Annotated in this window: 151 protein-coding genes, 2 other RNA genes and 3 pseudogenes; 95 read left to right on the forward strand and 61 right to left on the reverse strand. The window is 43.5% G+C overall.

Going from position 1 to position 204,378, the window contains the following annotated elements; translation table 11 throughout:
• Positions 1-268 precede the first annotated feature (268 nt).
• The 5 genes from Xhom_RS11540 to xseB all read right to left on the reverse strand — a co-directional run bounded on the left by Xhom_RS11540 (position 269) and on the right by xseB (position 5,372).
• Positions 269-1,495 (reverse strand): MFS transporter, encoded by a 1,227-nt coding sequence (locus Xhom_RS11540; RefSeq protein ID WP_069316851.1) that lies wholly within the window; start codon positions 1,493-1,495, stop codon positions 269-271.
• A gap of 5 nt (positions 1,496-1,500) precedes the next feature.
• On the reverse strand, positions 1,501-1,917 hold the full coding sequence (locus Xhom_RS11545; protein WP_084023147.1) for a 2OG-Fe dioxygenase family protein: 417 nt from the start codon (positions 1,915-1,917) through the stop codon (positions 1,501-1,503).
• Positions 1,918-2,202: 285 nt separating this feature from the next.
• Positions 2,203-4,068: a 1-deoxy-D-xylulose-5-phosphate synthase gene (dxs, locus tag Xhom_RS11550; RefSeq protein WP_069316850.1), complete on the reverse strand. Its 1,866-nt coding sequence runs from the start codon at positions 4,066-4,068 to the stop codon at positions 2,203-2,205.
• Positions 4,069-4,177: 109 nt separating this feature from the next.
• The gene (gene ispA, locus Xhom_RS11555) at positions 4,178-5,110 is read right to left on the reverse strand and encodes a (2E,6E)-farnesyl diphosphate synthase (RefSeq protein ID WP_069316849.1); all 933 of its coding nucleotides are present in this window, start codon (positions 5,108-5,110) and stop codon (positions 4,178-4,180) included.
• 4 nt (positions 5,111-5,114) lie between these two features.
• Positions 5,115-5,372: an exodeoxyribonuclease VII small subunit gene (gene xseB, locus Xhom_RS11560; protein ID WP_069316848.1), complete on the reverse strand. Its 258-nt coding sequence runs from the start codon at positions 5,370-5,372 to the stop codon at positions 5,115-5,117.
• Positions 5,373-5,615: 243 nt separating this feature from the next.
• Here xseB and thiI point away from each other — a divergent pair, with 243 nt between their 5' ends.
• Positions 5,616-7,064 carry a tRNA uracil 4-sulfurtransferase ThiI gene (gene thiI / locus Xhom_RS11565; RefSeq protein WP_069316847.1) on the forward strand — a complete coding sequence of 483 codons (1,449 nt, stop codon included), beginning with the start codon at positions 5,616-5,618 and terminating at the stop codon, positions 7,062-7,064.
• Between the two features lie 107 nt (positions 7,065-7,171).
• On the opposite strand, the gene yajL is transcribed toward thiI, so the two are convergent.
• Positions 7,172-7,768 (reverse strand): protein deglycase YajL, encoded by a 597-nt coding sequence (gene yajL / locus Xhom_RS11570; protein ID WP_069316846.1) that lies wholly within the window; start codon positions 7,766-7,768, stop codon positions 7,172-7,174.
• A complete protein-coding gene (panE, locus tag Xhom_RS11575) occupies positions 7,728-8,642 on the reverse strand; it encodes a 2-dehydropantoate 2-reductase (protein WP_069316845.1) in 915 nt (304 codons plus the stop codon). Before panE ends, yajL begins: the two co-directional genes overlap by 41 nt.
• 108 nt (positions 8,643-8,750) lie before the next feature.
• Between panE and Xhom_RS11580 the strand changes: the two genes are divergently transcribed.
• Together Xhom_RS11580 and Xhom_RS11585 are read left to right on the forward strand one after the other, a co-directional pair.
• Positions 8,751-9,242, forward strand: coding sequence for a YajQ family cyclic di-GMP-binding protein (locus Xhom_RS11580; RefSeq protein ID WP_069316844.1), 492 nt, complete (start codon positions 8,751-8,753; stop codon positions 9,240-9,242).
• A gap of 274 nt (positions 9,243-9,516) precedes the next feature.
• A complete protein-coding gene (locus Xhom_RS11585) occupies positions 9,517-11,013 on the forward strand; it encodes a glycosyl hydrolase family 18 protein (RefSeq protein WP_069316843.1) in 1,497 nt (498 codons plus the stop codon).
• Between the two features lie 137 nt (positions 11,014-11,150).
• On the opposite strand, the gene Xhom_RS11590 is transcribed toward Xhom_RS11585, so the two are convergent.
• The 9 genes from Xhom_RS11590 to Xhom_RS11630 all read right to left on the reverse strand — a co-directional run bounded on the left by Xhom_RS11590 (position 11,151) and on the right by Xhom_RS11630 (position 21,042).
• The gene (locus Xhom_RS11590) at positions 11,151-12,518 is read right to left on the reverse strand and encodes an MFS transporter (protein WP_069316842.1); all 1,368 of its coding nucleotides are present in this window, start codon (positions 12,516-12,518) and stop codon (positions 11,151-11,153) included.
• A gap of 142 nt (positions 12,519-12,660) precedes the next feature.
• Complete coding sequence (gene cyoE / locus Xhom_RS11595) at positions 12,661-13,545, reverse strand: heme o synthase (protein WP_069316841.1); 885 nt, start codon at positions 13,543-13,545, stop codon at positions 12,661-12,663.
• A gap of 12 nt (positions 13,546-13,557) precedes the next feature.
• Positions 13,558-13,890 carry a cytochrome o ubiquinol oxidase subunit IV gene (locus tag Xhom_RS11600; protein ID WP_069316840.1) on the reverse strand — a complete coding sequence of 111 codons (333 nt, stop codon included), beginning with the start codon at positions 13,888-13,890 and terminating at the stop codon, positions 13,558-13,560.
• Positions 13,890-14,501: a cytochrome o ubiquinol oxidase subunit III gene (locus tag Xhom_RS11605; protein ID WP_069316839.1), complete on the reverse strand. Its 612-nt coding sequence runs from the start codon at positions 14,499-14,501 to the stop codon at positions 13,890-13,892. Before Xhom_RS11605 ends, Xhom_RS11600 begins: the two co-directional genes overlap by 1 nt.
• Positions 14,501-16,483 carry a cytochrome o ubiquinol oxidase subunit I gene (cyoB, locus tag Xhom_RS11610; RefSeq protein ID WP_069316838.1) on the reverse strand — a complete coding sequence of 661 codons (1,983 nt, stop codon included), beginning with the start codon at positions 16,481-16,483 and terminating at the stop codon, positions 14,501-14,503. The genes Xhom_RS11605 and cyoB overlap by 1 nt, the downstream gene beginning before the upstream one ends.
• Before the next feature lie 4 nt (positions 16,484-16,487).
• Entirely contained in the window at positions 16,488-17,450 is a 963-nt protein-coding gene (gene cyoA / locus Xhom_RS11615) for a cytochrome o ubiquinol oxidase subunit II (protein WP_069316837.1), read from the reverse strand.
• Between the two features lie 350 nt (positions 17,451-17,800).
• Positions 17,801-18,568: a nucleoside-specific channel-forming Tsx family protein gene (locus tag Xhom_RS11620; protein ID WP_069316836.1), complete on the reverse strand. Its 768-nt coding sequence runs from the start codon at positions 18,566-18,568 to the stop codon at positions 17,801-17,803.
• Between the two features lie 285 nt (positions 18,569-18,853).
• Entirely contained in the window at positions 18,854-20,383 is a 1,530-nt protein-coding gene (ampG, locus tag Xhom_RS11625; RefSeq protein ID WP_069316835.1) for a muropeptide MFS transporter AmpG, read from the reverse strand.
• A gap of 71 nt (positions 20,384-20,454) precedes the next feature.
• Positions 20,455-21,042: a lipoprotein gene (locus Xhom_RS11630; protein ID WP_069316834.1), complete on the reverse strand. Its 588-nt coding sequence runs from the start codon at positions 21,040-21,042 to the stop codon at positions 20,455-20,457.
• Positions 21,043-21,281: 239 nt separating this feature from the next.
• Between Xhom_RS11630 and bolA the strand changes: the two genes are divergently transcribed.
• The 9 genes from bolA (at position 21,282) to Xhom_RS11680 (ending at position 32,011) form a co-directional block, all read left to right on the forward strand.
• On the forward strand, positions 21,282-21,605 hold the full coding sequence (gene bolA, locus Xhom_RS11635; protein WP_069316833.1) for a transcriptional regulator BolA: 324 nt from the start codon (positions 21,282-21,284) through the stop codon (positions 21,603-21,605).
• A gap of 373 nt (positions 21,606-21,978) precedes the next feature.
• Positions 21,979-23,283, forward strand: coding sequence for a trigger factor (gene tig, locus Xhom_RS11645; RefSeq protein ID WP_069316832.1), 1,305 nt, complete (start codon positions 21,979-21,981; stop codon positions 23,281-23,283).
• Positions 23,284-23,541: 258 nt separating this feature from the next.
• Entirely contained in the window at positions 23,542-24,165 is a 624-nt protein-coding gene (clpP, locus tag Xhom_RS11650; RefSeq protein ID WP_069316831.1) for an ATP-dependent Clp endopeptidase proteolytic subunit ClpP, read from the forward strand.
• A 145-nt stretch (positions 24,166-24,310) separates the two neighbouring features.
• Positions 24,311-25,582: an ATP-dependent protease ATP-binding subunit ClpX gene (clpX, locus tag Xhom_RS11655; RefSeq protein ID WP_069316830.1), complete on the forward strand. Its 1,272-nt coding sequence runs from the start codon at positions 24,311-24,313 to the stop codon at positions 25,580-25,582.
• Between the two features lie 349 nt (positions 25,583-25,931).
• Positions 25,932-28,286 (forward strand): endopeptidase La, encoded by a 2,355-nt coding sequence (lon, locus tag Xhom_RS11660; protein ID WP_069316829.1) that lies wholly within the window; start codon positions 25,932-25,934, stop codon positions 28,284-28,286.
• Positions 28,287-28,526: 240 nt separating this feature from the next.
• Entirely contained in the window at positions 28,527-28,802 is a 276-nt protein-coding gene (gene hupB / locus Xhom_RS11665; RefSeq protein WP_069316828.1) for a nucleoid-associated protein HU-beta, read from the forward strand.
• A 173-nt stretch (positions 28,803-28,975) separates the two neighbouring features.
• Entirely contained in the window at positions 28,976-30,856 is a 1,881-nt protein-coding gene (gene ppiD / locus Xhom_RS11670) for a peptidylprolyl isomerase (protein ID WP_069316827.1), read from the forward strand.
• Positions 30,857-31,004: 148 nt separating this feature from the next.
• Positions 31,005-31,397 carry a ComEA family DNA-binding protein gene (locus Xhom_RS11675; protein ID WP_069316826.1) on the forward strand — a complete coding sequence of 131 codons (393 nt, stop codon included), beginning with the start codon at positions 31,005-31,007 and terminating at the stop codon, positions 31,395-31,397.
• 215 nt (positions 31,398-31,612) lie between these two features.
• Entirely contained in the window at positions 31,613-32,011 is a 399-nt protein-coding gene (locus Xhom_RS11680; RefSeq protein ID WP_069316825.1) for an acyl-CoA thioesterase, read from the forward strand.
• A 71-nt stretch (positions 32,012-32,082) separates the two neighbouring features.
• Here Xhom_RS11680 and queC read toward each other — a convergent pair whose 3' ends face one another.
• Complete coding sequence (queC, locus tag Xhom_RS11685) at positions 32,083-32,781, reverse strand: 7-cyano-7-deazaguanine synthase QueC (RefSeq protein WP_069316824.1); 699 nt, start codon at positions 32,779-32,781, stop codon at positions 32,083-32,085.
• A 33-nt stretch (positions 32,782-32,814) separates the two neighbouring features.
• Entirely contained in the window at positions 32,815-33,867 is a 1,053-nt protein-coding gene (locus Xhom_RS11690) for a PLP-dependent cysteine synthase family protein (protein WP_069316823.1), read from the reverse strand.
• A 122-nt stretch (positions 33,868-33,989) separates the two neighbouring features.
• On the opposite strand from Xhom_RS11690, the gene Xhom_RS11695 reads away from it, so the two are divergent.
• The 6 genes from Xhom_RS11695 to ffs all read left to right on the forward strand — a co-directional run bounded on the left by Xhom_RS11695 (position 33,990) and on the right by ffs (position 40,727).
• Positions 33,990-34,460: an Lrp/AsnC family transcriptional regulator gene (locus tag Xhom_RS11695; protein WP_069316822.1), complete on the forward strand. Its 471-nt coding sequence runs from the start codon at positions 33,990-33,992 to the stop codon at positions 34,458-34,460.
• Positions 34,461-34,517: 57 nt separating this feature from the next.
• Complete coding sequence (locus Xhom_RS11700; RefSeq protein WP_069316821.1) at positions 34,518-36,266, forward strand: SmdA family multidrug ABC transporter permease/ATP-binding protein; 1,749 nt, start codon at positions 34,518-34,520, stop codon at positions 36,264-36,266.
• The gene (locus tag Xhom_RS11705) at positions 36,250-38,028 is read left to right on the forward strand and encodes a SmdB family multidrug efflux ABC transporter permease/ATP-binding protein (protein WP_069316820.1); all 1,779 of its coding nucleotides are present in this window, start codon (positions 36,250-36,252) and stop codon (positions 38,026-38,028) included. The genes Xhom_RS11700 and Xhom_RS11705 overlap by 17 nt, the downstream gene beginning before the upstream one ends.
• Positions 38,029-38,187: 159 nt before the next feature.
• A complete protein-coding gene (gene glnK / locus Xhom_RS11710; RefSeq protein ID WP_069316819.1) occupies positions 38,188-38,526 on the forward strand; it encodes a P-II family nitrogen regulator in 339 nt (112 codons plus the stop codon).
• Positions 38,527-38,542: 16 nt separating this feature from the next.
• On the forward strand, positions 38,543-39,823 hold the full coding sequence (gene amtB, locus Xhom_RS11715) for an ammonium transporter AmtB (protein WP_069316818.1): 1,281 nt from the start codon (positions 38,543-38,545) through the stop codon (positions 39,821-39,823).
• An 807-nt stretch (positions 39,824-40,630) separates the two neighbouring features.
• Positions 40,631-40,727, forward strand: an RNA gene (gene ffs / locus Xhom_RS11720) — signal recognition particle sRNA small type.
• An 89-nt stretch (positions 40,728-40,816) separates the two neighbouring features.
• Here ffs and Xhom_RS11725 read toward each other — a convergent pair.
• The 4 genes from Xhom_RS11725 to Xhom_RS11740 form a co-directional block, all read right to left on the reverse strand.
• Positions 40,817-41,020 (reverse strand): HHA domain-containing protein, encoded by a 204-nt coding sequence (locus tag Xhom_RS11725; RefSeq protein ID WP_038238384.1) that lies wholly within the window; start codon positions 41,018-41,020, stop codon positions 40,817-40,819.
• Positions 41,021-41,067: 47 nt separating this feature from the next.
• A complete protein-coding gene (gene tomB, locus Xhom_RS11730; protein ID WP_069316817.1) occupies positions 41,068-41,436 on the reverse strand; it encodes an Hha toxicity modulator TomB in 369 nt (122 codons plus the stop codon).
• Positions 41,437-42,057: 621 nt separating this feature from the next.
• A complete protein-coding gene (locus Xhom_RS11735) occupies positions 42,058-45,207 on the reverse strand; it encodes an efflux RND transporter permease subunit (RefSeq protein ID WP_069316816.1) in 3,150 nt (1,049 codons plus the stop codon).
• Between the two features lie 14 nt (positions 45,208-45,221).
• On the reverse strand, positions 45,222-46,421 hold the full coding sequence (locus Xhom_RS11740; protein ID WP_069316815.1) for an efflux RND transporter periplasmic adaptor subunit: 1,200 nt from the start codon (positions 46,419-46,421) through the stop codon (positions 45,222-45,224).
• 141 nt (positions 46,422-46,562) lie between these two features.
• On the opposite strand from Xhom_RS11740, the gene acrR reads away from it, so the two are divergent.
• Together acrR and mscK are read left to right on the forward strand one after the other, a co-directional pair.
• Complete coding sequence (gene acrR, locus Xhom_RS11745) at positions 46,563-47,213, forward strand: multidrug efflux transporter transcriptional repressor AcrR (RefSeq protein WP_145957448.1); 651 nt, start codon at positions 46,563-46,565, stop codon at positions 47,211-47,213.
• Between the two features lie 126 nt (positions 47,214-47,339).
• Entirely contained in the window at positions 47,340-50,702 is a 3,363-nt protein-coding gene (mscK, locus tag Xhom_RS11750; protein WP_418384927.1) for a mechanosensitive channel MscK, read from the forward strand.
• 51 nt (positions 50,703-50,753) lie between these two features.
• On the opposite strand, the gene rsmS is transcribed toward mscK, so the two are convergent.
• Positions 50,754-50,918 carry a pleiotropic regulatory protein RsmS gene (rsmS, locus tag Xhom_RS11755; RefSeq protein ID WP_069316812.1) on the reverse strand — a complete coding sequence of 55 codons (165 nt, stop codon included), beginning with the start codon at positions 50,916-50,918 and terminating at the stop codon, positions 50,754-50,756.
• A gap of 20 nt (positions 50,919-50,938) precedes the next feature.
• Positions 50,939-51,481 carry a primosomal replication protein PriC gene (gene priC, locus Xhom_RS11760; RefSeq protein WP_069316811.1) on the reverse strand — a complete coding sequence of 181 codons (543 nt, stop codon included), beginning with the start codon at positions 51,479-51,481 and terminating at the stop codon, positions 50,939-50,941.
• A gap of 148 nt (positions 51,482-51,629) precedes the next feature.
• Between priC and apt the strand changes: the two genes are divergently transcribed.
• From apt to adk, 6 genes are all read left to right on the forward strand, one after another.
• Positions 51,630-52,181: an adenine phosphoribosyltransferase gene (gene apt, locus Xhom_RS11765; RefSeq protein ID WP_069316810.1), complete on the forward strand. Its 552-nt coding sequence runs from the start codon at positions 51,630-51,632 to the stop codon at positions 52,179-52,181.
• Between the two features lie 97 nt (positions 52,182-52,278).
• Entirely contained in the window at positions 52,279-54,303 is a 2,025-nt protein-coding gene (dnaX, locus tag Xhom_RS11770; RefSeq protein ID WP_069316809.1) for a DNA polymerase III subunit gamma/tau, read from the forward strand.
• A gap of 48 nt (positions 54,304-54,351) precedes the next feature.
• The gene (locus Xhom_RS11775) at positions 54,352-54,681 is read left to right on the forward strand and encodes a YbaB/EbfC family nucleoid-associated protein (RefSeq protein ID WP_069316808.1); all 330 of its coding nucleotides are present in this window, start codon (positions 54,352-54,354) and stop codon (positions 54,679-54,681) included.
• A complete protein-coding gene (gene recR / locus Xhom_RS11780; RefSeq protein WP_069316807.1) occupies positions 54,681-55,289 on the forward strand; it encodes a recombination mediator RecR in 609 nt (202 codons plus the stop codon). The genes Xhom_RS11775 and recR overlap by 1 nt, the downstream gene beginning before the upstream one ends.
• A 205-nt stretch (positions 55,290-55,494) precedes the next feature.
• Positions 55,495-57,384, forward strand: a complete 1,890-nt coding sequence (gene htpG / locus Xhom_RS11785; RefSeq protein WP_069318481.1) for a molecular chaperone HtpG — start codon at positions 55,495-55,497, stop codon at positions 57,382-57,384.
• A gap of 174 nt (positions 57,385-57,558) precedes the next feature.
• Positions 57,559-58,206, forward strand: a complete 648-nt coding sequence (gene adk, locus Xhom_RS11790) for an adenylate kinase (protein ID WP_069316806.1) — start codon at positions 57,559-57,561, stop codon at positions 58,204-58,206.
• A gap of 78 nt (positions 58,207-58,284) precedes the next feature.
• Here the strand turns inward: adk and Xhom_RS11795 are convergent, their stop codons facing one another.
• Positions 58,285-59,769 (reverse strand): aldehyde dehydrogenase family protein, encoded by a 1,485-nt coding sequence (locus tag Xhom_RS11795; protein WP_069316805.1) that lies wholly within the window; start codon positions 59,767-59,769, stop codon positions 58,285-58,287.
• Between the two features lie 523 nt (positions 59,770-60,292).
• Here Xhom_RS11795 and Xhom_RS11800 point away from each other — a divergent pair.
• The gene (locus tag Xhom_RS11800) at positions 60,293-60,640 is read left to right on the forward strand and encodes a DUF6694 family lipoprotein (protein ID WP_069316804.1); all 348 of its coding nucleotides are present in this window, start codon (positions 60,293-60,295) and stop codon (positions 60,638-60,640) included.
• Here Xhom_RS11800 and Xhom_RS11805 read toward each other — a convergent pair.
• Positions 60,634-61,143 (reverse strand): SprT family zinc-dependent metalloprotease, encoded by a 510-nt coding sequence (locus Xhom_RS11805; protein WP_069316803.1) that lies wholly within the window; start codon positions 61,141-61,143, stop codon positions 60,634-60,636. The two genes, Xhom_RS11800 and Xhom_RS11805, sit on opposite strands and share 7 nt — an antisense overlap.
• A 100-nt stretch (positions 61,144-61,243) precedes the next feature.
• A complete protein-coding gene (metK, locus tag Xhom_RS11810; protein ID WP_069316802.1) occupies positions 61,244-62,398 on the reverse strand; it encodes a methionine adenosyltransferase in 1,155 nt (384 codons plus the stop codon).
• Positions 62,399-63,075: 677 nt separating this feature from the next.
• On the opposite strand from metK, the gene speA reads away from it, so the two are divergent.
• The 4 genes from speA (at position 63,076) to Xhom_RS11830 (ending at position 67,531) form a co-directional block, all read left to right on the forward strand.
• Positions 63,076-64,980, forward strand: a complete 1,905-nt coding sequence (speA, locus tag Xhom_RS11815; protein ID WP_069316801.1) for a biosynthetic arginine decarboxylase — start codon at positions 63,076-63,078, stop codon at positions 64,978-64,980.
• Between the two features lie 79 nt (positions 64,981-65,059).
• Entirely contained in the window at positions 65,060-65,986 is a 927-nt protein-coding gene (gene speB, locus Xhom_RS11820) for an agmatinase (protein WP_069316800.1), read from the forward strand.
• Between the two features lie 210 nt (positions 65,987-66,196).
• Positions 66,197-66,682, forward strand: coding sequence for a YbhB/YbcL family Raf kinase inhibitor-like protein (locus Xhom_RS11825; RefSeq protein WP_069316799.1), 486 nt, complete (start codon positions 66,197-66,199; stop codon positions 66,680-66,682).
• A gap of 69 nt (positions 66,683-66,751) precedes the next feature.
• Complete coding sequence (locus tag Xhom_RS11830; RefSeq protein ID WP_069316798.1) at positions 66,752-67,531, forward strand: L-threonylcarbamoyladenylate synthase; 780 nt, start codon at positions 66,752-66,754, stop codon at positions 67,529-67,531.
• Between the two features lie 66 nt (positions 67,532-67,597).
• Here Xhom_RS11830 and Xhom_RS11835 read toward each other — a convergent pair whose 3' ends face one another.
• Positions 67,598-68,518 (reverse strand): LysR family transcriptional regulator, encoded by a 921-nt coding sequence (locus Xhom_RS11835; protein WP_069316797.1) that lies wholly within the window; start codon positions 68,516-68,518, stop codon positions 67,598-67,600.
• A 304-nt stretch (positions 68,519-68,822) separates the two neighbouring features.
• Here Xhom_RS11835 and Xhom_RS11840 point away from each other — a divergent pair, with 304 nt between their 5' ends.
• Positions 68,823-70,121, forward strand: coding sequence for a 3-isopropylmalate dehydratase large subunit (locus Xhom_RS11840; RefSeq protein WP_069316796.1), 1,299 nt, complete (start codon positions 68,823-68,825; stop codon positions 70,119-70,121).
• Positions 70,118-70,669: a LeuD/DmdB family oxidoreductase small subunit gene (locus tag Xhom_RS11845; RefSeq protein WP_069316795.1), complete on the forward strand. Its 552-nt coding sequence runs from the start codon at positions 70,118-70,120 to the stop codon at positions 70,667-70,669. The genes Xhom_RS11840 and Xhom_RS11845 overlap by 4 nt, the downstream gene beginning before the upstream one ends.
• Before the next feature lie 267 nt (positions 70,670-70,936).
• Here the strand turns inward: Xhom_RS11845 and Xhom_RS11850 are convergent, their stop codons facing one another.
• Positions 70,937-71,680, reverse strand: a complete 744-nt coding sequence (locus Xhom_RS11850; RefSeq protein WP_232326105.1) for a 4'-phosphopantetheinyl transferase family protein — start codon at positions 71,678-71,680, stop codon at positions 70,937-70,939.
• 196 nt (positions 71,681-71,876) lie between these two features.
• Here Xhom_RS11850 and galE point away from each other — a divergent pair, with 196 nt between their 5' ends.
• Positions 71,877-72,896: a UDP-glucose 4-epimerase GalE gene (gene galE / locus Xhom_RS11855; protein WP_069316794.1), complete on the forward strand. Its 1,020-nt coding sequence runs from the start codon at positions 71,877-71,879 to the stop codon at positions 72,894-72,896.
• A 282-nt stretch (positions 72,897-73,178) separates the two neighbouring features.
• Positions 73,179-73,850 carry an O-methyltransferase gene (locus Xhom_RS11860; RefSeq protein WP_069316793.1) on the forward strand — a complete coding sequence of 224 codons (672 nt, stop codon included), beginning with the start codon at positions 73,179-73,181 and terminating at the stop codon, positions 73,848-73,850.
• 88 nt (positions 73,851-73,938) lie between these two features.
• On the opposite strand, the gene Xhom_RS11865 is transcribed toward Xhom_RS11860, so the two are convergent.
• Positions 73,939-74,406 carry a membrane-associated Zn-dependent protease 1 gene (locus tag Xhom_RS11865; RefSeq protein WP_069316792.1) on the reverse strand — a complete coding sequence of 156 codons (468 nt, stop codon included), beginning with the start codon at positions 74,404-74,406 and terminating at the stop codon, positions 73,939-73,941.
• 104 nt (positions 74,407-74,510) lie between these two features.
• On the reverse strand, positions 74,511-75,371 hold the full coding sequence (locus Xhom_RS11870; RefSeq protein ID WP_069316791.1) for a lipase family protein: 861 nt from the start codon (positions 75,369-75,371) through the stop codon (positions 74,511-74,513).
• 333 nt (positions 75,372-75,704) lie between these two features.
• Between Xhom_RS11870 and Xhom_RS11875 the strand changes: the two genes are divergently transcribed.
• The 4 genes from Xhom_RS11875 to Xhom_RS11890 all read left to right on the forward strand — a co-directional run bounded on the left by Xhom_RS11875 (position 75,705) and on the right by Xhom_RS11890 (position 79,914).
• Positions 75,705-77,075, forward strand: coding sequence for a pyridoxal-phosphate dependent enzyme (locus Xhom_RS11875; RefSeq protein ID WP_069316790.1), 1,371 nt, complete (start codon positions 75,705-75,707; stop codon positions 77,073-77,075).
• Between the two features lie 21 nt (positions 77,076-77,096).
• The gene (locus tag Xhom_RS11880; RefSeq protein WP_069316789.1) at positions 77,097-78,266 is read left to right on the forward strand and encodes a trans-sulfuration enzyme family protein; all 1,170 of its coding nucleotides are present in this window, start codon (positions 77,097-77,099) and stop codon (positions 78,264-78,266) included.
• A 397-nt stretch (positions 78,267-78,663) separates the two neighbouring features.
• Positions 78,664-79,170, forward strand: a complete 507-nt coding sequence (gene def / locus Xhom_RS11885; protein ID WP_069316788.1) for a peptide deformylase — start codon at positions 78,664-78,666, stop codon at positions 79,168-79,170.
• Between the two features lie 345 nt (positions 79,171-79,515).
• Positions 79,516-79,914: a hypothetical protein gene (locus Xhom_RS11890; protein ID WP_069316787.1), complete on the forward strand. Its 399-nt coding sequence runs from the start codon at positions 79,516-79,518 to the stop codon at positions 79,912-79,914.
• 91 nt (positions 79,915-80,005) lie between these two features.
• Here Xhom_RS11890 and Xhom_RS11895 read toward each other — a convergent pair whose 3' ends face one another.
• Positions 80,006-82,219: an ornithine decarboxylase gene (locus Xhom_RS11895; protein WP_069318479.1), complete on the reverse strand. Its 2,214-nt coding sequence runs from the start codon at positions 82,217-82,219 to the stop codon at positions 80,006-80,008.
• Positions 82,220-82,556: 337 nt separating this feature from the next.
• Between Xhom_RS11895 and Xhom_RS11900 the strand changes: the two genes are divergently transcribed.
• On the forward strand, positions 82,557-83,024 hold the full coding sequence (locus Xhom_RS11900; protein WP_069316786.1) for a hypothetical protein: 468 nt from the start codon (positions 82,557-82,559) through the stop codon (positions 83,022-83,024).
• A gap of 93 nt (positions 83,025-83,117) precedes the next feature.
• On the opposite strand, the gene mutH is transcribed toward Xhom_RS11900, so the two are convergent.
• The 4 genes from mutH to leuA form a co-directional block, all read right to left on the reverse strand.
• Entirely contained in the window at positions 83,118-83,798 is a 681-nt protein-coding gene (mutH, locus tag Xhom_RS11905; protein ID WP_069316785.1) for a DNA mismatch repair endonuclease MutH, read from the reverse strand.
• Between the two features lie 588 nt (positions 83,799-84,386).
• A complete protein-coding gene (gene sgrR, locus Xhom_RS11910; RefSeq protein WP_069316784.1) occupies positions 84,387-86,054 on the reverse strand; it encodes an HTH-type transcriptional regulator SgrR in 1,668 nt (555 codons plus the stop codon).
• Positions 86,055-86,230: 176 nt separating this feature from the next.
• Entirely contained in the window at positions 86,231-87,388 is a 1,158-nt protein-coding gene (gene leuB, locus Xhom_RS11915; protein WP_071933874.1) for a 3-isopropylmalate dehydrogenase, read from the reverse strand.
• Positions 87,389-87,390: 2 nt separating this feature from the next.
• A complete protein-coding gene (gene leuA, locus Xhom_RS11920; RefSeq protein ID WP_069316783.1) occupies positions 87,391-88,980 on the reverse strand; it encodes a 2-isopropylmalate synthase in 1,590 nt (529 codons plus the stop codon).
• Positions 88,981-90,067: 1,087 nt separating this feature from the next.
• On the opposite strand from leuA, the gene leuO reads away from it, so the two are divergent.
• The 21 genes and pseudogenes from leuO (at position 90,068) to lpxC (ending at position 115,255) form a co-directional block, all read left to right on the forward strand.
• Positions 90,068-91,024, forward strand: coding sequence for a transcriptional regulator LeuO (gene leuO / locus Xhom_RS11925; RefSeq protein ID WP_069316782.1), 957 nt, complete (start codon positions 90,068-90,070; stop codon positions 91,022-91,024).
• A 386-nt stretch (positions 91,025-91,410) separates the two neighbouring features.
• Positions 91,411-93,210 (forward strand): AMP-dependent synthetase/ligase, encoded by a 1,800-nt coding sequence (locus Xhom_RS11930; protein ID WP_418384925.1) that lies wholly within the window; start codon positions 91,411-91,413, stop codon positions 93,208-93,210.
• A 225-nt stretch (positions 93,211-93,435) separates the two neighbouring features.
• Positions 93,436-95,163, forward strand: coding sequence for an acetolactate synthase 3 large subunit (ilvI, locus tag Xhom_RS11935; RefSeq protein ID WP_069316780.1), 1,728 nt, complete (start codon positions 93,436-93,438; stop codon positions 95,161-95,163).
• A 2-nt stretch (positions 95,164-95,165) separates the two neighbouring features.
• On the forward strand, positions 95,166-95,657 hold the full coding sequence (ilvN, locus tag Xhom_RS11940) for an acetolactate synthase small subunit (protein WP_069316779.1): 492 nt from the start codon (positions 95,166-95,168) through the stop codon (positions 95,655-95,657).
• A gap of 86 nt (positions 95,658-95,743) precedes the next feature.
• Positions 95,744-96,751, forward strand: a complete 1,008-nt coding sequence (gene cra, locus Xhom_RS11945; protein WP_069316778.1) for a catabolite repressor/activator — start codon at positions 95,744-95,746, stop codon at positions 96,749-96,751.
• A 648-nt stretch (positions 96,752-97,399) separates the two neighbouring features.
• A complete protein-coding gene (mraZ, locus tag Xhom_RS11950) occupies positions 97,400-97,858 on the forward strand; it encodes a division/cell wall cluster transcriptional repressor MraZ (protein ID WP_069316777.1) in 459 nt (152 codons plus the stop codon).
• A gap of 2 nt (positions 97,859-97,860) precedes the next feature.
• Positions 97,861-98,805, forward strand: coding sequence for a 16S rRNA (cytosine(1402)-N(4))-methyltransferase RsmH (rsmH, locus tag Xhom_RS11955; RefSeq protein ID WP_069316776.1), 945 nt, complete (start codon positions 97,861-97,863; stop codon positions 98,803-98,805).
• Positions 98,802-99,122 (forward strand): cell division protein FtsL, encoded by a 321-nt coding sequence (gene ftsL / locus Xhom_RS11960; protein WP_084023143.1) that lies wholly within the window; start codon positions 98,802-98,804, stop codon positions 99,120-99,122. Before rsmH ends, ftsL begins: the two co-directional genes overlap by 4 nt.
• Before the next feature lie 27 nt (positions 99,123-99,149).
• Positions 99,150-100,929 (forward strand): annotated as a pseudogene (locus Xhom_RS11965) (peptidoglycan glycosyltransferase FtsI).
• Entirely contained in the window at positions 100,916-102,403 is a 1,488-nt protein-coding gene (gene murE / locus Xhom_RS11970) for a UDP-N-acetylmuramoyl-L-alanyl-D-glutamate--2,6-diaminopimelate ligase (RefSeq protein WP_069316773.1), read from the forward strand. The pseudogene Xhom_RS11965 and the gene murE overlap by 14 nt, the downstream one beginning before the upstream one ends.
• Entirely contained in the window at positions 102,400-103,785 is a 1,386-nt protein-coding gene (gene murF / locus Xhom_RS11975; protein ID WP_069316772.1) for a UDP-N-acetylmuramoyl-tripeptide--D-alanyl-D-alanine ligase, read from the forward strand. The genes murE and murF overlap by 4 nt, the downstream gene beginning before the upstream one ends.
• Positions 103,779-104,861 (forward strand): phospho-N-acetylmuramoyl-pentapeptide-transferase, encoded by a 1,083-nt coding sequence (gene mraY / locus Xhom_RS11980; protein WP_069316771.1) that lies wholly within the window; start codon positions 103,779-103,781, stop codon positions 104,859-104,861. The genes murF and mraY overlap by 7 nt, the downstream gene beginning before the upstream one ends.
• A 17-nt stretch (positions 104,862-104,878) precedes the next feature.
• Positions 104,879-106,189: a UDP-N-acetylmuramoyl-L-alanine--D-glutamate ligase gene (gene murD, locus Xhom_RS11985; protein WP_069318477.1), complete on the forward strand. Its 1,311-nt coding sequence runs from the start codon at positions 104,879-104,881 to the stop codon at positions 106,187-106,189.
• A complete protein-coding gene (gene ftsW, locus Xhom_RS11990; RefSeq protein ID WP_069316770.1) occupies positions 106,189-107,373 on the forward strand; it encodes a cell division protein FtsW in 1,185 nt (394 codons plus the stop codon). The genes murD and ftsW overlap by 1 nt, the downstream gene beginning before the upstream one ends.
• Positions 107,370-108,455 carry an undecaprenyldiphospho-muramoylpentapeptide beta-N-acetylglucosaminyltransferase gene (gene murG, locus Xhom_RS11995; RefSeq protein WP_069316769.1) on the forward strand — a complete coding sequence of 362 codons (1,086 nt, stop codon included), beginning with the start codon at positions 107,370-107,372 and terminating at the stop codon, positions 108,453-108,455. Before ftsW ends, murG begins: the two co-directional genes overlap by 4 nt.
• A 56-nt stretch (positions 108,456-108,511) precedes the next feature.
• Complete coding sequence (murC, locus tag Xhom_RS12000) at positions 108,512-109,987, forward strand: UDP-N-acetylmuramate--L-alanine ligase (RefSeq protein ID WP_069316768.1); 1,476 nt, start codon at positions 108,512-108,514, stop codon at positions 109,985-109,987.
• Positions 109,980-110,900, forward strand: a complete 921-nt coding sequence (locus tag Xhom_RS12005; RefSeq protein WP_069316767.1) for a D-alanine--D-alanine ligase — start codon at positions 109,980-109,982, stop codon at positions 110,898-110,900. The genes murC and Xhom_RS12005 overlap by 8 nt, the downstream gene beginning before the upstream one ends.
• A gap of 1 nt (position 110,901) precedes the next feature.
• Positions 110,902-111,720: a cell division protein FtsQ gene (gene ftsQ, locus Xhom_RS12010; protein ID WP_069316766.1), complete on the forward strand. Its 819-nt coding sequence runs from the start codon at positions 110,902-110,904 to the stop codon at positions 111,718-111,720.
• 32 nt (positions 111,721-111,752) lie between these two features.
• Positions 111,753-113,009 carry a cell division protein FtsA gene (ftsA, locus tag Xhom_RS12015; RefSeq protein ID WP_069316765.1) on the forward strand — a complete coding sequence of 419 codons (1,257 nt, stop codon included), beginning with the start codon at positions 111,753-111,755 and terminating at the stop codon, positions 113,007-113,009.
• 66 nt (positions 113,010-113,075) lie between these two features.
• Complete coding sequence (gene ftsZ / locus Xhom_RS12020; protein ID WP_069316764.1) at positions 113,076-114,239, forward strand: cell division protein FtsZ; 1,164 nt, start codon at positions 113,076-113,078, stop codon at positions 114,237-114,239.
• A gap of 98 nt (positions 114,240-114,337) precedes the next feature.
• Positions 114,338-115,255 carry a UDP-3-O-acyl-N-acetylglucosamine deacetylase gene (gene lpxC / locus Xhom_RS12025; protein WP_069316763.1) on the forward strand — a complete coding sequence of 306 codons (918 nt, stop codon included), beginning with the start codon at positions 114,338-114,340 and terminating at the stop codon, positions 115,253-115,255.
• 164 nt (positions 115,256-115,419) lie between these two features.
• Here the strand turns inward: lpxC and Xhom_RS12030 are convergent, their stop codons facing one another.
• The gene (locus tag Xhom_RS12030) at positions 115,420-115,944 is read right to left on the reverse strand and encodes a DUF721 domain-containing protein (RefSeq protein ID WP_069316762.1); all 525 of its coding nucleotides are present in this window, start codon (positions 115,942-115,944) and stop codon (positions 115,420-115,422) included.
• Positions 115,945-115,981: 37 nt separating this feature from the next.
• Here Xhom_RS12030 and secM point away from each other — a divergent pair, with 37 nt between their 5' ends.
• Positions 115,982-116,536, forward strand: a complete 555-nt coding sequence (gene secM / locus Xhom_RS12035; RefSeq protein ID WP_069316761.1) for a secA translation cis-regulator SecM — start codon at positions 115,982-115,984, stop codon at positions 116,534-116,536.
• 97 nt (positions 116,537-116,633) lie between these two features.
• The gene (gene secA, locus Xhom_RS12040; RefSeq protein ID WP_069316760.1) at positions 116,634-119,342 is read left to right on the forward strand and encodes a preprotein translocase subunit SecA; all 2,709 of its coding nucleotides are present in this window, start codon (positions 116,634-116,636) and stop codon (positions 119,340-119,342) included.
• Positions 119,343-119,538: 196 nt separating this feature from the next.
• Here secA and Xhom_RS12045 read toward each other — a convergent pair whose 3' ends face one another.
• Positions 119,539-121,128 (reverse strand): ATP-binding cassette domain-containing protein, encoded by a 1,590-nt coding sequence (locus Xhom_RS12045; protein ID WP_069316759.1) that lies wholly within the window; start codon positions 121,126-121,128, stop codon positions 119,539-119,541.
• A gap of 157 nt (positions 121,129-121,285) precedes the next feature.
• On the opposite strand from Xhom_RS12045, the gene mutT reads away from it, so the two are divergent.
• Entirely contained in the window at positions 121,286-121,678 is a 393-nt protein-coding gene (gene mutT / locus Xhom_RS12050) for an 8-oxo-dGTP diphosphatase MutT (RefSeq protein WP_069316758.1), read from the forward strand.
• A gap of 85 nt (positions 121,679-121,763) precedes the next feature.
• Here mutT and yacG read toward each other — a convergent pair whose 3' ends face one another.
• The 6 genes from yacG to ppdD all read right to left on the reverse strand — a co-directional run bounded on the left by yacG (position 121,764) and on the right by ppdD (position 126,772).
• Positions 121,764-121,967 (reverse strand): DNA gyrase inhibitor YacG, encoded by a 204-nt coding sequence (gene yacG, locus Xhom_RS12055; RefSeq protein ID WP_069316757.1) that lies wholly within the window; start codon positions 121,965-121,967, stop codon positions 121,764-121,766.
• A gap of 78 nt (positions 121,968-122,045) precedes the next feature.
• Positions 122,046-122,804 carry a cell division protein ZapD gene (gene zapD / locus Xhom_RS12060; RefSeq protein ID WP_069316756.1) on the reverse strand — a complete coding sequence of 253 codons (759 nt, stop codon included), beginning with the start codon at positions 122,802-122,804 and terminating at the stop codon, positions 122,046-122,048.
• Positions 122,797-123,420 carry a dephospho-CoA kinase gene (gene coaE, locus Xhom_RS12065; RefSeq protein WP_069316755.1) on the reverse strand — a complete coding sequence of 208 codons (624 nt, stop codon included), beginning with the start codon at positions 123,418-123,420 and terminating at the stop codon, positions 122,797-122,799. The genes zapD and coaE overlap by 8 nt, the downstream gene beginning before the upstream one ends.
• Before the next feature lie 133 nt (positions 123,421-123,553).
• On the reverse strand, positions 123,554-124,753 hold the full coding sequence (hofC, locus tag Xhom_RS12070) for a protein transport protein HofC (protein WP_069316754.1): 1,200 nt from the start codon (positions 124,751-124,753) through the stop codon (positions 123,554-123,556).
• Positions 124,750-126,282, reverse strand: coding sequence for a type II secretion system protein GspE (gene gspE, locus Xhom_RS12075; protein ID WP_069316753.1), 1,533 nt, complete (start codon positions 126,280-126,282; stop codon positions 124,750-124,752). Before gspE ends, hofC begins: the two co-directional genes overlap by 4 nt.
• A 67-nt stretch (positions 126,283-126,349) precedes the next feature.
• A complete protein-coding gene (ppdD, locus tag Xhom_RS12080; RefSeq protein WP_069316752.1) occupies positions 126,350-126,772 on the reverse strand; it encodes a prepilin peptidase-dependent pilin in 423 nt (140 codons plus the stop codon).
• A gap of 281 nt (positions 126,773-127,053) precedes the next feature.
• Between ppdD and ampD the strand changes: the two genes are divergently transcribed.
• The 6 genes from ampD (at position 127,054) to lpdA (ending at position 137,145) form a co-directional block, all read left to right on the forward strand.
• Positions 127,054-127,596 (forward strand): 1,6-anhydro-N-acetylmuramyl-L-alanine amidase AmpD, encoded by a 543-nt coding sequence (gene ampD, locus Xhom_RS12085; protein ID WP_069316751.1) that lies wholly within the window; start codon positions 127,054-127,056, stop codon positions 127,594-127,596.
• A gap of 5 nt (positions 127,597-127,601) precedes the next feature.
• On the forward strand, positions 127,602-128,468 hold the full coding sequence (gene ampE, locus Xhom_RS12090) for a beta-lactamase regulator AmpE (protein ID WP_069316750.1): 867 nt from the start codon (positions 127,602-127,604) through the stop codon (positions 128,466-128,468).
• A 1,434-nt stretch (positions 128,469-129,902) separates the two neighbouring features.
• Positions 129,903-130,667, forward strand: a complete 765-nt coding sequence (pdhR, locus tag Xhom_RS12095) for a pyruvate dehydrogenase complex transcriptional repressor PdhR (protein WP_069316749.1) — start codon at positions 129,903-129,905, stop codon at positions 130,665-130,667.
• A gap of 239 nt (positions 130,668-130,906) precedes the next feature.
• Positions 130,907-133,570 carry a pyruvate dehydrogenase (acetyl-transferring), homodimeric type gene (aceE, locus tag Xhom_RS12100; RefSeq protein ID WP_069316748.1) on the forward strand — a complete coding sequence of 888 codons (2,664 nt, stop codon included), beginning with the start codon at positions 130,907-130,909 and terminating at the stop codon, positions 133,568-133,570.
• A gap of 13 nt (positions 133,571-133,583) precedes the next feature.
• Positions 133,584-135,443 carry a pyruvate dehydrogenase complex dihydrolipoyllysine-residue acetyltransferase gene (gene aceF, locus Xhom_RS12105; protein ID WP_069316747.1) on the forward strand — a complete coding sequence of 620 codons (1,860 nt, stop codon included), beginning with the start codon at positions 133,584-133,586 and terminating at the stop codon, positions 135,441-135,443.
• Positions 135,444-135,717: 274 nt separating this feature from the next.
• Positions 135,718-137,145 (forward strand): dihydrolipoyl dehydrogenase, encoded by a 1,428-nt coding sequence (gene lpdA / locus Xhom_RS12110; protein ID WP_099139748.1) that lies wholly within the window; start codon positions 135,718-135,720, stop codon positions 137,143-137,145.
• Positions 137,146-137,237: 92 nt separating this feature from the next.
• Here lpdA and Xhom_RS12115 read toward each other — a convergent pair.
• Positions 137,238-137,506 (reverse strand): annotated as a pseudogene (locus Xhom_RS12115) (IS1 family transposase); the annotation flags it as partial.
• Positions 137,507-137,882: 376 nt separating this feature from the next.
• Here Xhom_RS12115 and acnB point away from each other — a divergent pair.
• The 5 genes from acnB to Xhom_RS12140 all read left to right on the forward strand — a co-directional run bounded on the left by acnB (position 137,883) and on the right by Xhom_RS12140 (position 143,757).
• Complete coding sequence (gene acnB, locus Xhom_RS12120; RefSeq protein ID WP_069316745.1) at positions 137,883-140,480, forward strand: bifunctional aconitate hydratase 2/2-methylisocitrate dehydratase; 2,598 nt, start codon at positions 137,883-137,885, stop codon at positions 140,478-140,480.
• Positions 140,481-140,701: 221 nt separating this feature from the next.
• A complete protein-coding gene (locus Xhom_RS12125; protein WP_069316744.1) occupies positions 140,702-141,076 on the forward strand; it encodes a YacL family protein in 375 nt (124 codons plus the stop codon).
• Positions 141,077-141,248: 172 nt separating this feature from the next.
• Positions 141,249-142,121: a small-conductance mechanosensitive channel MscS gene (gene mscS / locus Xhom_RS12130; protein WP_069316743.1), complete on the forward strand. Its 873-nt coding sequence runs from the start codon at positions 141,249-141,251 to the stop codon at positions 142,119-142,121.
• 178 nt (positions 142,122-142,299) lie between these two features.
• The gene (gene argO / locus Xhom_RS12135) at positions 142,300-142,923 is read left to right on the forward strand and encodes an arginine exporter ArgO (protein WP_069316742.1); all 624 of its coding nucleotides are present in this window, start codon (positions 142,300-142,302) and stop codon (positions 142,921-142,923) included.
• Between the two features lie 99 nt (positions 142,924-143,022).
• Positions 143,023-143,757, forward strand: coding sequence for an oxidative stress defense protein (locus tag Xhom_RS12140; RefSeq protein ID WP_069316741.1), 735 nt, complete (start codon positions 143,023-143,025; stop codon positions 143,755-143,757).
• Here Xhom_RS12140 and Xhom_RS12145 read toward each other — a convergent pair.
• Positions 143,754-144,659 (reverse strand): LysR family transcriptional regulator ArgP, encoded by a 906-nt coding sequence (locus Xhom_RS12145; protein ID WP_069316740.1) that lies wholly within the window; start codon positions 144,657-144,659, stop codon positions 143,754-143,756. The genes Xhom_RS12140 and Xhom_RS12145 overlap by 4 nt on opposite strands.
• A 135-nt stretch (positions 144,660-144,794) precedes the next feature.
• Here Xhom_RS12145 and rpiA point away from each other — a divergent pair, with 135 nt between their 5' ends.
• Together rpiA and serA are read left to right on the forward strand one after the other, a co-directional pair.
• On the forward strand, positions 144,795-145,454 hold the full coding sequence (gene rpiA, locus Xhom_RS12150; RefSeq protein WP_069316739.1) for a ribose-5-phosphate isomerase RpiA: 660 nt from the start codon (positions 144,795-144,797) through the stop codon (positions 145,452-145,454).
• A 271-nt stretch (positions 145,455-145,725) separates the two neighbouring features.
• Entirely contained in the window at positions 145,726-146,967 is a 1,242-nt protein-coding gene (gene serA / locus Xhom_RS12160) for a phosphoglycerate dehydrogenase (protein WP_069316738.1), read from the forward strand.
• A 106-nt stretch (positions 146,968-147,073) separates the two neighbouring features.
• Here serA and Xhom_RS12165 read toward each other — a convergent pair whose 3' ends face one another.
• The 3 genes from Xhom_RS12165 to zapA all read right to left on the reverse strand — a co-directional run bounded on the left by Xhom_RS12165 (position 147,074) and on the right by zapA (position 148,373).
• On the reverse strand, positions 147,074-147,670 hold the full coding sequence (locus Xhom_RS12165) for a 5-formyltetrahydrofolate cyclo-ligase (RefSeq protein ID WP_069316737.1): 597 nt from the start codon (positions 147,668-147,670) through the stop codon (positions 147,074-147,076).
• A gap of 62 nt (positions 147,671-147,732) precedes the next feature.
• Positions 147,733-147,916, reverse strand: a non-coding RNA gene (ssrS, locus tag Xhom_RS12170) — 6S RNA.
• A gap of 157 nt (positions 147,917-148,073) precedes the next feature.
• On the reverse strand, positions 148,074-148,373 hold the full coding sequence (gene zapA, locus Xhom_RS12175; RefSeq protein ID WP_069316736.1) for a cell division protein ZapA: 300 nt from the start codon (positions 148,371-148,373) through the stop codon (positions 148,074-148,076).
• A gap of 266 nt (positions 148,374-148,639) precedes the next feature.
• Between zapA and Xhom_RS12180 the strand changes: the two genes are divergently transcribed.
• The 7 genes from Xhom_RS12180 to gcvP all read left to right on the forward strand — a co-directional run bounded on the left by Xhom_RS12180 (position 148,640) and on the right by gcvP (position 157,988).
• Positions 148,640-149,215 (forward strand): YecA/YgfB family protein, encoded by a 576-nt coding sequence (locus Xhom_RS12180; RefSeq protein WP_069316735.1) that lies wholly within the window; start codon positions 148,640-148,642, stop codon positions 149,213-149,215.
• A 44-nt stretch (positions 149,216-149,259) separates the two neighbouring features.
• On the forward strand, positions 149,260-150,576 hold the full coding sequence (gene pepP, locus Xhom_RS12185; protein ID WP_069316734.1) for a Xaa-Pro aminopeptidase: 1,317 nt from the start codon (positions 149,260-149,262) through the stop codon (positions 150,574-150,576).
• A gap of 24 nt (positions 150,577-150,600) precedes the next feature.
• Positions 150,601-151,791: a 2-octaprenyl-6-methoxyphenyl hydroxylase gene (gene ubiH / locus Xhom_RS12190; RefSeq protein ID WP_069316733.1), complete on the forward strand. Its 1,191-nt coding sequence runs from the start codon at positions 150,601-150,603 to the stop codon at positions 151,789-151,791.
• Between the two features lie 13 nt (positions 151,792-151,804).
• On the forward strand, positions 151,805-153,037 hold the full coding sequence (ubiI, locus tag Xhom_RS12195) for an FAD-dependent 2-octaprenylphenol hydroxylase (RefSeq protein ID WP_069316732.1): 1,233 nt from the start codon (positions 151,805-151,807) through the stop codon (positions 153,035-153,037).
• Between the two features lie 374 nt (positions 153,038-153,411).
• Positions 153,412-154,509, forward strand: coding sequence for a glycine cleavage system aminomethyltransferase GcvT (gene gcvT / locus Xhom_RS12200; protein ID WP_069316731.1), 1,098 nt, complete (start codon positions 153,412-153,414; stop codon positions 154,507-154,509).
• A gap of 69 nt (positions 154,510-154,578) precedes the next feature.
• Entirely contained in the window at positions 154,579-154,971 is a 393-nt protein-coding gene (gene gcvH, locus Xhom_RS12205; RefSeq protein WP_069316730.1) for a glycine cleavage system protein GcvH, read from the forward strand.
• Positions 154,972-155,111: 140 nt separating this feature from the next.
• On the forward strand, positions 155,112-157,988 hold the full coding sequence (gene gcvP / locus Xhom_RS12210; protein WP_069316729.1) for an aminomethyl-transferring glycine dehydrogenase: 2,877 nt from the start codon (positions 155,112-155,114) through the stop codon (positions 157,986-157,988).
• Between the two features lie 85 nt (positions 157,989-158,073).
• Here the strand turns inward: gcvP and Xhom_RS12215 are convergent, their stop codons facing one another.
• Positions 158,074-158,343: a hypothetical protein gene (locus tag Xhom_RS12215; protein ID WP_069316728.1), complete on the reverse strand. Its 270-nt coding sequence runs from the start codon at positions 158,341-158,343 to the stop codon at positions 158,074-158,076.
• Here Xhom_RS12215 and Xhom_RS12220 point away from each other — a divergent pair.
• Together Xhom_RS12220 and Xhom_RS12225 are read left to right on the forward strand one after the other, a co-directional pair.
• Positions 158,330-158,584 (forward strand): benzoate/H(+) symporter BenE family transporter, encoded by a 255-nt coding sequence (locus tag Xhom_RS12220; protein ID WP_232326104.1) that lies wholly within the window; start codon positions 158,330-158,332, stop codon positions 158,582-158,584. The two genes, Xhom_RS12215 and Xhom_RS12220, sit on opposite strands and share 14 nt — an antisense overlap.
• A 412-nt stretch (positions 158,585-158,996) precedes the next feature.
• The gene (locus Xhom_RS12225; RefSeq protein WP_232326103.1) at positions 158,997-159,311 is read left to right on the forward strand and encodes an MFS transporter; all 315 of its coding nucleotides are present in this window, start codon (positions 158,997-158,999) and stop codon (positions 159,309-159,311) included.
• A 170-nt stretch (positions 159,312-159,481) separates the two neighbouring features.
• Here Xhom_RS12225 and Xhom_RS12230 read toward each other — a convergent pair whose 3' ends face one another.
• A complete protein-coding gene (locus Xhom_RS12230) occupies positions 159,482-160,087 on the reverse strand; it encodes an HD domain-containing protein (protein ID WP_069316725.1) in 606 nt (201 codons plus the stop codon).
• Positions 160,088-160,102: 15 nt separating this feature from the next.
• On the reverse strand, positions 160,103-161,104 hold the full coding sequence (gene ygfZ / locus Xhom_RS12235) for a tRNA-modifying protein YgfZ (RefSeq protein ID WP_069316724.1): 1,002 nt from the start codon (positions 161,102-161,104) through the stop codon (positions 160,103-160,105).
• 227 nt (positions 161,105-161,331) lie between these two features.
• Here ygfZ and sdhE point away from each other — a divergent pair, with 227 nt between their 5' ends.
• Positions 161,332-161,598 (forward strand): FAD assembly factor SdhE, encoded by a 267-nt coding sequence (gene sdhE / locus Xhom_RS12240; protein ID WP_069316723.1) that lies wholly within the window; start codon positions 161,332-161,334, stop codon positions 161,596-161,598.
• Entirely contained in the window at positions 161,579-162,004 is a 426-nt protein-coding gene (locus Xhom_RS12245) for a protein YgfX (protein WP_069316722.1), read from the forward strand. The genes sdhE and Xhom_RS12245 overlap by 20 nt, the downstream gene beginning before the upstream one ends.
• Positions 162,005-162,169: 165 nt before the next feature.
• Here Xhom_RS12245 and fldB read toward each other — a convergent pair whose 3' ends face one another.
• Positions 162,170-162,688 carry a flavodoxin FldB gene (gene fldB / locus Xhom_RS12250; protein ID WP_069318476.1) on the reverse strand — a complete coding sequence of 173 codons (519 nt, stop codon included), beginning with the start codon at positions 162,686-162,688 and terminating at the stop codon, positions 162,170-162,172.
• Positions 162,689-162,884: 196 nt separating this feature from the next.
• On the opposite strand from fldB, the gene xerD reads away from it, so the two are divergent.
• From xerD to lysS, 5 genes are all read left to right on the forward strand, one after another.
• Positions 162,885-163,790 carry a site-specific tyrosine recombinase XerD gene (gene xerD / locus Xhom_RS12255; RefSeq protein ID WP_069318475.1) on the forward strand — a complete coding sequence of 302 codons (906 nt, stop codon included), beginning with the start codon at positions 162,885-162,887 and terminating at the stop codon, positions 163,788-163,790.
• Positions 163,791-163,824: 34 nt separating this feature from the next.
• Complete coding sequence (dsbC, locus tag Xhom_RS12260; protein ID WP_069316721.1) at positions 163,825-164,526, forward strand: bifunctional protein-disulfide isomerase/oxidoreductase DsbC; 702 nt, start codon at positions 163,825-163,827, stop codon at positions 164,524-164,526.
• A 34-nt stretch (positions 164,527-164,560) separates the two neighbouring features.
• Positions 164,561-166,294: a single-stranded-DNA-specific exonuclease RecJ gene (gene recJ, locus Xhom_RS12265; protein WP_069316720.1), complete on the forward strand. Its 1,734-nt coding sequence runs from the start codon at positions 164,561-164,563 to the stop codon at positions 166,292-166,294.
• Between the two features lie 155 nt (positions 166,295-166,449).
• Positions 166,450-167,548 (forward strand): peptide chain release factor 2 gene (gene prfB, locus Xhom_RS12270; RefSeq protein WP_099139750.1). Its coding sequence is split into 2 segments (ribosomal slippage): positions 166,450-166,524 and positions 166,526-167,548, totalling 1,098 coding nucleotides; the frame shifts between segments, so codons are not numbered across the junction.
• 9 nt (positions 167,549-167,557) lie between these two features.
• Positions 167,558-169,072: a lysine--tRNA ligase gene (gene lysS / locus Xhom_RS12275; RefSeq protein WP_069316718.1), complete on the forward strand. Its 1,515-nt coding sequence runs from the start codon at positions 167,558-167,560 to the stop codon at positions 169,070-169,072.
• A 107-nt stretch (positions 169,073-169,179) separates the two neighbouring features.
• Here the strand turns inward: lysS and Xhom_RS12280 are convergent.
• From Xhom_RS12280 to Xhom_RS12290, 3 genes and pseudogenes are all read right to left on the reverse strand, one after another.
• A pseudogene (locus Xhom_RS12280) lies at positions 169,180-169,793 on the reverse strand (PfkB family carbohydrate kinase); the annotation flags it as partial.
• Positions 169,794-170,115: 322 nt separating this feature from the next.
• Positions 170,116-170,982, reverse strand: a complete 867-nt coding sequence (locus Xhom_RS12285) for an AraC family transcriptional regulator (RefSeq protein WP_069316717.1) — start codon at positions 170,980-170,982, stop codon at positions 170,116-170,118.
• A 252-nt stretch (positions 170,983-171,234) separates the two neighbouring features.
• The gene (locus Xhom_RS12290; RefSeq protein WP_069316716.1) at positions 171,235-171,771 is read right to left on the reverse strand and encodes a TetR/AcrR family transcriptional regulator; all 537 of its coding nucleotides are present in this window, start codon (positions 171,769-171,771) and stop codon (positions 171,235-171,237) included.
• Positions 171,772-171,941: 170 nt separating this feature from the next.
• Here Xhom_RS12290 and Xhom_RS12295 point away from each other — a divergent pair, with 170 nt between their 5' ends.
• The gene (locus Xhom_RS12295) at positions 171,942-172,406 is read left to right on the forward strand and encodes an HPP family protein (RefSeq protein ID WP_232326101.1); all 465 of its coding nucleotides are present in this window, start codon (positions 171,942-171,944) and stop codon (positions 172,404-172,406) included.
• Between the two features lie 449 nt (positions 172,407-172,855).
• Here Xhom_RS12295 and Xhom_RS12300 read toward each other — a convergent pair whose 3' ends face one another.
• The 5 genes from Xhom_RS12300 to Xhom_RS12320 all read right to left on the reverse strand — a co-directional run bounded on the left by Xhom_RS12300 (position 172,856) and on the right by Xhom_RS12320 (position 191,908).
• Positions 172,856-173,494: a GAD-like domain-containing protein gene (locus tag Xhom_RS12300; protein WP_084023139.1), complete on the reverse strand. Its 639-nt coding sequence runs from the start codon at positions 173,492-173,494 to the stop codon at positions 172,856-172,858.
• 497 nt (positions 173,495-173,991) lie between these two features.
• Positions 173,992-175,344 (reverse strand): molecular chaperone, encoded by a 1,353-nt coding sequence (gene yegD / locus Xhom_RS12305; RefSeq protein WP_069316714.1) that lies wholly within the window; start codon positions 175,342-175,344, stop codon positions 173,992-173,994.
• 229 nt (positions 175,345-175,573) lie between these two features.
• On the reverse strand, positions 175,574-177,445 hold the full coding sequence (locus tag Xhom_RS12310; protein WP_084023137.1) for an inverse autotransporter beta domain-containing protein: 1,872 nt from the start codon (positions 177,443-177,445) through the stop codon (positions 175,574-175,576).
• 370 nt (positions 177,446-177,815) lie between these two features.
• Positions 177,816-179,714: an inverse autotransporter beta domain-containing protein gene (locus tag Xhom_RS12315; protein WP_069316712.1), complete on the reverse strand. Its 1,899-nt coding sequence runs from the start codon at positions 179,712-179,714 to the stop codon at positions 177,816-177,818.
• A 362-nt stretch (positions 179,715-180,076) separates the two neighbouring features.
• Entirely contained in the window at positions 180,077-191,908 is an 11,832-nt protein-coding gene (locus tag Xhom_RS12320) for a non-ribosomal peptide synthetase (protein ID WP_069316711.1), read from the reverse strand.
• 1,031 nt (positions 191,909-192,939) lie between these two features.
• Here Xhom_RS12320 and Xhom_RS12325 point away from each other — a divergent pair.
• Positions 192,940-204,378: non-ribosomal peptide synthetase (locus tag Xhom_RS12325; protein WP_244590778.1), on the forward strand; the 11,439-nt coding region annotated here is incomplete at its 3' end.

The raw sequence follows: 204,378 nt of genomic DNA on the forward strand, positions 1-204,378 counted from the left end.
CTTCAGGGTAGATAATTGACGCATCGTTCAGCCGATGCGTATCCGGACTTTCAGTCCGTTAATCACTAACCCACCTACTTTAGTAGGTGGTTGTTGAGTCATGAACTGGGCCTTAATAAATAACTAGGTGACTGGAGTGAGATGGAATCATTCCGATTTTACTTCACCTAACGCTAAGATGCTTTTTTCGATGAAAATATCCATTTATTTCTCCAAAAAAAAAGATGTCATCACTTACTTTGATGTTGAAATCTATTCGGTATAAAACTTATGCTTTATCCGGCATAAAACGTTTTACCCAAATTAAGACAGATATTAAGACCGTTAACGGCAAGCCGTGGAATATCAAAATCACGATGGAAGGGGGGAGCCAAACGTAGAATGGGGCGACCAGTAACATGCCTATCCCAAAGCCGGTCATCTGTAACAACGTCAACAAACTGAAAATCGGCAGCCGTAAACTTTCCGGTTCACTTTGTGCCCGTGAAATCAGGCTGACTTCAGCAATTCCATCACCAATACCCGCCCAGGTGGCAAACAGCAGTAGCCAGAATAGGCTACTTTGTTGGAAAGTAAGGATAAATCCGGTCGACATCAAAGCGACACCGAGAAAGAAGAGTTTCTCCATTTTTAATAGGTTGCGGCTGCGGAGCAGGTAGCTAGCCAGTCGTGCACCACTGAATTTGCCTATTGCCCATGTTGCTAGCAGTAAGCCCATTGTAGTGCTGGCATTATTGGGAGTCAGGAGTTTAGAAATGATGGGAAAGCCGACGTTGTGGGCAGCACTGCCCAGTGTATCGGCCAGACTAAGAAATAACATTCCCGCCAACATGGGAGCACCACGTAAACCCTGACGTAATTCCTGCCATTCGTTACCTAGTTCTCTTGGCGTTTTCTGCTCCGGTAAGGAGAGGAAACGTAGGGGTATGATCAGGACCGCTGCCAGCAGGTAAGTGATGATATTGATGATGAATACCATTTCATAACCGCTACTTGCGACCAGAAGCCCCGATACGAGACTACCAAATACTGCTCCTGTGGCGGCGACAGATGTCAGCCAAGAGTTAGTTGAGATGCGTTGAGAAGCGTGTACCCAATATGGTAACTGGCTGTTTAGACCTATAGCGAACATGGAGTTGCCTAAGCCAATACCAAAAGTGATCACCGGTAAGGTCAATAATTGCTGTGATGTGGGGATCACCAATAATAGGGAGAGTAAAATGACGCGCACAAGATCAAAAAAAACCAGCGGCCATCTTCCCGTAAATCGTCTGAAAAATCGAGTGCCAATCAGGCTGGCTATGATGCCACCTGCAACACGGCAGGCAAGAAAAATACTGACGTGCATGACGCTATTGCTGAGCAGGTAAACATAGGTGGAGAGCGCCACCATATTCAGAAATGCGCCAAAATCGGAGACAAATCGGGCGCTGACGATAAGTAAGGCATTAAGACCAGTCCAACGCAAATTTAAACTATTTTCCCGGCTTGACATTATTGTTAGCTCTTTTGTTGTTCAGGAAGTTGCCGGAAGGTTACCAGCAATAGATCCCGATATGCCATATTTGTAGGAGATATTTGCCGAACATTGCTTGCCCGATGATAAAGACGTTTATCATTTATTATGAGTGTTTCCAGAAAGTACTCCAGTGCGGTGTGCAATAAAGGTGGTGCTTCATCAGCCGTTGCGTGAACTTCGGAAATGACCGGCTCGGTATTGTGGCTGTGAATAAAGTGCATAAAGATCCAATCTTGACCGTCCTGATGAATACCGGAAGTCGTGGGGCTTTCCCGACCAGACTGCGTTTTTACACGGAATTGGTGAATATCAATTGCATAGTGATGATCTTTCGTTAACCGATCTCCTAAAATCGCAATGTCGGTCATAAGTATGCTTTGCATTAGAGGATGGGAAATAAATTCCTTTTTAGGCTAATAGCCTTTTAATTTAGGGGCTTATTTTCTTTGTTTTTAGTTAAATTAATGTGGGCTATTTCAGAATTGGAAAAACTCTTACAGATTTGGTGTATTAAAGATTGTTATAACTAATGAGTTTTAGGTAAGTATTTTGGATAATCTTGATGACAAATAAGAATGAAAAATAAGGGAGGAAAAATAAGATAGAGGGAATGGAATAATCTGAGTAGGAATGTATTGATGTGGAGAAGAAACGGATGAGTATTATCCCCATCCGTTTTGGAGCTATTTAGCCAGATATTTTTCGATGGCGTGTTGGATACCGCTGGCATCCAAGCCTAAATCTGTGCGGATCTCTGTTTGAGTACCTTGCGGTATAAAGTAATCCGGTAAACCGAGATTTAATACTGGTGTTGGCTGGTTTTCCTGCATCAGTATCTCATTAACACCACTACCTGCTCCACCCATGATGGCATTTTCTTCCAAGGTCACCAGTAAATCATGGCTGGATGCCATTTCCAGTACCAGTTCTTTATCCATTGGTTTGATAAAACGCATATCCACAACGGTCGCATTGAGAACTTCTGCGGCCTGTAGCGCATCGGGCAGTAGGGTACCGAAGTTCAGGATGGCAATGTTTTCTCCCTGACGGCGTATCACACCTTTGCCGATCGGCAGTGCCTCTAATGGCTGGAGTTCAGCTCCAGTGCCTGTTCCTCGCGGATAGCGCACCGCCGCTGGGCCGCCCTGATAGTGATGGCCAGTATGCAGCATCTGGCGGCATTCGTTTTCATCGCTTGGTGCCATGATCACCATATTGGGGATACAACGCAGGAATGAGAGATCAAATGCGCCTTGGTGGGTTTGCCCATCAGAACCGACAATCCCGCCACGGTCGATAGCGAACAGGACAGGCAGGTTTTGGATGGCAACATCGTGGATCACCTGATCGTAGGCGCGTTGCAGGAAGGTGGAGTAGATGGCAACGATGGGTTTGTAGCCACCGATGGCCAAACCAGCCGCAAAGGTGACGGAATGCTGCTCAGCAATGGCAACATCAAAATATTGTTCAGGATACTCGCGGGAAAAACGCACCATGCCGGAACCTTCACGCATGGCTGGTGTGATTGCCATCAATTTTTTATCATGGGCCGCTTCTTCACAGATCCAGTCACCAAAAACTTTGGAGAATGTCGGACGAGTGTCTGCACTTTTGGGCAGGGAGCCGACAGCCGGATCGAATTTTGGAACGGCGTGCCAACCGATGGGGTCTTTTTCCGCTGGCGCATAACCACGGCCTTTTTTGGTCATGATATGCAGAAATTGTGGCCCTTTCAGTTCGCGCATATTTTTTAAGGTTTGGGTCAGCGCCAGTACATCATGACCATCAACAGGCCCGATATAGTTAAAACCAAGCTCTTCAAACAGGGTTCCGGGCACGACCATACCCTTGAGATGTTCCTCGGTTTTTTTCAGTAACTCTTTGATTGGAGGAAGGTTGGAAAAGACTTTTTTTCCTCCTTCACGCAGGGTGGTATAGAGTTTGCCTGACAGCAATTGTGCCAGATGGTTATTCAACGCCCCTACGTTTTCAGAGATAGACATTTCATTGTCATTGAGAATAACCAGCATATCGGGATCGATATCACCTGCATGGTTCATGGCTTCGAAAGCCATGCCTGCTGTGATGGCACCATCCCCAATGACACAGACTGTTTTACGGCCTTTATCCTCGTGTTTTGCTGCGATAGCCATCCCCAGGCCAGCACTGATTGAAGTGGATGAGTGGCCGACACACAGCGTGTCATATTCACTTTCATCTCGCCACGGGAAAGGATGAAGACCATTTTTCTGGCGAATGGTATCGATGCGATCACGACGTCCGGTTAAAATTTTGTGTGGATAGGCCTGATGACCAACATCCCAGACTAAATTGTCAAAAGGTGTTTTATAAACATAGTGGAGTGCGACAGTTAATTCGATAGCACCAAGGCCGGAAGCAAAGTGACCACTGGAACGGCTGACACTGTTCAATAAAAATTGACGCAGTTCATCGCATAACTTTGGCAAAGTGTCTTTAGGTAGCAGGCGAAGCTCTTCCGGAGTTTCTGCCAATGCTAATGTTGGATATTTCGCGATATCAATGCTCATGCTATGCCTGTATAAAATGCTATATCCGTTAGAAGTTGAATATTAGGAACCCTGTTATTCTCAATGTGTAATTTTTGGGTTCACCCCATTAGGTGCTTTTTATTGATTTTTAGCTGTTTCTTTCAATGATAAAACTAGCCAGTTCCTTTAAGGTTGTGGTGTTATATGACTGTTTTTCCAACTCTGTCAGTGCGGCGATTGCTTCTTCATACAGATCCCGCGCTTTTTTCTGGGCTTGTTCCAAACCTAATAAGGCTGGATAGGTGCTTTTGCTAAGTTGCTGGTCGTTGCCCTGACGCTTGCCAATAACTTCAGTGTTGCCAATGACATCCAAAATATCATCATGAACCTGAAATGCGAGGCCAATGGCTTGGGCATATTGTTCCAGCAGGGGCAGAACTTCACGGCCACGTTGCCCTGCGCTATAAGCACCCAACCGAACGGCTGCACGTATTAATGCACCCGTTTTATGTCGGTGGATTTGTTCCAGTGAAGCAAGATCGATTTGTTTACCTTCCGCTTCCAAGTCCAGCGATTGTCCGCCACACATGCCGGCAAAACCACTGGCATTCGCCAGTTCAGCAATCATGGTAAGGCGATCGGTTAAGGCAACATCCGGCATTTCTTGTTTTGCCAGAATTTCAAAGGCCAGAGACTGTAATGCATCACCGGCTAAAATGGCCTGATTTTCACCAAATTTGATGTGACAAGTGGGTTGACCGCGGCGTAAATCGTCATTATCCATTGCAGGCAAATCATCATGGATCAATGAGTAAGCATGAATGCACTCTAAGGCGAGGGCTGCGGCATCAAGACTCTTTTGGGAGAGGCCGAACATTTCTCCCACACTGTAAACTAAAAATGGACGTAGCCGTTTCCCACCCAGAACTGCACCATACTGCATTGCTGTGCCTAATGGGCTGTTCAAAAAGGGTAATGAAGAAAAGGTTGCCATCAACTTGTCATTTACATGTTGCTGACAAGCCCGCAGTTTCTTTTCGAAAGATTGCTCTTTAAAAGGAGTCTCGTATTGTTCAAGCATAAATTTACTCAGTATCGGACGAAAATTCATCAAGTGGCGATTGTGCGTCTTGACTCAATAAAATTTGCACTCGCTGCTCCGCCTGCTGGAGAGTTTTCTGCCCCTGTCTTGCAAGTTGAATACCGCGCTCAAACTCATTCAACGCATTTTCTAACGGGAGTTCCCCTGATTCCAGCCGAATAACAATTTCTTCCAGCTCTTTCAGGGAAGTTTCAAATGCTGGAATTTGTTTGGTATCTGATGTTTGATTTGCTTTAGACATAATGATTTAACGTATGGTTATTTAACGAATTACAGTAAAGCCAGTTCGTCACAGAATAGAAGAGTACCCTACTACACCAAGAAAAATAAATCATGCGTTACCACTGTTTTTTTACAGACGATTTTTTTACAGGCGATATAGCGAGATGATGTTATACTCTTTGCCCTATCTAACTGAACCCTTATGAACAATCATTGGTATTGCTTGTGACAGTTCAACATTGAATGACTACTATATCTTACTATGAAGTTTATCATTAAATTATTCCCAGAAATCACGATCAAAAGCCAAACCGTCCGGTTGCGTTTCATTAAAATTCTTGCCAGCAATATCCGCAATGTACTGAAAACATTTGGTGAGGGCATTGCTGTTGTTCGCCATTGGGATAATATCGAAGTTCGAGTTAAAAATGATAACCTTGGTGCAGAAATTTGTGATGCACTAACACGTATTCCGGGTATTCACCATATCCTGCAAGTCGAAGAGCGAGATTTTCGCGATTTGCATCATATCTTTGAACAATCCTATGAAGCCTATGGTCATTTATTGCATGGAAAAACATTTTGTGTCCGTGTGAAGCGCCGTGGCAAACACAGTTTTACGTCCAATGAAGTGGAACGCTATGTGGGTGGTGGGCTGAACCAACATATTGAATCTGCCAAAGTGAAGTTGACCCAGCCAGATGTAACGGTCAATTTAGAGATTGATCAGGATACATTAATTCTGGTTAAAGCCCGCCATGAAGGGATTGGTGGTTTTCCTATCGGTACACAGGAAGATGTACTGTCTTTGATTTCCGGTGGGTTTGATTCCGGCGTATCCAGTTATATGTTGATGCGCCGCGGCTGCCGTGTGCATTACTGCTTCTTCAATCTTGGTGGCTCTGCCCACGAAATCGGGGTGAAGCAGGTTGCCCATTATTTGTGGAACCGTTTCGGCAGTTCCCATAAAGTTCGTTTTGTTGCTGTCGATTTTGAGCCAGTTGTGGCTGAAATTTTGGAAAAAATTGATGATGGGCAAATGGGCGTCGTGCTTAAAAGAATGATGGTCAGAGCTTCTTCCAAAATTGCAGAGCGTTATGGTGTGCAGGCGATCGTAACGGGTGAAGCATTGGGGCAGGTATCCAGCCAGACGTTGACTAACTTAAGGTTGATTGATAATGCTTCTGATACTTTGATCCTGCGTCCTCTGATCTCTCACGATAAAGAGCATATTATTAAATTGGCTCGTGAGATTGGCACCGAAGATTTTGCCCGTACTATGCCTGAATTTTGTGGTGTGATCTCAAAAAGTCCAACAGTGAAAGCTGTTAAAGCCAAAATTGAAGCGGAAGAAAATAATTTTGATTTCGGCATCTTAGAGCGAGTTGTCAGTGAAGCTCAGAATGTGGATATTCGCCAAATTGCAGAGCAGACCAGCGAGCAGGTTGTTGAAGTGGAAACCGTGACTGAGTTTTCTTCTGATGATGTGCTGTTGGATATCCGTTCTCCAGATGAGCAGGATGATCGCCCGTTGAGCATGAGTAATATTGAAATTCACTCATTGCCTTTCTACAAATTGGGCAGTCAGTTTGGTGATCTGCCAAAAGAGAAAACGTATTTGCTTTATTGCGAACGTGGCGTGATGAGCCATTTACAGGCACTTTATCTGCGTGAACAAGGTTTCGATAATGTGAAGGTGTATCGGCCTTAACTATATACTTTAACTTACAGTACATTAGCTACAGCATCTTAACTAAAAGCAGGGTATCGGGCCTTATGGCTCATGCCCTACTCGTACCCTGCTATACCGTTAGGTGATTACTGCGCAGTTTGGTAATTATTGATACCCGGTGGTAAAACGAGTTGAGCAGCGATTTCTGCTGCCTTATCTTTACCTTTCAATAATTCAATCAATTTCAAGGCAAAGTCAAAAGCAGTGGCAGGCCCTTGGCTGGTCAATAAATTGACTCTTTCATCGAAATAAACCCGTTTATCGATCCATTTTTCTGGTGCGATCTTATCCTTCATGCTGGGATAGCCCGTCATATTTCCGATGGGAAAAAGTTGATGATGTTCTAACACGATCGCGGGAGAGGCACAGATTGCTGCAATGATTTTTCCCTGACTTTGTGCGATTCGGATTTTTTCTACTACCAGCAGACTGTCACGAAAACATTCGGCACCTTTTATTCCTCCGGGCAGGACAATAGCATCGAAATCTTCGTCAACCACATCAACTAAAGGGATATCAGCCACGAGTTTGACACCCCGTGAGCAAGTTAATGTGAGAGTACCATCTGTTTCGGTACTGGCTGTGGTCACCTTAATCCCGGCTCGAACAAGCAAATCGATGGTGGTGACGGCTTCGATTTCTTCACTTCCGTGAGCCAGACAAATGAGGGCTGAGGCGTTCATATGCTTCCTCTTTACGCTTAATATTTTGATAAAAAATAGTATTCTGGGGGAGTGACAAACCGTGTATACGAGCTCGGCGCAGTAAAAACCCCGTAATATAGTCTATTTCTGTATGCCGCTGTGCTCGTATGTCTTGCAACATAGATGAATAATTTTCGGCTGTCTGCTCAATCACATTCATGACGTAATCAATCAGTGTTTGTTTGGTCGTGTGGATACCATCATGTTTCATGACATAGTGAATTTCGTCACACAATAACTGAATTTGCGCGCGGTGATTCATCAGCTCCCCATTATTGCAGTCATACATCACAGTGAGTGGGTTAATGATGCAGTTAGCGGCAAGTTTCATCCAACTGATAGTGTAGATTTTATTATGCCATGCCACATCGGGTAGGGCACTGTGCAAAACATCGGCTAATCCACTGAGTTTATCTGCATTAATTGTCGCGGAACCAATATGCGTCATACCTTGTGCTTTGTGATAAACAATGCCATTTTTCTGGTAAGCAGCGTGAGTTGTCACACCAAGTAAAATGGGGTTAAGTAAAGGTAAGAGCTCATCCTGTGTTCCCATTCCATTATGTAATAATAAAATAGCGCAGCGAGGGGAAAGTTTGGGAGCAAGGTTATTAATAGCGTCAGAAACTTGCCATGCTTTTAAACAAACAAGAAGTAATTCGCTTTCTGCGAGGTGTTTTTCGTTATTGGCAGGGAATTGCTGGTGAGATATCTTACCATCGTAATGTTTAAGCTGGATGGAAATAGAAGCTTGTGGAACCCTTAGCCATGCTTGAATGCTATGGTTCTGTGAGGATAAAGCTGCAAGCCATAGCTTGCCTATAGTGCCGCAGCCAAGAACGGTTATTTTCATATTTCTTCCTTGCGGAACGTTTTCACTAAGTCCTCGAGTATAGGTCTTTTGCCAACAATGGAAAGCGGTTATCATTCCGACTTATTGATTAGCAGGAGGTGACGGGTAATGCCATCATTTGATATTGTTTCAGAAGTTGATATGCAGGAAGTGCGTAACGCAGTAGAAAATGCACAGCGAGAGTTAACCAGTCGTTGGGATTTCCGTAACGTCAGCGCGAGTTTTGAATTAAACGAAAAGAACGAATCAGTCAAAATTGCGAGTGAATCTGATTTTCAGGTGAACCAATTGGTTGATATTCTGCGTGAAAAATTCGCCAAACGTGGAATTGATGGTACGGTACTCAATATTCCCGAAAATATGCTTCACAGCGGTAAAACATACAGTGTAGAAGCAACGCTACAGCAAGGTATTGATACACCGTTGGCGAAGAAAATTATGAAGCTGATTAAAGACAGCAAACTGAAAGTGCAGGCACAAATTCAAGGTGAACAAGTGCGTGTAACGGGTAAAGCGCGCGATGATCTGCAAAGTGTGATTGTATTGGTTCGCGGTGCTGAACTAGGTCAGCCTTTCCAGTTTACTAATTTCCGTGACTAACCTTCGGTAATCGACGTATTTTTTTTAGGATTAATCAGTATATTTAAGGGAAGCACAGTAATTTCAATAATTACTAATGCTTTCCTTAATTAATTTCTAATCAAATAAATTTGATTGTTTTTATTTAAAATAATTTCAGAGTAAATTTCTATTTTTTCATAATATAATACTAATAAATGATGATGTATAAAATGGACGTTGCGTGAGCTAGGATGATTGCTGATTTTATTCAGTCAGACATGTAATTCTAATTTTACAAAAAAAAGGGGAGTATATGTCCAAGTTAACTCAAATAGATCCACTCAGTGAAGAATCTTACCGTTTAGATCATTTTAATCCGGCAACAGAAACAACAAAATTCAGTTATACATCGGGGAGAGTTTCTTTACCCGTTTATAATAAATATAATGTTAAAAATAAACCTAAAGTTATTGGGTATTATACTGACTGGTCACAATATGATAGCCGCCTGCAAGGCAATCAAACCCCTTCGGCCCGGGGAAGAGGTATTGATTTACAACACTTCTTAGATAATCCTTTTGCCTATGACAAACTGATTATTGGTTTCTGTGGAATATTAGGCGATAAAGGTGAGAAGGGATCTTTAATTTCTCGGGCAGCACCGAAGTTTGCTCGCTACAATAATGGAGAAGTCACCTTTACCGATGAATGGGGCGATTGCCAATCTTATGTAAACTGTACTTTCCCTAAGTGGCAAGACATTCAGATGCCCAGAGATTTCAATCAAGCCAAAGCTATGGGTATATTGGGTGGATTGGCAAAAGTACAAGGGGCAGCAAAGGCACAAGGGCATGATTTAGCAATGTCATTCAGTGTCGGTGGTTGGACCATGAGTAATGGTTTTTACAATATGGTCAGAGATAAAAAATTAAAGTCCTCTTTTATTTCTAGTTTGATAGATATATTTAACCGTTTCCCAATGTTTACTGAAGTGGATATTGATTGGGAATATCCTGGTGCGTCAGGAAATAATAATCCACATGATGATAAAGATGGCGAATATTATATTAGTTTAATTAGCGATTTATCTACGGAATTCAAGAGTGCGGGCCGTTCTGATATTAAAATCAGTATTGCTTGTTCCGCTGTCCCCGCAGTCATGGAGAAATCCAGAATACCTGAGTTATTAAATGCGGGATTGTATGGCATTAATGTCATGACCTATGATTTCTTTGGTACGCCGTGGGCAAATAAATTAATGCATCATACTAATTTACGCCGTTATCCAGGTAGCGAAAACAGTGTGGAAAAAGCTGTTGAATATTTACTGAGTGTCGGGGTGCCATCTCAGGCAATTAATATTGGTTATGCGGGATATTCCCGTAATGCAAAAAATGTCGATATTACCAATTATTCACCGTTGTCGGGAAGCTATCATCCAGGAAACGGAACGACGACCGGAACATTTGAATCTGGTTCAACGGAGTGGTATGACACAATATATAATTACCTCGATCTAGAATCTAGAAAAGATAGAAACTTATTTACTCTTTATACAGATGAAGTCGCAGATGCAGATTATCTTTATAATTCATCTAGTAAGTTATTCTTGTCAATCGATACACCACGTACAGTGAAAGCAAAAGCCAAATATGCTTTGGAAAAGAATTTGGGTGGCGTTTTCACTTGGACTGCAGATCAAGATCGTGGGTTATTGGTGAATGCGGCTCGAGAAGGTTTAGAATGCCCATTATTGATTAAAAAGATCGATATGGCACCTTTCTATTATAAAGGGAAAACAAGCAAATAATATTTTCTTTCTGAGCAATTCTAAGCGATTACAGTAGTGACTTAAATTTTTACAGATTAAAGAGTACGGTGTTGGTGAATGATGGCTAGCACCGTACTTTTTTGTTGCAAATTCTAAAGCGTAACGAATACAGCAAATCATTTATGAGATAATACAATTTGCTCTAATTGTTCGCGGTCAGTCAGTTTGGTATCGACTTTGACATAAGCACTCTGCTCTTCTGGTGCAATGACGGCATCTTTTACGCCTGCTTGCGCCAATATCTTTTTTTCCAAGACCTCAGGCTTGTGTAATTGTTCGGGCAACACGAGTCTGATGCTGCTGACATAAGGAGGTTGTCGCAATGTTAGGCTGATAATAAACCACAGTGCAGTCAACACAATGCCACCTATGAACACAAGCGATGCACCTTGCCATTCGTACAGCATCCCTCCAAGGCTGCCTCCTAATGCCACACCAAGGAATTGACTGGTCGAGTAAACACCCATGGCAGTGCCTTTGTAACCTGCTGGTGCTTCTTTGCTGATAAGTGAAGGTAAAATAGCTTCCATGATATTAAATGCAAGGAAGAAGATTTGAATACCTACAAAGATCCCCCAAAGATGCGCTCCTTGTAACCATAAAACGACTTCAGCAATGAATAGCATACCGATGCAAAGCAAAAATACCTGCTTCATACGGCGTTTAACTTCCGCATAGATGATAAAAGGCAGAACGGCAACAAAAGAAATGAGTGTGGTAGTTAAATACACTTTCCAGTGTTGTTGCGATGGAAACCCCACTTTTTCCATGACAAGAGGGAGGGCAACGAAGCTCGACATCAATAAGGTATGCAAACTGAGAATACCAAAATTGAGTTTTAACAATTGAGGATCTGAAAGTACACGCCGAAAACTACCACGGGCAATGCCTGATTCGCGATTTAGCACATGTTTTTGTGTATTTGGTACCGCAAATAGCGTGATAAAAATTCCGCAACCAGCCAAGATAGCGATTGCTCCAAACAGACCATTTAAGCCAATTTGGTGAGTGATAATGGGGCCGACAACAATAGCAAAGGCGAACGTAATACCAAAACTAATGCCAATAAATGCCATGGCTTTTGTTCGATTTTGTTCACGGGTTAAATCGGAAATTAGTGCCATGATTGCGGCGGATATTGCTCCTGCACCTTGTAAGGCTCTTCCTACGATGATACCCCAGATAGAGTCGCTTAATGCAGCAATAATACTGCCTAATACAAAAATGAGCAGTCCACCAATAATTAATGGTTTTCTTCCAATTTTGTCAGAAAGTAGCCCGAATGGAATTTGGAATATTGCCTGTGTTAAGCCGTAGATACCAATGGCTATCCCGATGAGTACTTCTGTCGCATCATGCAATTCTAAACCATAGGTCGTTAGAACAGGTAAAACCATGAACATGCCTAGCATGCGCAGAGAGAAAACGGAGCCTAAACCCCATGTCGCCCGAAGTTCAAGCGGAGTCATTTTATTATCGTTCATGGATACCTCAAAAAATCTGATAGGATATTTCACTTAGGTGAGGAAGAAAACTAAAAAAGCACGCTTGTAACCGAATAAATTGCCATTGAATAAAGGGATAAGAGAAAGGAAAAGATGGCAGGGTAAATCCTGCCATCTGATATTACCAGGCGTAAGCTAGTAAGTTTTCTGGAGATGCAGATGAATCTACAGACATCATGACGCTTAATGACATGATAGCAACAATAGAAAACAGAAATAACTTACGGGCCCATACACGGTCATTAGAGGTTTTATAACCTGACAATGCCATACCCAACCACCAGATACTCACTGCGGCAGCTACGATAAGGTATTTATAACCCGCATAGCCACTGATTGTCAGCATCAAGGTGGCAACCATAAAGGCTAATATATACAGAGTGATATGGTTTTTCGCTACGGAAATGCCTTTAATCACCGGTAATACTGGGATATTAGCCGCTTGGTAATCTTTGAACCGAAAAATAGCAATGGCGTAAGAGTGGGGCATTTGCCACAAGCTAAAGATCAATAATAGTATCAATGCACCTGTGTCAAAGTGTCCCGCTACTGCACAGTAACCAATCACGGGAGGCGCTGCGCCTGACAAGCTACCAACCAGCGTGCCATAAACAGATTTTCTTTTCATGTAGAGGCTATAAACCCCAACATAAATGATAAACCCGATGAGAGCTAACTGCATTGCTAAGGCATTGGCTGCTACATAGAGCAGCACCATGCCAGCAATACCTAACACTGAGGCGTAAATCAGACTAATTTTCGGATTGATAAGCCCTTTTACAAGGACCCTTTCTTTCGTTCTTTCCATGATGCGGTCAATATCGCGGTCGATATAGTTGTTGAATACACAACCTGATGCTACCACCAGCGATACCCCGACCATCGTAGCAAAGAACAAGGGGTAATCTATTACGCCCTTGGAAGCGAGTAGAAAACCACCAATCGCAGAAATTAGATTTCCGAAAATAATTCCTGGTTTGGTCACTTGCAGGTATTGCTTAATCATTCAAATCAACCCTTAATCAACCATCATATTGATGTTCAGGTTGTACATAATCCACAGAGAGCCAACAACAACGATAGCGATGACCAGTAATGTGAATAGTAAGGCAACTAGATTCCAGCGCTCTTCAGACGATGTGTTCATATGCAGGAAGCAGATGAAATGAACAAAGATCTGAACGACAGCCATCGCGATCACTGTCACGAGGATTGTACTGGGTGAAGCAGTGCCCTCCATCACCATCCAGAATGGGATCACGGTCAATATGACTGACAAGATAAAGCCAATCATATAGGTTTTGAAACTACCGTGGCTGGCGCCGGAATGAGAAGTATTTGGATGACTCATTACATAGCTCCCATCAGATAAACGACAGTAAATACGCAAATCCATACTACATCAAGGAAGTGCCAGAACAGACTCAAACAGTTCAGGCGAGTACGATTCACTTCAGTCAGACCACGACGTGAAACCTGAATTATCATGATGATAATCCAGATCAGACCACAAGTTACGTGAATACCGTGAGTCGCAACCAATGCGAAGAAGGAAGACAGGAATGCGCTGCGATCAGGACCAAAACCTTCTGAAATCAGTTTATGGAATTCATAAACCTCCATTGTAACGAAGCCAAGCCCGAACAGGAAGGTAACGAACAGCCACAAATTAACTTGAGCGATTTTACCCTTGTTCATGCTCAGCATGGCGAAACCATAGGTGATACTACTGAACAGTAGCAGGAAGGTTTCTACCAGTACGAATGGTAATTCAAAAATTTGTTTACCCGATGGGCCATCTGCTATGCCGTTTGCCAGCACGGCATAAGTGGCAAACAGGGTTGCAAACAGAACCAAGTCACTCATCAGGTAGATCCAAAAGCCAAATACCTTCATGGATCCTACATCGTGGTGCCCATGTGCATCATGGGCGGCTGTGTTATTAAGTGTTTGAGTCGACATTATTTCACACCTGCCTTTCTCAGTTCTTCGTAACGCTGATTTTCAACTTTCTCGACTTCAGCTACAGGAACGTAATAATCAACATCTTCGTCAAAACTTTTCACGATCCAAGTGATGATTGTGCCAGCGAAACTTGCGATAGCTAACCACCAGATATCCCAAATCATGGCAAAGCCGAAGATCAAACAAAACGCACTAATAATGATGCCTGCGCTGGTATTCTTAGGCATATGAATTTCTTCATATTTAGCAGGACGCTTATATTCAATGCCTTTTTCTTTCATATCCCACCATGCATCACGAGTCTGAATGTGTGGAACTTCAGCAAAGTTATAGAATGGTGGTGGAGATGAAGTTGACCATTCCAAAGTACGGCCACCCCATGGGTCTCCGGTCAAATCGCGGTTTTGTTCACGGTCACGGATACTGATGTAGAACTGAATAACCTGACACAGAATACCCAGTGCGATTAAGACAACGCCGCCTGCTGCAACGACCAGCAGTGGATGGAATTCAGGGTTGATATCTTGGCTCAAACGACGAGTCATACCCATGAAGCCCAGTGCGTACAGAGGCATAAAGGCAACGAAGAAACCAGAGATCCAGAACCAGAATGCACGAACGCCCCATTTTTCGTTCAGTGTGAAACCAAACGCTTTCGGGAACCAGTAAGCTGTACCTGCGAAGCAGCCGAATACCACACCACCGATAATGACGTTATGGAAGTGAGCAATCAGGAACAGACTATTATGCAGAACGAAGTTCGCGCCAGGTACTGCCAGCAGAACACCAGTCATACCACCAATGGAGAAAGTGACAAGGAAGCCAACAGTCCACAGCATTGGGGTTTTGAATTCGATACGACCACGGTACATGGTGAACAGCCAGTTGAAGATCTTAACCCCAGTTGGGATAGAGATAATCATCGTGGCGATACCGAAGAAGGCGTTGACGTTCGCGCCAGAACCCATCGTAAAGAAGTGGTGCAGCCATACAATGAATGACAGAATGGTAATAACAATTGTCGCCCATACCAGAGAGGTATAACCAAACAGACGTTTTTTCGAGAACGTTGCCGTGACTTCAGAGAAGACACCAAAGACAGGCAGAACCAGAATGTAAACTTCAGGATGTCCCCAAGCCCAGATCAGGTTGATGTACATCATCATGTTGCCGCCCATATCGTTGGTAAAGAAATGGGTGCCCAGATAACGATCCAGAGTTAACAGTGCAATGGTGACTGTCAGAATTGGGAATGCGGCAATAATCAGTACGTTGGTACACAGTACGGTCCATGAGAAAACTGGCATTTTCATCATGCTCATGCCTGGTGCACGCATGCGCAGGATGGTCACGAAGAAGTTAACGCCTGTCAGCAATGTACCAATACCGGAGAGCTGGAGACTCCATATCCAATAATCAACACCGACCCCAGGGTTGTATAGTTTACCCGAAAGTGGAGGGTAGGCCAGCCAGCCAGTTTGTGCGAATTCACCTACGCCGAGGGAAAGGTTGATCAGCACGACACCAACAACGAACAACCAGAAACTCAGTGAGTTCAGGAATGGGAAAGCAACGTCGCGAGCCCCGATTTGCAGTGGAACCACAATGTTCATCAGACCGACGACGAAAGGCATCGCCATGAAGAAGATCATGATAACGCCGTGGGCGGTAAAGATCTGGTCATAATGGTGTGGAGGTAGGAAACCTGCTTCACCAGCGGAAGCCAGTGCTTGCTGTCCACGCATCATGATGGCATCAGCGAAACCACGAATCATCATCACCATGGCAACGACGATATACATGATACCGATTTTCTTATGGTCAACGCTGGTTAACCACTCACTCCAAAGCCATTTCCATTTACGTAAATAAGTTAAGGAACCAACAACTGCCAGTCCCCCAAGAAGTATCCCAAGCAATGTCACCACAATAATGGGTTCATGTAATGGGATCGCATCCAGTGTTAATTTTCCCCACATGCCTTTATTCCTCAACACCTGCATGAGCCGGCTGACTCATATTCATATTATGACCCGCAGCGTCACCATGTTCTGTTTTGCCGTGAGCCGCCATACCATGCATACCATGGCCCATGTCACCCATGAATTTGGCGATAGTCTCTTGGAAAAGATTAGGTTTTACGCTTGAGAAGTATTCAACAGGATTGTTTTCGCTAGGTTTAGCCAATTCATTGAATGCTTGAACGGTATCCAGGGTTTTAGATGATGCTTTTACTTTTTGCACCCATTCATCAAAACCTGCACGATCAGGAGTTGCTGTTGCAGTGAATTTCATGCCAGAGAAACCTGCACCACTATAACTTGCTGAAATTCCGTTATATGTGCCTGGTTCATTGGCAATCAGATGCAGTTTTGTCTGCATACCTGCCATCGCATAAATCTGACCACCTAACTGTGGGACGAAGAAAGAGTTCATCACAGAGTCTGAGGTGACTTTGAAGTTAACCGGGACACCAGTAGGGAATGCAATTTCATTTACAGTTGCAATACCTTGTTCTGGGTAGACAAACAGCCATTTCCAATCAAGGGAAATAACTTCAATTGTCACCGGTTTTTGATCACTCACTAATGGCTTATATGGATCGAGCTCATGAGTCGTTTTCCATGTAATAGTTGCCAAAGTGATGATAATCAGGATAGGCACAGTCCAAACGACAAGCTCAATTTTATTTGAGTGTGCCCAGTTTGGACGATAAGTTGCAGATTTATTGGCTTCCCGGTAACGCATGGCAAAAACGATTGCCATTACAATTGCCGGGATAACAACGATCAGCATCAAGCCAAACGCTGTAAGGATCAGCGTTTTTTGCTCAACGCCGATCGCCCCTTTGGGATTCATCAATACCATATCACAACCACTTAGCATTAAAGTGGCTGCGAGTAGTGACGATAACCCAATAGTTTTTTTGTATTTCATAAGTCTCATTGAGCGACCCCAGATAACAAAAGCTTTATTGTCGTTTCATCAGTGGGGGCATTCTACGGTAAGGTTACCGGAGTGTAAACAATTGTAATGGAAGCAAGTTAGCTTGTAGGCTTTTTATGTTGGTGGGATCACATGTGATATAAGATTTAACAAAATATTAATTTCGGGTTGTTATCTTAACCAATAAATCAAAACAGACAACTTCTTAAATTTAACTATCTATTTTAAAAGAAAAAAATTTGATTAAAATCAAAGAAAAAATTACCAGAATACGCTTGTGATTCTTTTAGATAACTACCACTTATTAATTGAGATGAGCAGCCATTAGCTACCCACCCTTAAATTAATTTTTAGAAGTTATATTTTACACTATAAACAATACCATCCTGCCAGAAATCTTCACCCAATTTGTTATCTGCATAGCGATATTGAACCCCTGTTGTGAAAGAGGGATGAGGAGTCCACCATAACGCAATCGCACCATTAACGCCTTCGCGTCCTCCATTGCCATAGCGCTCATTGCGATTGAATTCAATTTCATTCCAGTTTGTGACACTGAATTTTTGTTCCCAAAGGTTGAAATCGTATCCTGCAACCCAGCCTACGACATAACCGTTATTTCCTGAGTAGAAAGTTTGGTCAACATAGTGTAGTGCGACAAAAGGTTTGAACCAAAGACCCGCAAGATTAGCATTGTAGCCTAAGCCGTAGAGGGTATTGACTTCATGGAAGTTGCCACCGTTAGCTTTACCTGGCAGTGAATAGGTTCCATAGACATGACCATACAAGTTGAATCCTGTTTCACCTAGATAGACGCGGCCTGTAGTTTTGAAGGTGTAACGTTGATTGTCACCCGGTTGTGCAGTTTTACTATTAAATGTGTTTTCTAAATCTGCAAAACCATATAGTTCACCCCAACTGAACCCAGCACCGCCTTCCAGTTCCAGATAAGCAAAATCGTCTTTGTGGGACGTTTGTCCGGTTTTCTGAGTAGTGTGTTTTGCCCAATCAAGGTAGTTCATGCTGACATTGGCAAACCCCCACTGGTATTCCGCACATGCAGAAGCAGAAACCAAGGTAGTAGCAACTGCGGTGAGTGTCAAAATATGTCTTTTCATAAATTCCCTTTATATGGTCTTAAGGTGGTTAAATATATTTAGAATAGAACGAAATATAATGCGCCTAAATAGTAATATTTATTATTGTAAATATAAATAATTCCGTTCTGGGAAAAATGTTTTTCAAGTCACATAATTGCGATTTTTTATTTTTATTGTGATATTTATCACTAAAATCAGTGAACAAAAGGCTGAACTATTTCAGCCTTTTGTTGTAAATGTTTGTCTTAATCGAACGCTTATATCGGCGTTATAGTTAGGAAAACAGAGAAGTTAGCGAATAGGTTAAGCGAGGTTAGTTCTCCTCAGAGCAAAATAATCCAGAATTCCTCCTAAAATGACTCCCAGAGTGCCTATTGCCAAGCTCCATGACAACATTGGGGATATTACGTCGTTAACATGGTGAATATTTAAAAGATATGCTTGAAAATTAGAAGGTAAATAAATTACCACATGCTCTGTAATGAATAGCAGAATGCTTAGGACTAGCCAAATGACAAAGAGTAGAGTGGCGCCTATCATGGTAATAAAGGCCAGTCGGTAATAGTTGCCAAATAGTGTTCGGGGAATAAAATCTTCGGTCTTTTGGGTATAGGTCAGTGTCTTACGGCATGCCAATAATAGTAAAAGCCCGGGTAATCCGACGATAACAGAAAATAGATAAAACATCGGCCAGCCATGTGTTTCAGCAAACCATCCTGCTACAGGGCCAACATACACTCGTCCAACAGCAGATAATGCAGAAAGCAGGGCAAACTGAGTCGCTGAAAATGATTTATTGCACAAGGTCATCAATAGGGCAACAAATGCAGCTGTACCCATGCCACCACAGATATTTTCCAGAAAGACAGCGGCACCCATTGTGTATATATCTTTTGGTGTGACAGCAAGTATCCAGTATCCAAAGTTTGAAACAGTCTGGAGGATGCCGAATATCATCAGTGAACGAAATAGGCACAACTTGTGCATTAAATAGCCCCCATACAAGGCGCCAACAATAGTGGCGGCCAAGCCGAGGGTTTTGTTGATCATGCCGACTTCTGGTGCACTAAAGCCAATACCTCGGATCAGAAATGTTGTACTTAGGGAGATGGCAAAAGCGTCCGCCAGTTTGTATAGCACAATCAATAGCAGGATCAACCACGCATTGTTTCGATTGAAAAAATCAGATAGGGGTTCAAATACGGCTTGATGTAATGTTTTTGGTGGTGCAGCGTTAATTTCTGGTTCTTTTGCTGTCAAGGTGGCATAAATGCCAATCAGCATTATACCTGCCATAACCCAATATATACTTTGCCAGCTGATATAGGTGGTCATTAATAAAGCCAATCCACCGGAAACTAGCATCGCCAGTCGATAACCCAATACCGAAATTGCGGCACCTGATCCCCGTTCTTCCTGTGAGAGTAAATCGGTTTTATAAGCGTCAAAAATGATGTCTTGGGAAGCAGAGAAAAAGGCGACACTAACAGCCAATGCAGCGAGCCACCATAAATGTTGGGATGGCTGGAGGAAACCCATTGCTGCAATGCTGACTATCAGTAAAAGCTGAGTAACGAGCATCCATCCCCGTCGTCGCCCCAGAAATGAGGGCGAATATCTATCCATGGCTGGCGCCCAAAGAAATTTAAAAACATAAGCCTGACCAACCAAAGTGAAAAAACCGATAGTTTTAATATCGATGTTTTCGACAGTCATCCATGCTTGTAATGTTCCAGCCGTAAGCGCAAGAGGTAGACCAGAGGCAAAACCCAGTAAGAGAAGGGTTCGGTATTTGCGTAATGCAGGTAGGTTGAAATAACGATGATTAGTCACGAGCCCTCCAAAACTTTCTGCACATCATCTCATTTTCTTCGAATCAGGCAGAAAGTTTGCTCATTATCTGGTTAGCGAACGTTTTGTTTGATGAAGGTGCTGATTGACGGGTCTTGAGCCATGTCTGCGATCACATCAGATAAGACAGTATTTACTGCTTCAGCTATTTTGGCGTTTGTGGCACTTAATGGCCCCTGAACATTGTAGCTAGTACGATAGTTTTTGGTTTGTTTACTACCGTCTTGCATATAGACAATAATGGAGATCTCTGTTTTTGTTGAAATATCATGGCGCAGGCTCCCCTCTTTCACGTTGGCATATAGCTGATTGACAATGATCTGCAAATTGGCATCGGCAGGAGAACCGATCATATATCCGCGAGCGACCATTTGCTTTTCTAGGGCTTCTTGCAGTAAAAAGCGTAAATCACGGGAAGGAACTAGAGTGATCAATCTTGCATCGCGATTAATTTGGGCGAGGGCTTGAGATTGTCGATGGTCGGCCCCACTAATACTGACTGTGATCGCTTTCATAGTTGGGTCGGCTAGTGGCAGGGTAATTTTGGGTTGAATGTTCAATGTATTGCCAGAATCTGCACAGCCAGTTAAGCCAGCTAAAAAGAAAAGCGTAATCAATGAAGTAAATATTTTCTTTAGCATTTAGGTTTTCTCAATTCAAGGTACGGATACCCGATATAGTAATACAGGTAGTATAAATCGTCGCAATCATAGCATCGCCATTGATAGCGGCATATCCCTAATGATTGAAATATAGGGAGAAATACCTTAATCAAATTCTATTAAAAATATTTGGTTACCCTGATGCTATAGATCACGGGAAATAAACTAGAATCAATTATATGGTTGCTAAATAACCTTTGGTGATAAAGGAGAATGAGATGGTTCGTCAGGAAATAGAAACAAAATTACAGGCGGCATTTAAGCCTTCTCATCTGGAAGTGAGCGACGAAAGTTATCGTCACAATGTGCCAGCAGGTTCTGAAAGCCATTTTAAAGTTATTCTGATAAGCAATGAATTTGTTGAACAGAGAATGATCAGCCGTCATCGTTCAGTCTACAGCGTCTTGGCTAAAGAGCTGGAAGAAGGTGTTCATGCCTTGGCACTTCATACTTATACGGAAAAGGAGTGGGCAGAATTGGAAGATACCTTTTTAGCTTCACCAGCATGTCGTGGTGGGAGTACAACGACGTCAACTTTATGATTTTCCGGTATATCCAATAGCCAGTTTGGTTTTATTTTATTAATCTAGATTTAATTTTAGATGACAGCCTTCGGGCTGTATTTTTGTTTATATGACGATAGCATAAAAACAATAGCGTAATGGAGTCATTGAGCAACGTTTATCACATAAGTTAACGAATCATGCATGCTTTGTGTCTGCAATTCTCGACTCATACTGTCTGCGCCGCTATAATGCTGCGTCTAAATTTTTAGAATGGTTTCGGGACGCTTCTGATCACAGGGATTCTCGGTTTTTAAATGCGACCGCCCCGGTTCTTAAAGAGTACTGTGAGCTTAGGTATTGCAGTTATTCTGAAGTTGACCGAGCACTATGATTTTTTTGAGGTAACAAGATGCAAGTTTCTGTTGAAACCACTCAAGGCCTTGGGCGTCGTGTGTCAATCACCGTTCCTGCTGCCGATATCGAAAAAGCAATTAGCAGTGAATTGGTTAATGTAGCAAAGAAAGTCCGTATCGACGGCTTCCGTAAGGGCAAAGTGCCAATGAAGATCGTTCAGCAGCGTTATGGCGCTTCTGTTCTTCAGGATGTTCTGGGTGATCTGATGCAACGTAATTTCGTTAATGCGATCATTGAGCAGAAAATCAATCCAGCTGGCGCACCAAGTTACAAACCAGAGCAGTTTAAAGAAGGTGAAGACTTCACTTATGCTGTTGAGTTTGAAGTTTATCCAGAAGTTGAACTGACTGGTCTGGAAGAAATTGAAGTTGAAAAACCTGTTGTTGAAGTCAAAGATGCAGATGTTGACACAATGCTGGAAACTCTGCGTAAGCAGCAAGCAAATTGGAAAGAAGTTGACGAAGCAGTAACTGCAGAAGATCGCATAACTGTTGATTTCACCGGTTCTATCGACGGTGAAGAATTCGAAGGCGGTAAATCAACTGATTTCGTTCTGGCAATGGGTCAGGGTCGTATGATCCCTGGCTTTGAAGACGGTATCGTTGGTCACAAAGCTGATGAAGAATTTACCATCGACGTTACTTTCCCAGAAGATTACCACGCAGAAAATCTGAAAGGTAAAGCTGCGAAGTTTGTAATCAATCTGAAAAAAGTTGAACAGCGTGAATTGCCAGAACTGACTGAAGAATTCATCAAACGTTTTGGTGTTGCTGATGGTACTGTTGAAGGTCTGCGTGCCGAAGTTCGTAAGAACATGGAACGTGAACTGAAAAATGCCGTTCGTAACCGTATCAAAACTCAGGTTCTTGATGGTTTGGTTAATGCTAACGAAATCGACGTTCCTGCTGCTGTTGTTGATGGTGAAATCGATGTACTGCGTCGTCAGGCTGCTCAGCGTTTCGGTGGCAATGAGAAACAAGCTTTGGAACTGCCACGTGAACTGTTCGAAGAACAGGCAAAACGTCGCGTAGTTGTTGGTTTGCTGTTAGGCGAAGTTATCAGCAGCAATGAGCTGAAAGTCGACGAAGAGCGTGTTAAAACGCTGATCGAAGAGATGGCTGCAGCTTACGAAGATCCGACTGAAGTTGTTGAATACTACAGCAAAAACAAAGAAATGATGAACAACATTCGCAATATTGCTCTGGAAGAGCAGGCTGTGGAACTTGTTCTGAGCAAAGCTAAAGTTTCTGAAAAAGAAACTGGCTTCAATGACCTTATGAACCAAAATCAACTGGCATAAGTTTCATTAATTGATTGTAAGAGATGATTAAGTCTCACTCTCAATGAGTAAACCCGCAGGCTATGCTTGCGGGTTTTTTATTGTTCTTGAAAAAAACAGATTTAACCTCATATCCTTTCTTACTATTATGTAAGGGCTTACTACTTTTTAAAGGGGAAAAGCCCCTTGTTAGTTAACTTTGAATCATGGTCATCATCGCTTATCTCAAGTAGAATCAGTTATGAATGGCACCAGCGTGAGTTCTATTAGGAGACGGAAATGTCATACAGTGGCAAGCAAGATCAATATGCACCTAACATGTCTTTGGTGCCAATGGTGGTAGAACAAACAGCACGTGGGGAGCGTGCATTCGATATTTACTCCCGTTTATTAAAAGATCGTATTATTTTTCTGACTGGACCAGTTGAAGATCATATGGCGAACCTGATCGTCGCTCAAATGTTATTCTTGGAAGCAGAAAATCCAGAAAAAGATATAAATTTATATATCAACTCTCCGGGTGGGGTTATAACGGCAGGCATGTCTATTTATGACACGATGCAGTTTATCAAACCTGATGTGAGTACTATTTGTATGGGGCAGGCTTGTTCAATGGGAGCATTTCTGCTGACAGCCGGAACAAAAGGCAAGCGTTTCTGTTTGCCGAATTCCCGAGTCATGATTCACCAGCCATTGGGTGGTTTCCAAGGACAAGCTACGGACATTGAAATTCATGCTCAGGAAATACTTAAAGTTAAAGCTCGTATGAATGAGTTGATGGCTAAACATACTGGGCAACCACTTGATAAGATTGCTGTGGACACTGAACGTGACCGTTTCTTATCAGCCGGGGAAGCCGTAGAATACGGACTGGTTGATAATATTTTCACCCAGCGCAGCTAATTTATTGATAATTATTTTATTACTCCGCGCCTGTCCTTTCCAGCGCGTTTTCTTGTGTTGATGCCTTTTTAGGCGGAGTAATAACAGCGTTTTTTCTGTTATGCCAGATAAACTGGGATAACAGCTCATAAAGTGAGGTTGACTGATGACAGATAAGCGCAAAGACGGTTCAGGAAAGCTGCTGTATTGCTCTTTCTGCGGGAAAAGCCAACATGAAGTACGGAAATTAATCGCTGGCCCGTCAGTGTATATCTGCGATGAATGTGTCGATTTATGTAATGATATCATTCGCGAAGAAATTAAAGAGCTGGTACCACATCGTGAGCGTAGCGCATTGCCTACCCCTCATGAAATTCGTCAACATCTGGATGATTATGTCATTGGTCAGGAAGCGGCGAAAAAAGTATTAGCAGTGGCTGTCTATAACCATTACAAACGATTGCGTAATGGTGACACTAATAATGGTGTAGAGTTAGGTAAAAGTAATATTCTGCTGATTGGCCCGACAGGTAGTGGTAAGACGTTGTTGGCTGAAACACTCGCCCGCTATTTAGATGTTCCGTTTACTATGGCTGACGCCACGACATTGACTGAAGCGGGTTATGTTGGGGAAGACGTAGAGAATATTATCCAAAAACTTCTGCAAAAATGTGACTACGATGTGCAGAAAGCACAGCGTGGTATCGTATATATTGATGAAATAGATAAGATTTCTCGTAAATCTGATAACCCTTCAATTACTCGCGATGTATCGGGAGAAGGGGTTCAGCAGGCTTTGCTGAAACTGATTGAAGGCACTGTGGCAGCCGTTCCACCTCAAGGTGGTCGTAAGCACCCACAACAGGAGTTTTTGCAGGTTGATACTTCGAAGATCCTGTTCATCTGTGGTGGTGCTTTTGCCGGTTTGGATAAAGTTGTCAGTCAGCGTTTGAATGTCAGTTCCGGTATTGGTTTTAGTGCTACAGTTAAAGGCGAATCTGAGAAAGCAACAGAAGGTGAATTGTTAGCTCAGGTTGAGCCGGAAGATTTGATCAAGTTTGGGTTGATTCCTGAATTCATTGGTCGTTTACCGGTCGTGGCAACGTTGACTGAACTCAGTGAAGATGCACTGATTCAGATTCTACAGGAGCCGAAAAATGCGCTAACCAAACAGTATCAGGCTCTGTTTAATCTCGAAGGTGTTGAACTGGAGTTCAGAAACGAAGCGCTGACTGCTATTGCGAAAAGAGCAATGGCCCGTAAAACGGGTGCCCGTGGTCTTCGTTCAATTGTTGAAGGTGTTCTGCTGGATACAATGTATGACCTGCCATCAATGGAACACGTAGAAAAAGTGGTTGTTGATGAAAAGGTTGTTCAAGAGAAGTCTGCACCATTATTGATATATAGCAAACCAGATGCCCAAGTTTCTGGTGAGTGAATAAAGTAGGGTAGGAAATACCGACTATCAATACGCATTGAAAAAAAATAAATGAGGGATTCTCCCTCATTTATTTTTTGCAGGTATAGGCTATTGAATGTCGGATTCTTGTCCCCATATATTTTATATTCTTTGAAGTGAAACTCGTGAAAACCGTGTTTCACGAGATTCCTAAAAACTGGCGAAAGCTGTACCCAATAGATTTCGGGTTGCTTTATGGCAGCAAGTCAATAAATCTCCGGGAACATAACTCATTATGTGACTGGCATTAATAGTGACTGGCGTGAATAAGCACAGCCGACGAAGAGGCAACTTGAAAGATGAAGGGCATAAACGAAGAGAGAGCTCTATGAATCCTGAGCGTTCCGAACGCATAGAAATCCCTGTATTGCCTTTGCGCGATGTAGTGGTTTACCCACATATGGTGATCCCTCTGTTTGTTGGGCGTGAGAAGTCGATTCATTGCCTGGAAGCAGCAATGGATCATGACAAACAGGTCATGTTGGTCGCGCAAAAAGAAGCATCTACTGATGAGCCAGGAGTCAATGACCTTTTCTCCGTAGGTACAGTGGCTTCTGTTTTACAGATGTTAAAACTGCCAGATGGCACAGTTAAAGTTTTGGTTGAAGGCTTGCAGCGTGCTCGCATTACCACATTGACGGATAATGGCGAGTATTTTTATGCGCAGGTTGAATATCTTGAAACCCCTAATGTTGATGAGCGTGAGCAAGAAGTTCTGGTAAGAACAGCTATTAATCAGTTTGAAGGTTATGTCAAACTGAACAAAAAGATCCCGCCAGAAGTATTGACATCGTTGCACAGTATTGAAGATGTTGCAAAATTGGCAGATACTATCGCTGCACATATGCCTTTGAAAATCAATGATAAACAGACGGTTTTAGAAATGTCTGATGTTGTTGAGCGCATTGAATATCTGATAGCAATGATGGAATCAGAAATCGATCTGCTACAGGTAGAAAAGCGTATCCGCAATCGCGTTAAAAAACAGATGGAAAAAAGCCAGCGCGAGTACTACCTGAATGAGCAAATGAAAGCAATTCAAAAAGAATTGGGTGAGATGGATGACGCACCTGATGAATATGAAATGCTGAAACGCAAGATCGACGATGCGAAAATGCCGAAAGAGGCGCGCGAAAAAGCAGAAGCTGAGTTGCAGAAATTAAAAATGATGTCTCCAATGTCAGCTGAAGCGACGGTTGTGCGTAGTTATATTGACTGGATGGTTCAAGTTCCTTGGGTTGCGCGGAGCAAGGTTAAAAAAGATTTAGTCAAAGCTCAAGAAGTGCTGGATATCGATCATTATGGTCTGGAGCGCGTTAAAGAGCGTATTCTTGAATATCTCGCAGTACAAAGCCGTGTGAGCAAAATCAGGGGGCCGATACTGTGCTTAGTGGGGCCTCCGGGAGTGGGTAAAACCTCATTGGGTCGTTCCATCGCGCGTGCCATTGGGAGAAAATATGTGCGTATGGCATTGGGTGGTGTGCATGATGAAGCGGAAATTCGTGGGCATCGCCGTACCTATATTGGTTCAATGCCGGGCAAATTGATTCAGAGAATGTCCAAAATTGGGGTTAAAAACCCACTGTTCTTGTTGGATGAAATTGACAAAATGTCATCTGACATGCGTGGTGATCCGGCTTCAGCTTTATTAGAAGTACTTGATCCTGAACAGAATGTGGCGTTTAACGATCACTATCTTGAAGTGGATTACGATCTGTCTGATGTTATGTTTGTGGCAACGTCTAACTCCATGAACATTCCTGATCCATTGCTGGATCGTATGGAAGTCATTCGTCTGTCGGGTTATACCGAAGATGAAAAACTGAACATTGCCAAACGTCATCTGTTGCCAAAACAGATTGAACGTAACGCCTTGAAGAAAGGTGAACTGTCCATTGATGACGGTGCTATTATCGGTATTATCCGTTACTACACCCGTGAAGCTGGCGTTCGTAGCTTAGAGCGTGAAATCTCCAAATTGTGTCGTAAAGCAGTCAAGGCACTGATGATAGATAAGCAGCTTAAACACATTGAAATCAATGCAGATAATCTGAAAGATTATTTGGGCGTGCAGCGAGTGGACTACGGTCGTGCAGATACAGAAAACCGTGTTGGTCAGGTAACAGGCCTTGCATGGACAGAAGTCGGTGGTGATCTGCTAACGATCGAAACAGCCAGTGTGCCGGGTAAAGGTAAATTAACTTATACTGGTTCCTTGGGTGAAGTCATGCAGGAGTCCATTCAAGCGGCATTGACAGTAGTTCGGGCTCGTGCAGATAAACTGGGTATCAGTTCTGATTTCCATGAAAAACGTGATATTCACGTTCATGTACCTGAAGGTGCGACGCCGAAAGATGGCCCAAGTGCAGGTATTGCAATGTGTACAGCATTGGTTTCCTGCTTGACAGGCAATCCAGTTCGCGCTGATGTGGCCATGACGGGGGAAATTACATTGCGTGGTTTAGTCCTGCCAATTGGTGGTTTGAAAGAAAAGCTATTGGCGGCGCATCGTGGTGGAATTAAAACAGTCTTGATCCCATATGAAAATAAACGAGATCTTGAAGAAATTCCTCAGAATGTGATCCAAGATTTGGAGATCCATCCTGTTAAGCGCATAGAAGATGTTTTATCTATCGCCTTGCTGGAGTCAGCATTTGGGGCAGAGGTTGTATCACTAAATTAGTACAAAAATAGTGAGCTAATTCAAGAACTGTGCATAAAATTTAGGTTGGCGAGTACATTCAGACTTGCCAGCCTTTTTTTGTGTCATTAAGTTGGTTTAGTCTAATTATCCGATTAAATGTTTTGCTGTTCCATGATTTCTTGCTAATACTGGAAAGGATTGGTATGTCGGTTGACTGCCGTGTTATTCGTTATAAATCGTTTTTTGTTACAATGGTAAAACTAAGTGGGGATGATAAGAGTGAATAAGTCACAACTGATCGACAAAATTGCTGTTGATGCGAATATTTCCAAGGCAGCAGCAGGACGTGTAGTAGATGCATTCATTTCTTCTGTATCTGAAGCATTGAAAAATGGTGATGATGTCGCTTTGGTGGGGTTCGGTACTTTTACTGTGCGTGAACGTGCTGCACGTACCGGACGCAACCCCCAGACAGGCAAGGAAATCCAAATTGCAGCAGCAAAAGTACCAACTTTCCGAGCAGGGAAGGGACTGAAAGATGCTGTTAACGGATAATGAATAGAAAACTGGCCTTTCACTTTTGCCATGACAGTAAACGTACTGACTGAACAGAGGTGATAGGTTAGAATATAAGCGCATCAATCAATTGGTGCGCTTTTTTTCTCTTAACGTTTGAATTAGCGTAATATGACAGTTTCTTTTTCACTAAAGCGGAGTTTTACGTCTTTATGATGGACAACCTACGTACGGCGGCAAACGGTCCTGTGCTTAAAATTGTGTTGGCTATAATTATCCTGACCTTTTTGGTGACAGGTTTAACAGGCTACCTGTCAAGCGAAAGTGGTAGTTATGCTGCCAAAGTGAATGGCCAAACCATTAGTCGAGCTCAGCTAGAGCAAGCATTTCAGCAAGACAAATATGCATTGCAGGAGAGGTTGGGAGATCAATTCTCAACTCTGTTAAGCGATGAACAGAGATTACAAGATCTTCGGCGCCAGTCATTGGAGCGCCTCATCAATTCAACGCTGATTGAACAATATACCCATAAACTGGGTTTATCAGCTAGTGATGAACAAGTTGCTCAGGAAATACGTAATTTGCCTTTTCTCCTGACCGACGGGAAATTTGATAACAGCAAATATCAGGATTATTTGAATCGACTTGCCTATTCAAACCTGAGTGCTGATAATTTTGCGGAGCAGATCCGTCAGGACCTTATTAATCGTCAATTGATGCAGGTGTTGACAGGTTCGGAAATTGCATTACCGACAGAGATCAAACAGGATGCAGCGCTTGCCCTTCAAGAAAGGACAGTTCGTTTCGCGACTCTTGAGTTGAAATCAATCGAAGCACAGCAAAAAGTGACCGATGAAGAGCTGAAAAACTACTATGGTGCGAATAGTAAGCATTTTACTATGCCAGAAAAAGTTAAAATCAGCTATATCAAGATGGATGCTGCGGATGAACTGAAAAATATCACTATCTCTGATGCTGATATTGATAAATATTATAAAAGTAACCTGTCAAAATATACTAAGCCTGAACAAAAGAAATACAGTTTTATTCAGCAGGACTCAGACTCAGCGGCTAAATCGGTCTTGGATGAGTTAAAAAAAGGTGCTGATTTCAGTCAATTGGCAACAGAAAAATCGACAGATAAATTTTCTGCTCAAAAGGGCGGCGATCTCGGTTGGATGGAAGATAAATCTCTGCCTGAGCAGATTAAATTAGCTAATTTGACTGAGAAAGGACAATTTTCTAATGTCATCAAATTATCCAATGGATATGCTATTTTCCGTTTGGATAATATTGAACCTCAAGTAGTCAAACCATTGGCGGACGTAAGCTTAGAGATAGAAAAAATTGTTAAGCAGGAAAAAGCAGTTGATACATTCTTTGCTTTGCAACGCAAAGTCAGTGATGCTGCAACCAATGACAACGAATCTTTGGCAGCGGCAGAGAAAGCGGCTGGTTATAAGGCTGTGACCACCGACTGGTTCGACCGTGAGCACGTTCCCGCTGACATTAACTTCGGCCAAGTTATTCAGGCTATTTTCTCTGGCAATTTGATGGATGATAAAGGCTCGACAGGAACTAATTCTGATGTCATTTCTGTTGAAGGTGATAGAGCCTTTATTGTGCGCATTGATGATGTGAAACCTGAAGCCGTCCAGCCTTTTGAGCAAGTTAAAACCGAGGTGGCTGAACTGGTCAAGCGTCAGAAAGCCGAAAAACAACTTCAGGTTGAAAGCGAAAAACTGTTAGCAGCTCTGAAAGAAGGTAAAAGTGAATCGGCGTTGAAAGACGAAGGAATTCATTTTGACCAACCCACTGTGATAAAACGCTTGTCACAAACCAGTCAGGCTACCGATGTGGCATTCACCTTGCCTCATCCTAAAGATGGCAAGGTTGAATATGGACTAGCCCAAGACGGATTTGGTAACGCAGTGTTTATTCAATTGGATAAAGTTGTCCCAGGTTCTATTACAAACGAGCAGCTTAAAGAAGTTATGGTAGGATATCAGTATCAAACAGGTAACACCATGCTAGAGTCATTAATGATGAATTTGCGTGATAAAGCTGATATTAAGTTCGGTCAAATCGAATAAAACTGCGAAGTCACTCGCAACTGCTTTTGCAAAATAGCAATTGAAAAAGGCCACTTTCGTGGCCTTTCGTATATTTAAATCATGCCTATTGTCCTGAAATATTGTTATGGCAATCTCTCTTCCGACAACAAAACATGGAGAGATTTATATGAAGTATTTAAGGATATTATTCAACTCACTTATTATGGCTTTGTGTATCAATATGCCGTTATCTCACGCTGCTACGGCAAATGACTCTACTGATAAAATGACTAAGCAACCGATTAATCAGCATAAAGTTACTACCGGAAGCAATGATTCGGAAGGTGGGGGGAAAATAACATCTGGTCAGCAAATATCAGGTAAAGGAAGCCTTAATATCAATACTGCAAATGCGGAAGAATTAGCGAAAGAACTTAATGGGATTGGAGCTAAAAAAGCACAGGCAATCATTGAATATCGTGAAAAATATGGGCCTTTTACGACGATAGACCAATTACAGGAAGTTCAAGGTATCGGCCCTATTTTTATAGAAAAAAACCGGGATAAATTAACTTACTAAGTATTAAAAGCCCTCTTGTTAAGTTATATACCCAATAGATCCCAAGTGATTGCGTAGCCAACAAAGCGATAACTTGAATGATGAAGGGGGAAGCCATTTTATCAAGGGGGCTGTGATTCTGATCAAGAATAACTCGTTAAACACTATTGTAATTAAATTGTTTTGCTATTGTTAATCTCACGATCTGATCAGATGAGTTAACGGGAAAAATAGTAATGAGTACAATTATCAAAGTACGGGGCTATCATATTGACCTTTTCCAGCATGTGAACAATGCACGTTATTTGGAATTTATGGAAGCTGCTCGATGGGATTTACTCGCTGAAGATGACACGCTGGAATGGTTAAACAGTAAAAATATTGGTTTTGTTGTAGTGAATATCAATATTAACTATCGCCATCCCGCAGTGGTGACAGATGAATTGGAAGTAAGATCTTCCATGCAGGAGTTGCGTAACAAAAGCGGTACATTTTTTCAGGAAATTACACGTAGGGGTGATAATAAAATTATTGCAGATGCCTTAACTACATTTGCCTGTATTGATTTGAAAACCCAAAAATCACTCGTTTTAGAAGGTGACTTGCGAGAAAAAATGGAAGCATATAAGGGGTAATTTATCGAAATGAGAGGTTCGTGGAATCGGAACCTCTCAAAGGTAATCATTTATTAAATAAAGCGGTTTGGCTAATTGAGATGTGTTTTGGATTTCATCTCGGCCATAATAGATTGAGTATTATTTAAATAATTACTTAATCCCTTGGCCCGGAGATGGCAAGCAGCACAATCACCACAGCCATCACCTTGAACTCCGTTATAACAAGTGAGAGTTTGACTGCGGACAAAATCCAGTTTTTGATAATAATCAGCCAGCGCCCAAGTTTCTGCTTTGTTTAGCCACATTAGGGGTGTTTCAAAACGAATGTCGCGGGCCATACCAAGGCTGACGGCTTTATTAAGCGCTTTGACAAATTCGTCACGGCAATCAGGGTAACCTGAAAAATCAGTTTCACAAACACCAGTAATAACGCTTTCAGCCTCAACCTGATAGGCGTAGATTGCTGCCAGAGTTAAAAACAGAATATTGCGGCCGGGCACAAAAGTATTTGGGAGAGCACTTTCTTCGCTTGCACTGAAATCTGGCACGGGAATGTTGTCTCTTGTCAGGCTGCTAATTGCAAGCTCATTCAATAAAGTAACATCAAGAACCTTGTGAGCAGCGGCGCCCAATTCTGTGCTGATATGACAAGCTACATCAATTTCAGCTCGGTGGCGCTGTCCATAATCAAAGGTGACACAGTGAACTTCGTCATATTGACGGAGTGCCTGAATTAAGCAAGTGGTGGAATCCTGCCCACCACTAAAGACAACAACGGCTCTTTTCATAATATCTTACCTCTGCAAATTGAAGGAGATATGTTACTCATTACCGTTTAACTTGGGTAGTTGTGTTAGATACTGTGTGATATCACCGATATTATTGCTAATCCATTTTGGATTGTAATAAGTATCGAGGTAACGTTCACCACTATCACACAGCAGTGTCACAATGGCTCCTTGTTGATTGTTATCGTGCATTTGTTTGGCGAGTTGTAGAGCACCCCAGACATTAGTTCCTGTTGATGCGCCTGCTTTTCTGCCAATTAACTTTTCAAGCCAATAAATGGTAGCGATAGAGGCAGGGTCAGGTACTTGGATCATGTCATGGATAACAGAAGGAATAAAAGAAGGCTCTGCGCGTGGACGGCCGATACCTTCGATTTTACTGCCTGTATTTGCGCGAATATCGCTGCGATTCTGATGGTAGGAATCGTAGAAAACAGAATTTTCCGGATCAACAACAATTAATTGGGTGTCGTATCCCTGATAGCGGATGTAGCGGCCAAATGTCGCTGATGTGCCCCCTGTGCCAGCACTCATGACAATGTAAGTTGGTTCCGGAAATGGCTCCAACTGCATCTGGCGAAAGATACTCTCTGCAATGTTATTATTGCCTCGCCAGTCAGTAGCCCGTTCAGCATAGGTAAATTGATCCATATAATGGCCATTTAGCTTTTGTGCCAGACGCTCTGATTCTTGGTAGATGAGTCCGGAGTGTTCTACAAAATGGCATTTACCACCATAGAACTCAATTTCCTGAACTTTACGCTTTGCTGTGCAGGAAGGCATTACAGCAATAAAAGGTAAACCAAGCAAACGTGCAAAATAGGCTTCCGAGACAGCAGTACTGCCGGAAGAAGCTTCAATAATCGGAGTTCCTTCCTTGATCCAGCCATTGGTGAGAGCATAAAGGAATAGGGATCGAGCAAGACGGTGTTTCAAGCTCCCCGTGGGATGAGTGCTCTCATCTTTGAGATAAAGGTGGATACCTGGAAACATAGGAAGATTAAGGCGAATCAGATGGGTATCTGCACTGCGTTGATAATCAGCTTGGATAGCTTTTATGGCATTTGTAGCCCATAAAGACGACATAAATTGACCCTGAATAATAATACTGTTGTGGTGTATAGATTACCTTTACAACTAGAGAAATTGATTGTTATTTTTCTTAGTTTTTCCGTTATATTTGGGAAATATTTCTACAGGATTTAGATATGCTAGACAAAATAGACCGTAAGCTACTGGAACTGCTCCAACAGGATTGTAGTCTATCTCTGAATACGCTGGCCGAAGCTGTTAATTTGACTTCTACACCCTGCTGGAAACGTCTAAAAAGACTTGAAGATGAAGGATATATTGTTGGAAAAGTAGCCTTGCTAAATGGTCCAAAACTTGGGCTTAGTCTGACGGTGATAGTGATGATTAAAACTCAGCAGCACAGTAGTGAATGGTATGAACAGTTTGTTGCATTCATAAAAGAGATGCCGGAAGTTTTAACATTTTATCGAATGGCAGGAGAATATGATTATCTAATGCATGTAGAAGTTGTTGATATGAAAAGTTATGATCGCTTCTATAAACGCATGGTAAATGGGGTTTCTGGCTTGATTGATGTAACCTCCAACTTTGCAATGGAGAAAATAAAATATACAACGGCGTTGCCAATACCAGATTCAGTAATATGAAGATCCTTTTGGTCGGCAGTTGCTCACTCTTTCACTTTTTACCTCGGGAATAGGTGTGTGAGATTATTTTCACAATTAAGCTGGTATTTTATTAGTGAATGGCGGCGCTATTTGGGTGCGGTTATTTTTCTCATCATGATTGCGATACTGCAACTCATTCCTCCTCGCATGATTGGAATGATTGTTGATGGCATTCGCACAGAAACCATGTCGTCCCATCAGCTATTGGTGTGGTTGGGGATGATGTTAATTATCGCGTTGGTTATATATGGACTGCGATATGTTTGGCGTGTATGGCTATTTGGTGCTTCTTATCGATTAGCTGTTAAATTGCGCAGTGATTTTTATCAACGATTGAGTAGCCAGAATCCTGAGTTTTATTTGTGTCACCGAACAGGTGACCTCATGGCTCGTGCAACAAACGATGTTGATAGAGTTGTTTTTGCTGCCGGTGAGGGAGTACTTACTTTAGTCGATGCCTTAGTGATGGGATGTGCTGTCCTTATCGTAATGAGTGTGGAAATTAGTTGGCAATTAACGTTGTTATCACTATTACCCATGCCCATTATGGCGTTGATGATTAAGCGTTATGGCGATCAGTTGCATCACCGTTTTAAATCTGCTCAAGGTGCATTCTCCGCCCTTAATAACCATGCACAGGAAAGCTTAACCAGCATTCGCATGATAAAAGCATTTGGATTGGAAGAATTACAATCCAATCAGTTTGAAGAAGCGGCCATTGATGCTGGGCGTAAAAATATGCATGTCGCACGAGTGGACGCCCGTTTTGATCCCACTATTTTCATCACTGTTGGCGTTGCAAATCTCTTGGCTGTTGGCGGCGGGAGTTGGATGGTTGTACATGGCTCCATGACGCTTGGTGAGCTGACCAGTTTTATTATGTATCTGGGGTTGATGATCTGGCCAATGCTGGCATTGGCATGGATGTTTAACATAGTAGAACGAGGGAGTGCTGCATATACACGTATCCGTAGTTTGTTGCAGGAACCTCTGGTGATTGATGATGGTTATCAGTCCTTATTGTCAGAGCGAGGGATTTTGCAGGCGAATATCAACACATTTATTTATCCCCAAAATGATAAACCAGTTTTGAAGAATATCCGTTTTCAGCTAGATCCAGGGCAGTTATTAGGGCTTTGTGGTTCAACTGGCGCCGGTAAAAGTACTTTACTTGCCTTGTTACAGCGACAATTTGATGTTTCCGACGGAGAAATCCTTTTTCAATCACAGAATATTTCTGTCCTTAAAATGGAAGAGTGGCGTTCACGGTTGGCTATCGTAAACCAAACTCCTTTTCTATTTTCGGATACAGTTGCTGGCAATATTGCGTTAGGACGGCCTGATGCCACCCAAAAACAAATAGAAGAGGTTGCTCGTCTGGCAAGTGTACATGATGATATTTTGCGATTACCTGAAGGTTATCAGACGGAAGTGGGAGAACGAGGTGTGATGCTTTCAGGTGGGCAAAAACAGCGGATATCTATCGCCAGAGCTTTGTTGTTGGATACAGAGATTTTGATTCTTGATGATGCTCTGTCAGCCGTTGATGGGCATACAGAACATCAAATCATGAAAAATCTTAGTCAATGGCGACAGCAGCGCACCATTATCATCAGTGCACATCGACTGTCTGCATTAACTGAAGCAGATAATATTTTGGTGATACAACAAGGTATGATTGCGCAGCAGGGCCAGCATAAGCAACTTATCGTCCAATCTGGCTGGTATTCCGACATGTATCATTACCAACAATTAGAAGCCGCATTGGATGGAGAAAATGACTAATACTCATATGCGCAAGCTATGGCCATCATTAAAGCGGCTGCTTTCTTACAGTAAAAATTACCGTAAGCCAATGCTGATCGCTGTACTGATGTCGTGGATTGCAGCATTGACTGAAGTGAGCGGACCGCTGCTTGTAAGCTATTTTATCGATAATATGGTAGCTACTGGGAATTTGCCGCTTGATGTTGTTAGTGGGCTTGCCGCCGCATTTTTGGTCTTACAGCTTGTTTCTGCTGCTTTACATTATTATCAAAGTTTATTTTTTAATCAGGCATCAGTGGGGGTAGTGCAGCAGCTTCGTACTGATGCGATGGACTCAGCATTGCGTCAGCCATTAAGTGCCTTTGATAATCAACCGGTTGGACAGCTAATATCGCGTGTAACGAACGATACCGAAGTTATTAAGGATCTGTTCGTAAATGTGATCCCTACTGTGTTTCGTAGTTTTGCACTGATTGGAGCCATGCTGATAGCCATGTTTGTTTTAGACTGGCGAATGGCATGTGTAGCAATTGCAATATTTCCTGCCGTTTTGCTGGTCATGTTGGTTTATCAACATTTCAGTACTCCAATTGTGAGAAGGATCCGTGGTTATCTAGCTGATATCAATGATGGTTTTAATGAAGTCATAAATGGAATGACCGTAATCCAGCAATTCCGTCAGCAAGCTCGTTTTGGTGAGAAAATGCTAGCTATCAACCGAGCGCATTATCAAGCTCGTATGCAGGCTTTGCGGTTAGATGGCATTTTGTTGAGACCATTACTGAGCTTTTTCTCTGCGGCAGTATTGTGTGGTCTGCTTTTACTATTTGGACTCAACGGAACAGAAGTCATCGGTGTAGGTGTGTTGTACGCTTTTATCAACTACCTTGGTCGATTGAATGAGCCTCTGATAGAACTGACTGCACAACAATCATTATTGCAGCAGGCTGTGGTTTCAGGTGAACGAGTGTTTGAGTTGATGGATAGCCCGCAGCAGAAATATGGCAGTGATATGCAGCCGTTAGCGAGTGGTAGAATTGATATTGAAAACTTAAATTTTGCCTATCGGAGTAACAAACTGGTCTTGAATAATATCAATCTTCATGTTCCTTCACATGGATTTGTGGCTTTGGTTGGGCATACAGGGAGTGGCAAAAGCACTCTGGCTAATTTGATTATGGGATACTATCCGTGGCAACAAGGCGATATTCATCTTGATGGGCGCCCCATATCTTCGCTTTCTCATGCTGTGCTGCGCCATGGAGTAGCAATGGTACAGCAAGATCCCGTAATTCTGGCTACTTCATTTTTCGATAATATCACTTTAGGACGGGGTATCAGTGAAGAGAAAATATGGGAAGTGTTGGAGGTTGTTCAATTAGCTGAATTCGTCCGTAATTTGCCTGACGGCTTGAATTCTATATTGGGGGAGCAAGGAAATACCCTTTCCGCAGGTCAAAAACAGCTTTTGGCAATGGCGAGGGTTTTAGTACAAACTCCACAAATTTTGATTTTGGATGAAGCTACGGCGAATATCGACTCGGGAACGGAACAATCAGTGCAGAAGGCATTGGGCATGATCCGCAAACAGACTACATTAGTCGTTATTGCACATCGCCTTTCAACTATTATTGAAGCTGACTCTATATTGGTGCTACATCGTGGTGCAATTATGGAACAAGGGCAGCATCAACAGTTACTGGCAAGGCGTGGCCGTTATTACCAAATGTACCAGCTCCAGCAGGTTGGTGAAACTTTGAATGAATCTGTGCACATTTAGTGTGCATATAGGGAGTAGCAATACCTGCTGCTCCTCTTTTTTATCCTTCCTTTAAGATCTCCTCCGATAACAGATTGATCGAATATCACTTTTTCTTTTTGGCATATCCCTTGCAAATATCTTTTGCGCAAATACGGCAAAAATAGCAGAGAGGGAAAAATGAAACTGATCACCATCATTATAAAGCCATTTAAGCTGGAAGAAGTGCGAGAAGTACTCGCTGATATAGGTGTACAAGGTATGACAGTCACAGAAGTAAAGGGTTTTGGACGACAAAAAGGTCATTCTGAACTTTATCGAGGAGCTGAATACAATGTTAATTTTTTGCCCAAAATGAAGATTGATATCGCTGTTAATGATGAGTGTGTTGAAGAGATTATCCATGTTGTTCAACAAACTGCTTTTACAGGCAAAATGGGAGATGGAAAGATTTTCATTGTTGAATTACAGCATGCTGTCCGGATCCGGACGGGCGAAACGAATGATTCAGCACTGTAAACGGGGAAAATGAACAATGAAGAAGCAACTTTTATTCATAGCTGGCATTGTGGCTTGTTCGCCTTCATTGGCGTTTGCTGCGGAAAAAACTCTCGATAAAGCTGATACGGTATTCATGCTGATAAATACCATACTTGTGCTTTTTATGACGATACCCGGTATTGCTCTGTTTTACGGGGGATTGCTGCACCGTAAAAACGTTTTGTCATTAATGTCACAGGTGATCGTCAGTTTTTCATTGGTCTGTGTGCTTTGGATCGTTTACGGTTACAGCATGACTTTTGAGGTAGGAAACCGTTTCTGGGGAGGGATTGATCAAATCATGTTGAAAAATATATCCATAACTGATCTAAGTGGCAGTTTCTATCTGTTGATTCATGTTGTTTTCCAAGGCGCATTTGCCTGTATAACGGTTGCTTTGGTTGTGGGAGCACTGTGCGAAAGAATCCGCTTTTCAGCATTATTAATTTTTAGTGTGTTATGGTTTACGGCATCCTACATTCCTATGGCACATATGGTGTGGGGAGGAGGTTGGCTTGCTCAGGATGGTGCTTTGGATTTTGCAGGAGGGACTGTTGTCCATATCAATGCGGCAGTAGCAGGATTAGTTGGAGCTTATTTACTTGGCGAGCGTTCAGGATTAGGACGTGAGGCTTTTAAACCTCATAGCCTGCCAATGACGTTTATTGGAACAGCGATCCTTTATATCGGTTGGTTTGGCTTTAATGTGGGCTCTGCAGGTGCGGTAAATGCCATCGCCGCGTTAGCTCTGGTGAATACTGTAGTGGCAACGGCAGGAGCCGTATTATCATGGGTTTCTTCTGAGTGGTTATTCCGTCAGAAACCTTCGCTTTTAGGGGCATGTTCCGGATGTATTTCGGGCTTAGTCGTCATTACACCCGCTGCGGCAACAGTTGGGATCGGTGGGGCATTGATTATGGGGTTGATTGCCGGTGTTGCTGGTTTATGGGGGGTGGTCATGCTGAAACGGTGGTTACGTGTTGATGATGTCTGTGATGTTTTTGGTGTGCATGGAGTATGTGGCATCGTTGGTTGCTTATTGACAAGTATTTTTACTGCATCGATTTTAGGCGGAACAGGATTTCCTGAAGGCATGACAATGCTAAAACAGCTCGGTATTCAGCTAATTAGTATATTGGTTTGTATTGTCTGGTCGTCGGTAGCTGCTTATATTTCATTTAAGATTGCTGATAAGCTGGCTGGATTACGCATTAGCATTGAATCAGAACGAGAAGGGTTGGATATTACTTCTCATGGTGAAAGTGCTTATAACTAATCATGTTTCCTCTCTGAAAACCCCATGCCGTAGTAACAAAATAGGACCTACTACTGTTATTACGGCATATATCCTTCGCGAGTTTTATCTTTTGAATGCCTACCTCATAACGTGGTTTGTTTTTGTAAGCGTGCTAAAAATGTATAACTGAATGATTATAGATAATAAATCTTTATTTGTTAGGGAGTGTATAGATTAAATTACAAATAAAATTTATCTTAATATTTTCATTTAGGCATTTATGACTATCACTATTAACGTTATTACTATTTTCTAAATAGAGTGAATAATATAGGTGGCGTTTTTATCTATTGATTTATATTTTTCATCTTTTAAATTGCTTCTTTTTTGGCTTATCTCATTCATCCCAATCACATATCCAGCTATGCTCCTGAGGATTCATTCTTTTTTCGCTTTGATACAACTCGAAATCTGTCAGATATATGGGGTTATTTTGTTTTTTTAGAAAGCGAGTAAAATGTTTGTATTTTACTTTTGTTGATATTGTAAAAATCATTAGCTTTTTTATATGATATAAAAGTGAACTATGAATATTATTTAGTATGGTTATTAATTGTTTGCTACGTTTACTGATATCGTACTAATTTGTTGAGGTGGATGTGAATATGGATGAAGCCAAAAATCTTGAGACAGATGAGGTTTTAGTTTGTAGACGTCATGTGTGATTGTTTTTTCATCAAAATGAGTGATAAATCGGCATTCAAATGAAGTTGCCTTGCTATTTCGCGATGTATGAAAGATAATGATGCCCGCTTCAAAATTTGAAGTAAACGTCAATGAGGGCTCTGTTAGTTCTCCCGCAACGCTAACTTGTTAACTTGGTCAGGTCTGGAAAGAAGCAGCCATAGCAAGGGATGTGTGTGCCGGGATGTAGCTGGCAGAGCCCTCACCAATTTAAAGCCTATAATCAGTTTATGCAGTTAGCCGATAATAGTTACCGGCCTTAGTCACTTACTATCTGATCACAACAGCTTAGCGGACAAACTTCCAAACAGATGATGGGATTTTATCATAGAGTTTGTTCATGGTAAGTTCAGCTAAACGGTGGTCAGCAGCAGAGTAGAACAATTCAAGTTCATCATCCGAAAGCTCGTATTTATTTTTTTCAATTACACGTTCTAGTGTTTCAATAGAAGTGCATTTTCTCAAACGCATCAGATAGTCAATTTTAGTCATGGTCGCCTTATCTTGTTCGGTATAAAAAATAGTTAGAAATATATTTATCAGGTTTTGCTTAAAGCAACATTCAAATCATGTAACAGAATGTTAGTTAAGTGTTCGTTTGTTCTCTGCCATCTTGTAAGTTCAAGAAAGCTTATCTTATCACTTCCGAACAAATTATATGTTTCATCCAGATACTCATCAATTAAGGTACTGAGATAGTGGTTATCTGAGTATTTAATTTTAAAGCTCCAGACAAAAGCTGCAATGTGCTCGATCAATTCGTTTAATTTTAAGCTGTTCTCGGAAGTCAGATCGTGAGCCCAATGATTATCAGTACGGTTCAGAACTGATAATGCCTCGTGAATTAAGTTTTCACATAAATATTTTAATTCAGCAATATCATGTCTTTTTGGTGAATATTCATCCATAATCACCTCCGTAAACGACAAACGGTTTATTTGAGCTAGGTCTTATACATGCTAATTATTATAGTCATTCTTTTAGAATAGAGCCTATCAAAACATGATTATTATTTATTAATATTAAAGCTCTATTTTGCACATTCGCCAACTGGATTTTAAGGATGGCTAATTTATGCTTATTTTCGGTAAAAGCCTGGTGCTTTACTATAACTTGGCGCTTTACTATAAAGAGTAGTCATATCTACATGTGCCATTAGATATTACTGAATTATACTAATACAGTAGATGCTATAGCAATAGCATAGAAGCGATTATAGGAGCTTCTATTGAAACTTTCAAAATCAATATAACGTCATTATTACATATGTCACCATTGAGATGGAACACTTTTTACCATTAAAGGTGTAATCAGAAGAAAAACATAGAAACTTATCAAGTTATCTTCCATTTATTATAAAAAACAGTAAATCATCAGTTTTAAACATAGTCGTTTTTTCATAACTATTTATTTTAATTGAAATATTATTGGATTTTAACACGGAAATTGTAAGCTTGAATATTCGTTGTTTGAGTGATTAAAGTTTATTGAAAAAGGCCACCGAAGTGGCCTTTTTAGCATGGTTTAATTTAGTGAGGGGTTGAGATGTGTTCAATATCCTCACTTTTTTTCGTGAATCGGCGTTTGATGACAACGAAAAATATTGGAACGAAATAGATTGCCAGTGATGTTGCTGCAATCATTCCTCCTAATACGCCCGTTCCTACGGCGTTTTGTGCACCAGAGCCAGCACCATTGCTCAATACCAGAGGCATAACCCCAAGCATAAAGGCCAAAGAAGTCATCAGGATTGGACGTAGACGCATTTTGACTGCATTAAGGGTGGCTTCGATCAAACCCTTACCTTCTTTTTCAATTAAGTCCTTGGCGAACTCTACGATAAGGATGGCATTTTTCGCTGACAATCCGATGGTCGTCAACAGGCCAACTTTAAAGTAAACGTCATTATCCAGTCCTCGAATTGCGGTTGCCAGCAATGCCCCTATAACCCCAAGAGGGACGACTAACATGACTGAGAATGGTACGGACCAGCTTTCATACAGAGCAGCCAGACAGAGGAATACGACAATCAATGACAGCGCATATAGAGCTGGAGCCTGATTACCGGACAAGCGTTCTTGGTAAGACATACCAGTCCAGTCATAACCAATGCCGTTTGGTAACTGTGATGCGAGTTGCTCCATCAGAGCCATTGCATCGCCAGTGCTCTTGCCTTTAGCCGCTTCACCTACGATTTCCATGGAGGGTAGGCCGTTATAGCGTTCTAGACGAGGTGAACCATAAACCCAAGGTTCTTTTGATGTGTCCATGAATGCAGAAAACGGTACCATTTGGCCTTGGTAGTTGCGGACATATAACTTACTGATATCACTAGGTAACATACGGTAAGGCGCGTCAGCTTGAATATAGACTTTTTTGACACGGCCGCGATCGATAAAGTCATTGACATAAGCCCCCCCAAACATCGTACTTAGCGTTGAGTTGATATTTGTGGTGGATACCCCCAGAGCCTCAGCTTTTTTCGAATCAATATAAATACGATATTGCTGTGTGTCATTCTGCCCATTAGGACGAACACTGGCTAGCATTTCGGGGTGTTGGTAAACCATCCCAAGTAATTTGTTACGTGCATCTGTCAATGCTTCATGACCAAGGTTCCCTTTGTCGATCAATTGGAAGTCAAAACCACTGGCAGAACCCAGCTCTACAATTGAAGGAATATTAAATGCAAAGACGGTAGCTTCCTTGATTTGGAAGAAGTTTGCGTTTGCACGGTCTATGATGGCTGCAACCTTATCTTTCTCATCCTTACGCTGATCCCAATCATTTAAGCTGATAAATGCCAGACCGGTATTCTGCCCTTGACCACTGAAACCAAAACCGTTAACTGTAAATACAGATTTAACAACATCTTTCTCTTTGGTATAGAAGTAGTCGTTGATTTGGTTCAATACCTTTTGTGTCTGCTCCTGAGTTGAACCTGGCGGTAGCTGAACCATTGTCAGCAAAACGCCCTGATCTTCTTGAGGCAGGAAGGAAGATGGCAGGCGAGTAAATATCAACGCCATACCTGCGACCAGCAAGACATATATCATTAAATAACGCCCTGTACCACGCAACATTCGGCCGACACTATCGGTATAATGTTGTGTGCTCTTTTCGAATAGTCGGTTAAACCAGCCGAAGAACCCCGTTTGAGCTCCATGGCTGCCTTTAACAACGGGTTTGAGCATGGTGGTACATAATGCAGGTGTTAGAATTAATGCTACCAGTACAGACAATATCATTGCTGAAACGATTGTTACTGAGAACTGGCGGTAAATTGCCCCTGTGGCTCCTCCGAAAAATGCCATTGGTATAAATACAGCGGAAAGTACCAATGCGATACCGACTAGAGCTCCCTGAATCTGCCCCATTGATTTTTTGGTGGCTTCTTTCGGCGATAAGCCTTCTTCTTGCATGACACGTTCGACGTTTTCCACCACCACAATGGCATCATCCACAAGTAAGCCGATGGCAAGTACCATCGCAAACATGGTCAATGTGTTGATGGAGTAGCCAAATGCCGCAAGGATGGCAAATGTACCAAGCAATACTACCGGAACCGCGATAGTCGGGATTAAGGTTGCGCGGATGTTTTGCAGGAACAGGTACATGACAACAAACACCAGCAATATGGCTTCTGCTAATGTTTTTACCACTTCGAAAATAGATATTTTGACGAATGGTGTAGTGTCATACGGGTACACGATAGTCAACCCGTTCGGGAAAAAGGGCATCATTTCAGCCAGTGCTTTTTTGACGGCTTTGGAAGTATCCAATGCGTTAGCACCTGTCGCTAGCTTTATACCGATACCTGCTGCGGGTTTGCCATTGAACCGACCAATGATACTGTAATTTTCAGCTCCCAGTTCAATGACAGCGACATCGCTCAAGTTAATGTGTGACCCATCGGGATTCACGCGCACCAGAATCTTGCCGAACTCTTCCGTAGAATTCAGGCGAGTCTGTGCGATGATAGAGGCATTTAAACGCTGCCCTGGAACAGGTGGCGTTCCTCCTAATTGCCCGGCTGCAACTTGGTTGTTTTGCGCTTTAATCGCACTGATGACATCCGAAGTGGTCATTTTATAGTTGACCAGTTTTTCCGGATTAAGCCAAATGCGCATAGCATACTGTGTACCGAAGAGTTGTGTTTCACCCACACCAGCAACACGACTCAAGGAATCTTTGACACTAGCCCCGACATAGTCGGCGATGTCATCTTGAGTCATGGTGCCATTTTGAGAAATGAAACCGGCCACCATCAAAAACGAGCTGGTGGTCTTATCAACACTAACACCTTGTTGTTGAACTTCCTGAGGTAACAGAGGCATTGCCAATTGCAGTTTGTTCTGAACCTGAACTTGAGCGGTATCTGGATCTGTATTGGCTTCAAAGGTTAGCATGATATTCATGCGTCCCGCAGAATCGCTGCTGGAGGACATGTACACCAGATTATCGATACCATTCATATTCTGTTCAATAACCTGAGTGACGGTGTTCTGAACAGTTGTCGCGTCAGCTCCTGGGTAAACTGCTGAAATAGAAATAGCGGGTGGAGCAATCGCAGGGTATTGCTCCACGGGTAATTTCATGATTGCCAACAGGCCTGATAACATGGTGATGATCGCAATCACCCATGCAAATATTGGCCGTTCGATAAAAAACTTAGGCATGAATCACCGACTCCTTATTGGGGCTTCTTTACAGGCTCAGCCTGATTAGCCGTAGGCTTGGCATTCAAATCAATTTCTACAGGCTTAACTGTGTCATCTGGTTTTATTTTCTGCAATCCAGTCACGATCACTCTATCTCCCGCTTTCAAACCTTCTGTTACCAACCATTTGTTACCGATCGCTTGAGCCGCATTGATATTACGTAATTCTACTTTGTTATCTTTGTTGACAATCAGAGTAGTTGCTTGGCCACGTGGGGTTCTGGTAACAGCTTGTTGGGGGATCAGAATCGCATTTTGGCGCACACCTTCTTCCAGTTTGGAGCGAACAAACATACCTGGGAGCAGTTCTTCATTTGGGTTTGGGAAAACAGCACGCATAGTGATAGAGCCTGTTGTTTCATCAACCGCAACGTCTGAAAACTCAAGGTAGCCTTCTTTGCTGTACTCTTGACCGGTATCAGTAATTAGGCGAAGTTTGGCTTTGTTTTGGTCTCTTTGAATGGTTCCTTTGGCAATTTCATTTTTAAATCGCAGGTAGTCATCACTTGATTGAGTGATATCAACATAGATCGGGTCTAACTGTTGAACGATTGTCAGAGCTGTTGGCTGCCCAGCAGAAACCAGAGCGCCTTCTGTGACAGTGGATTTACCCGCACGACCAGAAATAGGAGATGTTACTTTGGTATACGCCAGATTAATCTGAGCGCTTTCCAATGCAGCCTTAGCGGACTGAACATCAGCATTTGCCTGTGCGTAATCAGAATCTGCTTTATCAAACTCCTGCTTACTTACATATTGTGTGCCTAGCAAAGATTTATAACGCTCAACGGTTAAGTGGGAAACTTTCTCGTTGGCCTGCGCTCTAGCCAGGTTTGCTTTGGCTTTGTTGTATTCAGTCTGATAGGTCGCTGGATCGATTTGGTATAATGATTCTCCCGCAACAATATCACTTCCTTCTTTGTAGTTACGTTTCAGAATGATGCCACTGACTTGAGGACGAACCTCCGCAACACGGTAGGACGATGTACGACCTGGCAATTCTGTAATAACCGTCAGAGGTTCGGCCTTCAGCGTTACGATATCCACTTCAGGAACAAACCCTCCAGTAGCTCCTGGCAGTGTGTTTTTATTGTCATTACATCCCGAGAGAATGAAACTGCCTGAAAACACCAATAATGTGACCAGAGGTAAAACCCCCCTGTTTTTTCGCATAAGTAAACCTCAATTTTTCAATGTAGATTCTCTAACCTAACGAGTGAATTCATTACTTCATTGATTATGGGTGCTATAGTACAAACATACATGAATGTATGTAAATCACCCTCAGTCAAAAACAAAGTTTATGGCACTAAAATGGCACGAAAAACTAAACAGCAAGCAAAAAAAACTCGTCAACAAATTATAGAGGCTGCAATAAAAACATTTTCTGAGCGCGGTGTTTCTGCTACTTCATTGGCAGATATTGCAATTGCAGCAGGTGTAACGCGTGGTGCGATTTACTGGCACTTTAAAAATAAAACGGATTTACTTTCCGTTGTTTGTAAAATGCCAGAATATAAAATAGACGAGTTAGAGAAAGAGTATCAAACAAAATACCCTAATAATCCACTCATTGCATTGAGATCTTTATTAATTTTCATACTGGGAATGATGATTAATGATGTACAACATCGTGCGTTAATGGAAATTTTTTTCCATAAATGTGAGTTCGTTGGAGAAACATCTTCATTGGCAGAGCAGCTTCGGGAGACATGTATTTCCGATTATATCAAAATTGAAAAAATGTTAACGGCTTGTATCCAATCTGGGGAGTTACCTTATGATCTTGATCTCCGGCGTTCTGCTATTATGTTGAGAGCATTGATGACAGGATTAATGGAAAACTGGTCATTCTCGCCAGACAGTTTTAATATTCAGGAACAATCTGCACACTTGGTAGATAGTTTTATCGACACGCTTAGATATAGCCATCACCTACGGTGCAATTCCATTATCTGCAAATGATGAGTAGATTAATTGATGGTTTCAGTTAACCGATATTTGAGTGCCTTGCTCAATAAGGGAGAGTTGTGCAACACACTCCCCGATATAGTCTTTCTACGCAATATAGTATTTTTTCGCCTTGTGTTGATGGTGAGTCTGTTTTTTCTCCTGTCATTTTTCTATTCTCCTGCGAATGCTGCTTTCAATAGTGATATTCCAACACGTACTGATATTCAAAATCAGCTCAAGCTCCTGACAGAACGTAAGGAGCATACTGTTGATGAAAAGGTATCGATGGCAGATTTGGAAAAAGCGCTCTCTTTCTTTGATAAAATAGATCAAGTGAAGTTGGATTCTGATCTACTCAAGAAAAATTTGCTGGATGCACCGCAAAAATCACGTCAGGTTATGATGGATTTGGAGAACCTGAAAAATAATGCTGAGCAGGATGAAAATGAGTATAAAAAGACGCTGGAAGCGCTATCTCTAAAACAGCTTGAGTCGAAACTGAACAGTACACTGAATAGCTTGCAACGAGCACAGGAAAACCTTGCTAGTTACAACAGTCAGTTAATTGGTCTGCAAACGCAACCAGAACGAGCCCAAAATGTGTTATTCCGCAACGTTCAAAGATTGCAACACATTCGTAATCAACTCAATAATTCATTAACTGAACAGTCAGAATCGAGCTATACCCAGATGGAATTATTGCTGGTGGAACAGTTTTTTTTGATGCAGCAAAATGAGTTTCAGCGAGCATCTTTACAGGCGAACACGCAGCTACAAGCACTTTTACAGCAGCAACGAGATTATACGGCGTTCAAAATTGACCAATTGGAGCGTTATGTCCAATTTATTCAAAATGTGGTAAGTGGAAAGCGTCTCATTCTTTCTGAAGAAACAGTGAAAGAAGCACAAACTCAAGAGGGTAAAAATTCCCATATTCAGGATAATTCTTTGGTTCAGGACGAAATTGAGGATAATCGTGAGCTAAGTGAACGGTTGGTTTCTGCTACGCGTGATAATAATCAACTGGTACAGAAAAATATTCAAGTTAAAAATTATCTGGATCGCGCCATCCAATCGGAGCGCAACCTAAAAGAGCAGGTTAAAGTTTTGCGGGGTAGTTTACTGCTGTCGCGAATTCTGTTTCAGGAGCAGTTGAAAGTACCACAGGATGTTCTGACAAAAGATTTGCCGACGAAAATTGCTGATTTACGTCTGGAGCAGTTTGAAATTAATCAGGAGCGAGATCAATCCTGTCAGGGAAATAGTTATACAAATAATTTATTGAAAGATAACCACGATAAGTTGAAAAACGAATCTGCGGAGGTTGTGGGTGAAATCCATAATGCCATTAATCAGATTCTAGATGTTCGTTGTGAGTTGTTAGATCAGCTCAATAATCAGTTGGGAAATCAGATTACGCATGCCATCAACTTACAGATGGATCAGCAGCAACTGTTAGATGTTACCAAATCATTAGAACAAACTCTTGTCCAGCAAATCTTTTGGGTCAACAGTAACAAACCGATGAATTTAGCTTGGTTGAAATCTTTACCTGATTTGATTCAGGGAGAATTGAGCCATTTGGATATTCATTTGACCCTGAGTGGTTTTGTTACGGGGCTGAAAAATTCCGTCCATTTCGTCATTCCCCTTTTGTTGATTGGCTTATTTTTGCGCTGGCAAACTAAAGGCATTAATGTGCAGCTACAGAAAATTTCTGATGAGGTAGGGCAGTTTCGTCGTGACGGCCAATTGCATACGCCAATGGCATTGATTCTGACTCTGATAAAAACATTGCCACTTGCCTTTATTGTGCTGGCTATAGGTTATTGGTATTCGAAATCAGGTGATGATCTGGGCGATTTGATTTGGAGATTTTCCTGCCAATTGGCGCTATTTTGGATTATGTATAGTTATTGCTATCAAATCCTTGCCATAGACGGGATCGGAGAGCACCACTTTTCGCTGGACAGGGAGGTTTGTACCTTATTCCGCAAAAATCTTGTGCGCCTGTCTATCGCCCTGTTGCCTATTTTGTTCTGGATCACATTAGGTGTTAAACATCCTTTGCGGTTGTCTGATGATGTGATTGGTCAGTGTGCCGTTTTGGTTTGCCTATTCTTTGTTTTCTTTTTTATCTTTCCATTTTGCCGTCAGGTATGGCGTGAAAAAAGCTCCCACATGATCCGCACTATTGTGGTGACAACACTGACTTTTGCACCGCTAATTCTGATCGTATTGATGGTATCTGGTTATTTCTACACGACTCTGCGTTTAGCAGAACGTTGGCTCTATAGCCTGTATTTACTATTCTTCTGGCATATTTGCTACCAAGCGTGTTTGCGGGGGTTAGGGATTGCAGCACGTCGTATTGCTTACCGACGTGCCATTGCCCGTCGTCAGTCTCTAACCAAAGAAGGGGCAGAAGGAGAAGTGGTGGAAGAGCCACCAATGGCTTTGGATCGTATTAACCAGCAATCATTGCGTTTGACTACCATGGTGCTGTTTTTGATATTTTTTGGGGCATTTTATTGGATTTGGTCTGATTTGGTGACGGTGTTTTCCTATCTTGACGGGATCAACTTGTGGCAATACAGCACTACAACCGAGCTGGGGAATGTCCTGAAATACGTCACCTTGAAAGATTTGGCATTATCGATAGCGATGTTGGTGATTTCTTGGGTCATGATGAGAAACTTACCGGGCTTACTGGAAGTATTAGTACTATCCCGCTTGCAGTTACAACAAGGTTCCTCATATGCAATTAAGACGATGCTAACTTACCTCATAATCGGAGTTGGGGGCATTACTGCACTGGGAACACTGGGCGTTTCATGGAATAAACTACAATGGTTGGCGGCCGCTCTTTCGGTCGGTTTAGGTTTTGGTTTACAGGAAATCTTTGCCAACTTTGTTTCGGGTTTGATTATTTTATTCGAACGTCCTGTCCGTATCGGAGATACCGTAACGATAGGCACTTACTCTGGTTCGGTCAGTAAGATCCGTATTCGAGCGACGACGATTACGGATTTTGATCGCAAAGAGGTGATTATTCCCAATCGGGCATTTGTGACGGAACGTCTCATTAACTGGACGCTTTCTGACACCACTACACGAATTATTATTAAGGTCGGCGTCGCATATGGTTCTGATCTTGATAAAGTGAAAGAAGTGTTGTTAAAAGCAGCAAACGATAACTCTCGGGTAATGAGTGAGCCAGGACCGCAAGTCTACTTTATGAGTTTTGGTGCCAGTACACTAGATCATGAATTGAGGCTTTATGTACGAGAATTGGGTGATCGTAGCCGTACCGTAGATGAAGTTAACCGTAGTATTGATCAATTATGTCGGGAAAATGACATTAATATCGCATTTAACCAATTGGAAGTTTATTTGCACAATAGGCAAGATAGTTTGCAGGAGGTACAGAAGCCATTGAACGTTGCTAATCAACCTCCAGATGGGAAATCTTTTCCTGATGAAAAATCATTTTTGCCTTAAATCCGTTTTTTATTAAAAAATAGGGCCTGATGGGATAAGGATTAATTTTGCTTATTCCTCAGGCTCGTGAAGTTGTTTTTCCAGTTTTCCCTTAAAATCGTGTTTGACGATTTCTAATGCTGCCAGCACGGTGCCTGGTGCAATCTCGTTACATTCGAGCAGATAAATAAGATCTACCGCGAGTTGCACTTCTGGCGGTGCTTGTTCAAGAGTCATAATGGCTATTTTCCTTGTATCTAATCAGAATTTTCCTGCTTTTCTATTGATCTCTCGATACGCATCAACGCTTGGCGACAGCGGGCGAGTCTTCCTGCCAGAGCTGCGATTTCCTGTTGCAATTTATGCTTATTGGCGAGTGTTACTTGTTTATTTAGCTGTAATTCTCTGTCATCCACCATTGCCATTAGACGACGCTCATAATCTTGATGTTCTGCCAGACGTTGGTAAAGATCTCTTTCTTGTGAGCGGCGTTCAAATTTATCTTCTTGCTTTCGCAGGGCTTGGGTTGATATTTCGCGTTTTAAGGCCTCGATTTGTGTCAGTAAACGCTCAGAAAGGAATTTCACTTGCTCAATACGGTTATCTTTGACGCAGCTTTTTAATTGTTCCATATTTTGTTTGATTTCTTGCATGTATCCACCGAGTTTATTGCTGTAGCGGTGGAATAGCGTTTGATCAAAACGGGCGATGGAAAAAGGCGTATCGGGTAGTAAAGCGAGATCCTGCTCTAGGGTACTGATCTGTTTTTCCAAGGCACTTAATAAATTTTGTATACCCATCAGCATTCCATTATCGTTAATAATCTATTTTGACCTAATTCAACAAAATATAGGCTGTAAATTGCTTCGTAGTTGCTTTTTTCTTTTTTTCTAGTAGTTTGAATAAATTTTACCGTTTTCGTTTTTTATAAAATGGCTGGCATCGATTATGACCGCTCACGCACAACAACTACAATTTATTAAAGATAGTATCGAAACGATCCCTGATTATCCAAAGAAGGGAGTACTTTTTCGTGACATTACCACATTGCTGGATAATCCCGTAGCTTATCAAGCTACGATTGATTTACTGGTAGCACATTATCAGGAAAAAGGAATCACGAAAATTGTTGGTACTGAAGCTCGTGGTTTCTTATTTGGTGCTCCTGTTGCACTGCGTCTGGGAGTCAGTTTTATTCCTGTCCGTAAAAAAGGTAAATTACCTCGTGAGACATTAAGTGAAACTTACGATCTGGAATATGGTACTGATACGCTAGAAATTCATAAAAGCAGCATCAAGGAAGGGGATAAAGTTCTGGTCATTGATGATCTGCTTGCAACGGGTGGAACTATCGAAGCGACAGTTCGCCTGATCCGTCGCTTGGGCGGAGATGTTAACGAAGCGGCATTCATCATTGGATTACCGGATTTGGGAGGTGTCGAACGCTTGAAGAAACAAGATGTTGAGAGCTACACGCTCCTTGAATTCCCGGGTCATTGATTGTTCTGATTTTTGCATTATTGATACATCAGCCTCGCCGTGAATGGTGAGGCTGTGCTAGCATGATAGTCAGTCATGTTCAATTTCCTCGGTATTCATGAGCTATCAGGTATTAGCCCGTAAGTGGCGCCCACAAATATTTTCTGATGTGATCGGTCAGCAACATGTGCTGACTGCTCTGGCGAATGGTCTTGAGCACCAGCGCCTCCATCATGCTTATCTTTTTTCCGGCACTCGTGGTGTGGGTAAAACCACTATCGCACGTCTGTTGGCAAAAGGACTGAATTGCGAAACGGGTATTACAAAGACCCCGTGTGGTCAGTGTGCGAACTGTCTTGAAATTGAACAGGGGCGATTTGTTGATTTGATTGAAATCGATGCCGCTTCCCGAACAAAAGTAGAAGATACCCGCGAATTGCTGGACAACGTCCAGTATGCTCCTGCCCATGGCCGTTTCAAGGTTTACCTTATTGACGAAGTTCACATGCTTTCTCGTCATAGCTTCAATGCCTTACTGAAGACATTAGAAGAACCGCCTGAACATGTGAAATTCCTTTTGGCAACGACAGATCCACAAAAACTGCCTGTGACTATCCTTTCACGTTGCTTGCAATTCCATCTGAAAGCACTCGATGTGAATCAAATTGGCAGCCAATTGGAGCATGTCCTCAATGCGGAGCACATAGAAAGTGATGCCCGTGCTCGTCAGCTTCTTGCACGTGCTGCGGATGGCAGCATGCGCGACGCCCTGAGTTTAACCGATCAAGCCATTGCCCTTGGTGGTGGAATAGTGACATCGGACGTTGTTCGTCAGATGTTGGGTGCGCTGGATGATGAACAACCATTGGCGATGATTGAATCATTAGTGCGTGCTGATGGGCAGCAAATGATGGCTCTGGTTGAACAAGTTGCATCCCGTGGTATGGATTGGGAAAACCTACTGGTCGAAACGTTGTCGCTGTTGCATCGCATCGCCATGCTCCAATTATTACCTCAGCAACCTGAAAGTGATCCATCGTCAACAGAAGGGCGATTGCGTTTGCTGGCAAGAACAATCTCTCCGACGGATTTACAGCTTTATTATCAGGCTTTGCTGATGGGACGCAAAGAACTCCCTTATGCACCGGAGCGCCGGATGGGGGTTGAAATGGCATTATTGCGAGCTTTGGCCTTCCATCCTAAAACTGTTATTGAAGAATCATCACCTATTGCCGAAAGCCCTATAGCGGCAATTGAGTCAGCGCCATCGCCTTCTGGGCAATTTGCCCCACATAATATTGTTCCAAACAATGTTACCCAAGGTAGGGTTACTCAAGGTAATGCTATTCAAAGTAATAGAGAGGGCGAACATACTGGACAGAGCATACCTCAATCAATGGGAACACTACCTGCGGCGGGTAGCTCTACAGATAGCCCGACAGCGAAATTGTTGCAAGCAAGAAACGCGCTGACTCATCAAGGAAATACACCACCAAAAAAGCCTGAGCCGGCAGAGTCTGCAAGGGCGAAGCCGGCAAGTTCGGCTCTGGATCGGTTGGTGGCGGTGGCAGAACAGCGTCCTCAATCTTATATCCCTAAAGCGAAGGAATCTAAGCCGGCAAAAAAAGAGGCTTACCGCTGGCGAGCAACGAATAATGTTGAAGAAAAACAGCCATCGGTTACGACACCTAAAGCGATAAAAGCAGCACTTGAGCACGAAAAAACAGCCGAGCTGGTAAAAAAGCTGGCTATCGAATCGAAACAAAGGGACGCATGGGCTGCGGAAATTGATAAACTGCATATTCCCAAATTAGTTCAGCAGATAGCATTGAACGCTTTTAAAGAGCAGATTGATGAAAATCGATTCTGTCTGCATTTGCGTTCACAACAGCGCCATCTTAATTCGGCATCGGCTCAAAAAACGTTGGCTGAAGCATTAAGTGAATTGAATGGAAAATCTATTGAACTCCGTATTATTGAAGATGATAATCCTGAGATAAAAACGCCTCTGGAGTGGCGGCAAGCCATTTATGAAGAAAAATTGGCACAAGCGCGTCAGTCCATTATTTCGGATAGAACGATTCAAACACTTCAGCAGCTATTTGATGCAGAATTGGATGAAGAAAGTATCCGGCCTGTTTAACCGCTACAGTATGTTTTTATGCTGTGGCTATAGTGAAGAGAGAGAATTATGTTTGGTAAAGGTGGTTTGGGCAATTTGATGAAACAGGCCCAGCAGATGCAAGAAAAGATGCAGAAAATGCAGGAAGAAATTGCAAGCCTAGAAGTGACAGGTGAATCCGGTGCGGGTCTGGTTAAAGTGACAATTAATGGTGCGCATAACTGCCGTCGTGTTGAGATCGATCCAAGCCTGATGGAAGATGACAAAGATATGCTGGAAGATCTGATTGCTGCTGCGTTCAATGATGCGGCTCGTCGCATTGAAGAAACCCAGAAAGAAAAAATGGCTGGTGTTTCTAACGGAATGCAATTACCGCCTGGCTTTAAGATGCCATTCTAATGCAAACCAGCCCTCTTCTTGAATCGCTGATGGAAGCACTACGCTGTTTGCCCGGCGTAGGCCCTAAGTCTGCTCAACGAATGGCATTTCATCTACTCCAGCGGAATCGTAGTGGAGGAATGCGATTGGCACAGGCTTTGACGCGAGCGATGTCTGAAATTGGTCACTGTCAGGATTGCCGGACATTCACCGAACAGGAACAGTGCACAATTTGCACTAATTCCCGCCGTCAGCAGAATGGCCAGATCTGTGTGGTGGAGAGTCCAGCGGATATTCATGCCATTGAACAAACTGGTCAGTTTGCAGGACGTTATTTTGTCTTGATGGGGCACTTATCACCACTGGATGGCATTGGGCCAATGGATATCGGTTTGGATCGTTTAGAAGAACGCTTATCTTCTGAAACGTTATCAGAAATTATTTTGGCAACGAATCCAACTGTCGAAGGAGAGGCCACGGCAAACTATATTGCAGAAATATGTTCGCAGTATGGTGTGAGTGCCAGCCGAATTGCCCACGGGGTTCCTGTCGGTGGAGAGCTTGAAATGGTGGATGGTACAACCCTGTCTCATTCACTGGCTGGCCGTCAAAAAATCACTGGTTTGTGATTTATCGCCCAATTTTAATGGGACATTCCAATGGATGGTGTTGCGGTTCGTGCCGCCATCCATAACAGGTTTAAGTGCGTATCAAACTAAATTTTACATTCTTGTTTTTTTCCGAACTTGAAATTTTCCGTATCTATCCCCATTTGATTACCATCGTCCGATTTTACATATCTGAACTGGATTTAGATTGAGGTAATAAATGAGCATGAAAGATCAGGAAACACGTGGATTTCAGTCAGAAGTCAAACAACTATTGCAGTTGATGATTCATTCTCTCTATTCCAACAAAGAAATTTTTCTCCGTGAGCTAATTTCAAACGCATCTGATGCGGCGGACAAGTTACGTTTCCACGCATTATCTGCGCCTGAGCTGTATGAAAATAATGGAGAATTACGTGTTCGTCTCGCTTGTGATAAAGAGCAAAAAACCATCACTATCAGTGATAATGGTATCGGGATGTCCCGTGATGAAGTGATTGATCATCTGGGAACGATTGCAAAATCAGGTACTAAAGCATTTCTTGAATCAATCGGCTCTGATCAGGCAAAAGACAGTCAATTGATTGGTCAATTCGGTGTTGGTTTCTATTCAGCGTTTATCGTTGCGGATAAAGTGACAGTACGTACCCGTGCAGCAGGTGCTGCGACTGATCAGGGTGTATTTTGGGAATCAACAGGCGAAGGTGATTATACCGTTGCTGATATTGAAAAAGTTGAACGTGGTACAGAAGTCACTTTGCATTTGCGTGAAGCGGAAAGTGAGTTCCTCAATGATTGGCGTCTGCGCTCTATCATTGGCAAATATTCTGATCACATTGCCTTACCTGTTGAAATCGAAACTCAAACGAAAAACGAAGAAGACGACAGCGTTACCGTCACATGGGAAAAGATCAACAAAGCTCAGGCTTTGTGGACTCGTGGTAAAGCAGAAATCAGCGATGAAGAATATCAAGAGTTTTACAAGCACATTTCCCATGATTTTACTGACTCTCTGATCTGGAGCCATAACCGCGTTGAAGGTAAGCAGGAATACACCAGTTTGTTGTATATCCCTTCTCAAGCTCCGTGGGATATGTGGAACCGTGATCACAAACATGGCCTTAAACTGTATGTACAGCGTGTATTTATCATGGATGAAGCTGAACAGTTCATGCCAAATTACCTGCGCTTTGTCCGTGGCCTGATTGATTCCAATGATCTGCCGCTGAACGTTTCCCGTGAAATTCTGCAAGACAGCACAATTACCCGTAATCTGCGTAGTGCATTGACAAAACGCGTCTTGCAGATGCTGGATAAATTGGCAAAAGACGATGCAGAAAAATATCAGTCTTTCTGGCAGCAGTTCGGCTTAGTATTGAAAGAAGGCCCTGCTGAAGATGGCACAAACAAAGAAACCATCGCTAAATTACTGCGTTTTGCCACTACCCACAATGACGCTTCGGCACAAACGGTTTCTTTAGAAGATTACGTTGGCCGTATGGCAGAAGGGCAGGAGAAGATTTATTACATTACGGCAGATAGCTATGCTGCGGCGAAGAATAGCCCACATTTAGAACTGTTCCGTAAGAAAGGTATTGAAGTTCTGCTGTTGTCTGACCGTATCGATGAGTGGATGATGAGCTACCTGACTGAATTCGATGGTAAATCATTCCAATCTGTTAGCAAGGCAGATGAATCACTCGATAAGCTGGCAGACGAAAACAAGGTTGAACAGGAAGAAGAAGATAAAAAACTTCAGCCATTTGTTGAGCGTGTGAAGACCCTGTTGGGTGAACGCGTGAAAGAAGTGAAGCTGACTCACCGCCTGACTGATACGCCAGCGATCGTAACAACCGATGCCAATGGAATGAGCACCCAAATGGCGAAGCTATTCGCGGCTGCGGGCCAGACAGCGCCAGAAGTAAGCTATAACTTTGAACTGAATCCAGAACATGCTCTGGTTAAAAAAGCCTCTGATATTTCTGATGAGACTCAGTTTGCTGATTGGATTGAATTGCTACTGGAGCAAGCCCTGTTTGCTGAACGTGGCACATTGGATGATCCAAACCAGTTCATTCGTCGCATGAATCAGTTATTATTAGCTGAAACAGCTTAATCTTGTTGAAAGTATGATAAAGAAACCACGCTTCAGCGTAAAGTGGAGCGTGGTTTATTTTTTGGCTAATGCGAAAACGTTTACCTGATTCCTTGAGCCATCTCCCGTTCAAATGGTATGGTGGTTCGTTTTCTTTAAAAAATACGAAAAGCAAATAGCAAGGGGATTTACGCAATGCGTATTATTCTGCTGGGCGCACCAGGCGCCGGTAAGGGAACTCAAGCACAATTTATCATGGAGAAATATGGGATCCCTCAGATTTCGACAGGTGACATGCTGCGTGCCGCAGTAAAAGCTGGCACAGAGTTGGGTTTGAAAGCGAAAGAATTAATGGATAATGGCAAACTGGTGACTGATGAACTGGTCATTGCCTTGGTTAAAGAGCGCATCAAACAAGATGATTGTCGTAATGGCTTCTTGTTGGATGGGTTCCCACGTACCATTCCACAGGCTGATGCTATGAAAGAAGCTGGCATCAAGGTTGATTCTGTTCTGGAATTTGATGTTCCTGATAACATCATTGTTGAACGCATCATCGGTCGTCGTGTACATGCCCCATCGGGTCGTGTTTACCATATCAAATTTAATCCACCAAAAGTGGAAAACAAAGATGATGCCACTGGCGAAGAACTGACCATCCGTAAAGATGATCAGGAAGATACTGTCCGTAAACGTCTGGTTGAATACCACACACAAACCGCACCTTTGGTTTCCTACTACCAAAAAGAAGCTCAGGCAGGCAACACTAAATACTTCAAACTTGATGGTACTCGTCAGGTAGCTGAAGTTAGCGCGGAATTGGCTAACATTCTGGGTGAATGATTTAGTCTATTCTTGAGTGATTGCGCCTTAATTGCCACCCTTGTAGGTGGCAATTTTTAGGCACTTTTTTTTAGTCTATCAGTCTTCTTTCGTACTGATATAGATATTCTTCACTTCAGTGTAGGCATCCAGTATCATCTTATGGGTTTCACGCCCAAGTCCTGATTTTTTATAGCCACCGAAAGGCGCATGGGCGGGTAATTCGTGATAGGTATTAATCCACATACGGCCAGTTCTTACTGCCTTAGCGACACGCAGCGCACGGTTAATATCTTGTGTCCATACAGCACCTGCTAAACCGTATTCGGAATCATTGGCCATTTCTATCACTTCGTCTTCACTACTGAATGGAATGACACACAGTACAGGCCCGAAAATTTCTTCCTGTGCAACCCGCGTCTTATTGGTCACATTGGTGAGAATAGTTGGCTGGATAAAGAAGCCATCATCATATCCCGCACCTGTAATGCGTTTTCCGCCAGTTAGGACGGTTGCACCTTCTTGTTTTGCAAGATCGATATAACCCAAAATAATATTCATTTGTTCTTCACTGACTTGGCTGCCCATTTCAGTTTCTGCCAGCATAGGATCACCCACGTTGACTGATTCAAATACCATTTTCAGTGATTTCAGGAATTCGTCATGAATATCTTTATGTAGGAACAAACGGGCACCGGATTCACAGGCTTGTCCTTGATTAAGCAAAATTGCATTAGCGGCATATTTGACCGCTTTTTTCATATTGGCATCAGGGAAAATGATATTGGCTGATTTACCACCCAGCTCTAATGTGGCGGGAATAAGTTTTTTTGCTGCGGCAGCAGCAACGTTATATCCAATTTCTGTTGAACCTGTAAAGGCGACTTTATCAATGTCTTTGTGATCGAGGATCGCTTGACCAACGATTGAGCCACGCCCTGTAACAATATTGACAACACCTGCTGGTAGAACTTGATTCATGATGCGCCCCAATTCAAGTAGCGTCATTGGAGTCAGGCTTGCAGGATTAATGATAATGGTATTACCGGCGGCAAGGGCTGGTGCCAGTTTCCAAGCGGCCATCAATAATGGGAAATTCCATGGAATAATTTGCCCGACTACGCCAATAGGTTCTCGGATAACCAGACTCAGACTATCATTGTCAATAACGTCCATGGCATCGGAATGTGTGCGGATAACTCCTGCAAAATAGCGGAAGTGATCAATGGCAAAAGGAATATCAAAATGACGACACAGAGTTTGGGTTTTGCCGCCATCTAATGTTTCAAGGACGATAAAGCGTTCTGCTTCTGCTTCCAGCAGATCGGCAATTTTCAGTAACAATGATTGCCTCTCTACAGCGGAAGTTTTACTCCATGTTGGTAATGCTTTTCGGGCAGCTTTGACAGCGAGTTCTACATCTTCGGCATTACCTGCGGCATATTCCGTTAGGAATTCGCTTGTAGCGGGGTTATAGCTTTTGTGGGTGTTTTTGGAAACACTCTCGACCCATTCGCCATTAATCAACATCTTATAAAATTTAGCAGGTAACAATTCTTTGGTAATATCATGTAGCTTTTTCATTATAATCTCCGGGTACTTTGGTTTTTTTGTATGCTATGACATATATTCCGAAGTTATTATCGGACTAATTCTGATTTTCCCAGCCAACTGTAATTAAAATATAAAAGTTCTGCATCAATAAATATAAAGCTTGATGAGGCAATCAATGATGTAAGAGAGCACTTTAGCAGGAGAGGAACTTTTTCTTTGATGTAATATTTATTTTTGTCATTAATAATGGCTTGTAATATTTATTTGGTTTTTTGGCTAATGTTTTAGCATGATTTTTTATTGCTATCTTTAGATTATCTTATTGGAGTAATTCAGCCTTCAATTGCTTTATGATGTAGAGAGATCCTTACTCAACCTTAAGTGTTGGCAGATGATCTCTAATTCTTTGTATTATAAACAGTATAGCCAGCGATGTGATTGGAGTACATACGTGCTGGCAACAAAGAAGAAAATCGAAAAATAAAGGATATAAAAGGTATATTTGTTTGCCTTCTGCTATTATTACCATCAATGGTAATGGGTGGGATTGATCATGAAAAAATTGTTAGTAATTTGTTTGTTGGGTTTTACATTAACGGGCTGTGATAGACAACTTAAAATTGATGGTTCAAATGAAATAGCAGTAAAAACATCCATTGAAAAAATCAGAGATACTTTATCAGAAGATAAAAAATTAAAATTTGATGATTCATTGAATGTCACTATGGTTAATAATATCGATTTTGAGGCTCTGTTCAAAAATAACAAGGATGGAAAGATTCAGCATAGCGACATAGAAAAATTGGAACAGCAATTTTTTCGATCCCTTCACGGAAAAACAGCAGATCAAATCATAGAAGAAGCTGAAAAAATCAAAGCAATAAGTGAGGGAACTCATTGATTTTGAGTTTTGAGCTCTAATTTTCCCCCACATTGTCGGCATATATAGCAACTTTTTCCCCTGAGGACTTTATTGTGCTGTCTTATCGTCAATTCGTGTTGCTGACAGCGGCAACAATAATTAAATGTCTTACTGCGGACGGATTGCACAGAGAATTGATGGGTTCGGTTGGCAGGTACTTTAAATACAGATTCCATGATAAAACGCCATTCTTTCCCGTGTGGTGAGACTCCTCCGAACTGATGATAAGTCAATAAATGAGCTAGTTCGTGGGGGATCACTTCATCAATGAATGCTTGTTCGTTTTCGATCAACAAAACGGCATTCAGACGAATTTCCCAATCTTGCAAACGGGCACAACCTGCAATCGTGCCCCGTTGCCGATAGGTTACACTGGGTTCAGGAAAGACCTCTTGCAGAAAATCACTCGCTTGTGCCAGTTTTTGCCGCACGGAGCGCATAACGGCTTGTTGTAAGGTGAGAGGAACACTGACGGATTTCATTACGGCTGCATGCTATTTTTTTCAATATACTTTGATAATTCATCGATTAATCATAAAAAAAGCCCGCAGAATATTTGCGGGCTTCATCGGTCACAACGAATTATTTTAATCCTGCTGCTGAACGCAAAATTTCTGCTTTATCTGTCGCTTCCCATGGGAATTGCTCACGACCAAAGTGACCGTAAGCTGCGGTATCACGATAGATTGGATGCAGAAGATCCAACATCTTAATCAGGCCGTAAGGGCGCAGATCAAAGAATTCACGCACTAATTGAACCAATGTTGAGGTTGATACTTTCTCAGTGCCGAATGTTTCCACCATGATTGATGTTGGTTCTGCAACACCGATGGCATAAGACACTTGGATTTCACAGCGATCTGCCAGACCTGCTGCAACGATGTTTTTGGCAACGTAGCGTGCTGCATAGGCAGCAGAACGGTCAACTTTGGATGGATCTTTACCTGAGAATGCTCCACCACCGTGACGTGCCATACCACCGTAGGTATCAACAATGATTTTACGGCCAGTCAGACCACAGTCACCCATCGGGCCACCGATCACAAAACGGCCTGTTGGGTTGATGAAATATTTAGTCATTGGTGTGAGCCATTCAGCCGGTAGCACAGGCTTGATGATTTCATCCATTACAGCTTCTTGCAGCGCTTTTTGTTGGATGTCTTCGGAGTGCTGGGTAGAAAGCACAACGGCATCAATGCCGACAATTTTGCCGTTATCGTACTGGAATGTTACCTGACTTTTCGCATCAGGGCGCAACCATGGCAGTGTGCCATTTTTACGTATTTCAGCCTGACGCTCAACCAAACGGTGTGCATAAGTGATAGGTGCTGGCATCAGAACATCAGTTTCGTTAGTTGCATAACCAAACATTAACCCTTGGTCACCTGCACCTTGTTCCAAAGGATCAGCCCGATCAACACCCTGATTGATATCAGGAGACTGTTTGCCAATCGCACTGATTACTGCGCATGAATTGGCATCAAAGCCCATATCTGAACTGGTATAGCCAATTTCACGTACTGTACGGCGGGTAATCTCTTCAATATCAACCCAAGCGCTGGTAGTAATTTCTCCACCAACCATAACCATGCCAGTTTTAACGTAAGTTTCGCAGGCAACGCGAGCTTTTGGATCTTGCTCTAAGATTGCGTCAAGGACGGCATCGGAAATTTGATCGGCGATTTTGTCTGGATGTCCTTCTGAAACTGATTCAGAAGTGAAAAGGTGTGTAGTCATTATATTTCGTTACCTTAAATATAATCTTGGTTTAAGGGTGGATGTTTTACCATCTAGACGGCCATTTTAAGTCACTCTTGCTAAGGATACCAGTTTTTTTAATTCTAAATATCTTTCAATGCGTAACATTTTAGTTTTCTAGTCTAAAAGGGAGGAGCATCCCGGTTTCATTTTTAGGTAAATTTCATTTTGCAATTTCATTGGATTACAGGTATAAACTGCGCGCGTAACTGAGTAAGTTTTTACACTTGATGTTACAGGTTAATGTTACAAGTGTTTGCAGGAGATTTGTATATATCCTGCTTCTCAATTGAGAATCGGCTTGCGTGAAGTAAGCCTGCCATGTGGGGTGAATGGGGTTATGAACCATTATCTGCTGATTGTTAACGGCCAACAGCCACATTATGCCATTGCTGTATCCACATCTTGTTCCTTCCTTTCAAATATGAATTCATTTCGATGTTACTCTCAGCTGATAAGCAAGCGGGCAATATCGAGTTGGCATCATATAGTCACACAGTAAATATATTGTTTAGTTCCCTCTAAACGTTCCTATAATCTAAGAGCATGCTGTTCCCTGACATTTTTTAATGCGCAAGATACGCACGATAAAATAGTGTCTTGGGTTATTGACCTTACAGGTGAAGGCAAACCTCGACTCCATGAAGGAGACTGCCATGAATGATAATATCGCTCGCAAAATGCGACAGACCTACAACATCGCATACTGGGGTGGCAACTATTACTACGTCAATGATCTGGGTAATGTCAGTGTTTGTCCAAATCCTGATTTACCGGGAGCTCAAGTTGAACTTGTTAATTTGGTGAGGAAAGTTCAGGAAGAAAAAAAACAATTGCGTTTACCCGCATTGTTTTGTTTTCCCCAGATTTTGCAACATCGCCTGCGTTCTATAAACGCGGCGTTTAAGCGTGCACGTGAATCTTATGGTTATAAAGGGGATTATTTCCTGGTTTATCCGATCAAGGTCAATCAGCAACGTCGTGTTATTGAAACATTGGCTAACGCAGATGAACCTGTTGGATTGGAAGCGGGTTCCAAAGCAGAATTAATGGCAGTACTGGCCCATGCCGGTATGACAGGTACGGTGATTGTCTGTAATGGCTATAAAGATCGTGAATATGTTCGTCTGGCATTGATCGGTGAAAAACTAGGACACAAGGTGTATCTGGTTATTGAAAAAATGTCTGAAATTGCGATGGTGCTGGAAGAGGCCGAACGCCTCAATGTAATCCCACGTCTTGGTGTGCGGGCACGTTTAGCCTCGCAGGGCGCGGGTAAATGGCAGTCCAGTGGTGGTGAAAAATCCAAATTTGGCCTTGCGGCGGCTCAGGTACTGCAACTGGTTGAAACCTTACGTTCGGCAGGGCGTCTGGGTAGCTTACAATTATTGCATTTCCATTTGGGTTCTCAGCTTACCAATATTCGTGATGTGGCGACAGGAGTACGTGAATCAGCCCGTTTTTATGTCGAACTGTCTAAACTAGGGGTTAACATTCAGTGTTTTGACGTTGGCGGCGGATTGGGAGTCGATTATGAAGGTACACGTTCTCAGTCAGACTGCTCGGTTAACTACGGTTTGAATGAATACGCAAATAACGTTATTTGGGGAATTGGTGATGCCTGTGAAGAACACGGTTTGCCACATCCAACTGTCATTACTGAATCCGGCCGGGCACTTACAGCACATCATACTGTTTTGATTTCCAATGTGATTGGGGTAGAACGTAACGAATTCACTGATACAACCCCGCCAGCAGAACATGCGTCTCGTCCTTTGGCAAGTTTATGGGATACATGGCAGGAAATGCAGGATGGTGATAATAAGCGCTCCCTGCGTGAGTGGTTGCATGACAGCCAGTTTGACCTCCATGAAGTACATACACAATACGCTCACGGCATGCTGGATCTGTCAGAGCGGGCATGGGCAGAAGAATTGTACTTAAACATTTGTCGTCACATTCAGCAGGATCTTGATCCAAGCAACCGTGCCCATCGCCCGATCATTGATGAATTACAGGAGCGCATGGCAGATAAATTCTACGTGAATTTCTCGTTGTTCCAATCTATGCCAGATGCGTGGGGAATTGATCAGCTCTTCCCTGTTCTGCCAATTGAAGGGTTAGATAAGCCACTGGATCGTCGTGCTGTTTTGTTGGATATCACCTGTGACTCTGATGGTACTGTTGACCATTATGTTGATGGCGATGGGGTGGCGACAACGATGCCGATGCCAGCTTATGATCCGGATTGTCCACCGTTGATCGGCTTCTTTATGGTCGGAGCATATCAGGAAATTCTGGGTAATATGCATAACCTATTTGGTGATACGGCGGCCGTTGATGTTTATGTTGCAGAAAATGGTGAAGTGACTTATCAGCAGAGCGAAGAAGGTGATTCTGTCGCCAATATGCTCCAATATGTCAAACTTGAGCCGCAGGTGTTGTTAACCCGTTTTCGTGATCAGGTGAAATCGGCTGCTCTGGATGAAAGTTTGCAGGAACAATTCCTGCAAGAGTTTGAAAATGGCCTATATGGCTATACTTATTTGGAAGAAGAGTAATTTTCTGGCGTAAACAAGCTCCGTGTCACTGTGATGTTGATTGTCCAATAAGTGGGCACGGGACTTTCGAGGATATATTATGAGTATTAGCTCTTTAGGGAACCAAATTGATAACTCTTTGGTTTCAAATGCCTTCGGTTTTCTGCGTTTTCCATTGAATTTTCAACCCTATTCTAGTGATGCGGAATGGGTAATTACTGGTGTGCCTTTCGATATGGCGACATCAGGCCGTGCAGGTAGCCGCCACGGGCCTGCCGCCATTCGTCAGGTATCGACAAATCTGGCTTGGGAAAGTAGCCGCTGGCCGTGGAACTTTAGCTTACGCAAGCGCCTGAACGTAGTGGATTGTGGAGACCTGGTGTTCAACTTTGGTGATGCTCAGGATATGAGCGATAAGTTACAAGCACATGCAGAAAAAGTGCTGGCATCAGGCAAGAAAATGCTGTCTTTTGGTGGTGATCATTTCGTTACTTTACCGTTGTTGCGTGCCCACGCGAAACATTTTGGCAAAATGGCGCTGATCCATTTTGACGCCCATACGGATACCTACCCGAACGGCAGTAAATTTGATCATGGTACGATGTTTTTCCATGCCCCAAACGAAGGGCTGATCGACCCTAATCACTCGGTGCAGATAGGCATTCGTACTGAACATGATACGAACAATGGTTTCACTGTATTGGATGCGGGTCAGGTCAATGATCGTAGCGTTGATGATGTTGTGGAACAGATCAAAGAAATTGTGGGTGATCTGCCGATTTATCTGACATTCGATATTGATTGCCTTGATCCGGCTTTTGCGCCCGGCACCGGAACACCAGTAATTGGTGGATTGACCTCTGATCGCGCGTTGAAAATCCTACGCGGCTTGCAACCACTGAATATCGTTGGCATGGATGTGGTCGAAGTGGCTCCAGCTTATGATCAATCTGAGATTACCGCTCTGGCGGCAGCAACAATTGGTCTTGAGCTGCTTTACTTACAGGCTTCGAAGAAAGAGGTGTAGTTTTTAAATTACACGGTTTCTGGCTGTCTGACTGCAAAAACCACCGCTATCTGCGGTGGTTTAATAAATCCCTTTCTTTTTTCCAATAGCCTAAATTCTTCACCTATTGTTCCCAAATTGGAACAATCAAGCAAAACCGTGGCTGGATATTGCAGCGGCGGAAAACTCCGCTAGGATGTTCGTAAAGGCATTCGATAGAGGAAACAACCGATGATAATCAGTTCACCTGAATTCAAGAATAATGATTTTTTGCAAAAATGTCATGAATTTAACGAGTTTGGTGCCAATGGCGATAATTGTTCCCCTGCGCTTTCTTGGCAGAATGCACCCGCTGAGACAAAAAGTTTCGCTATTACTGTTTATGATCCTGATGCGCCGACTGGTAGCGGTTTCTGGCATTGGGTTGTGTTTGATATTCCCGCTGAAATACAGGATTTTCCAGCCAATGCGGGTCAGACGAATGGCGCTGTAATGCCAGTTGGTAGTATCCAAAGTAGAAATGATTATGGTCAGATTGGTTTTGGTGGCCCTTGCCCACCTGAAGGGGATAAGGCGCATCGCTATATTTTTACGGTACATGCTTTAGCCGTAGAAAAAATAGGGATTGATGCTGAAACAACCAATGCCGTTGCACGCTTTATGATCCAGGCCAATACCCTGACCTCCGCGAGCATAACAGGCTACTATCAGCGCTAACTTTCCCAACGTTAACTTCCAGCGTTAACTGATAATTAATAATTCTTCGTTCCGGTAAAAGGTATAAGTATGAGCAATAAAAAAATTGAATGGAATAATGGATTACAGCCGGAAGCTGTAGAGATCCTTGCTAATGAAGGCGGAATGATTGTCTGCCCAACCAAAGTTGGTTACATCATCATGACTTCTGACGCAAAAGGTTTGGAGCGTAAATTTGAAGCCAAACAGCGCAACCGCAACAAGCCGGGCGTAGTTCTGTGTGGATCTCTCGAACAATTGAAAGAATTGGCTCAACTTAATCCGGAAATTGAAGAACTGTATCAAAAACATTGGGATCAAGATGTCCTGTTGGGCTGCATCCTGCCGTGGAAAGAAGAAGCCATCGCCCGGATTCCCGATGATGGCTCTAAAGAATTGATGATGGACGGCCGTGGCACCAGCTGTTTCGTGATTAAATTTGGTAAACCGGGTGAAATTCTGGCGAAAGCATTATGGGAAAATCATGGTAAATTCTCTTTCGCCAGCTCTGCGAATCCGTCTGGTAAAGGCAATCGTGGCTTGGTGGAATGTATCGGCGAGCGTATCGAAGAGCATGCTGATTTGATTATTTCTGCCAACGACTATGTTAAATCTATTCAACCAAACGAAACTGAGCAAACCCGTTATGAACAGGGTGTGATGGTATCCATGGTGGATGACAACGGTAAATTAGTGCCAATCCAAAATGGGCAGCGTGATATTACCCCGTGTCCGGTGTTGATCCGTAAGGGACTGGATGTGCATAAGATTATGCCGATAATGTCTGATATCTTTACTACTTGGGATTACCGCCACGGTAATTATTACTGATTCTATTTGTACTGATTTTTCTGCGGGTGGATCTATCTAGTTATGCACCCGCATTTATTTCCTTATTTATGCTTTTTGCTCCACCTTTCCGAGAGTGCCCCGCAATTTTTGCTGCAGCGTATCGGCAAACAGCTGCACACGTGAAGAAAGCGTATTTTCTGATTTAAACATCATCCAGGCTTGGTAAATATCCATATTCCATTCAGGGAGCAACCGTATAAGTTTTCCGGTGGCTACTGCTTCATGGGTGATGTAATCCGGCAGATAGGCAATACCCGCCCCAGCCAGTGCTGAACTCATCAACGCTACACTGTTATTGATACGAAAACGGCTGCGGACTTCAATATCCAGCTTTTGGCGTTCTTTGCGAAATGGCAGGGAAATTGTGTGTGCAGGTCCACGGAACAGCAGATAATCGTAGCGAGGTAAATCCTCCGGTTTTTCTATCGACGAAAATTGACTTATGTAATCTGGAGTGGCGTAAAGCCCCCAAGTGATGTCAATCAGGGGCATAATGAGGGGATGTTCTGGCATTTCACGGCCGACAACAATTGCGATATCGTAATTATCATCGGTTGCATTGAGTATTCTATCCGTCAATTCCAGATCAACACTGACATGAATATTTTTGGCGATAAAGTGGTTCAGGGCAGGGACAATACACTGACTGCCAAAGGATACCGGAGCAATCAGACGCAGGTTTCCCATTGGTTCTTCGTGAAAATTGCGGATAAAACGTTCGGCGCTTTTGGCTTCATTCAGGATGCGGGAGCAGTACTGGTAATAGCTCAGTCCGACCTCTGTGACTTGAATTTTACGCGTGGTGCGATTAAGTAACTGAGTGCCTAACCTTACCTCTAACTGTGAAATCTCGCGACTGACGGAAGATTTAGACAACCTTAAGGATTTTGCAGCCTCAGTAAAACTCAGTGTCTCTACGACGCGGGCAAAGATCACCATCGAGGTAAGATTTTCAACATTATTCATGAAATAGCCTGATGATTTACCTGGGAGAAATTCTGCCTAACATATCATAGAAGCTGTGGAGCATGACCAATATTTGTTAATCAAACTAAGGTCGTTTTTTGATCAAAAAACTAAACTGCGTTACAAAAAAAGTGTCAGAATAAAAACGCAGGAATTTTCCACCTGAAGAACGACTGTTCCAAGAGAGAAACAGTACGCTAAACAATGGTATTTCCCTATTATAAGCGTTAGTAATGTAGCTAAGACTTCTATTTTTTTACTATGTTTTCTTTACTACATTTTAATCTTTCGGAGGCAATGTGAGATGAGCCAAACTATTACACAAAAAATTCTCGCGCGAGCGAGTGGCCGTGAGCAGGTCACACCGGGTGAAGTGGTTTGGGCAAAAGTGGATATCCTAATGTCTCACGATCCCTGCACACCGGGAGTCGCCAGCGTATTTAAAAAAGAGTTCGGTCAAGAGGCCAAAATATGGGACTCGACACGTTTTATTCTGATCCCTGACCATTTTGTCTATTCTGCTGATCCACAGGCTAACCAAAACATCCGCGTTATGCGTGAATTTGCCGCTGAGCAGAACATCAAATATTTTTACGATGTGGGAACCCCAAACTATAAAGGGGTGTGCCATATTGGGTTGGCGGAAGGCGGTCATACCCGCCCCGGTGAGGTTTTATTGGGTACCGATTCCCATACTGTTACAGCGGGTGCATTTGGTACGTTTGCCATTGGATTGGGCATTACAGATGCTGCCTATGCGTTAGGCACAGGAGAAATCCCCCTCAAAGTGCCAAGCTCCATTCGGGTGAATTTCACTGGAACCAAACCCGCCCATGTACTGGCTAAGGATATGATTTTGGCGGTTCTGTCAGAATTAACCGTGGATGGCGCGACATATGAAGCTATTGAGTTTGGCGGTAATGTCATTGATGAGTTATCCGTAGAAGAGCGCATGACGATTTGTAATATGGTCGTTGAATGCGGTGCCAAGAACGGGATTATGGTGCCTAATCAGGCGACACTGGATTATCTGGCAGAACGTAACGAACAGCCTTTTGAGATCGTCTATCCTGACGAAGATGCCCAATATAGCCGCGTGTTGAACATTGATGTCACCAACATGCAGCCAATGATTGCCAAGCCCCATTCACCGGATAATGTTGTGCCGATTGAGAAGGTTGCCAACGTTGCCATTTCTCAGGCATATATTGGCTCCTGCACGGGGGGAAAACTGGAAGATTTTATTGCGGCGGCCCGTGTCCTCAAGGGCAATAAAGTCTCTATCCCGACTTATGCCGTACCTGCTACCAAAGAAGTTTTCCACAAAACAATAACAACTCAAATAGATGGCATGTCTGTTTATCAAATCTTAACCGATGCGGGCGTGAAACTCTCGTCTGAAGCCGGTTGTGCGGCTTGCATTGGTGGGCCAGCGGATACCTTTGGCCGCGTCAATGACCCTATCTCAGTCATTTCGACCACTAACCGCAATTTTATCGGGCGCATGGGGCATAAAGGTGCCAATATTTATCTGGCGTCGCCTTACGCCGTTGCCGCTGCTGCCATCACTGGCTGTATTACTAATCCGGGAGAATTTTTATGAGTGCGTTGAAGGAAAATGTCATCAGGGGCTCGGTTTATGTCTTGGCTGACAATATCGACACCGATCAGATCTTGTCGGCGGAATACCTGAAAGTGAACCCTTCGACACCGGAAGGATACGCTCAATTGGCTTCATTGGCGATGTGTGGATTACCGGAAGGGGTGCTACCTTTTATTGATGAAGAGCAGGGTAAGGCAAAATATCCGATTATTGTGGCAGGCCATAACTTTGGCTGTGGCTCCTCACGTGAACATGCGGTCGCAGCATTGGGAGCTTCGGGGGTGCAAGCAGTTTTGGCACAATCCTATGCCCGTATTTTCTTCCGCAATTGCGTCTCTACCGGAGAATTATTGCCAGTTGCGGCACAAGAACGTTTGTGTGACATTCTCTCCACTGGAGACAGTATTGAGATTGATATCGAAAACCAGACCATCACTTTGTTGAAAAGCGGCGAAAAATATCCTACCGATCCTGTTGGTGAATTGGCAAATATTGTCGCGGCAGGTGGATTGTTTGCTTATGCTCGGGCAACGGGCAGGGTAAAATGACTGTTTTTGAAAAATTATAGAGCCAGAATACAAAAACCACTGCGATTCTCGGTGGTTTTTGGCGTTATAAAGCCCCATAAACGCCTCTATTGTTTTCTTTAACATGCTGCTGATTTGTAACCTTTCACCGTTTTGTTGGCTACGCTCACTCATCCCAGTCACATAATCTGCTGTCCGAACATTTAAATGAATTAAATGTTCGAATGTACTTATATCTTTCAACTCATCGTTTTTTCTGGCTGTTTTTTTCCAATAAGGTAAGCACTCCTAACCAACCAGATACGTCAGCACTTGCTGATGAGGCATTAGGGCAAAATTGCCGTGAAATTGTGAGCCAGCTTGATACTTATCAGATAATGTTTGCAGCAGTTTGATGCTAACAGAATAATCATTGCAATCAATTGACGTAATTTCAGCCGCGTGAAAATCAAAAAAACGTTTCACATGGGGATGCAGCGCCTTAAAAAGCGTCTCCTTAATGGAGAAAGCGAGAGTGAACGCCTGTTCAAAAGGTAATGCGCATGCTGTCAGTAACGTCTTTTCAGTATCATTGATGACACTGGTTGCAACACTTTCGATTGTTTCTGATTTAATCTCTTGTTCGATATCAATACCGATTATCCGGTAGTGATCGCTAGAAGCCGCAAACGCAATGGCACAGTTAGCTGAATGAGAGATGGAGCCACAAATATTGTCAGGCCAGATTGGGGAACGATCTTGGGCATTGGTCACCTGAAAGTCAGGATAACCCAAGGCGTGTAAAATTTGTTGAGTACAGTAGCGGGCTGCCAGATATTCCGCTCGCCTTTTATTGACCGCGTTCTGTAATCTGAAAGGATAAGTAATGCCATGTTCATCAAATAAAGTATCCTGATAGTGAGCCTGATCAAAATAAGTCAGCATAACTTGAATATTGGGATGTTCTAACAATGAACCTATCTGTATGTCCCTGAAAAAAGGAGCATTGAGCGCAGTGGTCTGGACGGAGGTAAAAGTGCTTTCTTTCATCATCGGCTTTGTCATCGGATTTAATTATTGGATCGTAGAGTATTCAAAAAAGTGATTTCCTGATTTTGCCATATTTTAGTTTTTGTTCACTAACACGCTAACTCTTTTTATACTCTTACTTGTTAACATTTTTGTTGCGCTAAGAAATGTTGCGTTAAAAATCATTTCGTTAAAAACGAACGACTAAAAAGAGGTTAATGTGGAAATATTGGTGACAGGTGGGATAGGGTATATCGGTAGCCATACTTGTGTCCAAATGATTGAAGCGGGAATGACTCCGATCATCATTGATAATTTGTGCAATGCCAACCGTGAAGTACTCGCTCGCATCGAGGCATTGACTAGCGTACAGCCACTGTTTTATGAAGGAGATATTCGTGATGAATCGTTCCTAGATACCATTTTCTCCCGTCATCAAATTCAGTCGGTCATTCATTTCGCTGGTTTGAAAGCGGTTGGAGAATCAGTCGCTAAGCCTGTCGAATATTATGATAACAATGTCAATGGGACGCTGGTTCTTGTACGCAGCATGCAGAAAGCAGGTGTAAAAAGCATCATTTTCAGTTCATCTGCAACGGTATACGGTGATCCTGATGTTGTCCCCATTACGGAACAATCCACCGTTGGCAATACCACCAATCCATATGGCACAAGTAAATATATGGTAGAGCGTTGCTTGTCTGATCTCTATCATGCAGAAAATGATTGGTCTGTGGTGTTGCTGCGTTATTTCAATCCGGTTGGGGCTCACCCTTCCGGTACGATGGGGGAAGATCCACAGGGAATTCCCAACAATTTGATGCCTTATATCGCTCAAGTTGCGGTAGGACGTCGGGAAAAACTGTCCGTCTATGGGAATGATTATCCGACGTCCGATGGTACGGGAGTTCGCGATTATATTCATGTGATGGATTTGGCTGACGGGCATATCGCTGCATTGCAGGCTGTTGGCAAAAAATCGGGGTTGCATATCTACAATTTGGGCACCGGAAAAGGCACAAGTGTATTGGAGATGGTGGAAGCATTCAGTAACGCATGTGGTCAGCCAGTTCCCTATGAAATTTGCCCGCGTCGTCCCGGAGATATTGCTGAATGTTGGTCAAGCCCGGAAAAAGCAGAGCGCGAACTAGGGTGGAAGGCGAGTCGTACTATCGTAGAAATGACTGCTGATGCGTGGCGCTGGCAGTCTCAAAATCCCAATGGGTATCAGGTGAAATAAGAAGAAGTTTTTGGTCTTTCTTTTGGTAGTAGATGGGCATATATTATGCTCATCTTCTCCTTCCTCTGTAATGCATCTTGAGATCCATTGGGTATAGATAACCCGATAGATTTGAGCGAGTAAAATGCCGTTTCTTACCTAGAACTTACCCTATTAAGTTCTTAATGATATATATCTTTATGTTAACTATCGTTATGATTGGTTCGGTGAGATTTATTCCTCATCTTTCAAATTTGAAAACAGGTGTGTATATCTGGCTTTAACAATGAGAGGAGTGTGATCGTGAATTCAGGCTCGCAGCAACAGTGGACAGATGTTGACGACTATCTCAAGAAAACGTTGTTACATAAGATCCCACATCTCGAACAAACACTTGAGTACAACAGAAAACAAGGATTGCCATCGATTGATGTTTCTCCGCTTCAAGGGCAGTTTTTGATGATGATGGTACAAATCAGTGGTGCAAAACGCATTCTCGAAATCGGTACTTTGGGTGGCTATAGTACCCAATGTATGGCAAAGGCATTGCCCGAGGAAGGGCAGTTGATTACATTGGAAAAAGAACCCAGTGTAGCTGAAGTGGCACAGCACAATATAGAACGGGCGCAACTCGCACATAAGATCAAAATTATAGTGGGAGATGCAGCCAAAACGTTGCCTACTTTGAGTGCAGAGCCAAGTTTTGATTTGATTTTTATTGATGCCGATAAGAGCAATAGCTCATTGTATCTTGATTGGGCTATCCGATTAGGGCATCCGGGAAGTGTTATCATCGTAGATAATATGGTTCGTCACGGTATGATTTTGGATGAAAAACGCGATGAATTCACAGAAGGTGTCTGTCAGGTTCTTGAGTCAATGCTGAACCGCCCTGGAATTACTGTGACAGGATTACAGACTGTGGGGGAAAAAGGTTGGGATGGATTTGTATTACTACGGGTCAACACAGATTAATTTTAAATTGCAGTAAATCATAGGCTACAAAAAGGATGGTGTGCTTAAAAAAACAGACCATCCTCAAATTTATCCAATCAAACCCAAGTTACTTGGGACTTTCTACCTTGTTTTCAGCGGTGGTTTTACTACGTGCTGACTGACAGGCTTTACGTTCATCAGGTTCACGCTCTTGAATGATTTTAGCTGTTTCATCTATGGTAGGGAGAGTGAATCCCATATCGTCATAAGCGCCAAAACCAATTAAGCGATAACCGCTTAGCGGAGTATCAATTGGGACACGAAACTCTTTTTTTTCTCCTGGAGCCAGTGAATCAAATGATTGTACTGACAGTTTTTCTGGTTCACATTTTGCGTTAAGGGGCAAAACAACCAGATAACCACTGGCTACCGGTTGATCGCCTTTATTTTGCAGTGTACCGCCCACAAAAAATTTGCCACTGGCTCCTAACCCCATGTGAAACAGCAAGTGTGCTTCTCCTTTTGCCCACAATGCAGGGGTAAACAGGCTGCTTGCCAGTAACATGACACTGCATGTATAACCACGCCATTTCATCTTTAATTCTCCTGTTTATGAGTTTATAGCATGAAATATATTGGTAATAGGTATTGCAGTGGTTGGTAAAAAAATCAAGTTACCTTACTTAAATTGAACAATGGTCAGAGGTTGATACAAGAATCAATATCCTCGTTTTTTGTCACTCTTGTGAAGACATCCAAGTCTAATCTGGCGATGTAATTGATTAAATAGTGGTCGCATAACAGGTTGTCTGAGATATCGATATTGGTCTGAGACTCAAACTCAGTGATATGTTCTAGTGATAAATAACTGAATATTTCAGGCGGTAAGTGAGGTATTACATCGTTGACATAGTTGAATACCTCAAAATGACTAAAGTTCTGGCTGACATGTTTGGAAAATTCACTGTTTCCTGCTCTCGGGCTGGCAAATAAACAGGCTGAGTGATTTGGGAACATAGGGCCTATCTCATACATAAGATAGGCAGCGATTGCTGATCCAAGGCTATGGCCAGTGATAGTGAGTTGGCTGGTTATTCCTATAATTTGAGTAATGGCTTGTGCCAATTTGAGATTGCTATAGTCACGGTAATTTTCAGTATCAGTGGTAATGAGAGTCATCGAGTCGTAAACGCTAAAAAAACCCCAACTTACTTCTACTTCGGGGAAGTTTGTCCACGGTGAGGTAAAACTAATGAATCCGTCATGGATAAATTCTAGCAAGTTTGAAGGGTCTGTTCCGCGTATCGTAATGACATATTCACCAGGAGAATTTATTTTCTCTGCAATAAATCCGTAACAAACATGCTCTGGTAGTTCTCTCTTTCGGGGTTCTACTGAGAAAGAGATATCATTTGCTGAAATATACGCGATCACTTTATATCCATCTTCTTCAATGCGCGGATCAGCGAGAGGTGCTGGATCATTGTAGTATTGAACATTCATTTTCGCCGCATATAACACGAGTGCAGCAAGGTTGGCGGCTTCTTTGTATGTATACATAAGTGCCTCATTTGTTTGTTATTTGTTAATTGGGTGTTTATTTTTATGATGGATTAAGTGTATGCCATTTTGTTGCGTTTGCAGGTACTGAGGAGGATATATCGATTGGCTAATATAATTTTTTATGGGCTAATATTTTGAATTTTATGCATTAATATTTAATGAAGAAAAATGGGGTAGCAAGAATGTTTTATCTATCAATATCGAATTAATTAATTACCTTTTGTTATATGTAGTTTTTATTTGTTCTTTCAAATTGATTACTCTGCGGCGTTATTCTGTCTCAATGTAAAAGTTTTACCTGTAAATTTTACCGATTATTAAGAGGCTAATATGGCTGCACCACGTTCGGTTCTTGAACTGATAGGGAATACACCACTACTCGAACTTACTCATTTGGATACAGGTCCATGTCAGTTGTTTATTAAGTTAGAGAACCAAAACCCAGGTGGTTCGATCAAAGATCGTGTTGCACTTTCAATGATTGAGCAAGCGGAAAAGCAGGGTTTGCTGAAGCCGGGAGGCACCATTATTGAAGCGACGGCGGGTAATACCGGTATAGGTTTGGCTTTGGTTGCAGCGATGAAAGGTTATAAACTGATTTTGGTTGTGCCTGATAAGATGAGCAGGGAGAAAATTTATCATCTTCGAGCACTGGGAACAGATGTGCGCCTAACACGTTCTGATGTAGGTAAAGGGCATCCAGAATATTATCAGGATTATGCGCTACGTTTATCGAAGGAAATCAGCGGAGCCTATTATATTGATCAATTCAATAATCCTGCGAATTCAGCCGCTCATATTGCGACTACAGGTCCAGAAATCTGGCAGCAGATGGAGCAGAATGTGGATGCTGTTGTCGTGGGAGTGGGCTCGGGTGGTACTCTGGGTGGTTTGAGCCAGTATTTTAAGGAAATTTCTCCTGAAACTGAATTTATTCTTGCAGATCCTAAAGGCTCCATTCTTGCCGATTATGTTGAACATGGTCATTATGACGAAGCGGGCAGTTGGTTTGTAGAAGGTATTGGTGAGGATTTTGTCCCCCCTCTTGGTGATTTTTCTCAAGTTCATTATGCCTATCGCATTACCGATGCAGAAGCATTTTCCAGCGCCCGGGATTTGTTACTGACAGAGGGTATTTTGGCTGGTTCTTCTTCGGGAACATTACTGGCAGCGGCACTACGCTATTGCCGCACACAAACAACGCCAAAACGTGTCGTCACACTTGCCTGTGACAGTGGTAACAAATACTTGTCGAAGATGTTTAATGATTACTGGTTATTGGAACAAGGACTGCGTTCACAGCCACAGGAAAATGATTTGAGTGATTACATCACTTATCGTTATCGGGATGGGGCAACGGTTTCAGTTTCACCGCAGGATACTTTGCAAATCGCTCATGGCCGCATGCGCCTGTATGATATTTCACAGTTACCTGTGATCGAAAATGATCAAGTCGTTGGCATCATTGATGAATGGGATCTCATGCATACCATTCAAGCCAATTCTCGTCATTTCTCTTTGCCTGTTACTGAAGCGATGACGAGCCACATTCATACACTCAATAAAAAAGCACCATTGGAACAATTAATTGCGACTTTTGATGTAGGTCATGTCGCTCTCATTGTTGATGATGACAATAATTTCCTTGGCCTTGTTACTCGTACCGATGTGCTGAACGCATGGCGTCAACAACTCAACTGATCTCTTTTCAGGAATAAATTAATGACTAAGTTTAATAAGATTAAGTTTGATACAAAAAGCGTTCACGCAGGCTATGTTCCTGACCATACTGGCGCAGTGATGCCAGCTATTTATGCTACGTCAACTTATGCTCAACCGGCACCCGGCCAGCATACAGGCTATGAATATTCCCGTAGTGGTAACCCGACACGTGATGCTTTGGAGCGTGCGATTGCAGAGTTAGAGAACGGAACTCGTGGTTATGCTTTTGGCTCCGGTTTGGCTGCCAGTTCGACCATTTTGGAGTTGCTGGATAAAGATAGCCATATCATTGCCGTAGATGATCTCTATGGCGGCACTTACCGATTGCTGGAGAAAGTGCGTCGCAGGACTGCTGGCCTGAGAGTCACTTATGTTGAGGCTGGGGATACAGCAGCACTAGAGGCGGCCATTCAGCCTGACACCAAAATGATTTGGGTGGAAACACCGACCAATCCATTGCTGAAACTGGCTGATTTAGCTGCTATCGCACAGATTGCTCAGCGTCATAATATCATCAGTGTTGCGGATAATACTTTTGCTTCCCCTTATATCCAGCGTCCGCTTGATTTGGGTTTTGATATTGTTGTTCACTCTGCAACTAAGTATCTAAATGGTCATTCTGATGTGGTTGCTGGCCTTGCTGTCGTGGGTAACAACAAGGAGTTGGCGGAGCAAGTTGCTTTCCTGCAAAATTCTATCGGTGGCATTCTTGATCCATTCAGTAGTTTCTTAGTTTTGCGTGGTATTCGAACACTGGCATTGCGTATGGAACGTCATATCGACAGTGCAGAGAAGATTGCACATTGGTTGGAGCAGCAGCCACAAATTGAGAAAATTTACTACCCCGGCCTTGCTTCTCACCCTCAACATGAACTGGCAAAGCGTCAGATGCGCGGTTTTGGTGGTATGATCTCCATCGTACTGAAAGGTGATGAGGATTATACGCGTCAATTTATTCAAGAATTACAATTATTCACATTGGCAGAAAGTTTAGGGGGAGTGGAAAGTCTGGTGGGGCAACCGTTCACCATGACTCATGCCTCTATTCCACTAGAAAAACGTCTGGCAGCAGGTATTACTCCACAGTTGGTTCGTATTTCTGTAGGCATTGAAAATGTTGATGATTTGATTGCGGATCTATCTCAGGCGTTTGAAAACGCAAGTTTGTAACTAACAGCCCATATAATCTGCATAATATAGTATGCCAAATACAGCATGCCAATCGATTTTACCTCGATTGGCATTTTTTACGATTTAATTAACGTGTATTGACTGATTTTGTTATTTGTTTCTGAATATATATGTTGAAAACAGATACTCTGTAATGTATTGAGTAAACTAAAAAATTTTATTTTAAAGTAAATATATGAATGAAATTCATTGATTGCTGTTATTAATAAAAATAACTGGAAACTAGAGCGAAATATTGTATTGGCAGATTTTTCGGTTTATAGCAGACGATTTGAATAATTACTGATATCTTATTGAGAATAAGATATATTTAATTTTAATCTATTTTTTTCCTATTAAAATATATCAATACTTTGTAAAAAGAGGAGAATCAGTTATGGCTATTCTAGACATACTCACAATCCCAGATAAAAGACTGAGACAAAAATGTGTTGATGTCACTGATTTTGATAAAGTTCAAACGCTAATTGATGACATGTTTGAGACAATGTATAGCACTGACAATGGCATCGGTTTGGCGGCACCACAGATTGGGCGGAAAGAGGCTGTTTTGATTATTGACCTTTCATCAAATCGCGATCAGCCAATGGTTTTGGTCAATCCTAAGATTGTTGAAAAAGAGCGTCGTGTAGTGAATCAGGAGGGCTGTCTGTCCATACCGGGATATTATGCGGATGTAGAAAGATTTGAAAAAGTGAAAGTAGAAGCATTTGATCGGAACGGTAAACCCATTACGGTAGAGAGTGGCGATTTTCTGTCGATTGTTATGCAGCATGAAATTGATCATTTACATGGCATTATTTTTATCGATTATCTGTCACCATTGAAACGACAAATGGCGCTGAAAAAAGTGAAAAAGTCTTTAAGTGAGCGAAAAAATTAGCTGGTGGCAGGAAAAGAAATTATCTGATTATTTTCTAATTATATTATCCAGTTGTTTAATGTTGTGGTTTTATTATTGATATTAATTTAATTGTTAATGATGAAAATGAATGAAAAAGCTTAGAATTTTGCTATTAAATACAATAATGAGTATACCATTTTCAAAATGCAGCTTTGGCTTTTTATCGTTCAAGACAGTTATGGTCAATATTGATACCTAATCGATTTCCAATTGTAGCGCCCGGCAAGGATTACATCTCCAACTAGGGGGAGTGAACGTAGCCGACAGCCAACAAAGCGCCAATTTGAATGATTTGATGGTAATGACATAATCAGGGGAGTTATCGTGATCGGAATAAATGATGTTGAGAACTATCAACGACCTAATTTTTTCATTGGTCTGAACTTGATAGATACAACTGATGCCAAGGTGGGTACCTATTTGATGATATTGGATGCTGAGGGAATTAGAGATGCTCGTGTTTCCTCGGTTAAAGTGGGTAGTCAGATGGGGTATGTTTGTATTCCCTCAACAGCTAGCAGTAATGAGATTGCCTGTACCATTTATATCAAAAATCGAGACAATAGCAGTTACCCACTGGTAGGTACTATCTATCTTAACTACCAGCCGTCATCCGGAATTATTGACATTACGACGTTGAAAATCGCACCAGAATCTCAGTTAGATCTAGATGTAGACAGAGTGGATGGCACCAAATTTGACTTTAAACTGAAAGCAAAATAAAGCATTCCGGTTTTTGCCACAAAATTGGCAAAGTGGCCACTTAGAGCCTAATGATATAGGCTCTTAATTGGCCACCAATTAATTGAGTAGCCTATTTTTTGTCCTCTTTATCTTTCAAGTTGCTTCTTTGTGGGTTGTAATCATCTGATTTGATGATGTAACCATAAATACGGGTATATCCATCTTCCTCTTTCTGAAGATAAACACCCTGTAGCTCTTGTTCAAAACCGGGAAATTGGTTGATATTCTCTTCTAGCGCTAGAAAATAGCGTAATACTGAATCTCCCCAAATCTCACCGGGAACAATACAACATACGCCTGGAGGATAAGGTACGGCACCGTCTGCTGCAATTAATCCTTCAATATCACGCAATGCGACTAATTCTACATTGCCACGAACCAATTCAATATTGGCTTTTTGAGGGGGCATGGCAATTTTAGGGAAGTGGGATTTGCGGAATATCTCTTTTTGTAATTGCTTAATATTTCTATTAATGGCAAGAGAGTGCATTTCTTGACACAGTTGTCTGATGGTCTGACCCCGATAACGCTCAGGATAGTTACGACAGAGAGAAGGTAAGACTGTTTCTAAAGGGGCATCTTGTTCCAGTAGTTGTTCAAAGTGGATCAGTTGGGAGACTAAATACCCTATCTTGGCCGTATTACCAGCGGGAGTGAGCAGGAATAGAATTGAATTCAGAGCATATTTTTCTGGAATAATACTATTTTCGCGTAGAAAGTAGGCTAAGACAGTCGCAGGAACACCGAACTTGTCATATTCGCCAGTATTGGCATTAACGCCGGGTGTTATGAGCAAAAGTTTGCAGGGATCGACAAAATATTGTTGTTCGCTATAACCATCAAATGAGTGCCATTTTTCACCCGGGATAAAATAAAAGAAACGCAGGTCATTGGCGATCTCATCAGTTTCATAATCAGCCCAGTGACGGCCATCAACGTTATCGGATATAAACGGTTTGATATATTTACATTGCTGCAAGATTAATTTTCGCGCCTCAATGCTCATTTTTACACAATCCATCCACATTTTTTTACCGTTTTGCCCTTCGTGCATCTTGGCATTGACATCAAGTGCCGCAAAAAGAGGATAAAACGGGCTGGTAGAAGCGTGAGCGGTAAAAGAATTATTGAAGCGTTTATGATTTACATAGCGGGATTGGCCTTTTATATGTCGATCTTTTTTATGAATCTGTGAGGATTGGGAAAGACCCGCTTGTTGTTTATGGACAGATTGAGTGACTATAATTCCCGGATCATTTTCATTGAGATCCAGTAACAACGGTGAACCATCAGCCATCATGGGAATGAATTGCTCATAGCCGAGCCATGCGGAGTCAAACAGAATATAATCACAAAGGTGCCCTATTTTATCGACTACCTGCTTAGCGTTATAAACAACGCCATCATAAGTGACGAGTTGAATGACAGCCAGACGAAAAGGTCGTTTCTCAGTAGTGCGTTCAGGCGCAACTTCTTGTATTAAGTTGCGTAGATAAGCTTCTTCAAAGCAGTGGGAGTCGATGCCTCCTATTAAGCCAAATAGATTCCGGGTGGTTTCTAAATATATGGGTGTTGCTCCTGATTGAATGAGTGCGCCGACATGGTTGGATTTATGGTTATTTCTATCAAAAAGAACGAGATCTCCGGGAGTCAGCAGTGCATTCAGAACGACTCTGTTGGAAGAGGAAGTACCGTTAAGAACAAAATAGGTTTTATCAGCATTAAAGATTTTTGCAGCGTTTTTCTGCGCATCGCAGGGAGCACCTTCATGAATGAGTAAGTCCCCCATGTAAACATCTGCGTTGCATAAATCTGAACGGAACAATGTTTCACCAAAGTAGTTGAAAAACTGTATGCCACAGGGATGATTCCGGAAAAATTGTCCACCTTGATGGCCAGGACAATCAAACGCGATATTTCCTTGAGCAACGTATTCGGTCATGGCACCAAAGAATGGAGGTAGTAGGCTTTTTTCGTATTTTTCAGCGGTGGTATCTAATTGCTGACCATAGAAATTTTCATGACCTTTTTCCGATTGGAATACACCAGTGATTCGTGATAAAAGACGAACTGGTAGTGTTTCATTTTTAGGTAGGACAAGATAAATGGGGATTGGATATTGTGTTTCTTCAATACGTTCTAACTCACCATTTAATGCATCTTCTAATGAAATAACAATAGCAGATACATCAATGAAATGAGTTTCTTTGATATTAATAGTTTCTCTTTCACTATTAAAAATATCACATGTATTGTTGCTGCAAGCAATGTTAAATTTTTTAATCATATTAATATGGTTACACTAAAGATCAATATATTTTGAAAAGTAGTTTATTATCAGATGTTGAACTTAATATGCCATATTTAAAATTAGATAGCCAAAGTCTGTTTTTAATAAATTTACCCTTAAAGATAATTTATATAAAATCCGATGTCTTGTGTTGGCATTTATTTATAAGATTATTTAACCTTGGTTGATGTTATGTGAATGACTTACTTCGATGTTTTATTTAATTTGTTGATATAAAATGGGAAATATTATGGAAAATGATAGAGCTATCAGTGCAACAGTATTTATCTGATATTCGGGATCTCATGAGTTCAGGCTTGGTCATGCCGCCATGTTGATTGGTCCAAGGGAGAATGAGGATAAAATATATATCTCGGATAAACTTGTTGATATGACTACTCATGGTAAAGTCATCATAAGAGGGTTCTCGGATTATAGTGATGAAGTAGATGAAGACTTTTATTGGAAAGAATCTGATGTATATTACGAAATATATGATTTGAATATACAGAAAATGTTAAATGAAAAAAACAATATATTCCATTTTTGCATGCATTACAATACGTTAAGTAAAAATTGCTCAACGGTGGTCGCCAGAATTTTAAAAGCAGGAGGAGCAGATAGGATGTTAGACCCGATTAACCGGATTGGGTATGCCCACAATTTTTATTGGACGCCAAAATATGTTGCTCAATTATGTAATAAATTGAGGGATAGAAATATGGCTAGAAAAGTCAAAAATGCAATTTTTCCCTCAAAACACCGTAATATTTTGAGGACATTAGCAGGTTTTAGATAATAATTTTTAAGATATTAGTCATGCTACTTATTAAATTGAATGAGATTCTTTAAATATCGTTGAGCATATTTTGGCATTTAAATTTCTGTGATGTTACAAAAAGAAGTGGCGTGCCAATAACGGAGCCGTAAAGTTTTTCTTCAAGTAAAAACCTCTGGGCAGAGTCGTGATGGGTTGACCATATTCTCCAATTGCTTCTGTCAGGACTCTGCTATTGGCGGCTTTGGGGCGCAATTGCAGCACTTCACCATGACGGGCGGTGATGCTCTCAATTTTACCCAACACAATGAGATCCATAAGTTCTTCCCAATCACGCTTCAGCAACTCTTCCTCAATGGCATTTGGACTCCAAATCAGTGGGGAGCCAATCCGTCGTTCAGCAAGTGGAATATCTCTTTCCCCCTCAACAGGTACCCACAGGACACGGGATAATTTACGTCTGACGTGACAATTTTCCCACCGAATACCGCTGTTGCCCGTCAGAGGAGCAACACAGACAAAGGTGGTTTCTAATGGAGAACCTTTCCTATCTACAGGGATCGTTTTCAGCTCGATACCGATATGTTCAAAATCCTGCTCAGGTTTGCTGCCTGCATTGGCACCTAAATAATATTCAAGCAACATGCCTACCCAACCTTTGTCACGCTTTAAATTGGGGGGTATAGGGAGTTTGGCTAGCGCCGCAAGTTCACCCATGGATAAACCCGCCAAAGAATCAGCGCGTTCGAGTAATTGTTGTTCGTTTTCAGGTGGTTTTGGCGGTGTAAAGTACATGTTATAAACTATATTTTTTACTGGTTAAAAATTGTGCTCGTGGGTTGTTGCAAGTCATTATGAATTTATCGTCACTGTGATTATTTTTATAATAGCATGATATAAAAGATTTTTTCATTTATGTTCTCTCCATTAAAAATAGATTTATTATGATTGTTCACCTATTCCCAGTGATAATAAACAGGATCTTACACCATGTTATCCACAGATTTATGGGATAAGTGTTAAAAAGTGGGATCACTGGTTTGATTTACAGCTCTAATGAATACGGTTTTCTACAAAAATAGGCGATTTTTGTTTAACTAAAAGGCATATCCTGTGGATAAATTAACCATTGGTTGATATTTGCTCAGCGTGAACAAAGTGGGTGAATTTGATGAGTCATATATATTACCAAGAAGGGGTGTAAATGTATTAAGATAATGAAAATTAATGAGTATTTATTTTATCTTATCGAGTATGATAAAACACACAAAAAAAGTATACCCGTTTTACCCCTTACTTTTTCACATACATATCCACAGAAAACGTGAATAAAATGGCTGTAGCCAGACAAAAAATGTTTATAACTTTGGCTTTTTCTGTGAATTATCCTTCTGGAGGTGTAAACCACGCAGATTTAAAATCAAACCAGCCGAATGTATTCATTTTTACACCTCTCATACTGCGCTGACCCTGTAATTCGAGCCAATGGTGGAATAATGGGTGCAACCAGTGTTGATCAATGACGTTTTCACACCACTCTTCAACCGATAGTTTGTTCTTTCTCCATAGAGACGCTTCTTGTGTTAAGTCATCGCCCAAACACTTTTTCAATAGCGGCATTTCATAGAGAGTAGCAAACAGTGAAAACTCCAATGGCTTGTAAAAATTGGCTGTCGCCAGCCAAATATCGCTTTCAGTATCGCCATTGAACCACGTATTGTAATCGACAATTTTGATCTTCAATTCCACGTCATATTTAGCCAGAATGATTTGCAGGATCTGGCTTATCGTATGATATTCGTGATGTTGGTGATAGAGCGTTGCCGTAAGCGTTGTGATGTCTTTCGGTTTCGGTCTTGGCGATACCAGTTTGCTGTGATGCCAGCGCAGTAATAGTCCGTAAGCGGGTGACCAATGACGTTGGTAGAACGGCGCACAATGAGCAAGTAAATTGATGGGAGTCAGTAAGCTACAGAGCCAGTCACGGACATCTTCCCGTGCGCATTTGGGAGAGCGGTGATCGTTAAGTAGAAAATAGCAACCTTCTTCCATTCTGCTATCCAATGAGTTGTTGCTGCTATCATCGCTTTCCAGATGTAAAGTGGTACAAACCAACTTTTCCGTCAGTTCTGGATGTATCCAGATATTCACTTCATCAAGCAATGCCCGGAAGCCAAAATAATGGTCAAATGCTTTGATGTTGAGTTTTCGTGCATCATTGGCTACGACTTGGTAAGGCCCCGTCCCGATGGGATTGCGAGAGAAATTTGGCAGGGTTCGCCATTCCTTCGGTAAAATCATGGCATGTGGGCTTCCCATCAGAAAATCAAATCGAGAATCGGCTTCGTGAAGAAAAATATCAACAACATAGGGGATGTTAGAAATGCTCTCTTTGATATGGGAAAAAAGCGGAAGCGTTTTTAGGTGTTCCAATGAGCTTATGATATCGCTCATTTGTAGCTCCCGACCATGATGAAAATAGATGGTGGGACGTAAGTAAAAGCGCCAGTGCTCATCAGTTATTTTTTGCCAGTGATGGGCCAGATCACTTTCAACTTCCTCTTTTTCCTCATTTATACGGAGTAATCCATTGAAAATTTGGCGGATGAGATGAATTTCTGAACGTCTAAGCGGTGTGCTGGGCAATAAGTTGGGGAATGGACGGTAATAAATGATGCGTAAGGTGTTTTTTCCTTGCCTGAAATTGCGCTCAAGCTGTGATAGCACCATTTGGCGAACAGCGTCTTTATCTCCCATCATGTGAACAAGCTGATCAATATTTTCCTGTTCGAATAACTCTTCTGCGCGTTGTTGTTGAAGCTCCAACCCACTGCGAAGGAAATGCAGTTGGGAACGTTTTCCTCGTCCTGCCTCTGCATGCCATTGTAACCAACCGACTTGCTGCATCTTGTTCAGTAAAGAACGAACGTGACGACGTGAGCAATGGAGAATATCGGCGAGTGATTGTAAGGTGGTTTCAGTCTTTTTACCTTGATCCTGATAATGTTGCCATAAGCGAATGAATTGTTGCTGCAAGCGAGGGGTCGGCATAAAAGAGGAACTCCACTGATTTTTTCATCAATTTTTATTTCCTTATATTAAGCCGATAATGAATCGGAATTAAAGTAGTTCAGAAGAGAGAATTTTTCTCACTGACTCCCGATTTTTGAGTAATGGTATTTTTGCTAGCCAGTAAGGTAACTTACTGGCCTTTTTCGTTGGAGATATCAGCAGGAATAAATTTCTTCGGTGATATAACGTGCAATGATATCACCCATTTCGTCAGTACTGACCGCCTTGTTATTACCCGCTAAATCCGCAGTACGATAACCCTGTTCCAAAGCATGGTTGATGGCTTGTTCAATGGCGCTGGCTGCGTCACTGTGCCCAAGGCTATAACGTAACAACAGTGCGATGGATAAAATTTGGGCTATCGGATTGGCGATGTTTTTGCCTGCGATATCTGGGGCTGAACCACCTGCTGGCTCATATAAACCAAATCCTTTTTCATTCAGGCTGGCGGAAGGCAACATTCCCATTGAACCAGTGATCATGGCACACTCGTCGGATAGAATATCGCCAAAAATATTGGAGCACAACAGCACATCAAACTGAGCAGGTTCTTTGATCAATTGCATGGTGGCGTTATCGATATACATGTGATTGATTTCAACGTCAGGATAACCTTTGGCCATTTCGCTAACAACTTCCCGCCATAACACTGAACTTTGCAAAACGTTCGCTTTATCAATAGAAGTCACTTTATAGCGGCGTTGGCGGGCTGATTCAAACGCAATGCGGGCGATCCGTTCTATTTCAAAACGGTGATAGACTTCTGTATCAAAAGCACGTTCATATTTCCCTTCGCCTTCACGTCCTTTGGGTTGTCCAAAATAGATGCCGCCAGTCAGTTCACGGACGCATAAAATATCAAAACCTTTTGCGGCGATATCATGGCGAAGTGGGCAAAAAGATTCGAGACTTGCGTATAAACGGGCTGGACGCAAGTTACTGAACAGTTTGAAATGCTTGCGCAATGGTAATAATGCCCCTCGTTCTGGTTGTTCTGCGGGAGGAAGATGTTCCCATTTTGGGCCACCCACGGAACCAAACAGGATTGCATCGGCTTTTTCACAACCTGCAATCGTTTCTTGGGGCAAAGGAGAGCCATGACGGTCTATAGCAATTCCTCCTACATCGTATTCACTCGTTGTGATACGGATATTGAAGCGATGACGGATAGCATTCAACACCTTGTAGGCTTGTTTCATGACTTCAGGGCCAATGCCATCACCGGGCAAAACTGCAATGTGTGCAACGTAACAGTTACCAGATTCCTGCTGGTTTGAAATAGTATGGTTTGAGGTTGCTTTGTGTGAAGACATGGTTATACAGTTTCCTTTGTGTTGTTCTGGTCATGATCCTGACTATTATTCTGATATATACGCTGTTTTTCTTTGTCTACTTGTTCTGCCTGCCAGATACTATTCAGTACGTGGATCATAGCTCTGGCGGAGGATTCAACAATATCTGTTTCCAATCCCATTCCATGGAAACGGCGACCAAAACATTCCACAATAATATCAACCTGACCGAGTGCATCTTTTCCATGTCCCTTACCGGATAATTGGTAGGAAATTAAATTAAGTGGATAACCTGTAATTCGGTTAATGGCCTGATAGATTGCATCAACAGTACCGTTACCAGTCGAGGCTTCTGATTTGGTTTCATCCCCGCAGGCCAGACGAACGGTTGCAGTAGATACGATGTTGGTGCCGGACTGGATGCTGAAATAATCCAGACGATAATGTTCATGTTCTTGCTGTTGTTGATTGATGAACACCAGTGCTTCTAAATCGTAATCAAACACTTGTCCTTTTTTGTCTGCCAATTTCAAGAATGCTTGATACAAAGAATCTAAATCGTAGTCATTTTCCAGATAACCCATTTCTGTCATGCGATGTTTTACGGCTGCACGACCAGAGCGTGACGTCAGATTCAACTGAGTATCTTTCAGGCCGATGGATTCTGGCGTCATGATTTCGTAAGTTTCGCGGTTTTTCAGGATGCCGTCCTGATGAATGCCGGATGAATGGGCAAACGCGTTACTGCCAATAACCGCTTTATGGGCAGGGATTGGGGTGTGGCAAATTTGGCTCACCAATTGGCAGGTACGATAAATTTCCTTATGGTTGATATTGGTATGAACCCCCAACATTTGCTGGCGTGTTTTGATAGTCATGATCACTTCTTCCAACGAACAGTTACCTGCGCGTTCTCCCAATCCGTTGATAGTGCCTTCGATCTGTCGTGCTCCCGCTTGAACTGCTGTAATGGAGTTAGCGACAGACATACCTAAATCGTCATGGCAATGGACAGAAATAATGGCTTTATCAATATTAGGGACGCGATCAAATAATGTGCTGATAATACCGCCAAATTGATAAGGCGTTGTGTAACCAACGGTATCGGGAACATTGATGGTGGTAGCACCGGCCTTGATTGCTTGTTCGACAATTCGGCACAAGTTATCAATATTTGTGCGGCCAGCATCTTCACAGGAAAATTCGACGTCATCGGTGTAGTTGCGTGCCCGCTTAATGGAACGAACGGCCATTTCGACAACATCATCAAAGGTTCTTTTTAATTTGTGCTCGACATGCAGATTGGAGGTAGCCAATACCATGTGAAGGCGGAAGGCTTCTGCGACTTTCAGGGCTTCTGCGGCGACATCAATGTCGTTATCAACACAGCGGGATAAAGCACAGATGCGACTATTTTTGATTTCACGGGCGATGGTTTGGACAGATTCAAAATCACCAGGGGAAGAAACTGGAAAACCGGCTTCAATAACATCAACTCCCAGCCTTTCCAGTGCATAAGCGATTTGCAGTTTTTCTTTCACACTCAGACTGGCTTGTAATGCCTGCTCTCCATCCCGCAGTGTGGTATCGAATATAATAACTTGCTGGCTCATGTTGTGCTCCTGTCAAATAGGCAATGGTGTTTATTTTTGAGCGCCGAGCCGGTATAAAAAAACCCGCGTACGGCGCGGGTTTTTTTGTTTCTGATGAAGGTTAACTTAACTCAGTTTTTCCCCACCCACATACCCCGCATCTTGAAGGCGATTAGTAGTAGGTTTAGTAGGCGAATGGAGTAAGTCATGTAAGAAAACCTTTGTAAATTTGTTGACTGTGTTTTAACTGTTCGTGCATTTATTGATACGTTATATGAAAAACAATGTCAAGCAGTAGAAGTATAGACCAAGAGTGAATGATACTTACTGTTAGTGATGAATTAATCATCGATTGGATATGGTGACTATTTTTTACATTTTTAGCGATGTTTTTATCTATTTTTTGTATCTATATATGGAGTAAAATCCGGCTCTGATGGATAATAAATGTGATGTCTGCTGTTTTATACAGTCGTTTTTGTGCGATTGTTTTAACACGGTTATACACTGATATACCCAATGGAGTTGTAGTTTCATCGTGGCGAAGGTAAGCGCTCGCGGCCGACAAAGAGGCAATTTGAAAGATGAAGGGTATCAGTTCTAAGGAACAAGGATAAAATGGGTGTTAACTACAGCGTTTCGAAGTTAATAAATCATAACCATATAGAATATTAATAAATTGCATCCCAATATATTAGAAAAATTAATTTATAATTAATGTTTCTAGTAAACTATATTAATAGAAAATTCTGATAATTCGTTGGAATGCAGCTATTTTATTATGAATTTTTCCCACTCTTCGATCTGTCATTATTGGCTGATTGTTTTGGGCATAAGTCTTTAGTGTAAGTTGAGTTATTTTCTATTCATATATAACGCATTAATATTCATGCTTATAAAAATATTACGGTTACGTAGATAATAATGCATTGGTTATGCATATTTATTTTTTGTACAAGGATAGATCTCAATTTATTTTCCCAAGAATTGGGGTAATTGATCTTATTAATTGATAAGAGTGTTTCTGGTGTCTAAATGTTGCATTTGGAAGCCACTAATATTCCATCATTTAATGAGATCACTGCTATAAGTTTAGTGGAGTGAAATAATGACTGAATACAACTCAGTAACTACAGGAAAAAAACAATCATGCGATGTTCAATTACGTAGTGTAGATCTTAATTTGCTTACCGTTTTTGATGCCGTAATGCAAATGCAGAATATTACACGCGCGGCTCAGGCATTGGGTATGTCGCAACCGGCTGTCAGTAATGCGGTAGCACGTTTGAAGACGATGTTTGATGATGAATTATTTGTCCGTTATGGCCGGGGGATTCAGCCAACGGCGAGAGCAAAACAGCTCTTTGGGCCTCTCAGGCAGGCACTGCAAATCGTTCATAATGAATTGCCCGGAGTCGGGTTTGATCCCAATAGTAGCAAAAGGGTATTTAATCTTTCTATTTGTAGTCCGCTTGATATTCGTTTAGCTGCTCAAATTGTTGGTCAAATAAAAAAATATTCTTCTAATATTGAAGTTGTCATTAAAACACAAATTAGTGATGATATTGAGAAGCAATTAAAATATCAGGAAATAGAATTTGTTATCAGTTATACCCAATTAGATAATTCTGATTTTTATAATTACCCTCTGTTTAATGATGAACTGGTTCTGGCAGTATCCGACCATCATCCTAGAATTGGTAAGGGAATTTCTCAGCAGCAATTGCAGGAAGAAAGGCATGCTATTGTTGCTTTGGATAATACTTATTCATTCAGTCGTCCTTACTATGAAAGTAATGAATTGTTGCGCTCTGTCTCTTATCAGGGAACAGATTTAAATAGTGTTCTGAATATCGTATCTCAGACTTATTTAGTTGCCATCGTACCCAAATGGATGGTTGATCATTACTCCGAACAGTTAAGTATTCGTTCAGTACCTTTGCCGAATGGTCAAGTTTCTCGTCCTTGCTATTTGATATGGCACAGTTCAACAGACCGAGATAAAGGCCATCAGTGGATGAAATCCTTACTGAGCAACTTTGGTGAACAAGAATATACCCAATAAATTTCGAGTTGCATCGCGTCGGTAAGTGAATGAATCCACAGAAACATGGCTGACTATGTAATTGGAGGAATGAGCGAAACCAATAACGAGGTACTTGAAATATGCAAGGTAAACAAAACGTATGAAATAAGCGCCTATCCAATAGGCGCTCGCTAAAATCAAGTATTAATACAGGCTCATCGCAACATTTATTTCTGCTTATCAATCATTCTTCGATAAATACTGTAAATATTCCCTCATTCATAGGACGAAATCTTAAAATGGGCTTCCCCCTCCTAGTAGGAATGGGTAGACTGCGCGAAAATAGCTAACATCTGTAAGCTGAAAAGTGGGCAGTATGCTTGCTGAATACGCTGAACTGAATATTTACACAGGAATATATTGTGATAACAGACTCTCTGCATTCCTATCACTTGGTTAACCGATTGCAGCAGCAAGCCAATGAATATCCAGAAACAATTGCATTTCGGCAATGGTCGCCAACTGAACAGCTCGAAATGAGTTGGCGAGAGGTCGATAGCATAACTAAATCTGTGGCAAAAGCATTGCTGTCATTGGGAGTGGAAGTTCAGGGGAAGATCGGCATTTTTGCGCAAAATTGCATGGCATGGTCATTGGCTGATTTCGCTATTCTTCAAATCAGGGCTGTGACAGTACCGCTTTATGCGACCAGTACCCGTGAACAAGCTGCCTTCATCCTCAATGATGCAGGGGTACAGGTGTTGTTCGTTGGTGAGCAGGAACAATATGACATTGCAATGACACTCATTGAACTGTGTCCTCAACTCACTCATCTTATTGTTCTGGATGAGTCGGTTGATTTAAAGGCGTGTCCACAGGCTCTGTATTTATCTACCTTCATTGCGAATGGGCATGAACAATATCAGTCAGAACTTGATAATCGCATTGCCGATCAGGATTTGAATGATCTCTTCACCTTAATTTATACCTCTGGTACGACAGGAGAGCCAAAGGGAGTGATGTTGGATTATCAGAATATCGCTTCACAGCTTTACCTACATGACCAAAGATTGACATTGACCAGACAAGATGTCTCGCTCAGTTTTCTGCCGCTATCTCATATTTTCGAGCGGGCGTGGAGCTATTATGTCATGCACACGGGAGCATTGAACGTTTATTTAACAGACACTAATTTTGTCCGTGAGGCGATGGCTGACGTCCGTCCAACAGTCATGTGCTCTGTTCCCCGTTTGTATGAAAAAATGCATAGTGCAATCTTGACGAAAGTCTCTCAGGCTCCTTTTTTGCGTAGAATGATTTTTAATTGGGCATTAAAGCGGGGAGAAAGCCGCTGGATGCGCCAACAGCAAAATAAAAAAGGTTGCCCATTCACGCGTTGTAGCTACTACTTAGCTGACAAATTGGTGTTGCACAAGCTCCGCAATCTATTGGGAGGGCGAGTACGGTTTTTACCTGTGGCTGGAGCACGCCTTGACGATGCTATTACTCGTTTCTTTCTGTCGATTGGCCTTAATATTAAATATGGCTACGGAATGACAGAAACGTGTGCCACGGTATCTTGCTGGGAAGAAAAAAATTATCTTTTAGGTTCAATTGGTACGCCGTTGCCTTGTATTGAAATCCGTATCAGTACTGAGAGTGAGATTCAGGTGCGAGGTCCTATCGTGATGAAAGGTTATTTCAACCGCCCGGAGGAAACTGTCCATGCTTTTACTGAGGATGGTTGGTTGAAAACGGGAGATGCCGGAGGATTGGATGATAACGGCAATTTATTTATCACTGAACGCTTGAAAGATTTGATGAAAACATCAACAGGAAAATATATCGCTCCTCAAATGATTGAAGGTGTATTAGGACAGGATAGATTTATTGAACATATTGCCGTTATTGCTGATGCCCGCCAATTTGTTTCTGCGCTGATTGTTCCCAGTTATGAAGCATTGGAGGAGTATGCAAAATCGATAAATCTCTATTACCAGGATCGTTTTGAGTTATTGCAACACCATCAAATTATTGAATTGTTCGAAAATCGCTTGCAAGAAATGCAGAAAAACATTGCTAAATTCCATCAAGTGAAACGATTTATTCTTTTGCCTGAAGCTTTTTCCATGGAGAACGGAGAGCTAACGCCGACATTAAAACTGCGTCGTAAAATTATTTCACAGCGTTATCAGAACGAAATTGAATCCATGTATCGAAATTAAAGGCAACTAACGATTGACGTTCCATTAAAAAAATGTTTCCAGTATGTGAATTGATGTTTGCTAACACTTGTATCTAACGTTATGTTGATTAACTTAGCGCTATAAAATAGCGTTAGCCAATGATTCACTCTATAAATAATAAATGGAATAAATAAAGTTATTATTGATGATAGCTTTATGAAATTCTGATGATTAACTTGCAAACAGAGCCTGGAGGCAAACTCGATGGAGACGTTGTCAGGAGCCGAAATGGTCGTCAGATCGTTAATCGATCAGGGCGTTGAACATGTGTTCGGTTATCCGGGTGGAGCCGTATTGGATATTTACGATGCTCTGCATACGGTTGGAGGAATTGAACATATTCTGGTTCGTCATGAACAGGGTGCTGTTCATATGGCAGATGGTTATGCCCGTTCTACGGGAAAAGTCGGGGTTGTTTTGGTGACATCCGGGCCAGGAGCAACGAATGCTATCACAGGAATTGCAACGGCATACATGGATTCAATTCCTATGGTGGTTCTGTCAGGTCAGGTTGCCAGTTCTCTGATCGGCAATGATGCTTTTCAGGAGTGTGATATGGTGGGGATATCTCGCCCCATCGTGAAACATAGTTTTTTGGTGAAAAAAGCAGAAGATATTCCAAGTACGATTAAAAAAGCTTTTTATTTAGCCGCTAGCGGGCGCCCTGGGCCTGTTGTTATCGACTTTCCAAAAGATACCGTTAATCCGGCATTGAAATTTCCGTACGTCTACCCTGAAAAAATTAATATGCGTTCTTACAACCCCACTATTCAGGGGCACAAGGGGCAAATTAAGCGAGTGTTAAAAACCTTAATGGATGCGAAAAAACCGGTCTTTTATGTCGGCGGCGGCGTTATCAATTCGGCGTGTTCAGTAGAGTTGTTGAAGCTGGCGGAACGTTTTCACATTCCGGTTGTTAGCACATTAATGGGATTGGGGGCATTTCCTGCTACTCATCGGCAAAGTTTGGGGATGCTGGGTATGCATGGCACTTTTGAAGCCAATAAAGCTATGCACAACTCCGATGTGATTTTTGCTGTGGGAGTGCGCTTTGATGATCGTACAACCAATAATTTGGAAAAATATTGTCCAGAAGCGACTGTACTGCATATTGATATCGACCCTACTTCAATTTCAAAAACGGTGGCAGCGGATATTCCCATCGTTGGGGATGCCAAACAGGTACTCAATCAGATGTTGGAGTTACTGGACTTCACGCCCGATACCCAAGATCCTGATGCACTGAAAGATTGGTGGCTTGCTATCGAACAGTGGCGTAGTCGCAAGTGCCTCGATTACGACCGCACCACAGTGAAAATCAAGCCACAGGCTGTGATTGAAACGCTTTACCGTCTAACCGAGGGGGAAGCCTATATCGCATCAGATGTTGGTCAGCATCAGATGTTTGCAGCTCTGCATTATCCATTTGATAAGCCGAGACGTTGGATCAATTCCGGTGGTTTAGGAACCATGGGGTTTGGCCTGCCAGCTGCACTTGGTGTGAAGTTGGCAAAACCCGACGCTACCGTTGTGTGTGTGACGGGTGATGGCAGTATTCAAATGAATATTCAAGAATTGTCCACTGCTTTGCAATATGGTTTGCCTGTTTTGGTACTGAACCTGAACAACCGCTTTTTGGGGATGGTAAAACAATGGCAGGACATGATATACGCAGGTCGTCACTCTCAATCCTACATGGAATCTCTGCCTGATTTCGTCAAATTGGCAGAGGCTTATGGTCATATTGGTATTCCTATCGAAACTTATGAAGAGTTGGAGTCGAAACTGCTCCAAGCTTTGCATGAAGTTAATGAAAACCATCGTTTGGTTTTCGTGGATGTAACCGTTGATGAAACAGAACATGTTTATCCAATGCAGATTCGAGGGGGCGCAATGGATGAGATGTGGTTAAGCAAAACAGAGAGGACCTGAACATGCGCCGGATTTTGTCTGTATTACTTGAAAACGAATCGGGAGCATTATCCCGCGTGGTTGGCCTGTTTTCCCAACGGGGTTATAACATCGAAAGCCTGACAGTCGCTCCGACAGAAGATCCAACATTGTCACGCATGACTATTCAGACCAAAGGTGATGCCAAGGTACTGGAGCAAATTGAGAAGCAACTGCATAAGCTGGTGGATGTGCTGCGAGTCAGTGAATTAACGGCGGGTGCTCATGTTGAACGTGAAATTATGCTGGTGAAATTGCAAGCCAATGGATATGGCCGGGAAGAAATTAAGCGCAGCACAGATATTTTTCGTGGGCAGATCGTTGATGTTACATCAACACTCTATACTGTGCAGTTAGTGGGGACGAGTGAAAAACTGGATGCTTTCCTTGATTCTGTGAGAGATGTAGCTGAAATTGTTGAAGTAGCACGTTCAGGCATTGTTGGTGTCTCCCGCGGAGATAAAATTATGCGATGAAAAATCGTAATCTGCGGGTTAAAATACAGATATTTACTGAGCCCTGCTGTAAAGTAGGGCTTTCATCATCTTACTGAGGGGTTAATGTGAAACTGGATGAGATCGCCCGCTTAGCAGGTGTTTCACGTACTACGGCCAGTTATGTCATCAACGGTAAAGCCAAGCAGTACCGGGTTAGTGATAAAACAGTAGAAAAAGTCATGGCGGTGGTCAGGGAACATAACTACCATCCCAATGCTGTTGCTGCCGGTCTTCGGGCAGGGCGTACCCGTTCAATTGGTTTAGTCATACCCGATTTGGAAAATACGAGTTACACTCGCATTGCCAATTATCTTGAACGTCAGGCGCGGCAGCGTGGATACCAACTGTTGATCGCATGTTCTGAAGATCAACCTGATAATGAAATGCGTTGTGTTGAGCACCTTCTGCAACGCCAAGTTGATGCTATCATCGTTTCCACGGCCTTGCCTCCTGAGCATCCTTTCTACCAACGTTGGGCAAATCGTTCATTACCAATTATTGCGCTTGACCGTGCTCTGGACAGTGAGCATTTTATCAGCGTTGTGGGTGATGATCTTGAAGATGCGAAAATGTTGGCACAGGAATTGCGTCAATTTCCTTCCGAATCTGTACTTTATTTGGGCGCATTGCCTGAATTATCAGTCAGTTTTCTGCGTGAACAGGGTTTCCGTGAAGCGTGGGAGCATGATCCACGGGAAGTGACCTATTTATACGCGAATAGCTATGAGCGTGAAGCAGCGGCAGAAATTTTTTCTTCGTGGTTGGAAGCGAACCCAATTCCTCAGGCTTTGTATACCACTTCGTTCGCGTTGCTTCAGGGGGTTATGGATACCATCCTGAAACGCAGTGGTCACTTACCGAGTCAGCTTATTATTGCTACATTTGGCGATCATGAATTGCTTGATTTCCTCGAATGTCCTGTCTTGTCGGTGGCACAGCGCCATCGTGATGTTGCTGAACGTGCTCTTGAGCTGGTATTAGCCAGTTTAGATGAGAAAAAGCGACCAGATCCGGGAATAACCCGAATGCGTCGTCATTTATGCCGTCGTGGCAAGTTGAGCCGAAAATCCTGATCGAGTGCCCTCATTAAAGATGAGGGTGCTGTTCTCACCATTAAAATCATTGAAATACATTTGTAGGTATGATTTTAAGACTATTCCGACAAAAACTCTGCTAAACAGAATTTTATGACCGCTAAAATCGATAATGTGTTATCGAAATTAACGAAGTGAATAACTTGCCACTTAAACCATATTGTTTACATGGTTTATTTTTGTATTGAAACTACTTTTTTTATTTATTTGATATCTAATTGTTTTTGCTTCTAAGAGATATTCTGAATCTCAAGGGGTTATTATTTTTTATACTATTGTGTATTAAATACATTTTTATTATTGATAGATTCACGTTGATTAACAATTAGGCAACTATGAGATATAGGTTATATAAATTAATTTAAGTGGTAATTATTTGACCTAAATTTTACTCTTAATAAGACACTGTTCTGTTTTTTTAAATTATTCAAAATTATCATAGTGTTATCGCTTATTAGTATAGTCAGAACTGAAAAATCCTTCTTTTTCTTCCTCTAATCTTTCTGTAAATCTAGCTAAAGCGCTAGGGCTCTGGCTTGACAAGGTTTTCATACCATCCGTAAACTCTTAATTGTGGTGATTTGTGGGATAATGTGGAGATTTGGGCCATCAAGGGGTAACCTGAGTATGTTTCGTGGAGCAACACTGGTTAATCTCGATAGTAAAGGGCGACTCACTGTACCCGCCCGATATAGAGAAACGCTTAATGAGGAATCAATAGGTCAAATGGTTTGTACCATTGATCTTCATCAACCGTGTCTGTTGCTTTATACATTACCCGAATGGGAAATCATCGAAGAAAAATTATCTCGCTTATCCAGCATGAATCCAGCCGAACGTCGTGTTCAACGTTTGTTATTGGGACACGCCAGTGAATGCCAAATGGATGGTGCAGGGCGTCTTTTATTAGCTAACACACTGCGTCAGCACGCAGGGCTAACAAAAGAGGTCATGCTGGTTGGGCAATTTAATAAATTTGAATTGTGGGATGAGAAAGTTTGGTATCAGCAGGTACAAAGTGACATTGCAGCCGAACAATCCACACAAGAACCTTTATCAGCAAGGCTACAGGATTTATCACTATAAACATGGCAAATAGTCATTTAAAGCATACCAGTGTATTACTGGATGAAGCCGTCAATGGACTGAATATCCAAGAAGATGGAATTTATATAGACGGGACATTCGGGCGAGGAGGGCACTCCCGCTTGATTTTGTCGAAATTAGGGCCTAACGGACGTTTAGTAGCGATTGATCGTGACCCACAAGCTATTGAAGCGTCAAAAGCCATTACAGATGAGCGTTTCTCTATCATACATGGGCCATTTTCGGAATTGGCAACTTATGTAGAAGACGCGGGGCTAGTGGGTAAAATTGATGGTGTATTGCTGGATTTAGGCGTGTCTTCCCCACAATTGGATGATCCTGAACGTGGGTTTTCATTTATGCGCGATGGGCCATTGGATATGCGCATGGACCCGACCCGGGGGCAGTCTGCCGCTGAATGGTTGATGAAAGCTGAAGCAGATGATATCGCATGGGTACTGAAAACATTTGGTGAAGAACGCTTTGCCAAGCGGATCGCGAGAGCCATTGTGGCACGCAATCAGGAAGAACCGATGGCGCGAACCCGGGAGTTGGCAGAGTTAATCGCTCAGGCAAGCCCCGTTAAAGAAAAGCATAAACATCCGGCAACACGCAGCTTTCAGGCTATCAGAATTTATATTAACAGTGAACTGGAAGAGATCGAACGTGCATTAGATGGTGCATTACGCGTTCTGGCACCACAGGGGCGATTATCTGTCATCAGTTTCCATTCGTTGGAAGATCGTATAGTGAAACGCTTTATCCGGCAACATAGTCAGGGGCCGCAGGTTCCGGTTGGTCTGCCTCTCACGGAAGCGCAGTTAAAAACGATGGGAGGACGAACTCTGAAATCTATTGGCAAAATGAAACCCTCAGAGGATGAAGTGGCCACAAACCCAAGGGCGCGAAGCTCGGTTTTGCGATTTGCTGAAAAGGCGGTTGAATAATGGCGGGTGAACGTCACGGTTTAGTCGGGGTTATCGGCGGGGATTTAATCCGTAATGCCAAAATCCCACTGATTTTGCTGATAGCTGTTGTGGTTTCTGCTATCAGCGTTGTGACGGTCACGCATCAGACCCGACTATTAACCGCTGAGAAAGAGCGTCAGGTGATTCAACTTGATGCTCAGGATATTGAATGGCGTAACCTGCTCCTTGAAGAAAATGCTCTAGGTGATCACACTCGAATTGAAAGGGTTGCGACTGAAAATTTGCAGATGCAACACGTTGATCCAGCGAAAGAAAATATTGTGATAACACAATGAGTCCAGTTGACAACCAAAAGGTAGGCGATGAAAGCAGCACGCTCTTTAAAGTTGAAAAAGCAAGAAGATAAAGCAAGTTTTGTAAGCTGGCGTTTTGCCTTGCTGTGTGGAGGCATTGGGCTTGCTGTCATCGGGCTTTTGATTCGTGTTGCTTATTTGCAGATCATCAATCCTGACCGTTTAGTTAAAGAAGGGGACTCGCGTTCCCTGCGCGTTCAGTCTATCCCAACCGCCCGTGGCATGATCAATGATCGCAACGGGCGTCCATTGGCTGTCAGTGTACCTGTTGACGCTGTTTGGGCAGATCCCAAAGAAGTGTTTGAGAAAGGGGGGATCACCGATGATACCCGCTGGAAAGCTTTGGCTGATGCTCTTTCTATTCCGCTTGAGCAACTCACTAAAAAAATCAGTGACTATCCTAATGGGCGCTTTGTTTACCTTGCCCGTCAAGTGAATACCTCCATCGGTGACTATGTTGAGAAACTGAAGCTACCCGGCATCCATTTACGTCAAGAATCTCGCCGTTATTATCCGGCAGGTCAAGTGACCGCGCACATCATTGGGGTGACGAATATTGATGGTAAGGGAATTGAAGGCGTTGAAAAAAGCTTTGATAGCTGGCTGACAGGGATGCCGGGAAGCCGGACCGTGCGTAAAGATCGTACAGGACGTGTTATTGAAGATATCTCATCAACAGATAGCAGGGCTGCCCACGATCTATCGCTCAGTATTGATGAGCGCCTCCAGACTTTGGTATATCGCGAATTGACCAAAGCGGTCTTACTGAACAAAGCTGAATCAGGAACCGCCGTACTGGTTGATGTCAATACGGGTGAAGTGTTAGCGATGGCAAACAGTCCATCTTATAACCCGAATAATTTGGCAGGAACGCCGAAAGATGCGATGCGTAACCGTGCTATCACTGATATTTTTGAACCTGGCTCCACGATAAAACCATTAGTGGTAATGAGCGCCCTGAATAGTGGCATTGTCAAAGAAAATACGGTGTTGGATACCAGACCATATCGTGTAACGTATGGTTCAAGGGGGCACGAAATCAAAGACGTAGCTCCGCGTCCTGAATTAACTATCACCGGAATTTTACAGAAGTCGAGTAACGTTGGTGTTTCCAAGCTGGCGTTAGCGATGCCCGCCTCAGAGTTGGTAAATGTTTATTCACGCTTTGGGATGGGAAAACCGACCAATTTGGGGTTGGTCGGAGAAAGCAGTGGCTTATTTCCAACACATAAACAACGGTGGTCGGATCTTGATAGGGCCACCTTTTCTTTCGGCTACGGGCTGATGGTAACACCGTTACAGTTAGCGCGAGCCTATGCAACGATAGGTAGTTTTGGCATTTATCGCCCTCTTTCAATTACTAAAGTTGACCCTCCCGTACCGGGAACCCGCGTCTTTCCTGAAGATATAATGCGGACAGTCGTGCACATGATGGAAAGTGTGGCATTGCCGGGTGGTGGTGGCGTACGGGCGGCGATAAAAGGTTATCGTATTGCAATTAAAACCGGTACGGCAAAGAAAGTCGGGCCGGATGGCAAATATGTCAATAAGTATCTTTCTTACACCGCAGGGGTTGCGCCTGCGAGTAATCCACGGTTTGCGCTGGTTGTGATCATCAATGACCCACAAGCAGGTAAATATTATGGTGGTGCGGTTTCAGCGCCTATCTTCGGAGCCATCATGAGTGGTGTGTTGCGTACGATGAACGTTGAGCCAGATGCATTGCCTACGGATGATAAAAACGAATTTGTGATTAATAAATAAAGAGGATAAAAGTGGCAGATCGTAATTTACGCGATTTACTGGCTCCATGGGGTGTCGATACACCGGAGCTTCCGCTACGCGAAATGACATTGGACAGCCGTAAGGCGGCTGCCGGAGATCTGTTTGTTGCGGTTAAAGGGCATCAAACAGATGGTCGAAAATATATTCCTCAAGCCATCGCTCAAGGTGTCGCTGCGGTGATTGCAGAAGCGAAGGGAAAAGCGGATAGCGGTACTATGCAGAAAGTGCATAGTGTATCCGTTATCTATTTAGATGATTTAAATAACAAATTATCAAAATTGGCTGGCGAATTTTACCAGCATCCCGGCAATAAGCTGAAGTTGGTGGGGGTGACCGGAACTAACGGAAAAACAACAACAACACAACTACTGGCACAATGGAGCCAAGGGCTTGGCGAAACCAGTGCTGTGATGGGCACTGTAGGAAATGGTCTGTTGGGTATGGTGGTACAAAGTGAAAATACCACAGGCTCAGCCGTTGATATCCAGCTTGATTTACAACAACTGGTTAATCAAAACGCGACTTTTGCTGCGATGGAAGTCTCTTCACACGGGCTGGTTCAGGGAAGAGTGGCTGCGTTACCGTTTCAAGCTGCCGCTTTTACTAATTTAAGCCGTGATCATCTTGATTATCATGGTGATATGGATAATTACGAAGAGGCCAAATGGATGCTGTTCTGCAATCACGATGTGAAGCAGAAAATTATCAATGCGGATGATGCAGTAGGACAGAAATGGTTGTCTCGTTTACCGGAAGCTGTCGCGGTGACGATGGAAAATCGTCTGCCGGAAAATTGGCAGGGACGTTGGTTATCAGCCAGCGAAGTTCATTATCATGACAGAGGCGCATCGATTACATTTAACTCCAGTTGGGGAGAGGGAACTATTAATAGTCCTCTGATGGGTGCCTTTAATGTCAGTAATTTGCTTGTGGCACTTGCGACTTTACTAACGCTGGAATATCCACTGGAAAAATTGTTGGCAACGGCTTCTTGTCTGGAACCCGTTTGTGGGCGTATGGAAGTTTTTTCATCTTCTGTTCGTCCTACTGTTGTTGTGGATTATGCCCATACCCCTGATGCCTTGGAAAAAGCGCTGTCTGCGGCTCGTTTGCACTGTAAGGGGCAACTCTGGTGTGTGTTTGGCTGTGGTGGGGATCGTGATAAAGGCAAACGCCCATTAATGGGCGGTGTGGCAGAACAGGGCGCTGATCGTGTGGTTGTTACTGATGACAATCCCCGTAGTGAAGAACCACAGGCAATTGTGGCGGATATTCTGGAAGGGTTCGCTGATCCTGGTCGGGCAATGACTATTCACGGGCGTGTTGAGGCTGTTACCAGTGCCATTATGCAGGCTGCCGAAGACGATGTTGTGCTGGTGGCAGGCAAAGGCCATGAAGATTATCAATTAGTCGGCAACAGACGTTTGGATTATTCAGATCGCCTGACCGTTGCACGTTTGTTAGGGGTAATCGCATGATCCCGCTGACACTCCTGCAACTGGCACAGTTAACTAATGGAACGCTATATCACGTTACTGAACAGCAGGCTGCTATGCTTCCGATTAATACCGTGGAAACTGATAGCCGCAGAATCATACACGGTAGTTTGTTCATTGCCTTAAAAGGGGAGATGTTTGACGCTCACACTTTCGCGGCTGATGTTGCGCAGCAGGGCGCAGGTGCTTTGTTGGTCAGCCGTCGTCTTGATGTTGATTGTCCTCAGGTCGTCGTGGAAGGCACCCGTCTGGCGATGGGGAAATTGGCAGGTTGGGTTCGTCGGCAAAGTAAAGCGCGCGTGGTGGCTTTGACTGGCTCATCAGGCAAAACATCCGTAAAAGAGATGACCGCATCTATTTTGTGTCAGTGCGGCAATACCCTTTATACCGCTGGCAATTTTAATAATGACATCGGTGTACCGTTGACGCTATTCAGGCTTACTGATGAACATCAGTTTGCTGTCATTGAATTGGGAGCCAACCACATTGGTGAAATTGCCTATACCACCGAAATGACTCGCCCTGAAAGTGCGCTGGTTAATAACCTGTTTTCTGCTCATCTGGAAGGGTTTGGCTCTTTAGCTGGGGTAGCCAAGGCAAAAGGTGAGATCTTTGAAGGGCTTGATCCAACTGGAACTGCCATTATCAATCTGGATAGTAATGACTGGGATAATTGGCAGCACAGCATTAGCAATCAGCAAACGGTATGGCGTTTTTCCATTTCATCCACAACGGCTGGTGCTGATTTTTACGCGACCGACATTTTGGAACAACCTCTGGCAACGCACTTTTGTCTCCATACTCCCATTGGGAAGATCAAACTGACACTGCCGCTGCCGGGAAAACATAATATTGCTAATGCGTTGGCTGCCAGTGCGCTAGCAATTTCTGTTGGGGCATCATTGGAGGATATTCGTGTTGGATTATCGGAATTAAAGGCTGTTTCAGGACGTTTATTTCCCATTTATCTTGCAGAAGGGAAACTAGTGTTGGACGACACTTATAACGCTAACACTGGCTCCATGATTGCAGCGGCAAATGTTTTGTCGCAAATGCCCGGTTATCGAGTGATGGTTGTCGGTGATATGGGTGAGTTGGGAGAGCGGGCGATTGAGTGCCATCGAGAAGTTGGTCAGGCCGTGGCATCCACAAGCATAGATAAGGTATTCAGTGTCGGGGCTATGAGCATCCATATCAGTGACACGAGTGGGCGAGGGCAACATTGCGCGAACAAGACTGAATTAGTTGCAGAGCTGCTTTCTTTACTGGAACAGCACGAAATGATTTCCATATTAATTAAAGGTTCACGTAGTACCGCGATGGAAGAGGTAGTGAACGCACTGAAGGAGAACTTCCAATGTTAGTTTGGCTAGCCGAGTATCTGGTTAAGTATCACTCAGGTTTTCACGTCTTTTCTTATCTGACGTTCAGAGCCATCGTCGGCTTGTTGACTGCACTGTTCATTGCGTTATGGATGGGGCCAACACTGATTGCTTATCTGCAAAAATTACAAATTGGTCAGGTTGTGCGCAATGATGGCCCGGAATCTCACTTCAGTAAACGTGGGACACCAACGATGGGCGGCTTGCTGATCCTGTTCTCTATCACGATTACTGTCTTGCTGTGGGCGAATCTGGAAAACCCATATGTTTGGTGTGTACTGGTGGTATTGCTGGGTTATGGCATTGTCGGGTTTGTAGATGACTACCGTAAAGTGGTTCGCAAAGATACCAAAGGGCTGATTGCACGTTGGAAATATTTCTGGCAATCCGTTCTGGCTCTTGGGGTGGCGTTTACGATGTATAGCCTGGGTAAAGATACCCCCGCAACACAATTGGTGGTGCCATTCTTCAAAGAAGTCATGCCACAGTTAGGGTTGCTGTACATTTTGCTGACCTATTTTGTGATTGTTGGAACCAGTAATGCAGTGAACCTGACTGATGGGTTGGACGGTTTGGCTATCATGCCAACCGTACTGGTTGCAGCAGGCTTTGCATTGGTGGCGTGGGCAACGGGTAACGTGAAGTTTGCCAGCTACCTGCATCTCCCTTTTATCGCTCATGCAGGTGAATTGGCTATTGTCAGTACTGCGATTGTCGGTGCTGGATTGGGCTTCTTATGGTTCAACACTTATCCAGCGCAAGTATTTATGGGGGATGTTGGTTCATTGGCTTTGGGCGGAGCATTAGGCACCATTGCTGTATTGCTGCGCCAGGAATTCCTGTTAATCATCATGGGCGGCGTATTTGTGGTGGAAACTTTGTCGGTCATTTTGCAGGTTGGATCATTTAAGTTGCGAGGTCAGCGAATTTTCCGCATGGCGCCGATCCACCATCACTATGAATTGAAAGGTTGGCCAGAGCCACGCGTTATTGTGCGTTTCTGGATCATCTCCTTGATATTGGTGTTGATTGGTCTGGCAACTCTGAAGGTACGTTAATCATGGCTGAGCTATGCATGACTCAATACAGGGATAAAAAAATCGTCATTGTCGGATTAGGGCTGACTGGCCTTTCCTGTGTTGACTTTTTCATGACACGCGGAGTCATTCCGCGTGTCATGGATACCCGTTCGGTGTTGCCGGACAGCTATCAACTGCCCGATGGCGTTGAGTGCCACACTGGCAACCTGAATGAAACGTGGTTAATGGATGCCGATTTAATCGTTGCCAGTCCGGGCGTTGCATTGGCAACGCCTGAGCTTAAAGCTGCGGCAGATGCGGGTATTGAAATCGTCGGTGATATTGAATTGTTTTGTCGTGAAGCAAAGGCTCCGATTGTGGCGATCACCGGTTCGAATGGTAAAAGTACGGTCACCAGTTTGGTGGGAGAGATAGCCAAAGAGGCGGGATGGCAGGTTGGTGTGGGTGGAAATATCGGTGTACCCGCATTGGAATTGTTGAAGCAGCCTTGCCAATTGTATGTATTGGAGCTTTCCAGTTTCCAGCTTGAAACCACTTATAGTCTGAAAGCAGCGGCAGCGACAGTGCTAAATGTCACTGAAGACCATATGGTTCGTTACCCTGAAGGGTTGTCACAATATCGAGCGGCGAAACTGCGTATTTACGAGCAGGCAAAAGTCTGTGTAGTGAATGAGCAAGATGCACTGACATTACCGACGACAGGGAAAGATAGCCGTTGCATCAGTTTTGGTGTCGATGTTGGAGACTACCAGCTCAATAGCCAGAGTTTGCAACTGATGGTTCATGATCAACGATTGTTGTCAACTAATGAGATCCGTCTGGCAGGGCAACATAATTACACCAATGGACTGGCTGCGTTGGCACTGGCGGATGCGGTAGGTATCCCTCAGGAAGCCAGCCTCCAGGCATTACGTACTTACTCTGGGCTGGAACACCGTTTTCAGGTGGTTCATATGAGAAATGATGTTTTCTGGGTGAATGATTCTAAGTCGACCAATGTTGGCAGCACCCAAGCGGCACTCAGTGGCTTGAAAATGGAAGGTACTCTTTATCTTTTATTGGGTGGAGATGGAAAAGCGGCGAATTTTACCCCGCTGAAACCTTACCTATCGGGGAACAACATTCGCCTTTACTGTTTCGGTCGTGATGGGGAACAGCTAGCGCAACTGCGTCCTGAAATCTCAACATTGACAGAAACCATGGAACAGGCGATGAGAGAAATTGCCTTGAAGCTGGTTGCTGGCGATATGGTGCTTCTGTCACCAGCTTGTGCGAGCTTTGATCAGTTCAACGGTTTTGAACATCGTGGTCGTGAATTTGCCCGGTTGGCAGAGGAGTTAGGCTGATGACCATTCCAGGCCTTGGTAAATTTAAAAATTGGCTGACGGGTAATGTGGAAACAGATACCGTTATGTATGATCGTACCCTGGTCTGGATGATATTGGGGTTAGCAGTGATTGGCTTTGTCATGGTGACATCAGCTTCAATGCCAGTAGGTCAGCGCCTTGCTCAAAACCCATTTATTTTTGCGCAACGTGATGCAGTTTACTTGCTTCTGTCATTTGTCTTGTCATTGATTACCCTGCGTATTCCAATGGCATTCTGGCAACGTTACAGTAACGTCATGCTATTGGGCACAATCATGATGCTTGTCGTGGTGTTGTTTGTGGGGAGCTCGGTTAATGGAGCATCTCGATGGGTAGCGATTGGCCCATTACGCATTCAGCCCGCCGAATTATCGAAACTGTCACTTTTTTGTTACATCTCTAGCTATCTGGTTAGAAAAGTAGAAGAAGTAAGAAATAATTTCTGGGGATTTGGCAAACCGATGGGGGTCATGATTGCTCTGGCTATCCTGTTGTTGGCACAGCCTGATTTGGGAACAGTGATTGTATTATTTGTGACAACACTAGCACTCCTGTTTCTGGCGGGAGCAAAATTGTGGCAGTTCCTTGCCATCATTAGTTGCGGAATATTTTCAGTTTGCGTGCTGATCATTGTTGAGCCTTATCGTATGCGTAGGGTGACCTCTTTTTTGAATCCGTGGGACGATCCTTTTGGCAGTGGGTATCAGTTAACTCAGTCACTAATGGCATTTGGTCGAGGTGATTTCTTCGGGCAAGGTCTGGGAAATTCAGTTCAGAAATTGGAATATCTACCCGAAGCTCATACTGACTTTATTTTCTCCATTCTCGCCGAAGAGTTAGGTTATTTCGGTGTGGTTTTAGTGTTGGCAATGGTATTCTTCGTCGCTTTCCGTGCAATGATGATTGGCCGCAGGGCACTACAGCTTGATCAACGATTTGCTGGTTTTCTGGCCTGTTCAATTGGCATCTGGTTTAGTTTTCAGGCGTTTATTAATGTCGGGGCTGCGGCAGGTATGTTGCCGACGAAAGGTTTGACATTACCTCTTGTAAGTTACGGTGGCTCAAGTCTGATTGTGATGTCGACGGCCATCGTCCTGTTATTGCGAATTGATTATGAAGTGCGTCTGACAAAAGCGCAGGCGTTCGGAAGGAGCTCTAAATGAGTGGCAAAAACCGGCGTTTAATGGTGATGGCAGGGGGTACGGGAGGCCATGTTTTCCCCGGACTGGCGGTTGCCCATCATTTAAAAGAGCAGGGGTGGGATATTCGCTGGTTGGGAACCGCTGATCGTATGGAAGCAGACTTGGTTCCGAAGCATGGCATTGATATCGAATTTATTCAAATTTCAGGGCTGCGGGGCAAAGGAATAAAAGCGTTGCTTGCCGCCCCCATTAGAATTTTTAAGGCCATTCGGCAGGCAAAAGCTATCATGCGTCGTTATCAGCCGGATGTCGTGCTGGGAATGGGAGGATATGTTTCCGGGCCGGGTGGAGTGGCTGCATGGTTGTGTGGCATTCCGGTTGTACTCCACGAGCAAAATGGAATTGCGGGGCTGACCAACCGTTGGTTGGCTAAAATCGCCAAAACAGTTTTACAAGCATTTCCTGGGGCATTCCCTAAAGCGCCGGTTGTTGGCAACCCTGTACGGGAAGATGTGTTGGCGTTACCTGTGCCAGCGCAGCGTCTGAGAGAGCGTGAAGGCCCTATCCGGATATTGGTCGTCGGAGGCAGTCAGGGGGCTAGAATTTTAAATCACACCATGCCAGAAGTTGCTGCTCGTCTGGGTGATAAAGCCACAGTATGGCACCAGTCTGGAAAGGGCGCTCAGGAAGAAACGCAGAACAGGTATGAAAGATCCGTCAATTCTCAATTTAAAGTGACTGAATTCATTGATGATATGGCACAGGCCTATGCGTGGGCAGACATTGTCGTGTGTCGTTCTGGCGCATTAACAGTAAGCGAGGTGTCTGCCGCAGGCCTGCCTGCGATCTTTGTTCCGTTTCAGCATAAAGATCGCCAGCAATATTGGAATGCATTGCCATTGGAAAAAGCCGGAGCAGCCAAGATATTTGAGCAACCAGAATTTACGGCTGATGCAGTAGCAGATTTATTAATTCAGTGGCAACGACCACAACTGCTGGAAATGGCAGAAAAGGCACGCTCAGTCGCTATCATAAATGCAACCGAGCGTGTGGCAGCCGCGTTGATCGAGGCTGTTGAAAATCATTCAGGCCGTTCTAAATAGTTTTCTGGTGAAAAAAGTAGAACGGTGACGTAAACATAACGAGTGAAGATTAAAACGTGAATACACAACAATTGGCGAAATTGAGAGCTTCAGTGCCTGAAATGAGAAAAGTCAGGCATATCCACTTTGTCGGTATTGGTGGTGCTGGCATGGGTGGTATCGCCGAGGTGTTGGCTAATGAAGGTTATCAGATAAGCGGCTCTGATTTGGCACCTAATCCGGTTACAAAACAACTGATTGAACTGGGTGCAACAATTTATTTTAATCACCGCTCGGAAAATGTCCGGAATGCCAGTGTGGTGGTTGCATCCACCGCCATCTCTGCGGATAACCCAGAGATTATTGCTGCCCGTGAAGCACGCATTCCCGTGATCCGTCGTGCGGAAATGCTGGCCGAGTTGATGCGTTACCGCCACGGTATTGCCATTGCGGGAACACATGGAAAAACCACGACGACAGCAATGATCGCAGGCATTTATGCGCAGGCAGGTCTTGATCCTACATTCGTTAATGGTGGGTTGGTGAAAGCGGCGGGTACACATGCTCGCTTGGGTAGCAGTCGTTACCTGATTGCTGAAGCAGATGAAAGTGATGCCTCTTTCCTGCACTTACAGCCAATGATGGCGGTAATCACTAATATTGAAGCCGACCACATGGATACCTATCAAGGGGATTTCGAAAATCTGAAACAGACGTTCGTCAATTTCCTGCATAACCTGCCGTTTTATGGTCGAGCTGTAATGTGCATTGATGACCCAGTTGTTAAGGAATTGCTCCCCCGTATTGGGCGTTATATTACGACCTACGGTTTCAGCGAAGAAGCTGACGTTCGCATTACCCATTATGAGCAGAAAGGGGCTCAAGGGTTTTTCACCATCAGTCGGTATGATTTACCAGATCTGCATGTGGTGTTGAATGCTCCCGGACGTCACAACGCATTGAATGCAACGGCTGCCGTCGCAGTGGCGACAGAAGAGGGTATTAATGATGCTGATATTCTGGCATCACTGGCAGAATTTCAGGGAACCGGGCGTCGATTTGATTTTCTGGGGGAATTTTCCCTCAAACATATAAATGCGAAAGAAGGCAGTGTGATGTTGGTCGATGATTATGGTCATCATCCGACTGAAGTTGACGCCACGGTTAAAGCCGCACGGGCAGGCTGGACGGATAAACGTATTGTGATGGTATTCCAGCCACATCGTTATACGAGAACTCGTGATTTATATGATGATTTTGCTAATGTTTTGAGTCAGGTGGATGTTCTGTTGATGCTGGATGTGTATGCCGCAGGTGAAACCCCGATTCCGGGAGCAGATAGCCGTTCTTTATGTCGCACTATCCGTAGCCGTGGGAAGTTGGATCCGATTTTTGTATCAGAACCAGAGCAAATTTCGGCCATACTGTCACAGGTTATAGAAAACAATGACTTAGTATTGGTACAAGGTGCCGGTAATATCGGTAAAATAGCGCGCAATCTGGCTGAAACGAAATTACAGCCATCTTTTAATGAGGGAGAGCATCATGGTTGATAAGGTCGCTGTTCTGTTGGGCGGAACGTCTGCTGAACGTGAAGTTTCATTGCAATCAGGACAAGCAGTAGTGACTGGACTGAAAGAAGCAGGCATTAACGCCCATTCAGTCGATACAAAAGACTTTGATGTGACTAAACTCAAAGAAGAAGGATTTAGCAAAGTCTTTATCGCGCTACATGGTCGTGGCGGTGAAGATGGTACTTTGCAAGGTTTGCTGGAATTTTTGCAGCTCCCTTATACTGGCAGCGGTGTGATGGCGTCTGCGTTGTCAATGGATAAATTGCGCACAAAACAGCTATGGGAAGGGGCAAAACTGCCTGTTTCTCCTTATGTCGTAATTAATTCTCAAAAATTTGAACAACTTAATGATTTCCAACTCAAAGAATATGTTCAGGAATTAGGATTACCATTAATGGTTAAACCGAATCTGGAAGGTTCCAGTGTAGGGATGACCAAAGTAAGTGACTATCCCGAACTGCGTGGTGCATTGGAATTGGCGTTTCAGTACGACACCGATGTGTTGGTTGAGAAATGGTTGTTTGGCCCCGAATATACCGTGGGGTTTTTGGGTGATGAGGCGCTTCCGTCTATCCGTATTCAGGCTCCGGATGTGTTTTACGACTATGAAGCGAAATATATTTCCAATGAAACACAATACTTCTGTCCAAGTGGTTTGAGTGCTGAAAAAGAACAGGAGTTGGCAGATATCGCATCAAGGGCTTATAAAGCGCTGGGATGTGGTGGCTGGGGACGGGTCGATATTATGGACGATGGCAAGGGTAACTTCTATCTGCTGGAGGTCAATACCTCTCCAGGCATGACCAGCCATAGTCTGGTACCCATTGCTGCGCGTCAGGCTGGACTCAGTTTTTCTCAACTCGTAGCGAGAATTTTGGAATTGGCTGATTGATATGTCACAGGCAGCCCGGAAGATCCGGGAGCGGGAGCGGGAGAGCGAGGCTAAGGGGACTCGTCCCAGTAATGGTTATTATCTGGTAGGGATTATCTTCTTCCTGATGGTGCTTGGCACCATCATATCGGCAAGTTGGGTGGCTCTGGACTGGATGAAAGATCCGAATAGATTACCGCTCTCAAAATTGGTGTTAACTGGCGAACGTCATTACACCACAAATGACGATGTTAGGCAGGCCATTTTATCACTGGGTCCTCCGGGAACATTCATGACACAGGATGTCAACGTCATTCAGGAAAAGATTGAACAACTGCCATGGATTCGACAAGTCACTGTGCGTAAACAATGGCCTGATGAACTGAAAATACATCTGGTAGAATATGTTCCTTATGTCCGCTGGAATGATACGCAAATGCTGGACGCAGAAGGAAGAGTATTCAGTTTGCCAATGGAACGTAGTGCCAATGGGCATTATCCGATGCTGTATGGCCCCGAAAGCAAAGAAAAAGACGTATTGAACGGATACCGCTCAATGGCTGCTCTGCTTGCAGAACATAAAATTAAATTAAAAGCGGTACTCATGACAGCACGTAATTCTTGGCAACTGATACTGGATAACGATATTCGATTGGAGCTAGGAAATCGAGATAAAATAGAACGCATTAGACGTTTTGTTGAACTTTACCCTGTGTTACTGAAAAACACGGAAAAACGTGTGGCTTATGTTGACTTACGTTATGACAGCGGTGCTGCGGTCGGTTGGGCTCCTTTATTAACTGATACACCGGTTTCAATAACGGACAAAAACACACAGTGACAGGTAATAATACATTGACAGGCAGAATAACGATGATCAAATCAACGGACAGAAAATTGGTAGTTGGCCTTGAAATCGGGACAGCAAAAGTATCTGCCCTGGTTGGTGAAATTCTGCCCGATGGTATGGTTAATATTATCGGAGTAGGAAGTTGCCCATCTCGCGGAATGGATAAAGGCGGTGTTAACGATCTTGAATCGGTCGTTAAATGCGTACAACGCGCCATTGATCAGGCTGAACTCATGGCAGATTGCCAGATCTCTTCAGTCTATTTGGCTCTTTCTGGCAAACATATCAGTTGCCAGAATGAAATTGGCATGGTGCCTATTTCCGAAGAAGAAGTGACGCAGGATGATGTGGACAGTGTTGTCCATACTGCTAAATCGGTTCGTGTTCGTGATGAACACCGTATTTTGCATGTGATCCCACAGGAATACGCGATTGACTATCAGGAAGGGATTAAAAATCCGGTAGGGCTTTCTGGCGTGCGTATGAAGGCGAAAGTTCACTTGATTACCTGCCATAACGACATGGCGAAAAATATTGTAAAAGCTGTTGAACGTTGTGGACTGAAAGTTGACCAACTTATTTTTGCCGGATTGGCGGCAAGTTATGCCGTTCTGACGGAAGATGAACGTGAATTAGGGGTGTGCGTCGTTGATATCGGCGGAGGCACGATGGATATGGCGGTATACACAGGTGGTGCATTGCGACATACCAGGGTTATTCCTTATGCGGGCAATGTGGTTACCAGTGATATTGCCTATGCGTTTGGTACCCCCCCTAGTGATGCCGAGACCATCAAGGTGCGTCATGGATGCGCTTTGGGATCGATAGTCAGCAAGGATGAGAGTGTAGAAGTCCCGAGCGTGGGAGGTCGGCCTCCCCGTAGTCTACAACGTCAGACTCTGGCAGAGGTGATTGAACCTCGTTATACCGAACTGCTGAATTTAGTGAATGATGAAATTTTGCGATTGCAGGAGCAATTACGTCAGCAGGGAGTAAAACATCACCTGGCAGCAGGGATTGTCCTGACCGGGGGAGGAGCCCAGATTGATGGTCTGGCTGATTGTGCCCAACGGGTATTTCATACCCAAGTGCGCATTGGTCGTCCCCTGAACATCACTGGACTGACAGATTATGTACAGGAGCCTTGCTACTCAACCGCAGTAGGGCTTCTGCATTACGGCAAAGAATCCCAACTTGGTGGAGATTCTGACGCCGATAAACGAACGTCAGTGAGTGGCTGGTTTAAGAAAGTCAGCAACTGGCTGAAAAAAGAATTTTGATTTTTTATACAGAGGCTACGACAATGTCGCCGGCCTCGACATAAAGGCACAAAACGGAGAGAAATTATGTTTGAACCACTGGAATTAACCAATGACGCGGTGATTAAAGTCATCGGCGTCGGCGGCGGCGGCGGTAATGCTGTTGAGCACATGGTGCGTGAGCGTATTGAAGGCGTGGACTTCTTTGCGGTGAACACCGATGCTCAAGCACTGCGTAAGACGGCTGTCGGTCAGACTATCCAGATTGGCAACGGCATTACTAAAGGATTGGGTGCTGGTGCAAACCCTGAAGTTGGCCGTACTGCTGCGGAAGAAGATCGTGAATCATTGCGTACAGCTCTGGAAGGGGCCGATATGGTATTTATCGCTGCAGGTATGGGCGGTGGTACAGGCACAGGTGCTGCACCTGTTGTGGCCGAAATTGCCAAAGAACTTGGCATCCTGACGGTTGCTGTCGTCACTAAGCCATTCAATTTTGAAGGCAAAAAACGTATGGCTTTCGCGGAACAAGGGATCACTGAATTATCCAAGCATGTGGATTCATTGATTACCATTCCAAATGACAAATTATTGAAAGTTCTGGGCCGTGGAATTTCTCTGCTGGATGCGTTCGGTGCAGCTAATGACGTCCTGAAAGGGGCGGTTCAAGGTATCGCTGAACTGATCACTCGCCCAGGCCTTATGAACGTTGACTTCGCTGACGTTCGTACTGTGATGTCCGAAATGGGTTACGCCATGATGGGTTCTGGTATCGCACAAGGTGAAGATCGTGCAGAAGAAGCAGCAGAAATGGCTATTTCCAGCCCATTGCTGGAAGATATCGACCTTTCTGGTGCGCGTGGCGTTCTGGTTAACATTACAGCAGGCTTTGACTTGCGTCTGGATGAATTTGAAACGGTTGGTAACACCATCCGCGCATTTGCTTCAGATAATGCGACGGTGGTTATCGGTACGTCATTGGATCCAGATATGAACGACGAACTGCGTGTTACTGTTGTGGCCACTGGCATTGGCATGGACAAACGTCCAGAAATTACGCTGGTAACTAATAACAAAGTTCCTCAGGCAAACACGTTGGAGCACCGTTACCAGCAGATGCCTGGCGGGCTCTCTTCATTATCTGATGAGAACAAAACAATCGCAAAAGTCGTTAATGACCAAAACGCACAAACAAGCAAGGAACCTGATTATTTGGACATCCCTGCGTTTTTGCGTAAGCAGGCTGATTAGTCGTTAAAAAATTGGATTCTCCGCTTTTTGTGCTAAACTATTCTGCCAATCATACCTTATAGTGGTTGGCAGGATGGTAACATTGCGAGATATAAACGATGATCAAACAAAGGACATTAAAACGTATTGTTCAAGCGACCGGCGTCGGTTTGCACACCGGTAAAAAAGTCACGCTGACAATGCGTCCAGCACCGGCTAATACCGGGGTCATCTATCGTCGTACTGACTTGAATCCACCGGTAGATTTTCCGGCAGATGCTAAATCTGTGCGTGATACTATGCTCTGTACTTGTCTGGTTAATGAGCATAATGTGCGGATTTCAACCGTTGAGCATTTGAATGCGGCATTAGCAGGTCTGGGGATCGATAACATTGTTATTGATGTCGATGCACCAGAGATCCCGATTATGGACGGTAGCGCGAGTCCGTTCGTTTTCCTGTTATTAGATGCGGGTATTGAAGAGCTGAATGTAGCGAAGAAATTTGTGCGCATGAAAGACACCGTTCGCGTGGAAGATGGTGATAAATGGGTCGAATTGTCGCCATATCACGGTTTCAGTCTGGATTTTACCATTGACTTTAACCATCCAGCGATTGATTCCAGCTCACAGCGCTATAGCTTGGACTTCTCAGCAGATTCGTTTGTTCGCCAGATTAGTCGTGCGCGTACTTTCGGATTTATGCGTGATATTGAGTACCTGCAATCTCAAGGTCTGTGCCTTGGCGGCAGCTTCGATTGTGCGATTGTGGTAGATGATTACCGCGTACTCAATGAAGATGGTCTGCGTTTTGAAGATGAATTTGTTCGTCATAAAATGCTGGATGCCATCGGCGATTTGTTTATGTGCGGTTACAACATTATTGGCGCCTTTACCGCGTTTAAATCAGGTCATGCACTGAACAACAAGTTGCTGCAAACTGTCTTGGCGCACGAAAGCGCTTGGGAATTTGTTACATTTGAAGATGAAGCTGAAATGCCACAGGCTTTCTGTGCTCCATCATTAGTGCTGGCATAATGGCTAACGTGTGTATCGATAATATGCGCATTGATAACGTATTTGTTGATAATGCTTTTGTTGATAATGCTTTTGTTGATAAATCGTGTTGAGAGCATCCCTATGATGCACCAGTGGGTTATGTTATCTATCACGCTCATTTCGCTGACATTATTCATTCAGCGTTAGCGTTTCTTCTTGGCTGTGCTGGTACCCTCTCCGGCCAGCGCAGCCAGTCTTTCCAACTTCCTTTTCAATTTCTCTGGGCTACGTTCAGCCAGCATCATTAATGCTTTTGCACTTTCATGGGTTAGCTGGCGATTTGGTAAATTCTGTTTATCATTATTAGGTGATTTTGCGGAGTTCTGAGCATTATTATCACGTTTTACCATTAATGAAGGATTAATCCTGATGTCGATAGAGGATAAAGATGGTAGAATTTCGCTTCTCAGAGTTGAAAGTAATACAGGGATTTCATAACGAAGTCGGGTCATCCAACTGGCATTTCCTGCTTCCAGTACCAGAATATGTTTGCGATAATTGGCGACCCTGCACCACGGATGCAGCGGAGCAGGAAGCAGACTGAGAACGGTACGGTTGAGTTTTAATAATGCGATAGCATATTGTTGAATGGTTTGAAGCGGGCTTTTTCCGACAGTCGCCCCGTCTTCAAAAAGCGTATCCAGTGATTGTGGGCGGCTATCTCGCATAATAAAGGCAGTTCCAGTATTTATTAATGAAGGGTTAATGAGTATTCTAAATCTTTGGCGACAATTTGGTAGGCGTTATTTTTGGTCTCATCTTTTACTGGGCATGGTTGCTACAGGAATTGGTGTTCCTACTGTTTTTGCCGGAGTGGCAGAAAGCCTTTCCCATAGCAACACATCTTCTGCCCAAGAGAATCAAAATCAAGCGATTTCCTCGTTTGAACACTTATTTCAATTGCACCTATTTCAATTAAAAAGTGCCCAGCGACAACCAGCGAATTATTTAAATCACTGGCAGCAACATGCTGTTCGTAACGTGATCCGGCAACTTTCTTTTGCTTTTTCTATTACCGAACCTGTCAGGTACGAAGTAGCAAAAGAAAATACCCGGATTTCTTCTCCATCTATGCAACAGATTATGTTAGATACGTTGCATGCCATGCTGACTCAAGCATCAACGCCATTTGATAATGCGATTTCTGATATTGCGATTGAAATGGCAATTCTTCCCGATACACATATTCCAGCACTCTGGCTAGCTAAAACTCAGGGGATTAGAGCCGGGCCGATCTCAAATCATTTATCTTTGCTTTAACGTTTCTGTTTTATTTTTTACTCTTATCCAAATAAGACAGTGTCTTAAGAAATGATTGGTTGGCTACAATTGTGGCCCTATCTGAGATGTACTAATTATGCTTATTAAATTACTAACTAAAATTTTTGGTAGCCGCAATGACCGTACTTTGCGCCGTTTGCACAAAGTGGTGGATGTGATCAGCCGCATGGAACCTGAGTTCGAAAAGCTCTCTGATGAAGAATTAAAAGCCAAAACAGAGCAATTCCGTGCGCGCTTGAAAGAAGGGGAATTACTGGAAAAAATTCTGCCCGAAGCCTTTGCTACTGTGCGTGAAGCCAGTAAACGCGTCTTTGGTATGCGTCACTTTGATGTACAGCTTCTGGGTGGGATGGTGCTGAATGAGCGTTGCATTGCGGAGATGCGTACGGGTGAAGGTAAAACGTTGACTGCTACGTTACCTGCTTATCTTAATGCACTGAGCGGGAAAGGTGTTCATGTTGTTACCGTGAACGACTATCTGGCACAGCGTGATGCTGAAAACAATCGAGGATTATTTGAGTTTCTTGGCCTGACTGTGGGTATTAACTTGCCGAACATGCCAGCACCGGCAAAACGTGAAGCCTATGCAGCGGATATTACTTACGGAACTAACAATGAATTCGGTTTCGACTACCTGCGTGACAACATGGCGTTTAGCCCGGAAGAGCGGGTTCAACGCAAACTGCATTATGCGTTAGTGGATGAAGTTGACTCCATTCTGATCGATGAAGCCCGTACTCCATTGATTATTTCAGGGCCTGCGGAAGATAGCTCTGAACTTTACATCAAAGTGAATAAACTGATCCCTTGCCTGATCCGTCAGGAAAAAGAGGATTCTGATACATTCCAGGGCGAAGGGCACTTCTCCGTTGATGAAAAAACCCGTCAGGTTAACCTTACTGAGCGAGGTCTGGTACTGGTTGAAGAGTTGCTGGTAAATGCCAAAATGATGGAAGAAGGCGAGTCTTTGTATTCACCGACCAACATCATGCTGATGCATCATGTGACAGCCGCTTTACGTGCCCACGTCCTGTTTACCCGTGATGTTGACTATATCGTTAAAGACGGTGAAGTTATCATTGTTGACGAACATACAGGGCGTACCATGCAGGGACGTCGTTGGTCTGATGGTTTGCATCAGGCAGTGGAAGCTAAAGAAGGTGTCGAAATTCAGAATGAAAACCAGACATTGGCTTCAATTACCTTCCAGAACTATTTCCGTATCTATGAAAAATTAGCGGGTATGACGGGAACCGCCGACACTGAAGCCTTTGAATTCAGTTCTATTTATAAATTGGACACTATCGTTGTTCCAACAAACCGTCCAATGGTTCGTCAAGATTTACCGGATCTGGTTTACATGACAGAAGCGGAAAAAATTGATGCAATCATTGAAGATATCAAAGATCGCACAAACCGTGGTCAACCAGTATTGATGGGAACCATTTCGATTGAAAAATCAGAACTCGTTTCTAACGCACTCACGAAAGCTGGCATTGTGCATAACGTTCTGAACGCAAAATTCCATGCGATGGAAGCGGATATTATCGCTCAGGCGGGTCAGGCTGGTACGGTGACGATTGCAACCAACATGGCGGGACGTGGTACAGATATCATGTTGGGAGGAAGCTGGCAGTCAGAAATCGGCAAACTGCAAGAACCAACAGAAGAACAAATCGAGGCAATCAAAGCTGCATGGCAGGAACGCCATGATGCAGTACTGGCTGCGGGCGGTTTACATATTGTCGGTACAGAACGTCATGAATCACGTCGTATCGATAACCAATTACGTGGCCGTGCAGGGCGTCAGGGGGATGCGGGATCTTCACGTTTCTACCTCTCTATGGAAGATTCCCTGATGCGCATTTTTGCTTCCGACCGTGTGACAGGCATGATGCGCAAACTGGGAATGCAACCGGGTGAAGCGATTGAACATCCATGGGTGACCAAAGCGATTGCTAATGCTCAGCGTAAGGTTGAAAGCCGTAACTTTGATATTCGTAAGCAATTGCTGGAATATGATGATGTTGCCAATGATCAGCGTCGTGCGATTTACGCTCAGCGCAACGATTTGCTGGATGTGAGTGATGTTAGCGAAACCATTACGAGCATCCGTGAAGATGTCTTTAAGGTAATGATTGACGCCTATATTCCGCCACAATCACTGGAAGAAATGTGGGATATTGAAGGGTTGCAGGAACGTTTGCTCAACGACTTCGATCTCAATTTACCAATCAAAGAATGGCTGGATAAAGAGCCTGAATTGCACGAAGAAACGTTGCGTGAGCGTATACTTGAGAAAGCAATCGAGGTTTATAAACAGAAAGAAGAAATCGTCAGTGCAGAAATGATGCGTAATTTTGAAAAAGGCATCATGTTACAAACTTTGGATACACTGTGGAAAGAACATCTGGCGGCGATGGATTACCTACGTCAAGGCATTCATCTGCGGGGGTATGCACAGAAAGATCCAAAACAGGAATACAAACGTGAGTCTTTCGCCATGTTTGCCCATATGCTGGAAACACTGAAATATGAAGTAATCAGCACCTTGAGCAAAGTCCAAGTCAGAATGCCGGAAGAGGTTGAAGCGCTTGAGCAACAACGTCGTGAAGAAGCAGAACGTTTGGCAAGACAGCAGCATTTGAGCCATGAAGTTGAACAGGGCGCGTTAATGTCAGAAGCAGAAGCAAAAATGGCCAGCGGGGAGCGTAAAGTTGGACGTAATGATCCCTGCCCATGTGGTTCCGGCAAAAAATTTAAGCATTGCCACGGCCGTTTATAATTAAAGCCAGTGTTAATAGGCCAGTGATAAACCATCAAGCGTTAATCACTGGTTGATTTGACGAAAACCCTCAATTCTTATTCTGTAAAAAAGGTTCTTTAGGGAGCCTTTCTTCAGAAATAGAGTTGAAGGTTTATCATATAATTGATTCAACGTGCTGTTTGATTCAAGATACCACTTTATTTAATGTACTGTTTTAGCTGAGTAATACCAATTCCTGCATATTACCGACACTCTCAATAAATTGATCATCATGAGAAATCAGCACCATCGCTCCTATATAATCATGCAGTGCTCTCTGAAGTAATTCACGTGATTCAATATCCAAATGATTGTCTGGTTCATCCAATAACAACAGCGCCGGAGCATATGGTCCACAAAACAGGCAGGCCAGTGCGACCTTGAGCTGTTCTCCTCCACTCAGATAGCCTACAGGCTTCAAGGCTTCTTCACCGCGAATACGTAATTGTGCTAATCGAGTACGATAGCGATCTTCCGCCCATCCCGGAGACTGCAATTGAAAGTTATGCAGTGCGGATTGGGTCTTATCAAGGAACGAAAAATGTTGATCCATGAACCGATATGAAGAGGTGATCCGGCAAGAGCCTTGTTTGGGGGCGAGAGAACCCGTCATGATTTTCAGTAAGGTTGATTTTCCACTGCCGTTTTTGCCAACAACAGCAAGGCGATCACTATTATTGATTGTCAGGCTGATAAGGGAATCTGAACCAAAGGGTAAGATGATATCTTGCAGGTAAAGTAGCGGAGCAGTGGCAGCTTGTGGTGTAGCGACAGCGATTGACAGAGGATCGATAATTTCCAGTTTTGTTCTGGCATCCGTAGCCAGTGAAGCACTTCTTTGTATTTTTTCTTCATGTAGCTTAGTTTGCCGAGATTGTGTGGCTTCTGAGCGGCCTTGTTCACGATCCAGAATAATTTTGCTTTGATTGGCACTTTCCCGTCGTTGCTTACCTTGACTCTGTCTCTTGCTGGTTCTCTCTCGATCTTTCTGTTTATCTCGTAGGGATTGTTTCAGATTTTTTCGAGTTTGATCTACTTCTCGCTGAATGCCTAGCCTGAGTTGTTCTTTACTTTCCAGCCAAGTTTCCCATCCACCGATACTGCGGGATAACCCAAATCCACCGAGTTCGTAAACAATGGATACATGCTGTAATAGTTGGGTATCGTGAGTCACCAACAAAATACCTCCACTGAAAGTTCCCAACCATTGCGCTAACCAAAGACGCCCTTGCCGGTCAAGGTGATTGCTTGGTTCATCTAGGATAATAAAACCCGCACTTTGCCGTTTTAACGCTAACAACCTGATGCGAGTTTGTTCTCCGCCACTCAAGGAATCAAAAGGTTGATTTAATATATTCGGATTAAGTTCACCTTCTGCCAGAAGAGACTCGGTTTGAAATTGCCAATCCCAATTACCCTCCATAACATCAAAATCTGCCACATCCCCCACACCTGCCAGAACGCGTTCATTAGCGCTCATTATTTTGCTTAATCCCAGCATATCGGCGGTATTACCGACAAAAGAGGTTAGTCCTTGCGATAAATAGCCCACATTACAGAAATGTTTAACACTGCCTTCTGTAGGAGATATCCGCTGTGCCAGTATTGATGCCAACCAAGATTTTCCAATACCATTACGCCCCACTAATGCGTGTTGCTCTGTATTCAAAAACATATCAATGCCAGAAAACAGAGGGGTGGCTTCACCAGAAAACTGATAGGCAATTTGCCTTGCTTCAATTATGGATTGAACGTCATATTGCATGAATAGTGATTCCTTATTCTTCCAATATTTTGTTTTATTTGTAATTTATTGATGCTGGATGTTGGAGGGAATACAATTTTGTGATTTAAGTTAATTTTATTGTAATCTGCAAGATATAATCACCTAAGCTAAATAATAAACTGAAAGAAAAACAATTATGGAAAAGAAACATCTGCATATTGCAGCAGGTATCATTAAGAATAGCAATGATGAAATTTTTATCACACAGCGTAGTGTTAATTCACATATGGGGGGATTTTGGGAGTTTCCCGGTGGAAAACTAGAACAAGGTGAGACACCTCAGCAGGCCTTGATTAGAGAATTGAAGGAAGAAGTTGGGATCACCGTAACTCATTGTGAATTGGTGGATACCGTCGTACATGATTTTCCTGACAGAAAGATCACTCTTTACTTTTTTCTAGTCGATGAATGGGAAAATGAACCGTTTGGTAAAGAAGGGCAACCTTCTCGCTGGGTTTTGCGATCAGAATTAATTGCTGATGAATTTCCTCCAGCAAACCGCAGTATTGTGGCTTTTCTAAACAGCTGATGTTCGTATAAAGACGTTTGTTTATTGTAGCAGTGCCAATAGATGTAGCAGCGCCAAATAAACCCGGCGCTGCTATGACATGTTTTCAGGGATACTGATCCGGCTCTTCGCTCCAGTCATCATTTTCTGAACTGTCATTTTGACTTGCTATTCTTTTTTCTTCGCTGGCCCATTCACCTAAGTCGATTAATTGGCAACGTTTACTGCAAAATGGGCGATATGGGCTGACTTCTCCCCATACTACCGTGTTACCACATGTCGGGCATTCGACTGTCAATACTTCAGACATCCTATTTTCTCCTGCTTGATTTGAAGATAATTTCCTTCATCTTTCAAGCTGATGCAATTTGAATTTAGTCTGTATATGTTAACAGCAGGCTAATTCAAATGACAAATGGGCAGGTACAGTGCCCTTCTCACAATCCATTGGCAAAAAGCGGATAGCGAAGCGAGTCTTGTAGCCGGAAACTTGTGGGTAAACCAAAGCATTCAATACGACATCTAATTTCAGTCTCAACAAATCTGCTTCGTCAGCATTTCCTTGATAGAAACCATTGTGGCTGGTTTTAGGTGTGAATACGGTAGACTGGCGTATTAATTCCAATATGCTTTCTAGAGCTTGCTGTAATGGACGAAGGCTGTCTAACCAGACTCTGACGGATTCATCTCTGACAGATTGAGGTAAATGAAGCCACAGATGTAACGTCGGTAAATCAAAATTACAGCATCCTCCGGGAATACTGAGGCGTTGACGTACCATACTGATAATGCGATCTTCTTTGATATATTGGCTGATCCGAGGAGCTTGATTCAAAGCAATGCTGCGCTCTTTTAGCTGCTCTGACAAGCTATGGATCATGGCAATATCGGCATTGGGCGAGCCTAGCCATAATTTTAATTTTGTTTGTTGGCGATCTAGCTCTTTCAATAATTCAGAACGAACTTCACCGCGTTCTAGGATTTCAATTAATTCAGCAATTGTACGGAAAAATGAGAGACTACTTGCTTGCGAATCCAGATGACGTTGTTTTTCCAATTGTTGCAGTGAAGACTCAATCCTCAACCATGAGCGCATTTTTTCATTGAGTGGATGTTCAAAAATAATAGTGGCGGTTGCATCACTCATTACGGTTTTCCTGTCTGACTGATTTTGCTTGTTTCAAATACTGTTGATGTAATTTGACCACACTAGAGATAATCTCTTGCTCACTGTGGTGGTTGGAGATGATATCATCGGCCCTTTCTAGTCTGTCATGACGGCTGGCCTGTACTGCCAGAATATTTTTAACTTGCTCACGACTTACGCCATCACGAACCATTGTTCGGTCAATCTGTATTTCTGTTGGAACATCAACTACTAAAATACGATCAGCTAAATGCATTAAATTATTTTCAATTAGCAGAGGAACTACCCAAACAGCGTAGGGCGCTGTAATTTGATTTAATTGTCGTTGTGTTTCTGCTTGAATCAGCGGATGCAAAAGTGCATTTAGCCACTGTTTTTCTTTTGGTGTGGCGAAAATTTTTTGGCGTAGCAAAGCTCGGTTAAGACAACCATCGGGCAATAATATATCAGCGCCAAAATGCTCTGTGATTGCCTGTAATGCGGGGGTGCCAGAAGCAACCACTTTTCTGGCGATAATATCTGCATCAACAAGCGGGACACCAAGGGATGAAAATACATTAGAGATAGTCGTTTTTCCACTACCAATTCCACCTGTAAGTGCAACAATATAAGTCATTCTATCCCTTAAAATATTCCTGATAGCATAATTAAATTGTAACCCAAGGAACACTGATGAGCTATAAACAAACGTGTATAATTACCCCTTTTTAGACTATCGAGAAAATATAATGAAAGATGTAAATACCTTGTTATGTCAATATAGCGCCTAATTGGAAAATAGGCAGATACATAGCGAGTAACAATAAGCCGACAACCAGCGCCATTATCAACATCAATAGCGGTTCAAGTAATTGAACTAAACTATCAGCAAGATTGATGGATTTTTCTTGGTACCATTCTGCAACCTTCAACAAAAACAACTCTAACTCTCCTGATTCCTCGCCTATGACAACGAATTGTTGGCATAATGAGGGAAAATACGCCGCTTTTTTTAAAGCATCACTCATTGGAATTCCTGTTTGAATTTTTTTGTGCAGGTTTTTTATTCCGGCGATAAAAATAGGATGGTGAGTTGCATTCAGAGCACATTCAAGCCCTGTTGTCAGTGTTAATCCTGCTTTTTGTGTCATGAACAAAATATGAAATATTTGGTTAGTTTGTTGGTAAATCGTGAGTTGCTTAACAAGAGGAAGCTTAAGCAGGAGTATTTTTTCTTTTGTTTTCAATATTGGTAAGTAATGACGTAACCATAAATAAACAATTGGCAACGTAGATATCATGGTGAATAGTAATACACCATAATGAATCAAGAAATCAGAGCCTAATAAAACCCACCGCGTTAACAGAGGCAAGGTAGCATCAAATGAAGAGTAAACTTGGCGAAATTCAGGTAGGACAAAAACAAGCATCAGAATAATAACCATAAGCGCTACAAAGGCAACAATCAAGGGATAGCGATAAGCCTTTTGTATCTTCTTTCGTAATGTATCTTGTTGTTCCAGCCTGTTAATAAGCAATTGACAACAGTTTTCAAGCTGGCCAGTTTGTTCCCCTACTGCGATCATTTGGCAAAATAAAGGCGAAAATAACTTTGGATAATGTTGCAGTGAAGTAGAAAATAATTCCCCCTGACTAATTTTCTGAATCATATCCGTTAATACACACTGCCAGAGGGCAAGTTTGCACTCTTGTAATAAGATATTTAACCCCCTGAGCAGGGGGATGCCTGAGGCGAGTAATGTACTTAACTGATGAATGAAATGTAGGCGATAGGCCATTTCTTTTTCACTGTATTGAATGATTTTTTTGCATTTTATGGTATAGGGTTGCAGATCGAGATGGCTTAAGTGTTGAAATATTCTTTTTTTGCTGTGACCAATACTCTTTCCTTTTATTATTTTTCCTTTGTTGTTAATTGCTTGCCATTGATAAATATATTCTATTTTCATACTGTTTCATGGCCTGTTATTTGATAAATCTCTTCAAGAGTAGTTATACCTTTTTCTACTAACGAGAGTCCGGCTGAAAAAAGCGTGGAATCTGGTTGTGAGGCCAATAAGTGAGAGAGATTGTCAGTTGAATGCTCAGAAAGTGCTTGTTGAAATTCTGGTTTAATTTCAAGAAATTCATAGATGGCTGTCCTGCCATAATAGCCAGAAAAACAGTGGTCACAACCAACCGCATTCCATTTTTTTATCGATATCGATTGTTCTATTGTAGAGGGATGTTTTATAGATATGGGAGTATTTTTTATATTGATAATAGTAGGATCATTATCTGGTTGACGGCAATGAGGACAAAGTTTACGAACCAGCCGCTGCGCAATAATTAACTTAACGCATGAGGCTGTGGTATAGCCAGAAACTCCCAGATTCTGCAGCCGAGATAAGGTATCGATAGTGGAATTGGTGTGCAATGTCGATAAAACTAAGTGTCCCGTTTGCGCCGCTTTCATTGATATTTCGGCAGTTTCATTGTCACGAATTTCACCGACCATGATGATATCGGGATCTTGTCGTAGCAGTGCTCGGAGAACTCTGGCAAAATCGAGAGCAATTTTATTATTTACAGGTGTTTGATTGATGCCATTTAAAGGAATTTCTACAGGATCTTCGACGCTGCATATATTCTTTTTAGCTTGGTTTAAATATTGCAGGCAACTATATAATGTGACGGTTTTTCCGCTACCAGTTGGGCCTGTTACTAAAATCATTCCTTGTGGTAAATGGATTTTCTGTTTTAAAAGTTGTAACTGTGATTCTGAGAGTCCAAGCATATCTAATGATAAGCGATGTATGGTATTTAAAATGCGCAGAACCACCTTTTCTCCATGTAAGGTCGGGAGTGTTGATATACGTATCGCATAGCTATTTTTACTGTCTCGCCAGTCAAATTGCCCATCCTGCGGCAGACGTTTTTCCGCAATATTGAGTTTTGACATGATCTTTAATCGAGCAGGAATACTTGCATTCATTTGAGGAGGTGGCGTTGGCATGGGATGCAATATCCCATCAACTCGGATACGTATTTGATATCCACGCTGAGAAGGTTCAAAGTGAATATCTGAAGCTCTTTTTTGTATTGAGGTTAATATGGTCTGATTAATTAGCTGAATAACAGGAGTATCTATATCCTCATCATGGAGATTGTTTGTTTGTATTTCATTATGGTTGGAATAGTGGGTATCTAAACTCTCTATGCGGTAAGATTTCATATTGTCATTTTCTGCACAATAATCATCTGATACCACTGATAAATTTTCCTGTGTCAGCATGGATTCTATTTTTGCTTGTGGCCAGATATCTATATTGACAATTAATCCAGAAATAAAACGCAATGCAGCAATAAAATCCTCATTGGGAGATTTACTACAGGCAATAGTGATAGTGTAGGTGTCTTTTTTAATAATAATTGCCTGATGCCGTTGACATAATTCTTTTATTTCTCTTTCCATTAAGAGGTGCTCCTTATTTATCATTAGTTATTTTCCTTTTTGGGTATAGAAAACAGCGTTTAAAACCTTAATCTTTTAAAATTTTATTCCGTTAAAACTTTAAAGTTTCCTGACATTTTAGTTTTAATGATTCATTTTTCGTTTCACAAAGCGTTTTCCATTGTGTGATACCTGTTTTAGTATCCTGAGATGGTTTTAAAATGGCCTTGAGTTCACTGAGATTTTGTTGACCTACGACGGCTATTTCTCCATCTTTTACGGTTATTGTGCTGACATAACGGCTGTTGTGACCTGATGGAATGGATGCTTGACCGGAATGACAATCTCTATAATTTTCAGTTTCCAAACGACAGAGCTCTACGCCGGATTTATAAGGCACAATCGCTTGTAGCATGTCGGTCAATGCCGCTTTTTGGATATACCCCTGATAGCTAGGAATACCAATAGCACCAAGAATAGCGACAATGGCCATTACAACCATCACTTCTATTAATGTAAAACCTTGCTGGTTCATTTTGCCTCTCTTTATGTATACGTGTATTAGTGTATTTCTGTGCCTAATTGCAGGTAAGTGCCGGTGGATATAAGCATGAAGAAAAAAGAGAAAAATAAAATGTCTTTAGTAATACTTATGGAATTGGCTCGAAAAAAGAATCAGGAATTACATTTTTTGCAGAAAGTTTTTCGAATCTGTTCGCAAATAAAAAAAGGTCAGAAATATTAGTTGATAGAAGGTGTTAACATGCGTTACACCGGAGTAGTGATATTGAAATATTGAGGGGGGGGAGTAAAAGAATGAAGCTGCATGAAGGGTGGATTGATGTTGCCAGAAAAATCATGTCTCCACATTGTGATTTACGACCAGAAGGTGAAATTCCATCACTATTGGTTATTCATAACATTAGCTTACCTCCCGGCAAGTTTGGCGGCCCTTATATCGATCAATTATTTATGGGAACGCTAAATCCAAATGATGACCCTTTCTTTGATGAGATTAAACATTTGCGTGTTGCTGCTCACTGCCTGATCCGGCGCGGTGGAGAAGTGGTGCAGTATGTTTCTTTCGATAAAAGAGCTTGGCATGCTGGAGTTTCTTGTTACTGTGATCGAGAAAAATGTAATGATTTTTCGATAGGCATTGAGTTGGAAGGTACGGATTATGAGGAATTTACTGAAATTCAGTATACTAAACTGGTGGAAGTTACTAATCTGCTGATAAGTCAATACCCTGATATTCGTGGGAATATTACGGGGCACAGCGATATCGCCCCGGGTAGAAAAACCGACCCAGGGCCTTATTTTTATTGGGAATATTATCGGCAACTATTGAAGGAGTGAGTTAGATGACTCTCTTTATTCTATTGTTAATATTGGCATGGGAACGCATCTTTAAGATGGGAGACCATTGGCAGTTGGAGCGTTATTTAGCCCCTATTTTTGCCAGAATAAAATCATATTCATTGTGGGGCAGTTTGGGTGTGACCTTTCTGGTCATTTTATTGACTTGGAAACTTCTTGAGATGTCTCACGCCGCTGTTTTTGGTATTCCAGCAATTCTGTTAAGTATTATCATCAGCCTGTTATGTATTGGTGCAGGTGCGCTGCGTCATGATTATCGCGGGTATCTTCAGGCTGTGAGCCATGATGAACTTGAACAGCAAGATAAACATCTTTCTCATTTGATGATGATACAGGGTGCTTTACCAGATACTGCACCTGATAACACAAAGGATGAGCGGCTGCGTGAAATACAGAACGCATTAATCTGGATAAATTTCCGTTATTATCTCGCACCCATTTTTTGGGGGGTGATATTCGGGCAATTTGGCCCGGCCATTTTGATGGGATACTGTTGTCTCAGAGCTTATCAGAGGTGGCTGGCACAGAATACAACGACAGTACAGCGGGCACAATCTGGCGTTGATGGGATATTGCATTGGCTGGATTGGCTTCCTGCACGTTTGGCGGGTATTGCTTATGCCTTGTTGGGGCATGGTGAGAAAGCCTTACCCGCCTGGATTGCATCACTTAGTGATTTTAGAACATCACAATATAAGGTGGTCAGCCAACTGGCGCAATTTGCATTAAGTAAAGAGCCTCACCTTAACCCGATAGAAACACCTGTTGCCGCTGTAACATTGGCTAAGAAGGCAACATTTACGATTGTGATTATTGTTGCATTGCTGACGATCTATGGCGCATTGGTTTAACAATGGAGGAATAGGGAACTGATTTAGCAGTTGTCTGTTCCCTATTTTTAAACAGGGATTCGTTCCTAGTTTCTTTGATGTCATTCGAAATTTATTGGTATGTTTTTTATTTAAATTTATATGTTATCATAAAGAATAGCTTCATGTTTTTTGTAGTAATTTTGGTAAAAATATATTTATCTTTTTATTTTTAATGCTAATTGTTGTCATTTGTGATTTAATTTAAAATAATTTAATTATATTCATCAATATTTAAATTAAATCATCAAGGGTATTTTTTTATTTAATCCAATATTTTAATATTCTGTGATGATATACTAAATTAAAAATAATAACTTTTTATTTGAGGGTTGAATTATGAAAAATCTTGATGTAAAGTACAATGATTGTAATGAGAATGCCCCGATGCATTTTTAATTCTACACTTAAAAATCATACTGAATATTCTTTTAAACTAATAGATATAAAATTGGATTCAGGAGGCTGTGGAACCAAAATGTTCAGATTGTATTCCTTCTAAAACAAAAATTAAGTGGTGTACAGAGGTTAGTATATTCATGCTTTCCATTTAAGGTAAAATAACTTATAAATTCATTGATACGGATATTTTTCCGAAATATATGGTGATCACTTTTTCTGATCTTTTTTGGTTTGTAATTCCAATATTTTCCAGCTTGGTTTTTATTTATAATATAACTCCGAAGAGTACTTATTCGATGACATTATACCGTACTTCTGTCAAGAGTTTCAGTAATGGTGGTGTTGTTTTAAAGCCTATAATTATAGTGGTGCAGTCAGGCACTGATATGGATAATATCCCCGATTTACCAGAGCATAAAGAATAATAAAATAAATAGTATTAATGTCTGAGTGAATATAATTTATTTACAGTCATACAACTAATTATGTGATTTTTGCCTTTATGTGCTTTTGGAATATGTACTTTCAAATTTGTTGCCTTATTGTCGTGATCTACTGGATTATAGGTCAGTTTGACGAAAGACTCCGCTATAATGACAAGGATGATACTGGTGGGAATTTTTCTCGCTTATCAGCTTATTTTGAATTTAAATTCAATTCAATTTAATTTGTTTAGTATTCATTTTTTTGAGTGTTTAACGACAAATTTTGCCTATATATGCGTTTCATGAATGTTAAATCCAATCAAGTTTTCCTGTCTTAAAATCCCTTTTAGTTATAATTTTCTGATAAAATTTAAAATAATTTGTTAAAATTTGCAGATTTTTATGATTTAGCTCAAGGTCTTTATAGACAGCTAGTGAATACTTTGTTACTTTAAGACCCTGTATTCTAAATTGGTATTACCAATTGACTTCGGCCAGTTATCTAGGGCGTAGTTAACCAGATAGCAGTTAACCCGAGAATCGTCCGAAGCAACATTTACTCATACTCATTGAATGGCTTACAGCAGATATGGCCTATAGCAAGATTCGCCAACCAAAGTTATCAGATGTGATTGAGCAGCGTCTTGAACAGCTCATTCTCGAAGGCTCGCTACGCCCGGGAGAAAAGCTGTTGCCTGAGCGTGAACTGGCGAAGCAGTTTGAAGTATCACGTCCTTCATTACGTGAAGCCATTCAAAAATTGGAAGCCAAAGGCTTTCTTTTCCGTCGTCAAGGGGGAGGAACTTTCGTACAGAACAATCTGTGGCAGAGTTTCAGCGACCCGCTTGCCCAACTTATTGCAGATAATCAAGAATCCCAATTCGACCTCCTTGAAACGCGGCATGCGTTAGAGGGCATAGCAGCTTATTATGCTGCCCTTAGGGGAACCGATGAAGATTTTAAACGCATTGAGCAAAGCCATTTTGCCATTCAAGAAGCTCAGCAAAGTGGCGATGTAAATGCGGAATCAGATGCTGTTTTGCAATATCAGCTTATTGTCACAGAAGCTGCCCACAACGTGGTATTACTGCATTTGTTACGCTGCATGATCCCGATGTTAGAACAAAACATCAGGCGTAATTTCGAGTTCATTTATACCCGCAAGGAAATGTTGACAGCCGTTAGTGACCATAGAGCTGAAATTTTTCGCTCCATTATGGCGAGAGAACCGGAGAAAGCCAGAGAAGCTTCCCATCGCCATTTGGCCTTTATTGAAGAAGTTTTATTGGATCTGACTCGTGAACACACTCGTCGAGAGCGTTCATTGAGGCGGCTCCAGCAACACCAGGAATAAGAGCCTGTCCTTTGGGGCGTCTATGACAAATCAAACCCCCTACTGGGGTAGGTTCTAAACTTGACTGTACAGATCCTGACTGCTGCGTTTGTACAGTTCGTCAACTCTTATCCAAGAGTTTTAGCGGCAATATATAGCAGGGCCTATCTTCCGGTCATAACTGACAGTTCGTCAAAAGGTATGACCAGAAGATAGGCTCCAACAACCATTAGAAATAGATAACAGATAAGGAATACACCATGTCAGATATTTTGAAAAATGACGTGGATCCGATCGAAACTCGCGATTGGTTACAGGCGATCGAATCGGTCATCCGTGAAGAAGGTGTTGAGCGTGCTCAGTTCCTGATTGATCAGGTTTTGAATGAAGCTCGTAAAGGTGGCGTTAGCGTTGCTGCCGGTGCTGCAAGCCGTGATTACATCAACACTATTCCTGTTGAGGATGAGCCTGCTTACCCTGGCAACCTGGATTTGGAACGTCGTATCCGCTCTGCTATTCGTTGGAATGCAGTGATGACCGTTCTGCGTGCATCCAAAAAAGATCTGGAACTGGGTGGCCACATGGCATCATTTCAGTCTTCCGCGACTGTTTATGACGTTTGTTTTAACCACTTCTTCCGCGCTCGCAACGACAATGATGGTGGTGATTTGGTTTACTTCCAGGGCCATATTTCTCCAGGCGTTTATGCTCGAGCATTCCTTGAAGGTCGTCTGACTGAAGAGCAGATGAACAATTTCCGTCAGGAAATCGGTGGTAATGGTTTGTCTTCTTACCCGCATCCAAAATTAATGCCTGACTTCTGGCAGTTCCCAACTGTTTCAATGGGTTTGGGGCCAATCTCTGCTATTTATCAGGCTAAATTCCTGAAATATCTGGAACACCGTGGTCTTAAAGACACTTCTAAACAAACCGTTTACGCTTTCTTGGGCGACGGTGAAATGGATGAACCGGAATCCAAAGGTGCGATCACTATCGCAACTCGTGAAAAACTGGATAACCTCGTATTCATCATCAACTGTAACTTGCAGCGTCTGGATGGTCCAGTAACCGGTAACGGCAAAATCGTTAACGAACTGGAAGGTATCTTTGACGGCGCTGGCTGGCAGGTACTAAAAGTCCTGTGGGGTGAGCGTTGGGATGAACTGCTGCGTAAAGACACCAGCGGTAAACTGGTTCAATTGATGAATGAAACGCTGGACGGCGACTATCAGACATTCAAGTCTAAAGATGGTGCTTATGTTCGCGAACACTTCTTCGGTCGTTACCCAGAAACGGCGGCATTGGTCAAAGACATGACTGATGACGAAATCTGGGCTCTGAACCGTGGTGGTCACGATCCTAAGAAAGTCTACGCAGCACTGAATAAAGCACAGAATACCATTGGCAAACCAACTGTAATCCTGGCTCAGACCATCAAAGGTTACGGTATGGGTGATACTGCTGAAGGTAAGAACATTGCCCATCAGGTTAAGAAAATGAACATGGAAGGTGTTCGTCATTTCCGTGATCGTTTCAATGTGCCTGTATCCGATGAGCAAATTGAAAAACTGCCATATGTGACTTTTGATAAAGATTCTGAAGAGTCCAAATATCTGCATGAGCGTCGTAATGCGCTGGGTGGTTACCTGCCAAGCCGTCGTGTTAATTTCGACGACAAACTGGAAATGCCTGCACTGGAAGATTTCAGCTCACTGCTGGAAGAGCAGTCCAAAGAAATTTCAACTACTATCGCATTTGTTCGTGCCCTGAATGTCATGCTGAAGAATAAGTCGATCAAAGATCGTCTGGTTCCAATCATTGCTGACGAAGCACGTACTTTCGGTATGGAAGGTCTGTTCCGTCAGATCGGTATCTACAGCCCGAATGGTCAGCAGTATACTCCGCAAGACCGTGAGCAGGTTGCATACTATAAAGAAGACTCTAAAGGTCAGATCCTGCAAGAAGGTATCAACGAGTTGGGTGCAGCTTCATCTTGGCTGGCGGCTGCAACTTCTTACAGCACTAACAACCTGCCAATGATCCCGTTCTACATCTACTACTCCATGTTCGGATTCCAGCGTATCGGTGATCTGTGCTGGGCTGCGGGTGACCAGCAAGCTCGTGGCTTCTTGGTTGGTGGTACTTCAGGTCGTACGACTCTGAACGGTGAAGGTTTACAGCACGAAGATGGCCACAGCCATATTCAGTCTCTGACTATTCCTAACTGTATCTCTTATGATCCAGCATTCGCTTATGAAGTGGCTGTTATCATGCATGATGGTTTGGAACGTATGTATGGTGAGAAGCAAGAAAACATCTACTACTACATCACTACTCTGAACGAAAACTACCACATGCCAGCAATGCCCGCAGGCGTTGAAGAAGGTATCCGCAAGGGTATCTACAAGCTGGAATGTCTGGAAGGCGCGAAAGGTAAAGTTCAGTTACTGGGCTCTGGTTCTATCCTGCGTCACGTTCGTGAAGCAGCTAAGATTCTGTCTGATGAGTACGGTATCGGTTCTGACGTGTACAGCGTAACTTCCTTCACTGAACTGGCTCGTGATGGTCAGGACTGTGAGCGTTGGAATATGCTGCACCCATCAGAAGAGCCACGTGTTCCTTATATTGCTCAGGTCATGAATGAAGCACCAGCCGTTGCTTCTACTGACTACATGAAACTGTTCGCCGAGCAAGTACGTAACTTCGTTCCTGCAAGTGATTTCCGTGTATTGGGTACTGACGGTTTCGGTCGTTCTGACAGCCGTGAAAACCTGCGTCATCACTTTGAAGTTGATGCTTCTTACGTGGTTGTTGCGGCTCTGGGTGAATTGGCTAAGCGTGGCGAAGTTGATGTGAAAGTGGTTGAAGAAGCCATCAGTAAATACAACATCAACCCAGAAAAAGTTAACCCACGTCTGGCATAAGAGGTAAAGATTAATGTCTATCGAAATTAACGTACCTGATATTGGTGCAGATGAAGTTGAAGTTACCGAAGTTATGGTAAAAGTGGGTGACACTGTAGAAGCAGAACAGTCACTGATCACTGTTGAAGGTGACAAGGCTTCCATGGAAGTCCCATCTCCACAGGCGGGAGTAGTTAAAGAAATCAAAGTTGCGGTTGGTGATAAAGTTGAAACCGGCAAACTGATCATGATTTTTGAATCCGCAAACGGTGCAGCTTCTGCTGCACCTGCACAGCAGGAAGCAGTTCCTGCAGCAGCACTTGTTGCTGTGGCAGAAAGCAAAGAAGTTAATGTACCTGATATCGGTGGTGATGAAGTTGAAGTTACCGAGATCATGGTAAAAGTGGGTGACATCATCACTGAAGAACAGTCTCTGATCACTGTTGAAGGTGACAAGGCATCCATGGAAGTTCCTGCGCCATTCGCGGGTACTGTGAAAGAGATCAAAATTGCCGCTGGCGATAAAGTCAAAACTGGCTCTTTGATCATGGTATTCGAAGTTGCAGGTTCCGGTGCAGCGCCAGCAGCTCCGGCGGCGGTTCTAGCAGCAGCGTCTGTGGCTTCTGCGGCGAAAGAGGTCAATGTACCTGATATCGGTGGTGACGAAGTTGAAGTTACCGAAATCATGGTAAAAGTGGGTGACACTATTGTTGAAGAACAGTCCTTGATCACTGTCGAAGGTGATAAGGCATCCATGGAAGTTCCTGCGCCATTCGCGGGTATTGTGAAAGAGATCAAAATTGCTGCTGGCGATAAAGTCAAAACTGGTTCTCTGATCATGGTATTTGAAGTTGCGGGTGCAGCACCAGCTCCGGTGGCAGCTCCAGTTACTGCGGCTGAACCTGCTAAAGCGGCACCCGCTCCAGCAGCAAGCAAGCCGGCAGAAGGCAAAAATGAATTTGCAGAAAATGACGCTTACGTTCATGCAACACCAGTGATCCGTCGTCTGGCGCGTGAATTTGGCGTAAATCTGGCTAAAGTTAAAGGTACTGGCCGTAAAGGTCGCATCCTGCGTGAAGACGTTCAGGCTTACGTGAAAGATGCTATCAAACGTGCAGAAGCTGCACCTGCTGCTGCGGGCGGTGGTTTGCCTGGCATGTTGCCTTGGCCGAAAGTTGATTTCAGCAAGTTCGGTGAAATCGAAGAAGTTGAAATGAGCCGCATCCAGAAAATCTCCGGTGCTAACCTGAGCCGTAACTGGGTCATGATCCCTCACGTTAACCTGTTCGATGAAGCGGATATCACAGAAGTTGAAGAGTTCCGTAAACAACAGAACAAAGAAGCTGAGAAGAAACAGCTGGGCGTGAAGATCACTCCACTGGTATTCGTCATGAAAGCAGCCGCGAAAGCTCTGGAAGCTATGCCTCGCTTTAACAGCTCCATTTCTGAAGATGGCCAGAAGCTGATCCTGAAAAAATACGTTAACATCGGTATCGCGGTTGATACACCTAACGGTCTGGTTGTTCCTGTGTTCAAAGATGTCAACAAGAAAGGCATCATGGAACTGTCAAGAGAACTGGCTGAAGTATCCAAGAAAGCGCGTGCTGGTAAGCTGACTGCTTCCGACATGCAGGGCGGCTGCTTCACCATCTCCAGCTTGGGTGGTATCGGTACAACCGGTTTTGCACCAATTGTGAATGCACCAGAAGTGGCAATCATGGGTCTGTCGCGTTCTTCCATGAAACCAGTCTGGAATGGCAAGGAATTCGTTCCTCGTCTGATTCTGCCTATGTCTCTGTCTTTCGACCACCGTGTGATCGACGGAGCAGATGGTGCACGCTTCATCACTTATATTAACCAAGTAATGAGCGATATCCGCCGTCTGGCGATGTAATATAAGGGCCGGTGATATGCCAATAGATTTCGGGTTGCTGCTAACAAAGCAGCAAATTGAAAGATAAGGGAATAACCGGCCTGATGATTACCATCCTTTATGATTACGGTCGTGACAGATATTTTCTTCTCGCATCTGGCAGGTTGGGATTTCTGTCACGTTAACGCGCTTTTCAGGTTATTTACAATTCTGTAAACTGCTCGCGGTGTGTACGTCCCGGTGGAATATGGTTTTTTTTCGTCTGACCCGCCGGACAAACAATTAAGAGGTCATGATGAGTACTGAAATTAAAGCCCAGGTAGTGGTGCTTGGAGCGGGCCCTGCTGGGTATTCTGCTGCTTTCCGTTGTGCAGACTTAGGTTTGGATACTGTTCTGGTTGAACGTTACTCTACTTTGGGTGGTGTTTGCCTGAACGTGGGTTGTATCCCATCTAAGGCGCTGCTTCATGTTGCAAAAGTGATTGAAGAAGCAAAAGCACTGACACAACATGGTATCGTTTTTGGTGAGCCACAAACTGATATCAATAAGATCCGCCTGTGGAAAGAAAAAGTTATTTCCCAGCTGACAGGTGGTCTGGGTGGCATGGCTAAAGGCCGTAAAGTTAACGTGGTCAACGGTATTGGTAAATTTACCGGTGCTAACACTCTGGTAGTTGAAGGCGAAAACGGCGCAACAACGATTAATTTTGATAATGCCATTATCGCAGCGGGTTCACGCCCAATTGAACTGCCATTCATCCCGCACAATGATCCTCGCGTATGGGATTCTACTGATGCACTGGAACTGAAAACTGTCCCAGAACGTTTGCTGGTGATGGGCGGTGGTATTATCGGTCTGGAAATGGGTACTGTTTATCACGCGCTGGGTTCTCAGATTGACGTGGTGGAAATGTTCGATCAGGTTATTCCTGCAGCGGACAAAGACGTTGTTAAAGTATTCACTAAGCGTGTCAGCAAGAAATTCAATTTGATGCTGGAAACCAAAGTGACTGCGGTGGAAGCTAAAGAAGATGGCATCTACGTGACAATGGAAGGCAAAAAAGCACCTGCTGAACCACAACGCTATGATGCGGTTCTGGTTGCTATCGGCCGTGTACCAAACGGTAAATCACTGGATGCTGGCAAGGCGGGCGTTGAAGTTGATGAGCGTGGTTTTATCCATGTGGATAAGCAAATGCGCACTAACGTACCTCATATCTTTGCTATCGGTGATATCGTTGGTCAGCCAATGCTGGCACACAAAGGTGTTCACGAAGGTCATGTTGCTGCTGAAGTTATTTCTGGCAAAAAACATTACTTCGATCCTAAAGTTATTCCATCCATTGCTTACACTGAGCCAGAAGTTGCATGGGTTGGTCTGACTGAGAAAGAAGCGAAAGAAAAAGGCATCAGCTACGAAACCGCAACCTTCCCATGGGCAGCATCAGGCCGCGCAATCGCATCTGACTGTTCTGATGGTATGACCAAACTGATTTTCGATAAAGAAACTAATCGTGTTATCGGTGGTGCAGTTGTTGGTACTAACGGCGGCGAGTTGCTGGGTGAAATCGGTCTGGCTATCGAAATGGGCTGTGATGCAGAAGATATCGCTCTGACTATCCACGCTCACCCAACACTGTACGAATCAATCGGTATGGCTGCGGAAATTTACGAAGGCAGCATCACCGATTTGCCAAACCCTAAGGCAAAGAAAAAGAAATAATTCTTTAGTTTTTGCAGTGATAAATAGCGGCTTCCATTATGGAGGCCGTTATTGTTTATTTAAAATTGACGGTTAAATAGATAGTTATGACTCTAAGGTGTTGTAATGATTTTTTCGATATATGCACTTATGAGCTTTTCATGAATTTCTATTGAGCGTGAATAACAAATTGTCTTTCCTATTAATCTCTTGATATACAATCGTAAATTGAGATTATGTCGCTCTATACGCAGAGTAAAAACCTTTCCTATCAGATGCTTTTCTGGTGCGGCTTCCTTGACATAGCTTTCCTAATCATCGGTTGTGATGAAACGAATGTTAAAATCGAGTAATTTGCGCAGCTCGCATCGGTGCGGGGCCCTGAATACATGGGCTATCATCATGAAAGTGTCGAGTCTTTCCCCTTTCAAATTGTAAATAGAAACTAAGGGTTTTTAAGGCCGAAATAGCAACAAATAGCATTTAAAACCGTAATACACTCTTTATGTACATTTATCTGGCATTTTATCACTGTTCAATGTTGATTTTATGTGAATGAATTAACATGTCATTCAAATTTTGGTATGCTAAACGCCCGAAGCTAAGCATAATTATGATGTTATGCGAGCAAAATCCTCTGACCTGGCACCCTTGGTGATTGTTTTAGATGATTGTTTTTGGATGATCGTTTTTCGATGATCGTTACCGGGTGCAGCCAGCCGGGTATATAAAATGACAATGAGAGCGAGGAGTATGTCGTGCTAGAAGAATACCGCAAGCACGTAGCCGAGCGTGCAGCTCAAGGCATCGTCCCTAAGCCATTAGACGCAGCTCAAGCAGCAGCGCTGGTCGAATTACTGAAGAATCCACCTAAAGGTGAAGAAGATTTCCTGTTAGACCTATTGACCAACCGAGTTCCTCCCGGTGTTGATGAAGCCGCTTATGTGAAAGCGGGTTTCCTTGCTGCTATTGCTAAGGGTGAAACTGCATCTCCTTTGGTCACACAGGAAAAAGCCATCGAATTATTGGGAACCATGCAAGGCGGATATAACATCCACGCTTTAATTGATGCTCTTGATGATGAAAAACTGGCGCCAATTGCGGCAAAAACGCTTTCTCATACTTTGTTGATGTTTGACAGTTTCTATGATGTAGAAGAAAAAGCAAAAGCAGGCAATTCCCATGCCAAGCAAATTATCCAGTCATGGGCTGATGCTCAATGGTTTCTGGAACGCCCTGAGTTAGCAGAAAAAATTACTGCTACTGTCTTTAAGGTCACGGGTGAAACCAACACCGATGATCTTTCTCCTGCACCTGATGCATGGTCACGTCCCGATATTCCTCTGCATGCTCTGGCAATGCTCAAGAATGCCCGCGAAGGCATTGAGCCTGATCAAGCAGGTGCTGTAGGCCCGATTAAACAGATTGAAGCGCTGAATGAAAAAGGCTATCCATTGGCCTATGTCGGTGACGTTGTTGGTACAGGTTCTTCGCGTAAATCAGCCACAAACTCCGTATTGTGGTTCATGGGGGAAGATATCCCATTTGTGCCAAATAAACGTGGTGGCGGCGTTGTTCTTGGCGGCAAAATCGCCCCAATTTTCTTCAATACTATGGAAGATGCGGGTGCGTTGCCAATTGAGGTGGATGTTTCCAAACTCAATATGGGAGACGTGATCGATATCTATCCTTATAAAGGCGAAGTGCGTTATCACGAAACCAACGAGTTGTTGGCAACATTTGAACTGAAAACTGATGTACTCATTGATGAAGTTCGTTCTGGTGGACGTATTCCACTGATTGTTGGCCGCGGTTTGACTAGCAAGGCTCGTGAATCACTGGGTTTACCACACAGCGATGTATTCCGTCAGGCAAAAGCCGTGGCGAAAAGTGATCGTGGTTTCTCATTAGCACAGAAAATGGTAGGTCGAGCTTGTGGGACTGTGGGGATCCGTCCGGGAGAATATTGTGAACCTAAGATGACCTCTGTCGGTTCGCAGGACACGACCGGGCCAATGACGCGAGATGAATTGAAAGATCTGGCGTGTCTGGGTTTCTCTGCGGATCTGGTTATGCAGTCATTCTGTCATACAGCGGCTTATCCAAAACCTGTAGATGTGACTACACATCACACTCTGCCTGATTTCATTATGAACCGTGGTGGGGTATCTCTGCGTCCGGGAGATGGTATCATCCATTCATGGCTGAACCGTATGCTGCTGCCTGATACCGTGGGTACTGGCGGTGACTCTCATACCCGTTTCCCAATTGGTATCTCTTTCCCAGCTGGTTCAGGTTTAGTGGCATTTGCGGCTGCAACGGGTGTGATGCCGTTGGATATGCCAGAATCTGTACTCGTGCGCTTTAAAGGAAAAATGCAGCCTGGCATTACCTTGCGCGATCTGGTTCATGCCATTCCTTATTATGCGATCCAGCAAGGTTTGCTGACGGTTGAGAAGAAAGGTAAGAAAAACATCTTCTCTGGCCGAATTCTTGAGATTGAAGGTTTGCCTGAGCTTAAAGTTGAGCAGGCATTCGAACTGGCAGACGCATCTGCTGAACGTTCTGCGGCAGGTTGTACCATCAAGCTGGATAAAGCACCGATCATTGAATATCTGCAATCAAATATCGTATTGTTGAAATGGATGATTTCGGAAGGTTATGGTGATCGCCGGACATTGGAACGCCGTATTATTGGTATGGAAAACTGGCTGAAAGATCCTCAATTGTTGGAAGCGGATGCGGATGCTGAATATGCGGCTGTGATTGAAATCGATATGGCTGACATTAAACAGCCTATTTTGTGCGCGCCAAACGATCCAGATGATGCTCGTCTGTTATCTGAAGTGGCTAACAGCAAAATTGATGAAGTCTTTATCGGTTCTTGCATGACCAATATCGGCCATTTCCGTGCAGCAGGTAAATTGCTGGATCAGCATAAAGGCCAGTTACCGACTCGTTTGTGGGTTGCCCCTCCAACTAAGATGGATGCAGCTCAGTTAACAGAAGAAGGCTATTACAGCATCTTTGGCAAAAGTGGAGCACGAATCGAGATCCCAGGCTGTTCATTATGTATGGGAAATCAGGCGCGTGTGGCAGATGGTGCCACCGTGGTATCGACATCGACTCGTAACTTCCCGAATCGCCTCGGATCGGGTGCAAATGTTTACCTGGCATCTGCGGAGCTGGCAGCGGTGGCTTCATTGCTGGGTCGTTTGCCAACGCCAGAAGAGTATTTGCAATTCATGGATAAAGTCGATGAAACCGCAGCAGATACTTATCGCTACCTCAATTTTGATCAATTGAATCAATACACAGAAAAAGCGGATGATGTGATCTTCCAAACCGCAGTATAAAACAGTATATTGCAAAGAATGGGGGGAGGCTGATGCCTCCCCTTTTTTTGTATCTGTTTTTATGTCAATTTGTGGACTACCTCTGAGGTGGTATTGTCAAAAGTGTTTAGAATCCAAGCTAGTTGTGGATATATACCCAATAGATTCCAAGTTGCAGCTCAGATAACAAAGATGCAAATTAAAGGATGAAATGTATAAGCAAAAAATAGCAGAGGTGCGTGATGGAATATCAATTTATGCAGGATGTTACTGGTCAGGTAACAACATCTTTTTCAATGGATCATGAAGCTATCGGCCATTGGTTAAATGAAGAAGTTAAAGGTGATTTGAGTGTGTTGGATAAAATCACTGTGGCTTTGAAAGACATTAAAGGTAGCGAGCGTCAGTGGCAACTGGTGGGTCATGAATATACGTTATTAATGACGGAAGAGGAAATCATGATCAGAGCCAATCAGTTACAGTTTGATACAGAAGAGATAATAGAAGAGGGAATGAGCTACTATGATAATGAGAGTCTGGCGTTTTGTGGAACAGACGATTTTATTGCAATGTTAGCTGATTACAAGGAGTTTGTTTTGCAAAAAAATCAAATATAAGTGTTAGTGTTCAACCAACGATGGTTTTCTGCCATAATCGACATTTCATCACTTTTGTGTATTGTGATAGACGCTTTTCTATTTTTTAACAGGAACCTGCATTTGCCGATGGTGTTCCGAGCAAGTAACGCCAACGAATAAGATAGGCTCCAACAATAACGGTGGACTTTTTATGGAAGAGATCAATCTGTCAAATGAGATTGATAAAGCGGCAAGTTGGTTTACTAATAATCAAGATCTACTGACCCAGTATGCGATGAATATCTTATCTGCCATCTTGATTCTTATCGTTGGCCTGGTTGTTGCCAAACTGGTCAATAAAGCAGTTAAACGCGTTATGTCATTACGTGGCATTGATGTCACTATTTCTGATTTTTTATCTGCAATTATTCGTTATGCCATCATTGCGTTTACAGTTATTGCAGTGCTTGGAAAATTAGGAATTCAGACTGCGTCTGTGATTGCTGTGATAGGTGCCGCAGGTTTAGCGGTAGGTCTGGCATTACAAGGTTCACTATCTAATTTTGCAGCGGGTGTTTTATTGGTGATTTTCCGTCCACTACGTACGGGAGAATACGTCATTATTGGTGCTGTGGAAGGAACTGTTGTGCAAGTACAGATCTTTTCTACGACACTGCGCACAGCAGATGACCGTATCATCGTAATTCCCAATGGTAAGATTATTGCTGACAATATTATCAATACTAGCCGTGAACCTAACCGCCGTACCCAAATTATGGTAGGTGTTGCGTATAACGCAGATATTGATGAAGTGAAAAAAGTATTGGGTGATGTAATTCAGGCAGATAAACGCATTCAGCATGACAAAGGGGTCACTATTCGCTTGCATGAAATGGCGCCTTCATCACTGAATTTTGTTGTACGTGTATGGACAACCAATGGTGATGCTTGGAGTGTGTATTGGGATTTGATGGAAAATTTTAAGCGTGCTTTGGATAAGCACAATATCGGTATCCCATTCCCACAAATGGATGTTTATCTACATCAGCAACAAGCGATCTTACAGAATAAGACAGGCGAATAATCAAACTATGTTGGTGTGAGTATTTCTGTTGCTCACGCCAGCATTGCTCACACCAAATTTGAGAAAAAGCATCATTTTTTCTAATGATGAATAAGAATGATTCATTTTCACTTATCCATGACATTGCCTAATATGCATTGATACCGTAACTCATTGAATAATTATCAGGAATCTTTGCATGCTTTCAACATTGATACAGGGTTTTTTTCTTAGTGCCGCTATGATCCTTCCGCTTGGGCCACAAAACGTATTTGTCATGCAGCAGGGGAGTAGAAAACAATTTCATTTAATGAGTGCGTCATTATGTTCTGCCAGTGATGCTTTGCTCATTATGGCAGGAGTATTTGGCGGAAGTGTCTTGCTTGGACAATCGACATTTTTGATGCAAGCAGTCACATGGGGAGGTGTCGCATTTTTGCTCTGGTATGGATGGAGTGCTTTTCGCACGGCACTGTCGGCGGAAGTTGGGCTTTCCCGCGCTGAAAGTTTTGTCCAAAGCCGCTGGCGAGTTGTGGTGACGTTATTTGCAGTAACATGGCTCAACCCTCATGTTTATCTGGATACCTTTGTAGTATTAGGAAGTATAGGGGGACAATTGTCATCGGAGCTTAGGCCGTGGTTTACCATCGGAGCCGTAATAGCATCGTTCAGTTGGTTTTTTGCATTGTCAATTTTGGCTGCGTGGTTCTCACCTGTACTGAACCAACCTCACTCGCAACGGGTTATCAACATCTTTGTCGGTTGCGTGATGTGGTATATCGCTTTTGGATTAATAAAGCAGGGATTACAGCTCCTTGCCTGATTTCAATATTTCTGCATAGATAGTGTGTTCATAGATAGTGTGCTAATGTTTCTGAAAGCACCTTATTACTGAAAATTGGTTGTATTGGAAGGAGGTTTTGTGAAACGTAACTCATTGGTATTAGCCGCGATAATGGCTCTGGGTAGTTTGTCTTGTATGACTGCCTACGCTGCTGAATTGCCATCTGTCCCTCATATTTCAACTTCTGGTAACGCGGTAATCAAAGCGGCACCAGATATGGCCACATTGATTATTCATGTGAATGTGACTCAAAAGAGCGCGGCAGATGCAAAGAAAAAAGTAGATGAACGTATTGCGAAATATTTTGATTTCTTGAAAGACAATGGCATAGAAAAGAAAGATATTGATGCTGCCAATTTACGTACGCAACCAGAATATCAATATGAACAAAAGACCAGTAAATCGACTATTACGGGATATAGAGCCTCGCGTTCAGTTGAAGTAAAAGTTCATAAGCTGGATCAACTGAATACGCTACTTGATGGCGCGCTGAAAGTCGGATTAAATGAAATTAGCTCAGTTCAGTTCAGTGTTGATAATCCGCAGCGTTATCGTGACGAAGCTAGACAAAAAGCCATTGAGAATGCTATTCAGCAGGCAACCGCGTTGGCAAAAGGGTTCAACAGTAAGTTAGGCCCAATATATAGCGTTAATTATCGTGCTCCTGAAGCTGTACCAGCACCAATGAGCCGCCTGCGATATCAGGCAGCTCTGATGGCAGCACCTGCTTCAGATTCAGCCCAAGAAACTTATGAACCTCAGGGCATTGAATTCTCTGATCACGTTGATGCCGTTTTTGAATTACAGCGTTAATTCGCTTCATCTTCCTGAAGTAACATTTGGCGCCCGAATTTTAGTAGGGCGTCAGTGACTTTTCTCATCGCACCACTTTCTGGGGCGAAACGATGCCAGTAAAGCATACGGCGTTGGCATAATCCTGGTGTTAAATCAATTAACTCTCCGGCTTGCAGTTCCCTACCTATTTGCAAATGTGGGATCATGCAACAAGTCGAGCCTTGTTTTGCCAACTGAACAAAGGCTTCGGAAGAATTCACAATATGGCAGGGGACGCTGCCTGGTGATAAATCAAAGTATTGTTGCAAAAACGCTTGGTGCATATCATCCAGATGGTCGAATGCAACGGCGGGTGCTTTCAGTAATGCGGAACGAGTGACGCCATTCGGGAAGAAACGTTCGGCGAATTTCGGAGAAGCAACAAACAGATAATCGAGAGCACCTAACTTATCAACCAAACAGCTTGGCAGAGGCTGTGATTGAATACTAATTGCTCCGACAACTTCCCCACGCCGCAAACTTTCCTGAGTCCGGGTTTCATCTTCTACTTGAATATTTAACCTAATAGGTAAATCAGACAAAACAGGATGGAGAGCTGGTAAAAGCCATGTTGCCAAACTGTCTGCATTAACGGCGAGAGAGAGTAACAATGGGATCTCATTGCCATTTTCATCGCCGAGCCATTGTGCTTCCAGTAATTCTACCTGATGTAATAGCGCGAGCAGTTTTTGCCCTTGCTCTGTGGGACGAGGAGGAACAGTGCGCACTAATAATGGTTGACCAAACAGATTTTCTAATTGTTTGATTCGCTGTGATACTGCAGATTGGGTGATACAAAGTTTTTGCGCCGCCCGTTCGAAACCACGTTCGCGGATCACTGCATCTAATGCTTGCAGTGATCGGTAATCAGGACGTTTCATTGGAAATAAGACTCTCCGTTTTTGCTTTTTTTGAGGGGTATAGCACTATGCCACATTTTTTCGTGGGACGAGGCAAATATTGTTTATACTGGCTGTCAGATTTTTCCTTGTAACTGATTATAGGCTGTGATTGACATGACTCAGGATGAACTGAAAAAAGCAGTAGGTTGGGCGGCATTGGAATATGTTAAACCAGGCACAATAGTAGGTGTTGGTACAGGTTCAACGGCAGCGCATTTTATTGATGCGTTAGGAACTATCAAAGATAAAATTGAAGGTGCGGTGTCTAGTTCTGAAGCATCGACTGAGAAATTGAAAAGCCTTGGTATTCCTGTATTTGATTGCAATGATGTCGAAATGTTGGATATTTATGTTGATGGTGCTGATGAAATCAATGGCCAGATGCAGATGATCAAAGGTGGTGGTGCCGCACTAACCCGAGAAAAAATCATTGCCGCTGTTGCAAAGAAATTTATCTGTATTATTGATTCTTCTAAGCAAGTGGAAGTCTTGGGCAAATTTCCTCTGCCTGTTGAGGTTATCCCAATGGCACGTGCTTATGTTGCCCGTGAACTGGCGAAATTGGGAGGAACACCGATTTATCGTGAAAACGTCGTGACGGATAACGGCAATGATATTTTGGATGTTCATAACCTTTCTATTATCGATCCTTTTGAATTAGAAGATAAAATTAATAGTATCTCAGGTGTGGTAACCGTTGGTCTTTTTGCTAATCGTGGTGCTGACGTGGTACTGGTGGGAAGTGCTGATGGCGTTAAAACGATCGCAAAATAATCGTTTGTTGAGGGCAGAATATTCTGTCCTCAACATATTTTTTTATTTATTCAAAAAAATAAAATTTGGTGATATATATCACTATATTGCCTAAGAAAAACTCAAAATCCTGTCTTTTTTCTGTAACGAATAATTTTACTTTGTATAACAACTTATTTACTGTTACTTATTCTGTCAGGCAAGCAATCGATTGTATTGCTGTTGTCGTTTTTTTTGTTATTTTGGTGGAATCGATAGGCGTTATGAAATTGTGTACAACTAGGGCGGGCAAATGGTTAAGGTATCTTTAGAAAAGGACAAAATTAAATTTTTGCTACTGGAGGGCGTTCATCAAAGTACGGTAGACAACTTAAAGGCAGCGGGTTACAGCAATATTGAATATCACAAAGGAGCATTAGAACCAGAAGCGCTGAAAGAAGCGATTCGCGATGCTCGATTTGTCGGGATCCGTTCCCGTACCCAGCTAACCGAAGAAATTATTTCGGCAGCGGAGAAACTGGTTGCTGTGGGATGTTTTTGTATTGGTACTAACCAAGTTGACCTGCACGCTGCTGCGAAACGTGGTATTCCTGTATTTAACGCGCCATTCTCCAATACACGTTCGGTTGCTGAAATGGTGTTGGGAGAGTTGCTTTTATTATTGCGCCGCATTCCAGAAGCAAATGCGCAGGCACACAATGGCGTATGGAATAAACAAGCAAAAGGTTGTTATGAAGCGCGTGGAAAAAAATTAGGGATTATCGGTTACGGCCATATCGGTACGCAGCTTGGCATTCTGGCTGAAAGTATCGGTTTGAATGTCTATTTCTATGATATTGAACATAAACTGCCATTGGGCAATGCACAGCAAGTTAGTCACTTATCTGAATTGTTGAATATGAGTGATGTTGTGAGCCTTCACGTTCCTGAAACGGCGTCAACCAAAAATATAATTGGGGCCGCAGAATTAGAACTGATGAAACCAGGCTCAATTCTGATCAATGCATCACGCGGTACTGTCGTGGATATTCCTGCTCTCAGTGAAGCATTGGAAATTGGGCACCTTTCTGGCGCGGCACTTGATGTATTCCCAGTAGAACCAGCAACAAACAGTGAGCCTTTCCATTCGCCATTGAGCAAGTTTGATAACGTACTGCTGACGCCACATATCGGTGGATCAACACAAGAAGCTCAACAGAATATTGGTTATGAAGTCGCAGGCAAGCTGGTCAAATACTCTGACAATGGCTCTACGTTATCCGCGGTTAATTTCCCTGAAGTTTCACTGCCTACACACGCCAAAGACACGAATCGGTTGCTGCATATTCATGAAAACCGTCCTGGTATCTTAACCAGCATCAACCAAGTTTTTACTGATCAAGAAATTAATATTGAAGCTCAATACCTGCGGACCGAAGGCAATATTGGTTATGTGGTGATCGATATCACGACGCAAAAACCTGCTCAAGCCGAATTGGTATTACAACAACTGAAAGCCTTGCCTGGCACGATCCGCTCTCGTCTGCTTTACTGAGATGTGATGTCAGATTGATAAGGATCATATTGATTAAAAGCGATATTGATTCATGAAACACAAGGGCTATTGAATAAACAATAGCCCTTACTAGTCATTTAAAGACTCACGCCCATCGCCATATTTTTTCGGGTGTAATGATTTCAGGCAGAGGGATATCCCAACTTGCAATGGGCAATGTCTCGACTAATTGAAAATCGTGAGCCAGCCCGATCGGATAAAAGTGTTGTTGCTGCCATTTGGCCAGCGTCCTATCGTAGAACCCGCCTCCCATGCCTAAACGTTGCCCTGTGCTATCGAAAGCAACAAGCGGAATAAACATGATATCCAGCTCAGATACGGGTAAAACCTGTCGGATATCTAACACCGGCTCTTCTATATTAAAACTATTCTTAATAAGGGGTGTATCTGCACAATAACGCAAGAACAACAGATGACTCCGGCTGAAAGGATGCAATATTGGCAAGTAGACCTGTTTATTTTGTTGCCAAAGTTGTTGAATCAGCGGGCGCGTATCTAATTCCCCATCGAAAGAGAGATACAGAGCAATTTTGTTGGCTTGTTGGATCTTGGGATGAGCCATAACCCGTTGGGTGGTTTGCTGGGCGAATCGTGATTGCTGTTCTGGGGATAAATCTTGACGCAGTTGTCGAATTTTTTTTCGAATGGATTTTCGGAGAGACAAAAAAGAATCTGATTGCATGATACCTGCCTGTTAATGCAGAAAAGGATCAGTACAAATAAAAGTAACACAGATAAAAATTAGGGTTCTCCAAGATGCCGTTGCAGGTAGTAACCCTTGAACCCTTGGTTCAAGGTGAACGCAGAGTCGTTTTTATTAGGCTTCTTGGTCTAGCCAAGCATGCTCACAAAAAACAAAGCACCACATTCTATGGAGATGAAATATCGGCTCAGGGGACTTGCCTGCTCACGAACACCTCAGAGAAATTTTTTTGCTGCTTAAAGCACCTAAACAGGCTCTAAGCAATGCTATGGAGCCTATTGTATGAAACTAAACGAAGAAAGCAACTGATTATATTAATCTATAGTGATTATTGTCTGATTTATCAACAAAATTCAGTTTATTGGCAGGTAAGAGAACGAGGTCATTTACCTTGTTCTAATAATGCTCGTTCAATAGTCTGCTGGAGCATTTTTATTTTTTGCTCCATATTATAGGCATAATCACGGGTTTTCATCTTTTCCTGTGCCAACTCGTGACAGACATTCAGCGCCACAATAAAAACCAGTTGCTCAGTATTAGTTACTCTGGTGCGTTCTTTGAGGTTATGCAAACGCTGATCAAGCTCCTCCGCAGCAGCTTGCAATGCTTCTATCTGCTCTGGTGGACAATTGACACGTAATGACCGCCCAAAAATCTGAATATCTACTGGTTGTGCAGACATGACACCTTCCTGATTTATTACTACGCCGATACCTTGATTCTGACATATACCCTTCATCTTGCAAATCGCTGCTTTGTTGGTTGAGTTGCAACTTGAAATCCATTGGGTATAAAGTACATTCTGGTATAAAACCAAGGCCGACACCAATCATTACCGTACAATACTGACAAACACCCCGCCTAATATCGGTATGTGTTGTCTAGTATAGCGACTCCCCTTGATGGTAGCATATCACGAACTTATACCGCCAACGATGATCAATATACATGTCTATACAAAACTCATTACCTAATTATCAATCATTTGATGAAATTTTGCACCAACAGTCCGTTGCACTGACAGCCGCAGAAATGCATGGCTTGATCAGTGGCCTGCTATGTGGTGGAAACCATGATAATAGTTGGCAGACATTGGTGCATGATCTTGCTAATGATGGCCTGGCATTTTCTCAAGTTCTGGCTCTGCCGCTCCGGGAATTGTACGAAACGACTTTTGAATCGCTGGATGACAGCAATTTTGTGTTTAAGTTACTGCTTCCTGATGAAGAGGCGGGTATTTTTGAGTGTGCAGATGCGTTGGCAGGATGGGTTAACCATTTTCTATTGGGATTAGGCGTGGCGAATCCAAAATTGACAGAAAAACCAGAAATTAAAGAAATTGTCACCGATTTACGTAACATAGGTATGTTGGGGTATGACGAAAGCGAAGATCAGGAAGAACTCTCTCAGGCCCTTGAGGAAGTATTGGAATATGTTCGTGTTGCAGTCCAACTTTGCTACATCGCTTTAGTAACACCAAAAACCGCTAGTGCAAAAAACAATGAAAAGCCAACGCTGCACTGATTGGCGATAAACTCACTAATAATAATGAAATCGCAGGAGAGGGTATGACTAAACAAGAATATTTATCCCGTCGTCAGGCATTATTGTCAAAAATGGCACCGGCCAGTGCGGCCATTATTTTTGCTGCCCCGCCTGCGACACGCAATGCAGATAGCGAATATCCTTATCGTCAGCACAGTGATTTCCTTTATCTGACAGGGTTCAGTGAGCCGGAATCGGTTTTGATCTTGATCAAAAGCGATGAAACTCATAATCATAGCGTATTGTTTAACCGCATACGTGATTTGACGGCTGAAATCTGGTTTGGCCGTCGTCTTGGGCAAGAAGCTGCCCTGGAAAAATTTGGGGTGGATCGCGCCTTGCCGTTCGATGACCTCAATGAGCAACTTTATTTGTTGCTGAATGGCTTGGAAGTGATTTATCACGCTCAAGGAGAGTTTGAATACGCTGATAACATTGTATTCAGCGCATTGGATAAATTACGTAGCAATAGTCGCCGTAATCTTAAAGCGCCCTCTACCATGGTGGATTGGCGCCCGTGGTTGCATGAAATGCGTCTGTTTAAGTCAGAAGCTGAACTGGAAATCATGCGTAAAGCGGGAGAAATCAGTGCACAGGCGCATACCCGAGCCATGCAGAACTGCCATCCTGATATGTTTGAATATCAGCTCGAAGCCGAGATCCACCATGAATTTACCCGTCATGGGGCGCGTTATCCCGCGTATAACACGATTATTGGTGCGGGAGAAAATTCCTGTATTCTGCATTACACTGAAAATGAACGTCGAATGAAAGACGGTGATTTAGTGTTGATCGATGCAGGATGTGAATACGATGGGTATGCTGGCGATATTACGCGGACATTCCCGGTTAATGGCAAGTTTACACGCCCTCAACGTGAAATTTATGACATTGTACTCGAATCCATCAACGTATCCCTTGAACTGTACAGACCGGGCACCAGCATCCGCGAAGTCACGGAGCAAGTGATTCGCATCATGGTTGACGGGTTAGTGAAATTAGGAATTATGCATGGCGATGTTGAACAATTGATCGAGACTAATGCTTATCGTCAATTTTTCATGCATGGTCTAAGTCATTGGTTGGGATTGGACGTACACGATGTGGGTCACTATGGTGTTGATCGTGATCGCATTCTGGAGCCAGGTATGGTGCTGACCGTAGAGCCAGGGCTTTACATAGCACCTGATGCGGACGTTCCGCTGGAATATCGTGGTATCGGTATCCGCATTGAAGATGACATTGTAATTACCGAAGTTGGGAACGAAAACCTGACCGAGTCGGTTGTGAAAGATCCAGATGAGATAGAAGCGTTGATGGCGCAGGCAAGACAGGATTAAAATTAAAGTAATCAGGAAGTAATAATGAACGTGATTATTGTGGGCGGTGGAATGACGGGAGCCACATTGGCACTGGCTATTTCTTCGCTGAGTCGGGGGCAGGTGCAAGTCTCCTTGATTGAAGCTGCTATGCCAATGCTGGAACATCCGGGTTTTGATGCAAGGGCAATTGCCTTGGCTTATGGTACTTGCCAGCGTCTGAACCAAATAGGCGTTTGGCCTGCGTTGAAACATTGTGTTACGCCAATAACTCACGTTCATGTCAGCGACCGAGGTCAGAGCGGTTTTGTTAACATTCGTGCTGATGATTATGATATTCCTGCATTGGGTAATGTCATTGAATTACATGATGCCGGTATTCATCTGTTTGATTTATTAAAACAGACATCGAATGTCAAACTCTATTGTCCGGCTAAAGTGGATTCTGTCGAGCGCGTGGAAACTTCCGTGATTGTGACGCTGAATAATGGCGAAACGCTGACAGGAGACTTGTTAGTTGCCGCAGATGGCAGCCACTCTGTTATAGCGCAAGCGTGCAATATTCCCTATCAGCGGCAATCTTATGGTCAGGTGGCCATCATCGCCAATATTCTGACTTCAGAACGCCCTCAAGGAAGAGCGTTCGAGCGTTTCACTCAACATGGCCCTTTAGCATTATTGCCCATGTCTGAAGGTCGCAGTTCGCTAGTGTGGTGTCATCCATTGGAAAAACAGTCGGAAATCAACGATTGGAGCCATGAGGAATTTCTCCGGCATCTACAAAACGTATTTGGTTGGCGTTTAGGCAAGATGTTGGAAACCGGTCAGCGACACAGTTATCCATTGGTTTTATCGACAGCCGATAAGCAAATCAGCCACCGTTTAGCGTTGGTCGGCAATGCGTCCCAGACTTTGCACCCCATTGCGGGGCAAGGTTTTAACTTAGGGATGCGTGATGTTATGGCGCTGGCACAGGTCATTTCAGAAGCGGCGGTATCAGGTCAGGATATTGGTTCCTATAACGTACTGTCAAAATATCAGCAGCAGCGTCAGGCAGATCGCGAGACGACAATTGGTATTACGGATGGATTGGTCAGGTTATTCGCTAACGACTACTTGCCGTTAAGAATTGGGCGTAATCTTGGCTTAATGACGATGGAAATATTACCGCCGATGCGGGATCGATTTGCCCGCCAGACATTGGGTTGGGTTGCCCAGTCACCATTGGCCGATTAAGAGGAAAGAAAAAATGCAATCATTTGATGTGGTGATCGCAGGGGGCGGTATGGTTGGCCTTGCGCTGGCCTGTGGTTTGCAAGGTAGCGGTTTGCGCATCGCGATTGTAGAAGAACATCCACCAACAAAGACATTCGATGGCAGTGATGAACATGCGTTGCGTGTTTCGGCTATCAACGCAGCCAGTGAGCGTTTACTAACCCACCTTGGTGTCTGGCAAGATATTATTGCGATGAGAGCCAGTCCTTATAAGGGCATGGAAGTTTGGGATCAGGATAGTTTCGGTCGTATTCAATTTAATGCGACGGAAAATGGTTTAACCCATCTTGGGCATATTATCGAGAATCATGTGATCCGCCAGGCACTTTGGCAACGTTCGGAAAGTTTGCCAGATGTCACGATTTATACACCGTCTTCGCTCAAGAATGTTGCTTGGGGAGAAAACGAAGCCTTTATTACTTTATCTGATGGGCAAATGCTGACTTCCCGGTTAGTCGTAGGTGCAGACGGCGCTCATTCTTGGCTACGCCAACATGCCGATATTCCATTAACTTTCTGGGATTATGAGCACCATGCGTTAGTCGCGACTATTCGAACTGAAGAACCTCATCATGGTGTTGCACGTCAGGTTTTTCATGGTGATGGAATATTGGCCTTCTTACCACTATCAGATCCTCATTTGTGCTCGATTGTTTGGTCATTGCCGGCCGAAGCCGCTCAAAAACGCAAGGCTATGGAACCTGTGTTTTTTAACCGGCAGTTAGGCGTAGCATTTGACATGCGGCTTGGTCAATGTGAACTGGTTAGTGATCGGCAGACTATTCCATTGATGGGGCGTTATGCCCGCAATTTTGCTGCGCATCGGTTAGCACTATTGGGAGATGCGGCACATACCATCCATCCTTTGGCGGGGCAGGGAGTCAATTTAGGATTGATGGATGTGGCAGAGCTGATTGGTGAGCTAATTCGCCTGAATCGACAGGGAAAAGACATAGGTCAGTATCTCTATTTGGGGCGTTATGAACGCCGCCGTAAACACAGTGCTGCGGTCATGTTGGCAGGAATGCAGGGGTTCCGTCAGTTATTTGATGGTAATCACCCAGCCAAAAAATTATTACGTGATGTTGGATTAGCACTGGCTGATCACTTACCGGGAATAAAGCCGCAATTGCTTCGCCACGCAATGGGGCTGAATGATCTTCCTGACTGGCTTACTTCACAAACTTCTTCAGTTGAAAAAATCTAATTCATTCTCTGGTTTAGAATTAGTTTCTCTCATATTAGGCTAAGGTGCGTTCAGTTGATTTGTTTCACACTTTAGTCATTTTCTAATCAAAAAAGAATGTTTTCTGCGGATTATTACTGGTTTTTGAGTGTATTAGCACAACAAATTAGATAAAAATTCTGCATGATAGTGAACGATTTCTCAGGTTATCACCGGAATGCAGCTAATTTATTTTATGGTTCATTTTCACTTTCAGTGATAACTTCTGATTCTAAGGTATCGTTTGCGTAATTAACCGCTTCTTTGCTTCATGATCCAACATCTGTCGGTTAATACGTCGTATGTTTTTTCAGATCACGAATGTTTTCATGTCAAGAATGGAAAGAGGGAAATTAATGTCAAAGCACACCCCACTATATGATCAACATTTGGCATGCGGAGCACGCATGGTAGATTTTCATGGCTGGATGATGCCTCTGAACTATGGTTCACAAATCGACGAGCACCATACAGTACGTACTGATGCTGGTATGTTCGACGTTTCTCACATGACAATTGTGGATTTACACGGTACGGGTTGCCGTGATTTTCTTCGTTACCTTCTGGCAAATGACATCGCCAAATTGACCGAGCAGGGCAAAGCACTTTATACCGGCATGCTGAATGCTTCCGGTGGTGTTATTGATGACCTGATTGTCTATTTTTTCACAAATAACTTCTATCGCATGGTTGTTAACTCGGCAACCCGTGAGAAAGATTTAGCATGGATTAATCAACATGCTGAGCACCATGACGTTGAAATTACTGTGCGTGATGATTTGGCACTGATTGCTGTTCAGGGGCCAAATGCAACTACCAAAGTTCAATTCCTGTTAAGTGATGAACAAAAACAGTCTGTCGCCAACATGAAACCTTTCTTCGGTGTCCAGTCGGGAAATCTATTCATTGCGACCACCGGCTATACTGGTGAAGCTGGTTATGAAATTGCGCTACCAAAAGAACAGGCTGCGGATTTTTGGCAGCAGTTATTGGCTGCCGGTGTGAAACCCGCTGGATTAGGTGCGCGTGACACATTGCGCCTTGAAGCAGGTATGAACCTTTATAGTCAGGAAATGGACGAAACTATTTCACCTCTGGCGGCTAATATGGGATGGACGATTGCCTGGAAACCGGAAGAGCGTCAATTCATTGGCCGTGAAGCATTGGAAAGACAGCGTGAAATAGGCACAGAACAATTGGTCGGATTGGTGATGCGTGAAAAAGGGGTACTACGTAGTGGCTTAACCGTCAATTTCACTGATGACGCCGGCACAATGCATTCCGGTGTTATTACTAGTGGCACATTCTCCCCAACCTTAGGGTTCAGCATAGCGCTTGCACGTGTACCACAAGGTATTGGTGAACAGGCGGTTGTCCAGATCCGTAATCGAGAAATGCCGGTTCAGGTTGTTAAACCGGGTTTTGTACGGATGGGTAAACCACTCGTAGAGTGATTTTTGGTCATAATGTTTTGATTGTTGTAATGTTTTAATTAATCATTAAAAAACAAGGAGATGACAACGATGAGTCATGTACCAACAGAATTAAAATATACTGAATCACACGAATGGGTTCGTTCGGAAGGAAATGGTGAATACACAGTCGGTATTACCGAGCATGCCCAGCAACTATTGGGTGATATGGTATTCGTTGATTTGCCTGAAGTCGGTACCACTGTAAACAATGGTGATGATTGTGCAGTTGTAGAATCAGTCAAAGCGGCTTCTGATATTTATGCCCCCATGAGTGGTAAAGTCATCGCTGTAAACCCTGACTTGGAAGGCTCACCCGAATTAGTGAACAAAGAGCCTTATAACGAAGGTTGGTTGTTCCGCATCAAAATTACTGATGAGAGTGAACTCGATAATCTGCTTGATGCTGAAAGTTATCGGTCACTCTTGGAAGAAGAAGAGTAATTATTCTTTACCGCCCCATATCACATTGTGAATGGGGCGTTTTTTTGTAAGCCGTTTTTAGCCCATAGATTTCAAATGACAGGCAACCCTGCTGCGATTTGAAAGGTGAAGGTATAGCTAGTTTCAGGAAATTATCATCAATGACTCAGACACTAATCCAACTTGAAAATCAAGGTGAATTCATTCGTCGCCACATTGGTTCTTCTGCTGAACAGCAAACAGAGATGCTGGTGACAGTTGGCGCAAATTCTCTTGACGATCTGACAAATAAAATCGTTCCCCGTGATATCGCATTATCAGAGCCGCCGGCGATTGGTGAAGGCGCGACAGAACAACAAGCTTTGGCTGAATTAAAAACAATCGCGAGCCAGAACCAACGTTATCAATCTTATATTGGTATGGGGTACGCGCCATCGATACTCCCGCCTGTTATTCTGCGTAATCTGCTGGAAAATCCGGGCTGGTATACAGCATATACCCCTTACCAGCCAGAAGTATCTCAAGGCCGGCTTGAAGCATTGCTGAATTTCCAGCAAGTCACGATTGACCTGACGGGTTTAGACCTTGCTTCTGCTTCTTTATTGGATGAAGCGACCGCAGCATCGGAAGCCATGGCAATGGCAAAACGGATCAGCAAACTGAAAGGCGCTAAACGTTTCTTTGTAGCAGACGACATTCATCCACAAGTGTTGGATGTTGTTCGTACCCGTGCTGAAACATTTGGATTTGAAGTCATTGTTGATAAAGCAGAAAAAGTGCTGGAACTGGGGGATGTCTTTGGGGTCCTGTTACAACAAGTTGGGACAACGGGCGAAGTTCACGATTACGGTGATCTGATCGCGCAACTGAAAGAACGAAAAATCATTGTGAGTGTTGCTGCGGATTTCATGGCACTAGTCATGCTGACAGCACCGGGCAAACAAGGGGCTGACATTGTATTTGGTTCGGCACAGCGTTTTGGTGTACCGATGGGATACGGTGGCCCTCACGCTGCTTTCTTTGCCTGCCGTGATGAATTCAAACGTTCCATGCCAGGCCGTATTATTGGTGTTTCCCGTGATGCTGCGGGTAACAGAGCGCTGCGCATGGCAATGCAAACCCGCGAGCAGCATATCCGCCGTGAAAAAGCGAACTCTAATATCTGTACTTCTCAGGTTTTGCTGGCGAATATCGCGGGAATGTATGCGGTTTATCACGGAGCAGAAGGCTTGAAGCGGATTGCTGACCGAATTCATCGTCTGACAAACATTCTGGCGACCGGCTTGCGAAAAGCCGGTGTCACATTACGTCATAAAACATGGTTTGATACGCTGACTGTTGAAGTTGCGGATAAAGCGCAGGTACTGGCAAGAGCAGATAAAGCGCAAATCAACCTGCGTACCGATATTCTTGGTGCGGTTGGGGTGACATTGCATGAAAAAACCAGCCGTGATGATCTGGTAACACTATTCCAAGTCCTGACAGGATCTGATGCTGTGTTGGATATCGATGTCCTCGATCACGAAATGTCGACGGGCAGTCAGTCTATACCCGCCTCTATGCTACGTAATGATAAAATCCTGACACACGACAACTTCCGCCGTTATCACAGCGAAACCGACATGATGCGTTACATGCACAGTCTGGAGCGTAGAGATCTGGCTTTGAATCAGGCGATGATTCCTCTGGGGTCGTGTACTATGAAACTGAATGCAGCGGCAGAAATCACGCCGATCACATGGCCTGAATTTACCGACATGCATCCTTTCTGCCCGCCAGAGCAGGCCCAAGGTTATTATCAGATGATCGGCCAGCTTTCTCACTGGTTGGTACTGTTGACCGGATATGATGCGTTTTGTATGCAGCCTAATTCCGGAGCACAAGGTGAATACGCGGGCCTTTTGGCGATCCGCCGCTATTACGCCAGCCGTGGTGAACAACATCGCCATATTTGCTTGATCCCAAGCTCAGCTCACGGTACGAACCCAGCTTCTGCGCATATGGCGGGTATGACCGTTATTGTTGTGGATTGTGACAGAGAGGGCAATATCGATCTGGCTGATTTGCGTGAAAAAGCGGAAACACACCGCGAAGAACTCGCTTGTATCATGGTGACGTATCCATCTACACACGGTGTTTATGAAGAAACCATTCGTGAAATTTGCGAAATTATTCACCAAAATGGCGGTCAGGTTTATCTGGATGGTGCAAACATGAACGCCCAAGTAGGTATTACCACCCCGGGCTTCATTGGCGCAGATGTTTCACATCTTAACCTGCATAAAACCTTCTGTATTCCGCATGGTGGTGGTGGCCCGGGCATGGGGCCGATTGGTGTGAAAAAACACCTTGCACCATTTGTACCGGGGCATTCGGTAGTTGAAATGGACGAAATCACCACATTGGGCGCGGTATCTGCGGCACCATTCGGCAGTGCTTCCATTTTGCCGATTAGCTGGATGTATATCCGCATGATGGGTGCAAAAGGGCTGAAACAAGCCAGCCAAGTTGCGATCTTGAATGCAAACTACATCGCTGCTCGTCTGAAAGGAGCGTATGAGATCCTTTATACCGGATGTGATGGCTACGTTGCTCACGAATGTATTTTGGACATTCGCCCACTGAAAGAAGAATTTGGTATCAGTGAAATGGACATCGCCAAGCGTTTGATTGACTATGGTTTCCACGCACCAACCATGTCATTCCCTGTTGCGGGCACCTTAATGGTGGAACCAACGGAATCAGAAAGCAAAGTCGAAATTGATCGTTTTATTGATGCAATGCTAGCCATTCGGGAAGAAATCAACAAAGTGGCAAGAGGAGAGTGGCCTTTGGAAGACAACCCATTGGTTAATGCTCCACACGTTCAGGCCGAACTGGTTTCTGACTGGGATCATGCATACAGTCGTGAAGTCGCTGTCTTCCCAACAGTAGAAACCCAAGCCAACAAATACTGGCCGGCGGTTAAACGTCTGGACGATGTTTATGGTGATCGCAATTTACATTGCTCTTGTGCACCAATTGAGGACTATCGTTAATTACGATTTGTTTTTAATTCGTCACTGTAAAACTCCCCGCCTATTTGGCGGGGATATCAAAAAATAGGTTCTTACAGCCTATTAACTACTTCTTCAGGGCACTGGATAGGCGCTGCATAGCCGCTTCGATTTCATAAGCAGCCAAAGACGAATAACCTAATATCCAACCTTGTTTTTTGTCCTCGCCGAAGTACAACCGGCTAAGCCCTGGGAGTTGTATTCCCAACATAGCGGCTTGTCGGATGTTTTTTTCCTCTGACCATTCATCTGCTAATAAGCAGGGTATTTGCAGCCCACCTTCCGGCCGCAGTGCAGTTACAACACCACCTAAATATTTGCCAATGGTTTTCAACATACTTTCCCTAGCGGGGCTTGCTCTACTCGGAACGATTGGCGGCAGTCTCGTCAGCGCAATGGCCGATATAAAAGGCCGAGAAGCCGCGTTGATTACCTTTCTCGCTTCCGCTGCCAACATTCAGTTATTGGGTATTGGTGGTGCATTCTGGGGATTATTGATTGGTCTTATGGCTTATATTGTACTTAATGGCCGTTTACTTCGCTGTAAATCAATTTCCGATAAGGTGAGTAAAAATTAGCTGATTGATGGGAATAAGCACTAACAATATCGGAAAATCAATTTCAGCAGTGTTGATAAAATATCAACATTGCTTTTTTATACGTTATTCTTTTTTATTTTTGATAACTCATTTTGGTAATAAATCAACTAGTTAAATAAAAAAAATAAAAAACAAACACCAAAACCATAAATAAACAATCAATTTAATTTCCATAACGAAAATAAATTATGATTTAATCATGAGTAAAAGCATTGTGATATTCCCTAATGAAAAAATAACACCTTTCTATATTAATAGGATTGAAAATGTTTACTGTTATGACCGAAGCGTTTTTCCAGTGATGGGCTCGAAAGCAATGTTATTATTGCATTAGTCATAGGCTTGCTCACTGGGTGAATTTATACGTAGACAGCAGAAGTTACCCGTACCGTTGATGGATATTTCCCTGTTCCGTAATGGCGTTTTTGCCGGTTCAATTATAGTGAATTTATTGAGCTTAGGGCTATTGGTCGGTTTTGTCTTTTTTGCCACCCAGTTTTTGCAAATTGTACTCGATATGGAACCACTGTCAGCCAGCCTTGCATTAGTGCTGGGGCAAATCATGGCAATGGTTGTTGGAATGGCGATAGTGCCTGTTGCTCAGAGAGTATCAGCACATTGGCTGATGCCAAGTTTACTCACTTTGGCGGACTTGGCGTTTTTCTTGATTGCTTGGCATCTTCTTAAAGGCTCACAAAAAACGTGAATGGTTGAATGTGGTTCATGGCCTGTGTCTGATTAAAGCAATAATTGATTGAAGTGGTGATTGATTAAATATTATATTTTGATGATGAAAATTGAAGCTGTCAGATTTTTGCTGTTTTCAGATAAACATTCAACCAAGTCTGACAGCTTATTTTTCGGATGAAGAGAGAATTACTTCAACCAGCCTTTTTCTTTCGCTGCTTCCAATTGCGGCAGCAGATGTTTCCATAGTTCAGGATAACTTTCGGAAACGAAATGGAGCAGATTGTAGACTTGCTCGAAGCGAATACCATTTTCAACCCAACTTTGGCCTTGGTTATGCAGATTCATAAATACCGGCATAATTCTGTCGAGGGTTTTGGCAAAACGCGCTTCAGGAGTAACAGCATCTTCATATTCGTGCCAAAGTTTCAGGAAGTAATCTCTCTGAGCTTTTGGCAGTAGGCCAAAAATACGGTTAGCTGCTTGCACTTCTTGTTCTTGAATGGCTTCACGGGCAGTCAAATCGAACGCAATAACATCACCAGCATCGATTTCAACAATGTCATGAATCAAAGCCATCTGAATAACTCGGTTGATATCCACATCACTGGCATAAGGGGCGAAACCGATAACGGCGATAGCAAAATGCCAGCTATGTTCAGCGGAGTTTTCGTAGCGCGTATTGTTCAGTATCTTCGTCTTGCGGTGGACATATTTTAATTTATCCAGCTCCATGATAAACGCAATGACATCGGTAAAAGGGCCGAAGTCAACAGGGGGGACAGTTAATGACATACAAAGCCTCAATAATTATTTTTCTTCATCTAATGAATAAGGTAATGCTTGAATGGTGAGAGCATGGCCTTCATCTTCGCGGATACGGAATACACTGTCTGCTTCCATATCATTATTCATGACAACTTGTACCCAAACAGCGTTATCAGCCAGTTTGACAGCTGTCAGTACTGAACCTGTCCGGCGCCACTTATCGCCCAATTGCCATTCCAAATCATCACCAGCGGCAGGTAAAGAAGAGGCACTACCCGCCAGCCAGTACATCGCGCGTTTATTTGCCCCACGGTATTTAGCGCGAGCCACCATTTCTTGACCGGTGTAACACCCTTTCTTGAAGCAGATGCTGTCATTGAGAGCCTGAAGATTTGTCGCTTGTGGAATAAATTGAGCACTACTAGCTATATCAATCACAGGAAATCCCGCTTCAATTTCTAAAGCCAGCCATTGTTGACTATCATTCAGTTGCGATTGAAACTTTTCGACTAACATTTCGGTTAACTGGGCGGCAGTTGTTTTATCTACGACTAACAAGAAACGTTCTGCTGGGAGAGATAAGTGGAGAAGTGTTGCTGTTTGGTGTTGGATAACAGGAGATTCGGCATCGGGCAGGTCAGGAAAGAACGTTGTCAGTGCTTCCCGACTTCCTGTTCCTGCTAAACCGAGCAGAACATTTTCTTCATCTTTGACAAAAGTCACCTTGGAAAACACGGCATATTTTTTCAATTCAGCTAATTGTGTGTCTAGCACCGAAAGACGTTCAATATAGGCAAAACTTTCACCACGCTGAAACAGCCGAAAATTACTCCACATTTTTCCTTTGGCATCACAATGTGCAGTTAACACATGTTGGTTTTCATTCAGAGAGATAATGTCGGCTGTAACCTGACCTTGCAGGTACTTCTCCGTGTCAGCTCCAGTGGCAGTCACCATTCCCCAATCATTCAGGGAAATTAAAGTTAGTGGGAGCGTTTCGGAAGAAGATGGAGATTGTGCAGAAAACGGAATTTGGTAAGTCATAGCAGCTCCTGCCAGTAAACTATCTGAGAAATAGGGCTAATGGTAAAAGAGAAGCAGCTTAATGCAAAGGAGTTATTCCCGTTATTTATAGGGAAACCGTTCGTTGTTGCGATGCGCTTCGCATCTTGTCTATATATCCAGTGATTCGATCACCATAGATGATGAAAAACAGGTCGTAATCGTTGATAATCCAGCTTAATGAAAAATGATAAAGAGGCTGTTTAAACATGGATATTGATAATAAAGCGCGTATTCACTGGGCATGTCGTCGTGGAATGCGTGAATTGGATATTTCTATTATGCCATTTTTTGAGTATGAATATGATTCATTGAATGATGAAGACAAACGGATTTTTGTTCGTTTGTTGGAGTGTCCGGATCCTGATCTTTTCAATTGGCTCATGAATCATGGGCGTCCTGAAGATGATGAGCTTTTTCACATGGTGCAATTAATCCAGAGCAGAAACCAAGCCCGTGGCCCTGTGGCACAGTGAGTTAAAAATATCCCGCCATGCCCTCCTGTTTTCCACGGTCATACATAGCGGAGTCGTTGTGGCGGTTTTATTAGCGCCTTGGCCTGCCAATGTTTTTTATTTCTGGCTTCCGTTGCTCGCCATCATTATGGCGAGTTGGGTACGAAGCCAGAACAATATCCGCGAGTGTCAGGGAAGGTTGGTGTTATTCAAGGGCAATAAAGTGCACTGGCAACAAGCAGCATGGAAAATGACTCAACCGCCGTGGTTCAGCCGCTATGGGATAATCGTTGTACTCCATGCTTTTGGTCGGAAAGAAAATTCACACCACCAGCCACCAATTAAGTTATGGGTGGCATCAGATAGTATGTCACCGGAATTATGGCGTTATTTTAATCATGTTATGCGCCAATATCCTGATATATAGACTTAATGGGTATCAAATTTCAGTGTGATGATAGCAGTACGATAGTGGCAGTACGATGCTGAAAGAACGCAATCCCAAAGGCATAGCTAACAATGTCACTTTAACTATGCTTCTGGGCTTCTGGGGAGAATGAGCAGTGCAGCCAACAAATAATAGACAACAAATCTAAAACAGCGCTTCCATCTCAGCTAAGATCTGCATACACCATTCACTTAAACGATCATCCGTTTGATCGAACTGGTGCACATCATCCAACGCTAATCCGACAAATTGTTTACCATCTTCAGATAGTGGTTTGGGGCTGGTAAATTCATAACCTTCTGTTGGCCAGAAACCAATAAACTGTACACCTGTTGGCAATAAATGGTGATATAGCATTCCCAAAGCATCTAAAAACCACTCGCTGTAATCGACCTGATCACCCATGCCATACATGGCAATGATTTTTCCTGCCAGATCTAACGACGGAAGCTGATCCCAAATAGCCAGCCAATCTTCCTGCAATTCCCCGAAATCCCAAGTGGGAATCCCGAGGATCAGGACAGAATACTCTTCCATCAATTTTGGATCACAATCTTTGACATTATGTAGGTCGATCAGATCTTCACCGAGTATATCGCGTATTTTTTCTGCTACCATTTCTGTATAACAGGTACTGGAGCCGTAAAAGAGACCAATTTTCATCATTATTTATCAAAGGATTTCGAATATCAGGAACCGTATTGTAACAGAATAATCGCTTTTTCAGGCATAATAGCCAATAGGAAGAAGGCACCGATACAAAGGAGGGCTTGTGCCAAAAAAACACAACCGATCAGAAAACCATTCATCGGAACAGAGTTCATCGGAACACTATTCATCGAAAAATAACTCACTGGCACTGGAGCAACATCCATCGGCAAGTCCCTTGATAGAGCAGTTTCTGGATACCATCTGGCTAGAAAAAGATTTGGCTGAAAATACCCTTGCCTCTTACCGACTTGATTTACAAGCGTTGAACAACTGGCTGGTAAATTATGGTTATGATTTACTCTCTGTACAGTCTATTGAATTACAATCATTTTTGGCTGAGCGGGTGGATGGCGGTTATAAAGCCAGTAGTTCAGCCCGATTACTCAGTGCAATGCGGAGGTTGTTTCAGTATCTTTATCGTGAAAAAATGCGAAGTGATGATCCAACAGCGTTATTATCTGCGCCTAAATTGCCTAAACGTTTGCCCAAGGATTTAAGCGAAAAACAAGTTGAGAATTTGCTTAGTGCTCCTTTGACTGAACAACCCATTGAACTGCGCGATAAAGCGATGCTTGAAGTGCTTTATGCTTGTGGGCTACGGGTTTCAGAGCTGGTTGGCTTAACATTATCGGATGTGAGTTTGCGTCAAGGAGTTGTTAGGGTCATTGGTAAGGGAAATAAGGAAAGATTGGTTCCTTTAGGAGAAGAGGCGGTTTACTGGCTGGAAAAGTATTTGGAGTATGGGCGCTCGTGGTTATTGCATGGCGCTGTATCTGATGTATTTTTCCCCAGTAAGCGGGGAACGCAGATGACACGTCAGACTTTCTGGCATCGGATCAAGCATTATGCAGTATTGGCTGAAATTGATGCTGAACTTTTGTCACCCCATGTGCTGCGTCATGCGTTCGCGACACATTTACTGAATCATGGCGCAGACTTACGTGTTGTACAGATGTTATTGGGTCACAGTGACCTCTCTACAACTCAAATTTACACTCATGTAGCAACCGAGCGTCTTAAGGTTCTGCATCAACAACATCATCCTCGTGGCTGACCACAAAGGGAGATGAGAATAAAAGGAACAAAAAATGAAAAAGATTGCGTTTTGCCTTTCCTTGTTATTGAGTGCTCTTATTGGTAATGCCTTTGCTGATGAAAGTGCAATTAATCAATCATTGTCAAAAGTAGGTATAAAAGCGGAAGCTATTCACCCATCACCGGTTTCTGGTTTTAGCACTATCTTAACCGACCACGGAACTATTTATATATCCGATGATGGTAAATATCTGTTACAGGGTGTGCTTTATGATATCAGCGGTAATGTGCCAAAGAAGGTCAGTAATCAGGCTCTGGTTAAGAAATTGGATGCTATGAAAGACCAGATGATTATTTACAAAGCACCCAAAGAGAAACACGTTGTTACTGTTTTCACCGATATTACCTGTGGCTATTGCCATAAGCTGCATGAAAACATGCAACAATATCACGATCTAGGTATTACTGTCCGTTATCTGGCATTTCCTCGCCATGGTATGGAACAGAAACCAGCTAAAGAGATGCAATCTATTTGGTGTAGCGCAACACCTGTTAAGACCCTGAACGCCGCGTTTAAAGGTGAAAGTATTTCTCCAATTAAGAATTGTAAAATTGATATCGCAAAACATTATCAGTTAGGCTTGCAATTTGGTGTTCAAGGTACACCGGCGATAGTTACTCAGAATGGCAATGTGATTGGTGGTTATTTGTCACCGAAAGATTTATTGGCTGAGTTGGATAAGCTTGGTGGGTAACCGATAATGAGTCAAATTCAGTGAATAAAAACAAGTGAATAGAGAAACACAACTCCGTCGTCGATCGGCGGCGGACCCTAGCCATCTTCCCAACGATATTCACCCATTATTGCGGCGTTTATACGCTATGCGTGGTATACGTCATGCCGATGAACTGGAGCGCGGGTTAAAGGGAATGCTCAATTACCAAGCTCTTAGTGGTATTGAACAGGCTGTTTCCTTGCTGATAACTGCATTGCATGAACATTGGCGTATCGTAATTGTCGGTGATTTCGATGCCGATGGGGCAACCAGTACTGCATTGAGTATCCGAGCTTTGCGCGCAATGGGATATCACAATCTTGATTATCTTGTCCCAAACCGTTTTGAAGATGGCTATGGATTAAGCGTTCAAGTTGTTGATGAAGTAGTCAAAAAAGGCGCTGATCTGATTATCACCGTGGATAATGGAATCTCATCTCATGATGGTGTAATAGCGGCACATCAACAGGGCATTAAGGTGATCGTCACCGATCATCATTTGCCCGGTGAAACATTGCCGGCTGCAGAAGCTATCATCAATCCCAATTTGATTGACTGTACTTTCCTCTCTAAGGCTTTGGCTGGAGTAGGTGTTGCATTTTATCTGATGTCCGCACTCAGAGCAGAATTACGCAAACTGGCATGGTTTGAGCAACAAGGCATTCCATTGCCTAATTTAGCTGAATTGCTGGATCTAGTGGCATTGGGTACTGTGGCTGATGTGGTTCCCCTCGATACCAATAACCGGATTCTGGTTTATCAAGGATTAAATCGCATTCGGGCAGGGTGTTGCTGTGCGGGGATACGAGCATTGCTCGAAATTTCCAAACGGGAATCCACAAAACTGACTGCCAGTGATTTGGGTTTTTCATTGGGGCCAAGATTAAATGCTGCCGGACGACTGGATGATATGTCGGTTGGGGTAGCATTATTACTGACAGATGATATGGTGCAAGCCCGCCAGATTGCTTGTGACTTGGATAGCTTGAATCAAACTCGCCGGGAAATCGAGCAGGGTATGCAGCAAGAAGCCTTGTTGATTTGCGATAAAATTGAGCGAACCCATACCCATCTGCCTTACGGTTTGGCAATTTACCATCCCGAATGGCATCAGGGAGTCGTCGGCATTTTGGCTTCACGCATTAAAGAGCGTTTTTATCGTCCAGTCATCGCCTTTGCACCTGTCGGTGATGGAACATTAAAGGGGTCGGGGCGTTCTGTAAATGGACTTCATATGCGTGATGCACTTGAACGCCTTGATACCTTATATCCGGGATTAATGCTGAAATTTGGTGGTCATGCGATGGCGGCAGGGTTGTCGATTGAGCAAGACAAGTTTGAATTATTTCAGCGTTACTTTTCCGAGCTGGTGACCGAATGGTTGGATATTAGCCAACTCGAAGGTGTCGTCTTGAGCGATGGCGAATTGTCATTAGGGGAATTATCGCTGGAAATCGCCGAAATTCTGCGTGATGGCGGTCCGTGGGGGCAGGCGTTTGCCGAGCCAGTTTTTGATGGCAGATTCAAGCTGCTACAACAGAAAATTGTTGGAACAAATCATCTGAAAGTCATGCTTGAACCGTTAAATGGCGGGCCAATGCTTGATGGTATCGCGTTCAACATTGATATTAACCGTTGGCCGGATAATAGCATTAAAACAGTAGAATTAGCTTATAAATTGGATATTAATGAATTTCGTGGTAATCGCGATGTTCAGCTTTTGATCCAACATATTTGGCCCCATTGATTAGACCCAATGGATTACAATATGTAGCGCTTATGTCTTGGGAACGAATCTCCATAAGTGCTATAAACCCTTTGGCAGATCCGTTACAATGCGCGGTTCGAAAATATCTACGCGACCATCATTTATTTAAAATCACAACGTATAAGACACGAAATATGTTTGAAATTAATCCGGTAAAAAACCACATTCAGGACCTGTCTGAGCGGACAGCAGTTCTGAGGGGGTATCTTTGACTATGATGCCAAGAAAGAACGCTTAGAAGAAGTCAATGCTGAATTAGAGCAGCCTGATGTCTGGAATGAACCGGAACGAGCACAGGCATTAGGGAAAGAACGTTCATCACTGGAAAGCATCGTAAAAACCATTGATCAGCTCGATCAGGGATTAGAAGATGTGAACGGTCTTCTGGAATTGGCTATTGAAGCTGATGATGAAGAGACCTTCAATGAAGCCGTGGCTGAATTGGAGCTGTTAGAAGAGAAACTCAGCCTACTTGAATTCCGCCGTATGTTCTCCGGCGAATATGACAGTGCAAACTGCTATCTGGATCTTCAGGCGGGTTCCGGTGGTACAGAAGCGCAGGATTGGGCCAGCATGTTAATGCGCATGTATCTGCGCTGGGCTGAATCCAAAGGCTTTAAGACTGAAATTATTGAAGAATCTGATGGTGATGTCGCTGGTCTGAAATCGGCGACTATCAAGATCATTGGTGAATATGCTTACGGTTGGTTGCGTACAGAAACGGGCGTTCATCGCTTGGTACGTAAAAGCCCATTTGACTCCGGTGGCCGTCGCCATACATCATTCAGTTCTGCTTTTATTTACCCAGAAGTGGATGATGATATTGATATCGAAATCAATCCGGCTGATTTACGTATCGATGTATACCGCGCTTCCGGTGCGGGTGGTCAGCACGTTAACAAAACTGAATCTGCTGTACGTATCACCCACGTACCGACTGGCATTGTGACCCAGTGTCAGAATGACCGTTCTCAGCATAAAAACAAAGACCAGGCGATGAAACAGTTGAAAGCAAAACTGTACGAACTGGAAATGCAGAAGAAGAACGCAGATAAACAGATAATGGAAGAGAACAAATCGGATATCGGTTGGGGCAGTCAGATCCGCTCTTACGTTTTGGACGATTCCCGCATTAAAGACTTGCGTACTGGCGTAGAAACCCGCAACACGCAATCTGTGCTGGATGGTGATTTGGACAAATTCATTGAAGCAAGCTTAAAAGCTGGCCTATGAGGAACTAAAATGTCACAACAACAGCAGGGAGCTGAACAGGCTCCTGACTTAAATAATGAACTGAAAACCCGCCGTGAAAAATTGTCTGCCCTGCGCAGCAATGGCATTGCTTTTCCAAATGATTTTCGTCGCGAAAATATTTCCGAAGATCTACACGCGAAATACGATGACAAGACGAAGGAAGAATTGGAAGAGCTGGGCATCGAAGTGGCCGTTGCTGGCCGCATGATGACACGTCGCATCATGGGCAAGGCATCTTTTGCAACTCTGCAAGACATGGGCGGCCGCATTCAGATCTACGTATCCCGTGATGATCTGCCGGAAGGCATTTACAACACGCAGTTCAAGAAATGGGATTTGGGTGACATTTTAGGTGCTCGTGGTAAGTTGTTTAAAACGCAAACGGGTGAGCTTTCCATTCACTGTACTGAACTGCGTTTACTGACTAAAGCATTGCGTCCATTGCCGGATAAATTCCACGGCTTGGCAGATCAGGAAACTCGCTATCGTCAGCGTTATCTGGATCTGATCGCGAATGATGAATCACGCAAAACATTCCTGATCCGTTCTCGTGTCATGTCTGCATTGCGTAACTTCATGATTAAAAAAGATTTCATGGAAGTTGAAACACCTATGATGCAGGCGATTCCTGGTGGCGCCAGCGCACGTCCATTCATCACGCACCACAATGCGCTGGATATTGACATGTATTTGCGCATTGCTCCAGAGCTTTATCTGAAACGTCTGGTAGTGGGTGGTTTTGAGCGTGTTTTCGAGATCAACCGCAACTTCCGTAACGAAGGCGTATCTCCGCGTCATAACCCAGAGTTCACCATGATGGAACTCTATATGGCTTACGCGGATTACCAAGATCTGATCGTCCTGACAGAAGAACTGTTCCGCACTTTGACTCAAGAAGTGTTGGGTACAACACGGGTTCAATACGGTGAGCAAGAATTCGATTTCGGTCAGCCTTTCACCAAAATGACCATGAAAGAGGCGATCTGCAAGTATCGTCCAGAAACCAATATCGCGGATCTGGACGATATGGACAAAGCGGTTGTTATCGCTAAATCCTTGGGAGTTGACGTTGAAAAAGGTTGGGGCTTGGGTCGCGTTCAATGTGAAATCTTTGAAGAAACCGCAGAAAGTCACCTGATTCAGCCGACATTCATTACAGAATATCCGGCAGAAGTTTCTCCGTTGGCTCGTCGTAACGATGACAATCCATTTATCACTGATCGTTTTGAATTCTTCATCGGTGGCCGCGAAATTGGTAACGGCTTCTCGGAGCTGAACGACGCAGAAGATCAGGCAGAACGTTTCGCTGAGCAGGTTCGCCAGAAAGACGAAGGTGACGACGAAGCGATGTTCTACGATGATGATTACGTCACTGCGCTGGAGCACGGCTTGCCGCCAACAGCGGGCTTAGGGATTGGTATCGACCGTATGGTAATGTTGTTCACTAACAGCCATACCATTCGTGACGTTATCTTGTTCCCAGCAATGCGTCCGAACAAATAATCATTTTTTTATTAAAGCAGTTAAACGCTCTGTCAGGTCAGCCGGGCAGGGCGTTTTTTATGTTTACGATTTGCAAGGATGTAATAAGAAGAAAGTAGGAAATGCGGTAACCACTCTAATGCTTTTTCCGTTAAGTTGCAGTCAACGACTAACACACTGGCATGTTGAATTAGGGCCTTAGATTGAGATAATAACGAAGGCGTTAGTTTTTCCAGAATATTCATATCATTAATGGCTATCATACACTTGCCATTTTCATCGATAATCGAATTGCAAATTGATGTTTTTTCTTCATCCAATTTATGGAGATACTTGACATTGATACCTGTTAATTTTGTTTGCTCAAATAATTTTTTTCCATTTTGATCATCACCGACAACTGAAATTAAGTAACTTTCATTTTTTAATAAAGCAATATTTTGTGCGATATTTCTCCCGACACTGCCTGGTGTCGAAATAATTTTCCCTTAGTTGGAACTTTATAATCTAATTTGGCATAAGCATAGCTTGTTAAATCTATATTCGCTGCACCAACAGTGACAGCGTGAACATTATTAGCTAAGATATACCCTTTACCTTTAATATAGCCTTTTTTACTGAGATTCATAATATGTCCAGCAACACATGTTCGGCTAATCCCTAGGATATCAGCAAGTTCTTGCTGTTGAATGAAAGGATCGCGTTTTAGAAGTTGCAATATCTGACTTTCCCTCTTTGACATATCATATTCTTGGCTATTTTTTACATTAATGTTTTATTTCATGTCCGACAGACAGTAAAGGTTATTTTCATTCTTAGTTCTAATTATGAGATTATGATCGTAAGTTTTATAAAACAGATGGACTATGCAAAAAATGTGACTAAGAGCCTAGCCTAGTAATCCATTAGTTTTGTTATTGATTATTTCATAACTAAAAAATACCACACTATTACCCTAATATATTTAAAGTGGCAGCCAATAGTGCTACAACTTTAAAAGATGGAATATCCAGCCTAACATCATTATAATGATGTGATGAATATAATAAATTACCTGAAAGTAGTTACACTAGAGGCAGGTAAATATCCGTTACAGCCTCTACTTCTGGCACCAATGGAAATAATTTCACACGTTCAAAAAATAATGGGAAATCACGAATTTCTTGATTGTTTTCCGGTAGCCAATTTGTGTACAGATAATTGACTATAGCATTTATTTCATCGTCTGAACCGATGTGTCGTACATAAGCACATTTTCCCGCTGGAATGATTTTTGGGGTCATTTTAGGGTGTTGGACTTCAAAGTTTGGAGAAACTTCCACACATAAGTCAAATTGATATTCATCTGGTTCAACTTTAGCAGGGTCGGCATAAACGAGATTAAACGTTCTGTATTGCTCAGGTGACAGTTTATTATTTACTCGCCATTCCTTAAATGCCCTAATTGTATTTCCGATGTTTGATGGTGCTCCTTTATGCTCCATAACTGCCACTGAGGTTTCTGGAAAATTAACAATTCCTACTTTCTGACTGGATAATTTCTCACTCATAGTTTTCGTCCTAATATCATTTATGATTTGATGTCGGCTATACCAGATAGACCAATCAGGTTTTTTTCTGAACTCACTAGGGCTTTGACCAACTGCACTTTTGAATGCTCTGGAGAATGCTTCTGGGCTTTCATAACCACACGTAAGAGCAATATCTATAATTGAAGTATCTCTATACGCCAGAGTATAAATAGCTTTCTTCAATCGGAGCTGCCTAATATATGCAGTAACGCCGATACCATAATTTGCGGAAAATAGTCTGTGAAAGTGATACTTAGAATAAGCAGCAACACGACTCAAACTTTCTCCATCCATATGGAGATCGATATTTTCATCAATATAGTGAAGCAGTGCATTTAATCGTTTTTTAATCATCGTCATAATGTCCAATCTATCTGGTGAACGGTATGCTATATAACCTTGAGTGGCAGTACATGATGATAATTGCTGACTTATACCTATCGTCTTTCAAGTTATAGCTTTGCTCGTGACTCTCACTCTCCCTAGTCACGTAGTAATAAACATAGAGTGATCTATGTTCCCGGGGATACGCTCCCAAGACATAAGCGCTGCATCTTAATCCATTGGATATAGAGCTTAATGAGATCTTCATCTTTCGAATGTTTGATATATTCAGAGCAATGCTTTTGCCCCCATTCGATAAATGTGCTCACAACCTACTATTCCGCCAAATTCTGCTCGGACTATCATTCCTTCAATAAACGTCATAAGCATTTCTGTTTTGATTTCAGCATCGTTATGGTTAGCCGGGAAAATTGAAGCTAAAAGTGATTTTAGCCATGTCTTATGTTGCTGAGCTTGTTGGACAATAATTTCATCATGGCCTTTAAACTCGGCCAGAGCATGCATAAACAGGCATCCTTTAAAGTCAGGGGATTGGAACCATGAAAAATGCCAATCAAGGATCGCATTCAGCTTATTCTCTGCCCCCTCCGTGGTGTTTACTGCACGACTTAACTCTTCTTGAAACCGTTTATGCCGCCTGATTAATAAGCTTTCAATGAGTTTATTTTTTGAGCCAAAATACCGATACATTGAGGTTTTTGACACATTTGCCTTATCCCGAATCAAATCGACCCCAACTGTGTTGTAACCGAATTCATTAAACAGTAATTCTGCAATATCTAAGATGTGTTCTTTTTTACTCATGATTATTTTTCTTATTTTTCAAATTATTATGTTTTATGACTTTGTTTTTGCGAATCAGTAGTTGTTTTTTAGTGTACAGATCTGTACCATTTGTGGTGTGACAGATCTGTACACGTGAAGTATCACATCTATTGAGTCATATTGCACAGAAATTATTTGGAGAGCGGAGCATGAGTACATTGAAAGGCGGAGGCGGTTTACCACCAAAACCGGAGTTTGTTCAATTAATTAAAGGCCTGTCTGGGGGCTTTTTGGGGATCTTGGTCTTGAGCTATTTAAGCCAAATGACGGAATATCCGTGGCTAATGGCACCTTTTGGGGCAACTTGTGTCATTCTTTTCGCAGCCCCGACTTCTCCTCTTGCCCAACCAAGAAATATTATTGGTGGACATTTATTGAGTGCATTTGTAGGGTTGATTACATTATACACACTGGGGGATTCGTTAATTGCCATGTCTTTGGCGGTGGGAATAGCTATTATGCTGATGCAATTATTTCGAATTGTACATCCACCAGCAGGAGCCAACCCATTGGTTATCTTTTTGGCCGGACAGAAAATTGTTGGTTTCGACTTTCTTTTTACCCCCAGTATTAACTGGCAGCTTGGCGCTTATTGCGATTGCATATTTTATTAATAATGTGGGAAAAGAAAGTCGTTGGCCAATATATTGGCATGGATTTACCAGAAAAAAGGATGGTTGATCTTTATTAAAGTGTTTCTATAGCATAATTAAAAATTATTTTTCTTGTAATTTATTTTTGATCATTGTTTTTTCTCTATCATGTTATGGAGTAAAATATGGTGTAAAATTTACTAAGGGTCGTGGAAAAAAAACGCAATTTATTGTCCACCAATAATTCATCATATTTCGTAACTAGTTCACATACAACTCATTCAGATACAAAAGATCACGACACACCAAGTTGTCATAGAAATGATAGTAGCGACGATTGTTCATTTTCCGATAGAGGTGATGATGGCGATTAATGAGCCACTCAGTGCCGATATGTTTATCCTGGTATGAGTGTACAAAGCGGCCATTTTATCAGCCGCTTTTCTATATCTGATTTTATAAAAAATCAATTATTCAAATTCATCTATTTCAGGTATATCTTGTTGGCTCTGAGTATAAAAATGAGTGTTTATATCTACTTTTCTAATATTTTCAAGGGAAACCTCTCCACCTAAATAAATAGCAGGTTCAAAACAAAATATTTCATTATCATTTAGTGATTCATGAATTTCTATAGCTTTATCGAACACTCCATTTGTATATGCACTATTTTCTAAAGAAAAGAAACCCATATCTTCAAAAAATAAACGAATATCATAATCTAATTCCGATTTGTCTTTTTTAAAGAAACAGCATTTTTCACGAAGAATAGTATTATAGTCACTTGTTATTGATGTATTTATTCCGGTCTCTTCCCCATAAAGTAAAAGATCACCCAGCCCACTGACAGCAATAACATGATAGGTATCTTTTGGCTCAAATTGAGCACGTTCCATCAATAGTTGCATTATGTCTGCATAATCATTGGGGTTTACAATACGGAATAATCCATTTTTATAGCTCGCCCATCCCTCAACTTCCCAGTAGAGAAGAAGCCTGTCAGGTAATATTCCACGCCATTTTTCTATTTCTTCATCAGGAACTGATTTATATTGAGTGGCTTCTCCCATTTCTTTAATAAAGGCTTCAAAGTGTATATCTAGCATCATTTTTTCCTATTGTGACTGTATTTGTATTGTCCATTGACTATTTTTGTGTTGAGGAAGCTTTACTGGTTTCTTCCTGAGTTTTTTCATATAGCATTTTTAACCTATAATTAGCTTTTTCTATTCTGTCTTTATCTTCACTTTTTTGTGCTATTTCAAATTTTTTCTTCACCCGAAGTTGTGCTTTTTGATGGTTTCCTAATTAAAATTCAAATATTTTCAATTGAAAAAACGTGATGTTAAGATATAATATGAGATTATATTTAAGTATAATATTAAAAAATAGTTATGGTAATAAATTGGTAAGGTGATAATTAATAGACTTATATTAATTTCAATCTAAATATATATTTTACGACAAAAAATAGAGCTTTTCGATAATAATAGTGGACAAAAAATATGAAGTTTGTTGTATGTGTTATGCCTCAATAATAATTCAATTCTGAATTAGATAGGTAATAAAGAAGCAGGTCCATTTTATTGAGCCTGCTTACACCCTATCAAGCAAAACAAATTTCTGCCCAGCGCGCCAAACCGGTAGTGACTGAACCAAAGTAATTACCACCAACCAGAGGAATACCGGGTAATTCTTGTTTCACTGCCTGACGAAGAATAGGCGAACTTGCTGATCCCCCCGTCATAAAAATCACATCGGGATTAATGCCTCCCTGAGTCACGGCTTCGCTAACCAAATTAGCCATTTTAGTTTTAGTCGAATCAATGGCAGCAACCATCTGATCATATTCGATATTAACCTCAATAACTTCTGATAATAAATTTAATTGAACGAGATATTCGGATTGTCCTGAAAGCGCAATTTTGGCTTCTTCAGCACTACGCACCAAACTGTATCCTAGAGTGTCTTGATATACCTTTAATAGTCGGGCTATTTTCTCTGGCTCTTGAGCGTCTCTATGTAACGATTTTAATATCGCCAAATTCTGGCGAGAGTAGAATTCTTTTTGAGCTTGTATATTATTGATGGCGATTGGGTTCCAAAATTGGGTAAGTGGCATATCGATACCTGAAGCCACTTTGCTTCCCAAACCAAAAGGGTGCATCAATTGTTTAAAGGTTAGATTAATATCGAGGTCATTCCCACCGATACGCTGACCGCTGTGAGCCAGTAAGCTATCACTGCGTTCGGATTTTCCTCTCCAGCCTGGCCCCATTTGAATGAGGGAGCAGTCTGTCGTTCCACCGCCAATATCAACAACCAGAACGGTCTTATTTGCTGCCAATGTAGCTTCGTATTCCAAACCTGCTGCTACTGGCTCAAATTGGAACTCAATATTGCGAAATCCTGCTCGCTTTGCAGCATCAAGCAGAATTGTCTCTGCTTGTTGGTTAGATTTGTCACCACCACGCCCATGAAAATTTATCGGACGGCCGATCACGACATCTTCAACAGTTTGTTGTTTATTATTTTCTACCTGGTGTTTAATATTCGCCATCATGGCACAAACCAGATCTTCAAAAAAACTGATTTGGGTATCTCTTAATCCCATTGCACCAAGGAAAGACTTCGGTGATTTTACGTAATAAACATCTTGAGGGTTTTCTAAATATCGAGACAATGCTTCTTGCCCAAATACGATATCATCTGGTACAAGTTCAATACCTTCTTCACGGTTTACAGCAATCGCACTACGAAGCAGTTGTTCCCCCGATTGATTGCCTGGACTAATATTCCTATGACGAAATAAGTGTTCAGAAACTGATTCCCGGGTCGGTGCAGCCAAAGTCGAAGGTATATAGTAGTTATCATTCTCGATAGCAATCAGTTGTGGCGTATTTCCGCTCATCTCTGCTACCGCGCAATTTGATGTGCCATAGTCAAAACCGATGAACATAGGTTTTCTCATTCTCAAGCGTGGAAAATTTAAAAAGGGCACTGATGCTATCGTAAATGGGTGTTGAATGCGAGCTGAACTTAAGGTAGGAAAATTAACGGAAAAGCGCCGTTAATTGATTTTTTAATTCATATAAACAATATCATGTGTCAGATCACTGGAAAGTGTAAATAAACAGCCACACCATAGAGGTGTGGCTGGGCAACTGTCTATTTATCTTGACCCATTTTTAGGGTTCTTTAAAATACATTCTTTCTGAACATTTCAGTCCGTATTGCGGTGTCTTAGGTGAATTTATGTTGGCATGAAGAATAGTTAGGCACATTCGAGCATAAGTCTCGCTACTAGCACGCGCTCCCTTTATTTGGGTTGTTCCATCGGAACGGAAATCAGCACGAGGACCTATTGTGATGAGTTCGGGGTGAAGATCGTCGTCGTTCTGCCACCTCCAATGAACCCACTGAAGGTTTTCCATCGAGTAAGGTGTACCATCTTGGTTGGTCACTTTTGTTTTAAAAGTATAAAAATCCTTTCCATTAGCAAGGACAGTTCCATTTTCAGGAGATGTCTTTATTTCTTCGATTTTTGGCAGTTGGAATTGCATATCTATAGAAGCTGCGGCGGTCTTATCTTCGCCAACATAGACTAATGCTGTAACATTTTCCTTCTGATGGGGATTATCAATTTCGGAACGTATGACCTCATGGCCATAATCCTCTTGCTTTTCCTCATAGTAAGGGTAAGGTAGTGAACTGTTCACCACAGCACTAACTTCACCTTTATTGTTGGTGACGCTTGTCAGAGGTGTTAATTCTACCCCTAACTGCCCAAAATATTTTAAAGCCCAATTAATTTTTCTACCAACCTGAATATTCCCCGCCTTATCTCTAACTACTGCCGTCACAGTATAAGGCTGGGATATTGTTCTGGTTGGATGAGAAAGGGTCAGTGAAATATTTGCAGGTCCTGTAGATGGCTCTATTTTTTGATGGTCAAGAACAATATTGTTATTTCTTTCGACTAAATCATAGCGGCTACCGGCCAGTGTACGCATGGAATCTACGTTAGCTGGAGATAATTGAAGACCGAAAGGAACGCCCAGCCTGTAATTTAAATTTGCCAAAAACTGAGCTTCGCTATGACCACTTGTCCCCAGTTTATAATCTACACCCATAGTCACGAGTGGGATCGGGGTATAAGTTACCCCAATCTTACCCAGACTTGGGTTTTTCTGTTTGGTATTACGATCGAATAAAGTAACCTCATCACCAAAATATTGTTCATACGCCAGTTTGGCCCCCAGGCTCGGGTAAGCAGGCAGGAAGAATTCCCCATTAATGTCATAACCGTTGGCAGGGCGTTCATTATGTTTATCAAAATCCAGTGAATGCCGCCAATTCGTTAAACGCCAATAAGTATTGGCGGAGAATTTCATATAGTCTCCCCAGATCTCCCCACCCAGACTTAAGCGTCTGTTGTTGCCTGTGATGTCATAGTCAAAAATAGAATTTAAGCCATACATCCAACTCGGGGTAAAATAACGACCGCCAAAACCCAAATTGGCAGTATAGCGGCTGTCTTTCTTGCGATAGCCTAATTGGGAGAAGAACAGCCAGTCTTTTTTGTTATCGTAGAGTGGTAACAGAAAATCTAAGGAGCTTTTATCCAGTTTGCCTTTTTTATCAAAGGTAAAATCGATTTTGGCTGTACCAAATTGTGATAACCATGTTTGTGCTTCGGAGGCTATAAAATTGTTAACGGTGCCCAAAGCGTAAGATGTAGCCTGCCCTGCCAGATCAGAATGAGAAGATGTCAGCATACCGCCCATTCTTTGGACACTCCTTGCAAGCATATTCTCTGTAGCAAGATTTGAGGAAGGGGTTATTTTTTGTAAATTATTACCTTTATCGGAATTAGAAACTAAGAGTTTCTGGTTTGGATCGTCTGATTGAAAGCCAATATTACCTTCTTTAGCTTCAGGAGAGTAAATATTATTAGTTGCTGCATTGCTATCTGCAAAGGCAGTTATAAAGAAGGAAGGTAGAAATAGAGAATGTAACACTATAAAAAATCGAGTAATTTTAACAATATATTGAGACATATGTAAAAACCTCAAACTGTTTGCCACTGAATTAAATTTTATTATTCATTGTTAGTGAATAATAAAGGTTTTTTTACCTCCTTTTGATATAGCACATAGATCTTAATTAGGTGTAATTACAAATAATTATCAACTAATGAATAAAGGTTATCACGTAAATTTTTTTGGGGATAATATTATATCTATTTAAAAGTGGCGACGGTGTTATCGTGAATGGGTATTGAATGAAAACTTAATTTAAGATGAGAATTTAACGTAAAATAGCCGTTAATTGTTTTTTATTCATATAAAAAATAATGTGTCAGGTTACTAGAATGTGCAAATGAACAACCACGCCTCTACGGCGTGGTTGGATAATTATCTATTTACCTTAACTATCTAGGGGGTTTTTATAATTTATATCCTCTGAACATGTTTCTCCGAAGTACGTTACACCCCCTATAGTGTAGTTGAAATGAATAACAGCCAGACATGCTTTTAGACTAATGCTGTTAACGCTGTTAACGCTGTTAACGTTGTCATCGCTGTCATCGCTGTCATCGCTGTTATTTTTAGCATATGCCAGTTTTATTCTGGCTGTCCCATCAGGATGGAAATCACTAGGAGAGCCTATTATTTTGACTAGAGAGTTTGTATCTTTGTTGTTTGTAGTCCACTGAAGGTTGCCCATCGAGTAAGGTGTACCATCCTGGTTGGTCACTTTTGTTTCAAAAGTATAAAAAGCAACTGCATTAGCAGGGACAGTTCCATTTTCAGGAGATGCCTTTATTTTTTCGATTTTTGGTAGTTGGAATTGCATATCTACAGAGGCAGCAGCGTCCTTATCTTCGTCAACATAGGCTAATAGTGTAACATTATCCTTCTGATAAGGATTACTATTCTTATCATCATCGTAAGGGTAAGGTATTGAACTGTTCACCAAAGCACTAACTTCACCTTTATTGTTGGTGACGTTTGTTAGAGGTATTAATTTTACCCCTAACTGCCCAAAATGTTTTAAAGCCCAGTTGACTCTTCTACCAACCTGAATATTCCCTGCCTTATCTCTAACTATTGCCGTCACAGTATAAGGCTGAAATATTGTTCTAGTTGGGTTGGAAAGAGTCAGTGAAATATTTGTAGGCCCTGTAGAAAGCTGAGGCGGCGCTATTTTTTGATGGTCAAGGACAATATTGTTATTTCTTTCGACTAAATCATAGCGGCTACCGGCCAGTGTACGCATGGAATCTACGTTAGCTGGAGATAACTGAAGACTGAAAGGAACACCCAGCCTGTAATTTAAATTTGCCAAAAACTGAGCTTCGCTATGACCACTTGTCCCTAGTTTATAATCTACACCCATAGTCACGAGCGGGATCGGGGTATAAGTCACTCCAATCTTACCCAGACTTGGATTTTTCTGTTTGGTATTACGATCGAATAAAGTAACTTCGTCACCAAAATATTGTTCATACGCCAGCTTAGCTCCCAGACTCGGATAAGCAGGTAAGAAGAATTCCCCATTAATGTCATAACCGTTAGCAGGGCGTTCATTATGTTTATCAAAATCCAGTGAATGCCGCCAACCCGTTAAACGCCAATAAGTATTGGCGGAGAATTTCATATAGTCTCCCCAGATCTCCCCACCGAGACTTAATCGTCTGTTGTTGCCTGTGATGTCATAGTCAAAAATAGAGTTTAAGCCATACATCCAACTCGGGGTAAAATAACGACCGCCAAAACCTAAATTGAAAGTATGGCGGCTGTCTTTCTTGCGATAGCCTGATTGAGAGAAGAACAGCCAGTCTTTTTTGTTATCGTAGAGTGGCAACAGCAAATCTAAGGAGCTTTTATCCAGTTTACCTTTTTTATCAAAGGTAAAATCGATTTTGGCTGTACCAAATTGTGATAACCATGTCTGCGCTTCGGAGGCTATAAAATTGTTAACGGTGCCCAAAGCGTAAGATGTAGCCTGCCCTGCCAGATCAGAATGAGAAGATGTCAGCATCCCACCCATTTTTTGGACACTTCTTGCGAGCATATTCTCTGTAGCAAGATTTGAGGTGGGGTTTGTTTTTTCTAAATTATTGCCTTTATTGGAATTAGAAACTAAGAGTTTCTGGTTTGGATCGTCTGATTGAAAGCCAATATTACCTTCTTTAGCCTCAGGAGAGTAAATATTATTAGTTGCTGCATTGCTATCTGCAAAAGCAGTTATAAATAAGGAAGGTAGAAATAGAGAATGTAACACTATAAAAAATCGAGTAATTTTAACAATATATTGAGACATATGTAAAAACCTCAAACTGTTTGCCACTGAATTAAATTTTATTATTCATTGTTAGCGAATAATAAAGGTTTTTTTACCTCTTTTTGATATAGCACATAGATCTTAGTTAGATGTAATTACAAATAATTATCAATTGATGAATTAAAGTTATTGCATGAGGTTTTTAGAAAAATAATATCATGTATATACCGTTTGTTTTTCAGTTTATGATTAAATCATACAGTCAAAAATAACGACTTATAATATTGGGTTTATTTTTGATGTCTTTTGAACGCAAGGAAGGAAGTAAATATATTATTCTGACAAAAAGAAGTGGCTGTTTTAGCAGCCACTTGTGGAGTGCCATTAAATAAATTCTACTGTTATCCTGATGTAGTCGCGTGATTAGGATTCGTAGCCTTATGAAACTTGTCCGTGTCACTTACAGCTAAAGCCAGTTCATACAATGTTGGGTGAGTGAATAGTGCCGCCAATGAAACATCCATGCCTTGCTCCCGCATACGGGACAGAAGTCGTATCGCTATCAGTGATTGGCCTCCCAGCTTGAAAAAATGGTCATGACGACTGATCTTTTCTCGTCCTAGTAGATCCTGCCAGATCTGAGCCAGTACCGTTTCTACGTCACCAACAGGGGCTTCATAGTTGTTTGTTCTTACAGCAAATGGTTCAGGCCTAGGCAGCCCTTGAAGGTTAAATTTTCCATTGGATGCCAGCGGTAGTTCGGCTTGTGTGCAGTTGAAATTGATTTGTAACTGCTGATGCTCGGTGACAGATAGAACAGGAATGTCCATGATTGGCTGCTGAGGTTCGGTTTCCAGTGCGTCAACCAAACCCGTTAGGGCAGTGATCATATAAGTGAGCAGACGTTCCGGATCGATACCCGGCACGGCTTGGGCAGCCAACAGAAAGCCTTTACCTAAATCATCGACGGCCAGATAGAGGGGATAGTTGGTTCTCTCCTGTCCCATCATCATGCGCATACCTTCCCATGTGGTGCGGGTTACATCCGATGGACTATGGCGATAATTGAGCAGTGCACTGAAGAGCGGTAAGGGTGCTGCCACACCGCTACAGCGCTGGGCCAGTGCCAGCGGTGCCTGTTCGTGTTCCAGAAGTTGCGTCAGACTACGGTAGGCTGCTTGCACGACTGACTGCACACTGTTTTCTGCAAGCCGGATCCTTATAGGCAGGGTATTGATAAACAGACCCAGGATCTGATCGATGCCAGCACTTCCCTGCATCCGTCCCAGCAAGACTGTGCCGAAGACCACATCATCTCGTCCGCTGGTTTTTGCCAGCACCTGCGCCCATGCGACATGGAACAGTATTCCGGGACTGATCCCCTGACGGCGTGCCTGTGTGCGGATAGCTCTGGACAGTGTTGCATTAAGAGGTCGCATGACTTCTGTCACCGGTCTGTTTCCGCTATGAACATCCAGTATTCCGAAGGGAGCGGTCGGGGCATCCACATCGGCGAGCATTTCACGGAAGTAGGCTTCATGAACTGAGATCGGTACATTCAGGGATTGAGCGATAAAGTTACGGTAAGGTAATACCGGAGGTAGGTGTTCGGTACGATTGTGCAGCAGTTCTTTGATTTCTGTCACGATGAAATCCAGTGACATATGGTCATTGAGTAAATGGTGGCAGCACAGTGCCATTAACCATTCGTTCTGTTGCGGATCATAGGTGATATCTATTGAGCAAAGCGGAGCCTGACTGATATCAAGGCGGCGCTGGTACGGATCAGTATGTGCCAGCAACTGAGATGGTACGTCTTTGTCACTGTATGGCACAAAGGTATCGATACGAAGAGGTGCCTGCCGCCAGACGACTTGCACTGGCTGAGTTAATCCTTGCCAGTAGGCAGCGGTACGTAGAATATCGTGACGATTAATGACCTGTTGCAAGGCTGTCAGAAAAGCATCAAGGCGTTCGTGAGTATCGAAAGCAAGCAAGATATGTAACAGATAAACATCCCCCTGTGATTGCTGTAGATGATGGAACAGCATACCTTCCTGTAATGGCGCGAGTGGATAGATATCTTGAATATTGGCAGCTCCGCCGGGGATGGCAGCGGCGATGGTATCAATCTCACTCTGGGACAAGGAAACTAAGGGCAGCATGTTGGGGGTGATGGTGATACAGTCCTTCGGGATGAGGTTAGGGGGAACGATGAATGCGGTTGCATTGTCCTGATCCATTCGCATAGCGTTTGCCATCTCAGCCAGTACTGGTGTGGAGAACACGGTACGCATATCAAGAATCCAGCCTTGGCCGCGCAATCGTTCGATGAGATTGACCACCATCAGAGAATGACCACCAAGCTCAAAGAAATGATCATAACGGCTTACCCTATCCAGCCCCAATAACGTTTGCCAGATTCCGGCCAGCACTATTTCCATGTCGCCGACTGGTGCTTCATAAGCGCGTGTCACGACCGCTGTCTGATCCGGCATTGGTAATGCCTGACGGTCGAGTTTACCATTGGGAGCCAGCGGGAAGGCATTAAGTATCACAAACGCACTTGGCAGCATATATTCGGCAAGGTGCTGTGCAAGTTGCCGTCTTAATTCCGCTGGCACCAATGTCGTATCCGGTTTGGCAAGCAGATAAGCCACAAGACGCTTATCACCCGGCCTGTCTTCCCGGGCCAGTACGATAGCCTCACGTACACCATGGCATTGGGTAAGACGGGTTTCTATTTCCCCTAACTCAACTCGGAAGCCGCGTATTTTGATCTGAAAATCATTGCGACCGAGATATTCAATATTGCCGTCAGGCCGCCAACGACCTAGATCACCGGTCTTATACATGCGGGCATCGGACCGTTTGCTGAAAGGATCGACGACAAATCTCGCTGCCGTCAGCTCAGGTTGGTTCAAATAACCTCGGGCAACGCCCAGACCACCGATATAGATTTCGCCGTTTACGCCGATAGGCACCAATTGACCGAGCGTATCCAAAATATAGATGCGGGTATTGGCAATGGGGCGACCAATGGGAATGTTGTCGGTGATAGGGAAAGTTTGTTTGCCATCTATCATCAGTGTCGTGGCCGTGACGGTCACTTCAGTCGGGCCATAGGCGTTGAACCAACGGCAGGATTGCGTTTCTGGGCATGATAGCCAGTCCATTAAATAGCGGTGTTCAACTTTATCACCACCGACAATAACGGTGTGCAGATAAGGGCTAAAACTGTCGCGTCCGGCCATTAACTCTTGTACCCAGTGGTGCCAGAAGGCCGTTGGGATATTTATGATAGTGACTTTCTGTTCACGTAAGAAATCGACAAAGGTGATATTCGGTATTTTGATATAGGACGGGCGCAGAACCAGCGTGGCACCCGATGCAAGGGTAGGAAAGATATCCGACACCGAAATGTCAAACGCCACGGTTACAAATTGCAGAATACGATCGCCCAATTGAGGATGACTGACCTGACGCTGAGCATGAATAAGGCTCACAACATTCTGGTGTTCCAGCATAACGCCTTTAGGGTGTCCGGTTGAACCGGAAGTGTAGATAATATAGGCCAAGTGGTGCGGCTGAAGCCCCATTAGATTGCTGTCAGGGTTATGTGCAGGTTGTTTTGCTACGTTATTTTGATGAATTTCATCGTCCAATAGCCAAATGGGGAGATCTTGTATTGGCAAGCATGTCTGCAAATGTTGTTGCGTCAGCAATAAAACCGGTTTGCTGTCTGACAACTGATAGATTAGCCGTTCGGTAGGATAATCTGGATCGAGTGGAATATAACCAGCGCCGGCTTTTAAGATCCCGAATAAGCCAATGATCATATCCAAACCGCGTTCAACACAAATAGCCACCCGATCGTCAGGGCGTACTCCAAAGGCAATCAGGCTATGTGCCAGTTGGTTGGCTCGATAGTTCAGTTCACTGTAACTCAGCGAATCTTTGTCAAAGATCACGGCTGTGGCATCGGGTGTGCGCTGTACCTGCTCTTCAAACAGTTGATGAATGAACGATTGATGAATCAACGTATCTTGCGGAAAGCTGCTCCTGATTTTTTGAGAATCCGTGTCTTGAGAGAGAGCTGTAGTGTTGAAATCAACCAACAACTGTTGTCGCTCTGCAACGGACAGCAGCGGCAATTGGGTAATGGACTGCGTTTCATCGTCTGTTATGGCCATCAACACTTGAGTGAAATAACCGACTATGCGTTCAATCGTCGCGCGGTCGAACAGATCCACAGCATATTCCAGATAGCCACTGAATCCATCCTCGGTTTCGGTAAGTGACAGCGTTAGGTCAAAGTACGCGCTGTGGTGAGGTTGCTCAATTAATGAAACGGACAAACCCGATAAGTCAAAAGCCTGAATGGGAGTATTATCCAAAGCCAGCATGACCTGAAAAATTGGGCTGTAACTCAGGCTGCGATCAGGTTGCAACGTTTCTACTATCTGTTCAAAAGGCAGATCTTGATGTGCATAGACCGCTAATGCCTGTTTACGTATATGAACAAGCAGTTCCGCCACAGTATCACATTGACTCAGTTCGACACGCAGGGGCAGGGTATTGACAAAAAAACCGATCAATCCCTCAAGTTCACTCCGCGAACGATTGGCGACAGGTGTACCGATAACGATATCGTTCTGACCACTCAAACGTGCCAGCACAATCCCCCAAGCTGCCAGCAGTGTCATAAATAGCGTTGTATCCTGACGTTGTCCGAGAGCTTTGATGGCGGCCAATAAGTCAGTATCCAACTGGATCGGGACGTGACTACCGACGTAACTTTGTTCTGATGGACGTGGCCGGTCGGTGGGTAAATCCAGCAACGCAGGTGCTCCATGAAGTTGCTTGCGCCAGAAATCCCGCTGTGTTGTAAGAGTCTCGCCTTTTAGCCATTCATGTTGCCAGACGGCATAGTCGGCGTATTGAATAGGCAGCGGGAGGAGGGGATCACTATGATCCTCAAGCATTACTCGATAGAGTTCACCCAGTTCGCGGATTAATATCCCTACCGACCAACCATCGGTGATGATGTGATGCAGGGTTAGGATCAGCGTATGTTCTTCGTCGGCCAATTGCAGCAATTGACCCCGAATTAGCGGTTCATTGGCAAAGTCAAACGGGGTTTGTGTTTCGAGTTTTGTCAGTTCATCAATACGGGCAGTACGAGAAACTTCGTCTAATCCGCGTAGATCCTGACAGGTCAAGGCAAAGCCAATATCTACGGCATCAATATATTGATGAGGCTGTTCATCCATCAGGATAAAACGGGTGCGCAGGCTTTCTTGTCGGGCAACGAGGCTGTTGAGTGCGGCGATAAATACTGTTCGGTCGAGCTGTCCGCTGAGATGCAGAACGACAGGAATATGATAAGCCAGACTCGCAGCGGGATCGAGCTTGGCAAGGAACCAAAGGCGTTGCTGGGCGAAAGAGAGCGGCAGTGGTTGATGGCGCTCAGCGGCAGGAATGCTGGTTTGAGCGACTATTGACGCTTTGGTGAGCACGGCGGCCAGATCAGCGAGAACAGGGCGGGCAAAGAGTTGTGGTAAGGGAAGTTCCCGCGTCAGCTTCTGACGCACACGGGCAGCAAGCTGGATCGCGAGTAGAGAATGCCCGCCAAGCTCAAAGAAATGGTCATGGCGACCGACCTGCTTCAATCCCAATAATGTCTGCCAGATCTCGACCAATATGGTTTCGATCTCTCCCACAGGAGCTTCATATTCACGCGTCACGATTGCTGACCGATCTGGTGCAGGTAAGGCTTGACGATCGAGCTTGCCATTGGGGGTCAACGGGAAGGCATCGAGCGTCACAAAGGCAGTGGGCAGCATATACTCAGCCAAATATGGCATAAGTTGTCGGCGCAATTCGGCTGGCACCAATTTAACGCCTGTCTGAGCCAGTAAATAGGCGACCAGACGTTTTTGACCGGGTTCTTCTTCACGGACGAAAACCACTGCTTCACGCACACCGTGGCATTGTGTCAGCCGGGCTTCTATTTCACCGGTTTCGATACGAAAACCACGCAGTTTAATCTGGGAATCATTGCGGCCGATGTACTCGATATTGCCATCGGGAAGCCAGCGCCCCAGATCGCCGCTTTTGTACATACGTGCATTCGGATCTGAGCAAAACGGATCAGCCAGAAAGCGCTCGGCGGTCAGTTCAGGGCGATTCAGGTAGCCACGGGTGACACCGATACCGGCAATATAGATTTCCCCGGTCACACCGAGCGGGACAGGTTGGCCTGCATTATCAAGGATATAGATTTGGGTATTGGCCATAGGGCGCCCAATCGGGGGTGGAGTATCTGCCTGACTATCACATTGGTAGTGGGTGGCACAGATCGTAATTTCTGTTGGCCCATATGCATTGATCATCTGTCGTCCCTGTGCCCAGCGTTTGACTAAGGAGGAAGGGCAGACTTCACCAGCCACGACTACGGTTTGCAGCGTATCGGGTATGGTATCCATCGCTGCCAGCGCTGTTGGTGACAAGAAGAGTATATGGGTAATGGCATGGGTTTCTAAATAATGGGACAGTGCTGCACCAGGTAGAATATCGGTTTGCTTAGCAAGATAGAGGCAGGCGCCCGCCAGCAGTGTCAGGCAACATTCCCAAATACTGGCATCGAAACTGTTTGAGGCAAACTGCAAGACTCGACTGGCAGGAGGGAATAACAGTGTGTCTTGCTGAGTGGTCACTAAATTGCACAGGCTACGGTGTTCGACCATAACACCTTTAGGCTGGCCGGTGGAACCTGACGTATAAATCACATAGGCCAGATGATGTGGCGTCAGTCCCAGAACCTGGGCATCAGGATTATTTTCCAGGGAGGAAACATCCCCCTCTAATTGCGTCTGGTTATTGACCTTATGGTTATTGATCTTATGGTAATGAGCCATATAGTCATCGGTCATATGATTGTCGAGCAGGATAGTCGATACCGAGCATCTGGATGCCGTGCAGTCCAGCATATTGACGAGTGTTATTTGGGTAAGTAAGGCTATCGGAGCCGCATCCTCAAGCATGTACAGCAGGCGCTCGGTCGGATAGGTTGGATCCATCGGTACATAGGCGCCACCAGCTTTTAAGATCCCCAATAATCCCACTATCATCTCCGGGCTGCGTTCGACACAAATCGCCACCCGATCATCAGGGCGTACCCCAAAAGCCATTAAATGATATGCCAGACGATTGGCACGGCGGTTCAATTCATCATAGCTCAGCGATTGGTTTTCAAAGACCACGGCGATGGCATCTGGTGTACGTTGCACCTGTGCTTCGAACAGTTGGTGCACTAAAGCCTCTTGTGGGAAATCTGCCCCCGTGTGTTGAGAGAGTTGAGTGGCGTTAAAATCGACAAGCAACTGTCGGCGCTCGGCGGCGGGCAGAATGGGAATGTTCAAAATCGGTGTTTGGGGGTGGGTTTCCAGTGCTGATACCAAACCCGCCAGAGCGGTAGTCATATAGGCATTTAAGCGAGTAGGTTCGATGCCTGACACAGTCTGAGCAACTAACTGGAAGTTTTCTCCCCAATCATCCACGCTCAAGGCGAGGGGATAGTTTGTTCTTTCCTGTTCTTCCAGCAGGCGTATACCTTCCCACGCAGGAAGAGAGGTTTCTGGTTGGCTATGGCGGTAATTGAACAGTGAACTGAAGAGTGGCAGGGGTTGAGCAACACCGCTACAACGTTGCGCCAGTGCTAATGATGTCTGTTCGTGTTCCAGCAAACGGGTTAAATTTCGGTAAGTTGTTTGTACGATTGCTTGTACGCTGTTCCCCGCCAGCCGGATACGTACGGGCAGGGTATTGATAAACAGCCCCAGAACCCGGTCGATACCGGCACTGCCCTGCATTCGCCCCAGCAAAAGTGTCCCAAAAACCACATCATCCCGCCCGCTGGTGTGTGCCAGCACCTGCGCCCAGGCAACATGGAACAACACACTCGGACTGACACCCTGACGGCGTGCCTGTGTGCGGATTGCTTTTGCCAGTATCGCATCCAGAGGCTGAGCGGCTTCTGTTATTTGCCTATTTCCACTGTGAACATCCAATATTCCGAAAGGAACAGTTGGTTCCTCCACGTCGGCAAGCACCTCACGAAAGTAGGCTTCGTGTACTGAAACGGGCACACTTAAGGCTTGGGCGACAAAGTCTCGGTAAGGCAGGGCTACCGGTAAGTTTTTGGCTTGCTGGCTCTCAACATGGTTGTTTAGCTGATTATCTAAGCGATTGTTTAACAATTCGCTGATTTCAGCCATGATGAGTTCCAGTGCCATATGGTCACAGATTAGGTGCTGGAAACACAGAGCCAGTAGCCATTCGTCCTGATGCGGATCATAAGCAATATTGGCAGAAAAGAGCGGTGCCTGACTTACATCAAGACGGTGTTGGTGCGGGTCGGTATGGCGTAGCAATTGGGATAAGACATCCTGTTCGTCGTTTGGCAGACTTGCCATATTTGCCATATTTGCCATATTTGCCATATTTGGCATAAACGCATCAATGCGCAGAAGTGCCTGACGACAGACGATCTGCACTGGCTGAGTCAGCCCCTGCCAACAGACGGCGGTGCGCAAAATATCGTGACGGTTAATCACCTGCTGCAAGGCGGCCAGAAAAGCATCGAGACGCTCGCGGTTATCGAAAGCAAATACATTGCGTACCAGATAAGTATCGCCCTGTGTCTGCAACAGATAGTGGAACAGAATACCTTCCTGTAGTGGTGCGAGTGGGTAGATATCTTGGATATTGGCGACACCACCAGAGATCGTCGAGACAATGGTATCAATTTCGTTTTGGGACAGAGATACCAAGGTCAACATATCCGGTGTGATAGCGGTGCAGTCGTCAGGAATACCATTGGGTGGCACAGTGAACGTATCAGTATTGTCTTCGATTCTCCGCATCGTTTTTGCTATTTCGGTCAGCACCGGAGTGGCGAATACAGTGTGGAAGCTAAGGCTCCAACCTAAGCTGTGCAACTGTTCAATTAACTTGACCACTTTCAGCGAATGACCACCAAGCTCGAAAAAGTGGTCGTGGCGACTAACACGCGCTATTCCCAACAACATTTGCCAAATCTGGGCCAGGGTAATTTCTGCGTCTCCCATCGGGGCTTCGTAATTGCGAGTTACGATTGCTGCCTGATTCGGTGTCGGAAGGGCTTGTCTGTCAAGTTTGCCATTGGGCGTCAGTGGGAAGGTATCGAGCGTGACAAAGGCACTGGGGATCATATATTCAGCAAGGTGTTGCGAGAGCTGCTGGCGTAGTGTTGCTGGTGCCAGTTCTGTATCTGGTTCGGCCAATAGATAAGCCACAAGACGTTTTCCACCTGCCATGTTTTCTGAATAAACGTCTTCACGGACAAGGACAACGGCTTCTCGTACACCGGGACATTGGGTTAGCCGGGCTTCTATCTCCCCCGGTTCGATACGAAAACCGCGTAGCTTGACCTGAAAATCATTGCGCCCGAGATATTCAATCGTGCCGTCCGGTAGCCAACGGCCGAGGTCGCCGGTTTTGTACATGCGGGCCCCCGGCTCTACGGAAAACGGATCTGCGAGAAAGCGTTCTGCCGTCAGTTCAGGTCGGTTCAGGTAACCTCGGGCAACACCGGCTCCGGCGATATGGATTTCGCCTGTAACGCCAAGAGGAACGGGGTGCCCATGTTCGTTGAGAATATAGATTTGTGTATTGGCAATCGGACGGCCGACAGGGGGAAGCGTTGGCCACCGTTCGATATCCTTGCCCAGAGTATAGGCTGTTGCGACGTGACTTTCAGTCGGGCCATAGTGATTGTGTAACTGGCATGATCCGCTGCGTTGTAGAAAGCGAAGAATAGCAGGTGTAATACGCAATTGTTCGCCTGCGGTAATGATGTGAGCCAAACAAGAAAAATCGCCCTCAATATTGTCGGATGCCTCTGCAAGATGCTGTAGGGCGATATAAGGGAGGAAAATTCTATCAATTTGTTTTTGCTGAATGAGATGGAGAAGCTGTTGGGGATTACGGCGAATTTCTTCATTAATCAAGACCAGACATCCACCTTCGCACAGGGTTGTAAATATTTCCTGAAAGGCCACATCGAATCCAAGCGCAGCAAATTGTAGTGTTTTACCTGCCCCAGAGGGAAGTGAAGGAGCGTGACGATGCCATTGCAATAAGTTCAACAATGCTGCCAGAGGCATTTGTACTCCCTTAGGCAATCCGGTGGAACCCGAGGTGTAGATCACATAGGCCAGGTGGCCTGGCGTCAAACCCAACTCTTGGCTATTCGGGTTATGGGCCGGTTGTGTTTTGATGGGTTGTTCTTGGGCGTCAAGTAGGATGGCAGGTACGGAGTTTGTAGACACGCAATTATTCAGGGTATTGGCAAGAGCTGATTGGGTAAGTAAGACGCTCGGAGCGGCATCTTCAAGCATATATAGCAGCCGTTCGGCCGGATAGGCGGGATCTAACGGTACATAGGCACCACCCGCCTTGAGAATAGCAAGTAAACCAACCACCATTTCCAGACAGCGCTCGACACAAATCGCCACCCGATCGTCCGGGCGTACACCCAGTGCAATCAGATAATGGGCCAGACGATTGGCTTGACAGTTCAATTCGTTATAAGTCAGGGATTGGCCCTCAGAGACTACGGCGATGGCATTCGGGCTGCGTTGTACCTGCGTTTCGAACAGTTGATGAATCAGCGTATCTTGCGGGAAATCGATCTGGGTGGCATTGAAATCCTCCAATATCTGTTGACGTTCAGCTTCTGGCAAGATGGGCAAATTCACTATCGGCGTATCCAGCGCAGTGCTGGCGGCGTCGAGCAAAATGGCAAGACGGGATTGGAGAGCCATCACCTCTGCGGTACTCAAATAATCGGTAGAAAAATAGAATTCAATCGTGATGGGGGAGCGGTCATCTTCAAGGTAAGCAGTGTTTGTGTATTGCTTGACGATGATTGAAAGAGGATAGGGTACACCATGATGTATGTCATAAAATTTGACGCGGGTATGTTCTCCTTCCATGTGCAGATTGGCTGTAAATGCCTCGAGTGACAAAGTAATGTCAAATAATTGAGTACGCCCTGTTTTCTGTTGAATGTCGATTTGCCGGTTGAGTTCTGTCATGGGCACGCGTTGGTGTTTAGTGCAACGAAGCCATTCGCTGGCGGCTTTATGCATAACTTCAAGGAACGTGTCTTCCGATGAAATTGTCACCCCAATCGGGAGCATGGACGTGAACATTCCCATCGTTTTTTGCCGGGCATCTTTACCGCAGTGAACGGGGATACCGATGACAATTTCATCCACATCCGTTGTTCGGGCGAAATAGCTAGCCAGAACAGCATACATAAAGTGTAGGACGGATAATCCTTGTTGGGCTACCCCCGCTTCGATACGTTGAAAAAGCGTTTTGTCTATCTGCCACACAATGGGTTGAGTGGATTTGGGTTGGGTGGGTTTAGCTTGCCCGGGATGTTCTGTTTTATTGGGATTGATCAACGGGAGCAATGGCGGCGGCAGATTTTCATAGCGTTTCACCCAAAATTGCAAATCGTGTGAGTAATGTTGAGAAGCAAGATAAGTCTGCTCATCAGCAATAAAATCCAGATAAGAAGGAGCCGCTTTGTTCAGAGGGGTCTTCCTGACAAGGCGATTGTAAGCATCGATAACATCGTCAAGCAGTATCAATAACCCCGTACTATCAATGATCAAATGATGACAGCAAAACTGCCAGTACCAGCGAGTACGGCTTACCCGCAATAATTCGGAACGCCACATCTCACTATCATTTAAGTGTCTACCCAATTGGAACGGACGCCTGAATTCTGTATCGATATGCTGTTTGACTAGGGCTTCTGCGTTTGCGTGCTCCGAAAAATCGTATATCGCCACGGACACAGGAAGAGAGTCATTAACCCGTTGTTGGGGAAATGTATCGGTACTAATGAGTTGCAAACGCAGTGTGTCATGACGATAAACAACCGCTTTGAAAGCACGAACGAACAGGGCTTCATCCAACTCACCTTCAATGCAGGTAAAAACACCGGTGTTGTAGTAGGAGGAATCGTAGTGGGAAGAATCGGAATGGATAAGCTGATTAAGCCAGATGACTTGCTGAGGAGAGCTAATTGGTTGTGTGTGAAAGAGAACAGAATCGTCGTTATCAACTGCTGGAGAAGTTTCAGAAGAGTGTTTGTGATTATGGTTATGTGACATATCCATTTCTCCTTTTTAATAGTTCAGACTTAATCTGATCTATATGTTTGAAAATAAGAAAATTATTGTCTTTGGTTAATCTTTGTTGAGGTGAAATGTGTATTTTGGAGTACCTTAAAATAGGTTTTTTTGACTAAAAATCAACATAAAAATAAGTAAATCCAGTTAAATTAACTAAGTTGTTGTGTTTTGTCGATATTTTTTATTAATAAAGAGAGGCGTAAGCGTAGATGCCATGATAAATAAATTACAGTGATGTGATGACTAATGAGTTGTTGATGATGTTTAATTTTTCAAACGTAAATTAATTAAAATGATTTTTATGTATAACAAAAATCATTATGAAATATATAATTGATATAGTTATAGAATAACTTTCAAGACTAATAAAATTAATAAAGATAATACATAATTAATTATGCTAAAAAAGTCCTGAGATAATAAGTAAACTTATGGTTTATATATTGTAATTGATGTCGAATATTCTGATTTATACTCTGAAATGATTAAAAAATATATCTATGATAAATAAAAAATAATATAGACTTAAATCCAAATGACAATCAATATTGTGGTTAAGGAAATAGTCGCCATGGTGAGTTATTAATAATAATGGCGGGGAATAAACTATGATTGTCTTTGAAATGGTGAATACATTGAATAAATAACATAAATAGTAAGAATACGTAACTAAAAATATGAAGAATGTCACATCAGTAACGGGGACTTTGAACCACTAAGGCTGATAGGTATTAACTATTTTAGTATAAAGGAGAATGCTGAAAGATTGCGAGGGTCACTGTAGTGATGCGACGATAGATAATGCCGGGATTCATTAAATTAAAATGATGGCGTGGGCTTAAAACAGGTAACAGAATTAGGTGTGGAACAGTGGATTACATTGGTACCCAAAAATTACTTGCTTAAGGTTAGGTGTAGAACTGCAATCGACTCGTTTGTGTCATAGAGTACAAGTAACTTGCGAACGGAATGCATTCGTATAATTTATTATGAGAACATCTGAAAGTTCGTTGAGTTCGGACTTATATGACCTTCATCCTGCTCAAGAAGATGTATTTTACGAGCAAGCCCTCTATGAAAATAACCCTCTCCATAATCTCGGTTGGTATACACAGGTAGAAGAAGTTGATATCGCTATTTTGCAACAAGCTTGGAATTTACTTCATCAACATATTGATATGCTAAGACTGCGCATATCGGTTAATTCAAATAATGAGGCTATACAATATATTCAAGAACAAAGCCTGCCAGAAAGTATTATATTTCATGATGTTGTGATGCAGGTTGAGCCTGAAGAAAAAGCAAAATTTTGGATGAAGCAGCAAATAGATCATCCTATCGATTTTTTAAAGGAAATCCCCTATCAGCTTTTCTTAATTCATGTGACGGCTAAAAAATATTATTTTTTCACTAAATTTCATCATATTATGATTGATGGCGTCGGATTATATCGGCTCCACGAATATCTTCATCAACTATACGCATGCATTAAAGATGGCACATCAATAGATTGGTTATCAGAAATTCCTCAATATTTAGAGACAATAACTAAAGCAAGAGAGTACCTAAAATCCCATCATTACGAAAAAGATAAAAATTATTGGTGTGATTTTTTGAGGAAAAATGAAATACATCAATTAACGCCTTATTATAAAAATACAGGTTCAAATACTTGTTTATTAACATTCCCAATGTCAGTGAAAAATGACTTGCGTATTTTTTGTAAAGAAAAAAAAGTCAATCTACTTTCTACCTTTTCTAGTTTAGTCATGATTGTGATGTCAGAACTGACAGGGAATCAAGAATTGATTTTTAACACGATTACACACGGAAGAAAATCAAAAACAGAGAAATATGTGATTGGAATGCATTCAAATATGTATCCAATAAATTGCCATATTTCTAATACGCTAAGTGTGATTGAACAAATTAATCTAATGGAGTCAGCCTTAAAAGATGGTTATCGTCACTGTAAATTCCCTCACTCCCATCTTATTCGAATCGCTAACAATGATGAAACGCCTTTACCCAATATCCTTGTTTTTTATGAACGATTTACAGACTCAGATTCTGAAATAACTCAAAACCAGCACTATCATATAGACGGAAAATTTTATATCTATCCTATCGTTTTCAGATTAAAGGACTATGGATATGATCAGGAATTAAAAATAACCATAGATTATTTGCAGGCGTATTTTAGTGATCAGGATATCAGGCAAATACTTGAACGATTGAACAACCTGTTTACAGCTTTAATTAACAATGCTGAGCTATTAGTCAGTGAGTTGCCTATTTTATTAGAGCAAGAACGCCACACACTACTGAAGACGTGGAATCGGCCCGATGCCTCATATCCACAGAATATTACGCTGAAACAGCAGTTTGAGACACAGGCCGCAGCCACACCGGATAACATCGCCCTGATGTTTGAAGGAGAAACGCTGACTTATCGCCAGTTGAATGAACGGGCGAACCAACTGGCTTTGGTGATCCGCGAACGCTACCAGCAGCAATGTAATGACGTTATGCCGGCCGATACGCTGGTGGCCTTGTATTTGGATCGCAGTCTGGAAATGGTGATCAGTATTCTTGCCGTACTGAAAGCTGGTGGTGCCTATGTGCCGATTTCTCCGGAATATCCGCCGGAACGTATCCGGTTTATTGTGCATGACACCCAATCCCAATGCGTGGTTACCCAACAACACTATCTGATGGCACTGGCGGAATGTACGCAAGAATGGGGTCGGCTGCCAGCCTTGATTGCCGCAGATGATCTGTCAGTGACTGAAGGTAGGCCGGTGGATAATCTGGTGTCAATAAACAGAGGCGCTGATCTGGCCTATGTCATCTACACATCAGGTACGACTGGGCAGCCGAAAGGCGTGTTGCAGACGCATTATAATGTTGTACGTCTATTGGCGACTACTCAGGGAGACTATCAGTTTGACCAAAATGACACTTGGGTGCTTTACCACGCTTATACCTTTGATTTTAGTGTATGGGAGTTGTGGGGAGCACTGATTTATGGTGGGCGATTGATCATTCCAACCGTAGAGTGCACCAAGGATTTTGCCCGTTTTAGCCACCTGTGTTCGCACGAAAAAGTCACTGTTCTGAATCAGACTCCGGGTGCATTTTATGCTTTCATTGATGCTTCCCTGAATAGTGATGCTAAATACCCATCTCTTCGCTATGTGATTTTTGGCGGAGATAAACTGAATCCTGTTCAGTTAGTGCCTTGGTGGGACAAATATGGTGATCAATCGCCAGCCCTGATCAATATGTATGGGATAACAGAAACAACCGTCCATGTTACCTATAAAAAGTTACTAAAAAATAAAAAGTTACTAAAAAACGATGCGACAACGGCCTCCAACATTGGACGACCGTTAAATGATATGCACGCCTATGTTTTAAATAAATCTGGCCGGCTTGTGCCGATTGGTGCGCCGGGAGAACTGTATATTGGTGGTGCGGGGTTGGCGCGGGGGTATTTAAATCGGCCAGAGTTGACAGCAGAGCGTTTTGTGGAAAATCCGTTTGCCACCGAAGAGGATAAAGCGTGCGGTTATACCCGCCTGTATAAAACCGGCGATTTGGTCAGGTGGCAGCCGGACGGCAATCTGGAATATCTGGGACGCAATGATTTTCAGGTCAAAATCCGCGGTTATCGCATCGAACTGGGTGAAATTGAAAGCGCCTTAGCCGCCCATCCACAAGTCAAGCAAGCAGTGGTCATTGACCACCAACATGAAGGTCATAAAGTGCTGGTGGCGTATCTGGTCACTGACAGTACATTACCGGATAACACATTATCGAATAAGACATTATCGGACGAAGCTCTGATTGAACACTTGTCCGATCGTCTGCCGGACTACATGGTGCCGGCCAGTTTTACCCGTATTGAATCTATCCCGTTGACCCTGAACGGCAAAGTCGATCGTCGGGCACTGCCCGCACCGGTATGGGGAAGTCGTGATGGTTATGTAGCACCGCGTAATGCATTGGAAACTCAGCTTTGTGTCGTCTGGCAAGACGTTTTGGGACTGGAGCGGGTGGGTGTCGAAGATAATTTCTTCCGCATTGGTGGCAACTCTTTGACTGCCATTAAGATGATAGCAGCTATCCGCCGTACCTTATCTGTGGATGTCTCATTAGCACAGATATTTGAATTGAAAACCGTTGCCGGACTGTCTGCTCAGATGGGGCAACTGGCCTGTACGGTGCTTCCTCATGTTGAACTGGCGCGTTATCCCTTGTCATTTGCGCAGGAGCGAATGCTGTTTATTGAACAGTTTGAACAGGGAAGTCATGCCTATCATGTCCCTTATCTGGTGCAACTTAATGATGATGCCAGCTTATCCCTGCTGGAAACGGCAATTCATCAGGTCGTCGAGCGCCATCCGGTGATGAAGATGGTATACCGCAGTGACCATGAAGGCCATTACCAACAAGTCATTGAGGACAAAAAGGTTCTTAACACACAGTCTTGTGCCGATGTTAATACGCTTCTACAGATGGTAAGTGCTGAGATGATCACACCATTTGAGTTGATGACAGAGCCGGGGCTGCGGCTGCGTCATTATCATGTGGCTGAACAGCATTATCTGCTGATTATGTGGCATCACATTGCCATTGATGGCTGGTCGATTGATATTTTCATGGAAGAATTGGCGGAAATTTACCAAGCCCTGCAAGAAGGTCGCACCAGCCAACTGCCGGCACTGGATATTACCTATGGCGATTATGCCAAATGGCAGCGTGATTATTTGCAGGGAGAGGTGCGTGAGCATCAGTTGACTCACTGGCAACAGGCACTGGCTGGGTATGAGCCGTTATCCCTGTCAACGGATCGAAGCCGTCCAATGCAACCGGACTATCAGGGACGGGATTTCCATTTCATGCTTGGCAATTCGCTTTCAGAGCAGATGAGGACGCTGGCAAAAACGCAGGAAACGACCCTGTATACCGTGCTGCTCAGCGCATTTTATGTCACGCTGGCAAAACTGTCCGGACAGAATGATATCGTACTGGGTACCCCTACTGACAACCGACACCATGCCCAAACGCAGCCGTTGATTGGGATGTTTGTCAACTCGTTGGTGTTGCGGGCACAATTTGAACAAACTGACAGTGTGGAAAAACTGATCAGCCAGATCCACACAGTCATTGCCCAAGCCAAAGCACATCAGGACATGCCATTTGAGCAATTGGTTGATGCACTGGCAATTGAGCGAGATCCCTCCCGCCACCCTATTTTTCAGGTGATGTTTGGCGTGCAGGATTTTGGCGAGAACTGGCAAACCGAAGCCGGTTTACCATTCAGCCCAGTGAAAATGGATGAAATTTCTTACAGCCCTGCCAAATTTGACCTGAGCCTGTTTATGTCAGAAAGGCAGGAAAATATTACCGGTAGCATCAATTATGCGGTAAGCCTGTTTGATGAAGTCACAATAGCGCGGATGGCTGATATTTATCAGCGGGTATTGACGGCGTTCGTGGCGAATCAGCAACAATCGCTGGCGGGCATTGATGTGTTGTCTGTGCAAGAGCGCGACACCTTGCTGTTCCGCTGGAATCAGACTGACGTACCGCATCCACAGGATCGGACATTACACCAACAGTTCGAAGCTCAGGCTGTCTCCACGCCGGATAATGTGGCACTGGAGTTTGAGGGCGAAACGCTAACCTACCGGCAGTTAAACGAACGGGCAAACCAACTGGCCGTCGTGATCCGGGAATGTTATCAGCAACAGCGCGATCAGCCGATGCCCGCGGATACGCCAGTGGCGTTGTATCTGGATCGCAGCCTGGAAATGATCATCAGTATCTTGGCTGTGCTGAAAGCGGGCGGTGCTTACGTACCGATGTCACCGGAATACCCACCGGAGCGCGTCCGGTTTATTCTTGCAGACACAGAAGCGTCGTGTGTTGTGACTCAAAAGCATCATTTAGCGGCTTTGAACGACAATACACAGGTTCTGTCGGTTCAGCCTTCATTGATTGCCGCCGATGATCCTGCCATAGCCCTTGGTCGCCCGGTAGATAATCTGGTGCCGGTAAACGGTGCTACCGATCTGGCCTACATCATCTATACCTCAGGCACGACTGGTCAGCCCAAAGGGGTTGCGCTGACGCACAAAAGCGTCATGAATCGCCTGTGCTGGATGCAGTCCCAATATCCTTTGAGTTCGGCGGATAAAGTGCTGCAAAAAACCCCTTATACATTTGATGTTTCGGTGGGGGAACTGCTGGCGAACTGGGTCGGGGCGTGTATCGTGATTGCCCCACCTGACACCCATAAACAGCCGGAAGCCCTGCATACACTGATGCAGAAAACGGGCGTGACAGTGGTTCACTTTATCCCGTCAATGTTGGGGGCTTTCTGTCAAACGCTACAGGCTTTAACTCAGCAATTAGCGAGCACTGTCCGCTATGTATTATGCAGCGGGGAAGCGCTAACGGCATCGCAGGTCAGTGCATTTAAGTCGATTAATCAGAATTCCAGTGCCTTAATTAATCTTTATGGGCCAACGGAAACGGCAATTGAAGTCTCGTACTTTGATACCGCCGGCGAGTTTACTGGCAATGTACCTATTGGCCAGCCAATCGATAACATCCGCCTGTATGTTCTTGATCGTTATGGCAACCTGTCCCCGAACGGGGCACCGGGGGAACTGTATATCGGTGGCATTGGGCTGGCGCGTGGATATTGGAACCAGCCAGAGCAGACGGCGAAATATTTTGTGGCAAACCTATTTGTCACCGAAGACGATAAAGTCCGTGGCTATACCCGCCTGTATAAAACCGGCGATTTGGTGCGCTGGCGGCCGGACGGCAATCTGGAATATCTGGGACGCAATGATTTTCAGGTCAAAATCCGCGGTTACCGTATTGAGCTGGGGGAAATAGAAAGTGTGCTGACCTTACATCCTCAGGTCAAACAGGCAGTAGTTATTGACCGTGAACATGAAGGCCATAAAGCACTGGTGGCGTATCTGGTCACCGACGGGGCGTTGTCGGATGAAACATTGATAGCGCATCTGTCTGCTCATCTGCCGGACTATATGGTGCCGGCCAGCTTTACCCGCATCAATTCCATTCCGCTGACCCTGAACGGCAAGCTCGATCGCCGGGCACTCCCCGTACCGACATGGATAAACCGGGACAGTTATGTGGCACCGCGCAATGCACTGGAAGAACAGCTTTGTGTGGTTTGGCAGGAGGTTTTGGGATTAGAGCGGATTGGTATCGAAGATAACTTCTTCCGTATCGGTGGTAACTCCCTGATGGCTATCAAGCTGACAGCCGCGATTCGCCATGCTCTGGCAGTAGATGTATCACTCGTACAGATGTTTGAACTGAAAACAATTGCCGGGCTGGCAGCTCAAATGGGACAACAGGCTTGTATGGTGATCCCTCATGTTGAGCTGGAGCGCTACCCTTTGTCATTTGTTCAGGAGCGGATGCTGTTTATTGAACAGCTTGAGCGGGGTAGTTATACCTATCATGTTCCTTATCTGGTGAAACTTGAGGTGGGCACTAACCTATCTTTGCTGGAAACTGCGATTAATCAAATGGCTGAACGGCATTCCGTCATGAAGATGGTGTACCGCAATGACGATGGAGATCATGCCTATCAGCAGGAATTGGAAGGCAGCTTGACCTTCCGTTCACGCGCTTGTGCCGATTTTGATGCACTCCAACAAATGGTACGGGCTGAAGTGGCAACGCCGTTCGACCTGACAACCGAGCCAGCGCTGCGTTTGTGTCACTATTATTTAACTGAACATCATTACTTATTGATGATGTGGCACCACATTGCCATTGATGGCTGGTCGATTGATATCTTCATGGATGAGCTGTCGGAGATTTACCACGCCTTGCGAGAAGGACGCACCAGTCAACTGCCGGAGCTGGATATCACCTATGGCGATTATGCGAAATGGCAGCGTGATTATTTACAGGGGAAAGTGCGTGAACGTCAATTGACTTACTGGCAACGGACGTTGGCCGGATATGAAGCGTTATCCCTGCCAACGGATCGGGAACGGCCGACACAGGTAGATTATCAGGGGCGTAATTTCTATTTCACATTGAAGAGAACGCTGTCAGATCAATTGAGAGCATTAGCAAAAACACAGGAAACCACCCTGTATACCGTCCTGCTCAGTGCGTTTTATGTCACGCTGGCAAAACTGACCGGACAGAATGATATCGTACTGGGCACCCCCACCGATAGCCGACATCATGCCCAGACTCAGCCGCTGATCGGGATGTTTGTCAACTCATTGGTCTTGCGGGCTAAGCTTGAGCAGACCGGCAATGTAGAAACGCTGATCAGGCAGATCCACACGGTGATTACTCAGGCTAAGGTGCATCAGGATATGCCGTTTGAGCAATTGGTTGATGCATTGGCGATTGAGCGTGATATCGCCCGTCATCCTATTTTTCAGATCATGTTTGGGTTACAGAATTTGGGTGAAAATCTGCCAAACCGATCTGGCCTGCCGTTTAGTGCGGTAAAACTGGATGAACCATTATTCAGCTCCGCCAAGTTTGATCTGAGCCTGTTTATGTCAGAGGAACAAGCCAGTATTACCGGCGGCATCAATTACGCGGTGAGTCTGTTTGATGAAGCCACAATAGTGCGGATGGCTGATATCTATCAGCGGGTACTGACGGCTTTTGTGGCGGATGAACAACAAGCACTGGCGGAGCTTGACGTATTGTCCGCGCAGGAGCGCCATACACTACTGCATAGTTGGAACCAGACTGACGTGCCGTATCCACAGGACAGAACATTGCAGCAGCAGTTCGAAGCCCGTGTGGCCGCCACTCCGGATAACATCGCGCTGATATTTGAAGGCACCACGCTGAGCTACCGGCAGTTAAACGAACGGGCAAATCAGTTGGCTAGTGTGATCCGCGAACATTACCAGCAGCAGCGCCATCAACCGATGCCGGCAGATACACTCGTGGCGCTGTATTTGGATCGCAGTCTGGAGATGGTGATCAGCATATTGGCGGTGCTGAAAGCGGGCGGAGCTTATGTGCCCATTTCGCCAGACTATCCGTCGGAGCGCGTCCGGTTTATTCTGGCCGATACGGAAGCCTCATGTGTCGTCAGTCAGCAACGGCATTTGAGCACATTGGCTAAATACACTCAGGCGTTGACGGTGCAGCCGGCCCTGATTGCCGCCGATGATCCTGTCGTGACGGCCAACTGTCCAGTGGACAATCTGGTGCCGGTAAACTGTGCTGCGGATCTGGCCTATATCATCTACACGTCAGGTACGACCGGCCAGCCGAAAGGGGTGATGATCGAGCACGCGGGGGTAGTGAATCTCGCCCAGTTTATCGTCCGAACGCATTTACTGGATGAATCGGTCAAAGCCCTGTTCTTTTCCAATTACGTGTTTGATGCTTCCGTATTTGAGTTGTTCCCTGCACTGATAGCCGGCTCAACCTTGTATATTGCGTCAGCCGCCCTGACGACGGACAGCGAACAACTGCTGGCGTTTATCAATGAAAATCAGATCACCAAGGCATTTATCCCTACCGCCCTGATGAACCATTTTGCCACTGAGTTATCCGACTCCACCCTGCGGGTTATCCATACCGGCGGTGAGGCGCTGAATACGTTGGCTATCCGGTCGGATATCACGGTGTTTAACCAATACGGGCCGACTGAAATTACCGTTTGCGCCAGCCAGAACCGGTTGCAGGACGGGGATCGGGCGATTGGTCAGGGGATTGATAATACCCGGCTGTATGTGCTGGATGCCGCGGGTCAGTTGTCTCCTCTCGGGGCGCCGGGGGAACTGTATATCGGTGGTGCAGGGTTGGCACGTGGGTATTTAAACCAGCCAGAACTGACCGCCGCACGGTTTGTCACTAACCCGTTTGCTACCGAAGAGGATAACGCGCGGGGCTATACCCGCCTGTATAAAACCGGCGATTTGGTGCGCTGGCGGCCGGACGGCAAACTGGATTATCTGGGGCGCAATGATTTTCAGGTCAAAATCCGCGGTTACCGTATTGAATTAGGGGAAGTGGAAAACTCACTGGCGACCCATCCGCAGGTGAAACAAGCGGTGGTGATTGACCATGAGTATAAGGGCAATAAAGTGTTGGTGGCGTATCTGGTCACCGACGGGGCAGTATCAGACGATGCATTATTGGATAGTACCTTAATTGCACATCTGTCTGCTCGTTTGCCGGATTACATGGTACCGGCCAGCTTTACCCGCATCGATTCTCTCCCGCTGACCCTGAACGGCAAGCTCGATCGTCGGGCCCTGCCGGCACCGGCATGGGTAAGCCGTGATGGTTATGTAGCACCGCGCAATGCACTGGAAGAGCAGCTTTGTGTCGTCTGGCAAGAGGTTTTGGGATTAAAGCGAATTGGTATCGAAGATAATTTCTTCCGTATTGGTGGTAACTCCCTGATGGCTATCAAGCTGACAGCGGCCATCCGTCGGGAGCTGGCAGTGGAAGTGCCATTGGCACAGGTATTTGAACTGAAAACCGTCGCCGGGCTGGCGGCTCAAATGGGGCAGCAGGCTTGTACGGTGATTCCTCACGTAGCACTGGAAAGTTACCCTCTGTCGTTAGCTCAGGAGCGGATGCTGTTTATCGAACAGTTTGAGCAGGGCAGCTATGTCTATCATGTTCCTTATCTGGTGAAACTTGAGGCGGATACCAACCTATCCTTGCTGGAAACTGCAATTAATCAAGTGGTTGGACGGCATTCCGTCATGAAGATGGTGTACCGCAATGACGATGGCGAACACGCCTACCAACAGGAGTTTGAGGGCAGCTTAGCTTTCCGTTCACAGCCTTGTGCGGATTTTGACATTCTTCAGCAAATGGTACGGGCTGAAGTGGCAACGCCATTCGATCTGGCGGCAGAGCCAAGCTTGCGTCTGTACCATTATCAAGTGGCTGAACAACATCAATTGCCTGAACAGCATTATGTATTAATGATGTGGCACCACATTGCCCTTGATGGCTGGTCGATTGATATTTTCATGGATGAATTGGCAGAAATTTACCACGCCCTGCGCGAAGGCCGTGTCAGCCAACTACCGGCGCTGGATATCACCTATGGCGATTATGCTAAATGGCAGCGTGATTATTTGCAGGGGGACGTGCGTGAACGCCAGCTAGCTTACTGGCAGCAAGCGCTGGACGGGTATGAAGCATTATCCCTGCCAACGGATCGGGAACGGCCGGCACAAGTGGATTATCAGGGACGGGATTTCAATTTTGAGCTGAAAAATACACTCTCTGATCAGTTGAAGGCGCTGGCAAAAACACAGGAAACGACCCTGTATACCGTCCTGCTCAGTGCGTTTTATGTCATGCTGGCAAAACTGTCCGGACAGAATGATATCGTACTGGGTACACCGACCGACAACCGACACCATGCCCAGACTCAGCCACTGATTGGCATGTTTGTTAACTCACTGGTCTTGCGGGCGCAGCTTGAGCAGACAGGCAGTGTAGAAAAACTGATTAAGCAGACCCACGAGATAATCGCGAAGGGCAAAGCACATCAGGATATGCCGTTTGAGCAATTGGTTGATGCGTTGGCGATTGAGCGTGATGTTTCTCGTCATCCTATTTTTCAGATCATGTTTGGGTTACAAAGTTTTGGCGATGTTCGACAAAACGGGGCTGGCCTGCCGTTTAATCCGGTGAAACTGGATGAACCATTACACAGTGCCGCCAAGTTTGATCTGAGCCTGTTTATGTCAGAAGGAAAAGCCAGTATTACCGGCGGCATCAATTACGCGGTGAGTCTGTTTGATGAAGCCACAATAGTGCGGATGGCTGATATCTATCAGCGGGTATTAATGGCATTTGTGGCGGATCAACAGCAATCTCTGGCGGAAATTGACGTGTTGTCCGCGCAGGAGCGCCATACACTACTGCATAGCTGGAACCAGACCGACGTACCGTATCCGCAGGACAGGACATTGCCGCAGCAGTTTGAAGCCCGTGCCGCTGCTACGCCGGATAATATCGCACTGGTGTTTGAAGGCACCACGCTGACCTACCGGCAGTTAAACGAACGGGCAAACCAACTGGCGGGCGTGATCCGCGCCCGTTACCAACAGCAGGGCCATCAGCCGATACCGGCAGATACGCCCGTGGCGCTGTATCTGGATCGCAGTCTGGAGATGGTGATCAGCATGCTGGCGGTGCTGAAAGCGGGCGGGGCTTATGTGCCCATCTCGCCAGACTACCCGTCGGAGCGCGTCCGGTTTATTCTGACCGATACCGGGACTTCATGTGTTGTCAGTCAGCAACGGCATTTGAGTACATTGGCTAAATACACTCAGGCGTTGACGGTGCAGCCGGCCCTGATTGCCGCGGAGGATCCCGCGGTGACTGCCGGCCAGCCGGTGGATAACCCTGAGCAGCTCAGTCAGGCCACC

Source organism: Xenorhabdus hominickii (assembly GCF_002632725.1).
GTDB classification, from domain to species: domain Bacteria; phylum Pseudomonadota; class Gammaproteobacteria; order Enterobacterales; family Enterobacteriaceae; genus Xenorhabdus; species Xenorhabdus hominickii.

Excerpts from the sequence above, each read along its gene's own strand:
- Xhom_RS11540 (WP_069316851.1), bottom strand. The coding sequence starts at position 1,495 with ATGTCAAGCCGGGAAAATAGTTTAAATTTGCGTTGGACTGGTCTTAAT.
- dxs (WP_069316850.1), bottom strand. The coding sequence starts at position 4,068 with ATGAGCATTGATATCGCGAAATATCCAACATTAGCATTGGCAGAAACT.
- ispA (WP_069316849.1), bottom strand. The coding sequence starts at position 5,110 with ATGCTTGAACAATACGAGACTCCTTTTAAAGAGCAATCTTTCGAAAAG.
- xseB (WP_069316848.1), bottom strand. The coding sequence starts at position 5,372 with ATGTCTAAAGCAAATCAAACATCAGATACCAAACAAATTCCAGCATTT.
- thiI (WP_069316847.1), top strand. The coding sequence starts at position 5,616 with ATGAAGTTTATCATTAAATTATTCCCAGAAATCACGATCAAAAGCCAA.
- yajL (WP_069316846.1), bottom strand. The coding sequence starts at position 7,768 with ATGAACGCCTCAGCCCTCATTTGTCTGGCTCACGGAAGTGAAGAAATC.
- panE (WP_069316845.1), bottom strand. The coding sequence starts at position 8,642 with ATGAAAATAACCGTTCTTGGCTGCGGCACTATAGGCAAGCTATGGCTT.
- Xhom_RS11580 (WP_069316844.1), top strand. The coding sequence starts at position 8,751 with ATGCCATCATTTGATATTGTTTCAGAAGTTGATATGCAGGAAGTGCGT.
- Xhom_RS11585 (WP_069316843.1), top strand. The coding sequence starts at position 9,517 with ATGTCCAAGTTAACTCAAATAGATCCACTCAGTGAAGAATCTTACCGT.
- Xhom_RS11590 (WP_069316842.1), bottom strand. The coding sequence starts at position 12,518 with ATGAACGATAATAAAATGACTCCGCTTGAACTTCGGGCGACATGGGGT.
- cyoE (WP_069316841.1), bottom strand. The coding sequence starts at position 13,545 with ATGATTAAGCAATACCTGCAAGTGACCAAACCAGGAATTATTTTCGGA.
- Xhom_RS11600 (WP_069316840.1), bottom strand. The coding sequence starts at position 13,890 with ATGAGTCATCCAAATACTTCTCATTCCGGCGCCAGCCACGGTAGTTTC.
- Xhom_RS11605 (WP_069316839.1), bottom strand. The coding sequence starts at position 14,501 with ATGTCGACTCAAACACTTAATAACACAGCCGCCCATGATGCACATGGG.
- cyoB (WP_069316838.1), bottom strand. The coding sequence starts at position 16,483 with ATGTGGGGAAAATTAACACTGGATGCGATCCCATTACATGAACCCATT.
- cyoA (WP_069316837.1), bottom strand. The coding sequence starts at position 17,450 with ATGAGACTTATGAAATACAAAAAAACTATTGGGTTATCGTCACTACTC.
- Xhom_RS11620 (WP_069316836.1), bottom strand. The coding sequence starts at position 18,568 with ATGAAAAGACATATTTTGACACTCACCGCAGTTGCTACTACCTTGGTT.
- Xhom_RS11630 (WP_069316834.1), bottom strand. The coding sequence starts at position 21,042 with ATGCTAAAGAAAATATTTACTTCATTGATTACGCTTTTCTTTTTAGCT.
- bolA (WP_069316833.1), top strand. The coding sequence starts at position 21,282 with ATGGTTCGTCAGGAAATAGAAACAAAATTACAGGCGGCATTTAAGCCT.
- tig (WP_069316832.1), top strand. The coding sequence starts at position 21,979 with ATGCAAGTTTCTGTTGAAACCACTCAAGGCCTTGGGCGTCGTGTGTCA.
- clpP (WP_069316831.1), top strand. The coding sequence starts at position 23,542 with ATGTCATACAGTGGCAAGCAAGATCAATATGCACCTAACATGTCTTTG.
- clpX (WP_069316830.1), top strand. The coding sequence starts at position 24,311 with ATGACAGATAAGCGCAAAGACGGTTCAGGAAAGCTGCTGTATTGCTCT.
- lon (WP_069316829.1), top strand. The coding sequence starts at position 25,932 with ATGAATCCTGAGCGTTCCGAACGCATAGAAATCCCTGTATTGCCTTTG.
- ppiD (WP_069316827.1), top strand. The coding sequence starts at position 28,976 with ATGATGGACAACCTACGTACGGCGGCAAACGGTCCTGTGCTTAAAATT.
- Xhom_RS11675 (WP_069316826.1), top strand. The coding sequence starts at position 31,005 with ATGAAGTATTTAAGGATATTATTCAACTCACTTATTATGGCTTTGTGT.
- Xhom_RS11680 (WP_069316825.1), top strand. The coding sequence starts at position 31,613 with ATGAGTACAATTATCAAAGTACGGGGCTATCATATTGACCTTTTCCAG.
- queC (WP_069316824.1), bottom strand. The coding sequence starts at position 32,781 with ATGAAAAGAGCCGTTGTTGTCTTTAGTGGTGGGCAGGATTCCACCACT.
- Xhom_RS11690 (WP_069316823.1), bottom strand. The coding sequence starts at position 33,867 with ATGTCGTCTTTATGGGCTACAAATGCCATAAAAGCTATCCAAGCTGAT.
- Xhom_RS11695 (WP_069316822.1), top strand. The coding sequence starts at position 33,990 with ATGCTAGACAAAATAGACCGTAAGCTACTGGAACTGCTCCAACAGGAT.
- Xhom_RS11705 (WP_069316820.1), top strand. The coding sequence starts at position 36,250 with ATGGAGAAAATGACTAATACTCATATGCGCAAGCTATGGCCATCATTA.
- glnK (WP_069316819.1), top strand. The coding sequence starts at position 38,188 with ATGAAACTGATCACCATCATTATAAAGCCATTTAAGCTGGAAGAAGTG.
- amtB (WP_069316818.1), top strand. The coding sequence starts at position 38,543 with ATGAAGAAGCAACTTTTATTCATAGCTGGCATTGTGGCTTGTTCGCCT.
- Xhom_RS11725 (WP_038238384.1), bottom strand. The coding sequence starts at position 41,020 with ATGACTAAAATTGACTATCTGATGCGTTTGAGAAAATGCACTTCTATT.
- tomB (WP_069316817.1), bottom strand. The coding sequence starts at position 41,436 with ATGGATGAATATTCACCAAAAAGACATGATATTGCTGAATTAAAATAT.
- Xhom_RS11735 (WP_069316816.1), bottom strand. The coding sequence starts at position 45,207 with ATGCCTAAGTTTTTTATCGAACGGCCAATATTTGCATGGGTGATTGCG.
- Xhom_RS11740 (WP_069316815.1), bottom strand. The coding sequence starts at position 46,421 with ATGCGAAAAAACAGGGGGGTTTTACCTCTGGTCACATTATTGGTGTTT.
- acrR (WP_145957448.1), top strand. The coding sequence starts at position 46,563 with ATGGCACGAAAAACTAAACAGCAAGCAAAAAAAACTCGTCAACAAATT.
- mscK (WP_418384927.1), top strand. The coding sequence starts at position 47,340 with ATGGTGAGTCTGTTTTTTCTCCTGTCATTTTTCTATTCTCCTGCGAAT.
- rsmS (WP_069316812.1), bottom strand. The coding sequence starts at position 50,918 with ATGACTCTTGAACAAGCACCGCCAGAAGTGCAACTCGCGGTAGATCTT.
- priC (WP_069316811.1), bottom strand. The coding sequence starts at position 51,481 with ATGGGTATACAAAATTTATTAAGTGCCTTGGAAAAACAGATCAGTACC.
- apt (WP_069316810.1), top strand. The coding sequence starts at position 51,630 with ATGACCGCTCACGCACAACAACTACAATTTATTAAAGATAGTATCGAA.
- dnaX (WP_069316809.1), top strand. The coding sequence starts at position 52,279 with ATGAGCTATCAGGTATTAGCCCGTAAGTGGCGCCCACAAATATTTTCT.
- Xhom_RS11775 (WP_069316808.1), top strand. The coding sequence starts at position 54,352 with ATGTTTGGTAAAGGTGGTTTGGGCAATTTGATGAAACAGGCCCAGCAG.
- recR (WP_069316807.1), top strand. The coding sequence starts at position 54,681 with ATGCAAACCAGCCCTCTTCTTGAATCGCTGATGGAAGCACTACGCTGT.
- htpG (WP_069318481.1), top strand. The coding sequence starts at position 55,495 with ATGAAAGATCAGGAAACACGTGGATTTCAGTCAGAAGTCAAACAACTA.
- adk (WP_069316806.1), top strand. The coding sequence starts at position 57,559 with ATGCGTATTATTCTGCTGGGCGCACCAGGCGCCGGTAAGGGAACTCAA.
- Xhom_RS11795 (WP_069316805.1), bottom strand. The coding sequence starts at position 59,769 with ATGAAAAAGCTACATGATATTACCAAAGAATTGTTACCTGCTAAATTT.
- Xhom_RS11800 (WP_069316804.1), top strand. The coding sequence starts at position 60,293 with ATGAAAAAATTGTTAGTAATTTGTTTGTTGGGTTTTACATTAACGGGC.
- Xhom_RS11805 (WP_069316803.1), bottom strand. The coding sequence starts at position 61,143 with ATGAAATCCGTCAGTGTTCCTCTCACCTTACAACAAGCCGTTATGCGC.
- metK (WP_069316802.1), bottom strand. The coding sequence starts at position 62,398 with ATGACTACACACCTTTTCACTTCTGAATCAGTTTCAGAAGGACATCCA.
- speA (WP_069316801.1), top strand. The coding sequence starts at position 63,076 with ATGAATGATAATATCGCTCGCAAAATGCGACAGACCTACAACATCGCA.
- speB (WP_069316800.1), top strand. The coding sequence starts at position 65,060 with ATGAGTATTAGCTCTTTAGGGAACCAAATTGATAACTCTTTGGTTTCA.
- Xhom_RS11825 (WP_069316799.1), top strand. The coding sequence starts at position 66,197 with ATGATAATCAGTTCACCTGAATTCAAGAATAATGATTTTTTGCAAAAA.
- Xhom_RS11830 (WP_069316798.1), top strand. The coding sequence starts at position 66,752 with ATGAGCAATAAAAAAATTGAATGGAATAATGGATTACAGCCGGAAGCT.
- Xhom_RS11835 (WP_069316797.1), bottom strand. The coding sequence starts at position 68,518 with ATGAATAATGTTGAAAATCTTACCTCGATGGTGATCTTTGCCCGCGTC.
- Xhom_RS11840 (WP_069316796.1), top strand. The coding sequence starts at position 68,823 with ATGAGCCAAACTATTACACAAAAAATTCTCGCGCGAGCGAGTGGCCGT.
- Xhom_RS11845 (WP_069316795.1), top strand. The coding sequence starts at position 70,118 with ATGAGTGCGTTGAAGGAAAATGTCATCAGGGGCTCGGTTTATGTCTTG.
- Xhom_RS11850 (WP_232326105.1), bottom strand. The coding sequence starts at position 71,680 with ATGATGAAAGAAAGCACTTTTACCTCCGTCCAGACCACTGCGCTCAAT.
- Xhom_RS11865 (WP_069316792.1), bottom strand. The coding sequence starts at position 74,406 with ATGAAATGGCGTGGTTATACATGCAGTGTCATGTTACTGGCAAGCAGC.
- Xhom_RS11870 (WP_069316791.1), bottom strand. The coding sequence starts at position 75,371 with ATGTATACATACAAAGAAGCCGCCAACCTTGCTGCACTCGTGTTATAT.
- Xhom_RS11875 (WP_069316790.1), top strand. The coding sequence starts at position 75,705 with ATGGCTGCACCACGTTCGGTTCTTGAACTGATAGGGAATACACCACTA.
- Xhom_RS11880 (WP_069316789.1), top strand. The coding sequence starts at position 77,097 with ATGACTAAGTTTAATAAGATTAAGTTTGATACAAAAAGCGTTCACGCA.
- def (WP_069316788.1), top strand. The coding sequence starts at position 78,664 with ATGGCTATTCTAGACATACTCACAATCCCAGATAAAAGACTGAGACAA.
- Xhom_RS11900 (WP_069316786.1), top strand. The coding sequence starts at position 82,557 with ATGTTGATTGGTCCAAGGGAGAATGAGGATAAAATATATATCTCGGAT.
- mutH (WP_069316785.1), bottom strand. The coding sequence starts at position 83,798 with ATGTACTTTACACCGCCAAAACCACCTGAAAACGAACAACAATTACTC.
- sgrR (WP_069316784.1), bottom strand. The coding sequence starts at position 86,054 with ATGCCGACCCCTCGCTTGCAGCAACAATTCATTCGCTTATGGCAACAT.
- leuB (WP_071933874.1), bottom strand. The coding sequence starts at position 87,388 with ATGTCTTCACACAAAGCAACCTCAAACCATACTATTTCAAACCAGCAG.
- leuA (WP_069316783.1), bottom strand. The coding sequence starts at position 88,980 with ATGAGCCAGCAAGTTATTATATTCGATACCACACTGCGGGATGGAGAG.
- leuO (WP_069316782.1), top strand. The coding sequence starts at position 90,068 with ATGACTGAATACAACTCAGTAACTACAGGAAAAAAACAATCATGCGAT.
- ilvI (WP_069316780.1), top strand. The coding sequence starts at position 93,436 with ATGGAGACGTTGTCAGGAGCCGAAATGGTCGTCAGATCGTTAATCGAT.
- ilvN (WP_069316779.1), top strand. The coding sequence starts at position 95,166 with ATGCGCCGGATTTTGTCTGTATTACTTGAAAACGAATCGGGAGCATTA.
- mraZ (WP_069316777.1), top strand. The coding sequence starts at position 97,400 with ATGTTTCGTGGAGCAACACTGGTTAATCTCGATAGTAAAGGGCGACTC.
- rsmH (WP_069316776.1), top strand. The coding sequence starts at position 97,861 with ATGGCAAATAGTCATTTAAAGCATACCAGTGTATTACTGGATGAAGCC.
- murF (WP_069316772.1), top strand. The coding sequence starts at position 102,400 with ATGATCCCGCTGACACTCCTGCAACTGGCACAGTTAACTAATGGAACG.
- mraY (WP_069316771.1), top strand. The coding sequence starts at position 103,779 with ATGTTAGTTTGGCTAGCCGAGTATCTGGTTAAGTATCACTCAGGTTTT.
- murD (WP_069318477.1), top strand. The coding sequence starts at position 104,879 with ATGACTCAATACAGGGATAAAAAAATCGTCATTGTCGGATTAGGGCTG.
- ftsW (WP_069316770.1), top strand. The coding sequence starts at position 106,189 with ATGACCATTCCAGGCCTTGGTAAATTTAAAAATTGGCTGACGGGTAAT.
- murG (WP_069316769.1), top strand. The coding sequence starts at position 107,370 with ATGAGTGGCAAAAACCGGCGTTTAATGGTGATGGCAGGGGGTACGGGA.
- Xhom_RS12005 (WP_069316767.1), top strand. The coding sequence starts at position 109,980 with ATGGTTGATAAGGTCGCTGTTCTGTTGGGCGGAACGTCTGCTGAACGT.
- ftsQ (WP_069316766.1), top strand. The coding sequence starts at position 110,902 with ATGTCACAGGCAGCCCGGAAGATCCGGGAGCGGGAGCGGGAGAGCGAG.
- ftsA (WP_069316765.1), top strand. The coding sequence starts at position 111,753 with ATGATCAAATCAACGGACAGAAAATTGGTAGTTGGCCTTGAAATCGGG.
- ftsZ (WP_069316764.1), top strand. The coding sequence starts at position 113,076 with ATGTTTGAACCACTGGAATTAACCAATGACGCGGTGATTAAAGTCATC.
- lpxC (WP_069316763.1), top strand. The coding sequence starts at position 114,338 with ATGATCAAACAAAGGACATTAAAACGTATTGTTCAAGCGACCGGCGTC.
- Xhom_RS12030 (WP_069316762.1), bottom strand. The coding sequence starts at position 115,944 with ATGCGAGATAGCCGCCCACAATCACTGGATACGCTTTTTGAAGACGGG.
- secM (WP_069316761.1), top strand. The coding sequence starts at position 115,982 with ATGAGTATTCTAAATCTTTGGCGACAATTTGGTAGGCGTTATTTTTGG.
- secA (WP_069316760.1), top strand. The coding sequence starts at position 116,634 with ATGCTTATTAAATTACTAACTAAAATTTTTGGTAGCCGCAATGACCGT.
- Xhom_RS12045 (WP_069316759.1), bottom strand. The coding sequence starts at position 121,128 with ATGCAATATGACGTTCAATCCATAATTGAAGCAAGGCAAATTGCCTAT.
- mutT (WP_069316758.1), top strand. The coding sequence starts at position 121,286 with ATGGAAAAGAAACATCTGCATATTGCAGCAGGTATCATTAAGAATAGC.
- yacG (WP_069316757.1), bottom strand. The coding sequence starts at position 121,967 with ATGTCTGAAGTATTGACAGTCGAATGCCCGACATGTGGTAACACGGTA.
- zapD (WP_069316756.1), bottom strand. The coding sequence starts at position 122,804 with ATGAGTGATGCAACCGCCACTATTATTTTTGAACATCCACTCAATGAA.
- coaE (WP_069316755.1), bottom strand. The coding sequence starts at position 123,420 with ATGACTTATATTGTTGCACTTACAGGTGGAATTGGTAGTGGAAAAACG.
- hofC (WP_069316754.1), bottom strand. The coding sequence starts at position 124,753 with ATGAAAATAGAATATATTTATCAATGGCAAGCAATTAACAACAAAGGA.
- gspE (WP_069316753.1), bottom strand. The coding sequence starts at position 126,282 with ATGATAAATAAGGAGCACCTCTTAATGGAAAGAGAAATAAAAGAATTA.
- ppdD (WP_069316752.1), bottom strand. The coding sequence starts at position 126,772 with ATGAACCAGCAAGGTTTTACATTAATAGAAGTGATGGTTGTAATGGCC.
- ampD (WP_069316751.1), top strand. The coding sequence starts at position 127,054 with ATGAAGCTGCATGAAGGGTGGATTGATGTTGCCAGAAAAATCATGTCT.
- ampE (WP_069316750.1), top strand. The coding sequence starts at position 127,602 with ATGACTCTCTTTATTCTATTGTTAATATTGGCATGGGAACGCATCTTT.
- pdhR (WP_069316749.1), top strand. The coding sequence starts at position 129,903 with ATGGCCTATAGCAAGATTCGCCAACCAAAGTTATCAGATGTGATTGAG.
- aceE (WP_069316748.1), top strand. The coding sequence starts at position 130,907 with ATGTCAGATATTTTGAAAAATGACGTGGATCCGATCGAAACTCGCGAT.
- aceF (WP_069316747.1), top strand. The coding sequence starts at position 133,584 with ATGTCTATCGAAATTAACGTACCTGATATTGGTGCAGATGAAGTTGAA.
- lpdA (WP_099139748.1), top strand. The coding sequence starts at position 135,718 with ATGAGTACTGAAATTAAAGCCCAGGTAGTGGTGCTTGGAGCGGGCCCT.
- Xhom_RS12125 (WP_069316744.1), top strand. The coding sequence starts at position 140,702 with ATGGAATATCAATTTATGCAGGATGTTACTGGTCAGGTAACAACATCT.
- mscS (WP_069316743.1), top strand. The coding sequence starts at position 141,249 with ATGGAAGAGATCAATCTGTCAAATGAGATTGATAAAGCGGCAAGTTGG.
- argO (WP_069316742.1), top strand. The coding sequence starts at position 142,300 with ATGCTTTCAACATTGATACAGGGTTTTTTTCTTAGTGCCGCTATGATC.
- Xhom_RS12145 (WP_069316740.1), bottom strand. The coding sequence starts at position 144,659 with ATGAAACGTCCTGATTACCGATCACTGCAAGCATTAGATGCAGTGATC.
- rpiA (WP_069316739.1), top strand. The coding sequence starts at position 144,795 with ATGACTCAGGATGAACTGAAAAAAGCAGTAGGTTGGGCGGCATTGGAA.
- serA (WP_069316738.1), top strand. The coding sequence starts at position 145,726 with ATGGTTAAGGTATCTTTAGAAAAGGACAAAATTAAATTTTTGCTACTG.
- Xhom_RS12165 (WP_069316737.1), bottom strand. The coding sequence starts at position 147,670 with ATGCAATCAGATTCTTTTTTGTCTCTCCGAAAATCCATTCGAAAAAAA.
- zapA (WP_069316736.1), bottom strand. The coding sequence starts at position 148,373 with ATGTCTGCACAACCAGTAGATATTCAGATTTTTGGGCGGTCATTACGT.
- Xhom_RS12180 (WP_069316735.1), top strand. The coding sequence starts at position 148,640 with ATGTCTATACAAAACTCATTACCTAATTATCAATCATTTGATGAAATT.
- pepP (WP_069316734.1), top strand. The coding sequence starts at position 149,260 with ATGACTAAACAAGAATATTTATCCCGTCGTCAGGCATTATTGTCAAAA.
- ubiH (WP_069316733.1), top strand. The coding sequence starts at position 150,601 with ATGAACGTGATTATTGTGGGCGGTGGAATGACGGGAGCCACATTGGCA.
- ubiI (WP_069316732.1), top strand. The coding sequence starts at position 151,805 with ATGCAATCATTTGATGTGGTGATCGCAGGGGGCGGTATGGTTGGCCTT.
- gcvT (WP_069316731.1), top strand. The coding sequence starts at position 153,412 with ATGTCAAAGCACACCCCACTATATGATCAACATTTGGCATGCGGAGCA.
- gcvH (WP_069316730.1), top strand. The coding sequence starts at position 154,579 with ATGAGTCATGTACCAACAGAATTAAAATATACTGAATCACACGAATGG.
- gcvP (WP_069316729.1), top strand. The coding sequence starts at position 155,112 with ATGACTCAGACACTAATCCAACTTGAAAATCAAGGTGAATTCATTCGT.
- Xhom_RS12220 (WP_232326104.1), top strand. The coding sequence starts at position 158,330 with ATGGTTTTCAACATACTTTCCCTAGCGGGGCTTGCTCTACTCGGAACG.
- Xhom_RS12215 (WP_069316728.1), bottom strand. The coding sequence starts at position 158,343 with ATGTTGAAAACCATTGGCAAATATTTAGGTGGTGTTGTAACTGCACTG.
- Xhom_RS12230 (WP_069316725.1), bottom strand. The coding sequence starts at position 160,087 with ATGTCATTAACTGTCCCCCCTGTTGACTTCGGCCCTTTTACCGATGTC.
- ygfZ (WP_069316724.1), bottom strand. The coding sequence starts at position 161,104 with ATGACTTACCAAATTCCGTTTTCTGCACAATCTCCATCTTCTTCCGAA.
- sdhE (WP_069316723.1), top strand. The coding sequence starts at position 161,332 with ATGGATATTGATAATAAAGCGCGTATTCACTGGGCATGTCGTCGTGGA.
- fldB (WP_069318476.1), bottom strand. The coding sequence starts at position 162,688 with ATGAAAATTGGTCTCTTTTACGGCTCCAGTACCTGTTATACAGAAATG.
- dsbC (WP_069316721.1), top strand. The coding sequence starts at position 163,825 with ATGAAAAAGATTGCGTTTTGCCTTTCCTTGTTATTGAGTGCTCTTATT.
- lysS (WP_069316718.1), top strand. The coding sequence starts at position 167,558 with ATGTCACAACAACAGCAGGGAGCTGAACAGGCTCCTGACTTAAATAAT.
- Xhom_RS12285 (WP_069316717.1), bottom strand. The coding sequence starts at position 170,982 with ATGACGATGATTAAAAAACGATTAAATGCACTGCTTCACTATATTGAT.
- Xhom_RS12290 (WP_069316716.1), bottom strand. The coding sequence starts at position 171,771 with ATGAGTAAAAAAGAACACATCTTAGATATTGCAGAATTACTGTTTAAT.
- Xhom_RS12295 (WP_232326101.1), top strand. The coding sequence starts at position 171,942 with ATGAGTACATTGAAAGGCGGAGGCGGTTTACCACCAAAACCGGAGTTT.
- Xhom_RS12300 (WP_084023139.1), bottom strand. The coding sequence starts at position 173,494 with ATGATGCTAGATATACACTTTGAAGCCTTTATTAAAGAAATGGGAGAA.
- yegD (WP_069316714.1), bottom strand. The coding sequence starts at position 175,344 with ATGTTCATCGGTTTTGACTATGGCACATCAAATTGCGCGGTAGCAGAG.
- Xhom_RS12310 (WP_084023137.1), bottom strand. The coding sequence starts at position 177,445 with ATGTCTCAATATATTGTTAAAATTACTCGATTTTTTATAGTGTTACAT.
- Xhom_RS12315 (WP_069316712.1), bottom strand. The coding sequence starts at position 179,714 with ATGTCTCAATATATTGTTAAAATTACTCGATTTTTTATAGTGTTACAT.
- Xhom_RS12320 (WP_069316711.1), bottom strand. The coding sequence starts at position 191,908 with ATGTCACATAACCATAATCACAAACACTCTTCTGAAACTTCTCCAGCA.